Here is a 223,650-nt window from a genome sequence, read left to right as displayed (position 1 = left end):
CGCTGCCTGGGCCGATGTGGTCATGATCCTGACGCCGGACGAACTGCAGGCCGACCTCTATAACGGCGAACTGCACGAGAATCTGAAAGAGGGTGCAGCCATCGCCTTCGCCCACGGCCTGAACGTGCATTTCAACCTGATCGAGCCGCGCGCCGACCTGGACGTGTTCATGGTGGCGCCCAAGGGGCCCGGCCACACCGTGCGCAGCGAGTATGTGCGCGGCGGCGGCGTCCCCTGCCTGCTGGCTGTCGAGCAGAATTCCAGCGGCAACGCCCACGAGATCGGCCTGTCCTATGCCGCGGCCATCGGCGGCGGGCGCGCCGGCGTGATCGAGACCTCGTTCCAGGAGGAATGCGAAACCGACCTGTTCGGCGAGCAGGTGGTGCTCTGCGGCGGCCTGTCCGCCCTGATCACCGCCGGCTTCGAGACCCTGGTCGAAGCCGGCTATTCCCCTGAGATGGCCTATTTCGAGTGCCTGCACGAGGTGAAGCTGATCGTCGACCTGATGTACGAGGGCGGCCTTGCCAACATGCGCTATTCCATCTCGAACACGGCGGAATACGGCGACTATTCCTCCGGCCAGCGCATCATCAACGAGGAAACCCGCGCCGAGATGCGTCGGGTCCTGGAGGACATCCAGTCCGGCACTTTCACCCGCAACTGGGTGCTGGAATGCAAGGCCGGGCAGCCCGGCTTCAAGGCGAACCGTCGCCGGCACGCCGAGCATCAGATCGAGGAAGTCGGTGCCAAGCTGCGCGGGATGATGCCCTGGCTTTCCGCCAACAAGCTGGTGGACAAGGAAAAGAACTGAGTTTCCTCGCACAGACGAAGCTGTGAAAAGCCGGGGGTGACCCCGGCTTTTTGCGTTGGTGCGCCGGCTTTCAGGGAAGGCCGTCGCGCAGTTCCAGCAGGCGCACCGTCAGGTCATAGAGCCGGATGCCGTCGGAGATACGGCTGTCGGCCATCTCCACATGCATAAGCCCCTCGGTCAGGGTGACCTCCGCGGTTCCTTCAGGCAGGGCTTCGGCCAGGCGCAGGCTTTCGCTGTAGGGTATGACAGGATCGTCGCGCCCGTGCAGCAGCAGGACGGGAAAGTCCACAGTCCCCAGGTCCTTGCCAGCCAGACTGAGATCTGCCAGCTCGCGCCGCAGAAAGGCGGGCAGTTCCGCGATCCTGGCGCTCACGGCATCGGGATCCCGGTTTTCCAGCAACGCGAGGACGTCACGACCTTCGCGGGTGAGCCTGCGCTTCTGCAGGCTCGTATCGGCCTGGGGATCCTTCATGCGGCGTGTCGCAATGCGCTGCAGGGCGCGGCGGTCCGCCGGATTTTCCAGGCGATCGGCATTGGCCCTCAGGAACAGCCAGCGGGCCTGGGGATGAGGGTCGCCCTGGCGCCAGTCCGTCTCCCCGGGTTCGCGGAACGCGCCGGTGGTGAAATAGCGCACCACGTTCTCGGTGTCGTAATAGCCGCCAACGGCCAGCATGAAATCCGGCGCCTCCCAGGGCGGTGCTGAACTGGCTGCGAGCAGGGCCGGTCCCGCGGCGTAGGAAATGGCCGCCAGTCCGAGCGGACGCTCGGCCCGGCTCTCGCTGGCGAGACGAGCCAGGAGGTCGCCGATGGACTCGGCGTCCTCGGCGCTGACGCGCAGTTCACGCAGGTTCGGCAGTTCCGGGACCGTGACGGCGAAGCGGGCCTGGGCCAGCAGTTCGGCGAATTCGACCAATCGCGGATCGTCCCGGCCCTCGGGCGTCACGCCGGGAACGAGCAACAGGCTGGCCCGGACCTGCCCATCGGTGCGCCGATACAGGTCGACGACATAGTCCGTTCCGTCCGCGTCCAGCGTTCTGGTCTGCCGGCGGATTTCCGGGGCGTCGGGGCGCTGGCTGCCGGACATGGTATCCAGCAGGCTCAGCGCCTCGCCGCCCCGCTGCGAGCAGCCGGCGAGCACTCCGGCCAGGAGCAGGGCGAGGAGGGAGCCTCTTCTAAAAGCGTGAAATGACCTTGATGCCACGGCCATCGAAACGGTCCATCTGCATGAGGGCGGCTGGGGCCTCGTCCAGGCTGATATGGCTGTCGATCAGGTTCTCGGGTGCCAACCGCCCGCGCCGGATCATTTCCAGCAAGGCGTCGTAGCGGAAGGCCTGCATGCCGTGGCTGCCGAGGATTTCCAGCTCGTGCGCCACGATCCGGTCCATGGGCACAGGCGGGTGTTTCTGGTCGCCCAGCGTCAGGCCCACCTGGACATGCCGTCCGCGCCGCCGCAGACAGGAGACCGAGTTGAACAGCGTGGATGGGTGGCCCAGGGCATCGAGGGAGACATGGGCACCGCCCCGGCTGACCTCCTTCACTGCATCGGCCACGTTCTCGCTTCTTGCGGCGTTGATCGAGGCGACGGCCCCGAAGTCCTCGGCGATGCGCAGCTTGTCCTCGCTCACGTCGATCGCGATGACGCTGGCGCCAAGCGCGCTGGCGATCATGATGGCGGAGAGCCCCACGCCGCCACAGGCGTGGACGGCGACCCATTCCCCCGGCTGGACGCGGCCCTGGTCGACCACGGCGCGGAAGGCCGTGGCAAAACGACAGCCCAGGCTGGCCGCCACGTCGAAGCCCAGTTCGTCGGGCAGGGCAATCAGGTTGGTGTCCGCATAGTCGATCGCGACAAATTCGGCAAAGGAACCCCAGGCCGTGAACCCCGGCTGGAACTGTCGTTCGCAAACCTGGTGATTGCCGGAATGACATTCGGGACACTGGCCGCAGCCGCCCACGAAGGGGACTGTCACGCGCTCGCCCCCTGTCCAGCGCGTGACCAGCGCCCCCACTGCGGCCACGGTGCCGGCCAGCTCATGGCCCGGTACATGGGGCAATGTCACGTCCGGGTCGTGGCCCATCCAGCCATGCCAGTCGCTGCGGCAGAGTCCGGTGGCCTCGACCTTGATCACCACGCCCTGTGGCGCGGGCTCGGGATCGGGGACGGTCCGGACTTCAGGTGTTTTGCCGAATTGCTCGAATACGACAGCCTTCATACGCATCCTTCCCATGATGCTGGAGGACTCTGCAAACTCGCTCGACTGTAGTGATTCACCATTCACTGTTCCAGGCGGCGTTTTGCATGGGGGCTTACGTCCCGCTCTTCCGACCAGTAGGCTGAGGTCCACTCAGCAGCTGCTTCCAGCGATTTCCCCTGTCACTCGCTCGAGAGCCTGCGGATCCAGGATCATATCCGCATGGCCGATACCCTCCAAGAGCCGTACCCTGGCTTCGGGACGTGCCGCGCGCACGGCCTGTTCATAATGATCTGAGGCAAAGATCTCGTCGTGTGTTCCCGCAAGGATCGTCACCGGGACATCCGTATTGCGCAGCAAGTGGTGGTGATCGTCTGGATTCAAGGAGTCCAACAGGCGGTGTGAATAGGTTGCGGTTACGTGCGGATTGTCTCGTTCCACGGCAAAGGCGATGACGGGCAGATGATCGAAGGCATGGATGCCCAGCCCATTGAGGATGGAAAGACCGACGAGGCGTGGGACGAAGGGACGCGCCCATTCCTGGTCTCGGGCATGAGGATTGTCCTCTGTGTAAGGGGCGGAATCGATGCCGAGCATCGGGGCGAGCATCACCAGACGACTTGAATCGGGCAACCGGTGACGGCCCGCATATCGCAGCGCAAGCCCCCCGCCAGACGAAAATCCCAGCAAGCTCAGCTGCGCCTCGGGCCTGGCAGCCGTGATATGATCGATAAAGATCTCAATATCGTTTTCCAGAACTCCCCGGCGCGGAATATCGCCTTCCCGACCGCTCTCGCCGTGGCCGCGCAAATCCGGAACATAGACGCCAACGCCCTCCTGCTCGAGTTCGCGTGCCAGGGCATGGAAGCTTCTGCCCTCCGTGGCGGATCCGTGGAGTGCGAGAACCGCGCAGTCCTCGTCGCCCGGATAGTGACGATAAGCAAGCCTGGTGCCGTCACGCGCCTGAAGTGTTTGTGTTTGCGGGAGAGTCGAGTAGTCGACCGACTCGAAACCCTTTGCGATCGAGGGCATCGCCTCCGGCTTCGGACGACTGCCGTACCCGATAAGGGCGGCCAGCGTGGCGATGCAGATGAGGGACAGGACCGCAAAGCTCAGGAGTGCAATTTTTATCTTGGTCAGCGTGACGAGCCTTTTTCCTGTTCCAGTCATGCTGTCAATAAACCAAAGCGCTCCTGCAAAAAAACAATGATGATGAAGCCTCGGTATCCTTGTACAATTCCTCAGCCGGAGGAGGCGTTTGGCCGGATATGCCTCGACCACTATTCGCTCCGGTTCGTTGAATACAGCGGTAGGCTCAGATTCCCTGTTGTCGTCAGCCAATTTCAGCGTTATTTATATGAACCAGAGCTTTAGGTTAGAAATTGGAAATGGCCGAAGAGTTGCGCACAGATATTGAACTGCCGAAGTCCGCATCCGCGGATTCCGCGGCTGCGCGCGCCATCGCTCTGACCGATCCCCGCCTTTCCGACGGTGCGCTCCTCCTTCTCCTTATCAGCCCCTGAACGCTACAGCCGCGAGCGCGGCAAGCGGGCAGGGGATACTCCGACATGAACGAAGCTTTCAGGGCCCACAAGGCGCATGCGCCGGCCCCGAACCAGGAGAAGGATTTACATCATGGGTTCCATACAGATCGACGAAAAAGACAGTAACCGCGTCATCATCTTCGACACCACCTTGCGTGACGGCGAGCAGTCCCCCGGCTGTTCCATGAACCTGGACGAAAAGCTGGCGGTGGCCAGTGTGCTGGAAGAGATGGGTGTCGATGTGATCGAAGCGGGCTTCCCCGTTGCCTCCATCGGCGACTTCGAGGCGGTGAATGCCATTTCCAAGCAGGTCAGCAACACCACGGTGGCCGGCCTGGCACGGGCCACGCCCAAGGACATCGACCGCGCCTGGGAAGCCCTGAAGCCGGCGGTCAGTCCGCGCATCCATACCTTCCTGTCCACCAGCCCCCTGCACATGAAGTACAAGCTGCAGATGGAGCCGGAAGAGGTGTACGACGCCGTCGTCGAGAGCGTCGGCTATGCCCGCAATCTCTGCGACAACGTGGAATGGTCCCCCGAGGACGGAACGCGCACGGATCATGACTTCCTCTGTCGTTGCATCGAGGGCGCGATCAAGGCGGGCGCGCGCACGATCAACATTCCAGATACGGTGGGCTATACCGTTCCGGAAGAATTCGCCGAGATGATCCGCATGCTGATGAATCGCGTGCCGAACATTGATCAGGCCGTGCTTTCGGTGCATTGCCACAACGACCTGGGGCTGGCGGTCTCGAACTCCCTGGCCGCCGTCAAGGCCGGGGCGCGCCAGATCGAGTGCACCATCAACGGCATCGGCGAGCGCGCCGGGAACTGCGCCATGGAAGAGGTCGTCATGGCCTTGCGCACACGCAACGACGTGATGCCCTATTCCACCGGCATCGATACCACCAAGATCACCCGTGCCTCGCATCTGGTTTCCACCATCACCGGCTTCTCGGTGCAGCCCAACAAGGCCATCGTCGGGAAAAACGCCTTCGCGCACGAGTCCGGCATTCATCAGGACGGCATGCTGAAGAACGCCCAGACCTATGAGATCATGACGCCGGAGTCCGTGGGGCTGAATCGTTCCACGCTGGTCATGGGCAAGCATTCCGGCAAGCACGCCTTCAAGTCCAAGCTGGCCGAGCTGGGCATCGAGTTGGAGGAAAACCAGTTGAAGGACGCTTTCGTACGCTTCAAGGACCTGGCGGACCACAAGAAGGAGATCTTCGACGAGGACATCATTGCGCTCGTCGACGATGCGGTGGTGCGCCACAACGATCATATTCGCTTCGTCTCACTGGGTATCCAGTGCGGCTCGGAAGGCCCGCAGACGGCCGAGCTGGAAGTCGAGATCGGAGGCGAGAGGCAGAAGGCGAAGGCCGAGGGCAACGGTCCGGTGGATGCCACCTTTGCGGCCATCCGCGAACTGGTGCCGCACGAGGCCGAGCTGCAGCTCTACCAGGTTCATGCCGTGACCGGTGGAACAGACGCTCAGGCGGAAGTGACCGTGCGCCTGGAAGAGAATGGCAAGACGGTGAATGGCCAGGGCGCCGATTATGACACCCTGGTGGCATCGGCCCGTGCCTATATCAACGCGCTCAACAAGATGATGGTCAAGCGGCAGAAGACGGAACCGACCGCCATGACGGCCTGAGCCGGTCTTGTCGCTTTGGGAAAGGTCCAGGCGGCCTCCGCGGAGGCCGCCTTTTTCCTGTCGCATAATCGTGTCACGAGGGCTTGATCCCCGTGTCCGGAAAAGCTTTTCTTGAAATCGCACAGGCGGGGCGTTATTCGCTAATGCGATCTTAACTTTATTGTCGCATACCGTGTCTTTCAGACTCGAGGGGACCTCACAAGCCAATGATGTCGCGTATTCTGGGCTTCATGTCTGCGGACATGGCCATCGACCTCGGTACAGCCAACACTCTGGTCTATGTGAAAGGCCGCGGCATCGTTCTGAATGAACCGTCCGTTGTCGCCATTGCGGAGATTCGCGGCAAGAAGCAGGTACTGGCCGTCGGCGACGAAGCCAAGCTGATGCTGGGCAGGACCCCTGGAAACATCCAGGCCATCCGCCCGTTGCGCGATGGTGTGATCGCCGACTTCGAAGTCGCGGAGGAAATGATCAAGCATTTCATCCGCAAGGTGCACAACAGGCGCTCGTTCACCAGCCCGCAGATCATCGTTTGTGTTCCCTCCGGCTCGACCGCCGTCGAGCGTCGTGCCATTCAGGAATCGGCCGAGGCGGCCGGCGCGCGCCGCGTCTTCCTGATCGAAGAGCCCATGGCTGCGGCAATCGGTGCCGGCCTGCCGGTGACGGAACCCACCGGCTCCATGGTTGTGGACATCGGTGGCGGAACGACCGAGGTCGCGGTGCTCTCGCTGGGCGGTATCGTCTATTCCCGCTCGGTGCGCGTGGGCGGCGACAAGATGGACGAGGCCATCATCGCCTTCATCCGACGAAATCATAACCTGCTGGTGGGCGAGGGCTCGGCCGAGCGCATCAAGAAGGAGATCGGGTCTGCCTGCCCGCCCGAAGACGGCGACGGCGCGACGCTGGAAATCAAGGGGCGCGACCTGATGAACGGCGTGCCCAAGGAGTTGGTTATCTCGGAACGCCAGGTGGCCGAGGCTTTGGCCGAGCCGGTGGGTGCCATCGTCGAAGCCGTCAAGGTGGCTCTGGAAGGTACGGCACCGGAATTGGCGGCCGATATCGTTGACAAGGGCATCGTTCTCACCGGCGGTGGCTCCATGCTGGGCAACCTCGACTACGTGCTGCGCGTGGCGACTGGTCTGCCGGTTTCGCTGGGTGATGATCCGCTGTCCTGCGTGGCCTTGGGCACAGGACGCTGTTTGGAGGAGATGAAGACCCTGAAGAACGTGCTCATCACGATGTACTGAGCTGTGGGACGCTTCAATCTGCCACTGAGATATGCCTTTCATTTTTTCTTGTAATCTCATACGATTCCTGAACACGGATAGGTCCGTGGGGATGGATATACCATCCACAGGAGGGGGGTCTTGAAGCACAGGACCGGAACAGTGACTCGCATCGCCACGCCGTTGAAGGCCTGGGCGCAGCGTTTCAGCTTCCTCCTTGTCGTCGGCATGACCTTTGCGCTCATGCTCATGGGCAGCACGGACAACCGGCTGATCGAAACACTCCGTAGCCAGGTTGTAGACATGACCACGCCGGTTCTGCAGACCCTGTCCCAGCCGGTGCACTCCGTCGAGCAGATGGTCGAAAACGTGCGCGAGATTGCCGAACTCCGACAGATCAATGCCGACCTGCGCGCCGAGAACGAGCGCCTGATGGCCTGGCATCACCGGGCCCAGCAACTGGAAGCCGAGAATACGGCGTTGCGCGACATGCTCAATCTCGTCCCCGAGCCGGACACACGTTTCGTGACGGCCCGTGTGGTCGGCGACAGCGGCGGCGCCTTCGTGCGCAGCGTGCTGATTGCCGCCGGGAGCGAACAGGGAATCGAGCGCGGCCAGGCGGCCCTGGCGGGCGAGGGGCTGGTCGGCAGCGTGGTCGAGGTGGCAGAGAACTCCGCGCGCGTCCTGCTGCTGACCGACCTCAACAGCCGCATTCCCGTGGCTGTCGGCCAGGAGGGCAAGCGGGCAGTACTGGCCGGGGACAATTCTCCCGAGCCGGCGTTGCGGTATCTGGCGCCGGACGAAGAGGTCTCGGTCGGTGAGCCGATCATAACCTCGGGCGACGGCGGGGTTTTTCCTTCGGGCCTGCCCATCGGAGTGATTTCGCGCGTGGATGATAGCGGGGCACGGGTGCGTCTCTATGCCGACTGGCGTGGTCCTGAGTTCCTGCGCCTCGTGGATTACGAGCTTCCGGGGCTGATTGCACCGCTGATCGACGGACAAGATCGCACGGCCGTCAACTGAACACCATGAAACAGACCGGCCTCTTGCATCGCCTGGATTCAGCAGCGCGAGCCGTGGTGCCTTTCGTGCTGACGCTGCTGCTGTTGCTCCTGAGCCTGCTGCCCTTCAGTACCCCGGACTATGCGCCGGTCGTGCCGTCGCTTGCCATGCCCGCGGTCTATTACTGGGTGGTCTTTCGCCCCGACCTGATGCCGTTGTGGGCGACCTTCCTCATAGGGCTCATTCAGGACCTGCTGACCGGCGTGCCCCTGGGAACCGGCATCATGATGCTGCTGGTCCTTCATCTGTTGGTGACGGGTCAGCGCCGCATCTTCACCACCGCGACCTTTGCCATGCTGTGGGTAATCTTCGCGCTGTTTGCCGCATTGGTCTATGCTCTGGGCTGGGTGCTGGCGGCGCTGCTGATGCCCATGACGCCCTCGGAAGGTCCTGTGATACTGCAGTATGCCCTGACCGTGGCTTCCTATCCCTGTCTGGCCTGGCTTCTGGGGCGGGCACAGCAGCTCTTCTTGAATTGAGATGATCTTGCTTTACAAGGTTCACAGAGGCATGTCAGGCGGGACAACATGAGCAGAGCCCGTACAGAGGAACAGAATCGGCAGAAATCCTTCACGCGCCGTGCGCTTCTGCTCGGCGGTGCGAAGGTGGGGCTCTTGTCGGTTCTCGGCGCTCGTCTCTATTATCTCCAGGTCATCGAAGCCGAGCGCTATCGCATGCTGGCCGAGGACAACCGGATCTCCATGCGGCTCAGTGCGCCACGGCGCGGGCGCATCGTGGACCGCGACGGTGTGCCGCTGGCCGTCAACCGGCAGAATTATCAGGTGCATCTGGTGGCCGAGCAGGCGCGGAACGTGGACGAGACCCTGAATGCCCTGGCCCGGATCATTCCGCTGGACAACGAGGATCGGGCCCGGATCAAGCGGGAGCTTTCGGGCCGCCGTTCCTTCGTGCCGGTCCGGGTCAAGGAGAACCTGACCTGGGACCAGGTCAGTCGGATCGCGGTGAACTCCGTGGAACTGCCCGGCGTCGTGGTTGAAGCCGGGCAGAGCCGCCACTATCCCTATGGGCCGACCCTGGCACACATCGTCGGGTATGTGGGAGCCGTCAGCGAGCAGGACCTGACGGGCGATCCCGTGCTGGAACTGCCCGGGTTCCGTATCGGCAAGAACGGCATAGAGAAGGTTCATGACGAGGCCCTGCGCGGCCGGGCCGGCAATACCCAGGTCGAGGTCAATGCGGTGGGCCGGGTCATGCAGCAGATTTCCCGTGTGGAGGGCGAGCCGGGACATGAAGTCGAACTGACCCTCGACATGGGGCTGCAGAACTACGTCCACCAACGCCTGATCGGTGAACGCAGTGCCAGTGCCGTTGTCATGGACGCCGTTACGGGCAGTGTGATGGCTCTGGCCTCGGTGCCCAGCTACGATCCGTCGGCCTTCACCCGCGGCCTGTCCTCGGACGAGTGGCGCAGCCTGATCGAGGATCCTCTGGCGCCCCTGACCAACAAGGCGATCTCGGGTCAGTACGCCCCAGGGTCGACTTTCAAGATGGTGGTCAGCCTGGCCGCCATGGAGAATCACATCGGGCCTCAGGAAGAAGTCTATTGTCCCGGACACATGGATCTGGGCAATCACCGCTTTCACTGCTGGAAGCGTGGCGGGCACGGACGCATGGATATGTACAATGCGATCCGGCAGTCCTGTGACGTCTATTACTACGAGATGTCCAAGCGCCTGGGAATCGATGCCATAGCCTCAATGGCGCGGCGCATGGGGTTCGGCCAGACGGTGGGCATCGACCTGCCCGGCGAGCGTTCGGGCCTGGTGCCGACCGAGGATTGGAAGCTGGCCAATATCGGAGAGCGCTGGCAGGGCGGCGAGACGTTGATCCAGGCCATCGGACAGGGATACATGCTGGCCACGCCGCTGCAACTGGCCGTCATGACGGCACGCCTTGTCAACGGCGGCAAGGCCATTCGGCCGCATGTGACCCGACGCATCGAGGGGGTGAAGAATGTGACCGAGCAGGTCAGGGAGGAGTCGCCTGACCTGGGTCTCCTGCCCCTGCAGGTGCGCTCCGTTCTGGATGCCATGGACGCCGTTTGCAATACGCAGCGGGGGACAGCCTATTCGGCACGTATTCATCTTCCCGGCTGGGAAATGGGGGGCAAGACCGGCACCTCGCAGGTGCGTCGGATCTCGGCTTCGGAGCGCGCCTCTGGCATCGTGCGCAACGAGGACCTGCCCTGGCGACGTCGCGACCATGCGCTCTTCGTCGGATATGCACCGGTGCAGGATCCCCGTTATGTCTGTTCCGTGGTTGTGGAACATGGCGGCGGGGGCGGTTCGGTTGCCGCGCCCATCGCGCGAGACCTGCTGATCGAGACGCAGCGACGGGATCCGATGGGCATCATGCCGCCCTCGCCGTTGGCCAGCTTGGAGGAGTGAGGTCGTGACGGGCTACAACCTCAGCTTCCGCCGGGCTCCCTCAATGTCCGTCGTGCAGAAACTGCTGCAGGTCAATTGGGCCGTGGTGCTCCTGATCTGTGCCCTGGCGGGTATCGGGGCCGGCATGCTTTATTCTGCGGCCAACGCCAATATGGATCCCTGGGCCGAACGTCACCTGGTGCGCTTCGGTGTGCTGCTGGTCCTGATGATCGGGGTTGCCCTGACGGACATTCGCGTGTGGTTCCGAGTTGCCTATCCGGCCTATTTCGTCACCCTGCTCCTGTTGATAGCAGTAGAATTCAAGGGCACCGTGGGCATGGGCGCGCAGCGCTGGATCGACCTGGGGGTGATCCAGCTGCAGCCCTCAGAGGTCATGAAGGTGGCCATGATCCTGGCACTCGCGCGCTACTTCCACAGCCTGTCACTGGAAGACGTGCGCCGTCCCCTTTACCTGCTGTTTCCATTGTTTCTCGTTCTGGCACCGGCAGGGCTGGTTCTCAAGCAGCCGGACCTCGGGACAGCTACCATGCTGACCCTGGTTGGCGGAGCGATATTTCTGCTGGCGGGTGTGCGCTGGTGGAAGTTCCTGCTTGTGGGGGCAGGGGTCGGTGCGGCCCTTCCGGTGGCCTGGAACTTCCTGCATCAATACCAGAAGAATCGTGTCCTGACGTTTCTCGATCCCTCGAGCGACCCCCTCGGGTCCGGCTATCACATTACCCAGTCCAAGATCGCTCTTGGGTCGGGAGGGGTCTTCGGCCGCGGTTTCCTGGAAGGGACACAGAGCCATCTGAACTTCCTGCCGGAAAAGCAGACCGACTTCATTTTTACCATGCTGGCTGAGGAGTTCGGCATGGTTGGAGGGCTCATTCTGCTCGGCCTCTATCTGCTGGTCTTCATCTATGGCTTTGCGGTTGCCCTGACCTGCAACAATCACTTCGGTCGCCTGCTGGCGCTGGGGCTGACGGTCAATCTCTTCTTCTATGTCTTCATCAACATCGCCATGGTCATGGGATTGCTGCCGGTGGTGGGGATTCCGCTGCCCCTGGTTTCCTATGGCGGCACGGCCATGCTGACGGCAATGACGACATTCGGGCTGATCATCTGTGTACGCGTACACAAGGATATCAGCATCCCGCGACGCGGCTTGCAGGGCGAGGTCATCTAGCCTCTCGCACTGCAGGCGGTCACTCCGTCAGCGGCGGCGGAACGAAGGCCGTTACCGGTGGTGCGTCTGCATCGTAGCGTTCCAATTGCACCAGGCAGCTCTGGGCGCTGGATCCCTGGGCCAGGCCCGAGGTTCCGCGATCGCGGGTCAGGACGTTCGGGTTGCCATGCTTGTCCAGGCTGCCCGCTTGTCCCGGGACTTCCGGATCATACCAGGCGCCAGTGGGAAGGCAGATCACGCCGGGGCGGATGTCCGTGGTCAGGCGCGCTCCGGCCAGGCAGGCCCCCCGGTCATTGAAGAGCCGCACGATATCGCCCTCGGAGATGCCGCGCGCTTCGGCGTCCCGCGGATGCACGAGGACGGCCTCGCGATCGCGAACCTTGTGGGCGCGACTGTGGCTTCCGGCATCCAGCTGGCTGTGCAGACGCGTGGCCGGCTGATGGGTCAGCAGGTGCAGGGGAAAGCTGTTGGCCCGAGCGGCACCCAGCCATTCCTCGCCCGCCAGCCAGGCGGGGTGGGGCGGGCAGTCGGACAGCTTGAAGCCCTCGATGCGCTCCGACCAGATCTCGATGCGACCCGATGGCGTGGGCAGAGGGTTGGCCTGCGGATCGCGACGGAAGTCCTCGAACAGAACTCGGCGAACCTGGCCGGCGTGCCCATTGCCAAACTGCAGGTACCCCTTGCTGCGAAACCGCTCGTAGGCGGGCAGTTCGTTGGACTGCTGCCGGAAGGTCTCGTAGATCGTTTCCAGCCACTGGGCTTCATTCCGACCTTCCCCGAAGCGTTCCAGAACGCCCAGGCGTGCCGCCAGTCCACAGAAAATGTCGTAGTCGTTGCGGGCGTCGCCCCGGGGTGGCAGGGCCTGCTCCATGAGCACGAGGAAATCGTCGGCGGACGACCCGCTGAGATCATTGCGTTCCAGCGGCGTCGTCGTTGGCAGGACGATGTCCGCATGCCGGGCCGTCGCCGTCCAGAAGGGTTCGTTGACGATCACGGTGTCCGGCTTCTGCCAGGCCTCGACCAGTCGATTGAGATCCTGGTGGTGGTGAAAGGGGTTCCCACCGGCCCAGTAGATCAGGCGGATATCCGGATAGTGCCGCTGCTGTCCGTTATAGCTGTAGGCCTCTCCGGGGTTCTCCAGCATGTCGGCGATGCGGGCCACCGGAATATAGCTGTCCACCGGGTTGGGCAGGGGGGGCAGGGTCGGTTGCTTGAACCGTGCTGCCCCGTTGCCCACCGAACCGACGGCGCCGTACCCCAGTGTGAACCCGCCGCCGGGCAGGCCGATCTGTCCCAGCAGGGCGGCCAGAACGATCACCATCCAGAAGGTCTGCTCGCCATGCTCGGCGCGCTGCAGGCTCCAGCTGACGTTCAGCATCGTGCGCGAGGCTGCCATCTGGCGGGCGAGCTGGCGCAACTCCTCCGCTTCCAGGCCGCTGATAGCTGCCGCCCAGTCGGCATCTTTCGGTTGTCCGTCGCGGTCGCCCTTCACATAAGACAGGAAGGGGGCCGCACCGACACAGTAGCGATCGAGGAAGGCTGGATCATGGAGGCCTTCCGTTACGAGGGTGTGCGCCAGCCCCAACATGATGGCCGTATCGCTGTTGGGACGCGGGGCTAGCCATTGGGCTTCGAGCTCGCGGTCCACATCGGCGGCAATTGGAGACACATTGACGAAACGGCATCCGTTGTGTCTTGCCTGCATCAGCAGGTCACGGATGCGATGCTGTCCCTGACCACCGTTCTGGACCTGCGCATTCTTCAGGGGAATTCCGCCGAAGCAGACTATCAGGTCCGTTTTCTCGGCCACGACGCCGAGCGAGGTCGAGCCCAGCTGGACATCTCCGTAGCGATGGCCGACGACATGAGGCACGATCACTTCGGCAGCGGCCAGCGAATAGCTGTTGACCGACCGGGTATAGCCGCCGATGGCGGACATGAAGCGATGGACCTGGCTCTGGGCATGGTGGAAGCGCCCGGCCGAGGCCCAGCCGTAGGAGCCGGCGTAGATGGCCTGGTTGCCGTGATCCCGGCGTACGCGTTCCAACTCGGACGCCACGAGGTCGAGAGCCTTGTCCCAATTGACTTCCACAAAGGCTTCGCCGCCGCGCCGCCCCTGGCCGGGACCCCCCTCCAGCCAGCTCTTGCGGACGGCCGGGCGCTGCACGCGGGTTGGCCCGTCGACGGCATCCAGGGATTGGCCCAGGGGCGAGGGGTCCGGGTCGAGAGGCCAGGGACGAACCGAGGCTATGGAATCTTCCTCGGTCTCGACATCATAGACGCCCCAGTGGGTGGCTGTGCGCGTTGTCCGTCTGTCCGACATGACGCATCCGGCTCCGGAAAGGTATGGAGAAAAGGGGAACCCCCGCGAACTGCAATTGTCCCAAAAAGTACACTGTTCCAGAATACCATAGTTCCCGAGAATGCTGCCCGCAACGCATCTGCTGAAAAGCCGGTTGTGCAATAACCTTCCCATGTTCTCCAAGATTATCTTACGGCTCTGGTTCATGAGCCCTCTGATCGTGTCTGCAGTCCCTGTCGCGGCTGACCAGGTGCATTTGGACAACGGTGACAGGATCAGTGGAGAGGTGGTTTCGGTTGAGGAGGGCGCGGTGGTGATAGACACCGACTATTCTGGCCCATTGAGCATCGCCGCTGATCGTGTGGTGCGCCTGGAAAGCGAAGACGAGGATATCTCCTTGCGCTGGGATAGCCTGCGGGAGAGACGGGCGTCCCCTCCCGAGGCGGAGGGCGAGTCTTCGACACCGGGCGAAGAGGCCGAGGCGACAGAAGGCGAGGCGGAGTCTCCTTGGAGCGGTTCCCTGGAAGTCGGCTTCGCAGCCGTGGATGCGGCCCGCAGTCGTCAGGAGTATCTGGTGGACATGGAGAATGCCTGGACCGTGGAAGATGATCGCCTGGACCTGGACGTGGATATCCGCCACGAACGGGCCCGGGGAAACACGTTGGTCGACAGGCAGCGTGTCGGCACGGCCTATAATCGGTACCTCACCGACAGGCTGTTCCTTGCGCCGGGCCTGCAATATCGCCGGGACTCCGTCGCGGATCTGGAACGGCGCATAACGGCGGTCATGCAGGCGGGCTATGATGTCTTCAACAGCAAGGAGCAGAGCCTGACCGTGCAGGCCGGGCCGGGTTATCGCCGCGAGAAGATCGAGGACGAGGAAGTCTATCAGGATCTCCTCGCGGTCTGGGATGCCCGTTATGAACGGCGTTTGTCCTCGCTGGTCGAAGGGGTCTCCTTCTTCCATGAGCAAAGCGGTGCCACGGATGTCTATGGAGAGACGGGGCGGCTGCTTTTTGAAATGGAGACGGGTCTGCGCTATAAGATCTTCGGCGATCTTTATCTGGCCGGTGTTACGGAACTCGACCTCGACAGCGACCCGCGGGGCGAGGCGGATCACTTGGAACGCACCCTGAGACTCCGGCTGGGCTATAAATGGTAAGTGCTTTTTGCAGGTCCTGTGGAGGTCCCGAGCCCCTTACAGGCGGATTGCAAAGAGCGGCTGTGCCCTGTAATTCAGCAGGGAACGGCTGGTTTGAAGACAAGCCGGACGGCAGAATAAACGGGACGGGATAACAGAACACATGTTTTCAGCAGACCGGCGGGACACCAGTACGCCCCTGTCTTTCCCCACTCTGGCGCGATTGGTTCTCTTCACCCTGGCGGCAATCCTCTTGAACGTTTCTTCAGCCCTGGCTGATGACGAGAATGGGGATGAGGACTGGTACGAGGTTCGCCTGTTCGGCTACGTAGAGCCGATTGTCCTGGTGGAGGGCAATATCCGAATGCAGGCGCGTCTGGATACCGGAGCCGAAACGACCTCGTTGCACGCCACGAACATCGAAACCTTCGAAAAGGACGATGAAGAGTGGGTACGTTTTACCACCGAGGGGGACGACGGCAAGAACGCGGAGTACGAGAGAGAGATCGTACATACCGTGCAGATTGTCGGGGAGGAAAACTCCCGTCCGGTCATCATGATGGATATCTGTCTGGGTAACCTGCAGAAGACTCTGGAAGTCAACCTGAACGATCGTACCGAACTGACCTATTCGGCCCTGATCGGCCGCAATTTCATGCAGCCCGGAATCCTCGTGAATGGCAGCGAGAAGAACACGAGCACCCCGGACTGTGATCTTGCGGTGCCCGAGTGAGACGCCTCCACCTCTATCTGCTGGTCCTGCTGCTTACAGTTACCGGGCTGGGCATTTTTGCCTGGAAAGCCGAGGTTCTCGATTTTCCCATCCTGCCCTCGCAGAGAGCTGACTCCTGGAGGTTCGAAATACGCGCTGACCTGCAGCTGGATGGCGAGCCGGCGATCTTCTCGACCTATGTGCCGCAGACCCAGGGGAGTTTCGGCGTTACGGACGAGACCTACCTTTCCAGCGGCTTCGGCCTGACGCGGACCACGGATGATCTCGGCAATGAGCTGGCTGTCTGGTCGGTGCGCGATCGAACAGGTCCGGCGACCCTGATCTATCAGGCCGATATCTACCGCTTCTCGAGCGACATGGCTTCGGACGGACCCAAGGAGCTCAGTCCCGTCCTCGAGATCGGAACGGAGGAATTGTCGGGAACGGAGCGCGTTGCGCTGGAACAGTTTGTCGAAAACCTGGAGCAGGGCTCGGCCGATACGGAAACCTTCGTGGCCCAGTTGGTAAGCCGGTTGAACGCGGAAAACCCCCGCGATTACGAGGTCCTTCTGTTCGGCAGCGACGGCCCCTCTCCGCAGCGACGAGCCGAGGTGGCGCAAAAGGCACTGCGCATGTACGACGTCCCGGCCCGGGCCGTGCATGGTGTGGAACTCGGAGATATCGATCGCGAAGCCGAGCTCTATCACTGGATCGAGATCCTGATGGACGGGCAGTGGCAGGCCTATTCGCTCGAGGGGCAGGATGCGACGATGCCGGAGAACCTGCTACCGCTCTGGCGCGGTATCACGCCCCAGATGCAGCTCAGCGGGGCCGAATTGAGTGACATGACGCTGTCCTATGCCGCACAGTCCCGGCCGCGCATTTCACTGGCCAACCTCAATACCGAACTGCAGAACAGCTTCGTCGGCAAACTGACTTTCTATCAGCTGCCTGTGGACACCCAGGCGGTTTATCGAGTGCTGATGCTGGTGCCGCTGGGGGCCTTGGTGATCGTGATCCTGCGCCAGGTAGTGGGGCTCAAGACCTTCGGGACCTTCATGCCTGTGCTGATCGCGCTGGCCTTCCGGGAAACGCAACTGGTCACCGGCCTGCTGATGTTCTCTGGCCTGGTGGCGGTGGGCCTGTTCTTCCGCTTCTACTTCGAGCGCCTGAAACTGCTGTTTGTGCCGCGCCTGTCGGCCGTGCTGACCATTGTGATCCTGATCATGGCGGTGGCCAGCACCCTGCTGGAAACCGTGCGGCTGGGCATGGGACTGTCCATTGCCCTCTTTCCCATCGTCATCCTGGCCATGATCATCGAGCGCATGTCCATCGTCTGGGAAGAGTACGGGCCCGTCGAGAGCATAAAGGAAGGCCTGGGGAGCGCCCTGGCCGCCGTTGCCGCCTATTTCGTGATGAACATCTGGGAGGTAGAGCACCTGTTGTTCACCTTCCCCGAACTGCTGCTGGTGATTCTCGCACTCATGCTGCTGTTCGGGCGCTATACGGGCTATCGTGTGATCGAGCTCTACCGCTTTCGCAGCCTGATGAAGCAGAAATCACGATGATCGGAATGGTCAAACGCATGAAGCGCGCGGGGCTGCTGGGCATCAATGCTCGCAATGCCTCCTATCAGATGCTGCTCAACGATCGACGTCGTTACCCGCTGGTCGACGACAAGGTGAAGACCAAGCGGCTTGCGGAAGAGGCAGGGCTGGCGGTTCCCGAACTTTACGCGGTCGTGGCCGCGCACTGGCAGGTGAAACGCTTCGAACAGCTTCTGCAGGGGCGCGAGCGTTTTGTCATCAAGCCGTCCCAGGGATCACAGGGAAACGGCATCATGGTGATCGATTCCCGCATGCACTACGGCTGGCGCAAGGCGGACGGGACGATGATCACGGATGACGACCTGCACTACCATCTGGTCAATATTCTCAGCGGTATGTACAGCTTGGCGGGACAGCCCGACGAAGCGATGGTCGAATACCGCGTGGACTTCGATTCCGTCTTCGATCAGGTGACCTATCAGGGCGTCCCCGATCTGCGGGTCATTGTCTATCGGGGCGTCCCCTGCATGGCGATGCTGCGACTGCCAACCCGGGCCTCGGACGGCAAGGCCAACCTGCACAAGGGGGGTGTAGGGGTCGGCGTCGACCTGGCGACCGGCGTGACCTGCGGCGGCATGCTCTATGACAGGCCCATTACCCTGCATCCCGACACGGGTCACACACTGGAGGGGCTCCAGGTGCCAGGATGGCAGAACATACTGCGGCTTTCGGCGCGCTGTGCGGATCTGACCGGTTTCGGCTATCTGGGGGTCGATGTGGTGCTGGACCGCAAGCGCGGTCCCTTGATCCTGGAGCTCAATGCTCGCCCCGGCCTGGCCATCCAGATTGCCAACAGGACCGGGCTGTGCGTGCCCTTTGCCCGGATTGACGACATGCAGCCGAATTCCTCCAGCCTGGAGGATCGGCTGCAGATGGCCCGTCAACTCCAGCCGGATGCGGCCCTGGCCGGGGCGTCAGCCTGAGGCTTCGGTCACGATCCGGCTCATGGGAATATCGAAGTCCTGGGGGTCTATGGACTCCAGGTGTCCCAGAGTGTACCCGATCCCGATGGCCAGGGGCTTCCGGGTGTACTGGGCCAGTGTCCGATCGTAATAGCCGCCGCCGTATCCGAGACGGTATCCCTCGTTGTCATAGCCGACGAGCGGCACCAGAAGGATGTCCGGCCGGACCGAGTCACGTTCTTTGGGGATCGGGATGTCCCAGATCCCGCGACCCAGCGGGTCGCCTGGTTTCCAGCTCCAGAACTCAAGCGGAGACGCCTTTTCCACCACGACCGGCAGGGCCAGCTGTGCCCCCTGTGCCTGCAGGCGCTCCAGAAGGGGGTGGACATTGAATTCGCCCCTGAAGGGCCAGTAGGCGCCTACCGTATGGCCCGACACATTGCCGAGGATCTCCACAAGCTGGCGCTCGATTGCTTCGCCGTAGCGGCGCCGTGTCTCGCGGTCCAGGGCAGTGCGCGCTGCCAGCAGTTCGCGTCGCTTTTCCTTGCGCCAGGCCTGGAGCTCCTTGCCGTCCATCGAGTGCCTCCGGATTCGTGCTTCTGTTCCGCGATCTTGGGGACAAGGCTGCCCCCGGCGTTCTACCGGCACGCGTCCGGAAACGCCGTGGAGGACAGCGTAAGCGACGAAAGAAAAAACGGTAGTTATGTGTTAATTATGAAATTGTCCAGTTAACTCTTGCAGGAAAATGCGAGAAGTGCCATTTCTTTGACTCTCAGCAATTCGCATAAGCCTGCTTATAGGCAAGGAGGTAAGCCATGACCCTTCGTCTCGGCGATACAGCGCCCGACTTCACCCAGGATTCCACCGAAGGCCCGATCAATTTCCATGAATGGGCCGGGGACAGCTGGGTCGTACTCTTTTCTCATCCCAGGGATTTCACGCCGGTCTGCACCACCGAGCTGGGCTATACGGCGAAGCTGGTCCCGGAATTTGCCAAGCGCAACGTGAAGGTCATCGGCCTCAGCGTCGATCCGGTGGACGATCACAAGTCCTGGGCCGGCGACATCCAGGAAACCCAGGGCCAGGGGCTGAACTTCCCCCTGTTGGCAGATTCGGATCGCAAGGTTTCCGACCTCTATGACATGATTCACCCGAACGCCAACGACACCTTGACGGTGCGTTCGGTCTTCATCATCGACCCCAACAAGAAGATCCGCCTGACGCTCACATATCCGGCCTCCACCGGACGGAACTTCGACGAGATCCTGCGCACCATCGATTCCCTGCAGCTGACCGATGGCTACAAGGTGGCCACGCCGGTCAACTGGAAGCACGGCGAGGACGTCATCATCGTCCCCTCGCTCAGCAACGAGGAAGCGCAGAAGCTGTTCCCGCAGGGCTGGGACGAGCAGAAGCCCTATCTGCGCGTGACCAAGCAGCCGAACGCCTGAACGCAAGACGCGATTAGAGGCAAGCAGCGGGGCCGGCCCAACAGCCGGCCCCGTTTTTCGTTCAAGACTATTGTTGCGGAGGTGTCAGGAAGGGGCCGGCCGGCCACTGGGCATCCCAGTCCTCCCAGGCGAGCGTGGCACGGGCGCGGCGGCTGTCCTCGGCCATCTGGTCCTTGAGGTCGTCCAGGCTGTCGAAGGTCATCTCGCCGCGCAGGTAGTCGATCAGCGCCACGCGCATGTTGCGGCCGTAGAGGTCGCCTTCGAAGTCGAACAGGTAGACCTCGAGCAGCGGCTCCTGATAGTTGAACATGGGGCTGAGCCCCAGGTTGGCCACACCGGCCCGCCAGTGCGGCGCGCCCTGGCCTTCCAGGGTGGCACGCACGGCATAGACGCCGTAGGCCGGGCGCAGCATGTCCTTCTTGAGCGCGATGTTGGCGGTGGGAAAGCCGAGCGTGCGTCCGCGGCGGGCACCGGTCTGGACGCGGCCCTCGATCTCCCAGTAGCGGCCGAGCAGCAGGGCGGCCCGTGTGGGGCTGCCCTCGCGCAGGTACTCGCGCACCAGGCTGGAGGAAAAGACCTCCTGCGGCTTGTCGGGGTCCGTCTTGGCCGGTGCACCGGCCAGTCCCATTCCGGTCACCGCGAAGCCGTGCCTGCGGCCCTCACGTTCCAGCAGATCCAGGTCACCTGCACGCCCCTTTCCGAACCGGAAGTTCTCGCCCACCAGCACATGACGGGCGTGCAGCCCCTTTGCCAGGACAGAGGCGATGAAATCCTCGGCGGACAGCGAAGCAAAGGCCTTGTTGAAGCGTTGCACCACCAGGACGTCGACGCCGAGCGCCGCGATCAGCTGGGCCTTCACGCGGAAGGGCGTCAGTAGGAAGGGCGCCTGGTCGGGCTGGAAGTAGCTGCGCGGATGCGGTTCAAAGGTCAGCACGGCGAGGGGGGCTCCGAACTCCTCGGCCAAGCGGCGCCCCTTGGCAATCAGTGCCTGATGTCCACGGTGAATGCCATCGAAGTTGCCGATCACGACAACCGCACCCCGGGCAGCTTCCGGCACGTTCTCGTAATGGCGCAGGATCATCATGACAGGCAGCTGTCCTTCCGCTCAGTCCGATTCGGAGACGAAATGGCCATAGCGGCCGCGCAGATAGACAAGGGGTTCGGCATTGCTTTCCCAATGCAGGCGGCGGACCTCTCCGACGATGATGACGTGATCGCCGCCTTCGTGAACGGCATGACGCGTACATTCGAAGATGGCCAGGCTGCCGGGCAGCAGGGGGCAGCCACCAATGCTGCCGCTGTAATAGTCGACTCCGGCCCAGCGATCGGCCAGCGGCTTCGCAAAGCGCTGTGACAGGGCAGCCTGTTCGCGTCTCAGCAGATTGACCGCGAAATGTTCGGCCTGCTGGAAGATCGGCAGGCTCATGGCACGCAGGGCCAGGCTGAACAGGACCAGCGGGGGTTCCAGGGACACGGAGTTGAAGGAGTTCACGGTAAGCCCGATAGGGGCGCCTTCCGCAGTCGCCGTGGTCACGATGCAGACACCGGTCGCGTAGCTGCCCAGGGCCTCGCGCAGACCTGCGTTGTTGGTGCCGGCGGCGCAGTGGCTCAGCAGGTTCGGCCCAGCGGTTTCCTGCCGCGCGGCGGTGCTGCGTCCGTGCTCCTGGCGTTTTTCTTCGGCTGTGATGGTCCGTTCTCCCTTCGTCGCTGCGGCCGGTTCCGACGCTGGTCGAGGCTGATATTGACGATGCCAGCCGCAATGGCAACCGCAAGGTCAAACTTTGTCGCCGGAAAGAGCCGAAATCGCCGGCCATGGCGGGACAGAACAGCATGCTGTGTGCCGTCTGGCCTCGGGGTCCGGGAGGGGGTTGCATTCATAAGCATATAAAGATATCTTTATGTCCATATTCGAAAGGGAGTTTGGCTTTAGATGGACGAGCTGCTGCAAGGTCTGAGAGCGGTGGCGGAGCCGACACGGCTGCGCATTCTGGCTCTCTGTGCCCGGGCTGAGCTGACCGTCAGTGATCTCGTGGAGATCCTTGGTCAGAGCCAGCCGCGCGTCTCGCGCCATCTCAAGCTGCTGGTTGAGGCGCGCCTTCTGCAGCGTCACCAGGAGGGCAGCTGGGCCTATTATCGCCTGGCGGAAGGACACGGTAACGGAGCTCTTGCGCGCCAGGTGGCGGACCTGCTGCCGGAAAGCGATCCGCAGCATGCCCGGGACCTGGTGCGCCTCCAGTCGGTGCAGGAAAACTGGGCGACCAAGGCGGCGGCCTATTTCCGTCGCAATGCAACCAACTGGTCGCGGCTCAGGGCCCTCCATGCCGATCCGGCCGAGGTGGACGCCGTGCTGAAACGCTTCTTTGAGAAGGAGCCGGCAGGAGATCTGCTCGATATAGCCACAGGCACGGGGCATGTGCTGAAGCTGTTGGGGCCCAACGTGAGCAATGCCGTGGGCATCGATCTGTCCCGCGACATGCTGACCGTCGCCCGGGCCGAGTTGTTCCGCAGCGGCCTGCGCAACTGCCAGGTCCGTCAGGCGGACATGCTGCAGCTGCCCTTCGAGGATGGACGCTTCGATGCGGTCACCCTGCACATGGCGCTTCACTATGCTGGTCACCCCGCCGGTGCGATCGCGGAGGCCGCGCGCGTCCTGCGACCCGGCGGCCGGCTGATCATCGTCGATTTCACGCCCCACAACCGGCATGAGCTGCGTGAGGAGCACGCGCACCGCTGGCTGGGGTTTGGGGACATGACGATCGAGGGCCTGTTCGCGGAGAACGGCCTGGTCGCGGAGTCCCCCAGCCGCCTGCGTGGCGGAGAGATAACCGTATCCGTCTGGCTGGGCCGTCGTCCGGCCAATGATGTTCCTGCAAAGCAGGCAAACGATGCAATAACGAACGGTCAGGAGGCCGTCAGTTCATGACTCTTAAAGTTTCCTTCGAGATTTTCCCGCCTCGCACCGAAAAGTCCGAGGCTTCACTCTACGAGGCGCTGGACCAGCTGGCACCGCTCGAGCCCGAATTCGTATCCATGACGTATGGAGCCGGGGGCAGCAGCCGGGATGTGAACAATCGCATTCTCAAGGAGCTGGGCAAGCGCAAGGACTTCGAGACCGCTGCTCACCTGACCTGTGTGGGGCAGTCGAAGGACGAGATCGACGAGCTCATAGACACCTGGATGGGCTATGGCATCAAGCGGTTTGTCGCGCTGCGCGGCGACATGCCGGAACCGGGGCAGCCCTACAAGCCGCATCCCGAAGGCTACGAGAATACGGCTGATCTGGTCCAAGTCCTGGCCAATCGCGGTGCCAAGGACATCTCTGTCGGCTGCTATCCCGAAGTTCATCCGGACTCGCCTTCGCAGGATGCCGATATCGAGCACCTGAAGAGCAAGGTCGATGCCGGAGCGACACGGGCGATCAGCCAGTTCTTCTTCGATGTCGAGGCCTTCCTGCGGTTCCGCGACAAGGCGGACAAGGCCGGCATCAACGTTCCGCTGGTCCCCGGCGTCCTGCCTGTCCACGACTATCACAAGATGGTGCGCTTCGCGAACATGTGCGGCGCCATCGTTCCGGACTGGGTGGGCCAGCGCTTCGAGGGCCTGGACGACGATCCGGAAACCCGCGGCCAGGTCGGTGCCATCATTGCAGCAGAGCTCTGCACTGCGCTCCAGGCTGAAGGTGTGGACCGCTTCCACTTCTATACGCTGAACCGGGCCCCGCTGACCCATGCGGTGTGCCGTCAGCTGGGACTGCAGCCGCGCCTGGAGGAGGAGGCGGCCTGAAATGCGTTGCCTTCATGACGCCCTGGACAGCCGCGTCCTGCTGACCGACGGGTCTCTGGCCCGCCGGCTGCGTCAGCAGGACCTGGATGTCGATCGGGATCTCTGGGGAGCGGAAGATTGCCTGGAGCTTCTCAATCTGACATGCGCGGGTCTGGTGCGTGACCTTCACGAGGCCTATCTGCGTGCCGGGGCGGATGTGTTGCGCACCCATACGCTGGATGCCTCTCCTCTGTCGCTGGACGCCATCGGCCTGGCCGATCACGCTTTCTATCTCAATCATGCGGCCGCGCAGATTGCCAGCGAGGCCGTGGATGCCGTGCCAGGCCGCGGTCGTCGCCGCTTCGTGCTGGGCCTGGTCCGGGATCAGGGCTGGGACACCACGCCGAAGGAGATCGAGCGTGCCGTCTCGCTGCAGGTGGAAGGCTTGCTGTCGGGCGGGGTCGACGGCATCGTCCTGGACATCACGCCAGGGGTCGGCCGTGCACCGATGTTCCTGAATGGTGCTGCAAGGGCACGAGCGACTGTCGGCGCCAGGGCCCCCATCTTCCTGCAAGGCGGCGTTGACGGGACAGCCTTTTCCGATCACGCTCGCGCCCTGGCTGACGGCGTGATCTTCTATCGCCCCGGCGCGCCCTCGCGCGGACGCTGGCTGCGCCGCGCTATCGACGAAGAGGGGATCAGCCTGCTGGGGGGTGGCGACACTCCCGAAGACACGGCCGAGCTCGATCGCCTGCTGCGTCTGGAAGCGGAAGACAGCCTGCGCCCCCTGAATGCTGCCTTGCGCGCTCGTCTTGGCACGGTGGAGGAGAGCGAGCCACCTTCAAGCCTGATCAGGCCGGATCCCCTTCTGGCCGAGTTGAGCTGACAAAGATACTCCCGAAAGGAGCTGAGTTTTCATGACTACCGGACGTGCGGCCCGTGTGGCCGCTCTACAAAAACTTTCACGCGAACGAATCCTTGTCCTGGATGGTGCCATGGGCACGACGATCCAGGACCAGAAGCTGGAGGATGCGGACTTTATCGGTTCCCGCTTCGCGAACCATTCGAAGGATCTGAAGGGCAACAACGATATCCTGAGCCTGACCCGGCCCGACCTGATCAAGGAGATCTATCTGGGGTATCTGGAGGCCGGTGCCGATATCATCGAGACCAATACCTTCAACGCGAATGCCATCAGCCAGATCGAATACGATTTGTCCGAGCTGGCCTATGAGATGAACAAGGAGAGTGCGCGCCTGGCGCGCGAGGCCGCGGATGAAATGACGAAGAAAACCCCGGACAAGCCGCGCTTCGTAACCGGTGTCCTGGGACCAACCTCGCGCACGGCGTCCATTTCACCGGACGTGAACGATCCAGGGGCGCGCAACGTCACCTATGATGAACTGTACGAAGCCTACTACGAGGCGGCCAAGGCGCTGATCGAGGGGGATGTCGACCTAATCATGGTCGAGACCATCTTCGACACACTGAATGCCCGTGCCGCGCTCTATGCCGTCGACGAGCTGCTGGAGGAACTGGGCGAGGATGTCCCGATCATGGTTTCCGGGACGATCACGGACCTGTCCGGGCGTACGCTCTCGGGCCAGACACCTGAAGCGTTCTGGCATTCCGTACGGCATGTCCGGCCTTTCAGCGTGGGCTTGAATTGCGCCCTGGGGCCGAGCGAACTGCGTGCGCACATCGCGGAACTCTCCCGCGTGGCGGATATACGCATCAGTTCGCACCCCAACGCCGGCCTGCCGAACCAGTTCGGCGAGTACGAGATGACGCCGGAAGAGATGGCCGAGCATATCTCGTCCTGGGCGGAGAATGGCCTGTTGAACATCGTCGGTGGCTGCTGCGGCACCCGCTACGAACACATCGAGGCCATCGCCAAGGCCGTCGAAGGCAAGAAGCCACGCGAACTCCCGGAATTCGATCCGCTGCTGCGGCTTTCCGGCCTCGAACCCTTTACCCTTCCAAGATAAGGAGGCTGTGATACATGACTGAAACAGCCCGTTTCGTAAACATCGGCGAGCGCACAAACGTTGCCGGTTCCTCCAAGTTCAAGCGCCTGATTTCCGAAGGCGATTTCGACACCGCGCTGGATATTGCGCGCGACCAGGTCGAGAACGGCGCCCAGATCCTCGACATCAACATGGACGACGCCATGCTGGATGCCGAAGCCTGCATGGTGAAGTTCCTGAACCTGATTGCGTCCGAGCCCGACATCAGCCGCATTCCGATCATGATCGACTCCTCCAAGTGGTCGGTCATCGAGGCCGGCCTGAAATGTGTCCAGGGCAAGCCGGTGGTAAATTCCATCAGTCTCAAGGAAGGCGAGGAGCCGTTCCTCGAGCAGGCCCGCAAGCTGAAGCGCTACGGTGCCGCCGTGGTGGTCATGGCTTTCGACGACAAGGGTCAGGCCGATACCGAGGACCGTAAGTTCGAGATCTGTGAGCGCTCCTACAAGATCCTGACCGAGAAGATCGGCTTTCCACCCGAGGACATCATCTTCGACCCCAACATCTTCGCGATCGGTACCGGGATCGAGGAGCACGACAACTACGCCGTGGACTTCATCAAGGCCACGCGCCGCATCCGCGAGAACCTGCCTCACGCCCATATATCGGGCGGTGTGTCGAACGTGTCCTTCTCGTTCCGTGGCAACGACGCCGTGCGCGAGGCCATGCATTCGGCCTTTCTCTATCACGCCATCCAGGCCGGCATGGACATGGGGATCGTCAATCCGGGCCAGATCACGGTCTACGAGGACATTCCCGAGGACCTGCGCGATGCGGTCGAGGACGTGATCCTGAACCGTCGTGAGGATGCGACCGAGCGTCTTCTGGAGCTCAGCGACAAGTACACGGAAGGCGGCGAGAAGAAGAAGGCCGATCTGAGCTGGCGCGAGAGCTCGGTGGGCGATCGCCTGACCCATGCGCTGGTGCACGGCATCGCCGACTGGGTCGAGGAAGATACCGAAGAGGCCCGCCAGCAGTTCGACAAGCCGCTCGAAGTCATCGAGGGGCCGCTGATGGACGGTATGAACGTCGTCGGCGACCTGTTCGGCGAAGGCAAGATGTTCCTGCCGCAGGTGGTCAAGAGCGCCCGCGTCATGAAGAAGGCCGTTGCCTATCTGCTGCCCTATATCGAGGCGGAAAAGCAGGGCAAGCAGGAGGCCAAGGGCAAGATCCTGATGGCCACCGTGAAAGGCGACGTGCACGACATCGGCAAGAACATCGTCGGTGTGGTCCTGCAGTGCAACAACTACGAGGTGCTCGACCTGGGCGTCATGGTGCCCAGCGCGAAGATCCTCGAGACCGCGAAGCAGGAGAATGTCGACATCATCGGGCTGTCCGGCCTGATCACGCCGAGCCTGGAGGAGATGAGCTATATCTCCGCGGAGATGGAGCGCCAGGGATTCGAGTTGCCCCTGCTGATCGGCGGGGCGACCACCAGCCGGGTGCACACCGCGGTGAAGATCGACCCCCATTACAGCGGGCCCGTGGTCCACGTGCTGGATGCCTCCCGCGCCGTGGGCGTGGCCAGCAAGCTGATGTCCGAGACGCAGAAGGACGACTATGTCGCCCAGATACGTGAGGAATATCGGGAGGTTGCCGAGAAGCACGAGAAGAAGGGCGCCGGGCGCAAGCAGGTGGCCATCGAGGACGCGCGCGCCAACAGGCTGCAGCTCGACTGGCAGAATTACACGCCGCCGCGTCCGGGACAGCTGGGACTCATGACCTTCGACAACTATGACCTGGAGGAACTGAGCCAGTACATCGACTGGACGCCCTTCTTCGCCACCTGGGAGCTTTCCGGACGCTATCCGGCCATCCTGGAGGACGAGAAGGTCGGCGAGACAGCGCGCAGCCTCTTCAAAGACGCCCAGGAGATGCTGAAGCGGATCATCGACGAGAAGTGGTTCCGTCCGCGTGCCGTCATCGGTTTCTGGGCGGCCAACTCGGTGGGCGACGATATCGAGCTCTACACCGAGGAGAACCGTGAGGAGGTATTGAGCTACATCCACACCCTGCGTCAGCAGATGGATCGCAGCGGCAAGAATCGTCCGCACCTGGCGCTGGCCGACTACATCGCGCCCAAGGACAGTGGTGTGGAGGATTACTTCGGTGCGTTTGCCGTCACGACGGGCGCCGAGGTGGAGAAAATCTCCACGGAGCTCAAGAACAACAACGACGACTACAATGCCATCCTGGTCCAGGCATTGGGCGATCGGCTCGCCGAAGCCTTTGCCGAGCACATGCATGCGCGCGTGCGCAAGGAGTTCTGGGGCTATGCGCCCGATGAGAAGCTCAGCAACGAGGACCTCATCGCCGAGAAGTACCAGGGTATCCGTCCGGCACCCGGATATCCGGCCTGTCCGGACCATACAGAAAAGCCGGAACTCTTCAGGCTCCTGGAGGCCACCGAGCGGACCGGGATCGAACTGACCGAAGGCTGTGCCATGTGGCCAGCGTCCTCGGTCAGCGGCTATTATTTCGCTCACCCGGACGTGGCTTATTTCGGTGTGTCCAAGATCGAGGAGGATCAGGTCAGGGACTATGCCAAGCGCAAGGGCATGTCTCTTGAAGAGGCCGAGCGCTGGCTGGCGCCGAACCTGGCCTATGATCCGGCTCAGCGGAAGAAAAAAGAGGCGGCCTGAACCGCCCCTTTATTCCGACTCCCTCGGAAAACCTTAAGCGCCGTTCTTGCGTTCTTCAATGGCTGCGAGAACGGCGCGTTTTTCGTCTGCCGTCAGGATCGCCCAGTCGCGTATCTCGTCGATCGTCCGCAGGCAGCCGATGCACTGGCGGTTTGAACTGTCCATCTGGCAGACCGCGATGCACGGCGAGGGCACGGAGGTATCCATTACCGCTCCCCGGCGTTCCTCCCGCCGGCGCCTGCGCTCGGAGCGGCCCATTCCCGGACCGTCGGTGCTGCCCTGCGATGTCATGAGCAGGCTCCCTCAGGCCGTTTCCTGTTCGCTGCGCTGGGATCCGCGATCCAGATGATAGGCCAGCGAAGCTTCCAGAAAATCGTCCAGGTCGCCGTCCAGGACGCCCTGGGCATTCCCCTTTTCCACCCCGGTGCGCAGGTCCTTGATCATCTGATAGGGCTGCAGCACGTAGGAGCGGATCTGATGGCCCCAGCCGATGTCGGTCTTGGTGGCCGCTTCCGCCTCGGCCGCTTCCTCGCGCTTGCGCAACTCGTGCTCGTATAGACGCGCGCGGAGCATGCTCATGGCCGTGGCCCGGTTCTTGTGCTGCGAGCGATCGTTCTGACACTGCACCACAATGCCTGTCGGAAGGTGGGTCATGCGCACGGCTGAATCGGTCTTGTTGACGTGCTGTCCGCCGGCGCCCGAGGCACGGTAGGTATCCACGCGGAGATCCTTGTCCAGGATCTCGATCTCTATCGTGTCATCGATGACCGGGTAGACCCAGACACTGGCGAATGACGTGTGTCGACGCGCCTGGCTGTCGAAGGGCGAGATTCGCACCAGGCGGTGGACCCCGGCTTCCGTTTTCAGCCAGCCGAAGGCGTTGGGGCCGCGGATGACCATCGTGGCCGACTTCAGGCCCGCCTCTTCACCTTCGCTTTCCTCGACCCATTCGATCTTGTAGCCCTTGGCTTCGGCCCAGCGGGTGTACATGCGCACCAGCATCTGCGCCCAGTCCTGGGCCTCGGTGCCGCCTGCCCCGGCATTCACCTCAAGATAGCAGTCGTTGGCATCGGCCTCGCCCGACAGCAGGCTCTCGGTCTCCTGCTTGTCCGTTTCGGCCTTGATCTGGACCAGTTGCTCGTGGGCTTCCTTGATGCTGTCCTCGTCCTCCTCGGTCGCGCCGAGCTCATAGAGGGTCAGTGCATCGTCGATCCGCTGTTCGAGGCCGCGCACCCGCTCGATCTTGTCTTCCAGGTTGCTGCGTTCGCGCATCAGCTTCTGGGCTTCGTGGGGATCGTCCCAGATCTGGGGATCCTCGGCCAGAGCGTTCAGCTCCTCCAGGCGCTTGAGTGCATTATCCCAGTCAAAGATGCCTCCTCAGCAGGGTCAACGACTGACGAATCTCGTCGACCACCGCTTGCGTTTCCGCGCGCATTGGCAGCTACTCCCAAAGTCTGATGTGTGTGACTCGCTCGACTCGAAGCGGACTTATAACCGACCTGCCCGGGGTTAGTACAGCCCACCGGTGCTGCCGCCGGAGGACGAGTTGCCGCTGCCCCCGGATCCACTGTCGGCGTCCTGGCTGACGCTTCGCCCGTCGGAGGTGATCCGGCGGCGGTCCTCCGGCCCCGTACCTTCCTGGAAAGCTTCCCAGATGACGCCGTTCTGCTGGCCCTGGGCAGCCTCGCCCGTCTCATGGACGACGCGGACCAGGCGGATGTCCTCGGGAATGCGGAAGGGGGTCGGCGGCTCGTCCTCCAGGGCATCCATCATGAAATCGCGGAAGATGGGGGCGGCCACACGTCCCCCGGCTTCACCGCCGCCAAGGTTGCGTGGCTGGTCGAACCCGACATAGATGCCGACGGCAAGGTCAGGCGAAAAGCCGACGAACCAGGCATCCTTGTAGTCGTTGGTGGTTCCGGTCTTGCCGGCAAGCGGCTTGCCCACCTGGCTCACGGTGGTTGCCGTTCCGCGCTCGACCACGCCTTCCAGCATGGAGACGACCTGATAGGCGCTGCCGGGGCTGACGATCTGTTCGCGATCGTCGGGAAGGCGGGGTGGGGCCTGGCCGTTCCATTCTACGTTGCGGCAGTTCTCGCATGCCCGGTCGTCGGTCCGGAACAGGGTCTCGCCACGCCGGCCCTGTACCCTGTCGATGAGGGTTGGCGTGATCTGCTTGCCTCCGTTGACCAGCTTGGCGTAGGCGGCCGTCAAGCGCAGCGCCGTGGTTTCTCCGGCGCCCAGGGCAAGCGACAAGGTCGGCGTGACCTCATTCTCGAAGACGCCGAACCGCTCGGCCGTGTCGGCGATCTTCTCAATGCCCACGGTCTGTGCCAGGCGCACCGTCATCAGGTTGCGCGACTTCTCGATTCCGACGCGCATGGGCGTTGGGCCGTAGAACCGGTTCGTGTAGTTGCTGGGCCGCCACTCATCCAGGCCCGGTCCCTGGTCGGCCACGAAGGGGGCATCCAGGATGATGGTGGAGGGGGTGAAGCCGTTGTTGAGCGCCGTCAGGTAGACGAAGGGCTTGAAGGAGGAGCCGGGCTGGCGCATGGCTTGGGTGGCGCGGTTGAATTCGCTCTTCGCGTAGGAGAAGCCGCCCTGCATGGCCAGTACGCGTCCCGTATGCGGGTCGAGGGCCACAAGCGCCCCGTTGACGGCGGGAATCTGGCGCAAGGTATAGCTGCGCAGGCTCTCAGCGCCGTTCTCGGCCGCGCTGCCTTCCTCTTCCCCGGATGTCTGCTCATCCTCCAGGGCTTCCACCAGGATGACATCACCAACCTCGAGGACATCCTCGGGTTGGCTCGGTTCCGCTCCAACCCTCTGGTCCTCGAGCGCTGGCCTGGCCCAGCGCAACTCGGACATGGGGATCCGTCCCCGCGATCCGTCGGTGAGGCCGATCCGGGCTTCCTGCGCGTCCAACTCAAGCACTGCCGCCATCTGCCAAGGGGCGGCGGAGGGGGGAATCGGGATCTCGTTGAGGCTTTTCGCCCAGCCCTGTTCCCCAAATTCAATCTTTTGCAGGGCGCCGCGCCAGCCATGCCGGCGATCGTAGTCGATCAGACCGTCCCGCAGGGTCTTCTCGGCGATATCCTGCAACTCGGGATCCAGCGAGGTGCGCACCGACAGGCCACCATTGTAGACCTGGTCCTCGCCGAAGCGCTTGATGAGTTTGCGGCGGACTTCCTCGGCAAAATAGTCGGCGCTCGTAACCTCGGCTTCACCGCGGCTGTGCACCTCGAGGTCGGCCGCGCGGGCAGTCTCGGCCTGCTCCTCGGTGATGTGGCCGTCCTCCAGCATGCGGCCGATCACCCAGTTGCGGCGGGAGATGGCGGCCTCCGTCTCGCGCACGGGGTGATAATTGCTGGGTGCCTTGGGCAGGGCGGCCAGATAGGCGGCTTCCTCCAGCGTCAGTTCGTCCATCGACTTGTTGAAGTAGTTGAGGGCGGCGGACGCCACGCCGTAGGAGCCCATGCCCAGATAGATCTCGTTCAGGTAGAGTTCCAGGATCCGCTCCTTGGGAAGGGCACGTTCCATGCGGATCGACAGGATGGCCTCGCGGATCTTGCGCTCCAGACTGACCTCGTTGCTGAGTAGGAAGTTCTTGGCCACCTGCTGGGTGATGGTCGAGGCGCCGACAGGGCGCCTGTCTGTGCCCAGATTCTGCAGGTTCGTGATGGCTGCCCTGACGATCGACAGGACGTCGATGCCCGGATGCGTATGGAAATTCTGGTCTTCGGCGGCAATGAAGGCCTGCTTGACGGTGTCGGGAACGGCCTCCATGGGCACGAAGACCCGGTTCTCGATGGCATGCTCTGCCAGCAGGCGGCCGTCTCCGGCATGAACGCGCGTCACCGTCGGCGGCTCGTAGTCGGCCAGCTGCTCGTAGTCCGGCAGATCCTGTCCGTAGTGATAGAACAGATAGAGGCCTGCACCAGCGGCCACGACGAGCCCAAGGACAAGGCCGCCGAAAAGAATGGAAAGGAGTCTTGTGAACATGCCAATCAGTTCGTTCGTTACGCGGGCAGAGCCTTTTCAGCCCAGAGCAAAGGTATTTCAAGCCCAGAATATCCTGCATTCCGTCTCATGAATATGGCATATCCGCGACAGTGTTGCACCGAATCATGATACAGGAGTCATGTGACTTTTCCGTTTCCGCAGAAGTTCGGCCGAGATCCGGGCCTCCCGTCTGGCCTTCCGCGGTCGTCAGCTCTCGGCAGGCCCCACACGCGAGACGCAGGGCGGGGCCTTCACGCCTCCTGTCAACGCCACGGCCAAGGCCCATTCGAAGGTAACGGCTTACCGATTGTAGGCTTGTTGCACATCGAAATGGCGTTCGATCGCCCGAAAAAGCCCCTCGATCAGCTTGTCGCGGTGGGCGTGGGACTGGAGTTGTCGCTCTTCGGCCGGGTGGGACATATAGCCGATCTCGAACAGGACCGAGGGGACCGAGGCCGATTTCAGCACGGCGAAGCCGGCGTATCGATGGGTGTTGCGTAGCAGGTCCACACGTTTGCCCACCTCCTCCACCGTCAGGTTGGCGAAGCTTTTCGAACTGTTCATGGCCTCGCGGCGTGCCAGGCTGATGAGGATCTGGGATACCTCGGGGTTCTCGGTGGAGAGGTCCACGCCGGCGATGATGTCGGACCGGTTCTCCTTGGCGGCGAGCGCAGCCGCTTCGGCATCGGAGGCGTTTTCCGAGAGGGTATAGACAGATGCACCTTTCACCCGGCTCGAGGGATTGGTGTTCGCGTGAAGCGAAATGAACAGGTCGCCATTGCTCTTCTCGGCAATATCCACGCGTCCGCGCAGCGGGATGAAACGGTCGTCGTCACGGGTCATGACCACCTGGTAGCGTCCCGACTCTTCCAGCCGGTCGCGCAGGGCGCGGGCATACTCGAGAGCAATGTTCTTTTCCTGGGTGCCCGACACACCTATGGCGCCGGGATCGACCCCACCGTGCCCCGCATCCACCACGACAGTCGGGCGCGGATCGCGGGTTGGCTTGCGCGGAGGTGTCGGCATGGAAACGGAGGTCTCGCGGAAATCCTCATTTGAACGGAGAACCTCGCGCTCGGCTCGCTGCCGGAACGTGGCGGCGTCGATTTCAGCCATGTCCACCACAAGGCGATGCTGGCGACCGTCGCGCGGCGGCAGGGTGAGGATCTCTGCAATCTCCACAGGCCGGGAGAGATCGAGCACCACACGGCTCGTTCCCGGTGTGAAGAGACCATAGCGCAGGGCCGAGACCAGGCCGGCCGCTTCCGGCGTGGTTTCCTTGCGATCGGGCCAGTCGAGCTCGGGCAGATCGATGACCAGCCTGTAGGGATCGTCGAGCGTGAAGATCCGGTACTGGGGACGCTCGCTCAACTCCAGGACAAAGCGCGTCTTGTCCGGATGAAGTCCGATTCGCGCGTCCTCCACCTCTGGCTTCGCGCTCGCGGCGCCACTCATGACGAGCCCCGCCAGCAGAGCGAGAAACAGGAGTGTCGGCGCTCTGACCACGCATATTTTGTAGATGCGGTTGAAGATCATTGCCTATCTTCCTGAATCTGCTTATTTATAAGGATATCGCGCTGTGCGCCGCAGTGCAATGAAAATAGGCTGTGTCAATGGCTTTCCGCTGCGCAAAAGGATTGTCGTGACGCTTTGGGCCTAATAGTATAAGAGAAACCTGAAAGTTCGATGCAGCCAGAGGTTCATCGGACATCTTCCGTGAAGCGGACCGAAAGCAGGCGCGGCATTTCGATAAGGCGCCGCCAAGGATGCCGTCCATTGCGGCAGGTATAACAGGATTCGTCCAGAACGGCTTGCAACCCCTTGACGGGGTGCCGCCTCTTCAACCGGGAAGTCGGTTTTACATGCAGTATCGCACTCGTGAAACAGCGCAGGGCATGGCCGGCAGGAGAGAAAGTCTCGCCCGGCGGAAGCCGCAGTATGATTTTCTGGAGCCGTTCGAAATGAAGTCTCACACCCATCTTATTTCCGCGTTTCCGGCAGCGCCACCCTTGAGGGGCAAGGCCGCCGTCGGGCGCGAACTGGAGTCACGCTTTTATGGCACAACGTATGCTTATCGATGCCACCCGCCAGGGGGAAACCCGGGTTGTGGTGGTCAGCGGCAATCGGGTTGAAGAATTTGACTACGAGACAGCCACCAAGAACCAGCTCAAAGGCAATATCTATCTTGCCAAGGTAACGCGGGTCGAGCCGTCGCTTCAGGCGGCCTTCGTTGAGTACGGCGGCAATCGCCACGGCTTCCTTCCGTTCAGCGAAATCCACCCGGACTATTATCGCATTCCCATAGCCGACCGCGAGGCGCTGCTGGCCGAAGAGGCGGAGCAGCGCGCCCAGGATGTCCAGGGCGAGTCGAACGGCGAGGACGATGAGGACTCCGATCACCGTGCGTCGGCTCAGGGCAACGGTGCCGACGAGGATCACGAGGAGCATGGCGGCGACAGCTCGGTCGAGGAGATCGCCACCGAGAACAGCGTCGATACCGTGGGCGGTGACGAGGTGGACGAGGTCGAACGCCGCCGCATGCAGCTGTTGCGCCGCTACAAGATCCAGGAGGTCATCAAGCGCCGTCAGGTGATGCTGGTGCAGGTGACCAAGGAAGAGCGCGGCAACAAGGGTGCGGCGCTGACCACCTATCTTTCCCTGGCCGGGCGCTACTGCGTGCTGATGCCCAACACTGCCAAGGGCGGTGGGATCAGCCGCAAGATCAGCAACGCCACCGACCGCCGGCGCCTCAAGTCCGTTGTCTCCGAACTGGAGATTCCGGACGGCATGGCCGTCATCGTGCGCACCGCCGGCAGTCAGCGCAACAAGACGGAGATTCGACGAGACTACGAGTACCTGCTGCGGCTGTGGGACGACATCCGGAACAAAACGCTGTCCTCCACGGCGCCCTGCCTGATCCACGAGGAAGCCAACCTGATCAAGCGGGCCATTCGCGACGTCTATACCCGCGACATGGAAAAGATCCTCGTGGAAGGGGACGAGGGCTACAAGGCCGCCAAGGCCTTCATGAAGATGCTGATGCCCAGTCACGCGCGAAAGATTTCGCTCTACAACGACCCCGGGGCGCCGCTGTTCCATCGCCATCAGGTCGAGGAACAGCTGGAGGCGATGTACAGCCATACCGTACAGCTGAAATCCGGCGGTTCCATCGTCATCAATCCGACCGAGGCCCTGGTTTCGATCGACGTCAACTCCGGGCGCTCCACGCGTGAGCGGCATATTGAGGAGACGGCGCTCAAGACAAACCTGGAGGCTGCCGACGAGGTGGCGCGACAGTTGCGCCTGCGCGATCTGGCCGGGCTTGTCGTGATCGACTTCATCGACATGGAGGACTCCAAGCACAATCGCGAGGTCGAGCGACGGCTGAAGGACGCGATGCGGAACGATCGCGCGCGCATCCAGCTGGGCCGGATAAGCCCCTTCGGCCTGCTGGAGCTGTCGCGTCAGCGGCTGCGTCCCAGCCTGTTCGAGACCGTGAACATTGCCTGTCCGGTCTGTCGCGGGACCGGGCACCTGCGCTCTCCGGATGCGGTGAGTTCGACCCTGCTGCGCTCGGTTACCGACGAGGCCGTTCGTCGTGGCGGCGGCAAGGTCGAGGTGCGCCTGCCGATGGAGGTGATGCTCAATCTCTTCAACGAGAAGCGCGAAGACCTGACCCGGATCGAGGAGCGCTTCGGTTTGCAGATCGTGGCCCAGACCGACACGGAGCTCAGTCCCCAGGACTTCTCCCTGCAGCGGTTGAGCTATGACGTCGCTGGCGACAAGAGCGAGGCGGCACGTCCCGAACAGGACGACGTCCAGGCCGCCGAGGAGCCCGAAACCGAGAGCGATGACGAGGCCGAGGAGGAACGCCGCTCACAACAGACCGGCGAGGATGGCGGACGCCGTCGTCGCGGTCGTCGCGGAGGACGGCGCAAGCGTCGTGAAGACGAGGGCGAAGAAGCCGCCCCCCAGGCCGCCGCTGGCGAGAGCGAGGAAAGCACGGACGAGGAGCATTCGGCCAGCGAGGCCCGCGCCGGCGAGGACGAGGAGTCCGAGGAGCAGAAGAGCCGCCGCCGTCGTCGCGGACGCCGGGGCGGCCGTCGTCGTCGTGGACGTCGTGATGGCGAGGATAGCCAGCAGACGGAAGCTTCATCCGAGACGCCTGAGGGTGTCGAGGAGAGCGAGCAGCCTGCTGGTCGCCAGTCTGAGGAATCCGATGAGCAGCCGGTCGAGGTGAATGCCGCGGCTGCCGATGCAGAAACGGCGGATCCGGAACAGGCTGCCGAAGAGAAGCCGAAACCGCGCCGACGTCGCCGTTCGCGCAAGAGCGAAGCCGAGACGGCGACCCAGGCGGAACACACCACCGCGGATGTGGCGGAACAGGAGCAGGCCGTCTCCGAGGATGCCTCGGCTTCGGCCGAGGAGCCTCCGGCCAAGCCGAAGCGGACGCGTCGCAAGAAAGCCGCCGAACCTGCAGAAAGCGCCCCTGAGGCGGAGGAAAGCGAAGAGGCGGTGCCCAAGAAGCGCACGCGACGTACGCGCAGGAAGAGCCAGGATAGCGAAGCGGCAGAGGAGACGGCCGCGGCCGAGCCGACAGCTGCGCCTGAGGAGCAGGAGGCTGCCGCCGAGGAGGCCACGCCGGCGAAGAAATCAGCCCCGCGGCGGCGTACCTCGACTCGCAAGACCGCCGCGAAGAAAACCGCGGCGCAGAGTGAGGACTCTGTTGCCGAGGACTCTGCTGCCCCTGTCGGGTCCGTCAATGGTACGGAGCCCGTCGCGCCCACGACTGGCAACGGTCAGGACGAGACGCCTGCCGAGGACTCGACCCAGCCGGCATCCTCGGATACGAGAAGCAGCAATGGTCATGATGGGGAAACCGCCCAGCCTGACGAAGCTTCGCAACAGTCCCCGGCAGAGCAGGAACCGGCTCAGCCCCAGCCCCAGAAGCGCCCGCGCAAGAAAGGCTGGTGGAACCGCCTCCTGGAATGACCGGCATTGTCCGTGCCAGGGCAAGGCCTTTCAGGTGAAGTTCTGTCCGGGGGGCAGTGCAGTCCGAGTGGGCGGCAAGTGTTTGCCAAGGCAAGGGCATGGATACGGCCTCCTGCTGTGAGGGCGGTCGTGTCGGGTCCGTCGGCTCGACTCCTGGACATCAAAGCCATCAACAGGTGCGAAGACCGAATCCCGCAGGGACGTAAATTCTCGTAAGGGGAGACAGGGAATGAACACCAGTTTAATGGATCACCGCAGGGGCTATGGCCTGGTAAGTCGTGTCCTGCACTGGGGCATGGCCCTGCTGGTGCTATGGCAGGCGGTGTCGGCCCTGCTCCATTACTTTGCCGACGATACAGCCGTGACGGACTTCTTCTTCGGTGCCCACACGACCATCGGTTTCCTGATCCTTGTTTTTGCAGTACTAAGGGGGTTCTGGGGCCTGGCGAACCTGGCCCGCCGACCTGAGCACAGCCGTCCCATCGATCGCCTCGCCGCCTTCGGTCATCTCGCCATGTACCTTCTGCTGATCGCCGTTCCCCTGATCGCACTCATCCGCGAATACGGCTCCGGCGAGGGCTTTGCCGTATTCGGCATCCAGATTTTCCCGAGCTTCCAGCCCGAGATCGAGTGGACGGGCGATCTCGGCGGCGCCTTGCATGGGGAACTGGGATGGGTGCTCTTCTTGCTGATTGCAGTGCACATCCTCATGGCGCTGGTTCATGAGTTCGTCTGGAAGGAAACGCGCCTGGCCCGGATGACCACCGGCAACTCGTGACCTGTCGACACCGGTACCCAAGGCACCCGGTCTGCGAGGCATTCCGCAAGGACAGGGACAGAGGCCCAGCCGCGTTGGGTCCAGCGGGCGCAGGGATGTGGCTTGTCCATAATAATACTCCTCGGTCGCGAGCGTCTGCCCGATCCGAAGGGCAGGGGATCAGTCGTTGGTGCGTGCCTTGTCGACCTCGTCCTGGGTCATGCGCTGCGGGCTGGGGATGCCGATCAGGTTGTAACCGCAATCGACAAAGTGAATCTCTCCCGTCACGCCGACGGCAAGATCGGATATCAGGTAGAGGCCGGCGCGGCCCACTTCCTCGAGCTCGACGGAGCGATTGAGAGGGGCCTGGTCACGGCTCCAGCCGTAGGTGAAGCGGGCGTTGGCGATGGCAGAGCCCGCCAGCGTGCGCATCGGACCCGCAGAGATCGCGTTCACGCGGATGTTCTTCGGTCCCAGGTCGGTGGCCAGATAGCGCACACTGGCTTCCAGAGCGGCCTTGGCCACGCCCATGACGTTGTAGTTCGGCGTGACGCGCGACGCCCCCAGGTAGGTCAGGGTCAGCAGGGCGCCGCCATTGTTCATCATGGGCTGAGCTTCCCGGGCCACTTCGGTAAAGGAGTAGCAGGAGACAGCCATGGTCTTGGCGAAGTTCGTCCGGCTGGTGTCCAGGTAGCGGCCCTTCAGCTCCTCCTTGTCGGAATAGGCGACGGCATGCACGACGAAGTCCAGGCTGTCCCAGTGGGTGCGCAGTTCGGCAAAGGTATTGGCGATGCCGTTGGGGTCGGCCACGTCGCAGGGGAGCAGAATGTCGCTGCCCAGGGATTCGGCCAGGGGCTTCACGCGCTTGCCGAAGGCCTCGCCCTGATAGGTGAAGGCGAGTTGCGCGCCGGCATTGGCCATCTCCCTTGCAATGCCCCAGGCGATCGAATGATCGTTCGCAACCCCCATCACGAGGCCACGCTTGCCGCTCATCAAGCCCATGTTCATCAGCCCTTTCTCTGTCGAGTCCTCTGCGGTTGTCGGCGCGCGCTAGTCCTGCAGGCGCCGCATGGCCAGGGTACAATTCGTGCCTCCGAAGCCGAAGGAATTGGAAAGAACGCAGTTGATCTCCGCGTCCTCGCTCTTGTTGCGCACGATGGGAATGCCTTCGGCTTCCGGATCCGGGTCCTCGATGTTGATGGAGGGCGCCAGGAAGCCTTCGTCCATCATGAGGAGTGAGTAGATGGCTTCCGTGACACCGGCCGCGCCCTGGGCGTGACCGGTCATGGACTTGGTTGAGGAGATTTTCGGCAGATCCTCGCCAAAGACCTCGCGAATCGACTTCAGCTCCGTGCCGTCGCCGACGGGCGTGGACGTGCCGTGGGTGTTGACGTAATCGACCCGCTGGCCTTCCAGAGTTTCCAGTGCCTGGCGCATGCAGCGCACGGCACCCTCGCCGGATGGGGCAACCATGTCGTCCCCGTCCGAGGACGCGCCGTAGCCGGCGACCTCGGCATAGATCTTGGCGCCGCGGGCCTTTGCGCGCTCCAACTCCTCGAGAATCAGAACACCACCGCCGCCGGAGATGATGAAGCCGTCACGACCCGTGTCATAGGGGCGTGACGCCTTTTCCGGCTGGTCATTGTACTTGGCGGACATGGCGCCCATGGCATCGAACAGCATGGACAGTGTCCAGTGCAGCTCCTCGCCGCCGCCGGCGAACATGACGTCCTGCTTGCCCCACTGGATCATCTCGGCGGCGTTGCCGATGCAGTGCGCCGAGGTGGAACAGGCGGAGGAGAGGGAATAGCTGATACCCTTGATCTGGAAGGCCGTCGAGAGGTTGGCGGAATTGGTGGAGGACATGCAGCGCGGCACCATGTAGGGCCCGATTCGCCGGATACCCTTGTTGCGGGCGATATCGGCGGCCTCTACCTGGTTGGCTGTCGAGGGGCCGCCCGAGCCCATGATCAGGCCGGTGCGCTCATGACTGATGTCCGTGGTCTCGAGGCCGGCATCGGCGATCGCCTGGTTCATGGCGATGTAGTTGAAGGCGGCGCCATCGCCCATGAAGCGCCGCAGGCGTCGGTCGATATGGTCTTCCAGATTGATATCGATGGAGCCCTTGACCTGGCTGCGGAAGCCCATTTCCACATAATCTTCGGCCTTCACGATCCCCGAGCGTCCGTTGCGTAGCGAGTCCACCACTTCATCGCGGTTGTTCCCGATGCTCGAGACAATTCCAAGTCCGGTCACGACAACGCGTCGCATGTTATCATTCCTTAGCTGGCTGAATGGTGAGGTCTACGCAGTCTGCCACCCTGCATGCCGATGGAGAAGAGCCGAGAACACGCCGAGTACAGTTGCGGTGCCGTCGTCTCATCAACCGTGAGAGACACTTTGTGCCTGGAAGAGCCCGACCCGGAGATCCTTGGCCTCGTAGATCGGGGAGTCGTCGGCGAACACCGTGCCGTCGGCTATTCCCATGACAAGCTTGCGCAGGATCACGCGCTTGAGATTGAGCTTGTAGGTCACCTTCTTGATGTCCGGCAGGACCTGTCCGGTAAACTTCACTTCGCCCACACCCAGTGCACGGCCCTTGCCGGGAGCACCGGTGCGCCCGAGAAAGAAGCCGACCAACTGCCAGAGCGCATCCAGGCCCAGGCAGCCCGGCATTACGGGATCTCCCTCGAAGTGGCAGTCGAAGAACCAGAGGTCAGGCTTGACGTCCAGTTCGGCGACAATCTCGCCCTTCCCGTGTTCACCGCCTTCCTCGCTGATGTGGGTGATGCGATCGAACATCAGCATGGGCGGCAACGGCAGCTGTGCGTTGCCGGGGCCGAAAAGCTTCCCGTGCGCACAGGCCAGAAGGTCTTCAAAACTATAGCTGTTCTTCTTCTCAGTCACAGGCTCACCTTAGGGAACTTGATAGGGAATGAAAAGCGGTCTTCCGGTCTCTTCACTGTGCCGATATTTTGGGAGAGGGAATACCCGACTCAAGCGCTTACGGAAAGCCTCATTGACAGCGTGACATTGGAAAATCCCCGGGGTCAACTTCGACTTCTTCCAATTAGCCGGTTAAGCGTTTGAAAAATACCTTTCATATTCATTCTTATACGTTATATTACGGGCATGACAACACAGCGCCCCTATAGCGGACTGATCGAACGGCTCAAGGAGGTCGGCTTGCGGCCGACACGGCAGCGGCTGGCCCTGGGCAAGCTCCTGTTCGAACCCGACGGCAAGCCCGTCGAGCGGCATGTAACGGCCGAGCAGCTGCACGCCGAAGCCATGGCGCAGGGTGTGCGTGTGTCTCTGGCGACCATCTACAACACGCTGAACCAGTTTACCGATGCCGGGCTGTTGCGCGAGGTCGTTGTCGAGCCGGGGCGATCCTATTTCGATACCAATATCGGTGACCACCACCACTTCTTCTTCGAGGACAGCGGCAAGCTCGTGGATATTCCGGGCGAGGAAGTGCAGCTGAATTCCGTTCCCACACCTCCCGACGGGGCAAAGGTCCAGCGTGTGGACGTAATCATTCGCGTGTCCGACGACTGAGGTCGTCGCAGATCCAGAACGCAGGTCTGCAGGTTCGGGGGTCGAGGGTGAAACATTCGTGCTCTCAAAACACCTAAAATATTTAGAACCGATCTAAAAAACTTGACAATACATTTTATTTGTTCATAGTATCTGGCCATAATCAAGCCTCTGAAGAGGCCGTCAAAACGTCCAGAAAGATTGGGGAGAGATCATCATGGCTTTGAAGGGTACGAAAACCGAACAAAACCTGAAGGATGCCTTCGCTGGCGAGAGCATGGCCAATCGCCGCTATCTCTATTTCGCGCAGAAGGCCGACGTGGAAGGGTTCAACGACGTGTCTGCCGTCTTCCGCTCGACCGCGGAAGGTGAAACCGGACACGCTCACGGGCATCTCCAGTTCCTCGAGGAAGTCGGGGATCCGGCGACCGGTGAGCCGATCGGCGAGACCGAGTTGAACCTGAAGGCCGCTGTCGCGGGCGAAACCTACGAATACACCGACATGTATCCCGGTATGGCCCGCAGTGCCCGGGAAGAGGGTTTCGACGAGATCGCGGATTGGTTCGAGACACTGGCCAAGGCCGAGCGTTCCCACGCCGGTCGCTTCCAGAAAGCTCTGGAAACCATGAGCTAAGCATAGCTGACAAGACGGGGCCCTGTTCCAGCAGGGCCCCGTTTTCGTTACAGCCGCCCGCGCCCGACATGGAACGATGCACGGAAGAGTCCGGTGTGTCGCCGTGTGTGAGGGCGGATACCAGCTGATCCGCAAAGCTTTTCCGGAGAGACACATGCGTGAAGGCAGCCTGGATGCGCCCGTGCGCCATCCCCTGAACTGGAACGACCCGGATTTCTACGACTGGGACAAGATCCACGAGGAAATGGAGCGCGTCTTCGACATCTGTCACGGATGCCGGCGCTGCTTCAATCTCTGTGATTCCTTCCCCCGCCTGTTCGACCTGATCGACGAAGCCCCCAGCATGGAGTTGGATACCGTCGACAAGGCGGACTACAAGCACGTCGTGGATGCCTGCACACTCTGCGACATGTGCTTCATGGTCAGCTGTCCCTATGTGCCGCCCCATGAATTCGACGTCGACTTCCCGCACCTGATGCTGCGCTATCGTGCCGCCGAGATCTATCACGGCAAGAAGGAAGGCCTGGCCGGGGAGCTGTCCAAGACCGACCGCAACGGCAAGCTGGGCACCGCCATTCCGGGGCTCGCCAACTGGGCCAGCGATACAAAGAACAGCCTGACCCGGCCCGTGATGGAGTCATTGGCGGGGATCGACCGCAACGCGGCCCTGCCCAAGTACGCCTCGAAGACTTTCGAGGCGAAGGCCAGGGACGAGGCGCCGGCGATCAATCCGGAAGCGCCGGCCCACGGGCGCAAGGCCGTGCTCTACGCCACCTGCTTCGCCAACTACAACGCCACCTCCATCGGCATGTCGGCACACCGGGTGCTGGCGCACAACGGTGTCGCGACGGAGGTCGTCTATCCGCAATGCTGCGGCATGCCGCAGATGGAGCAGGGCGAAATCGGCAAGGTGGCCGAGGGGGCGAAGGCTATCGCGGCCGAACTCCTGCCGTGGGTGGATGAAGGGAACGACGTGATCGCGCTGACGCCGTCCTGCGCCCTGATGATGAAGTTCGAGTGGCCGCTGATCCTGCCGGACGACGAGAATATTGCGCGCCTGGCACGCGCCACCTACGACATCACGGAGTATGTCGTGGACATTGCCGGCAAGGAGGGGCTTGCCGAAGGACTGGGTCCCCTGGACGGCAACGTGGCCCTGCATATCGCCTGTCACGCCAGGGCCCAGAACATGGGCAACAAGGCGCGCGAGATGCTGAAGCTGGTGCCCGAGGCCGAGATCAAGCAGCTGCCCCGCTGCTCCGGCCACGGCGGCTCCTGGGGCGTGAAGAAGGGCAACTTCGAAACCGCCCTGAAGGTGGGCAAGCCTGTGGCCCGGGATGTCTACAAGAACGCGCCGACCTACGTGGCTTCGGAATGTCCCCTGGCGGGAATGCACATCCTCCAGGGCATGGAGCGCATCGACGCCCAGACCTCGGAAGACGAGCGCAAGCCCGTGCCGGACATTTTCTACCACCCGATCGAACTCTTTGCGCAGGCCTATGGGCTGAAGCCGCAGTCTGCGTGATACCCGGTTCAGGAAGCCTGAAAGGAGCCTGGAAAGATGAGCGCCTCGAAGAAAGAGATCACGAAAGAAGATATCTGGCCAATGGAGAGGTACGAGGCGGAACGCAAGAAGCTGCGCAGCGATCTGGTGAAGCGCAAGCAGAACCGACGCTGCGACGTGGGGCCGGTGTGCAGCTTCTATTTCGAGAACTACGAGACCATGTGGTCGCAGATCCAGGAGATGCTCTACATCGAGAAGGGGGGCGAGGAGCAGATCCCGGACGAGCTGGCCGCCTACAACCCGCTGATCCCCAAGGGCCGCGAACTGGTGGCGACCGTGATGTTCGAGATCGACGACCCGGTGCGCCGCAACGCCTTCCTGGCGAAGCTGGGCGGCGTCGAGGAGACCGCCTTCTTCGAGGTCAACGGCGAACGCATCGAAGGCCGCCCGGAGGTGGACGTCGACCGCACCACCGCCGAGGGCAAGGCCTCGTCCGTCCAGTTCATCCACTTTCCCTTCACGGACGAGCAGGTTGCCGCGTTCCGGGAAGAGGGGGCCAAGATCATGGTCGGATTCACCCATCAGGCCTATTCCCACATCGCGGTGCTGCCTGAGCAGGTCCGCGCCACGCTGGCCGAGGATTTCGACTGAGGAGGTCCCCCTCGCGACCGGGAAGGGGCTCAGTCCAGGGTTTCCGTCTCGTAGACGCCGAAGAAGTCAGCGCGGGGCAGCCAACCTTCCAGTCCTGAAAATGTGACATAGCACCACTCGCCCTCGCAGCTCTCCAGCTTGCCGAGGGCGCCCGGCCGCAGTTCGGCCACCGCCTCGGACGTGGCGCTGGGCTCTTCGCGGAGCAGTATGGGGATGTCGTCCTCGTTGGGAAGGATGCGCAGGGTGCGTTCCCCGCTCAGCATGGACTGGTGAACCCAGCCGACCGTACCCTCCCAATCGCGAATGCGGCGCCAGGTACTGAACTCGTCGATGATCTCAACCGGCAGGCCGCGGCGTCGGTAGACCCATTCGATGGGGTAGCGTACACCGGGACCGCTGCGCAGGTTGATCTCATTGGAGCGCAGGGAGACGAAACGGGGGATCGGCAGGCCAGTGCGGCCAGGCCGTTCCACATCCGTGCGGTCCTGTGAACCATCGTCATCCTCAGCCCGCGGGCCGTCAGGTGCCGCAAGAAGCAGGAAAAATGCAGCCAGGATGAAGACAAGGATTGTGCGCACGGTGGAACAGACCGAAGATTTTGTTCAGTCTAGCTAGGCGGCTTTGCCGATTCCGGTCAAGTCCCGCGGGCTGGACAAACAGCGTCACGCCCTGCTAAACGCGCGCTACCGCGTATCCGGCGGGGGAGTTTCGGGCAGACGGTCAAAACAGGCAGCGGACAGGAATCTCATGGACAAACCCAAGGTCATCGTCACACGGCGCCTTCCGGACCTGATCGAAACGCGCATGATGGAGCTGTTCGACTGCAGCCTGAACCTGGACGATACGCCCATGAGCCAGGAGGACCTGATCGAGGCGGTGCGGACCGCGGACGTCCTGGTTCCCACAGTTACGGATCGAATCGATTCCTCGGTGCTCAGCCAGGCTGGCGACCAGCTGCAGCTGATCGCCTCCTTCGGCACCGGCGTCGATCACATCGACCTGAAGACGGCGCGTGCCCGCGGTATCACGGTGACGAACACACCGGGCGTCCTGACCGAGGACACCGCCGACATGACCATGGCGCTGATCCTGGCGGTCGCACGACGCCTGACCGAGGGCGAGCGCCTGGTGCGCGCCGGCAACTGGACGGGCTGGAGCCCGACCTCGATGCTGGGCCACCGCATCTGGGGCAAGCGCCTGGGGATCATCGGCATGGGCCGGATCGGCCAGGCGCTGGCCCGGCGCGCCAAGGGGTTCGGCCTGTCGATCCACTACCACAACCGCCGGCGCCTGCACGAGGACATCGAGAAGCCGCTGGAGGCCACCTACTGGGAAAGCCTGGACCAGATGCTGGCGCGCATGGACATCGTCTCGGTCAACTGCCCGCATACGCCGGCTACCTATCACCTGCTGTCCGCACGCCGCCTGAAGCTGATGCGGCCGGATTCGATCCTGGTGAACACGAGCCGGGGCGAGGTCATCGACGAGAACGCCCTGGTCCGCATGCTGGGCGGCGGCGACATGGCCGGGGCCGGCCTGGATGTCTTCGAGCACGAGCCGGCGATCAACCCGAAGCTGCTGAAGCTCTCCAACGTGGTCGCCCTGCCGCACATGGGCTCGGCCACCATCGAAGGGCGCCATGCCATGGGCGAGAAGGTCATCATCAACATCAAGACCTTCGTGGACGGGCATACCCCGCCGGACCGCGTCCTGGAGACGATGTTCTAGGGGCTGTTTCGTCTGGATACCCCCAAGAATTGGGTATCTTGCCCTTGCCAGCCTCCGGCCTTGTAGCAGTTTATACCTGGAGTGCCTGTCCCCGGCACCTCCAACACTATTGCTACAAGAACAACCAGAGATACTTCCGAATGAATGTAATAGAACGAAAGTCAGGTCATCATGCCCGAGACCTGCATATGCTCCTCTATGTCAGCAGCACACCGGTTCTGATGGACGAGGAAACCCTAGTCGACATCCTTGAAACCAGCCGCCGCAACAATGCGCGGCGCGATATCACCGGCATGCTGCTCTATGTCGAGGGCAATTTCATGCAGGTCATCGAAGGGCCGAAGAATGCGATCCTGACCCTGAAGGAGACGATCGCAAACGATCCCCGCCATTCGGGATTGATCGAGATACTGAGCACGCCTGTCGGGGAGCGAATCTTCGGCAACTGGTCCATGGGCTTCCGGCGTGCCGGCTGGACGGATCTGGATGTGAACGGCATGACACGCTTCCTGGAACGTCCCGAGCCTGTTGCGGACAACGATCCAAGCGCCCTGCGCATTCTCAAGGAATTTGCTTGCAGCATGCGCTGAGCCCGAACGGAAGGGGGTTAGCTGCCGCGCCGGGCTCGTGGATGCGCCTGGTCGTAGACCCGGCGCAGGCCGGCGCTGTCCACCGCTGTATAGCGCTGGGTCGTTGACAGCGAGGCATGGCCCAGCAGTTCCTGGATCGCGCGCAGGTCGCCGCCGCCGGCCAGCAGGTGGGTGGCGAAGGAATGGCGCAGGGCGTGCGGCGTGGCCTTCTCCGGCAGGCCCAGCCAGCCGCGCAGCTCCTGCATGCGCCCCTGGACGATTCGCGCGGACAGCGGCCCTCCGCGCACGCCGCGGAACAGAGGCCGGTCTGGCGGCAGGTCGTGCGGACAGTGCGCCATGTAGTCCTGCAGGGCCTGCTGGATCACGGGCAGAAGGGGCAGCTGGCGCTGCTTGTTGCCCTTGCCGGTGACCACCAGCACTTCCTGTCCCGGTCCCGGCAGGTCCGCCGGCGTCAAGGACAGCGCCTCGCCGATGCGCAGGCCTGCCCCATAGAGCAGCAGCAGGATCGCCGTGTCACGCTTGCCGATCCAGGGCCGCTCATCCAGGTCCTGAACGGAGTCGAGGGCTGCGCGGGCATCCTGTTCGTCGAGGGCCTTGGGCACCTGCAGGCCCTGGCGTGGACTGCGCAGGGCAGTGATTGCGGGGTTGTCGAAATGTCCGTTGCGCGCCGCCCAGCGATAAAAGTTGCGCAGTGTCGATAGCGCGCGGGCACTGGAGCTTTTCTGCAGGCCGTTCAGCGTGCGCCGGGTCATCCAGGCCCGGAAGTCGGCCGTGGACAGGCCGGCGAGCATGGCCGTGTCGGGCAGGTATCCCTGATGCTCGCGCAGGAAATCCAGGAAGGCCGAGAGATCGCGGGTGTAGGCCTGCAGGGTGTGCGCGGACATGCGCTTTTCATGCGCCAACCAGCGCTGCCAGCTCTCTATGAGATGCAGCAGGTCGCTGTTGGCCTGCAGGCCGGGGACTATTCCGGTATCTCCAGCCATCCGCGTATCAGGCGTTCGAGGCAGTGGCCGAGAAACTGCAGGAGCTCCGTGCCCTGGGTGTTGGAGAAGTGGTCGGGATGCCGGCTGCCAAGTGCCAGGAGGGCCGGAGGCGTGTTGGCCGAGATCGACAGGCGTAGCAGGGCGTCCGACTCGACCAGTTCGCTGGCCGGTCCGAAGAGGGCGGGATCGCCGGGTTGGTTGTCGCGCAGGACCACCCGCGCTGAGGGCCCGAAGAGCGCGTCGACACTGCCGGCCGGCAGGCACTGGACGCGGCCGAGATACATCCTGGGGACCTTGTCGGTTTCGTTCTCGACACAGAGAGAGGTGGCGTCCAGATCGAGCAGCACCAGCATCTCGTTGGCAATGGTCTCGATCAGGTGTTCGAAGGACTTCGCCGACAGCAGCGAAACAACGGCATCGTGGATCTTGTGCTGGGAATGCAGGTTCCCGCGCACCGTCGTGATCATCTCGTCGCGGGCGCGCCGCAGGTCCTCGTTCTCCTGGCGCAGCCGCAGGACCATGGCCTGCTGCATGTCGATCACGCTGCGCCCGGCCTCTTCCAGGCCGGGGGTGGCGGGCGGATCGAGCGAATCCAGGATGTCCGGGTGCCGGGCCAGGAAGTCAGGGTGGCGGCGCAACCAGGCCGCCACCATGTCGGCATTGATCGCCGTGCGCGCCGAGGTCTCGGAGGTTCCGGGCTCTTCTCCCTTTGGCGGTTCCTGCGCGGCGTCTTGCCGTTTGCGTGTCATCTTACGTGTCCAGAATGTTCTGCCCGGTCTTCGCCCAGTCGGCCAGGAAGGCATCGAGTCCCTTGTCGGTCAGCGGATGCTTGAAGAGCGAACGCAGCACCGCCGGCGGAAGTGTCGCCACATCGGCGCCGAGACGCGCCGATTCCACTACGTGCATGGGTGAGCGGACGGATGCGACCAGCACCTCCGTGCCCAGTTCCGGATAGTTGGCGTAGATCTCGAGGATCTGGGAAATCAGCTCCATGCCGTCGGTGCCGATATCGTCCAGGCGCCCGATGAAGGGCGAGATATAGCTGGCGCCCGCCTTGGCGGCCAGCAGGGCCTGGGCCGGCGAGAAGCAGAGGGTGACGTTGACCTGCGTGCCCTCCTCGGACAGGGCCTTGCAGGACTTCAGCCCGTCAGGGGTCAGCGGCACCTTCACGCAGACATTGTCCGCCAGCTTTGCCAGGCGGCGGCCCTCGGCCAGCATGGTCTCGTGATCGGTCGCGGTCACTTCGGCGGAGACAGGGCCCGGAACGATCGCGCAAATCTGTTGAATGACATCGAGGAAATTGCCGCCGTTCTTGGCAATCAGCGAGGGATTGGTGGTGACGCCGTCGACCAGGCCCGTCGCCGCAAGGTCGCGGATCTCGTCCAGGTCGGCAGTATCGATGAAAAACTTCATGGTATGTAGAACTCCGGGTTTGCCTTTAACCTTGCGCGAGGTGATAGAACCTCATGTCGTCTGCGTCCAGTCCCGATCCTCTGCCGTCTGTCTTCCTTGGCGGCCGTCCGTGAAGCGGGTTCGGAGAGCCTGTCGTTCCTGTTCCGTGGAGTCCAGTCTAGCCCATGGTTTCATTGCCTGCCAGCCTTGGTGCGGATGAAGAGGTGATCGAGGGCGGAAGCGTCGTTGCCGTATTGCTTCCCCTGCCGCTGGAGCAGCCCTACAGCTATCACCTGCCGGAAACCCTGTCGGTGACACGGGGAACGATTGTCGAGGTGCCGCTGGGTCAGCGTCGTCTGCCGGGCGTGGTCTGGGGACGGCAGGACAGCGCGGAAGTCTCGGCGGAAAAGCTGAAGAGCGTGGCCCGCGTTCATTCGGTGCCGGCCATGTCGCGGGTGCAGCGGCGCTTCATCACCTGGGTGGCGGGCTATACCCTGGCTCCGCCCGGGGCCGTGCTGCGCATGGCGGTGTCGGTTCCCGCCGCGCTCGACCCTCCCGAACCGCAGAGGGTTCTGACACGCAGCGCGCAGGCGGTGCCGGAGGATTTTCGCCTGACGGAGGCGCGCCGACGGGTCCTGGAGCTGGCCGAACAGGGATTCGCGCATCCCCCCGGGGTGCTGGCCCGTGAAGCCGGGGTCAGCACCTCGGTGGTCAAGGGCCTGGTGGAGGCCGGGTTGCTGGACTCCCTGGCCCAGCGCCCGCGGGCTGTGTTCGCGCCGCCCGATGCCGGGCGCTGCGGGCACCGGCTGTCGGAAGGTCAGGCAGCTGTGGCCGAGACCCTGTCCCGAAAGGTCACCGACTCGGCTTTTTCCGTGACCCTGCTGGATGGCGTCACCGGGTCCGGCAAGACGGAAGTCTACTTCGAGGCGGTGGCCGCGGCCCTGGCCCAGGGGCGACAGGTGCTGGTACTGCAGCCTGAGATCGCCCTGTCCTCGCAGTGGATCGAGCGCTTCGAACGGCGTTTCGGCGTGCGGCCGGCGGAATGGCACAGCGACCTGACCCCCGCCCAGAGGCGTATCACCTGGCGCGCCGTGGCCGACGGCGAGGCGCGGGTCCTGGTGGGGGCGCGCTCGTCGCTGTTCCTGCCGTTCCAGGAGTTGGGCCTGATCGTGGTCGACGAAGAGCACGACCCGGCCTACAAGCAGGAAGACGGGGTGATCTATCAGGCCCGGGACATGGCCGTGGTGCGCGGCCAGCTGGGGCAGTTCGCCGTCATCCTGGCCTCCGCGACGCCGTCGCTGGAAAGCGTTCTCAATGTGCGCGCCGGCAAGTACGAGGTGGCGCACCTGCCGGCGCGTCACGGCGGCGCCAGCCTGCCCGAGGTCGCCATCCTGGATATGCGAAGAGATCGTCCGGAACGCCTGCCGAGCGGCGGCCAGAGTTGGCTGGCCCCGAGCCTGCGCAAGGCCATAACCGAGACACTGGAGCAGGGCGAGCAGGCCCTGCTGTTCCTCAATCGGCGCGGCTATGCGCCGCTGACACTCTGCCGCGCTTGCGGTCACCGAATCGAATGCCCCGACTGCACGGCCTGGCTGGTGGAGCACCGCCAACGCAGCCAGCTGCAGTGCCACCACTGCGGCTATCGTGCACCGCTGCCGCGAAGCTGCCCCTCCTGCGGCGAGGAGGACAGCCTGGTGGCCTGCGGCCCGGGCGTCGAACGCCTGGAGGAGGAGGTGCGCATCCTGTTCCCCGAAGCGCGCCACCTGCTGCTGTCCAGCGATACGCTGCCCGGCCCCGCAGCGGCGCAGGACCTGATGCGCCAGATCCAGGAGCGCGAGGTGGACCTGATCGTCGGAACCCAGATCGTTGCCAAGGGCCATCACTTCCCCTGGCTGACCCTGGTCGGGGTTGTCGACGCGGACCTGGGGCTGAACGGGGGCGACCTGAGGGCGGCCGAGCGCACCTATCAACTGCTGCAGCAGGTGGCCGGGCGCGCCGGCCGCGCAGAGCGCCCGGGACGGGTCCTGCTGCAGAGTTACCTGCCCGAGCATCCTGTCCTGCAGGCCCTGCAATCGGGGGATCGAGAAGCTTTCCTCGAGCATGAGGCAGACACGCGCGAGCGCGGCTTCCTGCCGCCCTTCTCGCGCATGGCGGCGCTGATCGTCTCGGCCCCGGACGGGCAAAAGGCGGACGAGGCCGCGCGCGCCCTGGCCCGCACGGCGCCGCGGGCCGAAGGACTGGATATCCTGGGGCCGGCGCCGGCACCGCTGGCCGTCCTGCGCGGCCGGCACCGCCGCCGCTTCCTGGTCAAGGCGCGCCGCGACCTGCCGCTGCAGAAACTGCTGGCGGACTGGCGCGGCAAGGTGCCCTTGAGGGGAGGCGTGCGCCTGGCCATCGACATCGATCCCTACAGTTTCCTGTAGCGACACCAGGTCCCCGTACTGCGAGTATTGCGCAGGTGGCCGGCCAGGCACTGGCTCGGTGAGAGCTCCCCTGGCATGAGAGGGACCGGACCAGGGGCGCCGCGGACCAGGCCACGATATGATAACGGTTGGTGCCCTGCCTATGGAGAGCAGGTCATTCCGGATGCCATATTATGGTCACAGCCTCCATGCGGAAGTCACATGTTGAATTTTCACAGCCATATACCACGTATCCAGCCGTAATGGAATAAAACGAAAGGAAATCAAAATGAATATTGCATCAGTTTTGAAGACGCCGGTTCTTTTGGCTATACTTGCACTCGGCGCAGGAAGCGCGCTTTCTGCTTGCAATACCATTGAAGGTCTGGGTGAAGATACTCAGGCCGCCGGCGAGGCGACCAGCGAAACCGCTCGCGAGGCCGAAGAGGAACTGGAAGACTGAGGGTCGGCGACCAGGCCCCGCCGAGGGACCGCAGACCTTATCTTTCTACCGATCGAAAACGGCTGCCATCCAGCAGGAGGCAGCCGTTTTCGTTTGTCGGTTCTTCGGGGGTGGTATGCAGCCGCAGCCTGCAGCAGAAGGGGGTAGTTGTTGTAGTAGATCCGGACATCAGGCTCGAAGTCCTCAATTCCCTGGGCCTGCCCACGGACCGGCACCTGCGTTATGCCGCCCATCCCTATTTCGAGAACTGCCAGCGCTTCTGCCGCGACTGGGACCAGGAGGCCTTCGATCCGGACTATCCCACGAAGCCGCTGTCCCATTTCGAGCCGATGCTGCGCGAGATATTCGCCCGCCCGCCATTCGATCCCGACATTCTGAAGGAACAAAATAGCTGATACCCCTGTCCTTGATTGAACTTGCAAGAATCTTGCGGAGGTCCATCATCGGACGGCCTTAGAACAAGCCAGTAAGAAGGCTGTCATCAATTCGACCTTGACGGTCGGGTGGAGGGAGATGCTCAGAATGAACTTCGCACCGTTCGCGACACGGGACTTCAATGCCCAGCTGCAGCGTGGCCTGGGCAAGAGCTACCTCGGCGCCGCCTCGATCGGCGAGGTGCTGGCCACGGCCGCCGCCATTCACGACGGCGACACGGACAGCTGGCATGCGGCCTGGCGGCAGCTGGCCGAAGGCCTGGAACGGCGGGGACAGCAGGAGCAGGCGGCCGGTCGTGGCGAGACGGCGCGGCGCCTCTTCCTGCGCGCCAGCGAGGCCTGGCGCCAGGCGGGCTTCTTTCATCGCATCAACCTGGATTGCGCGGAACTGCAGTCCAGCTGGCCGCGGGCCGAGGCCTGTTTTCGGGCCTTCATGGCGCTTGGCGAGCACGCCGGCGAAGTCCTGCGCATCCCCTTCGAGGATCGCTCCCTGCACGGCTATCTCGCCCTGCCGCAGTCGCACGGCGGGCCCTGGCCCACCCTGCTGCTGCCTTCGGGCTACGATTCCACGCTGGAGGAGATGCTGGTCATGGTGGGACTGCCTGCCCTGGCGCGCGGCTACGCCGTGCTGGCCGTGGACGGGCCGGGGCAGGGCAAGACCCTCTATGATCCCGAAACGCGCGCCTACATGCGCGCCGACTACGCGACGGTGCTGGGTGCCGTGATCGACCGGGCCCTGACGGATCCCCGGCTGGACCCGGCGAGTCTGGTGGCCGTGGGCGTCAGCTTCGGCGGCTATCTGGTGCCGCGCGGCGCCGCCGGCGAGAGCCGCCTGGCCGCGCTGGTCACCGACCCCGGGCAGTACGATATCGGCGCGGCCATGCTCTCTCGCCTGCCGCCGACCATGATCGAGCGCCTGGACGAGGATGGCCCGGAGGCCTGGGCCCTGTTCGAGAAGCTGGCCGAGAGCCCCGAGGGCGCCCTGCTGTTCCGGCCGCGCATGGTCGCCCACGGCGTGGAAAGCGTACAGGCCTATTGCCGGCAGCTGGTGAACTTCCACAACCGCGATGCGGCGGAGCGGATCACCTGCCCCAGCCTGATCTGCGACAACGAGGAGGATCCGGTCTCCACGGGCCAGGGCCAGCTGCTGGCCAACGCCATGACGGAGGCCGAGGTGACCTTCCAGCGCTTCACTGCGGCCGAGGGCACCGCCGGCCACTGCGAGGGTCTGGGCCGCGAGACCTTCGACGAACGGGCGTTCGCCTGGCTGGACGAGGTGCTGGCGAAAGATCGTCCCGGCACCGCGAGATCACGCCAGGAGATGGCGTAGGAGTCGTTCCGACCGAGGGCCATGAGGCTGTACTTGTAGACTTGTAGATCCATGCACAGGCAATCAAAAAGGCGTGTCCCCATTATATCCGGTGCCACGATATAGCGTTGCCTGAAGGCTTGAATGGACTTGAGGCATGACCCCGTTTCAGGCGGTCATGTCTGCTCCTGGTCTGAGCGCGGTCATCACCCCCAGAAGCGTATCCAATGTCACCTACTCGCGCCGTGAAGCAGCATCCCTCGGGGCCGTGTCGATGTCAGAATATCAGGGAGGCGAAAGCTCCGAGAGCGATAAAGGATACAGCCATGAAGACGACACCAAGCGCCGCCAGCTCGCCCGGACTGTTGACCCGGGCAACATTGGTAGCCGCTTCCGGTCCGGACTCCGTGTTGAGGGCATTGTCGATTGCTGGCGGGTCCTGGGGCTGGACCTGTGATGTGTTGTCCATGGCTCGTTCTCCATCCATGCCCAAAAATCGGCCTCGCACGGATGCTGCGCCGCATTGAAACGGTGTTTTGCCGCCAAGCGTGACGGCAGAGCGAAAACTAAGGGAAAATCGTTAAGACATCGTATCTTGAGAGCAGAATAAAGTGCCGGGATACGGGGTCCGCAAAGCGAAACATCAGGCTACACTCTGCCCGTGCATGGAATTTCTGATTCTGTGGCCGAACAGCCACAGGAATCGCCTTCCTGAGAGAATGAACGTCCTCTCGTTCTTGCCTTATCGTCAGTGCAGAAGTCTGTAGCCGGATCGTTTCCCACCGGCAGAAGAATGCTCCCTGGAGCGGGCAGTTCGATGCAATTTCAGTACCTGAAATGAAGCTCTCTCAGTGCGTGACTCCCGGCACTGAACGATCGGGCAAAGCCTTTGAACAATGACCTCCTTGAGAAGGATCAGCTCGGCATGCGCTGGAATTGCGGAAGGCTGTCGTCAAGCGTCAGCCACGGTTGCTTCTCGCTGATCCAGGTATGCGCTTCGGGCTTGAACTCCTAGGGTCTGTCCAGCGATCCCGCGGTTACGCTGATCCAGTCGGATGACAGTCTATGCGTGAAGACGGACGTTCCGCAGTCGGGACAGAAGCCGCGCAACAGATCGGACGAGGAGTGTCGGGTCTTGTGCCGCCCTTCAAGATGGACCTGATCGGCCGGGAACAGGATCCGCGCGTTGAAGGCCGCACCGACCGCTTTCTGGCACTGCCGACAATGACAGATCCTCGAGTTCAATGGGGTGCCGCTTGCGCGGTACCGGACACCGCCGCACAGGCATCCACCCGTAATCTCGCTCGTCATTTGCGCGCCCTCCGTGTATGGCGTTCCGCATGTACGTGCCGGAACCGTTGTCGCTAATGCGATTGCAAAAGGACAGGATCTCGCAGCGTATGGGAATCATGCAAGACTGCATGCTCAGAGAGCTCGGTAGAATCGGAACTATCTCTGCACAGGGGAAGCTCGACAAGGAAGGCGCAGTTGCCTGATCCTCACGAGCCGTCGTCGCTGTAGTCGCGGCCCGGGCGGGTCTTGTAGACGGGGAAGTAGAGGCCGAAGGTGAGTGCCGCGCCGCGCAGGGCGAGTGCGGTGGTGAAGGCCAGCGCGATGTCCAGCCAGGCGGGGGTGCCCAGCAGGTCGAGGACCACGAAGACCGTGGCGCCCGCGGCGGCGGCGGTGGCATAGATCTCGCGCCGCAGGATCAGCGGGATTTCGTTGCAGAGCACGTCGCGGGTCAGGCCGCCGAAGGTGGCGGTGACGGTGCCCAGGATGACGGCCGAGACCGGCGGCGCCCCGGCCGCGAGCGCAATGGCGGCGCCGGTGATGCAGAACATGGAAATGCCCAGCGCGTCGGCCCAGAGCAGGGTGCGGAAGCGCGATTCCACCAGGTGGGCGGTAAAATACACCATGACGGCAATGGCCACGCAGGTCAGGGGATAGGCCGGGTCGTTGATCCAGAAGACCGGCTGGATGCCCAGCAGCAGATCGCGCACCGTGCCGCCGCCGATTCCGGTGACCGTGGCGATCAGCGCGAAGCCGAAGATGTCCATCTGCTTGCGCGAGGCGGTCAGTGCGCCGGAGGCGGCGAAGACTGCCACGCCCAGAAGGTCCAGCCAGTAGAGGGTTTCCTGCATGGTCCTGTCCTCCCGGGCCTTTGCTGAGGATGTGAAGCGAGCGTGGGGCGCCTAGACGGTTTCCTGGGCGAGGGCCTCGCGGATCAGCTGGCGGCTGTTCTCCAGCCCATAGAGCGCGAAGAAAGAACCGAGCCGTGGCCCCTGCTGCTGGCCCAGAAGGATCTCGTAGCAGGTCTTGAACCAGGCCCGCAGCGGCTCGAAGGCATGGTCCTTGCCCACGGCGTAGACCTCGTTCTGGATGGTCTCGCTCTCGGCGTCGTCGGGCAGCTGCTCCAGGCGTTGCAGCAGGTCCTCCAGCGCAGCGCGCTCGCCCGCCTCCGGGGTTCGGTACTGCTTGGTGGGCTTCACGAAATCCCGGTAATAGGCGATGGCGTAATGCACCAGCCGGTCGAGCAGGGGATCGTTCTCCGGCGTCGCCGAAGGCGCGTAGCGCGAGATGAAGCCCCAGATCACCGCCGGATCGTCGCTGTTGCAGGTGCCCACAAGGTTCAGCAGCAGGCTGAAACTCACATGGGTGGCTTCGCGCGGCGGCTGGCCGTTGTGGATGTGCCAGACCGGGTTCTCCAGCTGGCGCTCGGGCTCCTCGGTCTCGAACTTGCCCAGGTGCGAGAGGTACTCGTCCACCGTCTTGGGGATGACATCGAAATACAGGCGCTTGGCCGTGCGCGGCTTCTGGAACATGTAGAGCGCCAGGCTCTCCTGCGGGGCATAGGTCAGCCACTCGTCGATGGTCAGCCCGTTGCCCTTGGACTTGGAGATCTTCTGGGCGTTCTCGTCCAGGAACAGCTCGTAGCTGAAGCCCTCGGGCGGGCGATGACCCAGGATCTTGCAGATGCGGCTGGCCAGCTTCACGGACTCGATCAGGTCCTTGCCCGACATCTCGTAGTCGACGCCCAGCGCGTACCAGCGCATGCCCCAGTCGGGCTTCCACTGCAACTTGCAGCGCCCGCCGGTGACCGGCTGCTCGACCTTCCTGCCGTCCTCGTCCTCGAAGACGACGGTGCCGGCCTCTGTATTGTGCTCCAGGATCGGCACCTGCAGGACCTGGCCGGTGCTGGGCGAGACGGGCAGGAAGGGGCTGTAGGTCCTCTGCCGCTCCTCGCCCAGGGTGGGCAGCATGACGTCCATGACCTCGTCGTAGTGGCGCAGCACGTTCAGCAGCGCCGTGTCGAACCCGCCGGAGGTGTACCAGTCGGTCGAGGACTGGAACTCGTACTCGAAGCCGAAGTAATCGAGGAAACGGCGCAGGCGCGCGTTGTTGTGATGGCCGAAGCTCTCGTGTTCCCCGAAGGGATCGGGAATGCGGGTCAGCGGCTTGCCCAGATGTTCGCGCAGCATGTCGGCGTTGGGCACGTTGTCGGGTACCTTGCGCAGGCCGTCCATGTCGTCGGAGAAGCAGAACAGCTTGGTGGGGATGTCGCTCATGCGCTGGAAGGCGCGGCGCACCATGGTGGTGCGCGCCACCTCGCCGAAGGTGCCGATGTGCGGCAGGCCCGAGGGGCCATAGCCGGTCTCGAAGAGGACGTAGCCTTTCTCGGGCGCCTTGCCGTCCAGCCGGTCCAGTATCCTGCGCGCCTCCTCGAAGGGCCAGGCCTTGCCCGCAAGAGCCAGTTCGCGTTCGCTCGCCATCGCTTGTCCGCCGTGTTCCAGAAAAATCCCTCAATGCGCCGGGAAACTAGGCGCGGGCCCGCGATCCGTCAATGTTCAGGGCTGCAAAGCTCCCCTGTTCACAGCAGGGGACTCTGATGGGGCTCAGGGCGCAGTATGCCGCCACCCTGCAGCGGCAGATAAAAAAGCCACCCTGACGAGACTTCGAGGTTCGTCAGGGTGGCAGGGTAGGGGGATAGGGTCCCTGTGACTGTCTGAAGTTGCCTGCCGCCGTTTCCGCCGGCACAAGGCTTATACCTGTGCGCGGATCTTGTCCTCGCAGGCGTCCTGTATATCGTCGGCGAGACCGGTTGCCGCATTGTCGGCGAGGACGGGCATGTTGCGTTCGATCAAGGCGTCGCGCTGGTCATTGGAAAAGCCTTCCAGCTCCGCCATGTCCCTGTTCTCGTCCTTCCAGCTTTCGATGCTGTTGGTGGCGCAGACCGTGGCATAGACATTGGTGCGGGCGCTCTGAACCTCCTCGGCCATGGTGCCGGAGGTAACGACCCAGCCCGCACTGAATTCAATGATGATTGCTGCGACCACTCCGATTGCACCGCCTATAATGTAGGGCTTTGCCTGTCCCCAGATGTCCCCTGTATTCATTTTCTATCTCCTTTCTCAAAATATGAGTTTTTTCAATATCTTGCCATAAGCAAGGACGGTGGCAAGGAGGAAGGGGAAATACGCCAATTCTGTGTCATTCAGGTGATTTTTCTATCACGATCATGCCGCCAGAGAACGCCGTTCCGCGGTTCGGCCCAGCGGGATGTGCGTGGCGAGCGGCGACAGGCCTGCATTGCCCGAAGAGCGGCAATTCGGGCGCCTTGGAGGACCGGGCGTTTGCCTTGCACTGTTGTGCCGATCTGGGGTGTGCGAACCGGATGTCCCCGACCTCAAGTCTGTTCCCCTCCGGGCGGGTGGGGGCACCTGCGAACGCAGGCAACAAAAAGGCCACCCTGACGCGGCTCGAGGCCTGCGCCAGGATGGCGGGATCAGTTGGATAGGAGATTGTTGCCGGAAGGTCTTTGCCGTTTGTTCGCTCGTTCCGGCGCGAGCCTCAGACCTGTGAACGGATCTTGTCTTCACAGTTGTCTTGTATGCTTTCGCTGAGATTCGAATTGGTGTTGGGGAGAACCGGCATGTTCTGCTTGATCAATGCATCGCGCTCTTCATTGGAATATCCACCGAGCGCGTCCATCTCGTTGCCCTGTTCCTTCCAGCTCTCCATGCTGTTGGTGGCACACACGGTGGCATAGGCATTGGTGCGGGCACTGTAGACTTCCTCAGCCATCGTGTCGGAAGTCACAACCCATCCGGCACTGAATCCTATGATCACCGCGGCTATGACGCCGAGAATGCCACCTAAAATATAAGGTTTTCCTCTATTCAGGATTCTTTCCGTATTCATCTCTACCTCCACGTTGAAATCATTCTCTCGAGTGTCTCTAGAGAGACAAATTCTGTGGGAGTCAGATATGCAGCCTGAAACGACTTTGTGATTTCAGCGTGTTTTTTTCCTTATTTTTTCCACATATTTGTCAGGTTGTTTGGGGTCTTCCATCCGAGGCAGCGATGAACTCGAAACCAGCGAAATCGGCTGTCTTCCTGCAATGACACCCATGTATCGTCTCTGGTTTAAGACCGGGCGTGGTTATACTCTCGCGCCATGAGCGCCAGCGATCCCGAGTCAGCCCTTTTCCCCGAACCTGGTACGCAGGTCACATTGCCCGACCAGCCGCCTCCGGTGATGCTGGCGGGGGTCACGCGCGTGCTCTGGCTGACCTCCGACGGCGAGGTGGACTGGCTTTCGCCGAAGGAGGCGGCACGCCGGGTCAAGGACGAGGCGCCGCTGGTCTGCCACGCTCGGGCTGCGGGACGTCGGCTGGGCCTGGAGGCGGGATTCCGGGCCTATGACGTGCTGGAGCTCTATGCCTTCACGCGGCCGGCAAGCTTCTGCGCGCCGACGCCGCGCGGCATGGCGCAGGCGCTGGGCCTGCCGCAGCCCGAGAGCCTGGAGGACCAGGCGGTCACCCTGCACCGCTGTGCCGACCTGCTGCTGCGCGAGCTGGAGGCGCTGTCGCGTGAGGATGCTGCGGCGGCGGGCATCGCCTACACCATGGCGCGGGCCGGCTGGCTTTGGGGCCCCTGGGTGATGCAGGCCCTGGGGCTGCATGACGGCAGCGGCACCCCGCCGCGCCTGGGGCAGGGCTATCGCGTCTGGGAGAAGCTGGGCGAATGGAGCGACCATGCCCCTGAGCCCCAGCCCTCCAGCGCAGCGGTGGAAGCCCCCGAAGCGCGGGCGCGCCTGGCCGAGCTGCTTGGGGACGAGTCCGAGGAACGTCCGCAGCAGGCGGACTATGCCTCGGCGATCTCGACGGCCTTCCAGCCGCGCGCCGACGAGGGCGCCCCCAACATGGTGCTGGCCGAGGCCGGGACCGGGGTGGGCAAGACCCTGGGTTATATCGCGCCGGCCAGCCTGTGGTCCGAGAAGAACGAGGCGCCGGTCTGGCTGTCCACCTTCACGCGCAATCTTCAGCATCAATTGGATGGCGAACTGGACCGCCTCTACCCCCAGGCGTCCGAGAAGCGCCAGCGCGTCGTGGTGCGCAAGGGACGGGAGAACTATCTCTGCCTGCTGAACTACGCCGAACGTGTCCCTTCGGTCAGCGGGGCGCAGGCCTCGGACCAGGCCATCGCGCTGGGCCTGGTGGCGCGCTGGGCGGCGCGCACGCGCAGCGGCGACATGGTGGGCGGCGACTTCCCGGGCTGGCTGGTCGACCTGCTGGGCCGGGCGCGCACCCTGGGCCTGGCTGACCGGCGCGGCGAGTGCATCCATTCGGCCTGCGAGTTCTATCGCAAGTGCTACATCGAGAAATCGATCCGCCGGGCGCGCCGGGCAAACCTGGTGGTAGCCAATCACGCGCTGGTGCTGATCCAGGCGGCCATGGGCGGGGCCGAGGACGGGCACCTGCCGCTGCGCTATGTCTTCGACGAAGGCCATCACCTGTTCGATGCGGCCGACGCCGCCTTCTCGGCGCACCTGAGCGGGCAGGAGGGGCTGGAGCTGCGGCGCTGGCTGCTGGGCGCCGAGAGCCGGCGCGGCGGTTCGGCCAGCCGCCTGCGCGGCCTGAAACGGCGCCTGGAGGAGCTGGTGGCCCAGGACGAACAGCTGTCCGACGCGGTACATGCCATCGTGCGCGCGGCCGTCGTTCTGCCGGGCGAGGGCTGGCATGCGCGCTTGAACGATGGCCAGCCGCAAGGCCCCTGCGAGGCCTTCCTGCTGCAGGTGCGTCGTCAGGTTCATGCCCGGGCGCCGCGCGCCGCCGAGGGATACAGCCTGGAATCCGAGGTGCATCCGGCCAACGACGAGCTGCTGAGCAGCGCCGCCGAACTGGACCGGGCGCTGGAGAAGCTTCTGGGGCCGCTGGAGGAGCTGAAGCGCCTGCTGGCACGGCGCCTGGATGCCGAGGCGGCGCAGCTGGACAGCGACACCCGGCGGCGCATCGAGGCCGCCCAGCGCTCGCTGGAGCGCCGCGCCATCGTCCAGGTTTCGGCCTGGCGCTCCATGCTGGCGGCGCTGTCCGAGGAGACGCCGGAGCAATACGTGGACTGGCTGGCGGTGGATCGTATCGAGGGCCGGGATATCGACGTCGGCCTGCACCGCCACTGGATCGACCCGACCATCCCGCTGGCGCAGACGGTGCTGGAACCGGCGCACGGCGCCGTGGTGACCTCGGCCACGCTGACTGACCGCACGGGCGCCACCGAGGGCGACTGGCAGGCGGCCGAGGCGCGCACGGGGGCTGCGCACCTGCTGTCCGCGCCGACGCGGGCGCGGGTGCCTTCGCCCTTCGACTATGCCAGCCAGACCCGCGTCTTCATCATCACCGACCTGGCGCGGGACAATCCGGACCAGATCGCCGCGGCCATGCGCGAGCTGTTCCTGGCCTCGGGCGGCGGAGCGCTGGGGCTGTTCACTGCGATCTCGCGCCTCAAGGCCGTGCACGGGCGCATCGTGCGGCCGCTGGAGGAGGCCGGGTTGGAACTGCTGGCCCAGCACCTGGATGGCGTGGATGTCTCGACTCTGATCGAGATGTTCCGGGCCGAGCCGGACTCCTGCCTGCTGGGCACCGATGCCGTGCGCGACGGTGTGGACGTGCCGGGCCGGGCCCTGCGCCTGATCGCCTTCGACCGCGTGCCCTGGCCGCGCCCGGACCTGCGCCACAAGGCGCGGCGCGAACACTTCGGCAAGCGCCAGTACGACGAGATGCTGACCCGCCTACGGCTGCGCCAGGCCTTCGGGCGGCTGGTGCGCCGGGGCGACGACCGCGGCGTCTTCGTGCTGTTGGACTCGCGCATGCCCTCGCGCCTCTATGGCGCCTTCCCCGAAGGGGTGGAGCCGAAGCGCGTGGGCCTGGCCGAGGCGCTGGCGGAGACCCGCGACTTCCTGGCCGGCTGATTATTGCACGCCGAGGGCGACGAAGAGTGCCGAGAGCGTGAGGACCGAGATCACCGTGGAGATCAGGATCACCGAGGTCGCGCGCTGGACGTAGACGCCATACTGCTGGGCCAGCACGAACATCAGGGCGCCGGTTGGAAGCGCTGCCTGGATAACGGCGGCCTTGGCCGGGACCCCCTGCATGTCCAGCACCGAATAGGCCAGCCAGGCGGTGATCAGCGGCATGACCAGCAGCTTGAGCGAAGAGATCCAGACCACCTCGCCCATGCCTTCGGTCAATGACTTGCCCACCATGAACAGGCCGATGGCGAAGAGGGCTGCGGGGGCTGCAGCATTGCCCGCGAGCTCCATGAAGGTGGCGATCGGCTGGGGCAGGGGCAGGCCGCTTGCGGAATAGAGGATGCCGGCCAGGGCCGAAATGATCAGGGGATTCTTCGCCAGGCTGCGGGTCACGTTGCGGGCGACCACCAGGGGGGCGCTGTTCCTGTGGCGATCCAGTTCCAGCAGGATGACTCCGGCCCCGACCACGACCACCGCCGTGATGACCGTGGTGATGACGGCGGCCAGCACGCCTTCCTGGCCGAACGCGATCTGCAGCAGCGGCACGCCCATGTAGCCGGTGTTGGAGAAGATGGCCGTCAGACTGTGCAGGCTGACTTCCCCGAAGCGGCCGCGGAAAAAGATCAGCGCCACGGCGATCGCGAGTATGAAGGTGATCAGCGTGCCGCCGCCGAAGGCCAGGATGAGTGGCCAGTTGAAGATGTGCTGCAGAGGGACCTCGGCCATCGAGCCGAAGAAGAGTGCCGGCAGGGCGACGTAATAGACGAAGCCGTTGAGCGCACGCCCGCTGTCCTCGCCCAGCAGGCCTGCGCGGCCCACCAGGTAACCGGCCAGCATGAGTCCGAAGACGGGGAGAACGACGTTGAGAATGGCGGTCATGACGGCGCGCACTTTCCCGTTTCGGAGCCAGTTTGTCGAGCCCCCAGGCCGCAGGGCCGTGTTGACCGGCAAGCAGGGCTCGCCGGGCTGGACTTTCGCGGGCCGGTCAGCTCACTCCGCGCGGATATGCAGGACGGGGGCAGCCAGAGGACGATAGCGTGGTGCCCGGTCGTCTCGCCTTTCCAGGTAGGGGCAGCCGATGTCGCAGAGCAGTCGTGCGTCCAGAGCGGCCAGTTCTGCCCGGGCCTTGCGATGCCGGCGGGCCCGCTCCCGCGCCTGGGCGAACGCAGCCAGACGCTCCCAGAAGGACAGGGCTGGGTGCCGCACACCGCGTGCTGGATGCGGGGAATTGTGTGCAAGTAGACCGGTCGTCTCTAAAATGGCCATGATGATCTCCTTTCCACGGTCTTATGGTTCCCTGCTGGTTCCGCCGAGGGCGTCAGTTGGGCGGTGACAATACTCGGGTAAGGGTCAAGTGCACGAAGCGCTCCAGGGGAATCGTGTCGCCTTCGCTTTTCGCGCGCAGCAGGGCACCCTCGTAGGCGTCGATCAGGAAGGCGGCCGTTTCCTCAGGCTCCAGATCTTCTGCGATCTCGCCTGCGGCTTGGGAATCCTGCAGAACGTCGGTCAGGTCGCTCTGCCAAGCCCGGAAGCCCTTCTGCAACCTTTCACGGAAAGCGGGGCTGCGGGTTGCACTGGCGAGCGCCAGGTTGCCGAACAGACAGCCGCCGAAGTCTTCCCGGGCGAGCAGCTCGCTCATGTAGGTGAAGTAGCGCCGCAGGCGCTCCAGGGGCGAACGGCTCCGATCATGGAGGATCTCGCGCCGGGCCCGGCCATAGTGCTCGGCGTAGGCGTCCAGCACGGCGAGGGCGAAGGCCTCCTTGCTGTCGAAGAAGTGATAGAACGAGCCCTTGGGCACCCCGGCCGCCTTCAGCACCGGCCCGATGCCGGTGCCGTCGTAGCCGCCGGCCAGCAGCGCCTTGAGTCCCTCGTCGATGAGTAGCTCGCGTGTGTTCGTCTGGGTCATGAATTTAAAAATAGACCGGTCGTCTAGTGGAGTCAAGGCATGCCTTCTGCGCGAGCTTGCTGTGGTCCGTGTCTACGGAAACGCCTGTGCCAGCATGCTTCGAGGGGCCGCTGGCGCGGCCCGCCTCAGCATGAGGGTAATAACTAATTGATATTATTATATAATCCTCACGCTGAGGTGCATGACCCGAAGGGGCATGCCTCGAAGCGTCTCGGCACCGGCATTGGATGGAAGCACCGACCCATTGCACGTCCCTACTTATAGGTCGACAGCAGCAGGCTGGTCTCGGTGTGGGCGATGCCTTCCACCAGGCGCAGGCGGTTCAGGGCCTTGTCGAAGGCCTCCAGGTCGCTGCTGTGGAGTTCGGCGACGATGTCCCAGCGACCGTTGGTGGTGTGCAGGGTGGCGATCTCGGGGAAGCCCCGCAGGGTCTTGAGAACACGCTCGGCGGCCTTGCCCTGGACCTCGATCATGGTGATGGCGCGCACCGGGGCCGGCTCGGCCTCGGGCTTGAGGCGCACGGTGAAGCCCAGCAGCAGTCCGTCGCGCTTGAGGCGATCGATGCGATTCTGCACGGTGCTGCGCGAAACGCCCAATTCGGCCGCCAAGCTGGACGCCGGCAGGCGGGCGTCGCTGCGCAGCAGGGCGATGAGTCGGCGGTCGGTGTCGTCGAGGGTAGCAGTCATCGTCATTCTGCCAGATTTACATATCAAATCGTCAATATAGATGACGAAAGTGGCACTTCATGCCCTTTATGCCAACTTCTTTTAGGGCCAGACTCAGGGACAATTCGCTTTGTCCCGGAGGCAATGAATGACGAACGCTCCCACGTTCCTGATGACCGATCCGGCCCATTACGAGGTCAGTTATTCCATCAATCCCTGGATGGATCCCTCGCGCTGGTCGGCCGCGCCGGACGAGCGCCATCGCCACGCCGTGACCTGCTGGACGGCATTGCGCCTGGCCTTGGAACAGGCCGGTGCCGCGGTCGAGGTGGTGCCGGGCCAGCCCGGCCTGCCGGACATGCTGTTCCCGGCGAACGCCGCCGTGGTCCTGGACGGCCGCGCCCTGATGGCGCGTTTCCTCTATGCGGAACGCCAGGGGGAGGAGCCGCATTTCCAGGCCTTCTTCGAACAGCTCCGCGACCACGGCCGCCTGCAGGAGGTGGCCCAGCTGCCCGAGGGCGTTGTCCAGGAGGGTGCGGGCGACTGCATCTGGGACCCGCTGCGCCGTCACTTCTGGGTCGGCTGGGGGCAGCGTTCCTCCCGCGAGTCCGCCGCCGCCATCGAGAGGCACTTCGGCTTTCCCGTGGTGCCGCTGGAACTGGTTTCACCGCGCTACTATCACCTGGACGTCTGTTTCTACCCGCTGCCGGGCGGGGAAGTGGTCTTCTATCCGGGTGCGCTCTCGGAGGCTTCCCGGGCCGAGATCCGCCGCCGCGTGCCCGCCGATCTGCGCATCGAAGCCAGTTCGGCGGAGGCCGACCTGCTCTGTCTCAACGCCGTCAACCTGGGCCGCGACATCATCATGGCCAAGGGTACGGAGCGCCTGAAGGAGGAGCTTGAGACACGCGGCTATCGCTGCATCGAACTGGACCTAGAGCCCTTCATCCTGTCGGGCGGCGCCGCCTACTGCATGACGCTGCGCCTCGACCGCAGCAGCACTCCGCTGGCCGCCGGTGCGGCCCACCCTGTACACAGCTTTACCGAGGCCTGAGCCCAAGGAGAAACGCCATGTCTGCCGCAACGGAGGAAAGCCGTATCTACAGGGAGCCTGCCGATTACATCGAGGTGGAATCGGCCTTGGGCGCCCACAACTACAAGCCGCTGGACGTGGTGCTGACGCGCGGCGAGGGCGTCTGGGTCTGGGACACCGAGGGCAAGCGATATCTGGACTGCCTGGCGGCCTATTCCGCGGTGAACCAGGGCCATTGCCATCCGCGCATCCGTGACGCGCTGATCGAGCAGTCGGCGAAACTGACCCTGACCTCGCGCGCCTTCCGCAACGACCAGCTGGCGCTGTTCTACGAGGAGGTCTGCGATCTGACCGGTTCGCACAAGGTGTTGCCCATGAACAGCGGGGCCGAAGCCGTGGAATCCGCGGTCAAGGCGGTGCGCAAGTGGGGCTACGAGGTGCGCGGCGTGCCGAAGGACCAGGCCGAGATCATCGTCTGCCGCAACAACTTCCACGGCCGCACCCTGGGCATCGTGGGCTTCAGCACCGATCCCGACGCACGCCGGGGTTTCGGGCCCTTCGCGCCGGGCTTCAAGGTCGTGCCCTTCGGCGACGCCGAGGCACTGGAAGAGGCCTTCACCCCCAACACCGTGGCCGTGCTGGCCGAGCCCATCCAGGGCGAGGCCGGCGTGATCATCCCGCCGCCCGGGTACCTGACGCGCATGCGCGAGCTCTGCACGCAGCACGGTGCGACGTTGATCCTGGACGAGATCCAGACCGGCCTGGGTCGCACCGGCACGCTGCTGGCCGAGGAGCACGAGGGCATCGAGGCGGACGTCACCCTGATCGGCAAGGCGCTGTCGGGCGGCTTCTATCCCGTCTCGGCCGTGCTCTCGAATTCGGAGGTGCTGGGTGTCCTGCAGCCCGGCGAGCACGGCAGCACCTTCGGCGGCAACCCGCTGGCCTGCGCCGTGGCCCGGGCGGCCCTGGGCGTGCTGGTCGACGAGGGGATGATCGAGAACGCCGCCGAACTGGGCCCCTACTTCGAGACCAGCCTGCGCCAGGCCCTGGGCGACCGGGTGGCCGAGGTGCGCGGGCGCGGCCTGATGATCGCCGTTCAGCTGCATGGCGACGCCGGTGGGGCGCGGCCCTATTGCGAGGCGCTGAAGCAGCGCGGCCTGCTGTGCAAGGAGACCCATGTGGACACCATCCGCCTGGCGCCGCCATTGGTGATCACGCGCGACGAAATCGACTGGGCTGTGGAGCAGGTGGCTGCGGTGCTTTAACGAAAGCTGCGCGGGCGGACGACCGGCGTTTCGGGAACGGCGCGCGCCTTCTGCCGGGCCACCTGGTTTTCGCGATAGAGCAGGTAGATGCCACTGGCGATGACGATCCCGGCCCCCAGCCAGACGTGCGCACCAGGAAATTCACGCCACAGCACCCAGCCCAGGATCAGGCCCCAGAGCAGGGCGGAATACTCGAAGGGCGCGACCAGCGAGGCCTGGGCATTACGATAGGCGACTGTGATGAAATAGATGGCCGACCCGCCAAGCACGCCCATTTCCAGCAGCAGGAGCCAATCGATTAGGCCGGGCATGCGCCAGTCGAAGGGCAGGAAGATGCCCGAGACCGCCACGGCCACGAAAGTACCGTAGACCATGATGGCGGCGTTGCTGTCGGTACGGCTGAGTTTGCGGCCAATCACCATGATGAAGGCATAGCTGAGCGCGGCCGTTGCGGGCAGGAGCGAGGCCCACTTGAAGACCTCCGTGCCCGGGCGAATGATGATGAGAGCGCCCAGAAGGCCGATCAGGACAGCGGTCCAGCGGCGCGGACCGACCTTCTCGCCCAGAATGGGAACCGAAAGTGCGGCCACGAACAACGGGGCCAGGAAGGCAATGGAGACCGCTTCGGCCAGCTGCATGAATTGCAGGCCGTAGAAGAAGCTGTAGATGGCCACCAGGATGAAGATACCGCGCAGGAGGTGCAGCTTCAGGCGCCGGGTGCGCAACGCCGGAAGACCGCCGCCGAACCAGACGATGAAGGCCACCGGGATCAGCGAGAAGAAATTCCGGAAGAAGACGATCTGGCTGATGGCATAACCTTCTCCCAGCCACTTTGCCGTGGCGTCCATGACAGTCAGGCAGGCCATGCCCGTCAGCATGGCGGAAATGCCGACAAGAAGGCGGTTCTCCCCCTGGCCCGAGCTGTCGGCGCTGTCCTGGCTCACAGAAAACCCTCCGTTATCCGTTTCACCGCGCCGGGATAGCCACCACCGAACAGGGCCGTGTGGACCAGCAGGGGGTAGAGATTGTAGAGGTCCCGGCGTTCCTCGAAGAACCCGGGTTCCAGCGGGCGCAGTTCGCCATAGCGCTGGAAGAAGGCCTTGCCGAGACTGCCGAAGAGCGTGGAGAAGGCAAGGTCCATTTCGGCATGACCGTAATAGATGGCCGGATCGATGAAGCCGGACAGGCGCCCCCGGCTGGCCAGGATGTTGCCGCCCCAGAGGTCGCCGTGCAGCAGACAGGGCCGTTCGGGCGGCGCGATCAGGTCCGGCAAGCGATTGGCGAGGCGGTCGATCTGGTGGCGCGTGCCGGACGGCAGGCGGCCCCGGTCCTTGGCCAGGTCGGCCATGTAGAGCAGGCGGTGGTCGCGGAAGAAGGTGATCCAGTCCGCTTCCCGCGGGTTGGGCTGGTGCAGCGGACCGATCAGGGTGTCGCGTTCCAGCCCGAACTGTGCTGTGGAGACGTCATGCAAGGCGGCGACCTGTTCGGCGGCCTGCGTTTCGGCCTCCACGGTCAGGCCGCCGTCCTCGGGCAGCCAGCTCATCAGCAACAGCTCGCTGTCGCAGTAGTGGACCTCGGGCACGGCAAGTTCGCTGGTCTCGGCGAGATAGCGCAGCATCCAGCCCTCGAGCTCCAGGTCGCCGCCGCGACCGCCGTCGCGCTTGGCAATCAGCTTTTCGCCATCCTCGAACTCCAGCAGGCTGACCTCGGCGATGCAGCCGCCGCCGAGCGGGCGTTCGCGATGGGACTTGTCCAGGAGATCAATCATGGCGCGAAGTTTGAAGCCCTTCCTCTGTCCTGTCCAGCCAACTCTCCGTCTCTCGGGGCCGTGCATTCAGCCGGGCAGCCCGGGCAGGCTTCTTGAGAGCAGAGCCTTGAATTGTGCGACGACCCGCTCGCCCTCGGATCGTTCCAGGGTGATGGCGTGGCGCACCGCGGCGGCGATCAGCACCATGACGAGCTCGGCGGTCCTGCGCAGCTCCGCTTCGTCAGCGGAGGGGGCAAGTTCCTTCATGCGCGCCAGGAGCAGCTGCGCCAGGTGCCGCATCTCGGCTTCATCGGCCTTCTGCAGGTCCTTGTCGGTCTGCGTCGCATGCCAGATGTCGCACAGGATGGGTTCGTCGACGAACATCCGGTAATAGCCCTCGACGATGCGGCCCAGGGCGGCGTGAAGTTCCGGGAGTGTCTCCACCGACGCCAGTTCCTGCTCCACGCAGGCCCGTCCTTCTGCGTTGTAGCGCTCGGACAGGGTGCCAATGATCGCCGTCTTGTCGGGGAAGTACTGATAGAGCGAGCCGAAGGAAATGCCGGTCCGCTCCACGATATCGCTCATGCGGAAGGCATCGCTGCCCTTCTCCGACAGGATTTCCATGGCGGAGGCGAGGATGCGCTCGAAGCGCTCCCGGCTGCGGCGCTGGGTGGGGGTGCGCCGGGCCAGGCCGCTCCTCACGGGCTCTGCCTCGTCATGCTTGGGTGTGGTGTCGCTCATCCTGTCCTTCCTGCACGGGTTTCTTGACAAAGTAAATGCGAGAGTTTATCGCATTTATAAATACGAGATAATCTCGCATTTTGAGCAAGGAAAGGAACAACCAATGATCTCGAAGTCCCCGATTGTGATTGTAGGTGGCCACGGCAAAACCGGGCGCCGGGTGGATGCCCTGCTCAAGGAGACGGGGTTTGCAACGCGTCCCGTCTCGCGCTCGACGCATCCCAGCTTCGACTGGAACCGGCCCGAGGGCTGGGCGTCGGCCATGGAGGGCGCCTCGGCTGCCTATGTCACCTTCCAGCCCGATCTCGCCGTGCCCGGCGCGGCCGAAGCCATTGCTGAACTGGGCCGGCTTGCACAGGCGCAGGGCCTCGAGCGGATCGTGCTGCTGTCCGGTCGCGGAGAGCCGGGAGCGGCGCGCGCCGAAGAGGCCCTTAAGACCTGTGGACTCGACTGGACCATCGTGCGGGCGAGCTGGTTCAACCAGAATTTCAGCGAGAGTTTCCTGAGCGACAGCATCGTTGCCGGAGAGGTTGCCTTGCCGGCCGGAGAGGTGCGCGAGCCCTTCGTGGATGCCGACGATATCGCCGAGGTGGCGGTGGCCGCCCTGGCGAGTGAGGGGCATGCGAACCGCCTCTACGAGGTCACCGGTCCGCGTGCCCTGACCTTCGCCGAAGCCGTGGAGGAGATTTCCCGGGAACTCGGGCGCTCCATCCGTTACACCCAGCTCTCCCCCGAGGCGTTCCGGACGGGACTGGAGGACATGGCCGTGCCTGAGGAGATGATCGCCCTCCTGGAGCAGCTTTTCACCGAAACCCTCGATGGCCGGAACAGCGCCGTGACCGGGGGCGTGCAGGAGGCATTGGGCCGCCCGCCGCGCGATTTCTCCGACTATGTCGGCAAGGCCGCGGCCAGCGGGGCCTGGAGCCTGGAACGATGAGCTCGGGGCTGCTGCCTGTCCTGCTGGGGCTCACCGTGCTCGGGAGCTGCCTGGTGGCGGGCATCTTCGTGGCCAGCTCGACCTTCATCATGCCGGCCCTGGAGCGCGTGGCGCCGGCCTTGCCTATCTGCTGGGCATGTTCCTCTGCACGATCCTGCGCAACGTTCCCTTGAACAGGGAGCTTGCGGTCGTACAGGCAGAGCGGGATGAGGCGGCGAAAACCTGGGCCCGCTACCTGAAGGTCTGGACCGTCTGGAACTATGTCCGCAGCCTGGCCTCGGTGATGGCCTGTGCCCTGTTCCTCCCTGCTCTGCAGGGAGTCTAGGGCGGTGATGTGGCCGATGGGGGTCAGCGAACCTGTTTGGCGGGAGAGCTAATTTCCAGGCGCTCCAACATGGCGTCGCAGCCGAGTTCCACCAGGTCCAGCACCTCCTCGAAGCCATTGAGTGCCCCGTAGTAGGGATCCGGGATGTCCTGCCCGGCGTGCTCGCCGCCGATGAAATCGCGGAAGAGATGGAGGCGGTCTTGGTACTGTGGCGGGCAGAGCCGTTCCAGCTGTCGCAGGTGTCCGCTGTCCATGGCAACGATCCAGTCGAAGCGTTCGAAGTCATCGCGGGAGATGCGGCGCGCGGATTGGTCGGTCAGGTCGTAGCCGCGCCTGGCCGCCTTGTCCCGGGCGCGTGGGTCCGGTGCTTCGCCCACGTGATAACCGTGGGTGCCGGCCGAATCGACCTGGACGTGGCCGATCGTGCGTGCCTGGAGTTTCTGCTTCAGGACGCCTTCGGCCGTGGGGGAGCGGCAGATGTTGCCAGTGCACACGAAGAGAACGCGCATGTCCGAGCTTTTCCTTCCGCTGTGGTTCAATCCGGGGGTGTGGTGTCCGGTCCGCTTCAGCTATAGTCCCTATCATCATGAAGCCTGAGTCCGAAGGAAAAATCGTCATCCTGACCGGCGCGGGGGTCTCTCGCGAGTCCGGTCTGAACACCTTCCGCGATGCCGACGGCATCTGGTCCCAGGTGCGCATCGAGGATGTGGCCACGCCCGAGGCCTTCGCTCGCGATCCCGAGGGAGTGCAAGCCTTCTACAACGCGCGCCGTAAGAGCTTGCAGGACCCCGCTGTGGAACCGAATCCTGCGCACCTTGCGTTGGCCGAACTGGAACGCGAATGGTCCGGCGAGGTCCTGCTGGTGACGCAGAACATCGATGACCTGCACGAGCGTGCGGGCAGCCGCAACCTGATCCACATGCACGGCGAGCTTTTCAAGGCGCGCTGCGAGCAGTGCGGCGCCGTTCACGAATGGCGCGACGACCTGGAGGTCACCAGCCAGTGCCCGGCGTGCGGGGGCAGTGGAGGACTGCGCCCCCATGTGGTCTGGTTCGGCGAGATGCCCTTCGAGATGGACCGTATCATGTCTGAACTGGAGAGCTGTGACCTGTTCCTGTCCGTCGGCACCTCGGGCAGCGTCTATCCGGCCGCCGGCTTCGTCCAGGAGGTGCGCATGGCCGGCCGCGGACACACCGTGGAACTCAACCTGGAGCCCAGCGAGGGCATCGATCTCTTCGAGGAACATCATCATGGCCCGGCCTCGGACGTGGTCCCGGCCTATGTGCGCTCGCTGCTGGGGGCGGCGAAAGGCGAATGACCGCGGAGGACAGCCTGGATGCGGCGCTGGAACGGGCCCGGGCCTGTCGTCTCTGCGCCGAGGACCTGCCGCTGGGGCCGCGTCCCGTCGTGCGGGCCAGTACCACGGCGCGCCTGCTGATCGTGGGCCAGGCGCCGGGCACGAAGGTTCACGAGACGGGGCTGCCCTTCAACGATGCCTCGGGCGAGCGCCTGCGCGACTGGCTCCAGATGGACCGCGAGACCTTCTATGACGAGACACGTGTGGCCATCATGCCCGTGGGTTTGTGCTACCCTGGGCGCGATCCCAAGGGGGGCGACCGTCCGCCAATGAGGATCTGTGCCCCGACCTGGCATCCGGTCCTGCGACCGCTGATGGCCTCCGTGGAGCTGACGCTTCTGGTCGGCAGCTATGCCCAGGCCTATTATCTGGGCAGGCGCCGGCAGCAGAACATGACGGAAACGGTCCGGTGCTGGCGGGACTACGCGCCGGAGTACCTGCCGCTGCCGCACCCCAGCTGGCGCAACACGGGCTGGCTGAAGCGCAATCCCTGGTTTGCCGATGATCTGCTGCCGGAGTTGCGCGCAGAGGTTCGGCGCCTTGTGGCGCAGGCCTGAGGACAGTAGATCGTGGAAGGCTGGCTGGCGGACATACTGGCGTTCGTGGAGACGAATCAGCAGTGGGCGGCCCCGCTGCTCTTCCTCATGGCCTTCGGCGAGTCGCTGGCCGTGGTTGGAATCCTGCTGCCCTGCACGGCCCTGCTCATGGCCAGTGGCGGGCTGATCGGCGCTGGCGCCCTGGATCCCTGGCCGGTGCTGCTGGGCAGCATTCCCGGTGCTATCCTGGGGGACAGCGTTTCCTATTGGCTGGGCCGCTGGCTGGGACCGCGCCTGTTGCGCGTGCCGGTCTTCGCACGCCATCGCCGCATGCTGGCGCGCGGCCGGTTGTTCTTCCGGCGTTACGGGATGGCTGCCATTCTTTTCGGCCGTTTCATCGGACCGCTGCGAGCCAGCGTCCCGCTGATTGCCGGCACGCTCTCCATGCCGCAGCTGCGCTTCCAGCTGGCCAATGTCTTCTCGGCGATCCTCTGGGTTCCGATCCTGCTGGCGCCCGGTTACCTGACGGCCCGCGGCGTCGCCTGGGCCAGGACGAGCCCGGAGCGCTGGGACCTGGTTCTCACGCTCCTGGGGGTGGCGGTCCTCACCCTGTTTGCGGGTTATCTGCTGCACCGTTGGCTCAAGGTGCGTGCATAGCGGCGTGACGCGCCCGGTATCGAACGACGATCGCCGTTCTCGACGCACCCGGATCCGGCTGCAAGTCCGCTGGCCATGAAACGGGTCTGAAAGGGCCTGGAAAATAGCGTTGAAAACGTGCAGGAAAATGGCGTCACGCTGAGTCTTGCAGGGGCCTCGACACACTGGGGCACAACGACAGGAGAGAGACGGCCATGCTCGAACAATGGTCCATGTTGGGATTGCTGACGGCATTCGGGCTGGCCGCGCTGGTGGTCTTGTTCAACGGCCTGCGCATCACTGCGCTGGCGGACATACTGGCGGACAGGACCGGGCTCGGGGAGGCCGTTTCCGGCGCCGTGCTGCTGGGGGCCGCGACCTCGCTCAGTGGTACGGTCGTGTCGATCACGGGCGCGTTCGAGGGGCATGCCTCCCTGGCGTATTCCAACAGCATCGGCGGTATTGCCGTGCAGACGGCCTTTCTCGCCATTGCCGACCTGACCTATCGCAAGGCCAATCTGGAACACGCTGCGGCCGAGCTCGCCAACCTCTTCCAGGCCGTTGTGCTGATCGTGCTTTTGACGCTGCCGCTCATCGCACTCAGCCTGCGGGAATTCACGATCTTCGCCGTCCATCCCGTGTCGCTCGTGATTCCGGCTGTCTATGTGGGCGCGCTTTTCGCCACGCGTTCGCTGCGAGAGACGCCGATGTGGCGGCCGGTGGCGACGCGGGAAACCCGCAAGGACACTCCCGAGCGCGAGGATGGTCGAACACGCAGGAAAAGTACGGCGCGTCTGGTGGCGAGCTTCGCTGTCCTGATGGTCATCATGGGCATTGCGGGGTGGGTGATTGCCAAGACCGCAGCCGAGATTACCGGCCGCATGGCGCTGTCCGAGTCGCTGGTCGGTGCCCTGGCGACAGCAGTGGTGACCTCGCTGCCAGAGCTCGTCACGACCATCGCAGCGGTTCGGCGCGGGGCGCTGCAGCTGGCGGTTGGCGGGATTATCGGCGGAAACATCTTCGACACGCTCTTCCTGACGGCTGCGGACGTTTCCTATCGGGAAGGGTCCCTCTACCACGCAACTGGCATGGCGGATCACTTCTGGACCGTGACCGCCCTCCTGATGACAGGCCTCCTCCTGGGGGGACTGATCCTGCGGCAACGGATGGGGCCGGGACGCATCGGGGTCGAGAGCCTGACGCTTCTCGTCATCTATGCCGGCGCGATCCTGCTCCAGGCAACACACAGCTCGGGCTGACGAGCCTGGGTGCATAACAAGGCTCCTTTCTGCCAAGTGTGCATGCCATTGCTGGATCAGGTGTCACGATGACGGTTGGCAACGCAGCTGAAACCCTGGTCGCGACAGAGAGCGAGCGAACTCGGGGCTTCAGCTGGTTGCGCTAGCGTTCTCCTGTACACCGGGTCTTCACACCAGCGGATCGCTGGCGTGCGGTTTGGGGAGGAGTCAGGCTTTCGTGATGACGATTTCCAGGTATTCGGACGGCACGACCATCGTCCCGTCCCCGGCGCGATTGAACTGCTCGATCAGCTTGAGGATATCCGTTTCCAGCGCCTTTGCCTTCTCCGCGTCAAGCGCCGCAAAGGCCTTCAGCGTCGGGCCGTACCAGGTTCGGAAGACCTCCAGCCAGTGCTCCGGCGAACGATAGCGGAAGACGAAGGTCTTGCTGGTGGTCTTGATGTCATTCGCCTGTGTCCCGAAATGCTCGTCCAGCCAGGCGCGTGTCCCCCAGAGCGCGGGTGAGCGAGCGCCGGCCGGGGGAGGTACATGCCGACCGATTGTCTTGAAGAGCTGGCCGATGAAGCTCTCCGGAGTCCAGTTGGCCATTCCCATGCGGCCGCCCTTGCGCACGACCCGCTGCATTTCCTGCGCAGCACGATCATGATCTGCCGTGAACATGATGCCGAAGGTCGAGAGCGCGACATCAAAGGTGCCATCGGGAAAATCCAGTGCTTCCGCATCCGCGACCTGGAAGTTGACAGTTAAGCCTTCCGCGGTGGCGCGCGCCTTCGCTCTTTCCAGCAATTCGGGGACATAGTCGGTGGAGGTAACCTCCGTGAAGCGCCGCGCCGCAGCGAGCGTGGCGTTGCCGTTGCCCGCCGCGATATCGAGGACATGCTCACCTGAGTGAAGATCAACGGCTTCGCAAAGCGATTCTCCGACGATCTGCAGGGTCACCCCGACAACGGAATAATCGCCGGCGGACCAGGTGGCTTGCTGCTTCTTCTTCAGGGCCGAGAGCTCATCGCCGCTGTCCCTCTGGGGGGTCAATACTGTTTGCATGGTTCTTATCCTTTTTCGGATTTGTGGTTCTGGAACGCCGGGGTATAGAGTCAGCGATGCGCCGCGCGCGTTGGAACTGACGTGGGAATGGACGTGGAAACGAGCGATGCCATTGCCTCGGCAAGCCGGTCCGGTCTTGCGATACGACTGCTGGGCCCCTTGACGGTCATCCGCGATGGGGTTCGTCTCGAGCTTCCTGCGTCGCGGAAATCCTGTGCCTTGCTTGCCTATCTCGCCCATGTGTCCAAGCCGGTTCACCGCGACCAGCTTTGCGAATTGCTCTGGGATGTCGCGAACGACCCGCGCAGCGAGTTGAGGTGGTGCCTGAGCAAGCTCCGCCGGTTGACAGACGAGAATCTACGCCTCGTGACAGCCGGCGAGACTGTCGCCCTGGAGACGAATGGCAGCAGCATCGATGCCTGCCACGTCAGCACAACGATGAAGGCGGGATGCACACGTCTGGATCGCGATCAGCTGGAAGCTCTGGCTGCCTGCTTTGCGGGTGATTTTCTTGAAGGCCTGGAGGTCGACCGGCGTTTGCCGTTTGCGGCCTGGCTGACCGGTATGCGGCGCAGCTATCGCATGATGCATGGTGAGGTTCTCAAGCACCTGGCAGAGGTCTCTCGGACAACACCGGAGGACAGCCTTCCGTATATCGAACGCTGGCTGGAATTGGCGCCCTGTGATCCGAGGCCTCACGTCATGCTTTTCCAGGTTCTTGCCGGGGCGGGCAGACTTCGGGACGGCGAGGAGCATCTTGCGACAACGGCGCGATATTTCGAGGCCGAGAGCCTCGACTGGGCGCCTCTCCGCGCGGCCTGGCAAAGCGCAAAGGCAGCAGGGCGGAAAAATCCATCAGGGACCACCGTAACGTGCGTGCATTCGGCAGGCGTCCGATCTTCGTTCTTTCCCGTGGAGACAGGCCCTGTCCGGCGGGCCTCCCTGGCCGTCATGCCGTTCCGGGAATTCTCAGATGCCGCAATGGAGGAGGGCGGGCTGGCGGACGGCCTCGTGCACGACATCATCGCGCGCCTGTCCAAGCTCAAGAACCTGTTCGTCATCGCACGCGGTTCGGTCTTTGCCCTTGGCCAGCGGGGCGTGGGGACGCAGGAAGCCGCTCGGATACTGGGTGCCGACTATGTCGCAAGCGGACGGGTGGATTGCCGGGGGCAACAGCTCAAGGTCTCGGTGGAGGTGGCGGAGAGTGGTACCGGGCAGGTTATCTGGGCCGAAACCTATCACAGGACTCTCGATGACACCTTTCTTGTGCTCGAGCTGATCGGAAACGACATTGTCGCCTCCATCGAGAGCGAGGTGGAAAACACGGAAACCGCGCGGGCCTTCCTCAAACCCGCAGACTCCCTCGATGCCTGGGAAGCCTATCATCGCGGCCTCTGGCACATGTACCAGTTCAATGCGAGCGGCAACGAACAGGCCCAGCATTTCTTCGGAAGAGCCCTGGTCCTGGATCCCACCTTCTCCCGGGCCCATGCGGGCATGTCCTTCACCCATTTCCAGAACGCCTTCCTGTTGCGGACCTCCGAACGCGAGAGGGAAATCGCTCTGGCCTATGACTCGGCTGGCGCAAGTCTGGCCGCCGACGACCGCTCCCCGGCGGCCCACTGGGCCATGGGGCGGGCACTCTGGCTGCGGCGTGATATCGAAGGATCGCTTTCGGAGCTGGAAACGGCCGTCGGCCTGAGCCCGAATTTCTCACTCGGGCACTATACCTTGGGTTTCGTGCGTTGCCAGGCGGGAGAGCCGCAGCTTGCGATCGCCGCGACCGATCTGTCCCGGTCCTTGAGTCCCTTTGATCCGCTGCTGTTCGGAATGCTGGCGGTGCGCGCACTCGCCCATCTGCACCTCGGGCAATTCGATGCGGCGGCCGAGTGGGCCGTAAAAGCCGCTGCGCGCCCGAATGCCCACGCACATATCAAGGCGATTGCGGGCTATTGCCTGAGCGCTGCCGGACGATCCCAGGAGGCGCAGTCCTACTTCATACGCCTGCAGGCCTCGAATCCGGGCTACGGACTCGAGGATTTCCTGGGAGCCTTCCGGTTCAGCGAGGACGCCGTGGAGACCTTCCGCAAGCTGGGCGACCCGGTTCCGGGTTGAGCCATGAGCGGCCCTAGCCGCGATAGGGGTCCAGGCTGGTCTTGGCGAAGGGCTCCAGCTTGTTGCAGCGATCCGTGAAGGCGGCCAGCTTCGGGAAGCGTTTGCCGCCCTCCAGCAGGTCGGCCGCGCGAAGTGTCGAGAAGTCGTAGGCGCAGACCGTCGCGACGTCCGCATGGGTCATGCGGTTGCCATGGAGCCACTCGTTGTTGCCCAGCGCCTCCTCGAGGAAGTCGAAGCCGGCTACCACCTGGCTGCCGAGACGGTCCCCCCATTTCTGCCAGCGCGTCTCTTCCGGACGCAGGCCCGTCTCGTAGAAATAGGCAACGGCCTTCTCCATGGTGCCCATGGCATAGGCGGTCAGGCGCAGGATATCGCGCCGCTCCTTGCCGCTGGCCGGAACCAGGGCCTTGTCAGGCCCCGCCGTTTCGTCGATCCAGTCCAGGATGGCCCAGCTGTCCACCAGGGCGGTGCCGTCATCCAGCTGCAGCGCCGGGACACGGCCCAGGCGATTGTATTGCTGGACCTTGTCCATCTCCTGGGCGGCATTGAGTTCCAAGGCTTCGTAGGACATGCCGGTGTGGAGCAGGGCGATGGCGCAGCGGCGGGTGAAGGGGGACATGTTGCGTCCGGCCAGAATCATGATGGTCCTCTCATCTGTTCTCTGTTGTTTGCTGTCGGCAGCCTAGCGAAGGAGGGGAAGGGGGAAAAGGTTTATGCTGCCGTCCCGTCTCGGGGCCGGGGGCGCAGGCGATAGAGCGCATGGAGCAGGGCGGTCAGCAGCAGCAGGGCACCGGCCTGGTGAAGCGCGCCGAGGGAGACCGGCACCATCTGCAGCAGGGTGACGACGCCGAGAGTGAATTGGCCCACGGCCGCTAACGCGAGCAATGCCATCGCCCAGCGTGCCGGTGTGCCGAGCGGCAAGTGCAGGGACCAGAGAAAGAGCCCCAGGGCGCCCACCAGGGTCAGGCTGGCCAGCAGGCGGTGATTGAACTGCACGGCGGCGATGGTCTCGAAGAGGTTCAGGATCCAGGGGGACAGCTGGCCATAGCCATCTGGGACCAATCGACCGTCCATCAGCGGGAAGCTGTTGTAGGTGAGGCCGGCGTTCAGGCCGGCCACGAAAGCGCCCGAGACAAGCGTGACGGCCAGCAGCAGGACCAAGCCCAGAAGGCTGCGGCGCAGCCAGAACAGGGACCCCCGGAGACTGTTCTCGCCGGCGTCCGGCCAGACCAGGCGAAACACCAGCCAGAGAATGTAGCCGTAGATGAAGATCGCCAGGGTGAGATGCAGCGCCAGGCGGTACTGGCTGACGGAGACCCGTTCGGCGAAGCCGCTGGCCACCATGTACCAGCCCATGACGCCCTGGAGCGCCCCCAGGCCCAGCAGGATCAGCAGGTGCGGCTTCAACCAGGCCGCCAGATGGCCCCGCCACCAGAACCAGGCCAGGGGCAGGGCGAAGACCAGACCAATGGTGCGTCCCCAGAGGCGATGGACGTATTCCCACCAGAAGATGGTCTTGAACTCGGCCAGCGACATGCCGGTGTTGAGCTGCTGGTACTGCGGGATCGTCTTGTAGAGCGCGAAGAGGCGCTGCCACTCGGCATCGGACAGGGGCGGGAGGGTGCCGGTCAGCGGCGCCCATTCCATGATCGACAGGCCGGACTCCGTCAGCCGCGTGATGGCGCCGATCACCGCCATGGCGAACACCATGAAGGCACAGAACAGCAGCCAGCCGACAAGAGGTCGGTTGCCCTGTTCTGCTGTGGTGCCGTGCGCGGCCCTTGCCCTGTCGTATGAGAGATCCGTGGCCATTTCCGATGATCCATGCCCGAACGCGCATGGGACAATAGGCCCTGGTCCTGCGTCCGCCAAGGCGCTCAGGCGCGACGCTTTGCCGCCACGGGGGTCCCGGAAGAGGAAATCAGTGGAGGGTGAGCTCGCAGTCGGTGTTCATCAACTCATTGGAGGTAATGAGCTTCCGGTTGGCAACCTGCACCGAGTGCAGCTTGCCGTCCAGGTTCCTCGTCCAGAAATCCAGAAACCGTCGCAACTCGGGAAAACGGGGCGCCAGATCGTACTCCTGCCAGACGAAGGTCTGCAGCAGGCCGGGATGATCCGGCATGTGATAGAGGATCTCCGCCGTGGTCAGGCGGTAGTCACGAAGCTGAAGTGCGATTGCGTTCATGGCACATGAAACCTCCGTTCAACTCATGTCCATCTTGGAGTCTGAGCGAGAACGAAGTCGGAACGCAACAAAAAAGTAATTTATATCAGGAATTTAGCAGCAGTCTGGCGAGATTGCTGCCAATCTCAGACCTGGCGGAACCGGGCGGCGGCTCCCCGTTCGATGGCCGCGGCCTCGAGGCGGGGCACATCCAGGCGATGACGGAGAAGCTCCAGCAGGCGCAACTCCTCCTGGGTAGCAAAGCCGTCCGCCGCCACCACATCGCAGGCCAGGGCGTAGGCCGTTTCCCTGAGCGGGTCCGACAGGGATTCGCGAATCTTCTCGACGGCCAGTTCCAGGCCCTCCTCGTCGCGCAGCATCTCCGCGCAGGCCCGGGCCGTGCTGGACAGCTGGTTGAGATCGTAGTCCTTGAACGCCGGCAACATCTTGATGATGTCGCTCATGATCTCGACCTCCTCGTCGTTCATGTCCTGGTCCGCAGCGGAGGCGAGAACCATGGCGTAGATCAAGGCACTGTGGTGATCGAGCATGCGTGGAGCCTTTCGACGGTCGATACAAGCCGCAGACTTGGCCTGCCGGAGCCGAGAGGTCAAGGCCCTTGGACGAAGACGCTGTGAGCCTGTCGTGTCCCTGCTCTATGCGTAGGCCGGCTCCAGCGGATAAACGGCCTCCTGGGTATAGAGAGGTCCGGACTGGGACAGGAAGCTGGAGAAGAGCACGAAGTCGTTGACCCGGAAGGGGCCCAGCTTCAGCAGCGCATTGCGGGACATGAACTGCTGCAGCTTCCGGCCATTCTCGATTTTCCCTCTTGCCAGGGTGACATGCGGCTTGAACTTGCGACGTTCCGGGGGCAGTCCGGTGCGAACGAGCGCCTGCTCCACCTTTCCCTGCAGCCGGTTCAGGGCTTCATTGGCTTCCACGCCGACCCAGAGCGAGGTAATGCGCGGCCCGTCCGTGAAGACGTCGACTCCGGACAGGGTCATGTCGAAGCCCTTCCCGTTCAGGCTGACGAGGGCATCGTCGATGTCGGTTGCCTGCGCGTTGTCCACCTCGCCGATGAAGCGCAGTGTCAGGTGCATATTCTCCGGAGGAATCCAGCGGGCTCCCGGGACGCCGTTGCAACGCTCGGAGAGGTCTTCACGCACCTCGTCGGGCAAGGGAAGGGCGATAAAGAGTCTCATGGCTCACCTCCTGCACCGGCTTGCGACCCTGCCAGCATAGCCCTGATCGGGCCCCGGCTGGCAAGGGTCTTTGTGCAACCATCCGTGCTTAGGAGGTGCCGCTCAGGGGCAGGGGTAGGTGTGCTCGGCGTGGATCTGCTCGATGCTTTCCAGAAGTTCCTCGGGCAGTTCGGTCTGCTCTGCCTCGAAGGCCAACTCCAGGTGCTCCATCCGCGTGGCGCCGACGATGGAGGCGGTTACGAAGGCCCGGCCGAAGACATAGGCATGGGCCATGACCGCCGGGTCGAGCTCCCAGGCATGCGCAAGGGCAACGTACTTCGCCACGGCGGCATCGGCCTGGGGATTCATGTAGCGCGAGTTCTGGGGGAACAGGGTCAGGCGCGCGCCTTCAGGGCGGCGGCCGCCCTGGTACTTTCCGGTCAGCACGCCGGCGGCGACGGGGGCATAGGCCAGCAGGCCGCAGTCTTCGCGCAGGGCCACCTCGGCCAGGCCGGTCTCGAAACTGCGGTTGAGCAGGCTGTAAGGGTTCTGGACAGAGGCGACCCGTGGTCCCGTGCCGGCCTCGGCCTGCTTCAGGAAGGTCATGGTCCCCCAGGCCGTCTCGTTGGACAGGCCGATGTGCCGGATCTTGCCGGCCTGCACCTGCTCGTCCAGGGCCTCCAGGGTTTCCTCGATGGGCACGGTATCCTCGTCGGGGACCTCGTGGAAGCCCAGCTTGCCGAAGCGGTCGGTAGAGCGCTCCGGCCAGTGCAATTGATAGAGGTCGATGTAATCGGTCTGCAGGCGTTTCAGGCTGTCGTCCACGGCCTGGCGGATGTGCTGGCGGTTGAGCCGGGGCTCTCCGTCGCGAATGTAGGGGAAGCGTGTGCTTCGCCCTACCGCCTTGGTGGCCAGGATCAGGTTGTCGCGCCCGCCGCGTGCGGCCAGCCATTCGCCGATGATCTCCTCGGTTCGGCCATAGGTTTCGGCCCGCGTGGCGATCGGGTACATCTCGGCCGTGTCGAAGAAATTGACGCCGTTGGCCACGGCGTAGTCCATCTGCTCGAAGGCTTCTTCCAGCGTGTTCTGCTCGCCCCAGGTCATGGTGCCCAGGCAGAGCGTACTCACGTTGAGGCCGGTACGGCCCAGCGGACGGTATTGCATTTCAGACTCCGTTCTGTGGCGGATTGATTGATTCGAAATAGAAGACCGGCCTCTTTCTGGGCGAGACGGGACTGGAAAGCAAGGAAGGGGTCAGGACGCGCTGTCGTCGCCGGAGGTGCCACCTGAGCGAGTTTCTTCGATCAGTTCCTCGACCTTGGGCAGGATGTTCTCGACGATAACGGCGACGCCCTTGGCGTTGGGATGGATGCCGTCGTCCTGGTTGAGCTCGGGCTCGGCAGCGACGTCCTTGAGGAAAAAGGGGTAGAAAAGTACGTCGTGCTCCTCGGCCAGGCGCGGGAAGACCGAGTCGAATTCCTCAGTGTATTCGGGCCCCAGGTTGCGCGGCGCCATCATGCCGGCCAACAGAACGGGCAGCTCTTCCTGCCGGAAGCGCACGATCAGTTCGGAGAGGTTGTCCTCCATGGCGGAAGGCTCCAGCCCGCGCAGGGCGTCGTTGGCGCCCAGAACCAGGATGACAGCATCGGGATCGTCGGCCAGCGCCCAGTCCACGCGTGACAAGCCGGCCTTGGAGGTATCGCCGGAGTTGCCGGCATTGAGAACATTCACGTCATGCCCTTGCTCACGAAGCGCCGCTTCCAGCTGATCCGGGAAGGTCTCTCCATCGGGCAGGCCGTAGCCGTGCACCAGGGAATCGCCATAGGCCATGAGGCGCAGCGTCTCCTCGGCCCAGGCAGGCGGCGCGGACAAGAGACCGAGAGCGAGACAACAGGACAGGAGAGTCGTTTTTTTCATCATATCCGGTGTTCTGGACGGGTGAGCGGAAACGGTTGAGCAACGGGCCTTAATTCTGACATTTCATTCCCAGAATTAAGGTGCAGGATGGCGCGATCAAGGCAACCCGCGTTGATCCGCTGCTTGACCACCCTATATCGGGAACGTCACGCAACCACTTCAACCAGTCCAGAGAGCCTGCCTTTTCTGGAGATTCCAGGAGACAGACTTGGCCCGCAACGGTCACGACACTTCCGACAGCACAGCGATGATACGGCTGCACGACCTGCATCTGACCTATCGCGGCTCGGCCGCCGAGGTGCACGTCCTGCGCGGCGTGAGCCTCTCCATAGACCGGGGCGAAACCGTTTCCCTGGTCGGACCCTCGGGGTCCGGCAAGACCTCGCTGCTGATGGTTTCGGCGGGGCTGGAGCGGGCAACCGGTGGTCAGGTCGAGGTCGCGGGCCAGGACATAGGCCTGCTGGACGAGGATGGGCTGGCGCGCTTCCGCCGCGACCGTATCGGCATCGTCTTCCAGGATTTCCACCTGATCCCCACCATGACGGCGCGGGAGAACGTGGCCGTGCCCCTGGAGTTCGCCGGACGGACGGAAGCCTTCGAGCGTGCCTCGGAGGTGCTGGAGAGTGTCGGGCTGGGACACCGGCTGGACCACTATCCTGGCCAGCTGTCCGGCGGCGAGCAGCAGCGTGTGGCCCTGGCCCGGGCGTTTGCCACCTCGCCGGACCTGCTGCTGGCCGACGAACCCACCGGCAACCTGGACGGCGAGACCGGGGGCAAGGTGATCGACCTGCTGTTCTCCCTTCAGCGCACCCACAACACGACCCTGTTGCTGATCACCCACGACCCTGCCCTGGCCGAGCGTTGTGCGCGGCGGGTGCGCATCGCTGACGGCCAGATCGTGGAAGACCAGATGCTGGACGTGGAGGGATCCGGGTCCGCAGCCCAAACCGCTGCCGCCTCTCGCCCATGAGTCGGACGGATACAGAGTCCAACGGCATGCGGGCTTCACTGTCCCTGGCCGCCCGCCTGGCGCGGCGGGAGATGCGCGGCGGCCTCAAGGGCTTCCGCATCTTCCTGGCCTGCCTGGTTCTGGGTGTGGCGGCCATTGCCGGCGTGCAGTCCCTGTCGCAAGCCCTGATGACAGGGCTGGAGCGCAACGGGCGCACCCTGATGGGCGGCGAGGTGGAACTGCGCCTGATCCATCGCGCCGCAACGGAAGAGGAGGAAAGCTGGTTGCGCGACAACAGCGCGCGCTTTTCCCACACCACCGAGATGCGGGCCATGGTTCGCAACGCCGAAAGTTCGGATTTGCGTCGTCTGGCCGAACTGAAGGCCGTGGATTCGAGCTATCCGCTCTATGGGGCACTGCAGACGGAGCCGGCGGGTGAGCCGGCAAGCCAGCTCGCGGAAGAGGAGGGCCTGTACGGGACCCTGGTCGATCGCGGTGTGCTCGATCGCCTCGAGCTGGAGGTGGGGGACGAGATCGAACTGGGCCAGGGTCGGTTCGAGATTCGCGGTGTCATCACCCGCGAGCCCGACCGCACCACGCGTGCCTTCACTCTGGGCCCCCGGGTGATGATCTCGCAGGCGGGACTTGCCCAGACCGGGCTGGCCCAGCCCGGCAGCCTGATCTATCACCACTATCGACTGGACCTGCCGGAGGGCGAGAGCCTGGAGGGCTGGAAAGGCCGGCTGAACGAGGCTTTTCCCGATGCCGGCTGGCGGGTCAGCGACCTGAGCAATGCCGCACCCGGGCTGGACCGCTTCGTGCACCAGATCACGATCTTCATGACATTGGTCGGCCTCACGTCCCTGCTGGTGGGCGGCGTCGGGATCGCCAATGCCGTGCGCGCCTTCCTGCAGAGCCGGCAGAGCACCATCGCCACGATGAAATGCCTGGGCGCGCCGGCGCGCCTGGTCTTCATGACCTACCTGATCCAGATCCTGGTCCTGGCCCTTGCGGGAATCGTCGGCGGCCTGCTGATCGGAGCGATGACGCCGCTGGTCTTCGGTCCCATCCTAGCCGAACGCCTGAACTATCCCATCGCGACCGGCGTCTATCCCTATCCCCTGTTGCTGGCCACGGCCTTCGGCATCCTGACCACCCTGGTTTTCTCGCTGTGGCCGCTGTCGCAGGCCCAGAAGATCCCCGCAGCCGCCCTGTTCCGCGGGCTGGTGTCGCGGACGACGGCGCGACCCTCGCCGGCGGTCGGCGCGGCGATCCTGGTGTTCGCTCTGGCCCTGATTGCCATCGCCGTTGTGGGAACCGATGGCGGCCAGGTTGCGCTTGGCTTCGTGGGCGGGGCCATCGGCGCGCTTCTGGCCTTTCGCGTGACCGCGACCGGCATAGCGTTCCTGGCGCGCAAGCTGCCGCGCAGCCGCCGTCCCGGCCTGCGGCTTGCCGTTGCCAATCTCTATCGGCCCGGGGCGGCCACGGGCAGTGTCATCACATCCCTGGGGCTCGGGCTCACGGTTCTGGTGGCCATTGCCCTGGTCGAGGGCAACCTGAAGCGCCAGGTGCTGGAGGACATGCCCGAAGAGGCACCGGGCTTCTATTTCATCGATATCCAGGCGGACCAGATCGACTCGTTTGTCGAGGACGTGCGGAATTTCGAAGGGGTGGAGGAAGTCAATCACGTCCCCATGCTGCGCGGCCGTATTTCGGAGGTGAACGGGGTTGCCCCGGAAGACATGGACATTCCCGAGGACATCCGCTGGGTCTTCCGCGGCGACCGCGGCCTGACCTGGACGGCGGAACCGCCGGAGAACACCACCGTCACCGAGGGCGAGTGGTGGCCCGCCGACTACGACGGCCCGCCCCTGGTCTCGCTGGACAACGAAGTGGGCGAGCTGTTGGACATCGGCCCGGGCGACGAGATGACGATCAACGTGCTGGGGCGCAACATCGAGGTCGAGATCGCCAACCTGCGCGAGATCGACTGGGCCGAGCTTAGCATCAACTTCGTCATGATATTCTCGCCCGGCATGCTGGAGTCCGCGCCCCAGTCCCACATCGCCACGGTGCGCCTGGATCCGGAGCAGGAGCTGGCCCTGGAGCGCATGGTCACCGACCGCTTTCCCAATGTCTCGCCCATTCGGGTCAAGGAGGCCCTGGGCAGCGTCGCCGAAATCCTGCGCAACGCCGCCGCCGCCGTGACGGCCACAGGTTCGGTCACCCTGCTGGCGGGCTTGCTGGTGCTGGCCGGGGCCGTCGCCGCGGGGCAGCAGCGGCGGATCTACGATTCCGTCGTGCTCAAGGTGCTGGGCGCCACCCGCAGGGATGTGGCGCGTGCCTACCTGATGGAGTTCAGTTTGCTGGGCGCCAGCGCCGCGCTGGTAGCGGTGGTCTTCGGGACGCTGGGCGCCTGGGCCGTGCTGGTCTTCGTCATGCGGGGAGAATTCCACTTCCTGCCGTGGCAGGCCGCGATCACCGTGGTAGCCGCCGTGGCGGTCACCCTGGTCTTCGGGTTTGTGGGCACCTGGCGGGCGCTGTCCCAGAAGGCTGCGCCGCTGATGCGCAACGACTGATTCGGCCTCCGTTCCATCTATGGGAGTGCTTCGGAAGGCAAGTCCTGCCCCCATGCTCCTGGGCATCACCCAAGACTCATTGCGTAAAAGCCTCCTTCGCTCGGACAGGACGCGCTTTTGAGCTTTTCTTCCTATGCCGGAAACTTTCGTTTTGCCGGGTTTCTTGTGGCAATTATTGGATTTGAGATTCGGTTTATTCAAAGATTGGTTGCAATGAAGCGCCAAGACAGCGCATGCTGACGAGGACGTGCAACCTTAGAGCAAGAATACTTGCCCACTTCACGGAAGCTGGGCTGGGCCAAGGAAAAGAGAGGACCGTATCGTCGCGCGAAGAAGATAATACGCGCCCGATAAAGCAAGTTTGCAGGCCTGAGGCATAACCAAGAACAGGGGGAATGCTGATATGGACGAACTCGCAAAACGTCTCGGGCTGCGTACCGAGCCAACCATCTTCTTTACGTCCGCCGCTGCCATGATCGTCTTCCTGCTGGCCCTGGTCATCATGCCGGAGTCCATCCGGGATGCCTTTACTGCAGGGCGCGAGTGGATCGTCACCAACCTGGGCTGGTTTTTCATCTTCGGGGTGAATGTCTGGCTGTTCTTCCTGCTGTGGGTGGCAATCAGCCGCTACGGCAACATACGCCTGGGTGGGGAGGACGCCAGGCCGGCGTACGGGAACCTGTCCTGGTTCACGATGCTTTTCGCCGGCGGTATTGGCACTGTCCTGATGTTCTGGGGCGTGGCAGAGCCGGTCTTCCACTTTTCCAATCCGCCGCGGCCCGACGTGGAACCCCATACCGTGGAGGCCGCGCGAGATGCCATGGGTTTCTCACTCTATCATCTCGGGCTGCATACCTGGACCATATTCACGTTGCCCGGCCTGGCGTTCGCCTATTTCATCTATCGCTATAACCTGCCGGTGCGTGTGAGTTCCGTTTTCTACCCGCTGCTGCACGACAGGATCTACGGTCCCATAGGCAAGACCATCGACATCTTCGCCGTCCTGGGCACTCTGTTCGGGGTCGCCGTATCGATCGGCCTCGGAACCTCCCAGATCAATGCAGGGCTGACGGAACTGACGGGCGTGTCCGACAGTGTCACCACCAAGGTGATCATCATCGCTGTGTTGACCGCTGTCGCGGTCGCTTCGATCGTCGCCGGGCTCGACAGCGGCGTGAAGCTGCTGTCCAACATCAATATCGGCATGGCGACGGCCCTCATGATCTTCGTGCTGCTGGCCGGCTCGACCGTGTTCCTGCTGCGGGGCATCGTCGAAACGCTGGGAATCTACATATCGAACATCGTACCCATGGCGTTCTGGAACGACACGCTTGCCCAGTACACCCAGGAGGATGGTCGCTGGGGCTGGCAGGGCAGCTGGACAGTCTTCTACTGGACCTGGACCGTCACCTGGTCGCCCTTCATCGGCATCTTCGTCGCCCGCATCTCCAAGGGGCGCACGATCCGGGAATTTGTCCTGGGCGTGCTCTTCGCCCCCTCGCTCTTCACCCTGGTCTGGTTTGCCATCTTCGGGTGGTCGGCCATGGAGATCGACGGCATCGGTCCGGTTGCCCGCGAGGCTCTGGGAGACCAGGCCGGCCAACTTTCCGCCGCGGTCGCGGAAAGTGTGCCTCTGGCCATGTTCGCCTTCTTCGAGCATTTCCCGGCGACAACCCTGATCCAGGGCCTGGCCGTCGTCATCGTGGCCATATTCTTCGCCACATCCTCGGATTCCGCCTCGCTGGTCGTCGATATGCTGTGTACCGGAGACGCCGACTCGGGGCCGGTGCGCCAGCGGGTGTTCTGGGGCGTGGCCGAAGGCGCGGTGGCCGCCATGCTGATCGTTCTGGCCGGCTCCGTCGGCCTGGAAGCCTTGCAGCAGGTCATTACGGTGATCGGCCTTCCGATCTTCGTATTGGTCTTTGCCATGATCTTCGCCCTGGCGCGCGGTCTGATGAGCGAGGAAGTGTCGAACGTGAAAGTCGGCGCACCTCCTGACGTCGAGAAGCTGTAGCGGGGATTTTGAGGTCGAGAGGGCCTTGCGGTGGATCTCGACACAACCGGATCGCTCTGCTTGCATGCTTGCGAAAGGAGCAAGGCCATGAACGAGGCAGGCGATCCGGCCCCGCGCGCCCTCAAGGCCGGGGAGGCCGAAAAACGCAGCAAACCCTCAAACTATCCCGAACCCTTCTTCAGCCGCATGGCGAAGCGGGAGAAGCGGCCTCTGGGCACACCCTTCGGCCTGACCAGCTTCGGGGTGAACCTGACGCGCCTGGAGCCCGGCGGCGAATCGGCCCTGCTGCACCGCCACAGCCGCCAGGACGAGTTCATCTATATCCTGGAGGGTGCGCCGACGCTGATCACCGAGGACGAGGAGATCACGCTGTCTTCCGGCATGTGTGCAGGGTTCCCCGCCGGTGGCGTCGCCCACCACCTGGTCAACCGCAGTGACGCGGATGTGCTCTACTTGGAGGTGGGCGACCGCAGCAGCGGGGATGCGGTGAGCTATCCCCAGGACGACCTGCAGGCTGTGCTTGGCCCGGACGGTCAATGGCAGTTCACGCACAAGGACGGGCGGCCCTACTGAGCCGCCCGCTGTGCCAGGCCTTGCCGATCAGTGCGCGAAGTAGTGCATGCCCCCGTCCACGGGGATGACCGCGCCCGTGATGTACCAGGCCAGCGGCGAGGCGAGGAAGGCCGTCATGTAGCCCATGTCCTCGGGTTCGCCGAAGGTGCCGGCGGGGATGTTGCGGGCGATGAAGTCCTGGCGATTCTCCTCGGTGGGATGCAGCCGGTTCAGGATCTGGGCGCTGTTGATGCGTCCCGGGGCGACACAGTTCACGGTGATGCCCTCGGCGGCGACGTCGCAGGACAGCCCTTTGGCCCAGACATGAAGGGCGGCCTTCGCGGCGCTCGCGGCATTGATGCTGCGCGGCTCCATGGTGCCGCTGATGTTGATGATGCGGCCCCATTTGCGCGTGCGCATGTCGGGCAGCAGGGCCTGCGTCAGGCGCCGGGCCGAGGAGAAGTTCAGCTCGATGGCTTCCTCCCAGAAGGCATCGTCGGCCTGTGTGTCCGTGGGCCGGGAACTGCCGGCGGCGTTCACCAGGATGTCGATTCCACCCAGGGCGCTGCGCGCCTGTTCGGCCAGCTCATTCACGGCCTGAGCGTCGGTGATATCGGCGGTCAGGAGGACAGGGTCCGCGTGGCCGGCGGCAACGATCTCCTGGGCCACGCCTTCTAGGCGCTGCCGGTTGGTGGCGGTCATGACCAGACGCGCACCCTCCTCGGCGAGCACCCTGGCGATTCCCGCCCCGATTCCGGAACTTGCGCCGGTGACAAGAGCCCTGTGGCCCTGCAGTTTCAGATCCATGATGTCTTCCTTTCTTCGCTTATGGTCGAGTCCGCTGCGGGTAACTATTGTTTTCTTGAAACCGCTTTGTCACTGTCTGACTGCCTGCGGGGCAGCAGGAAAAGTGCAAGGATATCCAGCCTCTATCGTATTCCTGTCGCGGCCGGGGGTGTTGGATCGCGTGTGAGACATGCGATAAGTTGAGAAAAAGCGGCATTCGAGGTTTCCACGCATCCGGATTCGATTGATTTGGAACAAGGAATGCCTCATATCTAATGCAGTCAGACACCGTTTTTCGAAAGAGAGGAGTGAGATGGCCCTCGGTCCAGATCGCAATTACATGACCGGCGCGCAGAGCCGGACGCAGACGGCGGAGCAGATTGATGCCGGCCTGCGGCAGTACATGCTGCGCGTCTACAACTACATGTGCCTGGGGATTGCCTTCACTGGCGCGATCTCGATGATCGTTGCCATGAACCCGGCCCTGGTTCAGGCCGTGGCATCCTCGTTCTGGCTGTTCTTCATCGGCATCCTGGGACTCGGCTTCTTCGCGCCGAAGATCATGATGTCCAAGTCCATCGGGGCGGCCCAGGCCTGTTTCTGGGTCTACGCGGCGCTCTGGGGAGCCTTGCTCGGACCGATGATGGCGGCCTACGCGGCCATTGATCCCATGATGATCGCCCGGGCCTTCTTCATCACGTCCGGTGCCTTCGCGGGTCTCAGCCTCTATGGCTACACCACGAAGCGCAACCTGGGCCCGATCGGGGCGTTCCTGGCCATGGCGACCATCGGCCTGCTGATCGCCCTGCTGGTCAATGCCTTCTTCATCCAGAGCGGCATGTTCCAGCTGGTGCTCTCGGTGATCGTGGTTCTGGTCTTCGCAGGCCTGACCGCCTACGAGACCCAGATGATCAAGAACATGTACCAGGAGAGCGATGGTGCCGACATCACCATGCGCAAGGCCATCTTCGGGGCCTTCATGCTCTACGGCTCCTTCGTGACCCTGTTCATCTACATCCTCAGCATCCTGGGGATCATGCGCGAATAACCTCGCGTATAGGTGCAAGCGCAGAGAGGCCCGGGTGCATCGCACCCGGGCCTTTTTTCATGTGCTGACAGGAAGCGGCTGCCCGCCCTGGATTTACTTGCGCTTGTGCAGCGGGACGGGATCGCTGGCCCCGTTGCCGGCGGGGTCGTTCGTTGAAGACTCGTCGTCAAGGCCTTCCTCTTCCGCCAGGGCCACCTTGGCTTCCAGGCGCTTGTAGGCCCAATAGGCCAGGGGAATGCTGGCCAGGTAGATGACGCTGCCCAAGGTGATGGTCCACCAGGGCAGCTCGGCCAAGCCGGCGGTCAGCAGGCCGACGGCAGCCAGCAGCGGCAGCACGTAGCGGTTCGGGATTTGCTGGCTGCGCACCGCGAAGGTGGGAATGCGGGTAACCATCAGGATGCCGATCAGCGTCATCCAGCCGGTGACGAAGAGAGGCTCGCTCACCAGCTCGCTGCCGACCTCTCGGCTGAGCACCAGGGGCAGGAGAACGACGATGGCCCCGGCGGGCGAGGGCACGCCTGTGAAGTAGTTGTAGGCGTAGCTGGGCTTGTCCTGGTCGGTGTTGTAGCGCGCCAGCCGCAGGGCCACGCAGACGACGTAGAACAGCGCCACCACCCAGGCCGCACTGCCCGGCCCGTCCAGCGCCCAGAAATAGAGGATCATGGCCGGCGCCACGCCGAAGGCGATGACGTCGGAGAGCGAATCCAGTTCGGCCCCGAAAGTGCTGGTGGCGCGCAGCAGGCGGGCCATGCGCCCGTCCAGACCGTCCAGGATGGCGGCCACCAGGATGGCGACGATGGCTGCGTTCCAGCTGCCCTCGTAGGCGAAGCGCACGGCGGTCAGGCCCGAGGAGAGGGCCGCCACGGTCAGGGCGTTGGGGACCAGACGTCCGAGGGAAGCGCCCTGGGGATTGCGTTGCTTGCGGCGGTTCCTGCGACGGCGTTTCAGCATCAAAGACTCTTTCCGGGGCGTCCTTCGCGTGCCTCCTGGCTGTAGTGCTGCGGCAGCAGATCGGCCAGCACGCTTTCGCCCGCGATCATGCGCTGGCCGGGAGTTACCAGCGGGGCCGTGCCTTCGGGCAGGTAGATGTCCAGGCGGCTGCCGAAACGGATCATGCCGAAGCGTTCGCCCTGGGTCAGGCTATGCCCTTCGCGCAGGTCGCACAAGATTCGCCGCGCCACGAGCCCCGCGATCTGGACCACCACGATCTCGCGGCCGTCAGGCAGTTCGAGGCAAAGCGCATTGCGCTCGTTGTGCTGGCTGGCCTTGTCCAGGGACGCATTGAGAAAGCGTCCCTTGTGATAGGCGATATGGCGGACCCGCCCGCTGACCGGGCTGCGGTTCACATGCACGTCGAAGACATTCATGAAGATGCTGATGCGCGTGCGCGGTGCCTCGTCCAGTCCCAGTTCCGGGGGCGGTGCTGCCTGCGCATGGGGCAGGACGATGCCGTCGGCCGGCGAGATGACTAGGCCTTCACGCTGCGGCGTCACGCGGTGCGGGTCGCGGAAGAAGAAGACGCACCACCCGGTCAACAGTCCGCCTGGCACCAGGAGCGGCGGCCAGAGCCAGGTGAGAAGCAGGGTCACGACCGCAAAGGCCGCAATGAAGGGATAGCCGGCCGAATGGATCGGAACCAGCACGGGCTTGAGTATGTCGCGTGGTGAGGTCACGTCTGAAATTTCAGGTCTGTGTGGGGGATTTCAAGCGGAATTCAATGAATCAGCAGGGCCAGGACGGCCAGCAGCAGCGCCAGGCCGCCGACGGGCAGGGCCCAGCGCCCGGCTCCGTTGTGCCGGGGGAACCTGCCGGCTGTCCCGGTGTTCAGGCGCAATCCGTTCTCGGACAGGTCGTTCAGGGTGCGCTCGACGGACAGCAGGGTCTCGGGCAGCCGTTCCAGTGCGCCGGCCATGGTCTCGCCCGAGTGCTGGAGCCTGGCCTTCAGGCCGCGGTTTTCCTGCATCCAGCGGATGATCAGCGGTTCGGCCAGGATCCAGATGTTGAGCGAGGGATCCAGGCGCCGGCTGACCCCCTCGGCCATCAGCATGTTCTTCTGCAGCAGGACGAGCTGGGGCTGGACCGAGAGGTTGAAGGTCTCCGTCAGCTTGAAGAGCTGGCCCAGCAGGCGGGCGAAGGAGATGCGGTTCAGCGGTCGCCCGAAGATCGGTTCGCAGACCGCACGCAGGGCCTGGGCGTAGGTGTCCACCGCCTGGTCGGACGGCAGGTAGCCCGCCTCCATCTGGACCTCGGCCAGGCGCCGGTAGTCGCGCGCCAGCGTGGCCAGCAGCATGTCGGCCAGGAAGTAGCGGGTCTTGCGGTCCAGCCGTCCCATGATGCCGAAGTCGACGGCGGCGATGGTGCCGCGTTCGGTGACGAACATGTTGCCCGGATGCTGGTCGCCGTGGAAGAAGCCGTCGCGGAAGACCTGGTTGAAGAAGATCGCCGAGGCCTTGCGCAGGACCTCGGTCAGGTCATGGCCGGCCTCGATCAGGGCATTGCGGTTGTCCAGGCGGATACCGGTCAGCCGTGTCTGCGTCAGCACACGCTGGGCCGTGCGCTCCCAGTCGATGGCCGGAACCTCGTAGTCGGGGTCGTCGGCGAAGTTGTCGGCCAGCTCGGAGGCCGCGGCGGCCTCCATCCGGAAATCCATCTCCAAGCGCACGGTATTCTCGAACAGCTCCACCACGGCCACCGGCCGGAAGCGCCTGAGCGGCGGCTGGCTGCGTTCGATCATCCTGGCCATCAGGTAGAACAGCTGCAGGTCGCGTTCGAAGGCGTGCTCGATGCCCGGGCGCAGGATCTTGACCGCGACTTCCCGGCCGGCGGCGGGGGCCTCGGGCGCGTCCTCGGCGAGAAAGTCCTGCGGGTCCTCCTGGGAGGCGGAGACCTCCTCGTCGCTGGGACGGGTCACGGCGAAATGCACCTGGGCGATCGAGGCGGCGGAGATCGGTGTCCTGTCGAAGACCTCGAAGAGCTCCTCCAGCGGCTGTCCCAGTTCGTCCTCGATCAGGTCGCGCGCTTCCTCGAAGGAAAAGGGCGGCAGGCGGTCCTGCAGCTCCGCCAGGTCGCCGGCCACGTCCTCGCCCACCAGGTCGGCCCGAGTGGCCAGGAACTGGCCCATCTTGATGAAGCTGGGGCCCAGTTCGCCCAGCGCTCGCGCGAGTTTCTGGCCGGGCCGGCCTTCCGCCTTGCGCCGGCTGAAGCGGCGCAGCGGTTTGACCAGGGCGGGATACACCCCCATGGCGTCGGCCACGGCCAGCGCGTCGTGCCGGGTCAGGACGCGCAGGATATGCAGCAGGCGAAAGGGAAAGGACAGGAGCGTGCGCATGGATCCGTCGTGCCGTTACAGGCGCCAGGCCGAGTGCAGGGCCGCGATTCCCCCCGACAGGTTGCGATAGTGCACCTGTTCCAGGCCATTGGCGGCGATGCGCTGGACCAGATCCTCCTGGGAGGGAAAGCGGCGGATGGATTCCACCAGATACTGGTAGGACTCGCGGTCGCCGGCAACCATGCCGCCCAGGGCCGGCAACAGGCGGAAGGAATAGAGGTCGTAGAGCCGGTCCAGCAGGGGCAGGACCACCTGGCTGAATTCCAGGCAGAGGAAGCGCCCGCCGGGTTTCAGGACGCGCCGGGCCTCGGCCAGCGCCTGGTCCATGCGGGTGACGTTCCTCAGCCCGAAGGCGATGGTGTAGGCGTCCATGGAGCGATCGGGCAGGGGCAGGGTCTCGGCATTGCCGCAGATCCAGTGCAGGCCGTGCAGGCGTCCCTGGTCGATGGCGCGGTCGCGGCCGACCGAGAGCATGTCCCAGGTCAGGTCGCAGAGATACATTTCGCCCTGGCCGTCGAGGCGGTCCTGGATGCGGAAGGAGACGTCCCCCGTGCCGCCGGCCACGTCCAGCACCTGCCATCCGGGCCGCGGGCGCAGCCAGTCGACCATGGCGTCCTTCCACAGCCGGTGGATGCCGCCCGACATCAGGTCGTTCATCACGTCATAGCGGCTCGCCACGCTGCGGAAGACACCACGGACCAGCGGCGTCTTCTCGCTCTCGCTGACGCTGCGGAACCCGAAATGAGTGTCGTCCGGGGGTGGGGGTTCAGGCGATCGTGATGACATGCTGCGGAACATAGCCTTTGTAGGCCTATTAGGCTACGGTCCGAATTCAACTTTCTGTCATGTCGTCGAGGATCCATGCCCGAGCTTCCCGAGGTGGAAACGGTACGCCGCGGCCTGCTGACCGCCCTGGAAGGGCGGCGGCTGGTGCGCGTCATCCAGAGGCGCCCGGACCTGCGCTATCCGCTGCCCGAGAACTTCGCGGCCCGCCTTGAGGGGCAGACCATCGAGCACCTGGCGCGGCGGGCCAAGTACCTGCTGGCGCACACCCGCGGCGGCGAGGTGCTGCTGTGTCATCTGGGCATGTCCGGGCGCATGACGCTGGTGGCCGATCCCGACCTGCCTTTCGCTCCGCACGATCACGTGATCCTGGAGACCGATGCCGGCGTGCAGCTGCGCTTCAACGACGCACGCCGGTTCGGCATCATGGACCTGGTGCCGGCCGAGGCGCTGGAGGCGCACCGGCTGCTGGCCGGGCTGGGGCCCGAGCCGCTGGGCAATGCCTTCAACGGGCCGGCGCTGGCAGCGGCGCTGAAGGGGCGGCGCACGCCGATCAAGGCGGCGCTGTTGGACCAGCGTGTGGTGGCGGGTCTGGGCAACATCTACGTCTCGGAGGCGCTCTACGCCGCGCGCATCTCGCCCCGGCGCCAGGCCAGCAGCGTCCAGGGACAGCGCGCCGAGCGCCTGGCACAGGCGGTGCGCAGCGTCCTGCTGAGGGCTATCGAGGCGGGGGGCAGCTCATTGCGCGACTACGTCCAGAGCAGTGGCGAACTGGGCTATTTCCAGCACCAGTGGGCGGTCTATGACAAGGAAGGACAGCCCTGCGGCATCTGCGGCGCGACGGGGCAGGCCTCGGCCATCCGGCGCATCGTGCAGTCCGGGCGTTCGACCTTCTATTGCCCGCGCCACCAGCGCTGAGCCGCTTTCGTGGCTTGACAGGGCGGGACGGCGCCGCCTCAATCGACCCCGATTTTGCACCGCAAAGCCTTTTCCGAGAAAGGAGACACGTATGTCAGCCACTGCCGCTGCCTATGAGAACATCCAGGTCGAAACCGACGGGGCCGTGGGCATCATCCGGCTTGATCGGCCCAAGGCCTACAACGCGCTCAATGCGGCCCTGGTCGACGAGGTGGGCCATGCCTTGCGGGCCTTCGAGGCCGACGACACCGTGGGCTGCATGGTGCTGACCGGCTCCGAGAAGGCCTTTGCCGCCGGTGCCGACATCAAGGAGATGCAGGAGAAGTCCTACGCCGACGTCCAGCGCGAGGACTTCATCACCGACGACTGGGAGGTGCTCACCCACTGCCGCAAGCCGGTGATCGCTGCGGTGGCCGGTTTCGCACTCGGCGGCGGCTGCGAGTTCGCCCTGATGTGCGACATGATCATCGCCGCCGACACCGCCCAGTTCGGCCAGCCGGAAGTCCAGCTCGGCATCATCCCGGGCGCCGGCGGCACCCAGCGCCTGACCCGCTCGGTGGGCAAGTCCATGGCCATGTACATGTGCCTGACCGGCGACAAGATCGACGCGCAGACGGCCCTGCAGGCCGGCCTGGTGGCCAAGGTGGTGCCGGCCGACGACCTGATGGAGGAAACCCTGAAGGCGGCCCAGAAGATCGCCGGGCTGTCCCGGCCGGTGGTGGCCACCTGCAAGGAAGCCGTCAACCGTGCCTATGAGACGACGCTGAGCGAAGGGGTGCTGTTCGAGCGCCGGGCCTTCCACGGCACCTTCGCCCTAGAGGACCGCAGCGAGGGCATGCAGGCTTTCATCGAGAAGCGCAAGCCGGAGTGGAAGCACCGCTGAGACCACGCTCGAGAAAGGCCGTGTTTCGCACCTTGACGCTCAAGGAAGAGATGGCTATAACCCCGGCCTCTCAGGAACACTCAAGCAGATACGGGTCCATCCATGGCCAATCACAAGTCCGCCCTCAAGCGGATCCGCAGAAACACTCGCCGCGCAGAGATCAACGGAGATCGCCTCAGCCGTATCCGCACCTATATCAAGCGTGTGGAGACGGCGATCCGCAGCGGTGACCAGCAGGCTGCCCACGAGGCCTTCAAGCAGGCCCAGCCCGAGATTCATCGCGGCGTGACCAAGGGCGTGCTGCACCGCAACTCGGCAGCGCGCAAGATCTCCCGGCTGTCCTCGCGGATCAAGCGGATCGCGTAAAACCGCACTCCGGTCACGCACCGGAGCCAGGAGTCATGAAAAGGGTGCTCGCAGGGATGCGGGCACCTTTTTGCATGCCTGGCATTCCCGTCTTGCAGGGCTGTCGGCTCCACGCCTGTCAAGCGGGTGGAAGGATAAAATTTTTTCCAAGCGAACATGACGAAAATCTTTCGGCAATATGACAGCTTTGTTGGCTGTCGCTGAGAAGCGGTCTCAGCCGGCAGGCAATGTTCTGCAAACGGTCTCGTTGCCTCGCTCGAAGAGCACCTGTAGAGTATCCAATCCATTCAGCAGGCAGATAGTAAAAACTGCAAGCCTGAAGACAAAGATCAACGTCATTGAAGAGAAGAAGCGGTAGTTTCAGAGAAATTCCGCATGTCTTCTATGATGTTTCTAAGTAAAGGGAAATTAGTAACCGCCTGCTGATGCGCAAGTTCCCAGGAAGGGTGATGCGGATGTGTTTGCCGGCGCTGTGATTGGTGTTGAGTCCTTTGTTGAATTTGGGGCGACAGGTCGTGCTGATCATCAGGCGACTGCAGGGAGAAACGAGGTGCGCATGAGTGCTGGTCTGGAGGCAAAACAGGGGGAGCAACGGTTTCAGGAGGAAACCGGAGCGTATGAGGCCGGTCTTGCAGGCGACGACTATTCGGAACAATGGGCGCGCGTTCGCGGTCGCCTTCGTGCCGATGTGGGCGAGGCGGCCTTCAAGAGCTGGCTGAAACCGCTGACCCTGGTCAGCCTGCGTGAAGGCGTGGTGCGGATGTCGGTGCCCTCGCGCTTTATGCGCGACTGGGTTAGCAGCAACTATGCCGATCGCCTGCGCGGACTGTGGATGGAGGAGTTTCCCCAGGTCCGCCATGTGGAGATCGTCGTCCAGCCGCCTGCACGCCCCCAGAACCCGGAGAAGGCGCCGCGCGCTGCCGAGGCACCTGCCGCCGAGGCGCAGGGTGGTGGCGAGGCGCCAGAGGCCGCGGCCGGGACCAGGCGTTCGATGCCGTCCTCCGGGACCGATGACGAGGCGGAGCGCTGCCGCGACATCTCGGCGCCGCTGGACCCGCGCTTTACCTTCGAAAACTTCGTGGTGGGCAAGCCCAATGAGCTGGCCTACGCCGCCGCCCAGCGCGTGGCCGAGGCCGACGGCGTGCCCTTCAACCCGCTGTTCCTCTATGGCGGTGTGGGCCTGGGCAAGACCCACCTGATGCATGCCATCGCCTGGCACATCCGCACGCGCACGCCCTCGAAGCGGGTGATCTATCTCTCGGCCGAGAAGTTCATGTACCAGTTCGTGCGGGCGCTGCGCACCAAGGACACCATGGCCTTCAAGGAGCAGTTCCGCTCGGTGGACGTGCTGATGATCGACGACGTGCAGTTCATCGGCGGCCGTGAGGCCACCCAGGAGGAGTTCTTCCACACCTTCAACACCCTGGTCGACAACAACCGCCAGCTGATCATCTCCGCCGACAAGTCGCCGTCCGACCTGGAGGGAGTCGAGGAGCGCATGCGCTCACGCCTGGGGTGGGGCCTGGTGGCCGACATCCATCCCACCACCTACGAGCTGCGCCTTGGCATCCTGCAGTCCAAGGCGGAGCAGCTGAGCGCGCCGATTCCCTCCAAGGTGCTGGAATTCCTGGCGCACAAGATTTCGTCCAACGTGCGTGAGCTGGAAGGGGCGCTGAACCGCATCGTCGCGCATGCCACGCTGGTCGGCCGGCCGGTGACCCTGGAGACCACCCAGGAGCTGCTGGCGGACCTGCTGCGCGCCAGCGACCGCCGGGTGACCATCGAGGAGATCCAGAAGCGCGTGGCCGAGCACTACAACGTGCGTGTCTCGGACATGTCCTCGGCGCGGCGCGCCCGAGCCGTGGCCCGGCCGCGCCAGGTGGCCATGTATCTCTCGAAGCAGATGACGGCGCGCTCCTTGCCCGAGATCGGGCGCAAGTTCGGCGGGCGCGACCACACCACGGTCATGCATGCCGTGCGCAAGGTCGAGGAGCTGAAGGCCACTGACAACGGCTTCGCCGAGGACGTGGACATGCTGCGTCGCATGCTGGAGGGCTGAGGCCGCGCCCCGGTCGCCTCACTCAGCGCACCAGTCCCCGGCGCTCGTGCCACTCGGCCAGGCTCTCCTCGGGATAGCCATCGAAGCGTTTGTCGTTCTCCCGCACGTCGGGCTCCACCCAGCCGGCCTTGCTGTCCAGCAGCAGGTGCACCCGTTCGGGGGGCACCGGCAGCTTGGTGTCGATGGCCGATGCGAAGGGATGCACCAGCTCGGGCCAGCGCGGGTCATGGACCCAGAGCGCACTGGCGCAGGTGCCGCAGAAGTGGCGCTCGCCCGGGCTTTGCGTGCCGTCGATGCGGGCGTGGTAGACCCGCTTGTGCTCGGCCCCCGTGACTTCCAGCGTATCAGCTTGCGCGCCGATGTTGATGGCGTAACCGCCGCCGCCGGCGGTCTTGCGGCAGATCGAGCAGTAGCAGCGCTGGTAGGGATAGGGATGCGGGGACTCGACGCGGAAGCTTACCGCGCCGCAGTGACAGGACCCTTCGAGCAGCATGAGAAACCTCCTTGTGAGTGTGAGAGCAGGGCCCTTCGGGGAAGGCGTCTCCCCCGAGGGCCTGCCGCACAGCCTGCCCCGTTGCGGGCCTCGGGTCGAGGCCCTCTCGACCGCCGGAGCGTGCCCCCGGCGATGTGTCGTTCCCGGGGAGGGGACCACCGGCGGCCCTGTGCGCTTTGCACTGCAGTAAGGCTGGGAAATTCCTTACGGAATCGGGGTTTTGTGTTATAGTGCCGCCAATCCGCAAGGGGCGCTTTCGTGCCCGGGCGGACCCCATGAACAGAAACGGGCGCCAAGCCAGGTCCTTTCCAGGTATTCTGTCCGTATTCCCAACGGTTTAGTCATTCAGAGACGCTATGAAGCTGACAATAGAACGCGCAGCCCTTCTTCGCTCGCTGGCCCACGTCCAGTCTGTCGTCGAACGGCGGAACACCATTCCGATCCTGTCCAACGTCCTGCTGGATGCGCAGGAGGGCCGACTGGGCCTGACCGCGACGGACATGGATCTCACCATCGTCGAGCATACGACGGCCAATGTGCAGGAGGCCGGCGCCACCACGGTGTCCGCCCATACGCTCTATGACATCGTGCGCAAGCTGCCCGACGGCAGCGAGGTGGAACTGGCCGCCGCCGGCGACGACGGGCAGCTGCGCCTGCGCGCCGGACGCTCCAGCTTCGCGCTCTCCACGCTGCCGCGCGAGGACTTCCCTGCGATCGGGCCCACGGACCTGCCCAATGTCTTCACGCTCCAGGGCGGCGAGGCCAAGAACCTGATCGACCGCACGCGCTTTGCCATCTCCACCGAGGAGACGCGCTATTACCTCAACGGCATCTACGTGCATGCCGCCAGCAGCGGCGACCTGCAGGTCCTGCGCGCCGTGGCCACCGACGGCCACCGCCTGGCGCGCTTCGAGATGCCCCTGCCCGAGGGGGCGCCCGGCATGCCGGGCGTGATCGTGCCGCGCAAGACGGTGAACGAGCTGCGCAAGCTGATCGACGAGGTCGAGGAGGGGATCGAGGTGGCGTTGTCCGACACCCGTATCCGCTTCACCTTCGGCAACACCATGCTGACCTCGAAGCTGATCGACGGCACCTTCCCGGATTACGAGCGGGTGATCCCCAGCGGCAACGACAAGACCATGTCGGTGGACTGCAAGATCTTCGCCTCGGCCGTTGACCGCGTGTCGACGATCTCCACCGAGAAGAGCCGGGCGGTCAAGTTGTCCCTGGGCGACGGCGCCCTGACCCTCTCGGCCGCCAGCCCGGAAAGCGGCAGCGCCGAGGAGGAGGTGGCCATCCAGTACGACGGCCCGCCCATCGAGATCGGATTCAACTCACGCTACCTGCTGGACATCGCCCACCAGATCGAGGGCGAGGGCGCCGAATTCACGCTTGCCGATTCCTCCTCGCCGACGATCGTGCGGGATGTAGCCGACACCAGCGCGCTCTATGTGCTGATGCCGATGCGGGTCTAGGCGGCCGAAGGCGCGGCGGTGGCCGCGACGGCATGTCATGATGGGAAATCCGGCGATTCAAGGCGAGAACGAAAGGTCCGAGCGGACAGGCCGTGGCCCGGCCGAGGGGCGTGCTCTCTGGCTGGAGCGGCTGACGGTCACCGCGTTCCGCAATTTCGCGCAGACCGAGCTGCGCTGCGACGCGCGGCCGGTGGTCCTGCTGGGCGGCAACGGTAGCGGCAAGACCAACCTGCTGGAGGCGATCTCGCTGCTGGCGCCCGGCCGCGGCCTGCGCCGCGCCCGGCTGGGCGATCTCAGCCGCCGCAAGCCCGGCAACGAGGCGGAGGGCGATCGTGCCTGGGCCGTGGCGGCGCGGGTGCATACGCCCGAGGGCCCGCGCGAGTTGGGCACCGGCCTGGATCCGGCCAACGAGGCGGGGCGCGAACGCCGGCTGCTGAAGCTGGACGGCGAGTTCGTCTCCAGCCAGCAGGCCTTCGGCGAAATCGTCTCGGCCGTCTGGGTGGCGCCGCACATGGACCGGATCTTCCAGGAATCGCCGTCTTCGCGCCGGCGCTTCCTGGATCGCCTGGTCTACGGTTTCGATCCGGCCCATGCCGGACGCATCGCCGCCTACGAACATGCCATGCGCGAGCGCTCGCGCCTGCTGCGCGAACAGCGCCGGGATCCGTCCTGGCTGGGCGGGCTGGAACGCACCATGGCCGAGAAGGCCGTGGCCATTGCCGCGGCCCGGCGCTCGCTGGTCTCGCGCCTGGCGGCGGCCTGCGAGGAAACCCACGGCGCCTTCCCGGCCGTAGGCCTGGCGCTGGTCGGCGACGCCGAGAGCTGGCTGGACGAGATGCCGGCGGTGCAGGTGGAGGAACGCCTGCTGCGCCGTCTGGAGGAGAGCCGGCCGGCGGACGGCGAGACCGGCGGGGCGGCCTGCGGCGCCCATCGCTGCGACCTGGCGGCCAGCGACCTGGAGCGCGACATGCCGGCAGCCTTCTGCTCCACCGGGGAACAGAAGGCCCTGCTGCTGTCGCTGGTCATGGCCCACACGCGGCTGCTGTCGCTGGAACGCGGGACCGGCCCGCTGCTGCTGCTGGACGAGGTGGCGGCGCACCTGGACGCCGGACTGCGCGAAGCGCTCTATGCCAGCATCCTGGACCTGGGCGTCCAGGCCTGGATGAGCGGGACGGACAGCGGTCTGTTCTCGGCCCTGGGCCCGGACGTCCAGCGCTTCCACCTGCGCGAGGGCCTCGTCCTGCGCGAGGCGTGAGCGCCGAGTTCATTCATTATCCGTATCAGTAAAGAAGACAGATCATGGCCACTTCCGACGTAAACGAAACCCCCGAGACCTCAGGCGAAGACGATGCCTACGGCGCAGGGTCCATCAAGGTCCTGCGCGGCCTGGAGGCGGTGCGCAAGCGTCCGGGGATGTACATCGGGGACACGGACGACGGCTCCGGCCTGCATCACATGGTCTACGAGGTGGTGGACAACTCCATCGACGAGGCGCTGGCTGGCCATTGCGACCTGGTGCTGGTCCAGCTGAACGGCGACGGCTCGGTGACGGTCAACGACAACGGCCGCGGCGTGCCCGTGGACATCCATGCCGAGGAGGGGGTCTCCGCAGCCGAGGTGATCATGACCCAGCTGCATGCCGGCGGCAAGTTCGACCAGAACTCCTACAAGGTCTCCGGCGGCCTGCACGGCGTGGGCGTGTCCGTGGTCAACGCGCTCAGCACCTGGCTCGAGCTGCGCATCTGGCGCAACGGCAATGAGCATTACGTGCGCTTCGAGGACGGCGAGCCGGTGGAGCCGCTGCGCGTGGTGGGTCCCGCCGACGGCAAGCAGGGAACCCAGATCGATTTCCTGCCCTCGCCCGAAACCTTCACCAACATCGAATTCGACTTCGGGGCCCTGGAACATCGCCTGCGCGAGCTGGCCTTCCTGAACTCCGGCGTGCACATCAAGCTGGTGGACAAGCGCCATCCCGAGCCGGTCGAGGTGGACCTGCACTACGACGGCGGCATCGAGGCCTTCGTCAACTACCTGGACCGCAGCCGGCACCCCCTGCTGGAAAAGCCGATCCAGATCAGCATGGAACGCGACACCGTCACGGTCGAGCTGGCGATGCAGTGGAACGACAGCTATCACGAGACCATGCTGTGCTTCACCAACAACATCCCGCAGCGCGACGGCGGCACGCACCTGGCCGGTTTCCGCGCCGCGCTGACCCGGCAGGTCAACAACTATGCCCACGAGGCGGGCCTGCTGAAGAAGGAGAAGGTCAGCCTGACCGGCGACGACGCGCGCGAGGGCCTGACCTGCGTGCTGTCGGTGAAGGTGCCGGACCCCAAGTTCTCCAGCCAGACCAAGGACAAGCTGGTTTCATCCGAGGTGCGTCCCATCGTGGAATCGGTGGTGAACGAGAAGCTGCAGCAGTTCTTCGAGGAGCACCCCAACGAGGCCAAGCGCGTGGTGAGCAAGGTGGTCGAGGCCGCCAGCGCCCGCGAGGCGGCGCGCAAGGCACGCGAGCTGACCCGCCGCAAGGGCGTGCTGGACGTGGCCTCGCTGCCCGGCAAGCTGGCCGACTGCCAGGAGCGCGACCCCACCAAGTCGGAGCTGTTCATCGTCGAGGGCGATTCCGCCGGCGGTTCGGCCAAGCAGGGCCGCGACCGCAAGTACCAGGCGATCCTGCCCCTGCGCGGCAAGATCCTGAACGTCGAGCGCGCACGCTTCGACAAGATGCTCTCCAGCCAGGAGATCGGGACCCTGATCACCGCGCTGGGCACCGGCATCGGCCCCGAGGAGTTCAACCTGGCGAAGCTGCGCTATCACAAGATCATCATCATGACGGACGCCGACGTGGACGGCAGCCACATCCGCACGCTGTTGCTGACCTTCTTCTTCCGGCAGATGCGCGAGCTGGTGGATAACGGCCACCTCTACATCGCCCAGCCGCCGCTCTATCGCGCCAAGCGTGGGGAGTCGATGACCTACCTGAAGGGCGACCGCGAGATGGAGGAGTACCTGATCCAGAACGCGTTGAACCACACCGCCCTGGTGCTGTCCGACGGCACCCAGATCGCCGGCGAGGACCTGGCGCGCCTGGTGCGGCGTGCGGTCAAGGCGCGCCACCAGATCGAGACCATGGTCTACAAGGTGGGCTCCTATGAGGTGATCGAGCAGGCGGCGATCGCCGGTGCGCTGGACCCCGAGATCCTGGCCGACGAGGACAAGGCGAACGAGGCGGCGGCCTATGTCGCCAAGCGCCTGGACACCCTGGCGCCCGAGCACGAGCGCGGCTGGACCGGCGAGAGCGACCGCTTCGGCGGCCTGGTCTTCACCCGCGTGTTGCGTGGCGTGCCGGAGAAGCGGCACCTGGATGCGACGCTGGTTTCTTCCAGCGAGGCACGGCAGCTGAAGGGCATGCGCGAGGAGTTGTGGGAGGTCTACAAGACCCCCGGCGTGCTGACCGGCAAGGATCAGGAGAAGAAGGTCTATGGCCCGGTCTCCCTGGCCGACGCCGTCCTGGCCTGGGGCAAGAAGGGCGTGTCGGTGGCCCGCTACAAGGGACTGGGCGAGATGAACCCGAGCCAGCTGTGGGAGACCACGCTGGATTCCGAGGCGCGCTCGCTGCTGAAGGTCAAGGTGGCCCATGCCGAGGACGCCGGCCTGATCTTCGAGACCCTGATGGGCGACGAGGTGGAGCCGCGCCGCGAGTTCATCCAGACCAATGCCCTGCAGGTTTCCAACCTGGATATCTGAGGGTTCGGCACCGGGACTCGGCAGCGGGACCTCTGTCCGAATGCCACGAAGTTGCCTTATGGCGCCTCTGGTCTTGCCCGGATTTCTGTCCTAAAGAGGAAGCATGACGAAACGCGGGACCTCTTCGGAGTCGGACAGGGACCTGGCGGGCGAGCGCAGGACGCGCTCCCAGCGTGGGGGAAAGGCCGGGGCCGCGCGCAAGGCCGGCTCCCCTTCGGCCGCCAAGAAGCCCGCCCGCCGCACCGCCGCGGCCAAGAGCGCCGGCGGAAAGGGGCGCAGCGCCGGCGGCCGAAATGGCGGCCGGGGAAATGGTGGCCGTGGGAATGGTGGCGGACGCCGCGGGGCGAGCCCGCACGGCAATGGGCGCCGCTGGCTCAAGACCACCGCGAAGCTGGCCGCCATCGTCGCCGTCTGGGGCGTCATCCTGCTGGGTTCTGTGGTGGCCTATTATGCCTATGACCTGCCCGATGTCAGTCGCATCGCGGATACCGGGCGCCGGCCCAGCGTCCAGGTGGTCGATGTCACCGGCCGCCCGCTGGCGGCCTTCGGCGAGGTCTATGGCGAGCCGCTGAGCGTGGCGCAACTGCCGCCGCACCTGCCGCAGGCGGTCATGGCCATCGAGGACCGGCGCTTCTATGACCATTTCGGACTGGACCCCGTGGGCCTGCTGCGCGCCACCTACGTCAACCTGGTGGAATGGGACGTGGTGCAGGGCGGCTCCACCATCACCCAGCAGTTGGCCAAGAACGTCTTCCTGTCCTCAGAGCGCACCTTCGAGCGCAAGGTGAAGGAGCTGATGCTGGCCTTCTGGCTGGAACGGCGGCTCAGCAAGGACCAGATCCTGGCCCTCTACCTCAACCGGGTCTATTTCGGTGCCGGCACCTATGGCGTGGACGCCGCGGCCCGGCGCTATTTCGACAAGTCGGCGCGCGAGGTCACGCTGTACGAGGCGGCGATGATCGCCGGCCTGCTGCGCGCGCCCTCGCGCTACAACCCCACCAACAATCCCGAGCTGGCACACCGGCGCACGGCGCAGGTGCTGGATGCCATGGTGGCCGCGGACTTCGTCAGCCGGGCCGAGGCCGAGCAGGCGCTGGAGGACGGCAGTTCCGCCGAGCCAGACCTGCGCAAGACCGGGCGCTATTTCGCCAGCTGGGCAGCCTCGCAGATCGGTGACATCGTCGGCCCGCTCAGCCAGGACGTGACCATCTCCACCACGCTGGACCCGGAGATCCAGAAAATCGCCGAACAGGAGGTCGAGCGCCTGCTGAAGGCCGAGGGCGAGGCGAAGGGCGCCGACCAGGCAGCCGTGGTGGCGCTGTCCCACGACGGCGCCATTCGCGCCATGGTGGGCGGGCGCTCCTGGGACAGCAGCCAGTTCAACCGTGCGGTCCAGGCCAGCCGGCAACCCGGTTCGGCCTTCAAGCCCTTCGTCTACCTGGCCGCCTTCGAGAACGGCCTGGCCCCCGACACCCGCGCCACCGATTCGCCGGTGCGGGTCTCGCTGCCCAGCGGTCCCTGGAGCCCCGGCAACTACGGCGATCGCTATTACGGCGAGGTGACCCTGCGCGAGGCCTTCGCCCGCTCGCTGAATTCCGTGGCCGTGCAGCTGATCATGGACGTGGGGCCGCAGAGCGTGGTGGACACGGCCGAGCGCCTGGGCATCGAGTCCGCGCTGAAGCCCAACCCCAGCCTGGCACTGGGCACTTCGGAGGTGAACCTGCTGGACCTGACGGCGGCCTATGTGCCCTTTGCCAACGGCGGCCGGGGCATCTGGCCCCATGGCGTGCGCCAGGTGACGGGCCAGGGCAACGTGCTGCTCTATCAGCGTTCGGGCGAGGGGCCGGGCCGCGTGATCGAGCCCCGGGTGCAGGCGGCCATGGTCGACCTGTTCCGCGCCTCGGTGGAATGGGGCACTTCGCGCGCCGCGGCGCCGGGCCGGCCGGCCGGCGGCAAGACCGGCACCACACAGGATTCGCGCGATGCCTGGTTCATCGGCTTCACGGCGGAGCTGGTGGTCGGCGTCTGGGTCGGCAACGATGACAACACCGTGATGCAGGGGGTCACCGGCGGCGGCCTGCCGGCGCGGCTGTGGAACGCCATCGTCACCCGCGCGCTGGAGGGTGAGCCGGCCCGGCCGCTGATCCGCGAGGCCCAGCCGGTGGTCGCCCGCAACCAGCAGCCCGCCCAGCCCGAGAGCCAGGGCAGCGGCAGTGGCGGCGTGGGCGGCTTCCTGGACGACCTGATCGGCCGGCTGACCGGCAGCGAGCCGACCAGCGACTCGGAGCGTGTGCGGGAGCGGGATCAGGAACGCTGGGAACAGAACATGCGGCGCTGAGGGCGGCGCCGGATCCAGTCTTATCGCCGGGCCAACGGAGGCACGGCCTGCATGTCGGTGTCCCAGGGGAACAGGATCCAGGTGTCCTGGCTGACCTCTGTGATGAAGCTGTCCACCAGGGGCCGGCCCTCGGGCTTGGCATAGATGGTGGCGAAGTGCGCGTTGGGCAGGCGCTCGCGCACGGCACGCGCGGTCTTGCCGGTGTCCACCAGGTCGTCGATGATCAGCCAGCCCGTCCCGTCGCCCTGGACGTCCTTCAGCACCACCAGCTCGCCCTGGACCGTCTCGTCATAGCTGGCGATGCAGATCGTGTCGATCAGGCGGATCTCCAGCTCGCGCGCCACGATGGCGGCGGGCACCATGCCGCCGCGGGTGATGGCGACAATGCCCTCGTAGGGGCCGTTGCCCATCAGGCGCCAGGCCAGCGCCCGGGCGTCGCGGTGCAGTTCCCACCAGGAAACGGGGAAGGTCTTGGCTGGAATGTCGCTGGGGCTCACGCCGTCGGCCTCCGTGCTGAGCGGGTCGGATGATGGAGCAGGGGCATACGCCAACTCGTCCGGCAAGGCAATGGCGCGCTGTCCTCGGCGTGCTCTGGCTCGCGGGCGCGCTACGCTCAGCGGATGTAGACGTGCACCTCGCCCTGGTCGACCAGGGGCGAGTTGGTGGCCGAGAGCGACAGGCGTTCCGCCGGCAGGCCCATGGAGGCCAGTGAGCGCAGGACGCGTTCGCCGTCGCGGCGCGTGCGGTTGGTGGCCAGCGCGCTTTCCCCCTCGCTGTCGCCTTCGGGGGCCACGGCCAGCACGTCGAAGCCGGCGTTGGGCCGGCGCTCCAGCACCTGGTTCACGGCGTTGTAGAGCTCGGGCTCATAGCGCGTGTTCTCGTCCCGAAAGGTGATGATGGCCAGCGGCCGTTCCTGGCCCAGGCGCCCGGCTGCGCCGTCGGGGGAGGGCGGCTGTGCCTGGCCGTAGATGCGGTTCGACAGGCTGACGCCCGTGTACTCGCCGTTCTCGATGGCCACCGACAGGGCGTTCAGGTTCGAGCGCTCGGTCGACAGATAGGAGGTCTGGCGCTGGATGTCCTCGGTCAGTTCGCTGTCCAGGCGGTCGACCAGCACCGCGGTCTGGTTGGCCGCGTCCTCCAGCACCGTCAGGTGATCGTGATCGGCGTCCACGGCGCCGGACAGCGTGAAGGTGGAGCGGATGGATTCCAGCAGGTAGCCGGTCTCCGACGCGGTGGAGGAGACCTCGCTGGACAGCGAATTCATCCGCTGGATGCTCTGGTCCACGTCGCCCAGTTCGCTCTGCGCCTCGTTCCACTGCGAGACCAGACGCGGGTTGCCGGGCGTGGTGCCCACCTGCAGCTTCGCGTTGATGTCGCTTTTCAGGGCGTGATAGCTCTGCGCCGACTCCCGGGACTGGCGCCGCTGGGCCTGCAGGGCCTCGTTCTGTTCGCGGATCTGGGCCTGGATGTCGGCCAGGTCGGCGCGCAGCGACTGCACCCGCTCGCCCACCTCGGTGCCGGTGGACTGGAAGGAGGGGACCCCTTCGGGCTCGAACGTCCCGGTCCCCAGGACCAGGGGGCTCTGGATGCCGCCGCCGTTTGCGGAGCCTCCGGTTTGCGATCCGGGATCGCCGCCCAGCGTCGTGCATCCGGCGATCAGGAACAGCGCGCTGACGGCGCCGATAATGCGACCTTGGAAAAATGACATGTTTTAATTCAACCCCGAACCCCTGGCTTTTGTTGCCGTCCGCCGCACACGACTGCCTGCCTTGTTACGACCCCGGCAGTACGGGATGGACGCACGGACGCCTCCCCGAAAGGTGCGCTGATGGTACTTTATGGAGTCAAGCGGAACAAGACTGATTTCCCCTTTCGAATCCGCGTCCTGCAGGAAAGCGGCCGGGGTGTGGCGGACATGCGTCTCCACCGCAGCGGTTGTGCGGTGCAGGCTAAGGCGCAAAAAAACTTCAACAAGCGGCTTGTCCGCCCCCCGTCCTTTTGTTAGATACGCCCATCCCGATGACCACGGCCCGCAACCGGCCGCTCGGGACCGTCCCGCCAGAGATCACGCGGACAGCAAGCGCCCGTAGCTCAACTGGATAGAGCACCTGACTACGGATCAGGAGGTTGGGAGTTCGAATCTTCCCGGGCGCGCCATTTTCCGCCGCTTCAGAACAAAACTGGGCACCACAGGTTCGGCGTCATTGCGAGCGGCAACCGCCAGACCAGGTCAGGTGCCTCTATGGGTGTGGACCGTCTGGATCGACAAAGGACGCCGGAGGCTTCGCGCGCCGATCGATCTCCAGCCGGAACAGATCCGGCCGGCCGTAATGCCCGGCGACATCGAGCGACCTGCGCGCGCTTCGTGCGGCTTCGGCGTCGATTGTGGCATAGAGGATGGCCTTTTCGCGGTGCAGCGGCCCGGCAACGACCCCGCCGAAGGGCTTCACCACGACGGCGTCGCCAGGATTGATCCATTCCTCGTCCTCGAACAGCACCTCGCGATCCGGGAAGCTTGCCGGGACGTCGGACCCGGTAAGCGCGGTCGCAGAGCTCAGCACCCAGCAGCCGCCCTCGCGCGCGATGTGGTTCATCGTCGCAAGCCACGTCTCGCCATTGTCCCAGGTCGGGGCGACATAGATGTTGATGTTTTGGGCATAGAGGGCGAAGCGGGCAAGCGGCATGTAGCTCTCCCAGCAGATCAGGCAGCCGATGCGGCCAACGGGCGTATCCACCACACGCAGGCCACTTGCATCGCCGAAGCCCCAGACCATGCGCTCCGGATTGGTCGGCATCAGCTTGCGGTGACGATTGAGGATCGCGCCATCGTCGCCGATCACGACAACGCTGTTGAACAGGGTCGAGCCGCTGAAGGCGGAGTCAATCTCGTGCATGCCCATCACCACGACCATGCCGTGCTCCGCGGCAGCCTTGCACAGCCGGTCGAGCCCGCCGCCGTTGATATCGACAGCGTTGCGGCGAAGCTCGGTATGGAGCCTGTTGCCGAGCGCCATGTCGCCGCCTGGCCGCAGCCGCCAGATCCAGGTCGGATAGCCGGGCAGATAGGCTTCCGGGAAAACGATCAGCTTCGCGCCTTCGCCGGCCGCTTCGGCGATCGTTTCAATGGCGCGCTCGAGCGTCGCGTCAAGATCAAGCAAGACTGGCGGCTTCTGTGAAATGGCGATTTTGGCTTCCATGATCGGTCCCTCTCGTTATTTCGCGCCGGGCCACAACGAGCTCGCACGGGCGTTTGATCGTTCCGCCCTTCTCGAAGGCGGAAAAGCACGTCCTCGATCTTCGACCATGCTGCCTTTGCGTCCTGTCTAATCGAGCCCCGCCAGCATCTGGTGAAGGGCGCCGAAGGACCTCTTCTCGAAGCGTACACAGTCTGCGGCGGAAAAGCGCGCTGATACGCTACGAGATGTCCGGATTATTAGCGGTAGCGAGATTTGGCTAAATCCCCTGCGGAGCGCTTCAAACGGGCTCCCCTGCGCAGAAATTAAAGGACGGAAACAGCTATATACGCGTTCCCAATTTCATCCTCTCCGGCGCGCCATTTTCTTCAGTGCCCTAGCAGCGATTGTTCTTTCCACGGAACGATAGCAAGCAAGAGTCATGACAGGATATAGCTCTGCAGTAGGACGGGCGTGTAATTCTGATGCGGGATCAAATGCACTCCTGAAAGTTCTTATAAAATTTTAATTCCACAAGAACGTAAAAAAGTAAAAGTTTCTTCATAATACTCAGGCAGTCGAGTATAGTCTTCAAAGTCACCTTCTGGAATATAAATTACCATACCCTGACGTGCCCGTGTCAAAAGGACACGATATGCATTGGCAAGATAGGTTCGACGAAAATCATCTTTGATGTTTTGCCACTTAGTGCCGCGAAAATCATAATAATTCCAAGCATCATTAACACGTCTGAAGTCTGCGTCCCAGCAAACGCCTGCCCAGTCTAGTTCTAAACCCTGAATATCAAATTCGGTAGCAACGTCCTCTAGGTAGTACGAGGACCGAATATCTTCTTTTCCATTTAAAAACCAATTTGCAGGGTCAATTTTTGCTTTGACGTGAAGGCCGTCTGGTTTCAGGCGAATGGCACCTGATGAGGCAACAAGCCCAAGACGTTCGGTGCCACGTGCATGATTGCGTAACCACTGACGCGCCTTATTTAGATTTCGAGTTACTGCCATTGGATACTGAGGCAACTCTTGGCCCAATGATCGTGCTTTGGTCGCGTCCCCTTCAATTATGGCGCCAACAAATTCTGAGAGCTTTTCCGCTCGATAAGACCTTACAGAGATGGCGAGGTGTAATGCTTCGACTGCTGTAGAGTTTAGGCCCAAAAGTTTAGCCGAAAGATTATGGCCCCAGCTATAGTCTGGGTGAGTCAATTGTCCGGAATGATAAATACACCAATGTGGAAAATGTTTTTGCAAGGCCTCAAACCATTCAATTAAACCGGCTTCTCCTGTATTAATTTCTTGTCCACCCCCTATTAGGCATATAATTGTGGCCCAGTCATCACGGCGGTCCATAAGATTAATCAAGAACTCAGGTTCTGACATATTAAACGAGGCTTCTCCTCGTTTTTGCTTCATAAATCTCTCAGCGTGTGGCTTATTCCAGGCTCTTTGTGCCTCGTCAAAGACTACCACGTGCTCAACGGGTGGCGCCTGAGAACGAAGCCCCTCGTCACGAAAGTGATGGATGTTTTGAATAAATGTGCTGACTTTCTTAAGCGCAGTTTTTTTATCAATCGGTTCAATGCTCGTCTTGCTACGATCAACTTCATCCCGTGCTAACGCCTCTCTTAAAACAGTCACCAGTGGACCATTCCCGGAGAGGAAGACAGCATGTTCCTCATGACCTTCTTCTTTTTGCGTTGAAATATTCAGTCCAGCCAGTGTTTTCCCAGCACCCGGTACTCCGGTCACAAAGCAGATCGCCTTTTGGTTGTTGAGGCGAGATTTATGAATAATCTCGTTTAGCTTCCGGGTGGTCTGTCCAAGATTTATTGCGCCCGAATCAGAACGAGATATCTCTTCAACATTATGGCCTTGGTAGAGAGCTTGCGCGGCCTCAACAATCGTTGGGGTAGGTTTATAGTTTCCCTCTGACCATTCATCTAGAGAGTCGTCTTTATCTTCAGCAAAACCATAAGTCCTTATGGAAGCTTGGTTTAGGTTCTCTGCCGCGTGCCGGATAACTGATTTTAAATCCTCTCCGTTTGAAAGCAGAGGAATGGCCACCTGGTCACTATACCAATTCAGCCGCATATCCCTTTTTGGTGCAGCGGTTGCTATAACCACCGGCACTATTGGCCTATCGTGGCTGTACTCATGAAAATTTTTGAGATCGAGCGCATAATCAAGCGCTTGATCTATGGCATGGCGGTCGTACGTATCGGCGCCAACTTTGTATTCAATGACAAATATGATGCCAGCGTATAGAAATATCGCATCTACGCGCTTTCCCATTCTTGGTATTGAAAATTCCAGAAAAATCTTACCGTATGGAAAAATATTAAGTTGATCCTTAATATTTTTTATCTGAAATAGCCATGAATATTTTTGTTGTATATCAAGTGAAAAATGGTGATTCTGTGTTAATTTACCAAGTATACTTTCTTCTGACTCTTCAAAAAAATTGTGAATAAAATTACTATAATAATATCTTTTCATTATTTTACTGAGTTGCTTTTGATGGAAGTCCTAAGGTGATTTATAAATAATTAAAATTATATTAATATCCCGCAAATTTTTGCCCCCATTTTGAGAGGGCTTATACCTGTCCTTTCGATAGGTATCCTTTTAATTCCAGTATTGAGTGGAGCTTGTAGAAAACTTTTTCATCCAATGGGGCTCGCATCCAAGCGATGGGGCTCGAGGTGTCTCAACGCATAAATTGCATGCAATCCTGTAAAAAGGTACAGTTCGTTCCGTATTGCGGAACACACTGAAGTGATGGGGGCATGGCGGATACGGGCGAGCAATCGACGGTCAAGACGGTGGATCGCGTGGCACTGGTGCTGCGCGCCCTGGAGCAGGGGGGCAGCGACGGCTGCCGCCTGTCCGATATCGCGGAGCGTACGGGCCTGGGCAAGACCACCACGCACCGCCTGCTGTCCGCCCTGGTGGCCGTGGGCTTCGTCGAGCGCGGGCCGTCGAGCCGGCTCTATCGCCTGGGCTTCGGCCTGTTCTCGCTGGGCATGGCGGCGCGCCGCTTCGACGTGATCGAGCTGGCCCGGCCGGCCCTGCAGCGCCTGGCCGAGCGCACGGGCGACACCGTCTTCCTGTCCGTGCGCGCGGGCGACGAGGCGCTGTGCATCGACCGCGCCACCGGCAGCTATCCCATCAAGACACTGACGCTCAACGTCGGCGACCGACGGCCGCTGGGCGTGGGGGCGGGCAGCCTGGCCCTGCTGGCCTTCCTGGAGGACAGCCAGGTGGAGCGCCTGCTGGCGGCGAACGCCGCGGCGCGGCGGCCCTATGGTGCCTTCGACGACGAGAGTCTGTGGGGCATGATCGTCCGGGCGCGACAGCAGGGCCATACCTTCAACGACGGGCGCATCGTCAATGCCATGAACGCGCTGGGCGTGCCCGTGCACGATGGCGAGGGCGACGTGGTGGCCGCACTGTCCATCGCCGCCATCCGCGAGCGCATGAGCGCGGAACGGGTGGACGAGCTGCAGGCCCTGCTGAAAGAGGAGTCCGCGGCCCTGTCGCAGCAGATCGGCCGAGCCGCCCCCTCCTCGCCACCGGAGATGGCACTGCTTTCCTGACGGACGTCGGGGCCCGGTGCCTTTTCGCCAGCAAGGCGGTTGACGCAGCTGTTTGTTCCGTTTTACGGTCTTTCAAATTCCGCATAACGGAAGCCAAAACCGCCCACAGAAGAAGGCGGTCCTTGGAAGATGCAACAGGGAGGTTGGCGTCTTGTCCTATCCCGCCAACAGGCTCGATACCGAGCGTTACGAGGGATTCTTCCGCCAGATGTGCCGGATTCGCGCCTTCGAGGAGGCGGCGATCCGCTCGCTGGACGAAAAGCTGGTGCTGGGGGCGATACACCCCTCGATCGGCCAGGAAGCCATCGCCGCGGGCATCTGCGGCAACCTGGCGTCCGATGATATCATCCTGTCCACCCATCGCGGCCACGGCCACACCATGGCCAAGGGGGCCGATCCCCTGGCCATGATGCGCGAGCTGTTCGGGCGCGCCGGGGGCAACTGCCAGGGCAAAGGCGGCTCCATGCACATCGCCGACTTCGGCGTCGGCATGCTGGGCGCCAACGGCGTCGTGGCGGCGAACATCAACATCGCCGCTGGAGCGGCGCACGCCATCAAGCTGAAGGGCGAGAGCAAGGTCGTCGTCTGCTTCTTCGGGGACGGGGCGATCAACCGCGGCCCCTTCCTGGAGGGCCTGAACTGGGCCGGCGTCTTCGAGCTGCCCATCCTCTTCGTCTGTGAGGACAACGGCTTTGCCGCCACCACCCGCACCGCGGCCATGAGCGCCGGCGCCGGACCGGCGGCGCGCGCCGAGGCCATCGGCATTCCGGCCGAGCAGCTGGACGGCAACGACATCGTCGAGCTGGACCAGGTCTCCGCCCGGCTGATCGCCGAGGCGCGGGGCGGCAAGCCCCGCATGCTGGTGGCCTCGACCTATCGCCTGACCGGCCATACCGCGACCGATCCGGCGGCCTATCGCCCCAGCGAGGAGGTCGAGGAACGCTGGCAGCTGGATCCCATCGCCCGCTGCCGCCAGCTGCTGGAGGCCGCCGGCGTGGGTGCCGCGACGCTGGAGGACATTGCCGCCCAGGCCAAGAGCGAGATGGACGGCGTCTACGAGCAGGCGAAGAACAGCGACTGGCCGGACGATGCGCTGGCCCATGCCGACGTCCAGGATGTCGGCGATCCCCGGCAGGGAGCCTTCTGACATGGCCCGGACGAGCTATATCGATGCGGCACGGCTGGCGCTGGCCGAGGAAATGCGCCGCGACCCGATGGTCTGGGCGCTGGGCGAGGACCTGGGGCGCGGCGGCGTCTTCGGGCAGTACAAGGGCCTGGCCGAGGAGTTCGGGGCCGAGCGGATTTCCGATGCGCCGATCTCGGAATCCTGCATCCTGGGTGCGGCCGTAGGTGCGGCCATGATGGGCACGCGGCCCGTGGTGGAGATGCGCTTTTCCGATTTCGCGCTCTGCGCCATCGACGAGCTGGTCAACCAGGCGGCCAAGGCACGTTACATGTTCGGCGGCCAGACCCGGGTGCCCATCGTGGTGCGCGAGCCCATGGGCATCTGGCGCTCCTCCGCCGCCCAGCATTCTCAGTCGCTGGAGGCCTGGTACGCGCATATCCCGGGGCTGGTGGTGGCCGTGCCGGCGACGCCGGCGGACAACCACGCTCTGCTGAAGGCGGCGATCCGCTGCGACGATCCGGTGGTCTACCTGGAGCACAAGAACCTCTGGCCACTGGAAGGCGAGGTGGAGGCGGACGCCGGCCCGGCGGAGTTCGGCAAGGCGCGCCGTCTGCGCGAGGGCCGCGACCTGACCATCGTCAGCTGGTCGGCCGCTGTGCACAGCGCGCATGAGGCGGCCGAGACCCTGGCCGGCGAGGGCATCGAGGCGGAGGTCCTGGATCTGCGCACGCTCTGGCCCTGGGACCGCGACGGCGTGCTTTCCAGTGTCGAGCGCACGGGGCGCCTGCTGGTGGTGCACGAGGCGGTGCAGGTTGCGGGCTTCGGCGCCGAGGTGGCGGCCAGCGTGGCCGAGCAGCTGCACGGCGCGCTGAAGGCACCGCCGCGGCGGCTGGCGGCCCCGCGCATCCCCATCAGTTACGCCCCCAACCTGGAAAACCAGGTCCGGGTGACGGCCGATGACATCGCGCAGGCGGCGCGGGACATGACGGCCGTCGAGACCGCCTGAGAAACACAAGGGAACCCTGTCGAAGATGACATCCAACAGCGAGATGACCGGCGGCGAGGCCATCGCCCGTGTCCTGAAGGCCCTGGAGATCGGGCCGATGTTCGGCATGGGCGGGTTCCAGCTGCTGCCCTTCTATGACGCGGCGCGCCGCATCGGCCTGAACCACAACCTGATCAACGACGAGCGCTGCGCCGTCTTCATCGCCGATGCCTATGCCAAGGTGACCGGGCGCGTGGGCGTCTGCGACGCCACCCTGGGCCCGGGGGCGACCAACCTGGTGACCGGCCTGGTGGAGGCGCTGAACGCCGGCTCGCCGCTGGTGGTCTTCGTCGGCGACACCCATCGCGGGCATTCCTGGAAGAACATGACCCAGGAATCGCGGCAGACCGAGATCCTGCGCCCGGCCTGCAAGGACCTGATCCGCATCGAGGTGGCCGAGCGCATTCCCGAGCTGGTGCGCCGCGCCTTCGCGGTGGCGACCTCGGGCCGGCCCGGGCCGGTGATCGTCGACGTGCCGGAGGACATCTGCCACGCCGAACTGGTCTTCGACATGGCCGATCTGGAGGCGGACCCGGTGCATGCCGCCGCGCCCGCCGTCCGCTGCCGCCCGGCGCGGGAGGATCTGGAGCGCGCCCGCGACCTGCTGGCCGAGGCGCAGAAGCCGATCATGCTGTGCGGCGGCGGCGTGCACATCAGCCAGGCAGCCGACGAGGTGCAGCGACTGGCCGAGGCGCTCAACCTGCCGGTCGCCCACACCATGACGGGCAAGGGCGCGATCGCCTGTACCAGCCCGCTGAACGCGGGGCTGTTCGGACGTTATGACCGCATCGCCAACACGCTGATCGAGGAATCCGACTGCATCCTGGTGGCCGGCTGCAAGCTGGGCGAGATCGCGACCAAGCGCTACAGCGTGCCGCCGGCAGGCAAGACCTTGATCCACCTGGACATCCTGGCCGAGGAGTTCGACCGCACCTTTCCCGCCGACCTGCGCCTCTGGGGTGACGTGCGCGAGGGCGTGCGCGACCTGCGCCTGAGCCTGGAGGCGCGGGGGAGCGAGATCCGCAGCCGCCAGCAGGGCTATGCCGACGAGGTGGCCAAGCGCATGCAGACCTGGCGCGCCTCGGTGGACGAGCGCCTGACCTCGACCGAGGTGCCGATCAACATGGCGCGGCTGATGCACGAGCTGAACCAGCGCCTGCCCGCCGAGGGGATCCTGGTGGCCGACGGCGGGTTCGCCGCGCACTGGGGCGGCCTGCTCTACGACACCAAGCAGGCCGGGCGCGGCTTCGTGCCGGACCGCGGCTTCGCCTCCATCGGTTACGGCCTGCCGGGCGCCATGGGCGCGGCCCTGGGTGCGCCGGGCCGGCCGGTCGTGGGCCTGACCGGCGACGGCGGCTTCAACATGACCATGGGCGAGCTGGAAACGGCGCGCCGCCTGGGCCTGCCGCTCACCGTCATCGTGGTGAACAACGCGGCCTCCGGCTACGTCAAGGCGCTGCAGCACCTGATGTACGGCGCCGGCAGCTATCAGTCCAGCGACCTGGTCGAGGTGAACTACGCCGACGTGGCCCAGTCCCTGGGCTGCCGCGGCATTCGTGTCGAGGCCCCCGACGAGATCTCGGGCGCCCTGGACAGTGCGCTCTCGTTCCGCGAGGGGCCGAGCGTGCTCGATGTCGTCGTTACCCGCGACCCGGCCAAGATGCTGCCGGGCGTGGACAACCGCGCGGCCACCGTACGCAAGGGGGACCGTGTCGCCTGACAATAACAACAACAACGATCAACCATTTCCCTGGGAGGAAACAGGACCATGAAGCAAGTTGGAAGCATACTGGCGCTCGCCGCCCTGATCGGGATGAGTGCCCCCGTTGCCGCGAATGCGGAAATTTCGGAAACGGAACTGCAGTTCGCCCACGGCTATCCCGAGGGCAACATCTGGACCCGGACGGCCAAGCGCTATGCCGATGCCATCGAGGAACGCACGGACGGCAAGGTCACGGTCTCCATCGCCGGCGGCGGCAGCACCGGCAGCTGGGACGAGGCCATCGAGGCCTTGCAGATCGGCACCAACGACATGGTGCTGGAATCGGTCGGCACCCTGGATCGCTACGATCCGCTGCCGGGTGTCGAGGCCTTCCCCTATCTCGTGCGCAACCTGGATCATTTCCGGTCGATCTATTACGGCGATGTCGGGGATGAGTTCTTCGATGCCGTGGAAGAGGCCACGGGCTTCAGGATCATCGGAGCCGGCTATCGCGGAGCGCGTAAGCTCTCCGCCAACCAGCCCGTCGAATCGATCGAGGACCTGGAAGGCCTGAAGCTGCGCGTGCCGCCGTTGAAGATGTACCGGCAGACCTGGGAGCACCTGGGGGCCGATCCCGTTCCCATGCCCACGGACGAGATCTTCACCTCGCTGCAGCAGGGTGTGGTCGACGGCCAGGAAAACCCGCTGGAATACATCTATTCGGCCAAGTTCTACGAGGTCCAATCGCACGTCATCAACACCAACCACGTGATCGGTGCGATGACCTTCATCTTCGATTCGGCGACCTTCGAGTCCTATCCCGAAGAGCTGCAGGATATCCTGGTCGAGGAAGGCCGCGAGGCCATGCTCTGGGCGACCGACGAGATGGTGGCGCAGGAAGAAAACTATCGCGAGCAGCTGGAAGCGGAAGGCGTGGAGTTCATCTCGGTCGATCTCGAACCCTTCCGCGAGGCCGTCACGCCGATGCGCGAAGAATTCCCCGAACTGAGCGAATGGATCGAACGCTTCGCCGAAGTCGGGGATAACGAATAAGTCGCGTCCGGGTCCAAGGGGACGGGGAGGGCCTCTCCATGCTGTCGAGGCTCGCAGGATTCATCGAGAGGGTTCTCGAAGGGATTCTGCTGATCGCAATGGCCGTTATGGTGGTCAGCATCTGCTACCAGGTCTTCGGGCGCTATGTCCTGAACTCTGCACCTGGCTGGACCGAGGAAACGGCACGCTTCCTCATGGCCTGGATCACCATGCTGGCCAGTGCCCGGGTGCTGCGCAAACACGAGCATATCGCGGTCAACGTCCTGGCGAGTGCCCTCCCGTCCCCCTACCGGGACCTCCTCGGCTGGCTGAGGGACACGGTCATCCTGGTGATGGCCGGGTCCCTGGTCTGGTATGGCTATGCCTTTGCCGAGATCGGTGGGCGGCGTGACTCCGCCGCCCTCGAGATCTCCATGTACTGGCCGCACCTGGCCATCCCTGTCGGCGGCGCGTTCATAGCCCTGCTGCTGGTGCTCCAGCGGCTGTCCCAGCTGGCGGGAGAAGAGCAATGAGCCTCCTGCTTCTGGCCGTGCTGATCATCGGGCTGATCCTGATCGGCGTGCCATTGGGCTTCTCCATCATTGCCGCCTCCATGGCTACTCTCTGGATCGATGGCGGCACCAATCCCGTGATCATGGCCCAGCGCCTGTTCGCGGGCATGGACAGCTTCACGCTGCTGGCCATTCCCTTCTTCCTGCTGACCGGGTCGCTCATGACGCGGGGCGGCATGACCCGGCGCCTGATCGACTTCGCCAATGCCCTGGTCGGACGCTTTTCCGGCGGCCTGGCCATGAGCAATGTGGTGGCTTCCACCTTCTTCTCGGGCATCTCGGGATCGGCGGTGGCGGACACCTCCATGCTGGGCCGGATTTTCATTCCGGCCATGGTGAAAGAGGGCTACAGCCGCTCCTTCTCGGTCGCGACCACGGCGGCCTCTTCCGTCGTTGCGCCGATCATACCGCCGTCCATCGCCGCCATCGTCTATGGCGTGGTGGCGGGGGAATCCATCGTGCGCCTGTTCGTGGCCGGGCTGATCCCCGGCCTCCTGCTCGGGGGCGGTATCCTGTTCGGGGCCTATTTCATTTCCCGGCGCCGGGCCTATCCGGTCCACGATCCGGTGTCCTGGCATGAACTCTGGCGAACGTTCCTGCGGGCCAGCGGGGCCCTCGCCCTGCCGGTCCTGATCCTGGTGGGGATCGTCGGCGGTGTGTTCACCGTCACGGAATGTTCGGCCGTCGCCGTCGCCTACGCCTTACTCGTCGGCAGTCTCGGCTATCGCGAGCTCGACCTGCGCGGCTGCATCGATGCGCTGCGGGAAACCGTCCACACGACCGCCGTCATCATGATCATTGTCGGGGCCGCCCAGCTGTTTGCCTGGCAACTGGCCTATGCCAACGCCCCGCAGGCAGCGGTCGAGCTCATGACGGGCCTGACCCAGAGCCCGGTCCTGTTCCTGCTGCTGATCGCCGGATTCCTGCTGTTCGTGGGCACGTTCATGGAAGCCAATGCGGCCATGGTGATGCTGGTGCCGGTCCTGCATCCGGCCGGCGTGGCCCTGGGGGTCGATCCCATCCACATGGGAGTCCTCGTCATCGTGACGCTTTGCCTGGGCCTCATCACGCCGCCGATCGGCCTGTGCCTGGCCGTGGCCTGCAAGATTGCCGACCTGCCGCTGGAACACAGCCTGAAGGACATCCTGCCCTTCCTGCTGCTGGGCGTGGCGACACTTCTGGCGCTGATCTTCATTCCGGGCCTGACGCTCTGGCTGCCCGGCGTCTTGTTCGACTAATCAGGAGAGTGCCGCATGCCCAATCGTCTCAGGAACAAGGTCGCCATTGTCTTCGGCGCCGGCTCGGTGGGGGAGGGCTGGGGCAACGGCAAGGCCGCAGCCGTCGCCTATGCCCGCGAAGGGGCCAGGGTCGTCTGTGTCGACCTCAACGGCGGCGCGGCCGAGGAGACAAGCAGGATCATCCAGGACGAAGGCGGTACGGCCACTGCCCGGGCGGCCAATATCGTCGAGAGCGGAGAGGTGCATGCCGCCGTGCAGGGGGCAATGGAGGACTTCGGGCGCATCGATATCCTGCACAACAATGTCGGGATCAACGAGGCCGGCGGAGCCGCCGAGGCGTCGGAGGAAAGCTGGGACCGCGTCATGGCCATCAACGCCAAGGGGGTGTTCCTGACCTGCAAGGCCGTGCTTCCCATCATGGAGCAGCAGGGTGCGGGGGCCATCGTCAACATCTCCTCTCTGGCTGCCATCCGCTACACCGGCTATCCCTATGCCTCCTATTACGCCTCCAAGGCGGCGGTGAACCACTTCACCAAGACCCTCGCCGTCGAATACGCATCCAGGGGAATCCGGGCCAACGTCATCATGCCCGGCGTCCTGGATACCCCGCACATCTACCAGCATATCAGCGGCTACTACGACAGTGTCGACGAGATGCGGGCGAAGCGGGATGCCATTCCCCCCATGCAGCGCCAGGGAACCGCCTGGGACGTGGCCTGGGCCTCGGTTTTCCTGGCCTCGGACGAGGCACAGTACATTACCGGCGTTGAATTGCCCGTCGACGGCGGCTTGCAGTGCCGCTCGACCTGACCTTGCGCAGGAGACATTAGCGCCCATGAGCCAGAACAGCCCCTTTGCCTTCACGGATGCCTTTCGGGACGGATTGCCGGTCCCCATTCCACGGTTTACCGGATTGCCGAAGTACAATTTCGTCTATGGCCACAACGATCCTTCCGAGGTGCCTGCCGAAACGCTGGCGCAGATCGCCTCCCGCGTCATCGCCCGGGATGGCGCCTTGCTCGGCAAGTACAACCTGGGGCATGGCCCCCAGGGACACGAGGGTTTGCGCGACTTCGTGGCCGACAAGGTCGCGCGGACTCGCGGGATCGCGGCCACGCGGGATGACGTGGCCATCACCTCGGGGTCGCTGCAGGGCATGGACCTGGTGAACCAGCTGCTGCTGGCGCCGGGAGATACCGTGATCCTCGAGAGCCTCACCTACGGCGGCGCGATCGCGAAAGCCCGGGCCCGCGGGGCGCATGTCGTCGGCGCGCCGCTGGACGGCGGCGGCCTGGACATGGCGGCGCTGCGCGGGATCCTGGAAGACCTGCGGCAGCAGGGGGTCCGGCCGAAGTACATCTATACGATTCCCACGGTCCAGAATCCCACCGGCAGCATTCTGAGCCTCGAGCGTCGCCGAGAGCTCATCGCCCTGTCCAGGGAGTTCGCCGTGCCGATCTTCGAGGATGAGTGCTATGCCGACGTGCGCTGGGCCGCCGGGGATGCGCCGCCGGCGCTCTACAGCCTGGCCCCGGCGCAGGTCATCCACATCGGCTCTTTCTCCAAGTCCCTGGCCCCGGCATTGCGCGTCGGCTATGTCATCGCCGACTGGTCGGTGCTGAGCCAGCTCCTGGCCTGCAAGGGGGACGGCGGGACCGGCGCCCTGGAGCAGATGGTGGTGGCCGAGTACTTCAGCCAGTCCTTCGATGACCATCTGGCGCGCTTGACGCCCGCGCTCCGGGGCAAGCTGGACACCCTGGTCGAGGCCCTGGAGAAGGAGTTCGGCACGGACGTCGAGATCTTCATGCCCGAAGGCGGCATCTTCCTTTGGGTGAAGCTGCCGGACGAGGTCGATGTGCGGAGCTTTGCGGCCGCGGCCCTGGAGCAGGGGGTGGCCTTCAATCCCGGACCGGACTGGGCCTGCGATCCCGAAGAGGCTCGGAGCCACATGCGCCTCTGCTTCGCCTTGCCCAGCAAGCAGCAGATCCGGGAAGGCATCGCCGAGCTGGCCCGTATCTGCCACGCGCATACGGGGCGTCCCCGGCGCAGCGCAAATGTGGCACGCGGCTGAGATGACGGGAGACAATCCGCCCTCTGGCGTGATCACGGCGAACACGGCCACGCGCCTGCCGCCCGAGGCCGAGGGGGCCGTGGTGATCTGCGGCTCGCATGGCGGCCGCTATCCGGGCTACCTGGCGGCGCGCGCGGCGGTTAGGGCCATCGTCCTCTGTGATGCCGGGATCGGCAAGGACGAGGCCGGCGTCGGCGGGCTGGCCTACCTGGAAGACCTGGGCATCGCCGCGGCGGCGGTGTCCTCCGCCTCCTGCCGCATCGGGGACACGGGCGACATGCTGGCACGCGGTCGCATCAGCCGGGTGAACACCGTGGCCGCCGGGCTGGGCGCGGCGGCGGGCCAAAGCTGCCGCGAGGCCTCCGAGGCCCTGACGGCGGCGCCGCTCAGGCAGGTCACGCCGCCGCCCATCGGGGAATCCCGCCAGGTGATCGAGGGGAAAGCCCGGCGCATCGTGATGATCGATTCCGCCGCCGACGTCCGCCCCGAGGATGCCGGGCAGATCGTCGTCACCGGCTCGCATGGCGGGCTGGTCGGGGGTGAACCGGCCAAGGCCCTGCAGGTCGACGGCTTCGCCGGCGTCTTCAACGACGCCGGGATCGGCATGGAGGAGGCCGGGCTGGGCCGATTGCCGGCGCTGGACCAGCGCGGCATCGCCGCCTTCACCGTGGCAGCCGAAAGCGCCCGCATCGGCGAGGCGCGCTCGAGCTACGAGGACGGACTCGTCTCGGCCGTGAACAAGCATGCCGAAGACCTCGGCGCGCGGCCCGGCATGACTGCACGCGCCATCCTGGACACCTGGGCAAGGGAATAGCCGGGAACGATCAATGGAGATCGGGTGCTCAGGCCAGCAGGAGATGGCTGCGTCACGAGGCTGCCTGGCCTCTCTCCGGCATTATTCCAAGGCGCTCAGCACGTAATCCTGGCCCTTGGCGCGGTTGTCGATGCGCTCGAGGATGTACTTGGGAATGCTTTCGCTGTTCTCGGAAAACAGGCCGCAGTGGCGCAGAGCGTTAAGGGCATCGATGTAGCGACCCAGGTATTCGAAGACCACGCGGCCGGCCGAGGGCGTGCGGCTGCGCGAGCCGGCCAGTGTGCACTGTACGCCGGAGAGGAAGTTGCGGTGGGTGCGATAGGCCGGATAGAGGATTGTCTCGGCCACCATGTCCTGCAGCCTGTCCTCGTACTCCAGGGCATAGATGCGGTCCTGGATGTGCAACACGGTGCCCAGGTAGCGAAACCAGACCCGCTCCTGCCCCGTATCGTCGGGGATATGAAAATGGCCGATGTTCTTGGAGTAATAGAAGCCGTCCACGGCGAAGATGGCGACAAGTGATTTCACGATATGGCCCGGATAGCCATAGGAAAAGAAATAGCGGTAATAATAGCCGACATACTGGTCCAGGTTGCCGCGAGATCGTTCCATCAGGCGGTGGACATGCTGCAGGTGGGGCAGCTCGGTGATCCGTCTTTGCTCGTGCGGGGCACGTATGCGTACCAGCTCCGAGAACTCGCTGGGCTCCATGAGGAATTCCGTTTCCTCCACCCCGAAGAAGTCGCACAGTTTGCGCATCGTATTGCGCGAGGGGAAGCTGCGCCCGTTCAGGTATTTGTTGAACTGCTGCCGGTTCATGGCCAGGCGCCGGCAGATGTAGGAAACCGATTCGAAGTAGCGGCAGATATAGTTCAGGTTCCGCCGGAAGTTCTCGCCAAGGGGGTCCCTCTCCTGAGCCATCGCGGGCCTTTGTTTCGTTTCTTGAACTCTCTTAAGCTAGCAGAGCACCATCTCGCATAAAAGCGCCAATACTAGCGCAATTGCTGCCGGCCCGCGCCGTAATGCAACGTTTCATGGAAGAAGAGGAAACAGCCTCCCAAGCCGACAGCGACCTGCCAGTGTGGCGGCTGGACAGGGTGACGGTGCGAGAAGGCAAGGCAGAAAGAGGTAGGATCGATGGACGTGCCGGTGCCCGGGGCGGCTGCGGTCGAGGAAATTGAGAACTGCTGGATAACGTTGGCCGACGGCTGTCGGCTGGCGGCACGGATATGGCTGCCGGGCGAGGCGGCACAGGCCCCCGTACCCGCCCTGCTGGAGTATCTGCCCTATCGCAAGCGCGATCACACCGTGATCCGGGACGAGCCCATGCATCGGGCCCTGGCAACCGGCGGCTTTGCCTGTGTGCGCGTGGACATGCGGGGCAACGGGGACTCCGACGGCCTGATGCACGACGAATACCTGCCGCAGGAGCTGGACGATGCCGTCGAGGTGATCGACTGGATCGCCGGGCAAAAGTGGTGCAACGGCCGGGTCGGCATGATGGGCATCTCCTGGGGCGGCTTCAATGCGCTGCAGGTGGCAGCGCTGCGGCCGGCCCCGCTCAAGGCGATCGTCACGGTCTGTTCCACCGATGACCGCTATGCCGACGACATCCATTACAAGGGTGGGTGCCTGCTGAACGACAACCTGGCCTGGGGCGCAACCATGCTGCACTTCTGCACGCGTCCGCCGGACCCCGTCCTGGTCGGCGACCGTTGGCGCCAGATGTGGCACGAACGCATGGACAACCTGCCGTTCTTTGCCGCCAACTGGCTGGAGCACCAGCATCGCGACGCCTTTTGGCGGCATGGCTCGGTCTGCGAGGACCCGGGTGCCATCAAGGCGGCCATCCTGGCCGCGGGCGGCTGGGCCGACCCCTATTCCAACGCCATCCCGCGCCTCCTGGCCGGCCAGGAGGCGCCGCGTCGCGGCATCGTGGGTCCCTGGGGACACAAGTATCCCCAGGTCGGCGAACCGGAGCCGACCTTCGATTTCATCGAGGAAATGACGCGGTGGTGGCGACACTGGCTGGAGGGGGACGCCGAGACCCTGGCCCCCGAAGACCCGGGCTATCTTGCCTGGATGAGCGAGAGTCCGGAGAGTCCCGATCCGGCGCGCGGCGTGACGGGGCGCTGGATCGTCGAGCCGGGCTGGCCCAGCGCGAACCTGCAGATGCGGCGCCTGTTTACCCGGATGGACGGTGGACTCTGCGAGAGCGAACCCCAAGAGGAGGGGGTGCGCAGCCACTCTTCGCTGCAGACCGTGGGACTTGCCGCGGGCCGCTTCTGCCCCAAGCTGGCGTTGGGGGGCGACATGCCGGTGGACCAGCGCCATGACGATGCCGGTTCACTGGTGTTCGACAGTGCTCCGCTCGACGAGCGGCTGGAGATCTTCGGCGCCCCGGTCGTGGAACTGGACATCTCGGTCGACCAGCCGGTCGCGCATGTAACCGCGCGGCTGTGCGACGTGGGTGAAGACGGGGCAAGCCGGCGCGTGACCTTCGGCTGCCTGAACCTGACCCATCGCGACAGCCACGAAAGCCCGGAGGTGCTGGAGCCAGGCAAGCGCTACCGCATACGTCTACAGCTCGACGACGTGGCCTGGTCGTTCAAGCCCGGGCGCGTGGTGCGGCTGGCGCTCTCCACTTCCTACTGGCCCATGATCTGGCCCGCCCCGCGGCCGGTGACCATCACGCTGCATTCGCCCGGAACGTTTCTCGACCTGCCGGAGCGGCGGCCGCGGCCAGAGGACGAGACAGTGTCCGTCGCGCCGGCCCGGAGTGAGGGAGAGGCCGAGATCAGCTTCCATGGGCAGTCCGCCACGACTCGCCGCGCGGAGCAGGACCTGACGACGGGCGAGAGCCTGGTGACGGTGGCCGATGACGATGGCGGCAAGCACTTTCACCGCCATGGCCTCAACACGCACCTGCGATCGCGCGAGATCTACCGCATCCGACCGGACGATCCGCTCTCCGCCCGGGCGGAGACCGAGTGGAACTGTCGTCTCTGGCGCGAGGGCTGGTCCGTGGAGATCACGACCCGAACGAGCATGAGTGCCGATGTCGACGCATTCCATCTGGAGGCGGATATCGCTGCGTTCGAAGGGGGAGAGGAGGTCAATCGCCGCCGGCTGTCGCGGAAGATTCCCCGACAGCAGGTATGAAAACGGCCCTCGATGAGGTGACCGGAACCATGAAATAGGAGGCTTCAATGACAACCACGACATCACTTCGCAGGCTGGCCCTGTCCCGTCGTCATTTCCTGGCGACATCAGCCGCGGCCGGAGCGGGATTCGCTCTCGCTCCGAAAACGGTGTTGTCCCAGGACAACCGCGTGCTGCGTACCCGCATGTTCTCGGACATCAACCGGCTCGATCCGGCCGTCTACGAGAACTCCTACAATGTCGACGTCATCAATTGCCTGTATCACAAACTGATCGACTACGTTCCCAACCAGGAAAGCTGGGAATGGGAACTGCAGGCGGCCGAGGAGATCGAGAAGGTCGACGACACCCACATCCGCTTCCGCCTGCGTCAGGGGATCATGTGGTCGAACGACTATGGCGAACTGACGGCCGAGGACGTGAAATACTCCTTCGAACGGGTCATCGATCCGGACCTGGATTCACCGGTGGCCGGCGACTTTGGTCCCCTGGAGAGCGTCGATGTGGAGGACGACTACAACGGAGTCATCGTGCTGTCCGAGCCCTTCGAGCCGCTGTGGCTGGTGGCGCTCTGCTATGGTGTGGGTCACATCGTCTGCAAGAAGGCTGTGGAAGAGGCCACGGGCGGGGATCGCTTCGACATGGATCCGCCGCCTGCCTTCTCCGGTCCCTACAAGCTCAAGGAATGGCGTGCCGACGAGGTGACGATCCTGGAGCGCAACGAGGCCTGGACCGGTGAGGAACAGGCCTTTGACGAGATCCGGCTCTATCCCATAGGCGACGAACAGACCGCCGAAATCTCTTATGAGGCCGGCGACTTGGACATGACCCAACCCTCGGTCTCCTCGCTGCCGGACTACCAGGCGGATCCGCCCGCCGACACCGTGGTGGAGAACTATCCTTCATTGTTCTACGTGTGGCTGGGCATCAACCTCTACCATGAGAAGTTCCAGGACAAGAAGGTGCGCCAGGCAGTGCAGTGGGCCATCAATGTGCCGCAAATCCTGGAAGCTGCCTATTTCGGCGTAGCAGACCCGGCCACGGGAATCATCGCGCCGGGGCTGGTGGGGCACAGGCCCGAACCCCTGGTGCCGCTGGAAGGCGATCCCGAGCGCGCCCGTTCTTTTTTGGAGGAAGCCGGCAAGAGCGGCATGAGCGTGCGTGTCGATGTGCGCAATACCTCCACGTTCTCGACCGCCGCCCAGGTGATCATGAGCCAGCTGAACCAGGCCGGCTTCGACGCCTCGGTCCAGCTGCACGACCCCGGCGTCTGGTGGAGCCTGGGCTCGGAAGCGGAAGGCGACCAGTGGCAGGACCTGGAGCTGATGCTGAACCGTTTCTCCTCACTGCCCGACCCCTATTATGCCACCCAGTGGTTCGTTCCCGAGCAGATCGGGGTGTGGAACTGGGAGCGCTTCGACAACAGCCGTTTTGCCGAGCTGCATGAGAAAGCGGTGCAGGAATCCGACGAGGAGGAACGCGATCGGATGTACCGGGAGATGCAGGACATCATGGAGGAGTCCGGCGCCTACAGGTTCATCACCCACGAGACCAATCCCGTCATGTACCGGGATTTCATTGAGCCGGCACTGCGGCCCGACGGCATCCCGCTCTATCACAGGTTCGAGACCAGCTGAGGATCGCGTGATGGACAGGTCATAGGGACCGTACGCAATGTGGGTGTTCCTGGTACGCAGAACGGGGCTTGGCGTGGTGATCGTCGCCGTCGCCGTGACCCTGCTCTATGCGATGATCCACGCGGTGCCCGGGGATCCGGCCAGCGTCATCCTGGGCCCGCGTGCGACGCCCGAGCTGCGTGCGGAACTGCGTGCGCAGCTGGGGCTGGACGAGCCCTTCGTGGTGCAGATCCTGAATTTCTTCGGGAACATGCTGCAAGGAGATTTCGGCCGGGACATCGTCCGCGGTCGTCCGGTCAGCGAGATCGTGTTCGACCAACTGCCGCACACCGTGATCCTGGTGTTCACGGCCATCGGCTGGGCCGCCCTGGTGGGTATCCCGCTGGGCTGCTTCTCGGCGATCAAGCGCAATACCTGGATCGACCGGGTGCTTGGGTTCTTCTCGGTGGCCGTCATCGCGGTGCCGTCCTTCGTGATCTCGATCTATGTCCTGCTGGTCTTCGCTCTCTGGCTGGGCCTGTTCCCCACCATGGGGATCGGCGAGCCCACTTTTCTCTCGCGCCTGCAGCATCTGGTTCTGCCGGCGCTGGCCGTAGGTCTGGCCTGGGTCGGTTATATCGCGCGCATGGTGCGGGCTTCGATGCTGGAGGTGATGGGAGAGAATCATATCCGCACGGCCAGGGCCTTCGGCCTGCCCGAATGGCGTGTGGTCTTGAACTATGCCCTGCCGATTGCGGTGCTGCCCACCATCACGGTGCTGGGCGTCGGCATCGGCTACCTGATCTCCGCGGCGGTGTTCGCCGAGATCGTCTTCTCCAGGCCCGGCCTGGGATCGCTGATCTATGAGTCGGTGGGCAAGCGCAACTACCCCGTGGTCATGGGGTCAGTGGTCATGTCGACCGTGCTGTTCGTGGTGTGCACCACCGTGGCCGACATGATCAATGCCCTGATCGACCCGAGATCGCGGGAGAGCCTGTAGATGGCCGAGGATCGCACCCTGGGAAGCACGCTGCGTCGCCCCGCCCTGCGCCGCCTGTTGGGGCGGGGAGCAGAAGGGGGGGCGCGTTCGGGCAATGCCAGTGCCCTGGTGCGCGTACTGCACGACCCCGTGGGCACGACCTGCATCCTGGTGGCGCTGGTTATCATCGCGGCCTGTGCGATGGCGCCCTGGCTGGCGCCCTATGATCCGACGCAGATCTACGCCGGCGAGCGTTTCGAGGCTCCCTCCTGGGAGTTCTGGCTGGGAACGGATCACCTGGGCAGGGACATGTTCTCGCGCGTCCTCTATGGCGGCCAGATCGCGCTTCAGGTGGCCTTCGCCTCCATCGCGACGGCCCTGACCCTGGGCCTTGCCCTGGGGTTGATTGCCGGGTTCGGGCCAAAGTGGCTGGATGCCGCGATCCTGCTGCTGTTCGACACGGTCAGGTCCTTCCCGGTTGTTATTTTCGGCCTGGCGGTCCTGACCGTCCTGGGCGCGAGCCTCTACACGGTGATCTTCGTGGTTGCCGTAACCTCGGTGCCCACCTTCGGGCGCGTGGCGCGCACCCAGACGCTGTCGCTCAAGAACAACGAATTCATACTGGCGGAACGCTCCATGGGAGCCGGGATGGGACGCATCCTGCGTGTCCATGTGCTGCCCAACGCGATCGGCCCGCTGCTGATCCTGGCTTCCATGGACATTCCCATCGTCATCACCATCGAGGCGGGCCTGTCCTTCCTGGGCATGGGCGTGCAGCCGCCGACGCCGAGCTGGGGGAATATCCTGAACGACGGTTTCTCCTATATCCGCCAGGCGCCCTGGCCGGTGATCGCGGGCGGCATGCCACTGATCGTGACGACGCTGGTCTTCACCTTCCTGGGCGAGACCTTGCGGGACCTCTTCGACCCCAAGCTGCGCAGGGACCTATGAACGACGACGCGAAGATCCTGTCGATCAGCGACCTTTCAGTGGACTTCCGCACACCACGGGGACGCCTGCACGCGCTGCGCCAGGTGAACTTCTCCGTACCGACGGGCACCACCGTGGGTGTGGTCGGGGAATCCGGCTGCGGCAAGTCCACCCTGATCAATGCGATCATCGGCCTGCTCTCCGGGAACGCGGAGGTGACTTCGGGACGGATAGTGCTGGAGGGAGATGACCTGCTGGGGCTGTCCGAGGCGCGGATGCGCCGCGAGATACGCGGCAAGCGGATTGCCATGATCTTCCAGGATCCGATGACTTCGTTGAACCCGGTACTCTCGATCGGCCGGCAGATGTGCGACATCCAGTTTCGCGAAAGGTATGGGCGCGCGGAAAAACGCCGCCGAGCTGCCGGGATGCTGGAGCGCGTCGGCATCCCGGATGCCGAGAAGCGGCTCGACCAGTATCCTCACCAGTTCTCCGGCGGCATGCGCCAGCGTATCGCGATCGCCATGGCGATGCTGGCCAAGCCGGACCTGCTGATCGCCGACGAGCCGACCACCGCCCTGGACGCCACGCTGGAAGTGCAGATCATGAACCTGCTGACGGAGCTTCAGCAGGAAACCGGTTGTGCGATCCTGTTCATCTCGCATCACCTTGGCGTCATCGCCGAACTCTGCCGCGAGATGGTCGTGATGTATGCGGGTGAGGTGGTGGAAGCCGGGCCGGTGGAGCGCGTGTTCACCAGTCCTGCGCATCCCTATACGGAAAAGCTGCTGGAGTGCGACCCCGGTCGTCTGCGGGAAGTGACCCGGAATCTGCCGACGGTTCCCGGTGAGCTGCCGGACCTGACCCGGTTGCCCGGGGGCTGCATCTTCACCGATCGCTGTCCCTACGCCTGGGAGCGCTGCCGTAGCGAAACACCGGGCTATCATCAGTTGGACGAGGGCCAGTATGCGGCCTGCCATCGCCTGGACGTCAAGGAGCGTGAAACCGCGGGATGACACAATTGCTCGAGATAGAGAACCTGTCGGTGCGCTTTCGCACGACCTCGCCGCTGAGGGCGCTGATGGAGCGCAATCCCGACCCCTTCATCGACGCCGTGTGCGATGTGTCGTTCTCTCTCCAGGAGGGTGAGACCTATGCGCTGGTCGGCGAGAGCGGTTCCGGCAAAACGACCCTGGCCCGTGCCATCATCGGCCTCAATCCGGCGAGTTCGGGCAGCATCCGCTTCGAGGGTGAGGAGATCACGGGATGGAATGACCGGCAGATGGCCCCTGTGCGGCGGCGCATGTCGATGATGTTCCAGGATCCCGTGGGGTCGCTCTCGCCACGGCAGACAGTGCGCAACCTGATCACGGAACCCTACCGGATTCATGACGTACCGCTGAAGAATGTGGATGCGGAAGCCCATCGTCTGCTCGAACTTGTCGGACTGGCCCCGGAGTTTGCCGACCGCTATCCACACCAGCTCTCGGGTGGCCAGGCACGCCGGGTAGGGGTGGCCCGGGCCCTGGCCCTGAACCCGCGGCTCATCCTTGCCGACGAGCCGACTGCCGGCCTGGATGTGTCGGTGCAGGGGGAGATCCTGAACGTACTGGCGCGTTTGCAGCGCGAACTGAACCTGACCATCCTGATCATCACGCACAACCTGAACGTCGTACGGCACATCTCGGACCGCATGGCGATCATGTATCTGGGGCGTTTCGTCGAGACGGGACCGACGCAGCGGATATTTGACAGGCCCCGCCATCCCTATACGGAAGCACTGCTTTCGGCCAATCCTACACCGGATCCCGAGAGTCGCAGCGCGCGGATCGTGCTGTCCGGCGAGATTCCCAGCCTGATGAACCGCCCCTCGGGATGCGAGTTCCACCCGCGCTGTCCCTATGCCCGAGATCTCTGCGCGGCCCAGACGCCGGAACTGGCAGCGGAAAAGGTTGCGAGCGGCGTGCGCCGCTATTCCTGTCATTTCCCATTGGAAGAGGCCAGGCCTGGGTCCCAGGCCGAAGAGCTGGCCGATCCGTCGTAGACGCCACGGAGTCTCAGGAGCGTCCTTTTCCCTCCGCCAGAATCATCTCGGCGGCCTTCTCGGCGATCATCATGGTGGGCGAGTTGGTGTTGCCCGAGGTGATGCTGGGCATGGCCGAGGCGTCGACGACGCGCAGGCCGCGCACGCCGCGAACCTTCAGCTCCGCGTCCAGGACCGCTTGGGGGTCGTTGTCCGGGCCCATCTTCACCGTGCCCACCGGGTGGAAGATGGTGGTGCCGATGTCGCCGGCGGCCTTGGCCAGGTCCGCGTCGGAGGTCAGTTCCGGGCCGGGCTTGATCTCCTGCGGCCGGAACTCCGACAGGGGCGGGGCGGCCGCCAGCTCTCGGGCCAGGCGCAGGGCCCTGACCGCCACCTGTCGATCCTCCTCGGTGGAAAGATAGTTCGGACGAATGACAGGCTTGTCCGTGGGATCGGCGGAGCCGGCGTGGATGGACCCGCGGCTGGTGGGATGCAGGTTGCAGACACTGGCCGTGAAGGCCGGGAAACGGTGCAGGTCGTCGCCGAACTTGTCCAGCGACAGCGGCTGGATGTGGAACTCCAGATCCGGCGTCTCCTGCTCCGGCGAGGAGCGGGTGAAGATGCCCAGCTGCGAAGGCGCCATGGTCAAAGGCCCGCGCCGGCGCAGCAGGTAGTCCAGGCCCATCAGCGCGCGCTTCCAGGGGCGGTGGTAGTCCTCGTTCAGGGTGCGCACGCCGGAGACCTGGAAGACAGGCCGGAGCTGCAGGTGGTCCTGCAGGTTCTCGCCCACGCCAGGGGCCGCCTGGACGGTCTCGATTCCTAGGGCGGCCAGATGCTCGGGATTGCCGATGCCGGACAGTTCCAGGAGTTGGGGCGAGCAGACGGAACCGGCCGAAAGCAGGACCTCGCCCGCGACGTGGGCGGTCCAGCGCTTGCCGCCGCGGGAGAAGGTGACGCCCGTGGCTCGTCGCTCGGCATCGATCTCGATGCGCGCGACCTGCGCCTCGGTGGCGAGCTGCAGGTTGGGGCGGTTCAGGACGGGCTTCAGGAAGCCGCGCGCCGCGCTCCAGCGCCGGCCGCGCTTCTGGTTCACCTGGAAATAGCTGGCGCCCTCGTTGTCGCCGCTGTTGAAATCCTCGATCCTGGGAATGCCGAGCGCCTCGGCGGCGTCCTGGACGCGGTCGAGGATCTGCCAGCGCATGCGCGGGTAGTCCACATGCCATTCGCCGCCGGAGCGGTGGTAGGCGTTCATCGGCCGGGCGTGGTCCTCCATCTTCAGGAAGTACGGCAGCACGTCGTCCCAGCCCCAGCCGGCCAGGCCCTGCTGGCGCCAGCCGTCGTAGTCGCGCGCCTGGCCGCGCATGTAGATCATGGCGTTGATGGCCGAGCTGCCGCCGATCACCTTGCCGCGCGGGTAGGCGAGACTGCGCCCGTTGAGGCCGGGATCCTCCTGGGTGCGGAACATCCAGTCGGCGCGCGGGTTGCCGATGGCGAAAAGATAGCCCACGGGGATGTGGAACCAGATCCAGTCGTCCTGCCCGCCGGCCTCGAGCAGCAGCACGCGCTTGTCCGGATCGGCCGAGAGCCGGTTGGCCAGGACGCAGCCGGCCGAGCCGGCGCCGATGACGATGTAGTCGAAGTTGCCGTAGGTTTCAGGCTCCTGCTCCACGGGGCTCCCCTCCCGATACTGTTCATCTTGTTGTTTCTGCCTTGCCAAAGGACAGGTGGGGCAGCCTACCACAGCTCCGTGACTGGAAAATCTCTCGCGCGCCTCAAGGGACAATCACCAGCAGCAGGAAAACGCCGAACAGCACCAGGTGCACCGCTCCTTTCAGCAGGTCCGTGCTGCGCCCGCCGAAGGTGAGCATGCACAGGGCCAGCGTCAGGGCCAGCAGGATGGAATCCTCGGCCGCCAGTCCCAGGATGAGTTCGTGGCCGGTGAAGAGCCCCAGCAGGACCACCGCCGGAACGGTCAGGGCGATGGTGGAGAGCGCCGTTCCGAACAGGATGTTGATCGAGCGCTGCATGCGGTTGGCAACGGCGGCGCGCACGCCGCTGATGCCTTCGGGCGAGAGCACGAGCATGGCGATGACGACGCCGGCCAGCGCTTCCGGCAGGCCCAGGTCCACGAAGCTGCCCTCTATGAGCACCGCCAGGCTTTCCGAGATGAGCGGGATGGGCAGCAAGGTCAGGCCAAGCATGACAAGGTGGTAGAGCCGGCCGCGGCCCCCTTCCGCCGAGGGCATTACACCCTCCTTCTCATGCGCCTGGAGTTCCTCCGGCGACTGGAAATAGCTCTGGTGCCGGCGGGTCTGGACCCAAAGGAAGATGGCATAGAGCATCAGCGAGAAGAGGGCGAAGACGGCCGCCTGGGCCGTGCTCAGGCGGCCACCCGGCGCGGCCAGCGTGAAGTTAGGCAGGATCAGGGCGATGACGGCGAGCGGCACAAGAATGGCCAGGAAGGACTGGGCGCCTTCCGCATTGAAGCCCTGGATCCTGTGCCGGATCGCGCCCGTCAGCAGGGAGAGGCCGATCAGGCCGTTCAGGGTGATCATCAGGATCGCGAACATGGTGTCCCGCGCCAGGGTCGGGTTGCTTTCCCCCTGCAGGGAGATCGTCGCGATCAGCGAGATCTCGATGGCGATGGCCGAGAGGGTCAGGACGATGGTGCCCAGGGGATCGCCGAACTGGGCTGCGAGGTGCTCCGCATGATGCATCACGCCGATGGCGGCGATCAGGACCACGGCAAATATGCCGGCAAAGAGGGCCGCCCTGGGAAGCAGTGTGCTCACCTCTGCAATCGCACCGCCGCCGGACACCAGCAGGGCCAGGACGCAGGCCGCGAGCACGAAGGGATATTCGGCGCGCAGGAACCGGGTGATTGGAGAGAGCACCTGAGTGTACCCCTCAAGACTATCGCTGGAGACTCCCGCCTCGAGCACAATGATCTCGGGCTTTAGCGTATTCCGGGTGCGGCCGGCAAGTGCCGTCATGCGCCGCTACGCCATTTCCCTTGTGGAGACTCGCGTAGGACGTGCTTCTGACCTATAATGCGTGCCGGGGAACAGGAGGTTCCTCAGCCCGAGAAGATCGCCGCCAAGTTGCGGGACTTCCGACTAGGGGAAAAGAGATGGGGATTACGACGGCTCTCTCCGAGGTGCACAGTGTGCGGGTGCGTCGTGTCCATGACTACTGGAACACCCTGCGCGGGGAGCGCTTCGCTCCGGGGCGGGCCGAGATCGATCCGGCCGAGCTTAGCGACCTGCTGCCTTCGCTGCTCATCGTCGACATCGAGGCCGAGCCGTTCCGCGTGCGGTATCGTCTGGTTGGAACCCTGGTGGTCGAAGTCAGCGGTTTCGACTTCACCGGCCATTACCTGGACGAACTGGAATTTGTCTCCGGGGACGGCGAGTTCCAGGAGGCCTACTACGTGGTCTGGAAGGAGCAGGTTCCGGTCTATGCGCGCCCCTATTGGCCCTTCGATACGGAGAGGAAGACCTGCTACGACCTGGGTATCTTTCCGCTGTCCGACGACGGGGAGAATGTGACCCGGGCATTGGCCGTCGAAGGCTATGAGGAGATCGAGAACAATCCCCACGTCCAGCAGCGCAGCTACGGCTGGCGCCACCGCCGATCCCTGATCTGAGCGGAGGCGGTCTCTGCAGGCTGCTGGATAGACGGGAAACAACCGGTTTCAGGGAACAGGCTCGTGTTCAAGGATCGACAGGATGCCGGCGAACGGCTGGCCGGCGAACTGAAGGATTTGGGCGGCGAGAGTACGGTGGTGCTGGCGCTGCCCCGGGGCGGGGTGCCGATCGCGGCCATCGTGGCCAAGGCGCTGGGCGCTCCGCTGGGCCTGCTGATGGTGCGCAAGATCGGTGCGCCGGGACACTCGGAACTGGCCGTTGCCGCAGCCGTCCATACCGGCGAGAGCGTGGGAGCAGAGGCCGAGATCGAGGATATCGCGGCCAGCCTGCAGGTCGTGCGCAATGACGAATTGATCCGGGTGCTCGGGGTTCCGGAAAGCCACATCGATGCGGAGGCCCGCAAGGCGGCGCAGGAGATCGCGGAGCGGCAGGCGCTTTATGGCGATCATGCCTGGTCGGGCGCCCTAGAGGGACGGACAGTGATCCTGATCGACGACGGGGTGGCCACCGGCCTGAGCGCCAGAGCGGCACTTCAGGCCGTGCGGCGCCGTGAACCGGCACAGCTGATCTTTGCCGCCCCCGTGGCAGCGCCGGATGTCGCCTCCGAACTGGCTCAGATTGCCGACCGCCTGGTTGCCCTGCACCAGCCGGAGGATCTGGGGGCGGTCAGCCTGTGGTACGAGAATTTCGACCAGGTTGGCGACCGGGAAGTCGTTACGGCACTGGCGGCGGCCAACGAGCGAAGCCCCTGAAGCGCATCGTCCGGACGCAAGGCCCTCGTCTTTCAAACCCGAAATATTTTTTGCCGCAGCACCCTGAAAGTGCGCGGGCATTAACCTGCGTCAATACGCAATCTGCCGCGCCTTTCTATATAAAGGTCAAGCGCTGAAGCATCGGGTGCGCGAGACCCCCGTTTTTCGAAGACTCGTTTCTGCCGGCGCGGCTCTCTATAGCCCAAAAACCAAAAAGGAGACGTTAGGATGAAAAGCCGGACGGATGCCGCCTTTTCCTTACCCCCCTATCCCAAGCTTCCCGGTTCCATCGGACCGGGCATGAGCGAAGAGCTCCCTCACCCGCAACTGAAGCATAGCCGGGCACTGATGGAAGCCGGCCTGAGCGATGGCGAGATTGCCGAGAGACTGGATATCATGCCGGCACGCATTGCCGCTCTCAGGCGCTATTACGGCCTGTATCACAATTGAAATCACGGCCCGATTTCGGGGGCAGGCCGTCCATCCACCCGCCCGCCCGACAATGCGGGAAACATGAGGACCAAGCACATGAAGAAAGACAGCGTTCCGACATCACAGGTCCGGGAGGGCGTCCCCGCCGATACGGTCCCGGCCATGAATGGCCAGATGGCGGAAGCCATGCTGAGTGCCACGGATATCTGCCTGAAAAACTTCGCCGCCTGGCAAAAGGAGGTCAGCACCTTCACGCAGCGGCGCATGACGAGCAACACCAGGCTGCTCCGCTCCCTGCCTGGCTGTGCCAATTGGGAAGAGGTCATGAGCCTCCAGCAGGGGTGGCTGAAGACGACCGGTGAGGACTATATGGACGAGACCGGCCGCATGATGAACCTGAGCCAGAGGATCGTGGACGGCCTCTATGCCGCGGCGGTCGAGGAAGCCGCCGAGGTTGCGCGCTCCGTGAGCACGTCTGACGATGGCGAGCAGGTTCCTATGCAAGACAAGTAATCTGCCAGACCATCGAGTTGGGCGGCCTTTTCCGCAAGAGCCAGGGGCTGGGCTGTCAAACGTGCCAGCCCAGCCGGTGCCGTATTGCCTTTTCGAGTTCCAGGATCACCAGCAGGCCGGCCCCACAGGCGACCACCAGAAGGCCCTCCTGCAGGCGAACGGGACGTGTATCGAAGATCACCTGCATGAAGGGTGCATAGGTGAAGAGGAACTGCAGTGCCGTGACGCCGGAGATTGAGAGCAGGATGGCCGGCGTGCCCAGCAGCCCGCGCAGGCTGAAGGACGTGCGATGCAGGTAGCGGATGCTGAAAAGGTAAAAGATTTCCATCACCACCAGCGTGTTGATGGCCAGGGTGCGGGCTTCCTCGACCTCGGCGCCGCGTTGCAGGGCCAGTTCGAACATCCCGAAGATTCCCAGCAGGAACAGCAGCGAGACGAACAGGACCCGCCATGCCAGGAAGCCGGTCAGGATCGGTTCGGCCGCCGGGCGCGGCGGGCGTTTCATGACGTCGGGCTCCGTCGGTTCGAAGGCGAGCGCCAGCGCCAGACCGATGGAGCTGACCATGTTGACCCAGAGGATCTGGAGCGGCGTGACCGGCATGGTGGCGCCGGTCAGGATGGCGATGACGATGCCCAGCGATTCACCGCCGTTGACCGGTAGCATGAAGGCGATGGCCTTCTTCAGGTTATCGTAGACAGTGCGGCCCTCGCGCACGGCATGGGCGATGGAGGCGAAGTTGTCGTCAGCCAGGACCATGGCCGCGGCCTCCCGCGCGGCGGCGGTGCCCTTCTGGCCCATGGCGATGCCCACGTCGGCACGCTTGAGCGCCGGGGCATCGTTGGCACCGTCGCCGGTCATGGCAACGATACGGCCCTGGGCCTGCAGGGCCTCGACCAGCCGCAGCTTGTTCTCGGGCGTGGTGCGGGCAAAGACGTCGCTGTCCTCCAGAACCTGCCCAAGTTCGTCGGCCGGCAGGCGGTCCAGGTCCCGGCCGGTCACGACCTTCTGGGTGTTGGGCAGGCCGAACTGCTCGGCGATGGCCCGCGCCGTGGCGGGGTGATCGCCGGTGATCATCTTCACCCCGATGCCGGCTTCACGACATTCAGCCACGGCTGTCAGGGCTTCCTCGCGCGGCGGGTCGATCAGGCCGGCGAGCGCGACAAAGGTCAGCCCGGTTTCGACATCCGCCTCGTTCAGGGTTGCCGTGCCACTCTCCACCGACCTTATGGCCAGGGCAATCACACGCTGGCCCTGCCTGGCCATCTCGCCGGCCCGTTCATGCCAGTGGTCCGGATCGAAGTCCTCTGTCCGCCCGGACTCGAGCTGGTGCGAACACATATCGAGGATGCGTTCCGGGGCGCCCTTTACGCAGATGAGCGCGGTGCTGCCCTCGGAAGCGTTCAGGGTGGCCATGTAGCGGTTCACGGGATCGAAGGGAATGTAGTCTAGGCGCGCGTGCGTCGCGCGCTCCTGCCGAGGAGTGAGGCCGGCCTTGACGGCGGCCACCAGCAGCGCCCCTTCCATGGGATCGCCGCCGACAGTCCAATGCCTGGCCTTCTCGTGAAGATCGGCATCGCTGCAAAGCACGCCGGCGCGCAGCGCGGTGAGGAGGTCCGGGTTCTCGTCCGGGCGCAGTTCCTGTTCGCCGTGGTAAAAAGTGCCCTCCGCCGTGTAGCCGGTGCCCGTGACCTGCAGGCTGGCCGCAGCCGTATCCAGCTGGCGCAGGGTCATCTCGTTGCGGGTCAGGGTACCGGTCTTGTCGGAACAGATGACCGACAGGGCGCCCAGGGTTTCCACGGCGGGCAGGTGGCGGATGATGGCATTGCGCTGGGCCATGCGCTGGACGCCGATGGCCAGGGTGATCGTCAGCACGGTGGGCAGGCCTTCGGGGATGGCAGCCACTGTGAGGCTGACCACCGAGATGAAGATGGTGGCGAGCTCGTAGTCGCGGACCAGCAGTCCGAAAGCGAAGACCAGGGCCGAAAGCGAGAGGATCAGGAAAGTCAGCAGGTGCGCGAACCGGGCCATCTGCCGCAGCAGGGGCGTGGTCAGGGTCTGCACCTCGGCCAGCATGCGTCCGATGCGGCCGATTTCGGTGTCTGCGGCGGTGGCGACCACCACGCCGCTGGCCTGGCCGGCAGTGACCAGGGTGCTGGCATAGCCCATGGATGCCCGTTCGGCGAGCGGGCAGTCCTCCGCCTGGGGCGTGACTTCCTTGGGGACGGGTGCGGATTCCCCCGTCAAGGCCGCCTCCTGGACCTGCAGGTTCTTGACGTCGAAGAGACGCAGGTCGGCCGGGATGCGCTCGCCGGCCTCCAGCAGGACGATGTCTCCGGGCACCAGTTCCTCGGCGGACAGGGTTCGGCGCTGCCCATCCCGGACTACCGCGGCCTGTGGCGCCAGCATGTCGCTGATTGCACGCAGCGCCTTCTCGGCCTTGTTCTCCTGCAGGAAGCCGATGATGACGTTCAGCAGGACGACGGCCAGGATGACCTGGGTGTCCAGCCAATGATCCATAAGGGCGGTGATGCCGGCAGCTGCCAGGAGCACGTAGATCAGCGTGTTGTTGAACTGCGAGAGAAAGCGCCGCAACAGGCTGCGGGATGCTTGGCGTTCCAGGCGATTCCGGCCGTAGGTGTCCAGGCGGGCTCCGGCTTCGTCGGGAGTCAGTCCTTCGGGTCGGCTGTCCAGGCGCCGCAGCACCTCTTCCGCCTGAATGCCATGCCAGGCCGGGGGGTCCGCGGCGCCCGTCCGAGTCTCTGATTTGGTCCGGGACACGAGATCTCCCTTGAAGGTGAAGCAGGATGAACGGGATGAAGCCAGCCGAAGTCTAGCGGAGAGGGTGTTTCCTGTGGAGGAGCAGAGTGTCACAGGTCGCTTGGGCTGGCGGCGACTATTACCAAAGAGCGATTGAAAAGCAGGTCAGGGAGCGCGATCTGAAAAGGACAAGCGCGGCCCTCGCAGCCTGGTCTTCTCTGTTTGTGTATCCGGAAGGACCTCTCATGACCGTGGTCACCTGGCAGTCGGGTTGCTCTGCCTGTCACCTGCGCGCTTTTGGCCTCTGCCAGGCCGTGCAGGACAGTCGTGGGGCCGCTTGCCTGCAATCCGTTCGCCACCCAGCGCGCTTCTATCCTCCGGGTCGTACGGTCTTCGCCCAGGGAAGCCAGAATGTCCCCTTGCATAATGTACTGAGCGGCTGGCTCTTTTCCTACCAGCTGTTGCCGGACGGCCGCCGGCAGATCCTGCAGTTCCTGCTGCCCGGAGATATAGCGGGCCTGGAGCCCGAAGGTGCCGCAGGAATCACCCATGGTCTCGAGACACTGAGCGAGGCTGTGCTCTGTGCCATTCCCCGCGACGGCTTCCATCGTCTCTGCGCCCGCTGTCCCGCCGTAACCGAGCGTTGTCGCTGGATGATGGCCCGGGATGTCACCCTGTTGTTCGAGCGCCTGGCCACCCTGGGCCGGCGCATGGCCCGGGAGCGGGTGGTCCACCTGCTGATGGAGCTGGCGGTGCGCAGTAGCAGGACGACGCAGTTTGCCGACGGCACACGCCTGCGCATGCCTCTGACCCAGCCGATCATGGCCGACGCCCTGGGTTTGACCGCGATACACATCAACCGGGTCCTGCGGGAGCTGCGCCACGAGGGAGTCCTGGAGCTCAACCACAAGACGCTGACCATCCTCGACAGCGAAACGCTGACACGCCTGGGCGGCTTCCCCGAAGGACTGCTCGAACTCTGGACACAACCGTTGCCACCCGAACAGCCCACTCAGTCTCACGCAACGCCGCGTCGAGCGTAAGGCGCTCGTTTCGGACAACCGGGATGGGCAAAGGCCTACTGCAGGCTCTCGAAGAAGGCCTGCAGGTCCTCTTCCTCCTGGCTGCTGAAGAAGAAGGGCGGCAGGCTGGCGTGAACCGGCCCGGTGCCGGCACGCACGCTGCTGAGGTAATTGACGTTCAAGCGCGAGTTGCTGGCCATCTCCTCGGCGCTGATCGGCGCGTCCTGGGGGCGCCCCCAGCTGTCCTCCACTTCGTGGCACGAGCCGCAGCGTTGCTGGAACAGCGTGCGTCCGCGATCGGTGTCGCCATAGACGGACTGGCTCTGGGCCCGCGCGTCGTCAAGGCCACCGAGCAAGGCGGTATGGACGGCCAGGGCAGTGAGCGCCGCCAGAATGAAGCCGAGATATGTTCCTTGCCGGACCATGGGGATACGTTCCTGATGAAAACCGGGACCCGAGACCAGAGGGCTTTTGGGTCATCCAACCATGATGCACCGCTTTCGGCAGGTGTCGAGGACGCGGAAGAAGTAACCCGGAGGGCAGGGCTAGTTCACGGGACGGATCAGGTCCTCGGAGAGCAGCTCCCGGAAGATGCGCTGCAGGTCCCGTTCCAGCTGTTCCGGTTCGACGTCCGGAAAAGCGGTTCGGAAGGTTTCCAGCGCCTCTTCGAGACGGATGGGAACGGCCAGCAGGCCCCAGAGGCTGGCGCCGATGGGGTTCAGACGATGTATGGATCCTTGCTGGCGGTGGCTGAGGAAGAGGTCGCCGTCGAGACGCTGGGCCTTGACACCGTCCACCTGGACATAGGCTGAAGCTTCCGCCAGCTCGGGCAGTTCGCTGTCCACTGTCTCCTGAAGGAAGGGCGGCGGGTCCTCTTCCAGGACCGACGGCGCGGACAGCGTCGACATCTCGGGCCAGGAGCCTCCTCCGGAAGCCGCCCTGAGCGTGGCCGCACCCTGCTGTCGACTGAAGTGCTCGCGCAGGCAGGCACTGGCTTCTTCCAGGCAGCTGTAATGCAGGCAGTAGGTCGGCAGGGTTTCGGCCAGCTTGTGGCAGCGCCCCAGCACCTCGTCGGTCGAGGTCTCGCGGGCGAGATACTGTGCGGCCAGATGGTGCAGGCCTTCACTTTCCGGCAGGGTCCGCAGGCGGGTTTCCACATCCCTCTCGCGGCTCAGCAGAACAATGGCCGAGAGCGGAGCCGTCTCGCCGTGCGGAGCCAGGTTGGGCAGCTGTGGCGAGAGATAGAGGTAGTCCTCGTCGCGTGCGCCGCCCGCCCCGCCCACGAATTCACGCAGGGCTGGCCCGGCTGTCTCGGGGAAGGGCAGGCGCAGGCGGGGCGGGAAACCATAGGCCATGCCCCGGCCCTGGGCATCCAGTGCGATCAGGTCGTCGCCATAGACCCGGATACCGTCCAACAGCAGTCTGGTCACCAGCGTGCTCTTGCCGATGCGGCGTTCCGCCGGGAACAGGACCATCCCATCGTGAAAGCGTGCCGCGGCGCCATGCAGTCCGAGCAGGCCGGGATTGTCCATCAGGTGGCTTTCGATCAGGTCCACGGCGAAGGAGCAGATGGCGCCGACCAGGGTATCGGCCCACCAGGGCGACTCACGCCAGGGAACACCGATTCCGTAAGCTCCCTCCGATTTGCGCATGAGGATTGCCGGCGAGCGGGAGATCCCGCTGTCCTCCTGAATGTCAAAGTGCCAGCTGGGGGCGATCTCCTGCAGGGCAAGCGGGATTTCAGGGCAATCCGCAAAGACGACGGGGCGTTGCATCCCGGAAAAACGTACGACCTGACTGGACACGCGCCTCTACCTATCTGCCAAGCAAAATGAAAACGATCAGCTTGAGACTGTCAGCCGCCGAGCCGGATCCATATCTCCCACGGCAGGCGTTCACGGTAATAGCGGCCCGCGGCATAACTGCCCCGACTGCGACGGCTTCTGCGGCTGTCGTGCTTGCGGTGGTAAGCATGCCGGCTGCCACGGCTGTAATAGTGGTGGCGGCTGCCGCGGCTGTAGCGGGAGCGGCTTCCGGGCGAGGCCTGGGCCGAGCTGAGCGTGAGCAGGCTGGGGGCCATATAGGCAGCCCCCGCCGCAAGGCCGAGCTTGGCAAGTATCCTGCGACGTCCCTGGTCCGGGCGGTCCGTGGTGTCAGACATGGTCTCTCCCCTATTTCCTCAATGGCGCCTATCTCATTTTACATACAAGTATGTATTTTTCTTTTCCGCAGGCAAGCGCCCATCCGCTCGTACAGGTCGGTGACACGGATTGGACACAGACTGTGTCGTCGCGGATAGAAAAAGGGCCCGCCCGGTTGAGGGCGAGCCCGAAGGTCCAGCAGAGAGTATTAGGAGAGGATCAGGCGGCCTTGCGGCGGCTTTCGCTCTGTTCCAGTTCGCGGCCGAGGAAACGCGCCAGCTCGTCCATGCCGGACAGGCCTGCCTTTTCCTCGGCACGGGCGTTGTAGTTGGTGTTGGTGTTGACGTCGTAGGTGTAGATCTCGCCCGCCTCGTTGCGGATGAACTCGATGCCCGAGACCTCGATGCCGTTGGCGGCGATGAAGTCGGCATAGCGCGCCAGGATCGGATCGTGGAAGCCCTCGATGATCTGGAACTTCTCCTGTGGAGAGGGGCTTTCCTCTTCGCCGGCGGGGCAGAAACCGAAATCCTGGCTGCTGGTATCCTCCGGCGGGATCTCGCAGACGTCGGCCGGGCAGAGATCGAAGCCCTTGCTGGTGTCCACGCGCACGGCATAGAAGAACTGCCCGCCGATGAACTCGCAGCGCGTGATGGCCGGCTCGGCAGCGCGGATGTACTGCTGGACCAGCCATGTGCCGTCCAGTGGTGTTTCGATGGCGGGGTCGTCCAGGACAGCCGCCAATTCATCCACAGAACTCACCAACTGGACGCCGGCGCCGGTGCCGCCGCGGTTGGGTTTGAGAATGAAGGGGGTTTCCCCCAGACGGCGTGCGGCCTGCAAGGTGGCCTCGCGGCCCACAGCACCCAGCGTGCGCGGCGTGCGGATTCCGGCTGCCTCGAGCGCGCCGTACTGGGCGAGCTTGCTGATCTCGAGACCGAGCGCACGGCTGTTGTTGATGACGCGGCGGCCGTGAGCTTCCAGCCAGGGCAGGACGCTGGCAGTCAACTCGGGTGCAAAGCGATGCCCGCGCGTGTGCGCGGAGGCGCTCATGCGGCTGTAGAAGACGCCCTCCGGCGGTTCTTGCGCGGGATCGAACCCATCCCCTGCAAAGCGCTCCTCGGCCATGTGCCAGGAGGCATAGGGCAGGTTGCGCGCTTCCAGTGCGGCGATCAGCGGATCGGTCCAGGCGTCGTTCTCGTGGATCACATGGATCTTGGACATTTCACTATTCCACTATGTGATTTTGGAATACAAATCTATTCCACGTTCAATGTAGTGGAAAGCAGTTCACAGAACAAGTAATTCACAAAATTGTGAGCGGTATTTTTATCAGGGCGTAATTTTATACATTAAAATAGTGTTATATGGTGGCATCCATGGTTCATGCATAAACCGGACTCTATTGCAGAAAGATCTCGCCGCGTTGGGCGCGGGTGTCACCGGCGGGCAGAAGGTTGATGGCAAGGCTGATATGGTTTTCCGGAACACCGCGGTCCAGCATGGCCTGGCGCAGGGCTTCGGCCCGTTCCAGGGCCAGGTCCTTGCTGACCTTCTCGCCGCCGGCCTCCTGCTCTCGATTCGGGGCGTGGGCGGTAATGGACAGCCACTGGCCGGTCTGCAGGGCCAGCGCGGCGAAAGCATCCAGACGGTTTGCGGCGTCCTCGGGAATCCGTGTTTCCCTGGCCTCGAACATCACGGCCAGACGGACGGGGCGCGGATTGTCGGCCTCCTTGGCAGTCTCGCAGCGCTCGCCGAACTCGGGATTGGCGCAGTAGCCTCTCAGGTCGACGGGTGTTTCCGCCAGCACCTGTACGGGGAGCAGGGTCAAAGCAAGCAGGATGCCAGGCAGTACGCAGTTTCGAAGCATGTGGGAACGGCCCCATCTGTTGTTATATCTGTTCGAGGTTGAGTGAACAGGACAGTCGCCTATTCTGGGCCGGTCTGTAAAGGAGAAGAGGTACGATGACCGCGACACGCGAAGAGGAAGCACAGGACCTGGACACCCGGGGCCTGAAGTGCCCATTGCCGGTTCTTCGGGCCCGCAAGGCCATGAAGGACGTCCCCGTGGGCGGATTGCTGCGCGTGGAGTCCACGGACCCCGATTCCCTGCAGGATTTCCGCGCCTATTGCGAAAGCACGGGCCATGAACTGGTCGAGCAGCGGCAGGAGGAGGACCTCTACATTCACCTGCTGCGCAAGGCCGATCCACAAAACTGAAGGAAAGATTCCATGCCTGTTCTCCACATGACCGTCATCAAGGGCCGCAAGAAGGAAGAGATCGAGGCGATGTACAGCGAGGTGACGGATGCCATTCATCGTACCCTGGGGGCGCCGAAGGAGAACGTCCGCATCATCCTGAACGAAGTTGAGCCGGACCACTTCGCTGTGGCCGGCAAGCCGAAGAGCGGCCCGTCATCGTAGCGGCTCCGTTTCGAGCTGATTCTCCTGTAATTTCCTTGGAATTTTAACAGCTCTTTTACTGCTCCCTTGCTCTTCTCTGCCCCTCCAGTGAAACGCTGAAACAGCGGCGAATCTGGAACCGAGCACCATTGCTACAAACGGGGCACCGAAGACCGCATGAAAACCTCGCATGGACTTGCAGCAGTTTTTGCATTGCTGCTGCCCATTCACCTGTTGTCCGCACAGGGCGCCGCAGCCTACGAAAGTCATATCGTCTCATCTCCCGAGGGTCGCGCAGTCTTCGAGGTGCGAATCTTCAACGAAGGCGATGGCGTGTTCTTGGAGGACGGCGCGGGTTCATACGAGTCGACCTGGAACCTGAGCGACGCGCAGAAGGATGGAGTGCTCTCGGCCATCGGGCGATGGGCGGAGATCATCGAGCCGCAACCGGATCATCTACCGATCGTCATCAACGTCGGGACCTATGACGATGCGAACGCCTTTGGCGGCAGCGATTTCGTGGAGTATGGGGACGACTTGGCTCTGACCCAGTTGCAGGCAGCCCTGCAGAACAGGGACCTGGGCGGGGCGGATCCCGATTTTAGCGGGTATATGGCCCTGGGCTCCGGGATCACGTTCAACACGGAGCCTGACGGTCCGTCACCCTTGCCCCAGAAGGCCGAAGGCTTCGATCTGAACAGTACGGTCTTCCATGAGCTGGGGCACGCCCTCGGCATCCTGACTGCAATAGAGAGCGGCGAAGAGGATGACGGAACAGAAAGCGGGACCGTTCCGTACTTTGACGATGCCCAGACGCTGTGGGGTCGCAATATGCGCGACAGCAACGGCAATCCCGGGCATGCCGGCCAATTCATCAAATGCGATCTTTACGGCTGTTACACAGGTGAGGAATGGAATGATGAAGATGCCGGCACTCCTTTCGATCTGACCGAGGATACGCTGCGTGGACGCGACCAGGGCTACATCACCGGCCCTCATGTCCGTGCGGTCATGGACGGTACAATGCCTGGCGTGCCCGTGCACCTCGCGGGGCGAGATGGTGATATCGACGAAGATTTCATGAGTCATTCCGAGCTCGAGCGCAGCATGATGAGCCATCAGCTGTACCGCAATCACGTGACCTTCATGGAGGCTGAACTGGCGGCGTTACAGGATATGGGCTACGACATCGATCGGCGGAACTTCTTCGGCTACTCGATTTACGGCGATGACCGGGACATCGTGAACCGTCACGCCTATTTCCGGCGAAATGAGACTGGGACGGCCTATCTGACCGACCAGTACAATACGGCCACCCTGGGTATGGGCCTGCACATCTACGGCAGCAACAACAAGGTAGAGCAGGCCGCCGACCTATTGACCGTCGGGGCTGGCGCCGCCGGTGTGCGTATCGATGGCCTAGGTAACAGTCTGGTGATCGACGGCGGCACGCGGGTCCATGCCAATGGCTGGAACGGGCGTGCTGTCATGTTTGCCTACGGCAAGGGGCATGAACTCGTCCAGCGTGGGGAGGTGCAGGCTCTTGGCAAGAACGGAATTGGCATAAGTTTCGACTTCGGAGGCAATGCGCTGGGGATGGACCTTGAATACAGGGGCTCCTGGATCCGCACGGAGAAGGACGAGGAGGGTGATACCTATGATTTGCCCTTACTGGAAGAATTGGAAGGGCCGCTTGTCGAGAGCTATGACCTGACGGGTCATGTGGCCGGGCGCGCGGCTGCGATCTACATCTCCGACAATGCGCTGGTGGAGCGCATCAACGTCATGCGCGGAGCCGGCATCCAGGGGGATATCGTCTCGGAGTACGACGAGCTCGACGAGCATGGTAACCAGCGCCTGACGGAGCTGAGTTTCGGCCTGCGTCCCGACAGCCAGGGCCGTGCCACCGAGTCTGCTGACACCGGTTTCGTCTTCCGCCATGACGGAAACATCCGGGGACAGGACAATCTCGCCCTGTCCTTCGAGGGTGGTTATAGCTCGCTCAATGGCGAACACGAGGTGTACGAAGTCGGGATTGCCAATGGCGCAACACTGGGCGGAAACAGCGTCTATACGCTGCACGAGGACGGTACGTTTCGAAACGCGGGTCTTCTGGTGCCGGGCAATTCGATCGGCACCATCACCATCGATGGCGACTACGTCCAGGACGCGAACGGAACGCTGAGCCTGGAATTCAATTCCGCTGGCGCCCATGACCAATTCCAGGTCAATGGCGATGCCACACTGGACGGTCAGCTGGTTCTGGCAGCCGAACCGGATTGGTACGAGTCCGGCTGGAGTGAGAGCCTTGAACTGGATGATCTTGTCTCTGTCAGCGGCAGCTTTACCCAGAACCAGGATGTGTCCGCAGAGGTGGGGTCACCGACACTGGACCTGAGCTTCAATGAGGCAAGCGGCACCTACCAGATCAGCGTGAGCCGGGCGCCGAATGCCTACAGTCAGCATGCCGAGAGCCGGAATGCACGCGAGGTGGGGCAGGTTCTCGACGGGCTCTCCAGCGCGGCCGGGTCCGACCTGCAACCGCTCTACCAGGCGCTGGATTTCTCGGCTGGCGACGGCAGCGAGGTGGGGCGAACCCTTACGCAGCTCTCGCCCGAGGCTTACAGCGCCATGGTGGCCACCTCGCTGGACCGCGAGCAGCGCCTGAGCGACATGGTGGCGGCCCAACCACTCTCCTTGTCTGCCTCAACGCTGGAAAACGGCGCCGTCCAGGGCTTTGCCGTACCGCTGGGTGGTGGTCTCTGGCAGGACGCGGAAGGAAACACGGTGGGGCACAGCACGGCACGCTATGGCGTGCTGTTCGGCGCGCAGCGGCGCGACCTGGCCGAGCCGGACTGGATATGGGGCGTGCATGGCGCCTTCGTTGGTCAATCCATCAGTGTAAAAGCACCGCACAAGGCCTCAGGGGATACGAAGGCTTTCAGCCTTGGGTTGCAGGCGCACTATCAACCGGATGAGCGGGCCGGGCCCTATTTCCATGGTCAGCTGCGCGCCGGCCTGGAGTCTGGCCGGATGGAGCGGCGCATCCAGGTAGGCAACTATGCCACCACCAATCGCGGGGACTGGATGGGCTTTACCGGCAGTGCGACGGTCGGCGGCGGCTATCTCTGGCGCATGAACGAAAGACTGAGCGCGGGGCCGGTGGCGTCACTGGATTACACGCGCCTGTCCCGCCCGAGCGTGCAGGAGGATGGCAAAGACGCCACGCGCCTGGACCTCTCTTCGCTGCACCATGAGTCCCTGCGTTCCAGTCTGGGTGTGCGGACCAGCCTGGAACACGATCTGGAAGGGGGTGGCCTGCTGAAGGGCAGCCTGCAGGCGACCTGGGACCGCGAGCTTCTCGACATTGATGTGGAGCAGGGTGCCTCCTTTGCCGGCTATGGCTCGGAGGCGTTCGACAGCCGCAACAGCGTGAGCGCTCGCAACGCGCTGTCCCTGAGAGCGAGCCTGGAGTACGAGGCCAGCGACAGCATGAGCGTCGGCGCGCATCTCTCGAGCCAGTTCCTGCGTTCCGGCTATCGCTCCCTGGCTGGCGAGTTCTCCCTGCGCTGGATGTTCTGACGCCGCATTGCCTGCGTTACTCCCCGCCCGCCGTACCGTCGCGGCGCGGGTCTGCGCCGCCTGACAGACTGTCCGGCGAGATGGCGATGGTCTGCAGGCCGGAGGTGTGCGCACTGACATCCACGTCGTGGCCAAGGTCTTCCAGGACCCCCTGCCAGTTCTCGGCCGGTGTGTCCGCCTCGAGCCAGGTGGTGCCGTTCATGTTGCTGACGTGGGCCATCTCGGTGATCTGCTGTGCGTCCAGGTTCCAGTCGACGAATCCCATGAGGGCCTGGGCGACATAGGGAATGATGCGCACGCCGCCGGGTGAGCCCACGGCCAGGACAGGTCTGCCGTTGCCGTCGAAGACAATGGTCGGTGCCATGGAGCTGCGCGGGCGCTTGCCGGGCTGGACGCGATTGGCCACGGGGCGTCCCGCTTCGTCCTCGGGTGTGAAGGAGAAGTCCGTCAGCTCGTTGTTCAGCAGGAAGCCGCCGGTCATCAGCTGCGAGCCGAAGGCGGACTCGATGGTCGTGGTCATGGAGGCGACATTGCCCTCGGCATCCACGATGGAGACATGGCTGGTGCCGGGCAGTTCGCGGCTGCCGTCCCGGCCCGGGCGCGGCCCTACATGCCAGGGCGGATTGCCCGGTTGGGCCGGAGCTGCCATGGCCTTGTCCTGCGAGATCAGCTGGGCACGGGCCGTCAGGTAGGCCGGGTCCAGCAGGCCGCGAACCGGAACCTCCACGAAATCGCTGTCGGCGATGTAGCGGTTGCGGTCGGCATAGGCGAGCTTGCTGGCCTCGGCAAAGAGGTGCCAAGGCCGGGCCGTGGCGAGGTCCATGCCGGCCAGGTTGAAGTGCTCCAGCAAGCCCAGGATCTGGCCGACCGTCAGCGCTCCGGAGGAGGGTGGACCCATCCCGCAGACCCGGTAGGTACGATAGGGGTGGCAGACCGGTGGGCGTTCCTTGACCGCGTAGTCTTCAAGATCCTGCCGACTCAACAGGCCGGGGTTGTCATCCACGTCCTGGACTGTCTGCACGATGTCCTCGGCAAGCCGGCCCGTATAGAAGGCGTCGGCCCCTTGACGGGCGAGGCGCGCGAGGGTTTCGGCCAGGGCCGGATTGTTCCGGATATCTCCTTCCTGAAGCGCTTCACCGTCAGGGAAGAAGTAGTCGCGGGCCGTTGGGTAGCTGCGCAGCCGTTCGGCCGTGCCGCCGTCCAGCAAGCCCGCCAGACGTGGGCCGACGGCAAAGCCCTCTCTTGCCTTGTCGATGGCCGGTTCGAAGAGATCGGCCCAAGGCAAACGGCCCCAGCGTTCATGCGCGGCCTGCATGAGCGCCGGTATGCCGGGCGTACCCACGGAACGGCCGCCGACGACGGCATCCCAGAAGGGCAGGGGCTCTCCCTCAGCGTCCAGGAAAAGCGCGCCGTCGGCGGCAGCTGGTGCGGTTTCCCGGCCCTCCAGGGTCGTGAGTTCGTCGCTTTGGCTGTCGTAATGGACCAGGAAGGCACCGCCGCCCAGGCCCGAGGACTGGGGCTCCACGAGCCCCAGCATCATCTGCACCGCCACCATCGCATCCATGGCCGAACCGCCTGCCTCCAGCATCGCCACACCCGCGTCCACCGCACGCGGATCGGCCGCAGAGACCATGTAGTCCTCGGCCTGGACGAGCTGTTTGCGGCTTTCGCCCGTGGCGGCCTCTGGCTCCGGGCGATCCTGTGCGGTCGCGGGCGACATCAGCAGGAGGCCGAAGACGACAAGGACATGCGCGAGAAGAGCGGCAGGTTTCATGGCAATGCGCCTTTCGACGGTTACGGCTTCAGGCTGTGTGGCTCGTTCATGGCTTCCAGCCACAGCAACAGGGCGGAGTGATCCAGCTTCGCCGTCTCCGGCTTTGCCGCCAGTTCGGCAAAACCTGCGCGCGCGCATTCGGTGAAGGGCAGCTTGAGGCCGGCGTCCCGGGCAGCTTCCAGGATATTGTCCAGATCCTTGAGCTGGATGGCCACAGTGCCGCCTGGCTGAAAGTCGTGTTTCAGCATGCGCTCACCGTGCACCTGCAGGATGCGGCTGTCGGCAAAGCCGCCCGAGATCGCCTCGCGGGCCGCTTCCGGATCGCCGCCGCCGGCCTTGACCAGCAGCAGGGCTTCGGACACCGCGCCGATGGTGATGCCCACGATGGCCTGGTTGGCCAGCTTGGTCAGCTGCCCACAGCCCACGGGCCCCACGTGTCGTCCGCGTCCCATGGCCGAGAACAGCGGTCCCGCCTGTTCGAAATCCGCGGGGGCACCGCCGACCATGATGGCCAGGGTGGCATCTTCGGCTCCGCCCTGGCCACCGCTGACCGGTGCATCGATGTAGCGCTGGCCGGCCTCCTCAAGCTGGGCGGCATGATCCCTGGCAAGGGAGGGAGGGATCGAGGACATGTCGATGAAAAGCGTGTTTGCAGGGGCATGCCGGGCCAGGTTGCGAACAAGCAGTACTTCGGTCACGACCGGGCCATTCTCGAGCATGGTGATCACGACCTGGGCATCGGCTACCGCCTCCTCGGCCGTTTCGGCCAGTCGCGCGCCCTCTTCCGTCAGGGGGGCGGCCTTCTCGCGGCTGCGATTCCAAACGGTGACCTGGAAACCGGCCCTCACCAGGTTCCGGGCCATGGGGTAGCCCATGATTCCAGTGCCGAGCAGGGCCACGTTGCGTATCTCGTCCATTTTCCTTCTTCCCCCGGTTGCGATCCGTCCTGTTGATGTCGTCTTCCTGAATATCACAGGAGGTGGGCATGCTGCGACATGCTCGCCGCGCGAAGATACTGTCTGCCTTTCAATGCCGCTTTTTTCCCGACAAACCCTTGTTTTGGAAGGGGCACGTATGCAGGTTAGGCCGATTGCAAGACAGGATGTCCCGGCTGCAGGAAGGCATGCGGATCAGCACGGTCTGCTGGTTGCCGGCGTGTGCGGACGGGGCGGAGTGTGAGGCTTTTACGCAGCATCCAGAGAGCAGGAAAGATCACATGACACCCAAGGAAATTGCGCGCTTGACCAACTATCTGCGCCAGACCTTCAACAATCCCCGCATCACCATCCTGCCGCCGAGCAAGGACGGCCAACCCATCGAAATGCGCATCGGTGAGGAATTCATCGGGGTGGTGCACCGCGATGTGGATGAAGGCGAGGTTTCCTATTCCATTCAGATCATGATCCTGGAGGAGGATCTGCCCGCCGAGGTGTAAGCATTCGGGAGGCGCAAGGGGCAGCGGAGGCGGTGTCCGGGATCTTGCCGAGGCAAGATCAGGGCGAATGGCAGGGCTGCTGTTCCGGAGGCTTGTCGCTTCCGCTCGCCTCGTGTTTTATCGCAGGCGCGAGCGGCGTTCAGGGCGCAAGGAAGGCGGCAGGGTGACATGAGTATCTGGGGGAAAATCGTAGGTGGCGCGGCCGGCTTTGCGCTGGGCGGGCCGATCGGTGCGTTGCTGGGTGGCCTGGCCGGGCATGCCGTGGACGTCATGAACCAGAGCACCCAGCTGGAGCCCCCCGAGCACGAGACGGACGCCCAGGACGGCCTGGACGGGGATCGTACCAAGAATATCGCGTTCACCATCGGCGTGATCGTGCTGGGCGCCAAGATGGCCAAGTCCGATGGCAAGGTGACCAAGGACGAGGTCTCTGCCTTCAAGGAAGTCTTTCACATCCCGCCCGAGGAGATGAAGAATGTCGGGCGCATCTTCGATCAGGCCAAGCGTGATGCCCGCGGTTTCGAGCCCTACGCCCGGCAGCTGGGCAAGCTGTTCTCAAGGGAGCCCCAGGTTCTCGAAGAACTGCTGAACGGCCTGTTCCATATTGCCCGGGCCGATGGGGACGTGACCCCGGAGGAACTGGACTTCCTGAACGGTGTGGCCCGGGAATTTGGCCTGTCGGACAATGACTGGCAGCGCATCAAGGCCAGCAACTACGGCCCGGATGCCGCTGACCCCTACAGCATCCTGGGTATCTCGCGCGACTCGAGCGACGAGGAAATCAAGAAGGCCTATCGCCAGCTTGTGCGCGACAACCACCCGGACAAGCTGGTGGCCCAGGGTATGCCCGAGGAGTTCATCAACGTCGCCAACGACAAGCTGGCGCGCATCAACGAGGCCTATGACAAGATCAGCCGGCAGCGGGGCCTGCGCTGAGGAATGGCCGCACCTCCCGTTCTGACACTTCAGGAAACCCGCCTGGGATACGGCGGGACGCCGCTCTTCGAGGATCTGGACCTGACACTTTCTCAGGGGGCACGTGCCTGCCTCGTGGGCCGCAACGGCAGCGGCAAGTCCACGCTGTTGAAGGTGCTGGCAGGTCTGGTCGAGCCGGATAGCGGTTCCCGTGTGATGCAGGGCGGCCAAAGGCTGGCCTATCTGCCGCAGGACCCGCACCTGCCATCCGGGCAGAGTGTAGGAGATTTCATTGCCGAGGGCCTGCCGCAGGACGAGGCCGACGTGGGGCGGTATCGCGTGGATGCCATGCTCGATCTGCTGAACCTGGACGGAGAGGCCGTCCTCGGATCCCTCTCCGGCGGCGAGACGCGACGCGCGGCCCTGGCCCGGATGCTGGTCTCGGAACCCGACATCATGTTGCTGGACGAGCCCACCAACCATCTGGACCTGCCGACCATCCAGTGGCTGGAGGGAGAGCTCGCGCGCTTCCGCGGGGCCTTCATCGTGATCAGTCACGACCGGACCTTCCTCGAGAATGTCTCCAACACCACGCTGTGGCTGGACCGGGGGCGGATTCGGCAGTTGAACAAGGGCTTTGCCGCCTTCGACGACTGGGCCGACGAAGTGGCGCGCGAGGAGGAGCAGGAACTCTATCGTCTGCGCAAGACCATCGAGCGTGAGGAACACTGGCTTCAGCGCGGGGTGACGGGTCGACGCAAGCGTAACCAGGGACGGCTGAGGCGCCTGCAGGAGCTGCGCAAGAGCCGCGCCGAGATGATGCAGAACCAGCCGGGGCAGCTGTCCATGGCCGCTGCGGAAGCCGGCACCAGCGGCAAGGTCGTGATCGAGGCCGAAAACATAACAAAGAGCTTCACCCGCCCCGATGGGCAAGAGGTGCAGCTGGTGAACGGATTCTCCACGCGCATCCGGCGCGGCGACCGGGTGGGTATCGTCGGGCGCAACGGTGCCGGAAAGACCACCCTGATCCGCCTGTTGCTGGGTCGGATGGAACCCGACCGGGGCAGAGTCAAGTTGGGCACGAACCTGGAGGTCCAGGTCTTCGACCAGCAGCGCGAAAGCCTGGATCCGGAAGCGACGCTTTGGGAAACATTATGTCCCCTGGGCGGTGATTCCGTGATGGTCGGCGGGCGCCAGCGTCATGTCGTAGCCTATCTGCGGGATTTCCTGTTTGACGAGCGCCAGGTAAAGCAGCCGGTTCACTCGCTCAGCGGTGGGGAGAAGAACCGCCTGCAGCTGGCCCGACTGTTTGCGCAACCCTCGAACCTGCTGGTGCTCGACGAGCCAACGAACGACCTGGACATGGATACCCTGGACCTGCTGGTCGAGGTCCTGGACGACTATGAGGGTACGCTGCTGCTGGTCAGTCACGATCGCGATTTCCTGGATCGCCTGACCAGCAGCGTCATTCTGATGGACGGGCGTGGCGGCGCCCAGGAGTATCCCGGCGGCTACAGCGATGCCGTGCGACAGGCCGGAGGGCTGCCGGATGCCCGAACGTTGCGGGAGAAACCCGGCCGCAAGGCGCGCCAGGAAGGGCAGGAACAGGCCACAGGCGGCAAGCCCAAGGCTACGGCGCCCAAGTTGAGTTACAAGGAACAGCGTGAGCTGGATGGCCTGCCGGACCGGATTGCCAAGCTTGAGGTGGAAATCTCGGACCTGGAGGCCCAATTGGCCGATCCGGATTTCTATAGCCGCGACCCCCAGGGCTTTCAGGCGGCCACAGACAAGCTGGAGAATCGGCGCGAGAACCTGGCGCGCTGCGAGGAGCGCTGGCTGGAGCTCGAGGACAAGCGCGAGCGGCTGAAAGAGGGAAAGGACAGCTGAATGCCATTGCCAATGCCGCCGCGCGACCTGTTTCTTTTCGTTGTGATCGTGCTGGTCTGGGGACTGAATTTCGTGGCCGTGAAACTGGGCACGGACCAGTTCCCGCCAATCTTCATGACCTTCCTGCGCTTTATCATCGTGTCCGTCGTGCTGGTGCCCTTCGTGCCGAGACCCAAGGGCAACTGGCTGAAGCTGTTGGCCCTGTCCTTCACCATGGGCACCCTGCACTTCTCGCTGGTCTTCACCGGGATTTCCGGTGTGGATGCCAGCACGGCTGCCATCGCCGTGCAGCTGCAGGTGCCCTTCGCGGCGATCCTGGCCTCCATCTTCTTCAAGGATCGCCTCGGCTGGTGGCGCATCCTGGGCATGGTGGTGGCCTTCGGCGGCGTGGCCATCATGGCCGGGGAGCCGAGGCTGGGCGACCAGTACGGCTCGCTTGCCCTGGTGTTGGGCGCGGCCATGGCCTTCGCCGTGTCCAGCATCCAGATGAAGCAGACGCACGGGATCAGTGGCTGGACCATCACCGCCTGGATCTCGCTGCTGGCCTTGCCCCAGTTGCTGCTCGTCTCCTGGGTCCTCGAGGACGGACAGATGGCCGCGCTGCAGACGGTGGATCTCACCGGCTGGGGCGCCCTGCTGTTCACCGCGCTGGGCGCCACCCTGATCGGGCACGGGCTGTGGGCGCACATGGTCACACGCTACGACATCAACCAGGCGGCACCCTTCACCCTGATGGTGCCGGTGGTCGGAGCAGCCTCCGGCATCATCTTCCTGCACGAACCCTTGACCGTGCCGTTCATGATCGGTGGGACCCTGACCCTGCTCGGGGTCGGCGTGATTATCCTGCGCCGTCCGGGCTTGGGCGCGCCCATGCGCGAGCGTCTGTGATGGTTCTCATCCACGAACACCCCTCTCCGAACCATGACGAGCGCGGCAAGGCCGGTGCCCCGGACATGCTGGTCCTTCACTATACCGGGATGGAGAGCGGTCAGGCGGCCCTGGAGCGCCTGTGCGACCCGGAGGCCAGGGTCAGCGCCCATTTCCTGATCGAGGAGGATGGCCGGGTGATGCGACTGGTTCCCGAGCATCGGCGGGCCTGGCATGCGGGTCTGTCGCACTGGGCCGGGGAGGACAACCTGAACGATGCCGCCATTGGTATCGAACTGGTCAATCCGGGGCATGAATTCGGCTATCGCAGCTTCCCCGAAGTGCAGATGTGTTCGTTGATCGAACTGGCCGTGGTCTTGCAAAACCGACATGGCATTCCCCGTCACAGGGTGGTCGGCCACTCGGACGTCGCCCCTCTGCGCAAGGAAGATCCGGGCGAACTCTTCGACTGGCCGCGCCTGGCCGCATGCGGCCTCGGCCTCTGGTCAGAGGAGTGTCCCAGCGACGTGCACATGGATGAATCCCGTGCGCGCCGGGCCTTGGCCGGGATCGGTTATGGCTATCTGGACGAGGACTTCGCGCGTGTTCTTCTGGCCTTCCAGCGGCACTTCCTGCGGGACCATTTGACGGCAGAACTGGACCCTCGCACGGCCGGTCGGCTCTCCGCAATCGCGGCCCTGTACCAGGAGGCAAGAGGGGGGCGTGAAGCGGGCGATTGATTCCCGCGCGCCTGCCGCTTAAGTCTAGGGCGCCAGGCGGCCGGATAGCCGCCTTCGGGCCGCGTGCCCGGGGGAGGAAAGTCCGGGCTCCACGGAAATACGGTGCCGGGTAACGCCCGGCGGGGGTAACCCCAGGGAAAGTGCCACAGAAAGCAAACCGCCCCGCCTCTTCAGAGCGGGGTAAGGGTGAAAGGGTGCGGTAAGAGCGCACCGCGTCCCCGGCAACGGGGGCGGCAAGGTAAACCCCACCGGGAGCAAGACCGAGTAGGAACGGCCGACCCTGCGAGGGTCAGGCGGATTTTCGCGCCGCCGTTCGGGTAGGTCGCGCGAGGCGTCCGGCAACGGACGTCCCAGATGAATGGCTATCCCGCGCCGTTCTGCGGCGCGGACAGAACCCGGCTTACAGGCCGCCTGGCACTCTGCTCCTCTCTGTTTCCCGTCCTGTTTGTTCTCGGACCCTTCGATTTTCCTCGTATTCGAGTGATTTGCGAGGGAGCGGTTCGCTGTTTTTCTGCGATGAGAACATAAAGAGAACAAATCCTCATCATATTTTATTTCCAGTTTGGTCACAGAGATCAAGAAGAGCTTTCCCGAATGTTCTTGAAGCAGAAATTCTTCGCTTCAAAACCCCCAATATCCGGCGCTTTGACCCATGCATAATACTTGAGTTCCCATTGACGCCCATGGATTCCCATGCTATCCCATAATATCCCACGTACTGGGCCCATATCCCATCGTCATCCCACGGATGAGAGGTTGGAAGAGGTCCGGGGGCCCTGGCAGGGGGAGCCTGCTGAACGTCTTGAGCCGCATGGGATAACCACAGCGGTGTTCGGGAGACAGGGGTGCAAGCGCAGACACCGTTTCTCGGTACCTTCCGGAACAAGGTCGACCGCAAGGGGCGCGTGTCGGTTCCGGCTCCCTTTCGTCAGGTACTGATTGGCGAAAGCTTCCAGGGCGTTGTCTGCTTTCTCTCCCACAAGGTCGAGGCCATCGAGGGTTGCGGCATGGGATTCATGAGCGAGTTGAGCGAAAGCGTTGCCGACATGGACCTGTTCTCCGACAACCACCAGGACCTGGCCTCCAGTCTCTTTGCTGACGCGCATCCGCTGGCCTGGGACAGCGGCGGACGTATTCAGCTGCCTCCCGAGCTGATGGAGGTGGCTGGCATCACCGACGAGGCGGCCTTTGTCGGCATGGGCAAGACGTTTCGCATCTGGGAGCCGGGGGCGTTCACGGCCTACCAGGGCGAGCGCCGCGCGCAGGCTCGTGAGAAGGGGCTCTCCCTGCCGCTTCGTCGCGCGAAGGAGGAGTGAGCCATGCAGACCGTCGCAGCAAATACGGCCGGCAGACACCTGCCGGTCATGCTCGCCGAGGTCATGGAGACGCTCCAGCCGCGTGACGGCGGAGTCTATCTCGATGGTACCTTCGGGCGCGGCGGCTATGCCCGTGCCCTGCTGGAGGCGGTGGACTGCAAGGTAATCGGCCTGGATCGCGATCCCGCTGCCATCCGCATGGGCGAAAGCCTGCAGAACGAATTTCCCGGCCGCCTGGACCTGGTCGAGGGGTGTTTCGGGGAGATGGACAGCCTGAGCCCGAAGGCGCCGGTCGACGGCGTTGCGCTAGATCTGGGTGTATCTTCGCCGCAGCTTGACGAGGCCGAACGCGGCTTCTCCTTCCAGCTCGATGGGCCGCTGGACATGCGCATGAGCAGCAGCGGGCCCAGTGCGGCCGATGTCGTCAACGGCTGCTCCGAGGCCGAGTTGTCGGATATCATCTGGCGCCTGGGCGAGGAGCGCCGTGCCAGGGCCGTGGCACGCGCCATTGTTGCGTCTCGCGGCAAGGCGCCTATCAAGACCACCCTCCACCTGGCCGAGGTGATTCGCTCGGTCGTCAAGCCTTCCGCCGATGGCATCGATCCGGCCACCCGCACCTTCCAGGCGCTGCGGCTCCATGTGAATGACGAGCTGGGGGAACTGGAACGGGGCCTGTCGGCGGCGGAGCGGCTGCTGGCGCCCGGCGGACGCCTAGCCGTAGTCTCCTTTCACTCCCTGGAGGACCGGATCGTCAAGCGCTTCCTGCGTGCGCACAGTGATGCCGCGCCGCGGGGATCGCGCCATGCGCCGGCCAGTGAACGGCCCGAGCCCTGCTTCCTCCTGCTGATGAAGAACGCGCAGCGTCCCTCTCGTGAAGAGCAGGCACGCAACCCCAGGTCCCGCTCGGCGCGACTGCGTGCGGCCGAGCGCACCGAGGCTCCGGCCCGGGAGGCGCGCCCATGAATCGGATCTTCTTCGTTTTCATGATGCTTGCCGCCGTGGTGGCCATGGCTGCGCTGTTCCAGGTCAAGCACGAGGTACAGCAGCAGGAACGCCGGTTGAAGGCCCTGAACGAGCAGATCCTGCGCGACCAGGAGGCCATTCACATCCTGAAGGCGGAATGGAGCTATCTGAATGATCCCGAGCGGCTTGCCCGCCTGGCGGAACGCCACCTGGATTTCCAGCCCATGGAAACCGAGCAGGTGAGCCAGGTTGCCTATCTGCCGCCACGCCCGGAGGACTTCGGGTATTCCCAGGCCGAGACGGCCGGGCAGAAGCCCTATCCGCCCAGCCGCCCGAAGATGCCGGAAAACTGGTCTCCGGATCCGTTGCCGGAGAAGCGTTCAAGCGAACTGCGCCAAGCCTCTGCTGCCCAGTCAAATCCCGACACGCAGGCGGAGACAGGCACGCGCAGTGACGTCCAGACAGCCTCCGTCGGCGGAGATGAACAGCAGCGCCATGAGAGCGCCTCTCGAAGCGAGAGCTCCTCCCGCGGCTCGGAACCGGTCAATCCGGTAACGGGCCGTCCGCTGCCGACGGCCGGTCCGACCTTTGTTTCGCTGGAGGCGTCGCAATGACCCGCCGGGGAAATGAAACCGCGAACTATCGTCCGCTTTCTCCCTGTGGGCTGGACGTCGGACAGCCCAAGACATGGGTGGTCGAGCTGGAAGGTGCTCGCAAGGCGGCCCTGGAAACGGGGCGCACGCGCCTGATCGTTTCGGCCCTGGTCTTTGCCATGGCCTTCGTCGTCATAGGCTTGCGACTTGTGGACCTGACCCTGCTGCAGAGCGATGCCTCTGCGCAGATTGCCACGGTTGCTCCCGTGAACACCGACTGGCGCAGTGGGCGTGCGGATATCGTGGACCGCAACGGCACGGTGCTGGCGACAACGCTGCCGACCAATGCGGTCTATGCCAATCCGCGCCAGATCCGCAATCCCGACGAAGTGGCCAATCGCCTGGCCGGCGCCCTCAAGGGCGTGGATGCGGAGCGCCTGAAGAGCGGCCTTTCTTCGGACCGGAGTTTCACATGGGTGCGGCGTTGCCTGAGCCCGCGCGAGACCGACGCGGTCAACCGCCTGGGGATTCCCGGCGTCTACCTGCAGCACGACGAGTGCCGTTACCACCCGCATGATGAGCTTTTCAGCCATGTCATCGGCTACACCGATATTGACGGACGCGGGATCGCGGGTATGGAAAAAGCCTTCGAGGAGCGCCTGCGAGGCGGCAGGAAGCCGCTGGAGCTCTCCCTGGACATGCGGTTGCAGCATATCATGGCCGAGGAGCTGGAGGCCGCGATGACGGAATTCTCCGGCATCGGAGCCTCGGGCCTGATCATGGACGTGGATACCGGCGAGATCCTGTCCATGGTATCCCTGCCCTCGTTCGATCCCGACCGGCCGGGGGCAGCCAGCGACGAGGCCCGCTTCAATCGCGCGACGCTGGGCGTTTACGAGGTGGGCTCGGTCTTCAAGATCTTCAGCACTGCTGCAGCACTGGATTCGGGCGCTGTGAGCCTGGAGGACGGCTACGACGTCTCCAAGCCGATCCGGATTTCACGCTTTACCATCAATGATTTCAAACCAAAGAACCGCTGGTTGTCGATCCCGGAGATCTTCCTGCATTCCAGCAATATCGGCACCGTTCACATGGCGATGGAGGCCGGGACCCAGGCTGTGCAGAACTATTTCGGGGACTTCGGCTTCCTGGAGCGCAGCTCTTTGGAGCTGCCTGAAACCGGCAGTCCGATCCTTCCGGCCAAGTGGCGCGAGATCAACACCATGACGATCTCCTACGGCCATGGTCTGGCCGTCACGCCGGTCCAGGTGGTCAGCGCACTCTCGGCGATGGTCAATGGCGGCGAGCTGCTAAAGCCAACGCTGGTGAAGCGCAAGCCGGGTGAGCGGGCGGTTGGCGAGCGCGTGATCTCGGAACAGACCTCGGCCCAGATGCGCTGGCTGATGCGGCTGGTGGTCTCCGAGGGTACGGGGCGTAATGCCGAGGCGCCCGGCTATGCCGTGGGCGGCAAGACGGGCACGGCGGACAAGCTGAAAGCCTCGGGCGGTTATGCCCGGAACAACCGCATCGCGTCGTTTGCCGGGGCCTTTCCCATGGACGATCCGCAGTACGCGATCTTCGCCATGGTCGACGAACCGAAGCCCACGGAAGAGAGCTATGGCTACGCCACCGCCGGCTGGGTGGTGGCGCCGGCCATTGGGAAGATCGTGCAGCGCATGGCGCCGGTCATGGGCATCGAACCGCGCGCCATGCCGGACAAAGTGGGGCCCGATCCCCTCTTCGTGCCCGTACACCTGAAGGGGCGCTCAGTTGCGTCTCAATGAACTTTTCGAGGAGGAGGTTCTCCGGACCATGAACCACGAGGTGGCAGACAGAGAAATCAGAGGGCTGACGGCGGACAGTCGCCGCGTCGAGCCGGGCTGGCTGTTTGCTGCTATCCCTGGGCAGCGCGCCGACGGTCGCGCCTACATCGGCGAGGCGTTGCAGAAGGGGGCCGTCGCCGTACTGGCTCCGACGGGGACGGATCGTGGTCTTGTGCCGCCAGAGACTCCGATGATCCTGGATGACAATCCGCGCCGCCGCCTGGCGCTGAGCGCGGCGGACTTCTATCGCCACCAGCCGCGCTACATCGCGGCCGTGACCGGGACTAACGGCAAGACCTCCGTCGTCACCTTCGTGCGCCAGATGTGGGAGGCCCTGGGACAAAAGGCCACCAGCCTTGGCACACTGGGCCTGATCCCGCCACGCCCGCAGGCCCCGGACGCGCTGACCACGCCGGACCCGGTGGACCTGATGCGCTGCCTCGCGGATCTGGCGGAGAACGGTTTCGATCACCTGGCTCTGGAGGCCTCCAGTCACGGACTGGATCAGTATCGCCTGGATGGCGTGCGGATCTCGGCCGCCGCCTTCACGAATCTCAGTCGCGACCACCTAGATTATCACACGTCAATGGAGGCCTACCTGGAGGCCAAGGCGCGACTGTTCGAGGAGCTCCTGCCGGAGGGCGGGAGCGCCGTACTCAATGCCGATATACCCGAATTCGAGGCTCTCCGCTCGAAAACCGTGGCAAGGGGACTGTCCTCCCTGACCTACGGGCGCGGTGGGCGCGATCTCAGGCTGCTTGAAATGTCGCCGGGGGGCGATAGCCTGACCCTTGACCTGGAAGTGCTTGGACACCGCCATCGCCTTGCCCTTGAAGTGGCGGGTACCTTCCAGGCCATGAACGCGCTCGCCGCGCTCGGCCTTGTTCTGGCCGAAGGCGTGGATCCTCTGAAAGCTCTCGAGGCCCTGCAGCAGATCAGGGCCGTGCCGGGGCGCATCGAATCCGTGGGCGAGACGCCGTCCGGCGGCAAGGTCTTCGTCGACTATGCCCATACCTCCGGCGCCCTGGAGACGGTCCTGCGCGCGCTGCGTCCGCATACCGCAAACCGCCTGCACGTTCTCTTCGGCTGTGGCGGCGACCGCGATCGCGGCAAGCGTCCGATGATGGGCCAGGTCTGCGCCGAACTGGCGGACGTGGTGATCGTGACCGACGACAACCCGCGTACGGAGGACCCGGCGGCCATTCGGGCGGAAATCCTGCAGGCCGTACCGACTGCGCGTGAGATCGGGGACCGCAGGCAGGCCATTTACAAGGCAACAGCGGACCTGCAGGCGGGCGATGTTCTGGTGATCGCCGGCAAGGGGCATGAAAGCGGCCAGATCGTCGCCGATCGGGTTCTGCCCTTCGACGACCGGGAGGTGGCACGGGCCGCCATTCGAGACTTGGCCAGGGAGGGCAGTAGATGACGGCCCTCTGGACTGCCGAGGACGTGCGGAAAGCTGTAAACGGCAAGGGCAGCGGGGAGTGGAGTGCAAGCGGCGTTTCCATCGACACGCGCAGCCTTCAGCCTGGTGACCTCTTCATCGCGCTCAGCGGCCCCAACTTCGACGCGCATGAGTTCCTGGACGATGCCTTCTCCGCCGGCGCGGCCGCCGCGATCGTCAGCCGGCCCCTGCCAGCGCAGGGGCCCCTGGTGGAAGTCGAGGATACCCTGCAGGCCCTGACACAGCTGGGGGCGGCGGGCCGGGCCCGCACGAGCGCGCGGATCGTCGCTGTCACCGGCTCTTCGGGCAAGACCAGCACGAAGGAAATGCTGGTTGCCGCACTCTCTGCCCAGGGCCGGACCCACGGCAGTGCGGCCAGTCACAACAATCACTGGGGTGTGCCGCTGTCGTTGGCGCGTCTGCCACGGGACGCCGACTACGGGGTCTTCGAGGTCGGCATGAATCACAGCGGGGAAATCCGTCCGCTGGCAAGGCTGATCCGGCCCAGCGTGGCCGTCATCACCAACATCGGCATGGCTCATCTGGAGCACCTGGGCTCCCGCGAGGCGATTGCGGCGGCGAAAGCCGAGATCTTCGAGGGGGTGTCAGTGGGCGGCAGGGCCGTCCTGCCGCGGGACAGCGCGCATTGGGAGTTTCTGACGCAGGCAGCCAGGAAGGCGGGCGTGGACGAGATACGATCCTTCGGAGAGCATGGGCAGGCGGACCTGCGCCTGATGGGCTGGATCGCCGCGGAAGGCGGCGGCGAGGTACAGGTTGCCCTGGAAGGCCGAGAGATGACCTATCACCTCTCGCTTCCGGGCCGGCACCAGGCCATGAACAGCCTGGCCGTGCTGGCGGCCGTGCAGGACCTGGAGGGGGACGTAGATCTGGCCGCCCTGGCGCTTGGTCGCCTGGAAGCCATGCCGGGCCGTGGCGCGCGTCAGCAGGTGCGCCTGCCCGATGGGGGGCATTTCACCCTGCTGGATGAATCCTACAACGCCAATCCGCTATCCATGGCGGCTGCCCTGGGTGTGCTTGGGGCAACCGAGCCGCAGCAGGGTGGGCGACGCATCGCCGTGCTGGGCGACATGCTCGAACTGGGTGAAGAAGCGACCCGCTCCCATGAAGCGCTGGCGGATGACCTGACAGGTAACGCAGTCGACCAGGCCTTCCTGGCGGGTCCGTTGATGGGCGCGCTGGCCCGCCGGCTGCCGGGGGAGCTGCTGGGCGCTCATGCGGACACCTCCGCGGGCCTGACACAAACCCTGCAGCAGAGCGTGCGTTCTGGAGATGTGGTCCTGGTCAAGGGCTCCCTGGGCAGCCGCATGCGTGTTGTCGTCGAGGCGCTGATGGCCGTCGACCAGCCGCAGACGAAACAAGCGAACGGGGGCTAGGACATGCTGTACAATCTTCTGGCTCCGCTCGCCGACGAGTTCACGCTCTTCAACCTGTTCCGCTATCTGACCTTTCGCACCGGCGGTGCGTTGCTGACGGCGCTGTTCATTGCCTTCGTGCTGGGACCGAGCGTGATCCGCTGGCTGAAGGCCCGGCAGCGCGACGGCCAGCCGATCCGCGAGGACGGCCCCGAAGGACACCTGTTGACGAAAAAGGGCACGCCGACCATGGGCGGCGTGCTGATCCTGCTGGCACTGAGCATCTCCACGCTGCTCTGGGCGGATCTGAGCAATCTCTATGTCTGGGTGATCCTCTTCGTGACCGTGGCCTTCGGGCTGCTCGGCTTCGCCGACGACTACCTGAAACTCACGCGACGCAACCACAAGGGCCTGCCGGGACGCTACAAGCTGCTGGGACAGTTCGTCGTCGCTTTCATCGCGGCCGTTGCGATCATGATGATCGCCCGCCCGGAACTGGAAACCCATCTGGCGATTCCCTTCGTGAAGGGGGTGCTGCTGGACCTCGGCCTGTTCTTCATCGTGGTGGGCATGTTCGTCATGGTGGGGGCCTCCAACGCGGTGAACCTGACCGACGGCCTTGACGGCCTGGCGATCGTGCCGGTGATGATCGTGGCCTCCTGCTTTGCCTTCATCGCCTACCTGGTGGGCAACACGGTCTTCGCCGACTACCTGCAGATCCAGTACGTGCCGGGCACCGGAGAGCTGGCGGTCTTCTGCGGGGCCCTGGTGGGCGGCGGCCTGGGCTTCCTCTGGTACAACGCCCCGCCGGCGATGGTCTTCATGGGGGACACCGGGTCCCTGTCATGTGGCGGCGCGCTGGGCGGTGTGGCCGTCATCACCAAGCACGAACTCGTGCTCGCCATCATCGGCGGGCTGTTCGTGTTGGAGACGGTCTCCGTGATTGTCCAGGTGGTGTCCTACAAGCTGACCGGTCACCGCGTCTTCCGCATGGCGCCCCTGCACCATCATTTCGAGAAGAAGGGCTGGGCCGAACCCACCATCGTCATCCGATTCTGGATCATTGCCGTCGTCCTGGCCCTGATCGGCCTGTCGTCATTGAAGCTGAGGTGAGGGAGCGGGCATGATCGAACTCCCCTTCATGGAAGGCTGCACGGTGGCGGTTCTCGGGCTTGGCAAGTCCGGGCGCAGCGCTGCGCGTGCCCTCCTGGCCAGCGGGGCGGAGGTCTGGGCCTGGGACGACAACGAGGATGCGCGCGCCCGTGCCGCGGCAGCGGACATCCCCCTGGTCGACCTGATGCAGGCCGACTGGAGCCAACCGATTTCACTGATCCTGAGCCCGGGTATCCCGCTACACCATCCCGCACCGCACCCTGTGGTTGCGAAGGCCGAGGCAGCCGGGGTCGAGGTCGTGGGCGATATCGAGCTTCTGGGCCGCGTTCAGCCCGATGCACACTACATCGGGGTCACCGGCACCAATGGCAAGTCCACCACCACGGCCCTTATCGGGCATGTCCTGAACATGGCCCGCCGCATCGTCTACACGGGCGGCAACCTGGGCACACCGGCCCTGGAGTTCGATCCGGTCGGTCGCGAGGGATTCTACGTTCTGGAGATGTCCAGCTACCAGTTGGAGCTCACGCTTTCGATCACCTTCGAGGTGGCGGTCCTGCTGAACGTCAGTCCGGACCATCTGGACCGTCATGGCGGCCTGGAGGGCTACGTCGCGGCCAAGAAGCAGATCTTCCGTCGCCAGACCAGTACACGGACCGCAGTGGTCGGCGTGGACGACGAACTGAGCCGGCAGGTCTTCGAAGAGCTCTGTAGCAGAGGTGAGCAGCGCGTAATCCCCGTGTCGGGCCGGCAGCCGGTGGCCGGAGGCGTCTATGCCGACGGGGACTTCCTGGTGGATGACAGCGAAGGTGGACAGGTCCCGGTCCTGCCGCTGGGCGAACTGGTGCACCTGCCCGGTGCGCACAACTGGCAGAATGCGGCCGCCGCCTTCGCCGCCTGCCGCGCGGCAGGTATCGAGCCGGCAGTAGTCATGGCGTGCCTGCGCAGCTTTGCCGGCCTGCCGCACCGGCAGGAGCTGGTGGCCGAAATCGAGGGTGTGCGCTTCGTCAATGATTCCAAGGCGACCAATGTGGACGCGGCAGCGCGTGCCCTGTCCTGTTACGAGCGGATCTACTGGATCGCCGGCGGACGTGCCAAGGAAGGTGGTCTCGAGGGGCTGCAGCCCTGGTATCCGCGGATCGTCAAGGCGTTCCTGATCGGCGAAGCCGCCGAGGAGTTTGCCGGAACGCTCGAGGGACAGCTGCAGACGGAACGTTCCGGCACCCTCGAGGCGGCTGTGAAGGCTGCCGCCCAGGCGGCCGAGGGTGACGAGGGGGCAGTGGTGCTGCTCTCCCCGGCCTGTGCCTCATTCGACCAGTTCGCCAATTTCGAGGAGCGCGGCGATGCCTTCCGCGCGCTGGTCAAGTCCCTGCAACAGGGCACGGCCGAGGCCGGGCAGGTGCGGTCATGAGTCTGACCTTCGATCGCACCGATACAAGCCTGCTGGGCCGCTGGTGGTGGACCGTCGATCGATGGACCCTGGCAGCGCTGCTGCTGCTGATGGGAATCGGCTGCGTGCTGATCATCACGGCCTCGCCCTCCGTGGCCAATCGCATCGGCATGGAGACCTTCGGGCTGGTGAAGCGCCAGCTGGTATGGCTGCCTCTGGCCCTCGTCGTGCTCTTTGTCGCCTCTCTGGCGACACCGCGCTGGGTCCGGCGCTTGTCGGTTGTGGCCCTGCTGGGCAGCATCTTTCTGCTGGCGCTGACCCTCGTGATCGGTACGGAGATCAAGGGAGCGACGCGCTGGATCAGCTTCGCGGGACTGTCCGTCCAGCCAGCCGAATTCGCCAAGCCCTTCTTCGCGGTGACCCTGGCCTGGGTTCTGGCCACCGGCAAGCAGGAGGATTTTCCCGGCATAATGGTAGCAAGCGGGCTCTGGTTGCTGGTGGCGAGCCTGCTGGCCCTGCAGCCCGACGTGGGACAGACCGCCATCATCACGGGTATCTTCCTGGTTCAGTTGTTCCTGGCCGGCCTGCCAATGTTCTGGGTGCTCGGCCTCGGGATCATGGCGATCTCGGCCTTCATGGGGGCCTATTTCACCATGCCCCACGTGACCGAGCGGGTGAATGCCTTCCTCAACCCCGAGGCGGGGGACCGCTACCAGATCGGGCGGTCGCTGGAAGCCTTCATGAACGGCGGCCTTTGGGGGCGCGGTCCGGGTGAAGGGACCATCAAGCAGTACCTGCCCGATGCCCATGCGGACTTCATTTTCGCCGTTGCGGGCGAAGAACTGGGCCTGATCGCCTGCCTGATCATCGTCAGTCTCTTCGCCTTCATCGTGCTGCGCGGCTTCGCCCGGCTGCTGCACGAGGAAAGCCTCTTCGTGCTGCTGGCGGCGACGGGCCTGCTCGTCCAGTTCGGGTTCCAGGCGCTGATCAACATGGGATCGACCCTGCATCTCATGCCGACCAAGGGCATGACACTGCCGTTCATCTCCTATGGCGGCTCTTCCCTGGTTGCTCTCGCGTTGGGCATGGGAATGCTGCTGGCGCTCACGCGCCGGCGGGCCGGGACGGAAAGCGAGGAACCATGAGCGGGCAGATTCAGGACAAGCTCGTGGTGCTGGCCGCTGGAGGCACAGGGGGGCACATGTTCCCGGCCCGTGCGCTGGGCGAGGAACTTCTGCAGCGCGGCTGCCGCGTGGCGCTGGTCACCGACAGGCGGGGCGGCGGTTTCGGGGATGCATTGCCCCAGGTCGAAACCCACTTCATCTCGGCCACCGCACTGCTGGGTGGCGGGGTTCTGCGCAAGGTCAGGGGCGCGCTCGACCTGACGCTGGGCTACCTGCAGGCACGGAGGCTCCTGGGTCGTTTGCGTCCGGCTGCGGCCGTGGGCTTTGGCGGCTATGCCTCGGTACCGACCATTCTTGCTGCCTCCAAACTGCGCAGCCGTATCGTGCTGCACGAGCAGAACCAGGTGGCGGGGCGCGCCAATCGACTGTTGGCCGGCCGGGCGGATGCCATTGCCAGCTCTTTCCCGCAACTCACGGGTCTCGCCGAGGTCCAGCAGCAGCGTGTCGTGCTGACCGGCAATCCCGTGCGTGCGGACATTGCCGCTGTCGGCGAGCAGGGATACCGGCTTCCCGAGGGCAGTGCGCCTTTCGTCATCCTGGTCACAGGTGGCAGCCAGGGTGCGCGTGCCTTCAACGAGTTGTTGCCGGCCGCAGTGGCACGCCTGCCCCAGGAACAGCGGGTGCGGTTGAAGGTAGTCCAGCAGGTGCGTGGCGATGACCTGGACAGCGTATCGGCCCGCTATGAGGAAAGCGGCGTGCGCAGTGAGCTGCAGGGCTTTTTCGAGGACATGCCGCAGCGTTTGGCAGCGGCACACCTGGTGATCTGCCGTTCCGGGGCATCCACCGTGACGGAGCTGGCGGCGGCAGGGCGCCCCGGACTGTTCATTCCCTATCCCTTTGCGGCCGACGACCATCAGACAGGGAACGCCCGGGCCATGGCGGACGCCGGGGGCGGCTGGTTGATGCAGCAGCGCGAACTGTCCGCGGAGCTGTTGGCCGAGAAACTGCAATCACTTCTGGAGGAGCCGAAGTTGCTTGAAGACGCGGCGAGTCGGGCCCGCGCGGCAGCCGTTCTGGGTGCCGCAGGCCGCTTGGCCGATCTCGTATGCGACAGCAGTTCCGCTGCCGAGAGGGGAGATGCCCCATGAGCGCCCTGCCACTCGATATCGGAGTCCTGCACTTCGTCGGAATCGGCGGGATCGGCATGAGCGGCATTGCCGAGATCCTGCATAATCTGGGTTACAAGGTGCAGGGCAGCGACATTGCGGAAAGCCCCAACGTCAAGCGCCTGCGCGAGCTCGGAATCGACGTGCACGTGGGCCATGCCGCGGAGAATGTGGACAACGCCGAAGTCGTGGTGATCTCGTCCGCGGTGAAGGCCGACAACCCCGAGGTACGCGCCGCACGGGCCCGGACCCTGCCCGTGGTGCGTCGTGCGGAGATGCTGGGCGAGCTCATGCGGCTCAAGTCCTCCATCGCCGTGGCCGGCACGCACGGCAAGACGACGACCACCTCGATGGTTGCGGCCCTGCTGGATGCCGCCGATCTGGATCCCACGGTGGTAAACGGGGGCATCATCAATGCCTACGGCACCAACGCCCGGCTGGGCCAGGGGGACTGGATCGCCGTCGAGGCGGACGAGAGCGACGGCACCTTCGTCAAGCTGCCGGCGACCATCGCCGTGGTCACCAATATCGACCCGGAGCATATGGAGCACTACGGCTCGGTGGAGAACCTACATCGGGCCTTCGAGAGCTTCGTCGAGAATATCCCCTTCTACGGCTTTGCGGTCTGCTGCGTCGATCATCCGGCGGTCCAGTCGCTGATCGCCCGCATCGAGGACCGGCGGGTCGTGACCTATGGCTTCAGCACCCAGGCCGACGTGCGTGGGGAGAACCTGCGGCTATCGCCCGAAGGCTCGTATTTCGATGCGGTGATCGTGGCGCGTGAGGGAAGCGAGGACCGGCAGATCCGCGATCTCTTCCTGCCCATGATGGGGCAGCACAACGTGCAGAATGCGCTCTCGGTCGTCGCTTTGGCCGTGCAGATGGGTATCGGCGAGGAGCGACTGCGGGCCGGGCTGTCGGGTTTCGGCGGGGTCAAGCGCCGCTTCACGCGAACGGGTGAGGCCGGCGGGATCACCGTGATCGACGACTATGCCCATCATCCGGTGGAGATCTCGGCCGTACTGAAGGCGGCCCGCCAGGCCACCCATGGCCAGGTGGTCGCGGTCATGCAACCGCATCGCTACAGCCGCCTGCATGATCTCTTCGAGGATTTCTGCACCTGTTTCAACGAGGCGGACCACGTGGTGGTGGCGGACGTCTACGCGGCCGGCGAGGAGCCTGTGGAAGGAACCGACAAGGACGCGCTGGTGGCAGGGCTTCTGGCCCATGGGCATCGCCATGCCACGGCCCTGACCGGCCCCGGCGAACTGGCAAAGACGATCAAGGGCATCGCTCAATCCGGGGATCTGGTGATCTGCATGGGCGCCGGCAGCATCACCGGTTGGGCCCAGAGCCTGCCCCGCGAACTGGCCCGGGAACTGGGGGAGGCGTCATGAACCAACAGGCCTTCTCCAACGATCTGATCGCACGCCTGCCCGAGGTGCGGGGGCGCTACAGCGAGAACGCCTCGCTGGCCAATGTCACCTGGTTCCGGGTCGGCGGCCCGGCCGAGGTGCTGTTCAAGCCGGCGGACCGTGACGACCTGATCCACTTCCTGAGCGAAAAACCCGCCGATGTCCCGGTGACGGTGCTGGGTGTCGGGTCGAACCTGTTGGTGCGCGACGGCGGGCTGCCGGGCGTGGTCATCCGCCTGGGCCGCCTGTTCGCCTCCGTCGAGGCGGAAGGTGAACGCCTGGTCTGTGGCGCCGGGGTGCTGGACGTGAACATTGCCGAGATGGCGCGGCGCGAGTCGCTGACGGGCCTTGAGTTTTTCTGCGGCATCCCGGGAACCCTGGGGGGCGCTCTGCGGATGAACGCAGGCGCCTATCAGCGCGAGTTGAAGGACGTGCTGCTGGCTGCTGAAGCCGTGACCCAAGAGGGCGAAGTGAAAGCACTGGATCCGGAGAGCATGGGTCTGTCCTACCGGCATTCCTCGGTTCCCGAGGACTGGATTTTCACGGGTGCGGTCCTGCAGGGCCAGCGCGGTGACACGGAAGAGATCGCACGCCGCATGGAAGAGGTGCGTACGGCGCGCGGTGACAGCCAGCCGGTGCGCAGCCGCACCGGCGGCAGCACCTTCAAGAACCCACCCGGTGAAAAGGCCTGGCAGCTGATCGACCGGGCCGGCTGCCGTGGCCTGGCCAGGGGCGGTGCCCAGGTTTCGGAACAGCACTGCAATTTCCTGATCAACACCGGATCGGCCACGGCCGACGACCTGGAATCCCTGGGGGAAGAGGTGCGTCGGCGCGTGCATGAGGAAAGCGGAATCATGCTGGAGTGGGAAATCCGTCGCATCGGCCTGCCGGCAGGAGGTGAGTCATGACGCCTCTCAGGATCCTCGTCCTTTACGGCGGGCCCTCGGTGGAGAGGGAAGTCTCCCTGGTCAGCGGCGAAGCCTGTGCCGAGGCCCTGCGCAGTCTCGGGCACGAGGTCGAGCTGTTCGATTTCACCGGCGATGCCGTGGCTCTGGTCGAGGCTTTGGAGACTCGCCCGGCTGTGGTCTTCAACGCCCTGCACGGCCGCTATGGCGAGGATGGCTGCATCCAGGGACTGCTCGACCTGATGCGCATTCCCTACAGCCATTCGGGGCGCCTGGCTTCGGCCCTGGCCATGGACAAGGCGGCGGCCAAGCAGGTCCTGGAGGCGGCTGGACTGCGCTGTCCGGGCGGAGCGGTCATGGCGCGGGAAAACGTCTTGGGCGGAGATCCGCTGCCGCGGCCCTATGTGGTCAAGCCGGTCTGCGAGGGCTCGTCCATGGGCGTGGTGATCGTCCGGCACGGCGATAACGACCTGCCGTTCACCCATGACGACTGGCCGTTCGGTGAGGCGGTGCTGGTGGAGCCTTACATCCAGGGACGCGAGCTGACCGTGTCGGTGATGGAGGATCATGCGCTGGCGGTGACCGAGCTGCGCCCGCGGCAGGGGTTCTACGACTACACGGCGAAGTACACCGAGGGCAAGACCGACCACATCCTGCCGGCGCCGGTCTCCAGCCGCATCTACGAGGCCGCCATGGCGCAGGCGGTGGCGGCCCACAAGGCGCTCGGCTGCCGCGGGGTGAGCCGGGCCGATTTCCGCTATGACGAGGAACAGGACAGCGAGGAAGACAACGGCCTCTACCTGCTGGAGGTCAACACCCAGCCCGGGATGACGCCGCTGAGCCTGGTGCCGGAACAGGCGGCGCATCTCGGCCTGCCCTTCGCCGAGCTCGTTCAATGGATGGTGGAGCAGGCGTCATGCGACTGAACCGAAAGACACAGCCGAAGAAGAAAGACACACGCCGCCGCGCGCCGGCGTCGCGTCGCGTCTACGAGCGCCTACCCCTCAATGGGCTGCGCCGGCACATGCCGCGCCTGATCCTGATTGCCGTGTTAGGCGGTCTGGCTGGCTGGCTGTGGCAGTCCGGCAGCCTGCAGCGCGGCAGTGACTGGCTGGTTGCCAGCACCTATCAGACCACGGCCGAGTGGGGCCTCGCGGTCAACGAGGTGATGGTCAAGGGGCGTGACAAGACCGATGCCGACACTGTCCTGTCCCAGCTGGAGGTACAGCGCGGCACGCCCATCCTGGCCTTCGATCCTCAGGCTGCACGTCAACGGCTGGAGGAACTGCCCTGGGTGGAGCGGGCCGAGGTGGAACGGCGCCTGCCGGATCACATCTTCGTCCGCCTGCACGAGCGCGAAGCCATGGCGCTCTGGCAGCTGGACCGCAAGCTGCGACTGATCGACGGGACCGGCGAGGTGATCACGGGGGTCGAAGCCGAGGGCTTCGGGCATCTGCCGCTGGTCGTGGGGCCGGGCGCGGCGGCACATGCGCCCGAGATCCTGCAGGTTCTGGGGCAGGAACAGGCACTTGCAAAGCAGGTCTCCGCGCTGGTGCGCGTATCCGAGCGGCGCTGGAACGTGAAGCTCGCCAACGGCATCGAGGTGCACCTGCCCGAGGAGAACGTGGAAGCCGCCTGGCGCCAGTTGGCCCGGGTGGAACGCGAACAGGAGCTCTTCGACCGGGATGTGGCGACCGTGGACCTGCGCCTGCCGGACCGACTGATCATTCGCACGCTGAGTGGCCAGAGACCGCCTGGCCCACAGCAGAACAAGGGGACCGACACATGAAGAAGGGCCTGAAGCGCAATCGCCACGGCATACTGGCTGCCCTGGACGTGGGCAGCAGCAAGATCTGCTGCCTGATTGCCCGGATCGAGGAGGGGCGCGGCGACAAGCCCCGCGGCCTGAAGGTGATCGGTATCGGCCAGCAGGTCAGCCGCGGCGTGAAGGCCGGGGCGGTCGTCGACATGGAGGCGGCTGAAGCCGCCATCCTGAACGCGGTCCACGCAGCGGAGCAGATGGCGGGCGAGACCATCGAGCAGGTGGTGGTGAATCTCTCCGGCGGGTATCCGGCCTCGCGCTCGATCGGTGTGGAGGTGTCCATCGACGGCCACGAGGTCGGTGACATGGACCTGCGTCGGGCCCTGGAGCAGGGCCATCAGCTGGAGGGCGTGCTGGGGCAGCCGGAGAAAGGGCGCCAGCTGATCCACTCCATCCCTGTGGGGTACACCATCGACGGCAGCCGCGGCATCCGCGACCCGCGCGGCATGTACGGCGAGCGCCTGGGTGTGAACATGCACATCGTGACGGCGGCCAGCGGGCCGGTGCGCAACCTGGCCACCTGTGTGCAGCGCTGTCATCTGGAACCCGGAAACTTCGTCGTTTCGCCCTTCGCTTCCGGGCTGTCCAGCCTGGTGGAGGATGAGCGCGAGCTGGGCGTGACCCTGATCGACCTGGGGGCGGGCACGACCTCCATGGCCGTCTTCCTGGAAGGCAACGTCATCCACACCGATGTCGTTCCCGTCGGCGGCCAGCACGTGACCAGCGATATCGCGCGCGGTCTGTCCACAGCGCTCAGCCACGCCGAACGGCTCAAGACACTCTATGGCCACGCCATCGCCACCTCGGCCGACGAGCAGGAGATGATCGACGTGCCCCAGGTGGGCGAAGAGGACGACAATCACGTCCAACAGGTGCCGCGCTCCCTGCTGGTGGGGATCATGCAGCCGCGCCTGGAGGAAACCTTCGAGCTGGTGCGCTCGCGCCTGGAGGCCAGTGGGTTCGACAAGCTGGGCGGACGGCGCGTGGTGCTGACCGGCGGGGCGGCGCAGCTGCCCGGAATGGGCGATCTGGCGGCGCTGGTGCTGGACAAGCAGGTGCGCGTGGGGCGCCCCATCCACCTGAACGGCCTGGCCGAATCCACCAGCGGCCCGGCCTACACCACGGCCGCGGGCCTGCTGAACTATGCGTTGGAAGCCGAAATGGCGCCGCGCCCCGACATCAAACCCCAGACTCCCGAGGCGGCCGGCCTGATCGGCCGGGTCGGGAACTGGCTGAAGGAGCACTTCTGATGCGAATCCGGACAAAGGAAATCGGGTCCGTATCAAAGGCGACACCGGCAGGTGCGGCCGGTGATTATCAACCTGCTAGACTAAGCGGAGGCAGACATGAGTCTTAATCTGAGCGTACCGGAAACCCAGGAGGTTCTCCGTCCGCGGATCACCGTCATCGGTGTCGGCGGAGCCGGCGGCAATGCCGTCAACAACATGATCCGGTCCAATCTGGACGGGGTCGAATTCGTGATCGCGAACACCGATTCCCAGGCCATGCAGCAGTCGCTCTGCGAGGAGCGTATCCAGCTGGGCCGCAACATCACCAGCGGCCTGGGTGCTGGCTCGCGTCCCGACGTGGGCCGGGCCGCGGCCGAGGAGGCCCTGGAGGAGGTGCTGACGCATCTCGACGGGACCAACATGGTCTTCATCACCGCCGGCATGGGCGGCGGGACCGGCACCGGTGCCGCCCCCGTCATTGCCAGGGCAGCCCGCGAGGCCGGCCTGCTGACCGTCGGTGTGGTGACCAAGCCCTTCCAGTTCGAGGGCATCCATCGCATGCGCATGGCCGAACAGGGCATCCAGGAACTCTCGCAGTACGTGGATACCCTGATCATCATTCCGAACCAGAACCTCTTCCGCATCGCCACGGAGAAGACGACCTTCGCCGATGCCTTCAAGATGGCGGATGACGTTCTCTACTCCGGCGTGCGCGGAGTGACCGACCTGATGGTCATGCCGGGCCTGATCAACCTGGACTTCGCCGATATCCGTGCCGTCATGACGGAGATGGGCAAGGCCATGATGGGTACCGGCGAGGCCGAAGGCGACAACCGCGCCATCGCGGCCGCCGAGGCAGCCATTTCCAACCCGCTGCTGGATGACGTGTCCATGTGCGGGGCCCGCGGTGTGCTGATCAACATCACCGGCGGCGAGGACATGACCCTGTTCGAGGCCGACGAGGCCGCCAACCGGATCCGGGACGAGGTCGACCCCGAGGCGAACATCATCTTCGGCTCGACCTTCGATGAAAGCCTGAACGGGCGCATGCGGGTCTCGGTGGTATCCACCGGCATCGAGATGGAAGCGGCCACCCAGCCGCGTCCGGGCAATCTCAGCCTGGTCTCGGGCCAGGGCAAGGCAAGCGGTGAAGCAGCCCGTCCCAGTGCCGGCGCAGCGGCTTCCACAGGCTCGGTCCGTCCGGCCGTGTCCGGGGCGGCAACCGCCACGGCGACTGCCATGGCCCAGCAGCCGACGGCCGAGGAAGAGCACCTTTCCCAGCCTTCCGCTGCTGCCGAAACCCGGGAGGATCGACAGCCCCTGCAGGTGGCCGAATCCGACTCTTCGGAGGAGGAGATGCTGCTCTCCCGCGAATCCGCGGTGAGCGAGGACGCACCGGACGCCAGGGCCGAAGGCCCGGCTGAGGAGGGGGCTGCTGCCGATCGGGTCGAGGAGGAGCTGGCTCCTTCCGCCGAAGACAGCTTCACCATGCCGGAGCCGATGCGCCCGCGCAGCCGTCCGGTACCGGAAGCCTCACCCGGACGCCAGGCGAATGCCTATCAGGCTGCGGAAATGGCGAACGCCAGCGGCAGGAGAGCCGGCCGCCAGGACAGCCAGGGAGCAGAAGACGAGCAGGGCGAGTCGCCCATGCGCAATAAGGCCTACTCCCTGTTCGGTCGCCTGACTGGAGCCGGAAACAAGGCCAGGCAGGCCCGCAACCAGGACGAGGAGAGCCAGAGTCGCGGCAATGCACCGGCCCAGCCGCGCATTGAACCGTCCCTGGATCGCTCCTCCTCGCGTCCGGCGTCCGAGGAGCCAGCGCAGCAACCCTCGTTCACCGGCATGGAGCCCAAGGAGCACGCATCTTCCAGCAAGGAAGACGAAGAGCTTCTTGATATTCCGGCGTTCCTGCGCCGCCAGGCCAACTAAAGGCCTTGATCCGACTGTCTCCGCACCAGCCCGCTGTCCATCCGGACAGCGGGCCGCGGGAGACAATATGCAGGATCAGTGGATTATTTGGCGCGGCCCGCTTGAGGTGTAACGGGCTTAATCCTATAGTCTGGCGTCCATTCTCGCTGGAGGCCGATCCCGGTATGAAGCGCCGCGACACAAAATCATTGAAGAACACGTTTGTGCTGCCTCTCGTGGCGGCGTCCCTTCTCCTGGTGGCGGCCTGCTCGTCATCGTCCGATGAGGACGCCTATGTCGAGCGACCGGCAGAAGATTTCTACAACATGGGGCTGAATGCCCTGGCCGATAACAATTACGATGCGGCGGTCAGCAATTTCGACGAGGTCGAACGCCAGCATCCCTATTCGTCCTGGGCCCCTCGCGCCCAGCTGATGGCTGCCTATGCCCACTATCGAGCACAGCAGTACGACGAGGCCATCCTGGCCCTGGATCGATTCATCCAGCTCAATCCCGGCCATCCGAACATCGACTATGCCTACTACATGAAGGCGATCTGCTATTACGAGCAGATTTCGGATGTCGAGCGCGACCAGAGCATGACGCGTGAGGCGCTGGATTCCCTTGAGGCGGTGGTGAACCGCTTCCCGGAGTCGGCCTATGCGCGCGATGCGGAGTTGAAGATCGACCTGGCGGTGGACCACCTAGCCGGCAAGCACATGTCGATCGGCCGCTACTACCTGCGGCGCGGCGAGTACCTGGCGGCGATCAACCGCTTCCAGACCGTGGTCCGCGATTATCAGACCACCACACATGTTCCCGAGGCCCTGCACCGACTGGTGGAGGCCTACATGGCGCTCGGGGTCTATGACGAAGCTCAGTCCACGGCGGCTGTCCTGGGACACAACTACCCGGGCAGTGAATGGTACATCGATTCCTACGCCCTGCTGACCGGTGAGGATCTCCGTCCCGAACGACGTGAAGGCTCCTGGATCTCGGGGGTGTGGGATTCTGTATTCTGACGGACGATGCTCGTTGGCCTTTCGATCCGCAACGTTGTCCTGATCGATCGTCTCGACCTGACGTTTGACAGCGGGCTCAGCGTCCTGACCGGAGAGACAGGGGCCGGCAAATCCATCCTGCTGGACGCGCTCGGGCTGAGCCTGGGCATGCGGGCCGAGGCCGGCCTGGTGCGCCAGGGAAGCAACCAGGCCTCCGTCACCGCCAGTTTCGAGATATCGGGCGAGCATCCTGTCGTCCGTTTCCTGGCCGATCAGGACATGACACTGGAAGAAGACCTTCTGGTGCTGCGCCGCACGGTCAATCCGGAGGGGCGCAGCCGCGCCTATATCAACGACCAGCCGGTCTCCGTCTCCCTGCTGCGCTCCGTGGGCGATGTCATGGTCGAGATCGAGGGCCAGTTCGCCCAGCATGGCCTGTTGGACGCTGCGACGCACCGCAGCCTGCTGGATGCCTATGGCGGGCTCGAGTCGGAGGCGCGGCAGGTGGCCGATCATTGGCGGCACTGGCAGGACCTGCGTCGTCAGTTGGAGGACGCCCGTCAGAAGCTGGAACAGGCGCGCCGGGACGAGGATTTCCTGCGCCATGCCCTGGACGAACTGGAAACCCTGGACCCGCAACCCGGTGAGGACGCTCGGCTGGGCGAGCAGCGGCAGTTCCTGATGAATGCCGAGCGCCTGCTGGAAGCCCTGAACGGTGCGGCCGCGGAGCTGGAAGGCGATGGCAGCAGCGGTGCCGAGCGTGCCCTGGCGAACGCGCAGCGCCAGCTGGAGAAAGTGGCGGACAAGGCGGAAGGCCGGCTCGACAAGGTCCTGGCGGCCCTGGAACGTGCTGCGGCGGAGGTGGCCGATGCCGAGGCGGAGCTGAGTTCCGTAACGGCGGATCTTGACCTCGAACCCAAGCGTCTCGAGGAGATCGAGACCCGTTTCTTCGCGCTCAAGGACATGGCGCGCAAGCACGGCTGCGAACCGGATGAATTGCCGGCCCTGCGCGAGGATTTCGCTTCCCGCCTGGCTGGGATCGACGGCGGCAACGAGAAGCTGGCCGAACTGGATCGCCAGGCGCGCGAGGCGGCCAAGCATTACCATGACTCCGCTGCCGGGCTGATGGAGCGGCGCATGCAGGTTGCGGAAAAACTGTCCGAGGCCGTAAACCGCGAGTTGCCGCCCCTGCGCCTGGAAAAGGCGCGGTTCGTCTGTCAGGTCACGCAGCAGCCTGAGGCGTCCTGGGGCGCTCAGGGCATGGAGCGCATACAATTCGAGGTGGCGACGAATCCGGGCGCCAAGCCCGGACCGCTGAACAAGATCGCGTCAGGCGGTGAACTGGCGCGCTTCCTGCTGGCGCTCAAGGTGGTTCTGGCCGAGGCCTCGACGGTGGAGACATTGATCTTCGACGAGGTGGACAGTGGTGTCGGTGGGGCAACGGCAAATGCCATCGGCGAGCGCCTGGCACGCTTGGCTGTCAGCCGGCAGCTGCTGGTCATCACGCACAGCCCGCAGGTGGCCGCGCGTGGGCGCCATCATTGGCGAGTCGTCAAGGAAGACGATGACAGCAGCGTGCTGACGCGCGTGGATCGGCTGGAGGACGAGAGCCGCCGCGAGGAGGTGGCGCGGATGCTGTCCGGAGCCGAGATCACACAGGAAGCTCGTGCGGCGGCGCAGCGCCTGATGAGGGAGTCATGAGCGCAGAGACCAAGAACGTCGAGGACCTAAGCCGGGACGAGGCCGCGCGCGAGCTGGAGCGGCTGGCCGGAGAGATCGCCCGTCATGACCGCCTCTATTACCAGCAGGACGCGCCGGAAATCGACGATGCGGCCTATGACGCCTTGCGCCAACGCAATACCGAGATAGAGGCCCGTTTTCCTGACCTAGTGCGTGAGGACAGCCCCTCGTCCCGCGTCGGGGCGGCCCCTGCCTCCGGTTTCGGCAAGGTGCGCCACAGCGTGCCCATGCTCTCGCTGGGCAACGTGTTCGACGAGCAGGAACTGCGTGATTTCGTGGCCCGTGTCCGTCGCTTTCTGGGGTTGGGCGAGACGGACCAGGTCGACTTCGTGGCGGAACCCAAGATCGACGGACTGTCCATCACCCTGCGCTACGAGGGCGGTCGTTTCGTGCAAGGCGCCACGCGAGGAGACGGGCGCGAAGGCGAGGATGTGAGCGCCAACCTGAGAACTCTCGAGGACCTTCCCCAGCGTATCGCCGGTCCCGTACCGGACGTGCTGGAAGTGCGCGGCGAGGTCTATATGACCAAGTCCGCCTTTGCCGAACTCAATCGCCGGCAGGAGGAGAAGGGGGGCAAGATCTTCGCCAATCCACGCAACGCAGCGGCGGGGTCGCTGCGCCAGCTGGATACGAAGATCACGGCGGAACGGCCCCTGAGATTCTTCGCCTATTCCTGGGGCGAGTTGAGCGAGGACATTGCCGACACGCACTGGGCCTTCCTGGAGAAGCTGAAGGACTGGCACTTCCCGGTGAATCCCCTGGCGCGACTCTGTTCCAGCGCGGATGAGCTGCTCGCGCTCTATCGCGAGATCGAGAGCGGGCGTGCGGAGCTGGACTACGATATCGACGGTGTCGTCTACAAGGTGAGCAGCATCGCCCTGCAGCAGCGCCTGGGATACGTCAGTCGCGCGCCTCGGTGGGCGGTGGCGCACAAGTTCCCCGCCGAGAAGGCACAGACCCTGTTGAAGGAAATCGATATCCAGGTGGGCCGCACGGGGGCGCTCACGCCCGTGGCGATCCTGGAGCCGGTGAATGTGGGCGGGGTGCTGGTGTCGCGTGCCACACTGCACAACGAGGACGAGATTCACCGCAAGGACCTGCGGGTTGGCGATACCGTCGTCCTGCAGCGGGCCGGCGACGTGATCCCCCAGGTATTGGAGTTCGTTCCGGAGAAACGTTCCGCGGACAGCACGCCCTATGTCTTCCCGGAAATCTGTCCCGAATGCGGCAGCCAGGCGATTCGCGAACTGGACGAGGCCGTGCGGCGGTGTACTGGCGGACTGATCTGTCCGGCCCAAGCGGTGGAGCGCCTGCGCCACTTCGTCAGCCGGGATGCTTTCGACATCGAGGGACTTGGCGAGAAGCAGGTGCAATTCCTATGGGAGAAGGGCTGGGTGAAAACGCCGGGCGATATCTTCCGTCTGCACGAGAGCCATGGCAGCGACAGCCTGGAAGCCCTGAGCCGGCAACCCGGCTGGGGGCGTCAGTCGGCGCAGAATCTCTTCGAGGCCATCGAGGCGCGGCGACGGATCGAACTGGACCGCTTTCTCTTCTCCCTGGGGATTCGGCGCATCGGCCAGACGACGGCACGCCTGCTGGCGCGCAGCTACGGAAGTCTTGAGTCGTTGCGTGCCGCAATGAGCGAGGCCCAGGACAGGGAGTCTACGGCGTATGCGGACCTGCTGGCCATCGACGGCATCGGAGAGGCCGTGGCCCAGGATCTGATCGGCTTCTTTGGCGAAGCCCATAACCTGGAGCTTCTGGAGGACCTGCTGCGGGAAGTCGAGGTCGAGAGCTACGAAGCGCCGCAGAGCGAGGAGTCCGAGCTGTCGGGTAGGACCCTGGTCTTTACCGGAACCCTGGAGAGCATGACGCGCAGCGAGGCCAAGGCCCGGGCCGAGGCCCTGGGGGCAAAGGTGGCGGGCTCAGTCTCGTCGAAGACCGACTATGTCGTTGCCGGTGCGGATGCCGGGTCCAAGGCTCGCAAGGCGCAGGATCTGGGTGTGCAGCTTCTCAGCGAGGAGGACTGGCGCCGGATGGCCGGACTTGACTGAGTCGGTCGACCGGGCATGTCGCTACTGTCCGGCCGCCTTTCGCGCCTCGAGGGCAGTGAAGGTGAGGGCAATGCCCGAGAAGAGCAGGTTGATCCCGACGAACAGGCCGAGAATCCACAGGGCATTCCCCGGCAGTCCGGAGACGATCAGCAGGCCGAGGACGATGTCCACGATCGCGCTGAACAGGATCCAGCCCCAGCTACCCGAGATGGTCCGTCTGTAATGCGGCATGGCGATCAGCTTGGCGACGCCCGTGGCCAGCAGGTAGGCTGCCAGGATGAGCGTCAGTGTCACCGTCCCGGCGATCGGGTCCCAGAGCAGGGCGATGCCGGCCAGCAGGAAGATGACGGCACCCAGCAGGTTCCACCAGAATCCCGGGCTGTCCGTTCCGCTGCGGAAAATTGAGATCAGGCCGATGAGGCCACTGATCAGCAGCAGCCAGCCGACCATCAGCTCAACTGCGATCGTGGTCACTCCCGGCACGACGATGGCAAAAGCCCCCAGAAGGACCAGAACGATGCCATAGATCATGACCCAGGTGCTGTACTTGCGCAGGGTCTGCGCATCCATGGAAAAGCCGCCGGACATGGTTTTCTCCGTATAAGGGGTGGTTATGAAAGCTTTACTCCTGGCCCGTGTCCCTGTCGCGATCAAAGTTGCGGGCCGCGGTCCCTCAGGGCTTATAGCTGGGACTCCACGGGCAGGATACCGATGACAGCGGCTGTCAGGCGGCGCCAGAAGCCGGCCTCCGGTGTGTGGTGGCACTCCTCCACGGCGCCCTCCCGGCCGTCCAGCCAGACAATCTCGTCCTCCTTCAGGGCCAGGGAATAGCTGTTTTCCGGGTCGCTTTGTTCGTCGAAGATATCGCGGACATCTTCCACCAACCGTCCATGACGGAAGATCACCCCCATCTCGGTGTTCAGGGAGACAGAGCGTGGATCGAAATTGAAAGAGCCGATGAAGCCGCTGTGCCCGTCCGTCGTGAAGGCCTTGGTGTGCAGCCGTGCAGAGCGCGAGCCGAACAGTGAGATGTTACGCCTGCCCGCCTGCGGCCGCAGCTCGAAGAGCTTCACCCCGGCCTCGAGCAGGGTTTTCCGGTAGTTGGCGTAAGCCCCATAGACCGCCGCCACATCGGTGGATGCCAGCGAATTGGTCAGGATCGAGACCTCCACCCCCTGCTGTGCCAGGCTGGCCAGCCGTTTGACTCCGGCTTCACCGGGAATGAAGTAGGGCGATGTAATCTGCAGCTCGCGTTCGGCGGCAATCATCATGGGAAAGATTGCGCGCGCGAGCCAGCTGTCGCGGCCCCTGGCCGCCGCCTTCTCGGGCGGGTCGGAAACCACCGTCACCTCCCTGGACCAATAGAGACGCTGTCGCCTGGACAGCATCCTTTCGGCATTGCGTTCCTGCGCTACGCGATGGAGGTAGGGTTGAGCCAGCCTGCTTTCGGCCAGCCGGTCCAGCTTTTTCCGAAACCTCGCAAGATTGCCCTTGTGGGATCGTTCCAGCGCAGCCACGGGCAGGACAGAGGTGCTGTTCCAGTAACTGTCGAAAATGGCTTCCGTCTGCTGCACCGCCTTGCCCAGCAGCAGCAGGTCCATGTCCCTGAAGTTCACCCCCTCGGAGGCATCGAAATAGGCATCGCCTATGTTGCGCCCGCCGACGATGGCAAGGCGTCCGTCGGCAATCCAGGCCTTGTTGTGCATGCGGCGCGTCGTGCTGAAGATTCGCAGCAGCATTTCCACTCCCCGCCGCAGGGCGTTGGCGCGGGCGCGGCAGGGGTTGAACAGGCGCACCTCGATGTTGGGGTGACTGTCGAGCGCCAGGTAGTTCTGGTGGTTCCCGCTCGTATTGATGTCGTCGATCAAAAGCCGTACGCGTACGCCACGATCAGCGGCTTCGACGATCTCGCGGGCGAGCAGGCCGCCTGTCAGATCGTCGCGCCAGTAGTAGTACTGCATGTCCAGGCTGCGTCCCGCGCTCTTTGCGGCATGGGCGCGGGCGGCGAAGGCCTGGAGGTTGCCGGGCATCAGCATCAGGCCACTTTGGTCCGGATGATCCTCTACTCTGGGTGCGATGCTGCGATCCAGTTCCGTTCCCGTATCCTCGGTTTCCAGGGCATGAGAGGGTTTGCCCCGGACGCGCTCCGCGAACCGGCCATAGGAATAGACGGCCAGGGTGGAGGCGAGAAGAAAGACCAGGATGACGCCGGAAAGGACGAACAGTACGTCCAGGGGTATGAAGAGGAAGTCCATCTGTCCGGAATGAGCCCTTGACGGCCCCTCTGGTGTCGAAGCGAAGCTGTAGCCCGCTTCTCCTACTTTATGGTATCAAGGTATTGCAATAACCATATCCGGCCGAGGATGTCCTTTAGAGACAACAGAATGCGACAGAAAAGATCCTTTCCACCAGACGGAAGAGGCAGATGGTGACGTCCCGGACCATGCGCCGGGTCAAGGAAACGGCCGTGGACAGCTTCAGGAATATCCGGCCGCAGGGGGCTTCGAGCTTCCTGAAGAAACGCCGCTCCTATGGCGAGGCGGATCCTGAAGGCGTAAGCGATGGCCTCCTGATCGCCTCCTACAATATCCACAAGTGCGTCGGCCTGGACGGTCAGTTCGACCCGGAGCGCACCATAGAGGTGATCCGGGAAATCGCCCCGGACGTGATTGCCCTGCAGGAAGTCGACCAGCGTTTTGGAAAGCGTAACGGACTGCTGGATCCTGACAGGCTGAGAACGGAAACCGGCCTTGTGCCCGTCGTGTCCTCGCTTCCCGGCAACAGTCTGGGCTGGCACGGCAATGTCGTGTTGTCACGCGAGGGTGTGACGGTGGAGGCGGAACGGATCCTGCTTCCCGGGGTAGAGCCGCGCGGGGCCCTGGTCGTGGACCTGGAGCTTGCCTCGGGACCCCTGCGCATTATCGCCGCCCATCTGGGCCTGTTGCGCCGTTGTCGTGCCCTTCAGATCCGCAAGCTGATGCAGGCTGCGAAGCCCGCCGACGAACGGCCGGTCCTGCTGATGGGCGATCTCAATGAATGGCGGCTCGGTCAGCGCTCCGCACTGCGCGAGCTGGAGCCTGTCTTTGGCCCGTTGGACGCTGCCGTGCCCAGTTTCCCGGCCAGCTATCCCCTTTGGGCCCTGGATCGAGTCCTGGCCAGCCCGCAATCCCTGATTTCCAGCCTCGAGGTCCATGACACCCCCCTGGCACGGCTGGCATCCGACCATCTTCCGCTCAAGGCCGTGATTCGAACGGCTGTCGATCTCGATGCGGAACGCGAGGGCGATAGCCTCACTTCTGCCGCGTGAGACCTGTTTCTGCCGGCTTTTCTTTCACCAAGGGGTTTCGAGAGGGTCAGTCAGGCAACCCGCGAGGAAGTCTTCAGATCGCGGTCGAAAACCGCACCTTCGTATTGCCATCCGCGGGTTACTGCGCCTTCGAAGCGAACTTCGCAGAGGATCGCGTCACGCAAGTCGGTGCCGATAAGGCGGGTATGATAGTTTTCGATGACGCCCTTCTCGTTGTGCGGGGCGGGCGCGTCCATTATTCGGGCCGCGGTAAGGTCGGCACCCCGCAGAACCGCGTGGCTCAGGTTTGCCCCAGCCAGGCAGGCGTTGCGCAACGAAGCCCCGGTCATGTCGACCCCGCTGAGATCCGTCAGGACCAGCAAGGCATTGTTGAGGACCACGCCCTGGAGGTTGGAACCGCGCAGGATTGCGCCGCTCAGGTTGATTCCGGTCAGATCGCAGCGGGAAAGGTCGACTCCTTCGAGCAAGGCGCGCTCGCCGCGCTTGCCGCTGCTGTCGACCCAGCGGCCATGGGCCTGTATGGCCGTGATCATCGCCGCCAGGTCACTTGAGATGCGGCGCGACAGGGTGATCTGACGCATCTGCCCAGCAGTCAGCTTTACACCTTCCAGGGAGGTGCCGATCATGATGCTGCCATCCAGGACCGCGTTCTCGAAATCCGCGTCCTGAAGCTGCGCGCCGCTCAGGTCGCTTCGGCGCAGCCGTGCATTTCGCAGGCGGGCATTGCAGAGGTCTACGTTGCGCAGGTTGCAATCGTTGAGCTCGCTGTCGTTCAGGTCGGCATTGCGCAGATTGGCTGCTGCCAGGTTGCTTTTCGCGAAGGATGTCCCGGCCAGGCGTGCATTCTCCAGGTTGGCGCGGACCAGGTTGGCGTGGCGGATCACGGTGCGGCCACTCCTGCGAGGGCCTGTGCTGCCTGTCTCTGTGGCATGACCAGCGGCTTCGGGCCATCCTGGTGGCTGGAAATTCGCTGCCCTCAGGTCGCAGCCGGTCAGCCGGCTGCCGGAAAGCGCGGCACCGCAAAGGAAGGTTCCGCGCAAGCGGGCCCCGGTCAGATCGGCCTCGCTGAGGTCAGCACCGCTCAGGTCGGCATCCGAAAGATCGCAGCCGATCAGGCGCGCGCCCTTCAGGCAGGCCCCCGAAAGCCGCGCATGGCTAAGCCGGCTGCCACTCAGGTCCAGCCCGGAAAGATCCATAGAGCAAAGGTCGGCCCGCCTGCCGCCGGGATGACCAGTCAGCCAGCGCTCATGGCTGGAACAGACCCTGATCAGTTCCACAGCTGACAGCGGCCTACCTGGCGCTGCTGACATCGTCAACTCCGAGTTTGGTTAACTCATGCGGCTACTTGCGCAATGCAGCTATTTTTCTACAGGGTTTATTACCGCCCCGTTAAAGCTAGAATTGCATCTATCCGTGGCGGAAATGGGACGCAGAAATGGGTGTAGTGGAGTTCTTTGGTGGTAGGACCAAGGCGACCCCTGCTTGGAAGGCAGAGTCCGCTATCGCTTGACGCCACGGCGCCCTGCGGGGCAGTCTCGAAAGATCACGGCTGTCCTGGCCTGTGACGCTCCAATCGCAGCTTAGCCCTTTGATGTTTTCTTCGAAAATAACACCGCTTTCCGACCGGGATGATCGCTTTCAGGAGATTCATCGTGAACGCGTCTCGGAGCGGGTGGCCCAGGAACTGACCCGTCTGATCGTCAACGGCAAGCTGGCACCTGGCGAACGCCTGCCGGGCGAGCGCCAACTTGCCGACAGGATGGGCGTAAGCCGTGTCTCCGTGCGGGCCGCCCTGCAGCAATTGAAGGCACGGGGGTTCCTGTCCGCCGTTCAGGGTGGGGGAACACGTGTGGTGGGGATGGCCGAGGAGCTGGATTCCGGCCTGATCAGCCTGCTCCAGGCCGACCAGCGCAACCTGAACGACCTGGCCGAGATGCGGGCACATCTCGAAGTCTGGGCGGCCCGTCGGGCGGCGCAGAATGCCAGCGAGAATCAGGTGCGCGAGATCGAGGAGGCCTATCGCAGCATGGCCGATAGTGCCCGTGCGCCGCGCCACAAGGCCGAGGACGACCTGCACTTTCATCTGGCGATTGCCCGGGCAAGCGGCAGTGCGGTCTATCAGCACCTGATGTCGGTACTGGGGGATACGCTGGAGAAGATGTTCTCCTTCCATCGCTATGCTCTCTATGCCACTCCGGAGGACGATGCCCGCTTCCTCGACCATCACCGTCGCATTGCTGAGGCCATTCGTGCGCGTGACCAGGATGCGGCCGCGAACGCCATGGCCGAACACCTGGACAGTATCCTGCGTCGCTATCGGCAAGCCTCCGGCGAGGACCCGGAAGTCGACAGGGCAGCCGTCGGTAGACAGGCATAGGGCCCAGGAAAAGCCGGTGCCACCGGGCAGGAGCGTGTGATTGGAGATGCCATGACCCTTCGTGAAAGCCGCAATTTCCTTCACGCCCTGTTCCAGGCGGCGGTGGCGGCCGCCGATCCCCTGAAGGTCCTGCCACCGGCACTGCCGGAGCGGCCGCGTGGGGGGCGCTGTGTCGTGGTCGGTGCGGGCAAGGCGGCGGCGTCCATGGCGCAGGCCCTGGAAAGAGCTTGGGGCGAAGACCTGGAAGGGCTTGTGATCACTCGCTACGACCATGGCGCCCCCTGTCGTTCAATCGAGGTGGTCGAGGCCTCTCACCCCGTACCCGACGAAGCCGGGCAGACTGCCGCGCGCCGGATCCTGGACCTGGCGGAAGGCCTGGGCGAAGGGGATACCCTGGTCTGCCTGATTTCAGGGGGCGGATCCGCGCTGCTTTCCTTGCCGGCCGAGGGGATCACCCTCGAGGACAAGCGGGCGGTGAACAAGGCGCTGCTGCGCTCGGGTGCGGATATCACCGAGATGAACTGCGTGCGCAAGCATCTCTCGGCCATCAAAGGCGGGCGCCTGGCCGCCGCCGCTGCGCCCGCTCGCGTGTTGACCTTCGCGATTTCGGACGTGCCCGGCGATGATCCCGGAGTCATTGCCTCGGGGCCGACCGTCGCGGACCCGACCACCTATGGCCAGGCGATGGATATCCTGAAGAAGTATCGTATCGAGATGCCGGAGGCCGTGCGCAGGCGCTTCGAAGCAGCTGTGGAGGAGACGCCCAAGCCGGCGGATCCGCGCCTCGCCGGATCCAGCTATCACATGATCGCGACTCCCCAGGATGCCCTGGAGGCCGCCGCAGACAAGGCGCGCGCCTCGGGGGTCACACCCATGATCCTGGGCAATGCCATCGAGGGGGAGGCGCGGGAACTGGGACGCGTGCTTTCCGGAATCGCGCGTCAGGTGCGCGACCATGGCCAGCCGCTGGCGGCTCCCTGTGTCCTGCTGTCGGGGGGTGAGACGACCGTGACCGTGCGGGGCCAGGGGCGAGGAGGCCGCAATCTGGAATTCCTGCTCTCGCTCATGGTCGACCTGGAGGCGCTGCCCGGCGTCTTTGCGCTGGCCTGCGATACCGATGGCCTGGACGGCACCGAGGACAATGCCGGCGCCCTGGTCGACCCCGGCAGCCTGCAGCGGGCAAAGGAATTGGGTTTGACGCCGGTGCGCCTGCTGGAGGACAACAATGGCTATGAATGTTTTTCGGCCCTGGGTGATCTGATCATGACGGGGCCGACACGAACCAATGTGAATGATTTCAGGGCGGTTTTGATTCTTCCGGAGGGACAGGTCTTTACATGAGACGTGCACGCAACGCCAAGATCGTAGCCACACTGGGGCCGGCGAGCACCGATCCCGATGTGATTGGCAAGCTATTCGAGGCGGGGGCCGATGTCTTCCGTCTGAATTTCAGTCATGGCGCGCACGAGGACCATCGCGAACGCTACAATATCCTGCGTCAGCTGGAGAAGCGGAGCGGACGACCCATTGCCATCCTGCAGGATCTGCAAGGGCCCAAACTGCGCGTCGGTCGTTTCGAGGACAATGGAGTCCGGTTGGAGCGCGGGCAGGCCTTTCGCTTGGACCTGGACGATACGCCGGGAAACGGGCAGCGGGTTTGCTTGCCGCATCCGGAGGTCTTCTCAGCCCTGGAAGAGGAAACCATCATCCTGCTCGATGATGGCAAGCTGCGCCTTCAGGTGAAGCGTGCCGGGAACGGCTATGCGGAGACGGAAGTCGTGACCGGGGGTATTTTGAGCGAGCGCAAGGGCGTGAACGTGCCTGGCGTCGTCATGCCGATCTCGCCATTGACGGAGAAGGATCGCGCTGATCTCGACTTCGGCATGGAACTGGGGGTGGACTGGGTCGCGCTATCCTTCGTCCAGCGCCCGGAAGACGTGGCAGAATTGCGCCGCCTGGTGGCGGGTCGGGCGGCCATCATGTCCAAGATCGAAAAACCTGCAGCCCTTGACTGCCTGGACCAGCTTGTCGAACTCTCCGACGGCATCATGGTGGCACGAGGCGATCTCGGCGTCGAGTTGGCGCCGGAGGATGTCCCCGGGTGGCAGAAGGAGATCATCCATGCCTGTCGCCTGGCCGGAAAGCCGGTGGTCGTGGCGACTCAGATGCTCGATTCCATGGTCGATTCACCGGCACCGACACGCGCCGAAGCCTCCGACGTGGCCACGGCGATTTATGACGGATCTGATGCGGTGATGCTGTCGGCGGAATCCGCAGCAGGGCACTACCCGGTCGAGTCGGTGGAAATGATGGATCGCATCATCAAGCACACCGAACAGCACTCGACCTATCGTCCGATCATCGAGGCGCTGCATCCAGAGACCGAACCCAATGCGGCTGATGCCATTTCCGCGGCCGCCGCGCAGGTGGCCCAGAATATCTCATCGGCGGCGATCGTAACCTATACCACCAGTGGCTCGACAGCGCTGCGCGCCGCTCGGCGTCGGCCCACCGCGCCCCTTCTTCTGCTGACCTCGCGGCTGGAGACGGCGCGGCGCCTGGTCCTGCTGTGGGGTGCCCATTCGGTGCATACTGCCGATGTCAAAAACTTTCAGGAAATGGTGCAGAAGGCCACGCGCATGGCCGTGCAAGAGGAATTTGCCAGGCAAGGCGACAAGCTGGTGGTGACCGCCGGTGTACCCTTCGGGACCCCCGGGGCCACGAACGTGCTGCGCATCGCCTGGGTGGAATAGCGCACGGCCTGTGTCAGGTCAGTGCGGCCCGGTTGCGCTGACGCCGGGCGTAGAGGCTTTCACCGCTGTAGATCAGGAGGCCGCACCAGATCAGTCCGAAGGTGATGAAGTGCGTCTGGGTGAAGGTTTCGCCGAACAGGAAGATGGCCAGCAGGAAGTGACAGCTGGGTGCCAGGTACTGCAGGAACCCCACGGTGGACAATCTGAGGCGCCGGGCCGCGCTGGTGAAGAACAGCAACGGCAGGGCGGTTACCGGCCCGGCCAGGATCAGCAGCAGGTTCGTCGTCAGGTTGCTGTGCAGGAAGTGGCCCGTCCCCTGCCAGTCGAGATGCAGCAGGAAGATCAGCGCGATCGGCGAGATCAGCAGGGTTTCCAGGAACAGACCTTCAAAGGACTCCAGGGTGGCCTTCTTGCGAACCAGCCCGTAAAAGCCGAAGGAGAAGGCCAGCGCGAGCGAGATCCAGGGCAGGCCCGCAACCTCAAGGGTCATCACGCCAATGCCGGCGAAAGCGAGCCCGACGCTGATCCAGCGCCAGAGGCTGAGCTTCTCGCCCAGGAAAATCAGGCCCAGGAAGACGGAGACCAGGGGGTTGATGAAATACCCGAGCGAGGTCTCCAGCACACGGTCGATGTTGACGGCATAGATGAAGGTAATCCAGTTGATGGAGATCAGCACCGTCGAGCAGGCCAGCAGCATCAGCGTGCGTTTCTCGCGGAGCGCGGAAAGGATACGCGGCCAACTGCGCACCAGCGTGACCAGGATCGCCAGCAGGGCCACGCACCAGACCACGCGGTGGGCCATGACCTCGAGCGTGCCCACATGTCCGACGGCCTTGAAGTAAAGGGGACCCGCCCCCCAGAGAAGGAAAGCCGTGACGCCGTAGGTGGCACCGACGGTGGCCTGTTGCCGCTCGTCCCGCATGCTTAGCCTTTGGTTGCCGCGGCACTCAGTCGTGCGACCGGCCGGTCGGCGATCGGCCAGTGGAGGGCGGCGGCAAAGAGCCCGAGCAGGATCGAGATGATCCAGACGGTCTCGTAACCCCCGGTATAGTCTACGCTGAGACCGCCGAACCAGGCGCCGAAGAAAGCGCCGACCTGATGACTGAACATGACGATGCCGAACAGGGTCGCCATGTAGCGCGGTCCGAAGATCTGACCCACGAGGCCACTGGTCAGCGGCACGGTCGATAGCCAGAGCAGGCCGAACGAGGCCGAGAAGAGCCAGACCACCGGCTCGGTCTTGGGGGCCAGCATGAACAGGCCGATAACGAGACTGCGTGCCAGGTAGATGCCGGAAAGCAGATACTTCTTGCGAAAACGTCCGCCGAGAGTACCTGCCGACATGCTGCCGATGATGTTGAAGAAGCCGATGATGCCAAGGGCCGTGGCACCGGTAAAGGCCGGCAGGTTACAGGACACGATGTAGCCTGGCAGGTGGGTGGCGATGAAAGCCACGTGGAACCCGCAGACGAAGAATCCGACCGTCAGGAGCAGGAAACCGTGGTGCTTGGAGGCTTCGCCGATCGCCGCCGACAGGCTCTGCGAATCGATACCTACCTGCTGCTCGGGCCGACCGGCGAGCGAAGCGGCACAGAACACCATGATGAACGCCAGGGCGGCCATGATCAGGAAGGTCATGCTGCCGCCAAAGGTGTTGATGGATGTCTGGCTGGCCGGGAGCAGGAGGAACTGCCCCGCCGAGCCGCCGGCCGAGGCGATGCCCAGCCAGGTGCTGCGCTTGTCTTCCGGGGCAACGCGGGCTACGGCTGCCAGGACCAGGGGGAAGCCCGTGGCGGCCACAGCCAGACCCACCAGCAATCCTCCGCCCAGGTGAACCATCAGCGGCGAATCCGCAAAGGCCAGCATGGCCAGCCCCGCACTGTACAGAACACCCCCGCCGACGAGGCAGCGGCCGGTACCGTAGCGATCGGCGAGCATGCCGACGAAGGGCGTCGCTGCTCCCCAGAGCAGGTTCTGGAATGCGATGGACAGCGAAATGCCGGAAATCGAGGTGCCCGTTGTCAGGTGCAGATGTTCGATGAACAACCCGAAGGTCTGGCGAAGACCCATGCTCAAGCTCAGAACAAGGGCAGCCGCAATCAGCGCTACGAGCGGGTCTCGCCACCAGGTTTGTCGCATGCTGCCGTCCTCTGCTTGTCCGCCACCGCCTCGGTGCTTGCACCGTGGGAGCTGTTTCACGCCCGAGAGATTACCTCATTCACTATTCCAGGCCACAGCCCATGCAGTCATGGCTGCCATGCAGAGCGCAAAAAAGAAACGGCGACCAAAGCCGCCGTTTCTTTTGAAGAACAGACCAGTCCGAACAGGAGGTCAGGCTGCCTTGGCATTCTCGACCGGCTGGTTCGCGGCTGGCTGCAGCGCGCGGGTCAAATCCGTGCGAAGCTTCTCTTCGACAATCGGGGTCCTGGCATTGGCAGCGGCGTCTGCCTGGGCCGCAGTCCGGTTGGCCTCGCGCTCGCTGATGATCCGCTCGATTGCCGCATCGATATTGTCGTGCGGGTTGATGCCGATGTCCTGCAGCATGCGGGCATCGAGCTCGGAAATGCGGCGACGCGTCTGCTGACGCATGCGGGCCTGGGCAAGCTTTTCGCGCAGGGTGGAGAAGAAACCCTTCGCCCCGGTCTCGGTGGCCTGGCTTCCGGTCTGGGTCAGTTCGCGCGCGACGCTGTCGATTTCGGAACGGGTGATTCCGATGTCTGCCAAGCTGCGATCGCTCAGCTGGCTGAGTTCACGATAGGTCCGCGCATAGAGCGTCTGACGTGTGATATAGGTGCCCAGTTGGTTCAGGCGGAGCGTCCGGCGCAGTCCACGTGCGGCCTTCGCGATCATGTCGGCGGTGGCCTGGGCGCGCAGGCGATGGGCCTGCTCGACGATCTGCTGAACGTTCATCGGCTGGGAGAGAACCTTTGCTCTGTTCAGTTCCGCCAGTTCAACTTCCGTTAGCCGTGTCATCTTTTTTTACCTTTCAGATTTCTGCATTGCACAATTTCGGGCGTGGGGTCGCAAATGGCCCGAAACGCTTTTGTCATCGCCCTTACAAGTAGAGAGGTATGCCTGTTGGCATCGACTTAACAGCAGACTTTTTGCACCGCAGCAATGCTTTGCGGGCATGCCTTGTGTCCCGCTCATAGCTGCCTGTGTACAACGCATGGCAGAAGCGTCGAAGACCGTGGGAGCCAGAGGATGGGACAGTCATACAGGATAGCGATTTAACCGCCTGCTTTCTTGTTCTAGCCTTGCGGAATGACAGAGCACAGCAAGCAGAGATCACGACTCGCCGCACTCAGGGCCGAACTGCGGCTCAGGGGTCTGGACGGCTTCATCATTCCCCGCTCCGACGAGTACCAGGGGGAGTATGTCCCCCCCTCAGCGGAACGTCTGGCCTGGTTGACCGGGTTCACGGGGTCCGCCGGCTTTGCGGTGGTCCTCGCGGAAGCGGCGGCAATCTTCGTGGATGGCCGCTATACCTTGCAGGTTCGCAACGAGTGCGACGGTGATAGCTGGACCTTTCGGCACGTCACGGAAGAGCCGCGCCGCTCCTGGTTGGCCGAGCACCTGCCGGAGGGTGGACAGCTCGGCTATGACCCCTGGCTGCACAGCCAGAGGGAAGTCGAAACCCTGAAGGACGAATGCGCACGAGTCGGCGGCGATGCGGCGGCCTGCCCGGACAATCCCCTGGACAGCATCTGGAGCGATCGGCCAGATCCTCCCGCCAGCACCGTGGAGACGCATCCACTGGCCTTTGCGGGTGAAAGCTCGGAGAGCAAGCGCCAACGCGTGTCGCAGGTGCTGCAGGACAATCAGCAGGATGCCGTTGTCCTGACCCGCAGCGATTCCATAGCCTGGCTGCTGAATATCCGGGGCACGGACGTTCCCCACTGCCCGCTGGCACTGTCCTTCGCCATTCTTCATTCCGATGCCCGGGTGGACTGGTTCATCAATGCCCGCCGTGTTCCGGACGAAGTGGCCGCGCTTCTGGGGGAAGCCGTACGCCTCCACCCCGCCGATAGCTTCGCGGCAGCCCTGGGGGAGCTGGGGAGCAAGTGCGTCCGCCTCGAGCCGGAAAGCGCCGTGGCGTGGATCTTCGATCGCCTGCGCGGCGCCGAAGCGGAGATCCGAACAGGAGCCGATCCCTGTCAGCTGCCCAAGGCGGCCAAGAACGAGACTGAGGTCGCCGGGACACGCGCGGCCCACCTGCGCGATGGAGCGGCGCTCTGCCGCTTTCTCTATTGGTTGGACGGAGCTGCTGCCAGGGAGAACTTGACGGAGCTTGAGGCATCGCAGCGGCTGCTGGAGTTCCGGCGCGAGGGACAGTATTTCCGCGACACCTCCTTCGAGACGATCTCTGGATCGGGGCCCAACGGGGCAATCGTGCATTACCGGGTCACGGAAGACAGCAATCGCACCCTCAAGTCCGGCGAACTCTATCTGGTCGATTCCGGGGGGCAGTACCTGGACGGGACGACAGACGTCACACGCACGATCGCCATCGGGACGCCGACGCAGGACATGCGGGAGAACTATACGCGCGTCCTGAAGGGGCACATTGCCGTGGCGACGGTACGTTTCCCTCAGGGGACCAGTGGCGGACAACTGGACGTCCTGGCGCGCCGGCCGCTGTGGGAGGTGGGGCGAGACTTCGATCACGGGACCGGCCACGGCGTGGGCAGCTATCTGAATGTCCACGAAGGACCGCAGCGCATTGCCAAGCGACCTGACTCCGTTGCCCTGCAGCCCGGCATGATCCTGTCCAACGAGCCCGGCTACTACAGGACGAACGCCTACGGCATCCGCATCGAGAACCTGGTGGTGGTGCAGCGTGCCTCAGAGGAGGGGGAGCGGCCGATGCTGGGATTCGAGACCCTGACCCTGGCGCCCCTGGATCGACGGTTGATCGAGGAGAGCCTACTGAGTCGGGAGGAACGGGACTGGGTGGATGCCTATCACGCCCGCGTCCTGCGCGAGATCGCTCCGCAGGTCGATGAAGGAACGCGCGGCTGGCTGGAGGAGGCAACGCGGCCTCTCGGGTGAAGGCCGGCGCTCACCGCCCCAGGCTGGCCATCAGTTCGCGCCATTCGCGGGGCGACAGGCCGCTGGTTTCCTGGGTGACCTGTTCGCCGTCCAGCATGCGGCGCAGGATATCGAGGCCCTGCTTCGAGATATGCGTGCCGCCCATGACGTAGTCGGTGAACGCTTCATAGGCCAAGGGTGTCCAGCGCTTCACGGTGTCCAGCATGACCTCGGCATAGGCACGGATTTCGTACTGGGCATGCGGATCCGCGCGCAGGGACAGGAAGTGCAGGAGGTTGTGCAGGTCCACCTTCCAGTACCATTGGGTATAGAAGTTGACCGGCAGGTTCATGCGCGCCAGTTCGCGCGCCAGACCCTGCCGGTTTTCATCGAGGGGCTCGCCGTCTTCGGTCTCGTTCAGGATCTTCTCGTAGTCGGCGTAGGCCTTGCGGGAGTCCTGCTTCAGAATTTCCAGCACCTCGGCGGCTTCCTCACCCTCCAGCACGTCGCCGCGGCCCTGGCGGTTGCTGCTCGACTGGGCGGCCAGATGCTCCGGTGCCGGAATGTAGAACTCCCTGTCCATGACGGAATAGCGCCCGGAGTACTCGTTCACGTTGGCCGTGCGATGGCGGATCCACTGACGCGCCACGAAGATCGGCAACTTCACGTGGTACTTGATCTCACACATCTCGAAAGGCGTGGTATGACGGTGACGCATGAGATAGCGGATCAGGCCGCGATCCTCGCTGACCTTGCGCGTTCCCCGGCCGTAGGAGACGCGCGCCGCCTGCACGATGGCGGCATCGTCGCCCATGTAGTCGATGACCCGCACGAACCCGTGATCGAGAACGGGCAGTGGCTGGAAGAGAATCTCTTCCAGGTCTTCGGAGATGCTGCGCCGCGTTTCGCTCGTACGGGCGCGGGCTTCCTCGATGGCGCGGCTCTGGTCTTCGTCCAGCAGGGGGCCTGCCTGTGGCGCCGAGTGTGCTTTGTCGGGCATGGGCTGAACTAAGTCTCTGGGCTGATTTGGTGAATCCGGAGTCGCTTTTCGCGGGTGCCGGGATCATAACGCAGTCCCCCGGAAAATCCCATGGCGAGTTCCGGCAAAAGAGATTCCGGGTAAATCCCGCAAGGTGCTCTTTTGTTGAGAGAAGAAAAGGCCTATATAGATGTATGCCGGGCAACCGGCTATGGCGCTAAACGGCCATGTGGAATAAGCGCAGTGGACCCGGGGGCAGTACCCGGCGCCTCCACCAATTCAAGCCACCCGCAGCCAGATGCGCGGGTGGCCTTATGGGGGCGAAACAGGATCGACACGCGTGGTAAAGATATGGTCGGCGCCCGGCATGGTACCGCCGTTATCGGGCCATCATAATAGTTGCCAACGACAACTATGCTGAGGCTCGCCTCGCCGCGTAATCTGCGGTCGGGCGAACCGACTTAAAGTCCTGGGCAATCAGCCGCTCAGGCGGGGTTTGGGGCGCACCTGGCAACAGAAGCGCCCCGCTTTCAAGCGCCTGCGCTTCACGTCCCGGCGGGAATGACGACAGCAATGACCAGGGGAGGTCGCTCGACCCATGAGCGATGAAATATTACGCTACGATCTGATGGTGGAAAACGCATTGCGCGGCGTGGTTCGTGCCGCGCTTCAGGAGGCGACCACCGAAGGGCTTCCGGGCGAGCATCATTTTTATATCACCTTCCTGACGGAACACGAGGGCGTGCAGATCCCCGATCGCCTGAAGGATCGCTATCCGGAAGAGATGACGATCGTGCTGCAGCACCGCTTCTGGGACCTCGAGGTCGGGGAGGACAAATTCTCCGTTACCCTGACCTTCAACGAGATCCCCGAGAACCTGATCATCCCCTACGAGGCCGTGACGGCCTTTGCCGATCCCAGCGTGCGATTCGGGCTGCAGTTTGGCAACGCCATCGAAAGCGATGAAGAAATCGAGATGAACAATCCCCTGGACGAGGATATGCCCCAGCAGGCACCTGTCCAGGACGAGCAGGGCCAGGCGGCCCAATCCGACGAGCCGGGTGAAAGCGCCGGCGAGAAGGTCGTTACGCTGGATCAGTTCCGGAAGAAGAACTGAAGTCGACCAGGCGACCTTCGCTCTGATCCGAAGAAATAGCTGGATCGGGCAGTGCGAATCCCCTACAAGCCCAAGTGACGGTTCCCATTCGGGATCAAAAGGGAACGCGGTGCGGGTGTCTATTCATCCAAGTCCGCGGCTGCCCCCGCAACTGTAAGCGGCGAGTGCTTCGTCGATACGCCACTGGACTCTCGGGGTCCGGGAAGGTGACGAAACAACCATGACCCGCAAGCCAGGAGACCTGCCGTCAGTCGTGGTCACACGCGAGCACACCGGGCGGGGGTTCCTGGTGCCGGACGAACCGCAGATCCTTATCTGAAAGCTGCGGAGAGACCTCGTTCGCGGTGACGTGCCACTGGCAAATCGCCCGAGGTCCTTGAAATGCTTTCAGTCTTTTCCGGCCGTCCCGGCCGTCATTTCCGCTTCTTCAGTCTTGCGCTTCTGTCCTTCGCCAGTCTCGGGGCTCCGCCCAGCCTGGCCCAGGATGAATCTTCCGAGATCCTCCAGGAACCGCTGCAACTGGATGATATTTCCGTAACTGCAAACATGGTTCCCACGGAGAAAAGCAAGGTGGGCAGCTCCGTGACGCGCTTCACGGGCGAGGAGCTGGAAGAACGCCGGACCCGGCTTGTGTCCGATGTCCTGCGCGAAGTGCCCGGCGTGGCCGTCAACCGCACCGGCCCTGTGGGGCAGTTGACCCAGGTGCGCATTCGCGGATCCGAGGGCAACCAGACGCTGGTCCTGATCGACGGCATGCGCGTCAACGACCCCTCGGCGGGCTCGGAGTTCGATTTTGCCCATCTTCTGGCCGAGGAGGTCGAGCGGGTCGAGGTCCTGCGTGGCCCGCAGAGTGCGCTCTATGGTTCGGACGCCTTGGGAGGCGTCATCAATATCGTGACACGCAGCGGCTCACGCGAGCCCGAAGCGCGGATCAAAGCCGAGGGAGGCTCCTTCAATACGGCATTGGGCCATGCCTCCTTCAGCGACGGCGGCGAGAAATACGACTATATCGTCAGTGGCACCGGCTTCCGTACCAAGGGCACCTCGGTGGCGGACAAGCGCAACGGTCATGACGAAGCCGACGGCTACGAAAACCTGACAGGCTTCGCGAAGATGAACCTGAGGCCGGTGGACAATTTCGAATTCTCCTTTGTCGGGCGCTTCGTCGATTTCGACTCCCAGGGGGATGAGGAGATCGCCGGGGTTGGCGCTGTCGACGGGGACGGCAGTACGGAAGGCACTCAAGTCTACACCCGGGCCCAGGGACGTCTGAACCTGCTGGACGACAGGTGGGAACAGACGCTGGGACTGTCCTATGTCCGTCATCGGCGGGATTATCTGGACGACGGCGATGTCACCAGTCACTACGAGGGCGAGACCCGGCGCATCGATTACCAAAGCGATTTCTCCTTCGAGACCCCCAGCCTGCTCGACGCCTCACACGTGGCGACCTTCGCAATCCAGCACGAGGACAGAGCCGCCATCTCGGAGAGTGCCTTCTCCACCTTTGATCGTGATATCTCCTCCACCGGCTTCGTCGGCCAGTATCAGGCAACCCTGTTCGAGAGACTGACGCTGACGGGCAGTTTGCGCCATGATCGAAACGAGTTGTTCGAAGATACGAACACCTATCGCGCCACGGCGGCCTTCTCGATCTTCGAAACAGGCACGAAACTGCGCGCCTCCTATGGGACCGGCGTCAAGAATCCGACCCTGTTCGAACTTTATGGCTACACGAATACCTATCGCGGCAATCCGGACCTGGAGCCGGAAGAGGCCAGGGGCTGGGATGTCGGTTTCGACCAGAACTTCTGGAACAGCCGTGCGATGCTTGATGCGACCTATTTCGAACAGAGGATCGACAACCTGATTCAGGGGACAGGAGAGAGCTCGATCAACCTGTCCGGCGAGACGAAAGTGCGCGGCGTGGAACTGGGACTCACGGCCGAGGTTCTGGAGAACCTGACCGCTCGCGCCTCCTATACCTATACCCATGGAGAGGATGCGGCGGGCGAGGAACTCGTGCGCCGACCGAAGCACCTGGCCAGCCTGAACCTGAACTACCGCTTTCTGGAGGACCGCGCCAATCTCAACCTGGGCGTGATCTACAACGGCGATCAGAAGGATTGGGCCTTCAATTCCGATTGGACGCGCCGGCCGGTGGATATGCAGGACTATGTCCTGGTCAATCTGGCTGCTTCCTATCGGCTGAACGAGAACGCCGAGATCTATGGCCGCGTGGATAACCTGCTGAATGAGGAGTATCAGGAGGTCTATAGCTACGGAACGCCGGGCCGTGCCGGGTATGCCGGCATACGCCTGAGGTTCTGAGGCGATGCGGGCGCGCTTTCTCCCTCTCCTGTTACTTCTCCTGTGGGCGGGCACGTCTGCATCCGCGGATGCAGATGCCCCCTCACGGGTTGTCTCGCTCAATCTCTGCGCCGACGAACTGGTGCTCAGGCTGGCGGACAGGGAGGATGTGGCGTCGGTCACATGGCTCGCGCATGACCCGAGCATTTCCAATGTGGCCTGGCAGGCCTCCCAGGTAGGGGTCAATCATGGCCTGGCCGAGGAAATCGTGCCTTTGGCGCCAGATCTCGTGTTTGCCGGGGTTCATACCACGCGGACCACTGTTGCTTTCCTGAAAGGCGCGGGAATTCCGGTGGTGGAACTGGGCGTGCCGCAAAGCCTGGACGCGGTCTATGCCCAGATTCAAAAGGTCGCCGCGGCGTTGGGACAACCCGAAAGCGGGGCACGCATGATCGTTGAGATGCGCCGCGGGTTCGCGCGGCTAGAGGCCGAGGCGGGAAAGGGGAATGCGGGCGCCTTCGTGCTGCGGCCCAACGGCTATACGGTCAGTGACGGCTCGCTCGTGGACACGCTTCTGGAACGGGCTGGACTGGTGAACCTGGCGGCGCAGCGCGGGCTCGACATCTATGGGCAGATTCCGCTGGAAACCGCCCTTCTCTCCGGGGCCGAGGTCCTGATCGTCGATGCTAATTCCCATGGATCTCCCTCCATGACCAGCCAGCTCCTGCATCACCCCGCTCTTGAGGGGGCGACTCACAGGCTGGATATCCTGCGCCTGCCGTCACGCCTGTGGAACTGTCCGGGCCCACGCCTTGTCGAGGCCGTTGAACGGCTGGCCGGGGCCGCTTCCAGAAGCCAGGACAGGGAGCCGTGACAATGAAGGTGCCTGGACAAGACCGCACGCGTGTGCTCACCGCCGGACTGGGCCTCCTCTCCCTTATGGCCTGCGGTCTCTCCATCGGGCTTGGCTACGCGTCGTTCGACGTGACTGCGGCGTGGCGTGACGTCCTGGCGGGGAAGGAGACCATTCCTGCGCTTGTCCTGCTCGAGATCCGCCTGCCGCGCGCCCTGTTGGGCCTGTTGGTCGGCTTCTCGCTGGGACTGACCGGAGCGGCCATGCAGGGGTTGCTGCGCAATCCGCTGGCGGAGCCGGGCGTTGTCGGTATTTCCGGCATGGCCGCGCTGGGGGCAGTGGGGGCCTTCTATTCGGGGATCGCCGGGGCTTTCTCGCTTGCCCTGCCGCTGGGCGGCATTGCCGGGGCATTTGTCGCCACGCTTCTGCTTTATCTCCTGGCCGGGCGGGGCGCCAGCACCACCACCTTGATCCTGGCGGGCGTGGCCATCAATGCCTTCGCCGGGGCCATGACCTCGCTGGCGCTCAACCTGTCCCCCAATCCCTATGCGGCGACGGAAATCGTCTTCTGGTTGATGGGCTCGCTCGCCGACAGGAGTCTGTCGCACGTCTGGCTCGTACTGCCGCTCATGCTGGCGGGCTGGGGACTGATGCTGGGCGCGGGTCCCGCGCTCGACGGACTGACCCTGGGTGAGGATACCGCGCGCAGCCTCGGGTTCCATCTGGGCCGCGTGCGCCTGCAACTGATCGCCGGCGCGGCCCTGGCGGTGGGAAGCGCCGTCGCGGTCAGCGGGGCCATCGGTTTCGTCGGGCTTGTCGTGCCGCATCTGCTGCGCCCCCTGGTCGGCCATCGAGCAGGGCGTCTGTTGCTGATTTCGGGCTTTGGCGGCGCCTTGCTGACACTCGGCGCGGACAGCATGATCCGTGTCATGCCAATCCGCCCGGAACTGAAGCTCGGTGTCGTCACCGCCATCATCGGGGCACCGTTCCTTTTCAGCCTGATCTGGCGCCTGCGACGGGAGGGATAGAGTGAAGATCGAGGCCAACGCCATAACGCAGTTTGCCGGCCCTCGTGCCATCGTGGATGGGGTCGACCTGACAATGGAGCCGGGCATGATGACGGGCCTGATCGGGCCCAATGGTGCGGGCAAGACGACCCTGCTGCGCATCCTGGCCGGCATTCAGCAGCAAAGCCGGGGAAGCGTGCACTACGACGGATGCGCCAGCAGGGAATTGAGCTTGCGCTGCCTGGCACGCAAGGTTGCCTTTCTGGCGCAGGCCGGGGAGGTGAATTGGGCCTTGACGGTGGAACGCCTGGTCGAACTTGGACGCTTGCCGCATCGAACATTAGGAGTGCCGGGCCAGGTGGATGCGGCGGCGGTGCACCGGGCGATGCAGGCCACCGAGGTCCTGGAGTTGCGCCAGCGGATGGTGTCCACCCTGTCGGGAGGGGAACGGATGCGTGTCCTGCTGGCCCGGGCGTTGGCCGTGGAAGCGCGCGCGTTGCTGGCGGACGAGCCGGTGACCGCACTCGACCCCTATCACCAGATTCATGTCATGGAATTGCTGCGCCAGCAGGCGGATTCAGGCATGACCATTGCCGTGGTGCTGCACGACCTGACCCTGGCGCATCGCTATTGCGACCGGCTGGTGCTGATGGATGCCGGGGTGGTGCTTGCCGAGGGGCCGCCGAGCGAGGTGTTGAGCGATGCGAACATGGCCTCCGCCTATGGTGTGCACCTGCAGCGGGGGCAGGGCCCCGGTGGGGAATTCGTCCTGCCCTGGTCCTGCATCGACCAGCCCACCACAAGCAAGGAAGCGGAAAGGAAAAGCGCATGACGGAGTCCGAGCCTGTCTTCAATCTGCTGGAAGAACATCTGCTCGATCCAGGAGCGGGCTGGAGTGTGGGGTCCTTCGGGGCCATTGGGGAATTCATGCGCGACCCGAAGGAAGCGGTGGATATCCATCAGGGCGAGGACGCTCTCTGCGCGGTGACGGCGCGCGGCGGCCTGCGGCTTCAGGACGACCCGGAACTGCGTCCTGTGGCCTACGAACATGCCAATGCCAGAAGCCATTCCTGGTCCCAGGCGGTGGCACTCTGTCTGCCCGAAGGCAAATGCCACATGTCTGCAAGGTCGGTGCTGAGCGAACTTGGGCCCGACGCGGAAGCGTTGCGAGAGCAGGATCGCCAATCGGTGCTCTTCGACCTGGGACTGAGCCAGGTCCAGGTGGATGTCTGCGTGCGTTGCAAGGATGAGCAGCTGATTGCGGACCTGCGCAGCCAGGCGGGGCGCTCGGTGCTGGAGGCGGACAATCCGGCAATGGGGCGGATCGTCTCGGCCAGCCCGCATCGCGTCTTCCGGTCGCGATTTGCCAGGGCCGAGGTGTACCAGCCGATACCGCCAGCCGACGGTCGCAGCCCCGAAGGGCCGCATACCCATATCCTGCCGAAGCTGTTGCGAAGCAGGCGGACCCACGCGGCGACGGCCCCGATTCCCAAGGGATGGGTGCCTGCGGCGCATCTCTTTCCCGCCCATCCCGCAAAGGATCTCATGGGCCGCCCGACGGAGTTCGACGCAGGCAGGCACACGCGCTTTCAGGAGTTGCTGGAGCAATATGGCGTGGCGCACCTGCAGGAGTACAAGCGGCGGATCCTCCAGGCCCTGCATGCCGGGCAAGAGCCGCCGATACCCTCGGGGCGCTTCGAAAAGGCCGTTCATCGGGTCACGATGAGGCAGCATGCCATGGCCGCTTGAGGGCGCGCCGGCCGGCGTTTCGCCGGTGCCGTCTCAGCCATAGATCGGGAATCTGGCCGTCAGATCCCGGACCTTGGCGTAATACGCGGATTCGAGCGGCGCGGTGTCGTTGCCGGTACGCAGTCCATCCAGAACATCCGCGATCCAGTGCCCGAGGCGTTGAAATTCCTCTTCCCTGAAACCGCGTGTGGTCCCAGCCGAGGTGCCGAACCGCAGTCCTGAGGTCACTGTGGGCTTTTCGGGATCGCCGGGAACCGCGTTCTTGTTGCAGGTGATGCCCGCACGATCGAGGCTGTCGCTGGCGACATTGCCGGTCAGCCCGGTGCCGCGAAGGTCGACGAGGAGGAGAGTTGTGTCACTGCCCCCCGTTACCACGTGGTATCCCCTGTCCATGAGCGCTGCAGAAAGTGCCTTGGTATTGGCGACCACCTGTCTGGCATACGTCCGGAACTCGGGCTTCAGGGCCTCGCCCAGGGTGACGGCCTTTCCGGCTATGCCTTGCAGATACGGTGTTCCCTGAAAGCCGGGAAAGACGGTCGCATCGATGCGACGGGCGATCTTCTCGTCATTGCTGAGAATGATGCCCCCGCGCGCCCCGCGAAGGGATTTGTAGGTCGTCGCCATGGCGACATCCGCATGGGGGAAGGGGTTGGGATGGGCCTTGCCCGCAACGAGACCGGCGAAGTGGGCCATATCCACCAAGAGATAGGCGCCCGCCTTGTCCGCCATGGTTTGGAAGCGTTCGAAGTCGATCGTGCGCGAATAGGATGAGCCGCCGGCGATGATCAGTCTTGGCCGCTGTTCCTCGGCGAGGCGTTCGGCCTGATCGTAGTCGATCCGGCCATCCTCCTGCTTGACGCCGTAAGAGACGATCTCGAACCACTTGCCGGTGATATTGACCGCGGCGCCATGACTGAGATGCCCTCCGGCATCGAGCGCCATCGACAGCACGGTGTCGCCTGGGTTCAGAAGGGCCATGAAGATCGCGTCATTGGCCTGACTGCCGGAGTGGGGCTGGACGTTCGCGAAACGGCAACCGAACAGCGTGCAGGCCCGTTCAATGGCCAGCTTCTCCAGGCGGTCCGCGTTCTCCGCACCGCTGTGATACCGGCTGCCCGGATAGCCTTCCGTGGACTTGTTGGTCATGATCGAGCCCTGGGCCTCGAGAACGGCCTGGCTCACGTAGTTCTCCGAAGCGATGAGCTCGGCCACGTCGCGTTGGCGGGTGAGTTCGGCGTCGATCGCCTGAGCCGCCTCCGGGTCGACCTCGGATAGGGCACTCGTGAAGTAGCCCGAGTGGAGGATGGAGGTATCATCCATGACTTGGCTCATCATTCTACTCCGCTGCTGCAGCTTGCCGGAACAGACAGTCGTCGGGCAGGCATTCGATCGGCGTGAAGTCCTGTTCGTGGATATAGTCGGGACGCCAGAACCGTGTCTGCTTGTTGGAGACCGGATTGGCGATGGCCGAGAAGATCCGCCGGGGCCATGGCGACATATTGGGGGGCGAGCCGTGCACCATGGTGTCACCAAAGATCATCGCCGTACCAGCGGCGCCGGTCGCGGCAACGATCCGGTCGCCGGCATCATGCACCAGCTTGGCGACCTTGTCGTCGTCGACCACCCAGAGCCGGTAGCTCGTGGTCTCGGTGTCAGGATTGGCCCCCACCGGACCGGCCTTGTGGGAGCGCGGTATGAACCAAAGGGGACCGTTGAAATGGTTCACGTCGTCCAGGAAAACATGAAGATTGAGGGCGAGCGGTTCCGGGACGCCGTCATCCTCATGGTGGGTCGCGAAATCATAGTGCCACTGCCAGACCTCACCCACGAACGCCGCCTTAACGTTCACTTTGAGCTGTTGTATGTACAGGTCATCGTCCTGCAGGATCTGGCGCGCCGGTTCGATCAGCCGGGGATGCCTGGACAGGTCGGAAAAGGCCGTGTTGCGCCGGTGCAGGGCGAAGGCCGTTCGCGTCTCTCCACTCTGCTTCTCTCGGATATTCTCGGGACGCTCTTCCTTGAACAGTGCCTCCTGGTGCGCGCGCAGGATATCGATCTCCGGCTTCGAGAAGAGGTTCGGAAGGATCAGGAACCCTTCCTCGTGAAACTGTTGAATCTGCTTGTCGCTCAGCCGCATGTCCACTCTCCCGTTCGCGATCTGCTGCGCTTTCATTCCTGACAGCTTGTCATCTGCCGCGTTTGCCTTAAACAAAGCTTTCATGTAGCCTGACTAAGAAATTCTTAGGCAGGACTTAGCCAATGACTCGCAAGCTGCCCCCATTGAATGCCCTGCGTGCCTTTGAGGCGGCAGCACGCCTGCAGAGCTTCCAGGAAGCGGCCGAGGAGTTGGGCGTGACCGCGGCGGCGGTAAGCCAGCAGGTAAAGACCCTTGAGAATGTGCTCGGCGTAAAGCTTTTCCGCAGGTTCCATCGCGGGGTAGAGCTGACCCAGCCCGGGCGGGTCTATCTTGAGAGAATTGCGCCGGCCCTGGACTCGATCGCCTCGGCCACCGACGAGCTGACGCGCGTGGAGCATTCAGCGATCGTGCGCGTTACGGCCCTGCCAGGGTTTGCAGAGCAATGGCTGGTTCCGCGACTGTCCCGGTTTCGCAAGACCCACCCGGAAATCGAGCTGATCCTGTCCACCGATGCAGAGGTCGTGGACTTTCGGAGTACGGACTGTGATGTCGGATTGCGATGCACGGAGGGCAACCATCCAGGCCTCGTTGTCCGGGAACTGTTCCGCGACCGGCTCTTCCCGGTATGCCACCCGCGCCTGGCTGAAGAGTTGCAGGGCCCGGCCAGTTTGATGGGCCAAACCCTCTTGTATGACCAGCACTGGCATGACGATTGGCGCCACTGGCTGGAGCATGTCGGACACCCCGCGTTCGAACGCTGTGAAAGCATTGCGTTCGGTCTTTACAGCATGGCTGTGAACTCCGCCGTGAACGGATTGGGTGTCTTGATCGGACACGACTCCCTGATCGACCGGGAGTTGGCGTCTGGCGCCCTCGTGCGCCCGTTTCCGGAGGACGTTCCGGCAAAGTGCGCGCATTACGTTGTCTGGCCGACCTGGGTCGAGCGACGCCCCAGTGTTCTGGCGTTTGTCTCCTGGGTTCTTGCTGAAGCCCGTGAGACTCGTCAGCAAGTCGCAGGCTAGGCGAGTCGTTCGATTACGAGAACTGCTGAATCGCTGAAATCGTAGGCAATGACGATTTTCGCGGCGGGTAAATCCCAGATCGGGGACGCTGGTCTCAGCCGCGTTTGCGGACCTGGCCGTCCCGTCCCGGATTCCAGCGACGCTGGCGTCTGGTCTGCTCTTCTGAACCGTTCTTTTCCGCGGGGTGTTGGCGGGAGGTTTGCCGCATGGCGCCGACGAATTCCTTCATCCGGCGTTTGAGTTCCTTGCGCTCTTCTTCGGACATCTGCGAAACCGTCTTGCCCGAAAGATCCCTCTGCCGGATATCGTCCTGCATGATGATGACTCCACCATGGTCGCTGCCACTGCGAATCATAGTGTAACAGCAAAGTTAACAGCGGGTGAAGAGCCGACTGTTAATAGGCTGTCTCAACTTGACGTGCTCCGGGTTCTGTAGAATTCGATGCCGGCAGCGCCGACATTCCAGTAGATATCGGGTTTACGCAGACGTACACGACAGGAGACCACGCGTGTATCCTGGAAGCAGACATCGGCCAGTTCCTCGGCCAGGGTCTCCAGCAGGTCCGTGTGCGATCGCTCCTGCCAAGTCATCAGGTAGTCGTAGATGCGGTTGTAGTCCAGGACGTCATTGATGGACGTGCCTTCATGGCGTTCCTGCCGCATATAGCAATCCACATCCACCAGCACGCGCTGACGCTTGTCCGGGTGACGTTCCCAGTCCTCGATGCCGACCTTCAGGTTCAGCAGGACATCCTGAAGGAACATACGCGTGTGGCCTGTCTCATCGGCCGAAAAGGACATGAATTGGCCCCTCCTTTCCTGGCGTTATGGGATGTGCCGCGAGGCGTGACTGTCGAGCGGGTGCTCCTGATAGCGCTCTCCCCCGTCGACGAAGAGAGTTTCCCCCGTGACCGCCGGCGAGTCGAGCAGATAGCCCAGGGCCCGTACGATGTCTTCCGGCCCGGGGCCCTGGCCCAGCAGTGTCTTGCGTTGCGCCGTACGGAATTCGTCCTCGCTTTGACCATTGCTGGGCAGGGTCAGGCCGGGGGCAATGGCGTTGACGCGGATCCACGGAGCCAATGAGCGGGCCAGCATGGCGGTCATGTCGGACAGGCCGCACTTGCTGAGCGTATAGGTGAAGAAGGTACCTGTGGGCGCGGCTACGCGCTGGTCCAGCAGGTTGACGATGCAACCCCGGCTGCCCTCAGGTAGTTGGTGGACGAGAGCCTGGGAGAGCAGGGCCGGCGCGCGCAGGTTGACGCCGAGTTGCCGCTCCCACTGAGGCGCCGTGAAATCCTCGAGACTGTCTTCCTGATAGAGCGCGGCATTGTTGATCAGGCAGTCGACAGGTCCCTGGGCCTCCAGGGCCTGCGCCATCAGCTGGGCTGGTGCTGACTCCTCCGCCAGGTCTGCGCGGAGCACAACGGCGGTACGGCCGGCCTGGCGGCAAAGCTCAGCCACGTCTTCGGTCGCCTCGGTGGAGTGGTTGCAATGCAGTGTCAGGTCATAGGCACGCTCTGCCAGCGCCTGGGCCATGGCCCGGCCCAGGCGTTGGCCGGCGCCGGTGATCAGGGCATGCTTCATGGACTGTCCGCTTTCAGCTCCGGGCTTTTCGCGTTGTCGGTCATGTCGAGGAATTCCTCAAGCGTGCGACAGCGGCCCTCCGCCATGTAACGTGCGAAGACGCGATTGCCGCGCAGGTTGTCCTGGAATTCGCGGTAAGCGGCCTCCCGGACCGGATGCGCCAGGGCGATACGCCCGTCTTCCAGGCGCTGAAGAATATCCAGGTATCCGCGTTCGGCACGGGCAGCCGTGTCGGCCGAATGGGTCATGGAGCCGTTCGTCTTGTGATAGAGATACAGGCCGTCTGGATGCGCGTGAAAGGTCTCTGCACGGGTGAGAAGCTCCAGGTTGAAGAGGACGTCGGCGCAGAAGGCCACATCCGTCCACCCTGGTCCGGCCAGCTCACGCCGGAACAACGGGAAGAGCGGAATCCTGGGCGAGAGGATATCCTCGGCCGTCAGCGGGAAAGGGGCCGACACCGTCGGGAAGGGCTGTTTGTAGAAACGGCCCTGTTCATCGTGGACTGCGGTGTTGTCGACGGCAGCGCCGTGAGCGTCCGCCAGGGGCAGCAGGGTCTCCAGGCGCCTGGGAGCGAAGGCGTCGTCGGCGTCCAGGCAGGCCAGGAATGCTCCTTGTGCGGCGGCCAGTGCGGCATTCCGGGCCGGCCCGTCGCCGCTGCCGCAGCCGCCGGTGAAGACCTGCCGGATCCGCGGGTCGCTTTCCCCCAGGCCCGCCAGGTAATCCACGCCGTCATCCGAAGCGATGATGACCTCCCAGTCCTGGAAGGTCTGGGCGCGCACGCTGGTTACGGCCCGGGCAAGTGTCGCCTCGGCGCGATAGGCCGGCAGGATGATGCTGACGACGGGTGACAAGAAAGACCCCATGGACGCAGGAACGCTGTTGCTGGTTATATACGTTGCGGGGCAGGGCTGACCAGTGGAGTCGTTGCGCGTTCCATGGAGCCAAACCTGCTTCAGGGCCTGTCGGGGCGACGGAAAGAATGCTCCCGGAGGCGGGCCCGCTCATCCCATCCCCGTTCAAGGTGTCCCATGCATACCCCTCTGAATATCCTCAAGACGAACCTGGCGGCTGTCGTTGCTTTGCTGCTTTTGCCGACGCAGGCGACCGGGCAGGACCGTCTGTCGGAGGATTTCATGAAAGCGGCCCGAGGGGCGGATATCGTCATTCTGGGTGAAGTGCACGACAATCCGCGGCACCACGAGATCCAGGCTCAGGCAGTGAAGGATCTGCAGCCGGAAGCCCTGGTATTCGAGATGATTCCCGAAAAGCACGAGGCCGCGGTCAACCGTCTGCGCGAAGAGGGCGCATCACGCGCGGAACTGGCCAGCGCCTTGAATTGGGAGGAGAGTGGCTGGCCAGATTTCGCGTACTACGCCGCTATCCTGGAGGCTACCCCCGAAGCGCGGGTTGTCGGTGGCGAACAACCGATCGAACAGGTCCGCGCCGCAATGACCGAGGGGGCCGCGCAGGTGTTCGGTTCCGAGGCGTCGACCTATGGACTGGACGAACCCCTGGGACGGCAGGCGCAGGAGGCGCGCGAGCAGCGGCAATATGAGGCCCACTGCGAAGCGGTTCCGAAAGAGATGCTGCCCGGGCTTGTCGAGGCGCAACGGCTCCGCGATGCCGGACTGGCCGATGCCGCCCTGCGGGCGCGGGCCGTCACCAACGGCGGCCAGGTGGTCGTGATCACGGGCAACAGGCACGCCAACCTGCATAGCGGAATCCCCGAGGCGCTGCGCTTTGCGGCCCCCGACCTCGAGCTTGTGACCCTGGGGCAACTGGAGGCCGAGCCGGAGCCGGACGCGCCTCCACCCTATGATTTCCATCATGTCAGCGCTCCGCCGGACCGGCCCGATCCCTGCGCTGAGTTCAGGGAAAGTGTCGACTAGATTCGGAACCTCTACAGCTTGCCTCTTCCCTCTGACTGTGATCTCTGCCTTTAAGGACAGTCGGAAACCGATTTCGGGAGCAGATGATTCAGCCGCTGATTGGCCAGATTGTGGGCCTGATGGCCCTGGGACTTTGTATTGCCGCCTTTGCGAACAAGCGCGACGACAGGCTGCTGTTCATCCTGATCCTCGCGAATGTCGCCTTCGCGACGCAGTTCTTCCTGCTCGGTGGCTGGGTGGCCGGGGCGATCAGCTGCCTCATCGTGCTGCGCATCCTGCTGCTCCGGCGCTTCAAGAAGAACTGGTTCGTGATGGGTGCCATGCTGGCGGCGACGGGAACCGCCGCCTTCCTGACCTGGCAAGGTCCGCTGGATACCGTCCCGCTTCTGGCCGGTTTGATCGGAACCTATGCCATGTTCATGCTGGACGGTATCCCGATGCGTGTCATGCTCGCCTTTGCTGCAGCCTGCTGGCTGCTGGCGAACTATCTGACGGGCTCTGTCGGTGCCTTCATCGCGGAGGGACTGATCCTGATCACCAATGCCATCACGATCTACCGCTTGCACCTAGACGCGGTCAGGGATCCAGGCCGGCAGGAAAGCGCAAGCCGCTGACAGGCGAAGGCGCCAGGGTCAAGTGAGGGTGTCCTCATTCCGGCACATAGCGCGGATAGGTGTCCTTGCTGTTACGTGCGAAATCCAGGTCGATCCCGGCCGTTGCAAAAGGCGATTCATGGCTCGTACGGGCCAAGACGTTTCCTTCCGGGTCGATGATCCAGCCCAGGCCGCCACAATTGGCTTTGTCGCCCGGCGGGCACCAGAGGTTGGAGGACAGGCAGTAAGCACCCGAACACACGGCCGCTGCCTGGCCGCCGGCAAGCCACTTTTCCGTCGATTCATGCGGGGTGACCCTGGGGATACAAAGAAGTTCCGCCCGTGAGGCCGCGTAGTGTCGGGCCCATTCGAAGAACCACATCTCGGTGCAGATCTGGATGCCGATCCGCATGCCGAGGGCCCGGGCCAGATCGAAACGCTTTAGGCCGCGATCGTACCAGTGGTGTTCCCAATAGCCGTCCTCGTCAGGAAGATAGTACTTTTCCCGGACTCCGACCGCGTCGTCCGTGTCCTGGCTCCAGATGTAGGCTTCGTTTCTGCGGCTTCCCTGAGCATTGACGATGGGTCTGGTTCCCAGCACGGCTCTGACGTTCAGTTCGGCAAGCCGTGATATCCGGTGCTCGTGCGCTTCCACGGAAGCCATCCATTTCGACGCGTCAGGCGTCTTTTCGGCCGCCAGCCAGGGGCTGAAGCACAGCTCCGGCAGAAGCAGGAAATCGCTCTCTTCACGTTCGATGTGGGCGGCCAGATCTGCAAGACCGTCGTGGAGACGACCTTCTCTCGGATCGAGTTCGCAAACCGTGACTTTCATTCTGTCGGACCTGGTTTTGGACGGGAACGGATTTGCATCTTCCTGCTTCTTGTCAAACGGGCGCGCAGCGGCAAGGTTTCAGCCGTTCCTCTGCTCGGAACACCGTGCGGCGCTGCACTGAGCTTATTGAATAAAATCAGTCTGTCTGCAGGTACCACTCGTATTCCTGGGGCGAGATGAGCCAGTCGAATTCGTCGTATTCGGCTTCCTTGCACTCCGCATAGAGGGAGGGATAGTCCGCGCCCAGGTAGTCGGGCAGGATCTTGGAGCGCCGCATCTTCTCGATGGCGCGCCGCGGGCGCATGGGCAGGACCGTGTCGAATTTCTCGCTGGCGTTGCCCTCGTGAGGCGTGCCGGGATCGATCTCGTTGACGATGCCGTGATGCATGCCGGCCAGCATGCTCGCCAGGGCCAAGTAGGGGTTGGCGTCGGCGCCGGCGACCCGATGCTCGATGCGCCGGGCGTTGGCCGGGCCGAGCGGGACGCGCATGGCCACGGAGCGGTTCTCGAAGCCCCAGCTGCGCGTGACCGGCACGAAGATGTTGGGGGCGAATCGCCGGAAGGAATTCACGTTGGGTGCCAGGAAGGCCATGGACTGAGGCAGCAGGTCGAGCAGACCGCCGATGGCATGGCGCAGCATCGGGCTGGAGAGGTCCTCGCCGCCGTCCAGGACGTTGCGTCCATCCTTGTCCAGCAGGCTGACGTGCATGTGCATGCCCGAGCCGGCTTCCTCCGGATAGGGCTTGGCCATGAACGTGGCCTTGTGCCCGTGACGGCGGGCCACGCCCTTCACGGCGCGCTTGAACAGCACGCAGTCGTCGGCGGCCTTCAGGGCATCGTCCACGTGGCGCAGGTTGATCTCGAACTGGCCGGGCGCGTACTCGGCGGACATGGCGCCGGTGGGAATGTTCTGCGCCTCGCAGGCGCGGCTGATGTCACGCAGCAGGCCGGAGAAGCCGTCCACCTGTTCCATGCCATAGACCTGGGTTCCGGATTCCCTGAGGCCCGTCAGGGGGGAGATCGGCGGTTGTGGCGCATTGCCCTCCAGCCGTTCACGATCCAGCAGGTAGAACTCCAGCTCGAAGGCGACCACGGGGGTCAGGTCCAGCTCGCGGATTCGTTCCAGGACACGCGCCAGGATGTTTCGCGGCTCGAAGTAGAGTGGATCCCCCTCGGCGTTCCGGAAGGTCAGCAGCAGCTGCGCCAGCGGTGTGTTCGACCAAGGTACCGGCACCAGCGAGCCCGGTAGCGGATGGGCGGTGCAGTCGGGATCCCCGTCGCTGAAGCCCTTGCCGCCCGGGTCGTGGCTGTGCCCCATGGTGTCCAGCATGAAGACCGAAGCCGGGAAAGCGACGCCGTCCTGCATGACCTTTTCCAGGTCTTCCACGGGATAGCGTTTGCCCCGGATGACACCGGAAAGATCGGCCAGCAGGACGTCGACGGCTTCGGTTTCGGGATAGCGCTCCAGGAAGGCGGCGCTTTCGGAGGAAGAATTGGCGGAACTGTCCGGCATGATGATCGCATTGTTGTGAAACCTGCGATTATCTTCGCCTGACAGCCCCGCAATAGGCAATGCCTGTCTGGTGGAGGAGGGGGCTAGTCGATCTCGGCGATGGCGTCGACCTCCACCGCCGCGTCGAGCGGCAGGGCGCCGGCGGAGACAGCCGCACGGCAATGACGGCCGGCATCGGCGAAGACCTCTGCCATCAGGTCGGACGCGCCATTGATCACCTTCGGCTGGTCCTTGTAGCCGGCGACGGAATTGACGAACCCGCCCAGGCGGACGATGCGTGTCACCCGATCCAGGTCTCCTTCGCAGGCGGCCTTCAGCTGGGCAATGACATTGATGGCGCACAAGCGGGCGGCAGCTTGCCCGTCTTCGAGCGAAACCGACTCGCCAAGCCGGCCATCGTACTGCAGCTGCCCGTCCTTGAGTGGCAGCTGGCCGGAGATGAAGACGAGGTTACCGGTCACCACGAACCCCACGTAGTTGGCCACCGGGCTTGCCGGTGTGGGAATGTCGATGCCCAGTTCCGTCAGGCGTGCGTCCACTGTTCCGACCATGCTGTTTGCTCCTTGCTGTGATTTGAAACGATTTGAGCGAAGCGCAGGCTAGGAAGAAAAACATGGCCCGACAAGCGCCCAGGCGACCGATCGCGCGGCAGCTGCGCCATCCGATGCCGTTGCTGGGACAGCAAGGTGGATCACTGCTCTTGCGTCTGCGGCGTTTGTTCCGGTTCGGGTTGTGCCGGATCGCCCGCCTCGGTCAGGCAGTCCTCGACCCAGACGTCATAGACGGGATGTTCCAGGGCCGAAACCGCCGGGGAGGAGGCATACATCCAGCCGCTGAAGACTTCCTGACGTGGTGAATTCACGGGAACCTCCTCGATTTCCAGGAAGGCGACCGATTCAGGCTGCTCTTCCGGACGGGTCTTGCGGCAGGTGCGCGCCGTGATTTCCAGGGAGCCGAAAGTGACGGTTTCGTCCACGGGCGCCTCGAACGTCGAGATGCGGGCCGTGATCTTGTTGAGCCCCTGCAACTGGGCCACCGGATAGGGTTCTCCCAGGGGCTCGCTGTTCCCCTCATCCTGGGCCTGGGCAAGGCCTCCCAGGAAGACCATCAGGCAGGCCGCCAGGCACAGGTGCACAGCATTGGGGAAAAAGCGGACGGACATGCCGGGCACCGAGTCAGAGTGGATCATCGAAGGGATTATCTCCGGAGCTGCCGCTGCTTCCCCCGTTACTGCCATCCTGGCCGCTGCCGCTGGCGCCTCCGAAGACGAAGCGTCCGATAAGGTCCATGAGATTCATGGCGCCCTGAGTGTACTGGATACGCCCGCCGGGCTCGATATTCTCCTCCGCACCGCCGGGCGAGAGGGATACGTAGTTGCTGCCCATCAAGCCGTCGCCGGTGATCTTGGCCGAGGTATCGGCGGGCAGCTCTACGTCGTCCTTGATGGACAGCGTCACACGGGCAAGGAAATTCTGTTCGTCGAGCTCGCGGGAAACCACCGAGCCTACGGGTACGCCGCTCATGCGTACTTCGGATCCGGTGCTGAGTCCGCTGGCGTCGTCGAATTCCGCTACCACCCTGTAGCCCGACGAGGCGGTGGAGAAGTCACTGGCATTGAACGCAAAGACCAGGAATGCGGCAGCGATCAGGAGGACCAGGCCACCCATGACGGTTTCTATGATGTTTCTGCGCATGCTGCCTGTCCCTGTCTGTCAGAGCGCGAATCCGGCGCCGATCACTCCGGCGTCCAGGGCTCGTAGTCGGCTGTCGTGTGCGGGCGGTGGCCACCGCGCAGTGTATGGCCGGGCGGGCGATAGGCCGTCTCGCTGCCCGTGGGGTTGGGGATATGGCCCTTCATCCAGGGACGCCGCGGAATGCCGTCCTCGGGCGGGATTTCGTCAGTTGTATGGTGCAGCCAGGCATGCCATTCCGGGGGCACACGGCTGGCCTCGTCTTCTCCGGCATAGATGACCCAGCGCCGCTCGTGGCGCAGGGAATCCCGATGCACATGGCCACCCTTGCGAGCACGATAGTAGCGGTTGCCCGCTTCATCCCGTCCGACTTCTTCACCATGTCGCCAGGTGAACAGACGTATGGCCATTCCTGTCATTGATGAAATCCGATTCCGTTGCCAGTAATCCTGCATGCGGGTACACCCCGCGTGTGGCGGAATATAGGCGTTGCATAACCCCCACGTCCAGACCCGCATTGCCGGGGCAATCCTTTCGCTTGCCGCAAGGCAGTCCTTCACGGCATCTTGGGCCCGGTAAGAGGAAAGGATAAGCATGCCGGACTTTTGGCGAGATTCAGGCTACCACCTCCTCGAGGAGACACCCGAAGGGCGCCTGACGATCAGCGACGACTTCCTGCGCGCCTATCTCATACGCCCCGAGATGCGCCCGCCCCAGGAGGCCTGCAAGGCCGAACGCCACCTGCATGCCGATCTGCTGGACAGCCCGCGCATGGCCGTGACGCAGGAGCGCCTGGACGCGCTGGCAGATCCCGATGCCATCGACAACTACCGTGTCTGGACGGCCTATCGCGACCGCCTGCTGGAAGCGGAGACCCTGGAAGAGGTCTACATGGGAATCTTTGCCCCGGATGATCGGGCGGCCAACGATTCCGATATCTTCCCCGTGCCGCCCATCTTCATCGATCACCTGTCCCATGTGATCCAGCGACATATCCTTGGGGAAGAAGCCGATCCACTGGCGGTGCGGGCAGCCGAGCTGTTCTTTCGGGAACAGAAGGTCACCCTGCGCGAGGGACAGATCCTGCTGGCCGATTCCGATACCGTCGAGATGTACGCCACACAGGAGAGCACGGTCTCGCTGGGCAACCTGCTGGCCCAGTCAGAGGGGCAGGCGCGCTCGCTGGAACTGGATGTCCTGTCGCGGGAGAACGCCGATATCTACTGGGAGCGGGACACGCGCTACGATACCGTGCTGCGCGTCGATTTCGGCAGTCCGGGGCTGGATGCCTTGTGCCGGACCCTGGAGAAATGGGTCGCGCACTTCCTGGACATCGAGGTGAAGATCCAGCCCATTCCGGAGATCAAGGACGAGTCCTGGGTCTGGTATGTCGGTCTGGATGCGGAGTCCACGGGGCTGTTCAACACCCTCTATCGCGGGCAGGAGGCCAGCGAGGAGCAGATGTACCGACTGCTGTGCCTGTTCCGGGCAGAGTTCTCCGACAGCAGCGTGATGCTGCCACAGGTGGCCGGACGTCCCGTCTACATGGCGCTCAGCATGGACGAATCCGGCGGCTTGCGCTTCAAGCCGCAGAACCTGCTCTACAATCTGCCGCTCTCGGCCCGGGCATGAGCAAGGCCATGGCGGGAGAGGGGACGGCCACTCTGTGGGCCGGCCGGACGGCCGCGCTGATCTCGGCCCTCTGGCTGGGGTGCACGACGACCCTGGCCTGGCTGGTCTATGATGCCGGCGGGGCGCCCATGACGCTCGTCGTGCTGCGTTTCATCTTCGCCATTGCCTTCTTCGCGGTCATGCTGCGCTTCAGCAGTGGCGGCCTGCGACTGCCGCGCCAGGATTTCGGACGCCTCCTGGTGGTGGGGCTCGCCATTTCCGGCATGACGCTCGGCTACATGTCCTCGGTGGCCTATATCCCGGTCAGCCTGGCCGCCCTGATCTTCTTTACCTTCCCCCTGATGATCGCCGCCCTGACACCCTGGATCGACCGGATGCCGCTGGGCCCAATGCAGGTATTCGTCTTCGCCCTGGCCTTCACCGGCCTGGCCATGACCCTGGGTCCCGACCTGGCCAAACTTGACTGGCGGGGCGTGGCCTGGGCGCTGTTTGCAGCCGTTTCCATCACCTGCCTTCTGTTCCAGTCGCGCGAGCTGATGACCCGCCACGATCCCTACCTGGTCCTGATGATCGCGAACCTGGTGGGACTTGTCGTCTGCGGCAGCTGGCTGCTGACAGCCGGACAGGTGCAACTGCCCTCGGGCACGCTGGGCTTCACGGCCTTCGTACTGGTCGGCATCTGTTATATCCTGGGTGTGACCTTCCAGTTCCTGGCCGTGCGCAAGGCCGGGCCCGCCGACTCTGCGCTCTTCATGAATCTGGAGCCGGTGGTTTCGGTCGTCCTGGCCATTGTCGTGATTGGCGAGAGCCTCTCCTGGCAGCAGCTGGGCGGCATTTTCCTTGTCTTCGCGGCCCTGGTTCTGAGCAGTCTTTCACGACGCCGGATGTCACGTTCCGTCCAGGCCTGACGGCATGGCCTGTCAAGTCAAAAAGAGGGTATAAGACCCTCATAAATCTGGTGACGACAACACCATTCTGTGTTTCACTTTGAAGTCTATCACAATATCTGGTGCCGATGACTGTGCGGTGGCGCAGACAGGACGGACTCGGCACAGCGCAAAGGGGGACTAGAGGTATGCGCGTTGTCCGGCATTTTACCGAGGAAGGGAAGGACGTCTACGAGGGTCTTCCGTTCCGCAAGACAAGCAGCGAGATCCGCAATCCGGACGGCTCGACGGTGTTCCACGCCAGCGATATCGAGGTGCCGGCCGACTGGAGCCAGGTGGCCTGCGATATCCTGGCCCAGAAGTACTTCCGCAAGAAGGGTGTGCCGCTTCGCCTGAAGCGCGTGGAAGAGCCGGATGTGCCCGAATTCCTCTGGCGCAGCGAGCCGGACGAGGAGGCCATGGCCGACTTCGATCCGGACAGCCGCTACGGCGGGGAAAGCCGGGCACAGCAGGTGTTCGACCGGCTGGCCGGAACCTGGGCCTACTGGGGCTGGAAGGGTGGCTATTTCGACACCGAGACAGATGCGCGCGCCTTCTTCGACGAGCTGCGCTACATGCTGGCCACCCAGCGCGTGGCTCCCAACTCGCCGCAGTGGTTCAACACCGGACTGCACTGGGCCTATGGCATCGACGGTCCGGGGCAGGGGCACTACTACTGCGACTATCGCACCGGCGAGTTGAAGCGCTCGCAGAGTGCCTATGAGCATCCGCAGCCCCATGCCTGCTTCATCCAGTCAGTGAACGACGACCTGGTGAACGACAACGGCATCATGGACCTCTGGGTGCGCGAGGCGCGGCTGTTCAAGTACGGCTCGGGCACGGGCACCAATTTCTCGCATATCCGCGGCATCAACGAGCCGCTGTCGGGCGGCGGCAAGTCCTCGGGCCTGATGTCCTTCCTGAAGATCGGCGACCGCGCGGCAGGCGCCATCAAGTCCGGCGGCACGACGCGCCGCGCGGCCAAGATGGTCACGGTGGATCTCGATCATCCGGATATCCAGGACTACATCAACTGGAAGGTCACGGAAGAGCAGAAGGTAGCGGCCCTCGTCACCGGCTCCAAGCTGTGCAACGAGCATCTCAACGCCGTCATCCAGGCCTGCCATTCCATGGACGGCGAGGACCGGCTCGATCCCAAGGCGAACCCGGCGCTGAAGGCCGCCATCAAGGCGGCGCGTAAGGTCAATATTCCCGAAAACTACGTGCAGCGCGTGATCCAGTTCGCCGGCCAGGGCTACAAGGGCATCGATTTCCGCGTCTACGACACCGATTGGGATTCCGAGGCCTATCTCTCGGTCAGCGGCCAGAACTCCAACAACTCGGTGCGCATACCCAACGACTTCATCGAGGCGGTGCTCAACGACGGTGAGTGGCAACTGCGCCAGCGCACCGACGGCAAGGTGGCCGACACCCTGGCGGCCCGCGATCTCTGGGAACAGATCGCTCATGCGGCCTGGGCCTCGGCCGATCCGGGCGTGCAGTACGACACCACCATCAACGACTGGCACACCTGTCCGGAATCCGGGCCCATCAACGCCTCGAACCCCTGTTCGGAGTACATGTTCCTGGATGACACGGCCTGTAACCTGGCTTCCTTGAACGTGATGAACTTCCGCTACGAGGACGGGCGCTTCGACGTCGATTCCTATCGTCATGCCGTGCGCCTCTGGACCATGGTCCTGGAAATCTCGGTGATGATGGCTCAGTACCCCTCGCCGCAGATCGCCCAGCTGTCCTACGAATACCGCACGCTCGGGTTGGGCTATGCCAACCTGGGAGGCCTGCTGATGTCCATGGGCCTGTCCTACGATTCCGAGGGCGGTCGTGCCATGGCCGGTGCGCTGAGCGCCATCATGACCGGCGTCTGCTATGCCACCTCGGCCGAGATGGCGCGCGAGCTGGGTCCCTTCCCGGGCTATGAGAAGAACCGGGAGGCCATGCTGCGGGTCATCCGCAACCATCGCCGGGCTGCGCACGGAGAGAACGAAGGCTACGAGAAGCTGCAGGTCGCTCCCGTGCCATTGGACAAGGCGCGCTGTCCCGATCCGGCATTGGCAGTGGCGGCAGGAGAGGCCTGGGACGAAGCCCTGGAGTTGGGCGAGGCGCACGGCTATCGCAACGCCCAGACCACAGTGATCGCGCCTACTGGGACGATCGGTCTGGTCATGGACTGCGACACCACCGGCATCGAGCCTGACTTTGCCCTGGTGAAGTTCAAGAAGCTGGCCGGCGGCGGCTATTTCAAGATCATCAACCGCACAGTGCCGGCGGCCCTGGCGCACCTGGGCTACAGCGAAGCCCAGATCGAGGAGATGATTTCCTACGCCGTGGGCCACGGCACCCTGCGTGGCGCGCCGGGAGTCAATCCCGAGAGCCTGAAAGCCAAGGGGTTCACCCAGTCGGCCCTGGAGGCGCTGGAAAGCTCCCTGGGCAGTGCCTTCGACATCAAGTTCGCGTTCAACAAGTGGACGCTCGGCGCCGAGTTCTGCCGCGAGGCTCTGGGCTTTACCGACGAGCAGCTGGACGACCTCGGCTTCGACATGCTGGGGGCTCTCGGCTTCACAAGGCGGGAGATCGAGGCCGCGAATACCTACGTCTGCGGCGCCATGACCCTGGAAGGTGCACCGCACCTGAAGGACGAGCACCTGCCGATCTTCGACTGCGCCAATCCCTGTGGCCGGATCGGCAAGCGCTCTCTCTCGGTGGAAAGCCATATCCGCATGATGGCGGCGGCCCAGCCCTTCATCTCGGGGGCGATCTCCAAGACCATCAACATGCCGAACCACGCCACCGTCGAGGACTGCAAGGACGCCTACATGCTGTCCTGGCGCCTCGGCCTGAAGGCCAATGCCCTTTATCGTGATGGCTCCAAGCTCTCGCAACCGCTGTCCAGCTCGCTGCTGTCCGGTGACGAGCAGGAGGACGAGGAGGAGCTGCATGAGCGTGTGGTCGAGGCACCGCAGCCGGAACGCGCCTCGCTGGTTGCCGAACGGGTCGTGGAGCGCATCGTCGAGCGCGTGGTCCAGCGCGAGCGTCTGCCGCAGCGGCGCAAGGGCTATACCCAGAAGGCCGTGATCGGCGGCCACAAGGTCTATCTGCGCACCGGCGAGTACGAGGACGGCAAGATCGGCGAGATCTTCATCGACATGCACAAGGAGGGAGCCGCCTTCCGCAGCCTGATGAACAACTTCGCCATCGCCATTTCCATCGGCCTGCAGTACGGCGTGCCGCTCGAGGAGTATGTCGATGCCTTCACCTTCACGCGCTTCGAGCCCTCGGGCATGGTGGAAGGCAACGATGCCATCAAGATGTCGACCTCGGTGCTGGACTACATCTTCCGCGAACTGGCGATCAGCTATCTGGGCCGCAACGACCTGGCGCATGTGGTGCCGGACGACACTCTGCCCGATGCCACGGGGCGCGGTGAAAACGAAAGCCAGGGGCAGAGCCAATCCAGCGAGGCTGTCATGCAGGAGCAGGCGGCCGAGGCCGTGCGCCAGACCGTCGAACGGGTGGCCTCCCGCGGCTATGTGCGCAATCGGCTGACTGTCTTATCGGGCGGAGCTGGTGGCGCAACGGCCGCGGCGGTGAATACGGATGCCCTGGCCGAGGAGGAACAGCAGGTTGCGCCGCAGGCCTATAGCGGCGGGCCGGGGGGCAGCGACTCCCAGCTGGCAGGCAGTGTCAGCCGGGAGATCGACAGCCGCATCGAGCAGAGCCGCATGGCGCGCATGAAGGGGTACGAAGGCGACCCCTGTGGCGAATGCGGCAACTTCACGCTGGTGCGCAACGGCACCTGCATGAAGTGCGATACCTGCGGCGGCACCAGCGGCTGTTCCTGATCGTCTCTGGACCAGTCAGGGCATTCCGCGAAGCGGCTGAGGGGAAGAGCCTCTCAGCCGCTTTCGCGTTTCAGTTCCTCGAGCAGACCCGGCAGCTCCTCGGGGTCGATCTCCTCGCATAGGACAGCATTGTCCTTGAGCGCGCGGGACAGGAGGGCCTTGTAGTGTTCGCGGGGAATCTCGATGCCGCCGAACTGCCGGAGATGGGGCGTGGTGAACTGGGTATCCAGCAGGGTGAAGTCGCTTCTGCGCAGGCGCAGGACCAGATGGATCAGGGCTACCTTGCTGGCGTCGCTGCAACGGCTGAACATGGATTCCCCGAAGAAGACCGTGCCCAGGGAGACGCCGTAGAGGCCGCCTACCAGGTATGGCCGGCCCGCCTCGTCGCTTTGCCAGCATTCGATGGAGTGGGCCATGCCCATGCGGTTGAGCTCGGTATAGAGCTGCTTGATCGTGTCGTTGATCCAGGTCTCGGGCCGGTCCACGGCCGGCTCGGCACAGGCGCGTATGACCTCGGGGAACGCCTGATTGCAGGTAACCCGAAAGTCCTGTCTCAGGATGCGACGGCGCAGCTTGCGGGGAACATGCACGGCATCGAGCGGCAGGATGCCGCGCATTTCGGGGTCAATCCAATGCAGTTCCTTGGCGGAGCTGTTCTCCGCCATTGGAAAGATGCCGAGGGCATAGGCCCGCAGGAGCATGTCGGCCGTCAGTTGCATGGGCCAATTTTAAGCCTGCAAGGCCTTTTTCGCCACCCCCGGGTGAAACCGGTCATCTGACTGCGAGCTGCTCTGTGGGGGGCCGTGTGGCAGGTGCGTCAGTCGCGTTCACCCATCCAGTGTTCCAGCCAATGGATGTCGTAGTCTCCATTGATGAAATCGGGGTCGTTCACGAGATCCCGGTGGAGCGGCAAGGTGGTCTCGATGCCTTCGATCACCATCTCCCCCAGCGCACGGCGCAGGCGCATCAGGCATTCGTTGCGGGTCTGGCCGTGCACCACCAGCTTGGCGATCAGGCTGTCATAATGCGGCGGCACGCGATAGCCGCCGAAGATGGCGGAGTCCACGCGAACGCCCAGGCCACCCGGCGGATGGTACTCCTTGATCTGGCCCGGCGAAGGGGCAAATGTCTTGGGGTGCTCGGCGTTGATCCGGCACTCCACGGCATGACCGGAGAAGGAAACGTCCTCCTGCGAGAAGGGCAGTGGATGACCGGCCGCCACCCGGATCTGCTCGCGCACCAGATCGATTCCGGTAATGGCTTCCGAGATCGGGTGCTCGACCTGCAGGCGCGTGTTCATCTCGATGAAGAAGAACTCGCCGTCTTCGTAGAGGAATTCCAGCGTACCCGCGGACTCGTACCCCATCTTGAGAATGGCCTGGCGGGCGATTTCGCCGATGCGGTGCCGCTCCTCGGCGTTGAGCGCGGGCGAGAGCGCCTCCTCGAGCACTTTCTGGTGCCGGCGCTGCAGCGAGCAGTCGCGCTCGCCCATGTGGATGGCACCCCCCTTGCCGTCGGCCAGGATCTGGACCTCGATATGGCGCGGTTTCTGGAGGTATTTCTCCAGGTAGACCTCGTCGTTGCCGAATGCGGACTTGGCCTCGTTGCGGGCCATGCGATAGGCGTCCTGCAGTTCCCCTTCGTTGCGGGCTACCTTCATGCCGCGTCCGCCGCCGCCGGCAGACGCCTTGATCAGGACGGGATAGCCGGCATCGCCGGCGATGGACCGGGCATCCTCGAAGGAAGTGACCGCACCCTCCGAGCCGGGAACCACCGGCAGGCCCAGTTCCTTGGCGGCAACCTTGGCGCGCACCTTGTCGCCCATCATCGCGATGTGCTCCGAGGTCGGACCGATGAAGGTGATGCCATGTTCCTCCACCATCTCCGCGAAGCGGGCGTTCTCGGACAGGAAGCCGACGCCGGGATGGATGGCGTCGGCGCCGGTCAGCGTGGCGCTGGAGAGGATGGCTGGGATGTTCAGGTAGCTCTTGCTTGAGGGCGGCGGGCCGATGCACACGCTTTCATCGGCCAGGCGCACGTGCATGGCATCGGCGTCGGCCGTGGAGTGCACGGCCACCGTCGCAATTCCCATTTCACGGCAGGCGCGATGGATGCGAAGGGCGATTTCTCCGCGGTTGGCTATCAGGACCTTTTCGAACACGTTCTGCTGTCCTGTCCGCTTATTCGATCACGATCAAGGGTTCGTCGAATTCCACTGGGTGGCCATCATCGACGAGAATCTTGCGCACCACCCCGGACACCGGCGAGGGCAGGGTGTTCATGACTTTCATGGCCTCGACGATCAACAGGGTCTGGCCTTCGGTAACCTTGTCTCCGACGGATACATACGGTGCCGCCCCGGGTTCGGGGGAAAGGTAGATCGTGCCGACCATGGGGGAGGCGACGACATGGCCGGTTTCCTGTGGCTCTTCGAGGTCCGCGCCGGCCGTTGGCGCAGGGGGCGCGGCCGGCGTCCCGGCCGCCGCCGGTGCAGAGGCGACAACGGTCTGGTTTTTGGCGACCCGGATGCGGGCATCGCCCGATTCCACCTCGATCTCGCTCAGGCCTGTCTCTTCGAGGATTCCCGCAAGCTTGCGTACAGCGTCTTCATCGAACGGAAATTTACCCGTCATTCCTGACTCAACCTTTCAGTTTCTGTGCGAGCGCCTGAAGGGCGAGGCGATAGCCTTCAACCCCCAGTCC

202 protein-coding genes, 1 tRNA gene, 2 other RNA genes and 1 riboswitch (2 of these 206 running past the window's edge) are annotated in these 223,650 nt (G+C 64.1%); of the genes, 121 read left to right on the top strand and 84 right to left on the bottom strand.

The genetic code is table 11. The features are described 5' to 3' along the window. Positions 1-811: the 3' portion of a ketol-acid reductoisomerase gene (ilvC, locus tag ACFOW6_RS01320; RefSeq protein ID WP_382420361.1), read on the top strand. It extends 209 nt beyond the left edge of the window; only the last 811 of its 1,020 coding nucleotides appear in the window; its start codon lies beyond the left edge, outside the window; its stop codon occupies positions 809-811. Positions 812-881: 70 nt separating this feature from the next. Here ilvC and ACFOW6_RS01315 read toward each other — a convergent pair whose 3' ends face one another. From ACFOW6_RS01315 to ACFOW6_RS01305, 3 genes are all read right to left on the bottom strand, one after another. Beyond that, positions 882-2,018: a hypothetical protein gene (locus ACFOW6_RS01315; RefSeq protein WP_382420359.1), complete on the bottom strand. Its 1,137-nt coding sequence runs from the start codon at positions 2,016-2,018 to the stop codon at positions 882-884. After that, on the bottom strand, positions 1,984-3,024 hold the full coding sequence (locus tag ACFOW6_RS01310) for a zinc-dependent alcohol dehydrogenase family protein (protein ID WP_382420357.1): 1,041 nt from the start codon (positions 3,022-3,024) through the stop codon (positions 1,984-1,986). Before ACFOW6_RS01310 ends, ACFOW6_RS01315 begins: the two co-directional genes overlap by 35 nt. A gap of 132 nt (positions 3,025-3,156) precedes the next feature. Continuing rightward, positions 3,157-4,284 (bottom strand): alpha/beta hydrolase, encoded by a 1,128-nt coding sequence (locus tag ACFOW6_RS01305; RefSeq protein WP_382420355.1) that lies wholly within the window; start codon positions 4,282-4,284, stop codon positions 3,157-3,159. Positions 4,285-4,638: 354 nt separating this feature from the next. Between ACFOW6_RS01305 and ACFOW6_RS01300 the strand changes: the two genes are divergently transcribed. From ACFOW6_RS01300 to rodA, 6 genes are all read left to right on the top strand, one after another. Further along, the gene (locus ACFOW6_RS01300) at positions 4,639-6,204 is read left to right on the top strand and encodes a 2-isopropylmalate synthase (RefSeq protein ID WP_382420353.1); all 1,566 of its coding nucleotides are present in this window, start codon (positions 4,639-4,641) and stop codon (positions 6,202-6,204) included. Positions 6,205-6,410: 206 nt separating this feature from the next. Continuing rightward, positions 6,411-7,451, top strand: a complete 1,041-nt coding sequence (locus ACFOW6_RS01295) for a rod shape-determining protein (protein WP_382420351.1) — start codon at positions 6,411-6,413, stop codon at positions 7,449-7,451. A gap of 120 nt (positions 7,452-7,571) precedes the next feature. Continuing rightward, complete coding sequence (gene mreC, locus ACFOW6_RS01290) at positions 7,572-8,453, top strand: rod shape-determining protein MreC (RefSeq protein ID WP_382420349.1); 882 nt, start codon at positions 7,572-7,574, stop codon at positions 8,451-8,453. 5 nt (positions 8,454-8,458) lie between these two features. Next, positions 8,459-8,971, top strand: a complete 513-nt coding sequence (gene mreD / locus ACFOW6_RS01285; protein WP_382420347.1) for a rod shape-determining protein MreD — start codon at positions 8,459-8,461, stop codon at positions 8,969-8,971. Between the two features lie 48 nt (positions 8,972-9,019). Then, a complete protein-coding gene (mrdA, locus tag ACFOW6_RS01280; protein WP_382420345.1) occupies positions 9,020-10,900 on the top strand; it encodes a penicillin-binding protein 2 in 1,881 nt (626 codons plus the stop codon). A 43-nt stretch (positions 10,901-10,943) separates the two neighbouring features. After that, complete coding sequence (gene rodA / locus ACFOW6_RS01275) at positions 10,944-12,065, top strand: rod shape-determining protein RodA (RefSeq protein WP_382421001.1); 1,122 nt, start codon at positions 10,944-10,946, stop codon at positions 12,063-12,065. A gap of 19 nt (positions 12,066-12,084) precedes the next feature. Here the strand turns inward: rodA and ACFOW6_RS01270 are convergent, their stop codons facing one another. Further along, on the bottom strand, positions 12,085-14,388 hold the full coding sequence (locus ACFOW6_RS01270; RefSeq protein WP_382420343.1) for a molybdopterin-dependent oxidoreductase: 2,304 nt from the start codon (positions 14,386-14,388) through the stop codon (positions 12,085-12,087). A gap of 184 nt (positions 14,389-14,572) precedes the next feature. Between ACFOW6_RS01270 and ACFOW6_RS01265 the strand changes: the two genes are divergently transcribed. The 4 genes from ACFOW6_RS01265 (at position 14,573) to ACFOW6_RS01250 (ending at position 18,750) form a co-directional block, all read left to right on the top strand. Then, positions 14,573-15,529, top strand: a complete 957-nt coding sequence (locus tag ACFOW6_RS01265) for a DUF481 domain-containing protein (RefSeq protein WP_382420341.1) — start codon at positions 14,573-14,575, stop codon at positions 15,527-15,529. Between the two features lie 142 nt (positions 15,530-15,671). Further along, positions 15,672-16,241 (top strand): ATP-dependent zinc protease family protein, encoded by a 570-nt coding sequence (locus ACFOW6_RS01260; RefSeq protein ID WP_382420339.1) that lies wholly within the window; start codon positions 15,672-15,674, stop codon positions 16,239-16,241. Beyond that, complete coding sequence (locus tag ACFOW6_RS01255) at positions 16,238-17,788, top strand: UUP1 family membrane protein (protein ID WP_382420337.1); 1,551 nt, start codon at positions 16,238-16,240, stop codon at positions 17,786-17,788. The genes ACFOW6_RS01260 and ACFOW6_RS01255 overlap by 4 nt, the downstream gene beginning before the upstream one ends. Then, the gene (locus ACFOW6_RS01250; protein ID WP_382420335.1) at positions 17,785-18,750 is read left to right on the top strand and encodes an alpha-L-glutamate ligase-like protein; all 966 of its coding nucleotides are present in this window, start codon (positions 17,785-17,787) and stop codon (positions 18,748-18,750) included. Before ACFOW6_RS01255 ends, ACFOW6_RS01250 begins: the two co-directional genes overlap by 4 nt. Here ACFOW6_RS01250 and ACFOW6_RS01245 read toward each other — a convergent pair. Continuing rightward, a complete protein-coding gene (locus ACFOW6_RS01245) occupies positions 18,742-19,305 on the bottom strand; it encodes a 5-formyltetrahydrofolate cyclo-ligase (RefSeq protein ID WP_382420333.1) in 564 nt (187 codons plus the stop codon). The genes ACFOW6_RS01250 and ACFOW6_RS01245 overlap by 9 nt on opposite strands. 239 nt (positions 19,306-19,544) lie before the next feature. On the opposite strand from ACFOW6_RS01245, the gene ACFOW6_RS01240 reads away from it, so the two are divergent. Then, positions 19,545-20,180 carry a peroxiredoxin gene (locus tag ACFOW6_RS01240; protein ID WP_382420331.1) on the top strand — a complete coding sequence of 212 codons (636 nt, stop codon included), beginning with the start codon at positions 19,545-19,547 and terminating at the stop codon, positions 20,178-20,180. Positions 20,181-20,247: 67 nt separating this feature from the next. On the opposite strand, the gene ACFOW6_RS01235 is transcribed toward ACFOW6_RS01240, so the two are convergent. Beyond that, complete coding sequence (locus ACFOW6_RS01235; protein WP_382420329.1) at positions 20,248-21,264, bottom strand: bifunctional riboflavin kinase/FAD synthetase; 1,017 nt, start codon at positions 21,262-21,264, stop codon at positions 20,248-20,250. 21 nt (positions 21,265-21,285) lie between these two features. Next, on the bottom strand, positions 21,286-21,744 hold the full coding sequence (locus tag ACFOW6_RS01230) for a flavin reductase family protein (RefSeq protein ID WP_382421000.1): 459 nt from the start codon (positions 21,742-21,744) through the stop codon (positions 21,286-21,288). A 366-nt stretch (positions 21,745-22,110) separates the two neighbouring features. On the opposite strand from ACFOW6_RS01230, the gene ACFOW6_RS01225 reads away from it, so the two are divergent. From ACFOW6_RS01225 to metH, 5 genes are read left to right on the top strand one after another with little or no spacing between them, the layout of a single operon-like run. Beyond that, positions 22,111-23,103, top strand: a complete 993-nt coding sequence (locus ACFOW6_RS01225) for an ArsR/SmtB family transcription factor (RefSeq protein WP_382420327.1) — start codon at positions 22,111-22,113, stop codon at positions 23,101-23,103. Further along, positions 23,100-23,963 carry a methylenetetrahydrofolate reductase [NAD(P)H] gene (metF, locus tag ACFOW6_RS01220; protein WP_382420325.1) on the top strand — a complete coding sequence of 288 codons (864 nt, stop codon included), beginning with the start codon at positions 23,100-23,102 and terminating at the stop codon, positions 23,961-23,963. The genes ACFOW6_RS01225 and metF overlap by 4 nt, the downstream gene beginning before the upstream one ends. 1 nt (position 23,964) lies before the next feature. Further along, positions 23,965-24,828: a homocysteine S-methyltransferase family protein gene (locus ACFOW6_RS01215; RefSeq protein WP_382420323.1), complete on the top strand. Its 864-nt coding sequence runs from the start codon at positions 23,965-23,967 to the stop codon at positions 24,826-24,828. Positions 24,829-24,859: 31 nt separating this feature from the next. Then, complete coding sequence (locus ACFOW6_RS01210) at positions 24,860-25,930, top strand: homocysteine S-methyltransferase family protein (RefSeq protein WP_382420321.1); 1,071 nt, start codon at positions 24,860-24,862, stop codon at positions 25,928-25,930. A 14-nt stretch (positions 25,931-25,944) separates the two neighbouring features. Next, a complete protein-coding gene (metH, locus tag ACFOW6_RS01205; protein WP_382420319.1) occupies positions 25,945-28,608 on the top strand; it encodes a methionine synthase in 2,664 nt (887 codons plus the stop codon). A 33-nt stretch (positions 28,609-28,641) separates the two neighbouring features. On the opposite strand, the gene ACFOW6_RS01200 is transcribed toward metH, so the two are convergent. The 4 genes from ACFOW6_RS01200 to ACFOW6_RS01185 form a co-directional block, all read right to left on the bottom strand. Further along, on the bottom strand, positions 28,642-28,899 hold the full coding sequence (locus ACFOW6_RS01200; protein ID WP_382420317.1) for a DUF1289 domain-containing protein: 258 nt from the start codon (positions 28,897-28,899) through the stop codon (positions 28,642-28,644). Between the two features lie 12 nt (positions 28,900-28,911). After that, a protein-coding gene (gene prfB / locus ACFOW6_RS01195; protein WP_382420315.1) for a peptide chain release factor 2 occupies positions 28,912-30,043 on the bottom strand; the annotation gives its coding sequence in 2 pieces (ribosomal slippage) (positions 28,912-29,973 and positions 29,975-30,043; 1,131 coding nt in all). Between the two features lie 74 nt (positions 30,044-30,117). Next, on the bottom strand, positions 30,118-32,607 hold the full coding sequence (locus ACFOW6_RS01190; protein WP_382420313.1) for a penicillin-binding protein 1A: 2,490 nt from the start codon (positions 32,605-32,607) through the stop codon (positions 30,118-30,120). 300 nt (positions 32,608-32,907) lie between these two features. Continuing rightward, the gene (locus ACFOW6_RS01185; RefSeq protein ID WP_382420311.1) at positions 32,908-34,143 is read right to left on the bottom strand and encodes an N-acetylmuramoyl-L-alanine amidase; all 1,236 of its coding nucleotides are present in this window, start codon (positions 34,141-34,143) and stop codon (positions 32,908-32,910) included. 519 nt (positions 34,144-34,662) lie between these two features. Between ACFOW6_RS01185 and ACFOW6_RS01180 the strand changes: the two genes are divergently transcribed. Both ACFOW6_RS01180 and ACFOW6_RS01175 read left to right on the top strand, forming a co-directional pair. Further along, positions 34,663-37,599, top strand: coding sequence for a ribonuclease E/G (locus ACFOW6_RS01180; protein ID WP_382420309.1), 2,937 nt, complete (start codon positions 34,663-34,665; stop codon positions 37,597-37,599). Between the two features lie 229 nt (positions 37,600-37,828). Then, a complete protein-coding gene (locus tag ACFOW6_RS01175; protein WP_382420307.1) occupies positions 37,829-38,377 on the top strand; it encodes a cytochrome b in 549 nt (182 codons plus the stop codon). Positions 38,378-38,536: 159 nt separating this feature from the next. Here ACFOW6_RS01175 and ACFOW6_RS01170 read toward each other — a convergent pair whose 3' ends face one another. From ACFOW6_RS01170 to fabA, 3 genes are all read right to left on the bottom strand, one after another. Then, the gene (locus ACFOW6_RS01170; protein ID WP_382420305.1) at positions 38,537-39,364 is read right to left on the bottom strand and encodes an enoyl-ACP reductase FabI; all 828 of its coding nucleotides are present in this window, start codon (positions 39,362-39,364) and stop codon (positions 38,537-38,539) included. A gap of 42 nt (positions 39,365-39,406) precedes the next feature. Next, positions 39,407-40,627: a beta-ketoacyl-ACP synthase I gene (gene fabB / locus ACFOW6_RS01165; RefSeq protein WP_382420303.1), complete on the bottom strand. Its 1,221-nt coding sequence runs from the start codon at positions 40,625-40,627 to the stop codon at positions 39,407-39,409. Positions 40,628-40,738: 111 nt separating this feature from the next. Beyond that, positions 40,739-41,263 (bottom strand): 3-hydroxyacyl-[acyl-carrier-protein] dehydratase FabA, encoded by a 525-nt coding sequence (gene fabA / locus ACFOW6_RS01160; protein WP_382420301.1) that lies wholly within the window; start codon positions 41,261-41,263, stop codon positions 40,739-40,741. Between the two features lie 225 nt (positions 41,264-41,488). Between fabA and irrA the strand changes: the two genes are divergently transcribed. The 4 genes from irrA (at position 41,489) to ACFOW6_RS01140 (ending at position 44,685) form a co-directional block, all read left to right on the top strand. Continuing rightward, positions 41,489-41,917, top strand: coding sequence for an iron response transcriptional regulator IrrA (gene irrA, locus ACFOW6_RS01155; RefSeq protein ID WP_382420299.1), 429 nt, complete (start codon positions 41,489-41,491; stop codon positions 41,915-41,917). 196 nt (positions 41,918-42,113) lie between these two features. Next, positions 42,114-42,530 carry a rubrerythrin family protein gene (locus ACFOW6_RS01150; protein ID WP_382420297.1) on the top strand — a complete coding sequence of 139 codons (417 nt, stop codon included), beginning with the start codon at positions 42,114-42,116 and terminating at the stop codon, positions 42,528-42,530. Between the two features lie 154 nt (positions 42,531-42,684). Beyond that, positions 42,685-44,055: a heterodisulfide reductase-related iron-sulfur binding cluster gene (locus tag ACFOW6_RS01145; RefSeq protein WP_382420295.1), complete on the top strand. Its 1,371-nt coding sequence runs from the start codon at positions 42,685-42,687 to the stop codon at positions 44,053-44,055. Between the two features lie 36 nt (positions 44,056-44,091). Then, positions 44,092-44,685 (top strand): DUF3501 family protein, encoded by a 594-nt coding sequence (locus tag ACFOW6_RS01140; RefSeq protein ID WP_382420293.1) that lies wholly within the window; start codon positions 44,092-44,094, stop codon positions 44,683-44,685. A 29-nt stretch (positions 44,686-44,714) separates the two neighbouring features. Here ACFOW6_RS01140 and ACFOW6_RS01135 read toward each other — a convergent pair whose 3' ends face one another. Then, positions 44,715-45,263 (bottom strand): SH3 domain-containing protein, encoded by a 549-nt coding sequence (locus ACFOW6_RS01135; protein WP_382420291.1) that lies wholly within the window; start codon positions 45,261-45,263, stop codon positions 44,715-44,717. A 169-nt stretch (positions 45,264-45,432) separates the two neighbouring features. On the opposite strand from ACFOW6_RS01135, the gene ACFOW6_RS01130 reads away from it, so the two are divergent. After that, complete coding sequence (locus tag ACFOW6_RS01130) at positions 45,433-46,413, top strand: 2-hydroxyacid dehydrogenase (RefSeq protein WP_382420289.1); 981 nt, start codon at positions 45,433-45,435, stop codon at positions 46,411-46,413. Between the two features lie 188 nt (positions 46,414-46,601). Further along, a complete protein-coding gene (locus ACFOW6_RS01125; RefSeq protein WP_382420287.1) occupies positions 46,602-47,003 on the top strand; it encodes a BLUF domain-containing protein in 402 nt (133 codons plus the stop codon). Between the two features lie 17 nt (positions 47,004-47,020). On the opposite strand, the gene ACFOW6_RS01120 is transcribed toward ACFOW6_RS01125, so the two are convergent. From ACFOW6_RS01120 to fsa, 3 genes are read right to left on the bottom strand one after another with little or no spacing between them, the layout of a single operon-like run. Next, positions 47,021-47,986: a tyrosine recombinase XerC gene (locus ACFOW6_RS01120; RefSeq protein ID WP_382420285.1), complete on the bottom strand. Its 966-nt coding sequence runs from the start codon at positions 47,984-47,986 to the stop codon at positions 47,021-47,023. Further along, a complete protein-coding gene (locus tag ACFOW6_RS01115) occupies positions 47,965-48,735 on the bottom strand; it encodes a DUF484 family protein (protein ID WP_382420283.1) in 771 nt (256 codons plus the stop codon). Before ACFOW6_RS01115 ends, ACFOW6_RS01120 begins: the two co-directional genes overlap by 22 nt. Position 48,736: 1 nt before the next feature. Further along, on the bottom strand, positions 48,737-49,399 hold the full coding sequence (gene fsa, locus ACFOW6_RS01110) for a fructose-6-phosphate aldolase (protein ID WP_382420281.1): 663 nt from the start codon (positions 49,397-49,399) through the stop codon (positions 48,737-48,739). 164 nt (positions 49,400-49,563) lie between these two features. Here fsa and ACFOW6_RS01105 point away from each other — a divergent pair, with 164 nt between their 5' ends. The 4 genes from ACFOW6_RS01105 to ACFOW6_RS01090 all read left to right on the top strand — a co-directional run bounded on the left by ACFOW6_RS01105 (position 49,564) and on the right by ACFOW6_RS01090 (position 54,007). Beyond that, positions 49,564-51,801 (top strand): primosomal protein N', encoded by a 2,238-nt coding sequence (locus tag ACFOW6_RS01105; protein WP_382420279.1) that lies wholly within the window; start codon positions 49,564-49,566, stop codon positions 51,799-51,801. A 268-nt stretch (positions 51,802-52,069) separates the two neighbouring features. Then, positions 52,070-52,243: an entericidin A/B family lipoprotein gene (locus tag ACFOW6_RS01100; RefSeq protein ID WP_382420277.1), complete on the top strand. Its 174-nt coding sequence runs from the start codon at positions 52,070-52,072 to the stop codon at positions 52,241-52,243. Positions 52,244-52,353: 110 nt separating this feature from the next. After that, entirely contained in the window at positions 52,354-52,638 is a 285-nt protein-coding gene (locus ACFOW6_RS01095; RefSeq protein ID WP_382420275.1) for a hypothetical protein, read from the top strand. Positions 52,639-52,765: 127 nt separating this feature from the next. Then, entirely contained in the window at positions 52,766-54,007 is a 1,242-nt protein-coding gene (locus tag ACFOW6_RS01090) for an alpha/beta hydrolase family protein (RefSeq protein WP_382420273.1), read from the top strand. Positions 54,008-54,263: 256 nt separating this feature from the next. Here the strand turns inward: ACFOW6_RS01090 and ACFOW6_RS01085 are convergent, their stop codons facing one another. The 6 genes from ACFOW6_RS01085 to ACFOW6_RS01060 all read right to left on the bottom strand — a co-directional run bounded on the left by ACFOW6_RS01085 (position 54,264) and on the right by ACFOW6_RS01060 (position 59,185). After that, the gene (locus tag ACFOW6_RS01085) at positions 54,264-54,455 is read right to left on the bottom strand and encodes a hypothetical protein (protein ID WP_382420271.1); all 192 of its coding nucleotides are present in this window, start codon (positions 54,453-54,455) and stop codon (positions 54,264-54,266) included. Between the two features lie 542 nt (positions 54,456-54,997). Then, positions 54,998-55,297 carry a GFA family protein gene (locus ACFOW6_RS01080; RefSeq protein ID WP_382420269.1) on the bottom strand — a complete coding sequence of 100 codons (300 nt, stop codon included), beginning with the start codon at positions 55,295-55,297 and terminating at the stop codon, positions 54,998-55,000. A 188-nt stretch (positions 55,298-55,485) separates the two neighbouring features. After that, a complete protein-coding gene (locus ACFOW6_RS01075; protein WP_382420267.1) occupies positions 55,486-56,127 on the bottom strand; it encodes a trimeric intracellular cation channel family protein in 642 nt (213 codons plus the stop codon). 51 nt (positions 56,128-56,178) lie between these two features. Further along, complete coding sequence (locus tag ACFOW6_RS01070; RefSeq protein WP_382420265.1) at positions 56,179-57,756, bottom strand: lysine--tRNA ligase; 1,578 nt, start codon at positions 57,754-57,756, stop codon at positions 56,179-56,181. 270 nt (positions 57,757-58,026) lie between these two features. Next, the gene (locus ACFOW6_RS01065; protein ID WP_382420263.1) at positions 58,027-58,380 is read right to left on the bottom strand and encodes a hypothetical protein; all 354 of its coding nucleotides are present in this window, start codon (positions 58,378-58,380) and stop codon (positions 58,027-58,029) included. 454 nt (positions 58,381-58,834) lie between these two features. After that, positions 58,835-59,185, bottom strand: coding sequence for a hypothetical protein (locus tag ACFOW6_RS01060; protein ID WP_382420261.1), 351 nt, complete (start codon positions 59,183-59,185; stop codon positions 58,835-58,837). A 258-nt stretch (positions 59,186-59,443) separates the two neighbouring features. On the opposite strand from ACFOW6_RS01060, the gene ACFOW6_RS01055 reads away from it, so the two are divergent. Beyond that, positions 59,444-62,236 (top strand): ATP-dependent DNA helicase, encoded by a 2,793-nt coding sequence (locus tag ACFOW6_RS01055; protein ID WP_382420259.1) that lies wholly within the window; start codon positions 59,444-59,446, stop codon positions 62,234-62,236. On the opposite strand, the gene ACFOW6_RS01050 is transcribed toward ACFOW6_RS01055, so the two are convergent. The 4 genes from ACFOW6_RS01050 to ACFOW6_RS01035 form a co-directional block, all read right to left on the bottom strand. Beyond that, on the bottom strand, positions 62,237-63,175 hold the full coding sequence (locus ACFOW6_RS01050; protein ID WP_382420257.1) for an AEC family transporter: 939 nt from the start codon (positions 63,173-63,175) through the stop codon (positions 62,237-62,239). 111 nt (positions 63,176-63,286) lie between these two features. Beyond that, entirely contained in the window at positions 63,287-63,562 is a 276-nt protein-coding gene (locus tag ACFOW6_RS01045; RefSeq protein WP_382420255.1) for a DUF1127 domain-containing protein, read from the bottom strand. Positions 63,563-63,614: 52 nt separating this feature from the next. Further along, complete coding sequence (locus ACFOW6_RS01040) at positions 63,615-64,202, bottom strand: TetR/AcrR family transcriptional regulator (protein WP_382420253.1); 588 nt, start codon at positions 64,200-64,202, stop codon at positions 63,615-63,617. Positions 64,203-64,456: 254 nt separating this feature from the next. Then, the gene (locus tag ACFOW6_RS01035; protein WP_382420251.1) at positions 64,457-64,888 is read right to left on the bottom strand and encodes an Lrp/AsnC family transcriptional regulator; all 432 of its coding nucleotides are present in this window, start codon (positions 64,886-64,888) and stop codon (positions 64,457-64,459) included. Between the two features lie 127 nt (positions 64,889-65,015). Here ACFOW6_RS01035 and ACFOW6_RS01030 point away from each other — a divergent pair, with 127 nt between their 5' ends. Together ACFOW6_RS01030 and rocD are read left to right on the top strand one after the other, a co-directional pair. Next, a complete protein-coding gene (locus tag ACFOW6_RS01030) occupies positions 65,016-65,918 on the top strand; it encodes a dimethylarginine dimethylaminohydrolase family protein (RefSeq protein WP_382420249.1) in 903 nt (300 codons plus the stop codon). A gap of 17 nt (positions 65,919-65,935) precedes the next feature. Beyond that, positions 65,936-67,162, top strand: coding sequence for an ornithine--oxo-acid transaminase (rocD, locus tag ACFOW6_RS01025; protein ID WP_382420247.1), 1,227 nt, complete (start codon positions 65,936-65,938; stop codon positions 67,160-67,162). On the opposite strand, the gene ACFOW6_RS01020 is transcribed toward rocD, so the two are convergent. The 3 genes from ACFOW6_RS01020 to ACFOW6_RS01010 all read right to left on the bottom strand — a co-directional run bounded on the left by ACFOW6_RS01020 (position 67,159) and on the right by ACFOW6_RS01010 (position 69,650). Further along, positions 67,159-68,106, bottom strand: coding sequence for a DMT family transporter (locus tag ACFOW6_RS01020; RefSeq protein WP_382420245.1), 948 nt, complete (start codon positions 68,104-68,106; stop codon positions 67,159-67,161). The genes rocD and ACFOW6_RS01020 overlap by 4 nt on opposite strands. After that, positions 68,103-68,930, bottom strand: a complete 828-nt coding sequence (locus tag ACFOW6_RS01015) for a fructosamine kinase family protein (protein WP_382420243.1) — start codon at positions 68,928-68,930, stop codon at positions 68,103-68,105. Before ACFOW6_RS01015 ends, ACFOW6_RS01020 begins: the two co-directional genes overlap by 4 nt. Before the next feature lie 66 nt (positions 68,931-68,996). Next, entirely contained in the window at positions 68,997-69,650 is a 654-nt protein-coding gene (locus ACFOW6_RS01010; RefSeq protein WP_382420241.1) for a TetR/AcrR family transcriptional regulator, read from the bottom strand. Positions 69,651-69,753: 103 nt separating this feature from the next. On the opposite strand from ACFOW6_RS01010, the gene ACFOW6_RS01005 reads away from it, so the two are divergent. Genes ACFOW6_RS01005 through ACFOW6_RS00995 form a run of 3 tightly spaced genes read left to right on the top strand, consistent with a single transcriptional unit; the run spans position 69,754 to position 70,912 of the window. Continuing rightward, complete coding sequence (locus tag ACFOW6_RS01005; protein WP_382420239.1) at positions 69,754-70,587, top strand: NmrA family NAD(P)-binding protein; 834 nt, start codon at positions 69,754-69,756, stop codon at positions 70,585-70,587. After that, a complete protein-coding gene (locus ACFOW6_RS01000; protein ID WP_382420237.1) occupies positions 70,584-70,760 on the top strand; it encodes a hypothetical protein in 177 nt (58 codons plus the stop codon). The genes ACFOW6_RS01005 and ACFOW6_RS01000 overlap by 4 nt, the downstream gene beginning before the upstream one ends. Beyond that, positions 70,757-70,912, top strand: a complete 156-nt coding sequence (locus ACFOW6_RS00995) for a hypothetical protein (protein WP_382420235.1) — start codon at positions 70,757-70,759, stop codon at positions 70,910-70,912. Before ACFOW6_RS01000 ends, ACFOW6_RS00995 begins: the two co-directional genes overlap by 4 nt. Before the next feature lie 23 nt (positions 70,913-70,935). Here ACFOW6_RS00995 and ACFOW6_RS00990 read toward each other — a convergent pair whose 3' ends face one another. Continuing rightward, entirely contained in the window at positions 70,936-71,421 is a 486-nt protein-coding gene (locus ACFOW6_RS00990) for a low molecular weight protein-tyrosine-phosphatase (RefSeq protein WP_382420233.1), read from the bottom strand. Positions 71,422-71,498: 77 nt separating this feature from the next. On the opposite strand from ACFOW6_RS00990, the gene cobB reads away from it, so the two are divergent. The 4 genes from cobB to ACFOW6_RS00970 all read left to right on the top strand — a co-directional run bounded on the left by cobB (position 71,499) and on the right by ACFOW6_RS00970 (position 74,700). Continuing rightward, the gene (gene cobB / locus ACFOW6_RS00985) at positions 71,499-72,230 is read left to right on the top strand and encodes a Sir2 family NAD+-dependent deacetylase (protein WP_382420231.1); all 732 of its coding nucleotides are present in this window, start codon (positions 71,499-71,501) and stop codon (positions 72,228-72,230) included. Continuing rightward, on the top strand, positions 72,227-72,826 hold the full coding sequence (locus ACFOW6_RS00980) for a uracil-DNA glycosylase family protein (RefSeq protein ID WP_382420229.1): 600 nt from the start codon (positions 72,227-72,229) through the stop codon (positions 72,824-72,826). Before cobB ends, ACFOW6_RS00980 begins: the two co-directional genes overlap by 4 nt. Before the next feature lie 12 nt (positions 72,827-72,838). Then, entirely contained in the window at positions 72,839-73,462 is a 624-nt protein-coding gene (locus ACFOW6_RS00975) for a DedA family protein (RefSeq protein ID WP_382420227.1), read from the top strand. Between the two features lie 194 nt (positions 73,463-73,656). Then, on the top strand, positions 73,657-74,700 hold the full coding sequence (locus tag ACFOW6_RS00970) for a sodium:calcium antiporter (protein WP_382420226.1): 1,044 nt from the start codon (positions 73,657-73,659) through the stop codon (positions 74,698-74,700). A 207-nt stretch (positions 74,701-74,907) separates the two neighbouring features. On the opposite strand, the gene ACFOW6_RS00965 is transcribed toward ACFOW6_RS00970, so the two are convergent. Beyond that, positions 74,908-75,744 (bottom strand): class I SAM-dependent methyltransferase, encoded by an 837-nt coding sequence (locus ACFOW6_RS00965; RefSeq protein WP_382420225.1) that lies wholly within the window; start codon positions 75,742-75,744, stop codon positions 74,908-74,910. Between the two features lie 87 nt (positions 75,745-75,831). Here ACFOW6_RS00965 and ACFOW6_RS00960 point away from each other — a divergent pair, with 87 nt between their 5' ends. Then, positions 75,832-77,859, top strand: a complete 2,028-nt coding sequence (locus tag ACFOW6_RS00960; protein WP_382420223.1) for a hypothetical protein — start codon at positions 75,832-75,834, stop codon at positions 77,857-77,859. 13 nt (positions 77,860-77,872) lie between these two features. Here ACFOW6_RS00960 and ACFOW6_RS00955 read toward each other — a convergent pair whose 3' ends face one another. From ACFOW6_RS00955 to ACFOW6_RS00925, 7 genes are all read right to left on the bottom strand, one after another. After that, on the bottom strand, positions 77,873-78,499 hold the full coding sequence (locus tag ACFOW6_RS00955) for a glutathione S-transferase family protein (protein ID WP_382420221.1): 627 nt from the start codon (positions 78,497-78,499) through the stop codon (positions 77,873-77,875). Positions 78,500-78,570: 71 nt separating this feature from the next. Continuing rightward, positions 78,571-79,671, bottom strand: a complete 1,101-nt coding sequence (locus ACFOW6_RS00950) for a COX15/CtaA family protein (protein WP_382420219.1) — start codon at positions 79,669-79,671, stop codon at positions 78,571-78,573. 109 nt (positions 79,672-79,780) lie between these two features. After that, complete coding sequence (locus tag ACFOW6_RS00945) at positions 79,781-80,044, bottom strand: usg protein (protein ID WP_382420217.1); 264 nt, start codon at positions 80,042-80,044, stop codon at positions 79,781-79,783. A 125-nt stretch (positions 80,045-80,169) separates the two neighbouring features. Next, on the bottom strand, positions 80,170-80,574 hold the full coding sequence (locus ACFOW6_RS00940; RefSeq protein WP_382420215.1) for a tellurite resistance TerB family protein: 405 nt from the start codon (positions 80,572-80,574) through the stop codon (positions 80,170-80,172). A 105-nt stretch (positions 80,575-80,679) separates the two neighbouring features. Continuing rightward, on the bottom strand, positions 80,680-81,225 hold the full coding sequence (gene thpR, locus ACFOW6_RS00935) for an RNA 2',3'-cyclic phosphodiesterase (protein WP_382420213.1): 546 nt from the start codon (positions 81,223-81,225) through the stop codon (positions 80,680-80,682). 102 nt (positions 81,226-81,327) lie between these two features. Further along, positions 81,328-82,368: an aldo/keto reductase gene (locus ACFOW6_RS00930; RefSeq protein WP_382420211.1), complete on the bottom strand. Its 1,041-nt coding sequence runs from the start codon at positions 82,366-82,368 to the stop codon at positions 81,328-81,330. Positions 82,369-82,458: 90 nt separating this feature from the next. Continuing rightward, positions 82,459-83,124, bottom strand: a complete 666-nt coding sequence (locus ACFOW6_RS00925; RefSeq protein WP_382420209.1) for an arylesterase — start codon at positions 83,122-83,124, stop codon at positions 82,459-82,461. 244 nt (positions 83,125-83,368) lie between these two features. Between ACFOW6_RS00925 and ACFOW6_RS00920 the strand changes: the two genes are divergently transcribed. The 4 genes from ACFOW6_RS00920 to ACFOW6_RS00905 all read left to right on the top strand — a co-directional run bounded on the left by ACFOW6_RS00920 (position 83,369) and on the right by ACFOW6_RS00905 (position 89,236). Next, the gene (locus ACFOW6_RS00920) at positions 83,369-84,091 is read left to right on the top strand and encodes an ABC transporter ATP-binding protein (RefSeq protein WP_382420999.1); all 723 of its coding nucleotides are present in this window, start codon (positions 83,369-83,371) and stop codon (positions 84,089-84,091) included. Positions 84,092-84,117: 26 nt separating this feature from the next. Beyond that, the gene (locus ACFOW6_RS00915) at positions 84,118-86,649 is read left to right on the top strand and encodes an ABC transporter permease (RefSeq protein ID WP_382420207.1); all 2,532 of its coding nucleotides are present in this window, start codon (positions 84,118-84,120) and stop codon (positions 86,647-86,649) included. 403 nt (positions 86,650-87,052) lie between these two features. Then, entirely contained in the window at positions 87,053-88,663 is a 1,611-nt protein-coding gene (locus ACFOW6_RS00910) for a BCCT family transporter (protein WP_382420205.1), read from the top strand. Between the two features lie 87 nt (positions 88,664-88,750). Further along, complete coding sequence (locus ACFOW6_RS00905) at positions 88,751-89,236, top strand: cupin domain-containing protein (protein ID WP_382420203.1); 486 nt, start codon at positions 88,751-88,753, stop codon at positions 89,234-89,236. 27 nt (positions 89,237-89,263) lie between these two features. On the opposite strand, the gene ACFOW6_RS00900 is transcribed toward ACFOW6_RS00905, so the two are convergent. Beyond that, positions 89,264-90,022, bottom strand: coding sequence for an SDR family NAD(P)-dependent oxidoreductase (locus ACFOW6_RS00900; protein ID WP_382420201.1), 759 nt, complete (start codon positions 90,020-90,022; stop codon positions 89,264-89,266). A 292-nt stretch (positions 90,023-90,314) separates the two neighbouring features. Between ACFOW6_RS00900 and ACFOW6_RS00895 the strand changes: the two genes are divergently transcribed. Then, positions 90,315-91,049, top strand: a complete 735-nt coding sequence (locus tag ACFOW6_RS00895) for a Bax inhibitor-1/YccA family protein (RefSeq protein WP_382420199.1) — start codon at positions 90,315-90,317, stop codon at positions 91,047-91,049. Between the two features lie 93 nt (positions 91,050-91,142). On the opposite strand, the gene pssA is transcribed toward ACFOW6_RS00895, so the two are convergent. From pssA to ubiE, 4 genes are read right to left on the bottom strand one after another with little or no spacing between them, the layout of a single operon-like run. Continuing rightward, a complete protein-coding gene (gene pssA, locus ACFOW6_RS00890; protein WP_382420197.1) occupies positions 91,143-92,000 on the bottom strand; it encodes a CDP-diacylglycerol--serine O-phosphatidyltransferase in 858 nt (285 codons plus the stop codon). After that, positions 92,000-92,722, bottom strand: coding sequence for a phosphatidylserine decarboxylase (locus tag ACFOW6_RS00885; RefSeq protein ID WP_382420195.1), 723 nt, complete (start codon positions 92,720-92,722; stop codon positions 92,000-92,002). The genes pssA and ACFOW6_RS00885 overlap by 1 nt, the downstream gene beginning before the upstream one ends. 41 nt (positions 92,723-92,763) lie before the next feature. Next, positions 92,764-94,377 carry an AarF/UbiB family protein gene (locus tag ACFOW6_RS00880; RefSeq protein ID WP_382420193.1) on the bottom strand — a complete coding sequence of 538 codons (1,614 nt, stop codon included), beginning with the start codon at positions 94,375-94,377 and terminating at the stop codon, positions 92,764-92,766. Between the two features lie 15 nt (positions 94,378-94,392). Then, the gene (gene ubiE, locus ACFOW6_RS00875; RefSeq protein ID WP_382420191.1) at positions 94,393-95,163 is read right to left on the bottom strand and encodes a bifunctional demethylmenaquinone methyltransferase/2-methoxy-6-polyprenyl-1,4-benzoquinol methylase UbiE; all 771 of its coding nucleotides are present in this window, start codon (positions 95,161-95,163) and stop codon (positions 94,393-94,395) included. Positions 95,164-95,238: 75 nt separating this feature from the next. Between ubiE and mutM the strand changes: the two genes are divergently transcribed. From mutM to dnaA, 4 genes are all read left to right on the top strand, one after another. Beyond that, a complete protein-coding gene (gene mutM, locus ACFOW6_RS00870; RefSeq protein WP_382420189.1) occupies positions 95,239-96,078 on the top strand; it encodes a bifunctional DNA-formamidopyrimidine glycosylase/DNA-(apurinic or apyrimidinic site) lyase in 840 nt (279 codons plus the stop codon). 91 nt (positions 96,079-96,169) lie between these two features. Beyond that, positions 96,170-96,961: an enoyl-CoA hydratase gene (locus tag ACFOW6_RS00865; protein WP_382420187.1), complete on the top strand. Its 792-nt coding sequence runs from the start codon at positions 96,170-96,172 to the stop codon at positions 96,959-96,961. A 102-nt stretch (positions 96,962-97,063) separates the two neighbouring features. Continuing rightward, positions 97,064-97,327 carry a 30S ribosomal protein S20 gene (gene rpsT, locus ACFOW6_RS00860; RefSeq protein ID WP_382420185.1) on the top strand — a complete coding sequence of 88 codons (264 nt, stop codon included), beginning with the start codon at positions 97,064-97,066 and terminating at the stop codon, positions 97,325-97,327. Positions 97,328-97,883: 556 nt separating this feature from the next. Then, positions 97,884-99,386, top strand: coding sequence for a chromosomal replication initiator protein DnaA (gene dnaA / locus ACFOW6_RS00855; protein WP_382420183.1), 1,503 nt, complete (start codon positions 97,884-97,886; stop codon positions 99,384-99,386). A 22-nt stretch (positions 99,387-99,408) separates the two neighbouring features. Here dnaA and ACFOW6_RS00850 read toward each other — a convergent pair whose 3' ends face one another. Further along, on the bottom strand, positions 99,409-99,879 hold the full coding sequence (locus tag ACFOW6_RS00850) for a GFA family protein (RefSeq protein ID WP_382420181.1): 471 nt from the start codon (positions 99,877-99,879) through the stop codon (positions 99,409-99,411). Positions 99,880-100,235: 356 nt separating this feature from the next. On the opposite strand from ACFOW6_RS00850, the gene dnaN reads away from it, so the two are divergent. The 4 genes from dnaN to ACFOW6_RS00830 all read left to right on the top strand — a co-directional run bounded on the left by dnaN (position 100,236) and on the right by ACFOW6_RS00830 (position 107,442). Beyond that, positions 100,236-101,354, top strand: coding sequence for a DNA polymerase III subunit beta (dnaN, locus tag ACFOW6_RS00845; RefSeq protein ID WP_382420179.1), 1,119 nt, complete (start codon positions 100,236-100,238; stop codon positions 101,352-101,354). A gap of 37 nt (positions 101,355-101,391) precedes the next feature. Beyond that, the gene (recF, locus tag ACFOW6_RS00840) at positions 101,392-102,609 is read left to right on the top strand and encodes a DNA replication/repair protein RecF (RefSeq protein ID WP_382420177.1); all 1,218 of its coding nucleotides are present in this window, start codon (positions 101,392-101,394) and stop codon (positions 102,607-102,609) included. A 44-nt stretch (positions 102,610-102,653) separates the two neighbouring features. Beyond that, the gene (gene gyrB, locus ACFOW6_RS00835; protein WP_382420175.1) at positions 102,654-105,104 is read left to right on the top strand and encodes a DNA topoisomerase (ATP-hydrolyzing) subunit B; all 2,451 of its coding nucleotides are present in this window, start codon (positions 102,654-102,656) and stop codon (positions 105,102-105,104) included. Between the two features lie 103 nt (positions 105,105-105,207). After that, positions 105,208-107,442 carry a transglycosylase domain-containing protein gene (locus tag ACFOW6_RS00830; protein ID WP_382420173.1) on the top strand — a complete coding sequence of 745 codons (2,235 nt, stop codon included), beginning with the start codon at positions 105,208-105,210 and terminating at the stop codon, positions 107,440-107,442. A 20-nt stretch (positions 107,443-107,462) separates the two neighbouring features. On the opposite strand, the gene gpt is transcribed toward ACFOW6_RS00830, so the two are convergent. Continuing rightward, the gene (gene gpt / locus ACFOW6_RS00825; RefSeq protein ID WP_382420171.1) at positions 107,463-107,939 is read right to left on the bottom strand and encodes a xanthine phosphoribosyltransferase; all 477 of its coding nucleotides are present in this window, start codon (positions 107,937-107,939) and stop codon (positions 107,463-107,465) included. Between the two features lie 116 nt (positions 107,940-108,055). Further along, a complete protein-coding gene (locus ACFOW6_RS00820) occupies positions 108,056-109,150 on the bottom strand; it encodes a hypothetical protein (RefSeq protein ID WP_382420169.1) in 1,095 nt (364 codons plus the stop codon). 372 nt (positions 109,151-109,522) lie between these two features. On the opposite strand from ACFOW6_RS00820, the gene ACFOW6_RS00815 reads away from it, so the two are divergent. Beyond that, positions 109,523-109,599, top strand: a tRNA-Arg gene (locus ACFOW6_RS00815). A gap of 83 nt (positions 109,600-109,682) precedes the next feature. Here ACFOW6_RS00815 and ACFOW6_RS00810 read toward each other — a convergent pair. After that, positions 109,683-110,639 (bottom strand): carbon-nitrogen hydrolase family protein, encoded by a 957-nt coding sequence (locus ACFOW6_RS00810; RefSeq protein ID WP_382420167.1) that lies wholly within the window; start codon positions 110,637-110,639, stop codon positions 109,683-109,685. 491 nt (positions 110,640-111,130) lie between these two features. Further along, positions 111,131-113,128, bottom strand: a complete 1,998-nt coding sequence (locus ACFOW6_RS00805; protein WP_382420165.1) for a DUF2075 domain-containing protein — start codon at positions 113,126-113,128, stop codon at positions 111,131-111,133. A 290-nt stretch (positions 113,129-113,418) separates the two neighbouring features. Here ACFOW6_RS00805 and ACFOW6_RS00800 point away from each other — a divergent pair, with 290 nt between their 5' ends. The 10 genes from ACFOW6_RS00800 to ACFOW6_RS00755 all read left to right on the top strand — a co-directional run bounded on the left by ACFOW6_RS00800 (position 113,419) and on the right by ACFOW6_RS00755 (position 123,828). Continuing rightward, positions 113,419-114,228, top strand: a complete 810-nt coding sequence (locus tag ACFOW6_RS00800; RefSeq protein WP_382420163.1) for an IclR family transcriptional regulator — start codon at positions 113,419-113,421, stop codon at positions 114,226-114,228. 151 nt (positions 114,229-114,379) lie between these two features. Next, a complete protein-coding gene (locus ACFOW6_RS00795; RefSeq protein ID WP_382420161.1) occupies positions 114,380-115,375 on the top strand; it encodes a thiamine pyrophosphate-dependent dehydrogenase E1 component subunit alpha in 996 nt (331 codons plus the stop codon). Position 115,376: 1 nt separating this feature from the next. Continuing rightward, positions 115,377-116,360 carry an alpha-ketoacid dehydrogenase subunit beta gene (locus tag ACFOW6_RS00790; RefSeq protein ID WP_382420159.1) on the top strand — a complete coding sequence of 328 codons (984 nt, stop codon included), beginning with the start codon at positions 115,377-115,379 and terminating at the stop codon, positions 116,358-116,360. A 25-nt stretch (positions 116,361-116,385) separates the two neighbouring features. Further along, the gene (locus ACFOW6_RS00785) at positions 116,386-118,119 is read left to right on the top strand and encodes a thiamine pyrophosphate-binding protein (RefSeq protein ID WP_382420157.1); all 1,734 of its coding nucleotides are present in this window, start codon (positions 116,386-116,388) and stop codon (positions 118,117-118,119) included. A gap of 48 nt (positions 118,120-118,167) precedes the next feature. Further along, positions 118,168-119,154, top strand: coding sequence for a TRAP transporter substrate-binding protein (locus tag ACFOW6_RS00780; protein WP_382420155.1), 987 nt, complete (start codon positions 118,168-118,170; stop codon positions 119,152-119,154). A 38-nt stretch (positions 119,155-119,192) separates the two neighbouring features. After that, on the top strand, positions 119,193-119,666 hold the full coding sequence (locus ACFOW6_RS00775; RefSeq protein ID WP_382420153.1) for a TRAP transporter small permease: 474 nt from the start codon (positions 119,193-119,195) through the stop codon (positions 119,664-119,666). Next, positions 119,663-120,943 carry a TRAP transporter large permease gene (locus ACFOW6_RS00770; RefSeq protein ID WP_382420151.1) on the top strand — a complete coding sequence of 427 codons (1,281 nt, stop codon included), beginning with the start codon at positions 119,663-119,665 and terminating at the stop codon, positions 120,941-120,943. The genes ACFOW6_RS00775 and ACFOW6_RS00770 overlap by 4 nt, the downstream gene beginning before the upstream one ends. A 15-nt stretch (positions 120,944-120,958) precedes the next feature. Beyond that, complete coding sequence (locus ACFOW6_RS00765) at positions 120,959-121,753, top strand: SDR family NAD(P)-dependent oxidoreductase (protein ID WP_382420149.1); 795 nt, start codon at positions 120,959-120,961, stop codon at positions 121,751-121,753. A 25-nt stretch (positions 121,754-121,778) separates the two neighbouring features. Further along, a complete protein-coding gene (locus ACFOW6_RS00760; RefSeq protein WP_382420147.1) occupies positions 121,779-123,014 on the top strand; it encodes an aminotransferase-like domain-containing protein in 1,236 nt (411 codons plus the stop codon). Position 123,015: 1 nt separating this feature from the next. Further along, positions 123,016-123,828: a hypothetical protein gene (locus ACFOW6_RS00755; protein WP_382420145.1), complete on the top strand. Its 813-nt coding sequence runs from the start codon at positions 123,016-123,018 to the stop codon at positions 123,826-123,828. Between the two features lie 81 nt (positions 123,829-123,909). On the opposite strand, the gene ACFOW6_RS00750 is transcribed toward ACFOW6_RS00755, so the two are convergent. Beyond that, positions 123,910-124,749 carry a helix-turn-helix domain-containing protein gene (locus ACFOW6_RS00750; RefSeq protein WP_382420143.1) on the bottom strand — a complete coding sequence of 280 codons (840 nt, stop codon included), beginning with the start codon at positions 124,747-124,749 and terminating at the stop codon, positions 123,910-123,912. Between the two features lie 216 nt (positions 124,750-124,965). On the opposite strand from ACFOW6_RS00750, the gene ACFOW6_RS00745 reads away from it, so the two are divergent. From ACFOW6_RS00745 to ACFOW6_RS00720, 6 genes are read left to right on the top strand one after another with little or no spacing between them, the layout of a single operon-like run. Continuing rightward, positions 124,966-126,990 carry a CocE/NonD family hydrolase gene (locus ACFOW6_RS00745; protein WP_382420141.1) on the top strand — a complete coding sequence of 675 codons (2,025 nt, stop codon included), beginning with the start codon at positions 124,966-124,968 and terminating at the stop codon, positions 126,988-126,990. Between the two features lie 47 nt (positions 126,991-127,037). Continuing rightward, complete coding sequence (locus ACFOW6_RS00740) at positions 127,038-128,627, top strand: ABC transporter substrate-binding protein (RefSeq protein ID WP_382420139.1); 1,590 nt, start codon at positions 127,038-127,040, stop codon at positions 128,625-128,627. A gap of 37 nt (positions 128,628-128,664) precedes the next feature. Then, a complete protein-coding gene (locus ACFOW6_RS00735; RefSeq protein ID WP_382420137.1) occupies positions 128,665-129,606 on the top strand; it encodes an ABC transporter permease in 942 nt (313 codons plus the stop codon). Beyond that, complete coding sequence (locus ACFOW6_RS00730) at positions 129,607-130,536, top strand: ABC transporter permease (protein ID WP_382420135.1); 930 nt, start codon at positions 129,607-129,609, stop codon at positions 130,534-130,536. Continuing rightward, positions 130,533-131,531, top strand: a complete 999-nt coding sequence (locus ACFOW6_RS00725; protein WP_382420133.1) for an ABC transporter ATP-binding protein — start codon at positions 130,533-130,535, stop codon at positions 131,529-131,531. The genes ACFOW6_RS00730 and ACFOW6_RS00725 overlap by 4 nt, the downstream gene beginning before the upstream one ends. Beyond that, positions 131,528-132,559, top strand: coding sequence for an ABC transporter ATP-binding protein (locus ACFOW6_RS00720; protein WP_382420131.1), 1,032 nt, complete (start codon positions 131,528-131,530; stop codon positions 132,557-132,559). Before ACFOW6_RS00725 ends, ACFOW6_RS00720 begins: the two co-directional genes overlap by 4 nt. A gap of 13 nt (positions 132,560-132,572) precedes the next feature. On the opposite strand, the gene ACFOW6_RS00715 is transcribed toward ACFOW6_RS00720, so the two are convergent. Together ACFOW6_RS00715 and ACFOW6_RS00710 are read right to left on the bottom strand one after the other, a co-directional pair. Then, entirely contained in the window at positions 132,573-134,207 is a 1,635-nt protein-coding gene (locus tag ACFOW6_RS00715) for a GMC family oxidoreductase (RefSeq protein WP_382420129.1), read from the bottom strand. 103 nt (positions 134,208-134,310) lie between these two features. Then, positions 134,311-135,531, bottom strand: coding sequence for a calcium:proton antiporter (locus tag ACFOW6_RS00710; RefSeq protein ID WP_382420127.1), 1,221 nt, complete (start codon positions 135,529-135,531; stop codon positions 134,311-134,313). Between the two features lie 137 nt (positions 135,532-135,668). Here ACFOW6_RS00710 and ACFOW6_RS00705 point away from each other — a divergent pair, with 137 nt between their 5' ends. The 4 genes from ACFOW6_RS00705 (at position 135,669) to ACFOW6_RS00690 (ending at position 137,882) form a co-directional block, all read left to right on the top strand. Then, positions 135,669-136,184, top strand: coding sequence for a PAS domain-containing protein (locus ACFOW6_RS00705; protein WP_382420125.1), 516 nt, complete (start codon positions 135,669-135,671; stop codon positions 136,182-136,184). Between the two features lie 63 nt (positions 136,185-136,247). Next, complete coding sequence (locus ACFOW6_RS00700; protein WP_382420123.1) at positions 136,248-136,937, top strand: phosphoribosyltransferase; 690 nt, start codon at positions 136,248-136,250, stop codon at positions 136,935-136,937. 228 nt (positions 136,938-137,165) lie between these two features. Further along, complete coding sequence (locus ACFOW6_RS00695) at positions 137,166-137,387, top strand: hypothetical protein (protein ID WP_382420121.1); 222 nt, start codon at positions 137,166-137,168, stop codon at positions 137,385-137,387. A 78-nt stretch (positions 137,388-137,465) separates the two neighbouring features. After that, positions 137,466-137,882 carry a phasin family protein gene (locus ACFOW6_RS00690; protein WP_382420119.1) on the top strand — a complete coding sequence of 139 codons (417 nt, stop codon included), beginning with the start codon at positions 137,466-137,468 and terminating at the stop codon, positions 137,880-137,882. Between the two features lie 55 nt (positions 137,883-137,937). Here ACFOW6_RS00690 and ACFOW6_RS00685 read toward each other — a convergent pair whose 3' ends face one another. Next, positions 137,938-140,661 carry a cation-transporting P-type ATPase gene (locus ACFOW6_RS00685; RefSeq protein ID WP_382420117.1) on the bottom strand — a complete coding sequence of 908 codons (2,724 nt, stop codon included), beginning with the start codon at positions 140,659-140,661 and terminating at the stop codon, positions 137,938-137,940. Positions 140,662-140,885: 224 nt separating this feature from the next. On the opposite strand from ACFOW6_RS00685, the gene ACFOW6_RS00680 reads away from it, so the two are divergent. Next, positions 140,886-141,683: a Crp/Fnr family transcriptional regulator gene (locus ACFOW6_RS00680; protein WP_382420115.1), complete on the top strand. Its 798-nt coding sequence runs from the start codon at positions 140,886-140,888 to the stop codon at positions 141,681-141,683. Between the two features lie 35 nt (positions 141,684-141,718). Here ACFOW6_RS00680 and ACFOW6_RS00675 read toward each other — a convergent pair whose 3' ends face one another. The 5 genes from ACFOW6_RS00675 to ACFOW6_RS00655 all read right to left on the bottom strand — a co-directional run bounded on the left by ACFOW6_RS00675 (position 141,719) and on the right by ACFOW6_RS00655 (position 145,670). After that, the gene (locus tag ACFOW6_RS00675; protein WP_382420114.1) at positions 141,719-142,087 is read right to left on the bottom strand and encodes a c-type cytochrome; all 369 of its coding nucleotides are present in this window, start codon (positions 142,085-142,087) and stop codon (positions 141,719-141,721) included. Between the two features lie 120 nt (positions 142,088-142,207). After that, positions 142,208-143,467 (bottom strand): PqqD family peptide modification chaperone, encoded by a 1,260-nt coding sequence (locus ACFOW6_RS00670; RefSeq protein WP_382420112.1) that lies wholly within the window; start codon positions 143,465-143,467, stop codon positions 142,208-142,210. A 50-nt stretch (positions 143,468-143,517) separates the two neighbouring features. Further along, positions 143,518-143,823: a hypothetical protein gene (locus tag ACFOW6_RS00665; protein WP_382420110.1), complete on the bottom strand. Its 306-nt coding sequence runs from the start codon at positions 143,821-143,823 to the stop codon at positions 143,518-143,520. Positions 143,824-144,022: 199 nt separating this feature from the next. Beyond that, positions 144,023-145,024 carry an ATP-grasp domain-containing protein gene (locus ACFOW6_RS00660; RefSeq protein WP_382420108.1) on the bottom strand — a complete coding sequence of 334 codons (1,002 nt, stop codon included), beginning with the start codon at positions 145,022-145,024 and terminating at the stop codon, positions 144,023-144,025. Positions 145,025-145,202: 178 nt separating this feature from the next. After that, positions 145,203-145,670 carry an OmpA family protein gene (locus tag ACFOW6_RS00655; RefSeq protein WP_382420106.1) on the bottom strand — a complete coding sequence of 156 codons (468 nt, stop codon included), beginning with the start codon at positions 145,668-145,670 and terminating at the stop codon, positions 145,203-145,205. Between the two features lie 95 nt (positions 145,671-145,765). Between ACFOW6_RS00655 and ACFOW6_RS00650 the strand changes: the two genes are divergently transcribed. The 3 genes from ACFOW6_RS00650 (at position 145,766) to ACFOW6_RS00640 (ending at position 149,785) form a co-directional block, all read left to right on the top strand. Then, positions 145,766-146,020 carry a sulfurtransferase TusA family protein gene (locus ACFOW6_RS00650; RefSeq protein WP_382420104.1) on the top strand — a complete coding sequence of 85 codons (255 nt, stop codon included), beginning with the start codon at positions 145,766-145,768 and terminating at the stop codon, positions 146,018-146,020. 12 nt (positions 146,021-146,032) lie between these two features. Then, positions 146,033-146,224, top strand: a complete 192-nt coding sequence (locus ACFOW6_RS00645) for a 2-hydroxymuconate tautomerase (RefSeq protein WP_382420102.1) — start codon at positions 146,033-146,035, stop codon at positions 146,222-146,224. Positions 146,225-146,380: 156 nt separating this feature from the next. Continuing rightward, positions 146,381-149,785, top strand: a complete 3,405-nt coding sequence (locus ACFOW6_RS00640; RefSeq protein ID WP_382420100.1) for an autotransporter domain-containing protein — start codon at positions 146,381-146,383, stop codon at positions 149,783-149,785. A 16-nt stretch (positions 149,786-149,801) separates the two neighbouring features. On the opposite strand, the gene ggt is transcribed toward ACFOW6_RS00640, so the two are convergent. Both ggt and ACFOW6_RS00630 read right to left on the bottom strand, forming a co-directional pair. Further along, the gene (gene ggt / locus ACFOW6_RS00635; protein WP_382420098.1) at positions 149,802-151,559 is read right to left on the bottom strand and encodes a gamma-glutamyltransferase; all 1,758 of its coding nucleotides are present in this window, start codon (positions 151,557-151,559) and stop codon (positions 149,802-149,804) included. Between the two features lie 20 nt (positions 151,560-151,579). Next, positions 151,580-152,476: an NAD(P)-dependent oxidoreductase gene (locus ACFOW6_RS00630; RefSeq protein ID WP_382420096.1), complete on the bottom strand. Its 897-nt coding sequence runs from the start codon at positions 152,474-152,476 to the stop codon at positions 151,580-151,582. A 299-nt stretch (positions 152,477-152,775) separates the two neighbouring features. Between ACFOW6_RS00630 and ACFOW6_RS00625 the strand changes: the two genes are divergently transcribed. The 25 genes from ACFOW6_RS00625 (at position 152,776) to ligA (ending at position 181,782) form a co-directional block, all read left to right on the top strand. Then, positions 152,776-152,994 (top strand): DUF3126 family protein, encoded by a 219-nt coding sequence (locus ACFOW6_RS00625; protein WP_382420094.1) that lies wholly within the window; start codon positions 152,776-152,778, stop codon positions 152,992-152,994. 168 nt (positions 152,995-153,162) lie between these two features. Further along, positions 153,163-153,930, top strand: a complete 768-nt coding sequence (locus ACFOW6_RS00620; RefSeq protein ID WP_382420092.1) for a TerB family tellurite resistance protein — start codon at positions 153,163-153,165, stop codon at positions 153,928-153,930. Between the two features lie 3 nt (positions 153,931-153,933). Then, entirely contained in the window at positions 153,934-155,796 is a 1,863-nt protein-coding gene (locus ACFOW6_RS00615; protein WP_382420090.1) for an ATP-binding cassette domain-containing protein, read from the top strand. Then, complete coding sequence (locus tag ACFOW6_RS00610) at positions 155,797-156,684, top strand: DMT family transporter (protein WP_382420088.1); 888 nt, start codon at positions 155,797-155,799, stop codon at positions 156,682-156,684. Beyond that, positions 156,684-157,403, top strand: coding sequence for an N-acetylmuramoyl-L-alanine amidase (locus ACFOW6_RS00605; RefSeq protein ID WP_382420085.1), 720 nt, complete (start codon positions 156,684-156,686; stop codon positions 157,401-157,403). The genes ACFOW6_RS00610 and ACFOW6_RS00605 overlap by 1 nt, the downstream gene beginning before the upstream one ends. A gap of 32 nt (positions 157,404-157,435) precedes the next feature. Next, positions 157,436-157,822: RNase P RNA component class A (rnpB, locus tag ACFOW6_RS00600), an RNA gene on the top strand. Positions 157,823-158,248: 426 nt separating this feature from the next. Then, positions 158,249-158,719, top strand: a complete 471-nt coding sequence (locus ACFOW6_RS00595; RefSeq protein ID WP_382420083.1) for a division/cell wall cluster transcriptional repressor MraZ — start codon at positions 158,249-158,251, stop codon at positions 158,717-158,719. A 3-nt stretch (positions 158,720-158,722) separates the two neighbouring features. Then, a complete protein-coding gene (rsmH, locus tag ACFOW6_RS00590; protein WP_382420081.1) occupies positions 158,723-159,682 on the top strand; it encodes a 16S rRNA (cytosine(1402)-N(4))-methyltransferase RsmH in 960 nt (319 codons plus the stop codon). Further along, positions 159,679-160,296: a cell division protein FtsL gene (gene ftsL, locus ACFOW6_RS00585; protein WP_382420079.1), complete on the top strand. Its 618-nt coding sequence runs from the start codon at positions 159,679-159,681 to the stop codon at positions 160,294-160,296. Before rsmH ends, ftsL begins: the two co-directional genes overlap by 4 nt. Further along, positions 160,293-162,059 (top strand): peptidoglycan D,D-transpeptidase FtsI family protein, encoded by a 1,767-nt coding sequence (locus ACFOW6_RS00580; RefSeq protein ID WP_382420077.1) that lies wholly within the window; start codon positions 160,293-160,295, stop codon positions 162,057-162,059. Before ftsL ends, ACFOW6_RS00580 begins: the two co-directional genes overlap by 4 nt. Positions 162,060-162,087: 28 nt before the next feature. Further along, the gene (locus ACFOW6_RS00575) at positions 162,088-163,524 is read left to right on the top strand and encodes a UDP-N-acetylmuramoyl-L-alanyl-D-glutamate--2,6-diaminopimelate ligase (RefSeq protein WP_382420075.1); all 1,437 of its coding nucleotides are present in this window, start codon (positions 162,088-162,090) and stop codon (positions 163,522-163,524) included. After that, entirely contained in the window at positions 163,521-164,936 is a 1,416-nt protein-coding gene (locus tag ACFOW6_RS00570; protein WP_382420073.1) for a UDP-N-acetylmuramoylalanyl-D-glutamyl-2,6-diaminopimelate--D-alanyl-D-alanine ligase, read from the top strand. The genes ACFOW6_RS00575 and ACFOW6_RS00570 overlap by 4 nt, the downstream gene beginning before the upstream one ends. 3 nt (positions 164,937-164,939) lie before the next feature. Beyond that, positions 164,940-166,028, top strand: coding sequence for a phospho-N-acetylmuramoyl-pentapeptide-transferase (mraY, locus tag ACFOW6_RS00565; protein WP_382420071.1), 1,089 nt, complete (start codon positions 164,940-164,942; stop codon positions 166,026-166,028). A gap of 10 nt (positions 166,029-166,038) precedes the next feature. Continuing rightward, complete coding sequence (gene murD / locus ACFOW6_RS00560) at positions 166,039-167,439, top strand: UDP-N-acetylmuramoyl-L-alanine--D-glutamate ligase (protein ID WP_382420069.1); 1,401 nt, start codon at positions 166,039-166,041, stop codon at positions 167,437-167,439. Next, the gene (gene ftsW / locus ACFOW6_RS00555) at positions 167,436-168,563 is read left to right on the top strand and encodes a putative lipid II flippase FtsW (protein ID WP_382420067.1); all 1,128 of its coding nucleotides are present in this window, start codon (positions 167,436-167,438) and stop codon (positions 168,561-168,563) included. Before murD ends, ftsW begins: the two co-directional genes overlap by 4 nt. Beyond that, entirely contained in the window at positions 168,560-169,690 is a 1,131-nt protein-coding gene (gene murG / locus ACFOW6_RS00550; RefSeq protein ID WP_382420065.1) for an undecaprenyldiphospho-muramoylpentapeptide beta-N-acetylglucosaminyltransferase, read from the top strand. Before ftsW ends, murG begins: the two co-directional genes overlap by 4 nt. Beyond that, positions 169,687-171,105: a UDP-N-acetylmuramate--L-alanine ligase gene (murC, locus tag ACFOW6_RS00545; RefSeq protein WP_382420063.1), complete on the top strand. Its 1,419-nt coding sequence runs from the start codon at positions 169,687-169,689 to the stop codon at positions 171,103-171,105. The genes murG and murC overlap by 4 nt, the downstream gene beginning before the upstream one ends. Beyond that, positions 171,102-172,031, top strand: a complete 930-nt coding sequence (murB, locus tag ACFOW6_RS00540; protein WP_382420061.1) for a UDP-N-acetylmuramate dehydrogenase — start codon at positions 171,102-171,104, stop codon at positions 172,029-172,031. Before murC ends, murB begins: the two co-directional genes overlap by 4 nt. Continuing rightward, positions 172,028-172,954 (top strand): D-alanine--D-alanine ligase, encoded by a 927-nt coding sequence (locus tag ACFOW6_RS00535; RefSeq protein ID WP_382420059.1) that lies wholly within the window; start codon positions 172,028-172,030, stop codon positions 172,952-172,954. Before murB ends, ACFOW6_RS00535 begins: the two co-directional genes overlap by 4 nt. Beyond that, entirely contained in the window at positions 172,945-173,817 is an 873-nt protein-coding gene (locus ACFOW6_RS00530; protein ID WP_382420057.1) for a cell division protein FtsQ/DivIB, read from the top strand. The genes ACFOW6_RS00535 and ACFOW6_RS00530 overlap by 10 nt, the downstream gene beginning before the upstream one ends. Further along, positions 173,814-175,100 carry a cell division protein FtsA gene (gene ftsA / locus ACFOW6_RS00525; protein ID WP_382420055.1) on the top strand — a complete coding sequence of 429 codons (1,287 nt, stop codon included), beginning with the start codon at positions 173,814-173,816 and terminating at the stop codon, positions 175,098-175,100. The genes ACFOW6_RS00530 and ftsA overlap by 4 nt, the downstream gene beginning before the upstream one ends. Positions 175,101-175,196: 96 nt before the next feature. Next, positions 175,197-177,008 carry a cell division protein FtsZ gene (gene ftsZ, locus ACFOW6_RS00520; RefSeq protein WP_382420053.1) on the top strand — a complete coding sequence of 604 codons (1,812 nt, stop codon included), beginning with the start codon at positions 175,197-175,199 and terminating at the stop codon, positions 177,006-177,008. A 164-nt stretch (positions 177,009-177,172) separates the two neighbouring features. Beyond that, positions 177,173-178,009: an outer membrane protein assembly factor BamD gene (locus ACFOW6_RS00515; protein WP_382420051.1), complete on the top strand. Its 837-nt coding sequence runs from the start codon at positions 177,173-177,175 to the stop codon at positions 178,007-178,009. A gap of 6 nt (positions 178,010-178,015) precedes the next feature. Further along, entirely contained in the window at positions 178,016-179,689 is a 1,674-nt protein-coding gene (gene recN, locus ACFOW6_RS00510; protein ID WP_382420049.1) for a DNA repair protein RecN, read from the top strand. Beyond that, a complete protein-coding gene (gene ligA / locus ACFOW6_RS00505; protein WP_382420047.1) occupies positions 179,686-181,782 on the top strand; it encodes an NAD-dependent DNA ligase LigA in 2,097 nt (698 codons plus the stop codon). The genes recN and ligA overlap by 4 nt, the downstream gene beginning before the upstream one ends. Before the next feature lie 21 nt (positions 181,783-181,803). On the opposite strand, the gene ACFOW6_RS00500 is transcribed toward ligA, so the two are convergent. Beyond that, positions 181,804-182,370 (bottom strand): HdeD family acid-resistance protein, encoded by a 567-nt coding sequence (locus ACFOW6_RS00500; RefSeq protein WP_382420045.1) that lies wholly within the window; start codon positions 182,368-182,370, stop codon positions 181,804-181,806. A gap of 92 nt (positions 182,371-182,462) precedes the next feature. Beyond that, complete coding sequence (locus ACFOW6_RS00495) at positions 182,463-184,037, bottom strand: phospholipase D family protein (protein WP_382420043.1); 1,575 nt, start codon at positions 184,035-184,037, stop codon at positions 182,463-182,465. A gap of 170 nt (positions 184,038-184,207) precedes the next feature. On the opposite strand from ACFOW6_RS00495, the gene ACFOW6_RS00490 reads away from it, so the two are divergent. Continuing rightward, positions 184,208-185,089 carry an endonuclease/exonuclease/phosphatase family protein gene (locus ACFOW6_RS00490; RefSeq protein WP_382420041.1) on the top strand — a complete coding sequence of 294 codons (882 nt, stop codon included), beginning with the start codon at positions 184,208-184,210 and terminating at the stop codon, positions 185,087-185,089. Positions 185,090-185,139: 50 nt separating this feature from the next. On the opposite strand, the gene ACFOW6_RS00485 is transcribed toward ACFOW6_RS00490, so the two are convergent. Beyond that, positions 185,140-186,399 carry a pentapeptide repeat-containing protein gene (locus ACFOW6_RS00485; RefSeq protein ID WP_382420039.1) on the bottom strand — a complete coding sequence of 420 codons (1,260 nt, stop codon included), beginning with the start codon at positions 186,397-186,399 and terminating at the stop codon, positions 185,140-185,142. A gap of 281 nt (positions 186,400-186,680) precedes the next feature. On the opposite strand from ACFOW6_RS00485, the gene ACFOW6_RS00480 reads away from it, so the two are divergent. Genes ACFOW6_RS00480 through pyk form a run of 3 tightly spaced genes read left to right on the top strand, consistent with a single transcriptional unit; the run spans position 186,681 to position 190,219 of the window. Continuing rightward, the gene (locus ACFOW6_RS00480; protein ID WP_382420037.1) at positions 186,681-187,466 is read left to right on the top strand and encodes a FadR/GntR family transcriptional regulator; all 786 of its coding nucleotides are present in this window, start codon (positions 186,681-186,683) and stop codon (positions 187,464-187,466) included. A gap of 51 nt (positions 187,467-187,517) precedes the next feature. Next, on the top strand, positions 187,518-188,807 hold the full coding sequence (locus tag ACFOW6_RS00475; protein WP_382420035.1) for a glycerate kinase type-2 family protein: 1,290 nt from the start codon (positions 187,518-187,520) through the stop codon (positions 188,805-188,807). Further along, positions 188,804-190,219, top strand: a complete 1,416-nt coding sequence (pyk, locus tag ACFOW6_RS00470; RefSeq protein ID WP_382420033.1) for a pyruvate kinase — start codon at positions 188,804-188,806, stop codon at positions 190,217-190,219. Before ACFOW6_RS00475 ends, pyk begins: the two co-directional genes overlap by 4 nt. A 13-nt stretch (positions 190,220-190,232) precedes the next feature. Here the strand turns inward: pyk and rarD are convergent, their stop codons facing one another. From rarD to ACFOW6_RS00455, 3 genes are all read right to left on the bottom strand, one after another. Further along, a complete protein-coding gene (rarD, locus tag ACFOW6_RS00465; RefSeq protein ID WP_382420031.1) occupies positions 190,233-191,141 on the bottom strand; it encodes an EamA family transporter RarD in 909 nt (302 codons plus the stop codon). Between the two features lie 2 nt (positions 191,142-191,143). After that, positions 191,144-192,358 (bottom strand): MFS transporter, encoded by a 1,215-nt coding sequence (locus tag ACFOW6_RS00460; protein WP_382420029.1) that lies wholly within the window; start codon positions 192,356-192,358, stop codon positions 191,144-191,146. Positions 192,359-192,550: 192 nt separating this feature from the next. After that, positions 192,551-193,192 carry an RSP_7527 family protein gene (locus tag ACFOW6_RS00455; RefSeq protein ID WP_382420028.1) on the bottom strand — a complete coding sequence of 214 codons (642 nt, stop codon included), beginning with the start codon at positions 193,190-193,192 and terminating at the stop codon, positions 192,551-192,553. 291 nt (positions 193,193-193,483) lie between these two features. On the opposite strand from ACFOW6_RS00455, the gene ACFOW6_RS00450 reads away from it, so the two are divergent. Next, entirely contained in the window at positions 193,484-195,271 is a 1,788-nt protein-coding gene (locus tag ACFOW6_RS00450; protein ID WP_382420026.1) for an aminopeptidase P family protein, read from the top strand. Positions 195,272-195,281: 10 nt separating this feature from the next. Here ACFOW6_RS00450 and thyX read toward each other — a convergent pair whose 3' ends face one another. Next, complete coding sequence (thyX, locus tag ACFOW6_RS00445) at positions 195,282-196,250, bottom strand: FAD-dependent thymidylate synthase (RefSeq protein WP_382420024.1); 969 nt, start codon at positions 196,248-196,250, stop codon at positions 195,282-195,284. Between the two features lie 135 nt (positions 196,251-196,385). Here thyX and ssrA point away from each other — a divergent pair. The 7 genes from ssrA (at position 196,386) to ACFOW6_RS00410 (ending at position 203,265) form a co-directional block, all read left to right on the top strand. Continuing rightward, positions 196,386-196,758: a transfer-messenger RNA gene (gene ssrA, locus ACFOW6_RS00440) on the top strand. A 69-nt stretch (positions 196,759-196,827) separates the two neighbouring features. Continuing rightward, entirely contained in the window at positions 196,828-197,346 is a 519-nt protein-coding gene (locus tag ACFOW6_RS00435; RefSeq protein WP_382420022.1) for an SspB family protein, read from the top strand. A gap of 61 nt (positions 197,347-197,407) precedes the next feature. Further along, positions 197,408-197,609, top strand: a riboswitch (cobalamin riboswitch). A 118-nt stretch (positions 197,610-197,727) separates the two neighbouring features. Then, a complete protein-coding gene (locus ACFOW6_RS00430) occupies positions 197,728-199,677 on the top strand; it encodes a TonB-dependent receptor plug domain-containing protein (RefSeq protein ID WP_382420020.1) in 1,950 nt (649 codons plus the stop codon). 4 nt (positions 199,678-199,681) lie between these two features. After that, complete coding sequence (locus ACFOW6_RS00425; protein WP_382420018.1) at positions 199,682-200,530, top strand: ABC transporter substrate-binding protein; 849 nt, start codon at positions 199,682-199,684, stop codon at positions 200,528-200,530. Between the two features lie 2 nt (positions 200,531-200,532). Continuing rightward, positions 200,533-201,537, top strand: coding sequence for a FecCD family ABC transporter permease (locus ACFOW6_RS00420; protein ID WP_382420016.1), 1,005 nt, complete (start codon positions 200,533-200,535; stop codon positions 201,535-201,537). Between the two features lies 1 nt (position 201,538). Further along, positions 201,539-202,348: an ABC transporter ATP-binding protein gene (locus ACFOW6_RS00415; RefSeq protein WP_382420014.1), complete on the top strand. Its 810-nt coding sequence runs from the start codon at positions 201,539-201,541 to the stop codon at positions 202,346-202,348. Next, positions 202,345-203,265, top strand: coding sequence for a DUF6925 family protein (locus tag ACFOW6_RS00410; RefSeq protein ID WP_382420012.1), 921 nt, complete (start codon positions 202,345-202,347; stop codon positions 203,263-203,265). The genes ACFOW6_RS00415 and ACFOW6_RS00410 overlap by 4 nt, the downstream gene beginning before the upstream one ends. 33 nt (positions 203,266-203,298) lie before the next feature. Here the strand turns inward: ACFOW6_RS00410 and ACFOW6_RS00405 are convergent, their stop codons facing one another. Both ACFOW6_RS00405 and ACFOW6_RS00400 read right to left on the bottom strand, forming a co-directional pair. Beyond that, positions 203,299-204,585, bottom strand: a complete 1,287-nt coding sequence (locus ACFOW6_RS00405) for a serine hydroxymethyltransferase (RefSeq protein ID WP_382420010.1) — start codon at positions 204,583-204,585, stop codon at positions 203,299-203,301. A 16-nt stretch (positions 204,586-204,601) separates the two neighbouring features. After that, entirely contained in the window at positions 204,602-205,402 is an 801-nt protein-coding gene (locus ACFOW6_RS00400) for a phytanoyl-CoA dioxygenase family protein (protein WP_382420008.1), read from the bottom strand. Between the two features lie 122 nt (positions 205,403-205,524). On the opposite strand from ACFOW6_RS00400, the gene gcvA reads away from it, so the two are divergent. Continuing rightward, complete coding sequence (gene gcvA, locus ACFOW6_RS00395; RefSeq protein ID WP_382420006.1) at positions 205,525-206,424, top strand: transcriptional regulator GcvA; 900 nt, start codon at positions 205,525-205,527, stop codon at positions 206,422-206,424. A 94-nt stretch (positions 206,425-206,518) separates the two neighbouring features. Here the strand turns inward: gcvA and ACFOW6_RS00390 are convergent, their stop codons facing one another. The 4 genes from ACFOW6_RS00390 to ACFOW6_RS00375 form a co-directional block, all read right to left on the bottom strand. After that, positions 206,519-206,740 carry a hypothetical protein gene (locus ACFOW6_RS00390; protein WP_382420004.1) on the bottom strand — a complete coding sequence of 74 codons (222 nt, stop codon included), beginning with the start codon at positions 206,738-206,740 and terminating at the stop codon, positions 206,519-206,521. A gap of 92 nt (positions 206,741-206,832) precedes the next feature. Then, the gene (locus ACFOW6_RS00385; RefSeq protein ID WP_382420002.1) at positions 206,833-207,225 is read right to left on the bottom strand and encodes a dihydroneopterin aldolase; all 393 of its coding nucleotides are present in this window, start codon (positions 207,223-207,225) and stop codon (positions 206,833-206,835) included. Positions 207,226-207,249: 24 nt separating this feature from the next. After that, complete coding sequence (locus ACFOW6_RS00380) at positions 207,250-208,008, bottom strand: SDR family oxidoreductase (RefSeq protein WP_382420001.1); 759 nt, start codon at positions 208,006-208,008, stop codon at positions 207,250-207,252. Continuing rightward, complete coding sequence (locus tag ACFOW6_RS00375) at positions 208,005-208,859, bottom strand: glycosyltransferase family 2 protein (RefSeq protein ID WP_382419999.1); 855 nt, start codon at positions 208,857-208,859, stop codon at positions 208,005-208,007. The genes ACFOW6_RS00380 and ACFOW6_RS00375 overlap by 4 nt, the downstream gene beginning before the upstream one ends. 282 nt (positions 208,860-209,141) lie before the next feature. Here ACFOW6_RS00375 and ACFOW6_RS00370 point away from each other — a divergent pair, with 282 nt between their 5' ends. Together ACFOW6_RS00370 and ACFOW6_RS00365 are read left to right on the top strand one after the other, a co-directional pair. Further along, positions 209,142-209,897, top strand: a complete 756-nt coding sequence (locus tag ACFOW6_RS00370) for a ChaN family lipoprotein (RefSeq protein ID WP_382419997.1) — start codon at positions 209,142-209,144, stop codon at positions 209,895-209,897. A gap of 83 nt (positions 209,898-209,980) precedes the next feature. Beyond that, positions 209,981-210,511, top strand: coding sequence for a YgjV family protein (locus ACFOW6_RS00365; protein ID WP_382419995.1), 531 nt, complete (start codon positions 209,981-209,983; stop codon positions 210,509-210,511). A gap of 34 nt (positions 210,512-210,545) precedes the next feature. Here ACFOW6_RS00365 and ACFOW6_RS00360 read toward each other — a convergent pair whose 3' ends face one another. The 6 genes from ACFOW6_RS00360 to ACFOW6_RS00335 all read right to left on the bottom strand — a co-directional run bounded on the left by ACFOW6_RS00360 (position 210,546) and on the right by ACFOW6_RS00335 (position 214,981). Continuing rightward, on the bottom strand, positions 210,546-211,322 hold the full coding sequence (locus ACFOW6_RS00360) for a carbon-nitrogen hydrolase family protein (protein WP_382419993.1): 777 nt from the start codon (positions 211,320-211,322) through the stop codon (positions 210,546-210,548). Between the two features lie 136 nt (positions 211,323-211,458). Further along, the gene (locus ACFOW6_RS00355; RefSeq protein WP_382419991.1) at positions 211,459-212,835 is read right to left on the bottom strand and encodes a glutamine synthetase family protein; all 1,377 of its coding nucleotides are present in this window, start codon (positions 212,833-212,835) and stop codon (positions 211,459-211,461) included. An 83-nt stretch (positions 212,836-212,918) separates the two neighbouring features. Beyond that, positions 212,919-213,386, bottom strand: a complete 468-nt coding sequence (locus ACFOW6_RS00350; RefSeq protein ID WP_382419989.1) for a RidA family protein — start codon at positions 213,384-213,386, stop codon at positions 212,919-212,921. Between the two features lie 140 nt (positions 213,387-213,526). After that, positions 213,527-214,024 (bottom strand): DUF2155 domain-containing protein, encoded by a 498-nt coding sequence (locus tag ACFOW6_RS00345; RefSeq protein ID WP_382419987.1) that lies wholly within the window; start codon positions 214,022-214,024, stop codon positions 213,527-213,529. Next, positions 214,011-214,529 (bottom strand): outer membrane lipid asymmetry maintenance protein MlaD, encoded by a 519-nt coding sequence (gene mlaD, locus ACFOW6_RS00340; RefSeq protein ID WP_382419985.1) that lies wholly within the window; start codon positions 214,527-214,529, stop codon positions 214,011-214,013. Before mlaD ends, ACFOW6_RS00345 begins: the two co-directional genes overlap by 14 nt. Before the next feature lie 41 nt (positions 214,530-214,570). Then, a complete protein-coding gene (locus ACFOW6_RS00335; RefSeq protein ID WP_382419984.1) occupies positions 214,571-214,981 on the bottom strand; it encodes an NADH:ubiquinone oxidoreductase subunit NDUFA12 in 411 nt (136 codons plus the stop codon). A 139-nt stretch (positions 214,982-215,120) separates the two neighbouring features. Between ACFOW6_RS00335 and ACFOW6_RS00330 the strand changes: the two genes are divergently transcribed. The 3 genes from ACFOW6_RS00330 (at position 215,121) to ACFOW6_RS00320 (ending at position 220,947) form a co-directional block, all read left to right on the top strand. Beyond that, positions 215,121-216,158 (top strand): DUF6352 family protein, encoded by a 1,038-nt coding sequence (locus ACFOW6_RS00330; RefSeq protein WP_382419982.1) that lies wholly within the window; start codon positions 215,121-215,123, stop codon positions 216,156-216,158. A gap of 8 nt (positions 216,159-216,166) precedes the next feature. After that, on the top strand, positions 216,167-217,066 hold the full coding sequence (locus ACFOW6_RS00325; RefSeq protein WP_382419980.1) for an EamA family transporter: 900 nt from the start codon (positions 216,167-216,169) through the stop codon (positions 217,064-217,066). A gap of 167 nt (positions 217,067-217,233) precedes the next feature. After that, positions 217,234-220,947, top strand: a complete 3,714-nt coding sequence (locus tag ACFOW6_RS00320; RefSeq protein WP_382419978.1) for a vitamin B12-dependent ribonucleotide reductase — start codon at positions 217,234-217,236, stop codon at positions 220,945-220,947. A 53-nt stretch (positions 220,948-221,000) separates the two neighbouring features. Here the strand turns inward: ACFOW6_RS00320 and aat are convergent, their stop codons facing one another. From aat to aroQ, 4 genes are all read right to left on the bottom strand, one after another. Next, entirely contained in the window at positions 221,001-221,666 is a 666-nt protein-coding gene (aat, locus tag ACFOW6_RS00315; RefSeq protein ID WP_382419976.1) for a leucyl/phenylalanyl-tRNA--protein transferase, read from the bottom strand. A gap of 98 nt (positions 221,667-221,764) precedes the next feature. Further along, positions 221,765-223,108, bottom strand: a complete 1,344-nt coding sequence (gene accC / locus ACFOW6_RS00310; RefSeq protein WP_382419974.1) for an acetyl-CoA carboxylase biotin carboxylase subunit — start codon at positions 223,106-223,108, stop codon at positions 221,765-221,767. A gap of 19 nt (positions 223,109-223,127) precedes the next feature. Next, entirely contained in the window at positions 223,128-223,580 is a 453-nt protein-coding gene (gene accB / locus ACFOW6_RS00305) for an acetyl-CoA carboxylase biotin carboxyl carrier protein (RefSeq protein WP_382419972.1), read from the bottom strand. A gap of 7 nt (positions 223,581-223,587) precedes the next feature. Then, positions 223,588-223,650: the end of a type II 3-dehydroquinate dehydratase gene (aroQ, locus tag ACFOW6_RS00300; RefSeq protein ID WP_382419970.1), read on the bottom strand. It continues 384 nt past the right edge of the window; only the last 63 of its 447 coding nucleotides appear in the window; its start codon lies off the right edge, out of view — the gene reads right to left on this strand; its stop codon occupies positions 223,588-223,590.

The organism is Fodinicurvata halophila (assembly GCF_042651425.1).
Taxonomy (GTDB): Bacteria; Pseudomonadota; Alphaproteobacteria; order Kiloniellales; family DSM-21159; genus Fodinicurvata; species Fodinicurvata halophila.
The sequence above is the reverse complement of the archived record's forward strand: the minus strand, read 5'-3'. Positions and strand labels throughout refer to the sequence as shown.

What these genes read in the sequence shown, in the direction of transcription:
- ACFOW6_RS00610 (WP_382420088.1), top strand. Translation starts at nt 155,797, where the DNA reads ATGCCATTGCCAATGCCGCCGCGCGACCTGTTTCTTTTCGTTGTGATC.
- fsa (WP_382420281.1), bottom strand. Translation starts at nt 49,399, where the DNA reads ATGAAGTTTTTCATCGATACTGCCGACCTGGACGAGATCCGCGACCTT.
- ACFOW6_RS00945 (WP_382420217.1), bottom strand. Translation starts at nt 80,044, where the DNA reads ATGAACGCAATCGCACTTCAGCTTCGTGACTACCGCCTGACCACGGCG.
- ACFOW6_RS00960 (WP_382420223.1), top strand. Translation starts at nt 75,832, where the DNA reads ATGGACGTGGAAACGAGCGATGCCATTGCCTCGGCAAGCCGGTCCGGT.
- rarD (WP_382420031.1), bottom strand. Translation starts at nt 191,141, where the DNA reads ATGCGGGACGAGCGGCAACAGGCCACCGTCGGTGCCACCTACGGCGTC.
- ACFOW6_RS00790 (WP_382420159.1), top strand. Translation starts at nt 115,377, where the DNA reads ATGGCCCGGACGAGCTATATCGATGCGGCACGGCTGGCGCTGGCCGAG.
- ACFOW6_RS01115 (WP_382420283.1), bottom strand. Translation starts at nt 48,735, where the DNA reads ATGACACGCAAACGGCAAGACGCCGCGCAGGAACCGCCAAAGGGAGAA.
- ACFOW6_RS00515 (WP_382420051.1), top strand. Translation starts at nt 177,173, where the DNA reads ATGAAGCGCCGCGACACAAAATCATTGAAGAACACGTTTGTGCTGCCT.
- rpsT (WP_382420185.1), top strand. Translation starts at nt 97,064, where the DNA reads ATGGCCAATCACAAGTCCGCCCTCAAGCGGATCCGCAGAAACACTCGC.
- ACFOW6_RS01265 (WP_382420341.1), top strand. Translation starts at nt 14,573, where the DNA reads ATGAGCCCTCTGATCGTGTCTGCAGTCCCTGTCGCGGCTGACCAGGTG.
- ACFOW6_RS00690 (WP_382420119.1), top strand. Translation starts at nt 137,466, where the DNA reads ATGAAGAAAGACAGCGTTCCGACATCACAGGTCCGGGAGGGCGTCCCC.
- ACFOW6_RS00365 (WP_382419995.1), top strand. Translation starts at nt 209,981, where the DNA reads ATGATTCAGCCGCTGATTGGCCAGATTGTGGGCCTGATGGCCCTGGGA.
- ligA (WP_382420047.1), top strand. Translation starts at nt 179,686, where the DNA reads ATGAGCGCAGAGACCAAGAACGTCGAGGACCTAAGCCGGGACGAGGCC.
- ACFOW6_RS00675 (WP_382420114.1), bottom strand. Translation starts at nt 142,087, where the DNA reads ATGGTCCGGCAAGGAACATATCTCGGCTTCATTCTGGCGGCGCTCACT.
- ACFOW6_RS00405 (WP_382420010.1), bottom strand. Translation starts at nt 204,585, where the DNA reads ATGGATGATACCTCCATCCTCCACTCGGGCTACTTCACGAGTGCCCTA.
- rodA (WP_382421001.1), top strand. Translation starts at nt 10,944, where the DNA reads ATGTCCGTCGTGCAGAAACTGCTGCAGGTCAATTGGGCCGTGGTGCTC.
- ACFOW6_RS01105 (WP_382420279.1), top strand. Translation starts at nt 49,564, where the DNA reads ATGGTTTCATTGCCTGCCAGCCTTGGTGCGGATGAAGAGGTGATCGAG.
- ACFOW6_RS00320 (WP_382419978.1), top strand. Translation starts at nt 217,234, where the DNA reads ATGCGCGTTGTCCGGCATTTTACCGAGGAAGGGAAGGACGTCTACGAG.
- murB (WP_382420061.1), top strand. Translation starts at nt 171,102, where the DNA reads ATGAACCAACAGGCCTTCTCCAACGATCTGATCGCACGCCTGCCCGAG.
- ACFOW6_RS01100 (WP_382420277.1), top strand. Translation starts at nt 52,070, where the DNA reads ATGAATATTGCATCAGTTTTGAAGACGCCGGTTCTTTTGGCTATACTT.
- ACFOW6_RS00660 (WP_382420108.1), bottom strand. Translation starts at nt 145,024, where the DNA reads ATGTCCAAGATCCATGTGATCCACGAGAACGACGCCTGGACCGATCCG.
- ACFOW6_RS00380 (WP_382420001.1), bottom strand. Translation starts at nt 208,008, where the DNA reads ATGAAGCATGCCCTGATCACCGGCGCCGGCCAACGCCTGGGCCGGGCC.
- ACFOW6_RS01300 (WP_382420353.1), top strand. Translation starts at nt 4,639, where the DNA reads ATGGGTTCCATACAGATCGACGAAAAAGACAGTAACCGCGTCATCATC.
- ACFOW6_RS00750 (WP_382420143.1), bottom strand. Translation starts at nt 124,749, where the DNA reads ATGGCTCAGGAGAGGGACCCCCTTGGCGAGAACTTCCGGCGGAACCTG.
- ggt (WP_382420098.1), bottom strand. Translation starts at nt 151,559, where the DNA reads ATGAAACCTGCCGCTCTTCTCGCGCATGTCCTTGTCGTCTTCGGCCTC.
- ACFOW6_RS01295 (WP_382420351.1), top strand. Translation starts at nt 6,411, where the DNA reads ATGATGTCGCGTATTCTGGGCTTCATGTCTGCGGACATGGCCATCGAC.
- dnaA (WP_382420183.1), top strand. Translation starts at nt 97,884, where the DNA reads ATGAGTGCTGGTCTGGAGGCAAAACAGGGGGAGCAACGGTTTCAGGAG.
- ftsL (WP_382420079.1), top strand. Translation starts at nt 159,679, where the DNA reads ATGAATCGGATCTTCTTCGTTTTCATGATGCTTGCCGCCGTGGTGGCC.
- ACFOW6_RS00865 (WP_382420187.1), top strand. Translation starts at nt 96,170, where the DNA reads ATGTCAGCCACTGCCGCTGCCTATGAGAACATCCAGGTCGAAACCGAC.
- ACFOW6_RS01005 (WP_382420239.1), top strand. Translation starts at nt 69,754, where the DNA reads ATGATCTCGAAGTCCCCGATTGTGATTGTAGGTGGCCACGGCAAAACC.
- ACFOW6_RS01075 (WP_382420267.1), bottom strand. Translation starts at nt 56,127, where the DNA reads ATGCAGGAAACCCTCTACTGGCTGGACCTTCTGGGCGTGGCAGTCTTC.
- ACFOW6_RS00360 (WP_382419993.1), bottom strand. Translation starts at nt 211,322, where the DNA reads ATGAAAGTCACGGTTTGCGAACTCGATCCGAGAGAAGGTCGTCTCCAC.
- ACFOW6_RS01250 (WP_382420335.1), top strand. Translation starts at nt 17,785, where the DNA reads ATGATCGGAATGGTCAAACGCATGAAGCGCGCGGGGCTGCTGGGCATC.
- ACFOW6_RS00730 (WP_382420135.1), top strand. Translation starts at nt 129,607, where the DNA reads ATGGCCGAGGATCGCACCCTGGGAAGCACGCTGCGTCGCCCCGCCCTG.
- ACFOW6_RS01235 (WP_382420329.1), bottom strand. Translation starts at nt 21,264, where the DNA reads ATGATGATCCTGCGCCATTACGAGAACGTGCCGGAAGCTGCCCGGGGT.
- ACFOW6_RS01090 (WP_382420273.1), top strand. Translation starts at nt 52,766, where the DNA reads ATGAACTTCGCACCGTTCGCGACACGGGACTTCAATGCCCAGCTGCAG.
- ACFOW6_RS00435 (WP_382420022.1), top strand. Translation starts at nt 196,828, where the DNA reads ATGAGCGATGAAATATTACGCTACGATCTGATGGTGGAAAACGCATTG.
- ACFOW6_RS00735 (WP_382420137.1), top strand. Translation starts at nt 128,665, where the DNA reads ATGTGGGTGTTCCTGGTACGCAGAACGGGGCTTGGCGTGGTGATCGTC.
- ACFOW6_RS00915 (WP_382420207.1), top strand. Translation starts at nt 84,118, where the DNA reads ATGCGGGCTTCACTGTCCCTGGCCGCCCGCCTGGCGCGGCGGGAGATG.
- ACFOW6_RS00325 (WP_382419980.1), top strand. Translation starts at nt 216,167, where the DNA reads ATGGCGGGAGAGGGGACGGCCACTCTGTGGGCCGGCCGGACGGCCGCG.
- ACFOW6_RS00645 (WP_382420102.1), top strand. Translation starts at nt 146,033, where the DNA reads ATGCCTGTTCTCCACATGACCGTCATCAAGGGCCGCAAGAAGGAAGAG.
- ACFOW6_RS00425 (WP_382420018.1), top strand. Translation starts at nt 199,682, where the DNA reads ATGCGGGCGCGCTTTCTCCCTCTCCTGTTACTTCTCCTGTGGGCGGGC.
- ACFOW6_RS01070 (WP_382420265.1), bottom strand. Translation starts at nt 57,756, where the DNA reads ATGGCGAGCGAACGCGAACTGGCTCTTGCGGGCAAGGCCTGGCCCTTC.
- ACFOW6_RS01030 (WP_382420249.1), top strand. Translation starts at nt 65,016, where the DNA reads ATGACGAACGCTCCCACGTTCCTGATGACCGATCCGGCCCATTACGAG.
- ACFOW6_RS00895 (WP_382420199.1), top strand. Translation starts at nt 90,315, where the DNA reads ATGGCCCTCGGTCCAGATCGCAATTACATGACCGGCGCGCAGAGCCGG.
- ACFOW6_RS00775 (WP_382420153.1), top strand. Translation starts at nt 119,193, where the DNA reads ATGCTGTCGAGGCTCGCAGGATTCATCGAGAGGGTTCTCGAAGGGATT.
- mlaD (WP_382419985.1), bottom strand. Translation starts at nt 214,529, where the DNA reads ATGCGCAGAAACATCATAGAAACCGTCATGGGTGGCCTGGTCCTCCTG.
- metH (WP_382420319.1), top strand. Translation starts at nt 25,945, where the DNA reads ATGACTGAAACAGCCCGTTTCGTAAACATCGGCGAGCGCACAAACGTT.
- ACFOW6_RS00940 (WP_382420215.1), bottom strand. Translation starts at nt 80,574, where the DNA reads ATGCTCGATCACCACAGTGCCTTGATCTACGCCATGGTTCTCGCCTCC.
- ACFOW6_RS00575 (WP_382420075.1), top strand. Translation starts at nt 162,088, where the DNA reads ATGAACCACGAGGTGGCAGACAGAGAAATCAGAGGGCTGACGGCGGAC.
- ACFOW6_RS00720 (WP_382420131.1), top strand. Translation starts at nt 131,528, where the DNA reads ATGACACAATTGCTCGAGATAGAGAACCTGTCGGTGCGCTTTCGCACG.
- ACFOW6_RS00495 (WP_382420043.1), bottom strand. Translation starts at nt 184,037, where the DNA reads ATGGACTTCCTCTTCATACCCCTGGACGTACTGTTCGTCCTTTCCGGC.
- aat (WP_382419976.1), bottom strand. Translation starts at nt 221,666, where the DNA reads ATGCAACTGACGGCCGACATGCTCCTGCGGGCCTATGCCCTCGGCATC.
- ACFOW6_RS01200 (WP_382420317.1), bottom strand. Translation starts at nt 28,899, where the DNA reads ATGACATCGCAGGGCAGCACCGACGGTCCGGGAATGGGCCGCTCCGAG.
- ACFOW6_RS01270 (WP_382420343.1), bottom strand. Translation starts at nt 14,388, where the DNA reads ATGTCGGACAGACGGACAACGCGCACAGCCACCCACTGGGGCGTCTAT.
- pyk (WP_382420033.1), top strand. Translation starts at nt 188,804, where the DNA reads ATGAGACGTGCACGCAACGCCAAGATCGTAGCCACACTGGGGCCGGCG.
- ACFOW6_RS01215 (WP_382420323.1), top strand. Translation starts at nt 23,965, where the DNA reads ATGCGTTGCCTTCATGACGCCCTGGACAGCCGCGTCCTGCTGACCGAC.
- ACFOW6_RS00770 (WP_382420151.1), top strand. Translation starts at nt 119,663, where the DNA reads ATGAGCCTCCTGCTTCTGGCCGTGCTGATCATCGGGCTGATCCTGATC.
- ACFOW6_RS00410 (WP_382420012.1), top strand. Translation starts at nt 202,345, where the DNA reads ATGACGGAGTCCGAGCCTGTCTTCAATCTGCTGGAAGAACATCTGCTC.
- murC (WP_382420063.1), top strand. Translation starts at nt 169,687, where the DNA reads ATGAGCGCCCTGCCACTCGATATCGGAGTCCTGCACTTCGTCGGAATC.
- mutM (WP_382420189.1), top strand. Translation starts at nt 95,239, where the DNA reads ATGCCCGAGCTTCCCGAGGTGGAAACGGTACGCCGCGGCCTGCTGACC.
- ACFOW6_RS01145 (WP_382420295.1), top strand. Translation starts at nt 42,685, where the DNA reads ATGCGTGAAGGCAGCCTGGATGCGCCCGTGCGCCATCCCCTGAACTGG.
- fabB (WP_382420303.1), bottom strand. Translation starts at nt 40,627, where the DNA reads ATGCGACGCGTTGTCGTGACCGGACTTGGAATTGTCTCGAGCATCGGG.
- ACFOW6_RS00850 (WP_382420181.1), bottom strand. Translation starts at nt 99,879, where the DNA reads ATGCTGCTCGAAGGGTCCTGTCACTGCGGCGCGGTAAGCTTCCGCGTC.
- ACFOW6_RS01140 (WP_382420293.1), top strand. Translation starts at nt 44,092, where the DNA reads ATGAGCGCCTCGAAGAAAGAGATCACGAAAGAAGATATCTGGCCAATG.
- ACFOW6_RS00620 (WP_382420092.1), top strand. Translation starts at nt 153,163, where the DNA reads ATGAGTATCTGGGGGAAAATCGTAGGTGGCGCGGCCGGCTTTGCGCTG.
- ACFOW6_RS01130 (WP_382420289.1), top strand. Translation starts at nt 45,433, where the DNA reads ATGGACAAACCCAAGGTCATCGTCACACGGCGCCTTCCGGACCTGATC.
- ACFOW6_RS00785 (WP_382420157.1), top strand. Translation starts at nt 116,386, where the DNA reads ATGACATCCAACAGCGAGATGACCGGCGGCGAGGCCATCGCCCGTGTC.
- ACFOW6_RS00900 (WP_382420201.1), bottom strand. Translation starts at nt 90,022, where the DNA reads ATGGATCTGAAACTGCAGGGCCACAGGGCTCTTGTCACCGGCGCAAGT.
- ACFOW6_RS00615 (WP_382420090.1), top strand. Translation starts at nt 153,934, where the DNA reads ATGGCCGCACCTCCCGTTCTGACACTTCAGGAAACCCGCCTGGGATAC.
- thyX (WP_382420024.1), bottom strand. Translation starts at nt 196,250, where the DNA reads ATGCCCGACAAAGCACACTCGGCGCCACAGGCAGGCCCCCTGCTGGAC.
- ACFOW6_RS00755 (WP_382420145.1), top strand. Translation starts at nt 123,016, where the DNA reads ATGACGGGAGACAATCCGCCCTCTGGCGTGATCACGGCGAACACGGCC.
- mrdA (WP_382420345.1), top strand. Translation starts at nt 9,020, where the DNA reads ATGAGCAGAGCCCGTACAGAGGAACAGAATCGGCAGAAATCCTTCACG.
- ACFOW6_RS00740 (WP_382420139.1), top strand. Translation starts at nt 127,038, where the DNA reads ATGACAACCACGACATCACTTCGCAGGCTGGCCCTGTCCCGTCGTCAT.
- ACFOW6_RS00535 (WP_382420059.1), top strand. Translation starts at nt 172,028, where the DNA reads ATGACGCCTCTCAGGATCCTCGTCCTTTACGGCGGGCCCTCGGTGGAG.
- ftsW (WP_382420067.1), top strand. Translation starts at nt 167,436, where the DNA reads ATGAGTCTGACCTTCGATCGCACCGATACAAGCCTGCTGGGCCGCTGG.
- ACFOW6_RS01050 (WP_382420257.1), bottom strand. Translation starts at nt 63,175, where the DNA reads ATGACCGCCATTCTCAACGTCGTTCTCCCCGTCTTCGGACTCATGCTG.
- ACFOW6_RS01150 (WP_382420297.1), top strand. Translation starts at nt 42,114, where the DNA reads ATGGCTTTGAAGGGTACGAAAACCGAACAAAACCTGAAGGATGCCTTC.
- ACFOW6_RS01185 (WP_382420311.1), bottom strand. Translation starts at nt 34,143, where the DNA reads ATGATCTTCAACCGCATCTACAAAATATGCGTGGTCAGAGCGCCGACA.
- ACFOW6_RS00455 (WP_382420028.1), bottom strand. Translation starts at nt 193,192, where the DNA reads ATGACACGGCTAACGGAAGTTGAACTGGCGGAACTGAACAGAGCAAAG.
- ACFOW6_RS00490 (WP_382420041.1), top strand. Translation starts at nt 184,208, where the DNA reads ATGGTGACGTCCCGGACCATGCGCCGGGTCAAGGAAACGGCCGTGGAC.
- ACFOW6_RS00905 (WP_382420203.1), top strand. Translation starts at nt 88,751, where the DNA reads ATGAACGAGGCAGGCGATCCGGCCCCGCGCGCCCTCAAGGCCGGGGAG.
- ACFOW6_RS00485 (WP_382420039.1), bottom strand. Translation starts at nt 186,399, where the DNA reads ATGTCAGCAGCGCCAGGTAGGCCGCTGTCAGCTGTGGAACTGATCAGG.
- irrA (WP_382420299.1), top strand. Translation starts at nt 41,489, where the DNA reads ATGACAACACAGCGCCCCTATAGCGGACTGATCGAACGGCTCAAGGAG.
- ftsA (WP_382420055.1), top strand. Translation starts at nt 173,814, where the DNA reads ATGAAGAAGGGCCTGAAGCGCAATCGCCACGGCATACTGGCTGCCCTG.
- mreD (WP_382420347.1), top strand. Translation starts at nt 8,459, where the DNA reads ATGAAACAGACCGGCCTCTTGCATCGCCTGGATTCAGCAGCGCGAGCC.
- ACFOW6_RS00950 (WP_382420219.1), bottom strand. Translation starts at nt 79,671, where the DNA reads ATGGCCACGGATCTCTCATACGACAGGGCAAGGGCCGCGCACGGCACC.
- ACFOW6_RS01190 (WP_382420313.1), bottom strand. Translation starts at nt 32,607, where the DNA reads ATGTTCACAAGACTCCTTTCCATTCTTTTCGGCGGCCTTGTCCTTGGG.
- ACFOW6_RS00665 (WP_382420110.1), bottom strand. Translation starts at nt 143,823, where the DNA reads ATGTCTGACACCACGGACCGCCCGGACCAGGGACGTCGCAGGATACTT.
- ACFOW6_RS00880 (WP_382420193.1), bottom strand. Translation starts at nt 94,377, where the DNA reads ATGCGCACGCTCCTGTCCTTTCCCTTTCGCCTGCTGCATATCCTGCGC.
- ACFOW6_RS00910 (WP_382420205.1), top strand. Translation starts at nt 87,053, where the DNA reads ATGGACGAACTCGCAAAACGTCTCGGGCTGCGTACCGAGCCAACCATC.
- ACFOW6_RS00980 (WP_382420229.1), top strand. Translation starts at nt 72,227, where the DNA reads ATGACCGCGGAGGACAGCCTGGATGCGGCGCTGGAACGGGCCCGGGCC.
- ACFOW6_RS00780 (WP_382420155.1), top strand. Translation starts at nt 118,168, where the DNA reads ATGAAGCAAGTTGGAAGCATACTGGCGCTCGCCGCCCTGATCGGGATG.
- ACFOW6_RS00335 (WP_382419984.1), bottom strand. Translation starts at nt 214,981, where the DNA reads ATGCAGGATTACTGGCAACGGAATCGGATTTCATCAATGACAGGAATG.
- ACFOW6_RS00650 (WP_382420104.1), top strand. Translation starts at nt 145,766, where the DNA reads ATGACCGCGACACGCGAAGAGGAAGCACAGGACCTGGACACCCGGGGC.
- rsmH (WP_382420081.1), top strand. Translation starts at nt 158,723, where the DNA reads ATGCAGACCGTCGCAGCAAATACGGCCGGCAGACACCTGCCGGTCATG.
- ACFOW6_RS00925 (WP_382420209.1), bottom strand. Translation starts at nt 83,124, where the DNA reads ATGATGAAAAAAACGACTCTCCTGTCCTGTTGTCTCGCTCTCGGTCTC.
- ACFOW6_RS01120 (WP_382420285.1), bottom strand. Translation starts at nt 47,986, where the DNA reads ATGGCTGGAGATACCGGAATAGTCCCCGGCCTGCAGGCCAACAGCGAC.
- recF (WP_382420177.1), top strand. Translation starts at nt 101,392, where the DNA reads ATGATGGGAAATCCGGCGATTCAAGGCGAGAACGAAAGGTCCGAGCGG.
- ACFOW6_RS00955 (WP_382420221.1), bottom strand. Translation starts at nt 78,499, where the DNA reads ATGATTCTGGCCGGACGCAACATGTCCCCCTTCACCCGCCGCTGCGCC.
- ACFOW6_RS00460 (WP_382420029.1), bottom strand. Translation starts at nt 192,358, where the DNA reads ATGCGACAAACCTGGTGGCGAGACCCGCTCGTAGCGCTGATTGCGGCT.
- ACFOW6_RS00810 (WP_382420167.1), bottom strand. Translation starts at nt 110,639, where the DNA reads ATGGAAGCCAAAATCGCCATTTCACAGAAGCCGCCAGTCTTGCTTGAT.
- ACFOW6_RS00430 (WP_382420020.1), top strand. Translation starts at nt 197,728, where the DNA reads ATGCTTTCAGTCTTTTCCGGCCGTCCCGGCCGTCATTTCCGCTTCTTC.
- ACFOW6_RS01035 (WP_382420251.1), bottom strand. Translation starts at nt 64,888, where the DNA reads ATGACTGCTACCCTCGACGACACCGACCGCCGACTCATCGCCCTGCTG.
- ubiE (WP_382420191.1), bottom strand. Translation starts at nt 95,163, where the DNA reads ATGTCATCACGATCGCCTGAACCCCCACCCCCGGACGACACTCATTTC.
- ACFOW6_RS00480 (WP_382420037.1), top strand. Translation starts at nt 186,681, where the DNA reads ATGTTTTCTTCGAAAATAACACCGCTTTCCGACCGGGATGATCGCTTT.
- ACFOW6_RS00450 (WP_382420026.1), top strand. Translation starts at nt 193,484, where the DNA reads ATGACAGAGCACAGCAAGCAGAGATCACGACTCGCCGCACTCAGGGCC.
- ACFOW6_RS00345 (WP_382419987.1), bottom strand. Translation starts at nt 214,024, where the DNA reads ATGATCCACTCTGACTCGGTGCCCGGCATGTCCGTCCGCTTTTTCCCC.
- ACFOW6_RS00580 (WP_382420077.1), top strand. Translation starts at nt 160,293, where the DNA reads ATGACCCGCCGGGGAAATGAAACCGCGAACTATCGTCCGCTTTCTCCC.
- ACFOW6_RS01225 (WP_382420327.1), top strand. Translation starts at nt 22,111, where the DNA reads ATGGACGAGCTGCTGCAAGGTCTGAGAGCGGTGGCGGAGCCGACACGG.
- ACFOW6_RS01310 (WP_382420357.1), bottom strand. Translation starts at nt 3,024, where the DNA reads ATGAAGGCTGTCGTATTCGAGCAATTCGGCAAAACACCTGAAGTCCGG.
- ACFOW6_RS00765 (WP_382420149.1), top strand. Translation starts at nt 120,959, where the DNA reads ATGCCCAATCGTCTCAGGAACAAGGTCGCCATTGTCTTCGGCGCCGGC.
- ACFOW6_RS00385 (WP_382420002.1), bottom strand. Translation starts at nt 207,225, where the DNA reads ATGTCCTTTTCGGCCGATGAGACAGGCCACACGCGTATGTTCCTTCAG.
- pssA (WP_382420197.1), bottom strand. Translation starts at nt 92,000, where the DNA reads ATGCTGAAACGCCGTCGCAGGAACCGCCGCAAGCAACGCAATCCCCAG.
- ACFOW6_RS00990 (WP_382420233.1), bottom strand. Translation starts at nt 71,421, where the DNA reads ATGCGCGTTCTCTTCGTGTGCACTGGCAACATCTGCCGCTCCCCCACG.
- ACFOW6_RS00680 (WP_382420115.1), top strand. Translation starts at nt 140,886, where the DNA reads ATGACCGTGGTCACCTGGCAGTCGGGTTGCTCTGCCTGTCACCTGCGC.
- ACFOW6_RS01080 (WP_382420269.1), bottom strand. Translation starts at nt 55,297, where the DNA reads ATGACGAGCGAGATTACGGGTGGATGCCTGTGCGGCGGTGTCCGGTAC.
- ACFOW6_RS00330 (WP_382419982.1), top strand. Translation starts at nt 215,121, where the DNA reads ATGCCGGACTTTTGGCGAGATTCAGGCTACCACCTCCTCGAGGAGACA.
- mraY (WP_382420071.1), top strand. Translation starts at nt 164,940, where the DNA reads ATGCTGTACAATCTTCTGGCTCCGCTCGCCGACGAGTTCACGCTCTTC.
- ACFOW6_RS00710 (WP_382420127.1), bottom strand. Translation starts at nt 135,531, where the DNA reads ATGACGGCACTTGCCGGCCGCACCCGGAATACGCTAAAGCCCGAGATC.
- ACFOW6_RS01040 (WP_382420253.1), bottom strand. Translation starts at nt 64,202, where the DNA reads ATGACCCAGACGAACACACGCGAGCTACTCATCGACGAGGGACTCAAG.
- ACFOW6_RS00920 (WP_382420999.1), top strand. Translation starts at nt 83,369, where the DNA reads ATGATACGGCTGCACGACCTGCATCTGACCTATCGCGGCTCGGCCGCC.
- ACFOW6_RS00640 (WP_382420100.1), top strand. Translation starts at nt 146,381, where the DNA reads ATGAAAACCTCGCATGGACTTGCAGCAGTTTTTGCATTGCTGCTGCCC.
- ACFOW6_RS01010 (WP_382420241.1), bottom strand. Translation starts at nt 69,650, where the DNA reads ATGAGCGACACCACACCCAAGCATGACGAGGCAGAGCCCGTGAGGAGC.
- dnaN (WP_382420179.1), top strand. Translation starts at nt 100,236, where the DNA reads ATGAAGCTGACAATAGAACGCGCAGCCCTTCTTCGCTCGCTGGCCCAC.
- ACFOW6_RS01055 (WP_382420259.1), top strand. Translation starts at nt 59,444, where the DNA reads ATGAGCGCCAGCGATCCCGAGTCAGCCCTTTTCCCCGAACCTGGTACG.
- ACFOW6_RS01000 (WP_382420237.1), top strand. Translation starts at nt 70,584, where the DNA reads ATGAGCTCGGGGCTGCTGCCTGTCCTGCTGGGGCTCACCGTGCTCGGG.
- ACFOW6_RS00350 (WP_382419989.1), bottom strand. Translation starts at nt 213,386, where the DNA reads ATGGTCGGAACAGTGGACGCACGCCTGACGGAACTGGGCATCGACATT.
- metF (WP_382420325.1), top strand. Translation starts at nt 23,100, where the DNA reads ATGACTCTTAAAGTTTCCTTCGAGATTTTCCCGCCTCGCACCGAAAAG.
- ACFOW6_RS01015 (WP_382420243.1), bottom strand. Translation starts at nt 68,930, where the DNA reads ATGATTGATCTCCTGGACAAGTCCCATCGCGAACGCCCGCTCGGCGGC.
- ACFOW6_RS00820 (WP_382420169.1), bottom strand. Translation starts at nt 109,150, where the DNA reads ATGTCATTTTTCCAAGGTCGCATTATCGGCGCCGTCAGCGCGCTGTTC.
- murD (WP_382420069.1), top strand. Translation starts at nt 166,039, where the DNA reads ATGATCGAACTCCCCTTCATGGAAGGCTGCACGGTGGCGGTTCTCGGG.
- ACFOW6_RS00800 (WP_382420163.1), top strand. Translation starts at nt 113,419, where the DNA reads ATGGCGGATACGGGCGAGCAATCGACGGTCAAGACGGTGGATCGCGTG.
- cobB (WP_382420231.1), top strand. Translation starts at nt 71,499, where the DNA reads ATGAAGCCTGAGTCCGAAGGAAAAATCGTCATCCTGACCGGCGCGGGG.
- ACFOW6_RS01240 (WP_382420331.1), top strand. Translation starts at nt 19,545, where the DNA reads ATGACCCTTCGTCTCGGCGATACAGCGCCCGACTTCACCCAGGATTCC.
- rocD (WP_382420247.1), top strand. Translation starts at nt 65,936, where the DNA reads ATGTCTGCCGCAACGGAGGAAAGCCGTATCTACAGGGAGCCTGCCGAT.
- ACFOW6_RS01210 (WP_382420321.1), top strand. Translation starts at nt 24,860, where the DNA reads ATGACTACCGGACGTGCGGCCCGTGTGGCCGCTCTACAAAAACTTTCA.
- ACFOW6_RS01260 (WP_382420339.1), top strand. Translation starts at nt 15,672, where the DNA reads ATGTTTTCAGCAGACCGGCGGGACACCAGTACGCCCCTGTCTTTCCCC.
- accB (WP_382419972.1), bottom strand. Translation starts at nt 223,580, where the DNA reads ATGACGGGTAAATTTCCGTTCGATGAAGACGCTGTACGCAAGCTTGCG.
- ACFOW6_RS00630 (WP_382420096.1), bottom strand. Translation starts at nt 152,476, where the DNA reads ATGGACGAGATACGCAACGTGGCCCTGCTCGGCACTGGAATCATGGGC.
- ACFOW6_RS00970 (WP_382420226.1), top strand. Translation starts at nt 73,657, where the DNA reads ATGCTCGAACAATGGTCCATGTTGGGATTGCTGACGGCATTCGGGCTG.
- gcvA (WP_382420006.1), top strand. Translation starts at nt 205,525, where the DNA reads ATGACTCGCAAGCTGCCCCCATTGAATGCCCTGCGTGCCTTTGAGGCG.
- ACFOW6_RS00965 (WP_382420225.1), bottom strand. Translation starts at nt 75,744, where the DNA reads ATGCAAACAGTATTGACCCCCCAGAGGGACAGCGGCGATGAGCTCTCG.
- ACFOW6_RS00695 (WP_382420121.1), top strand. Translation starts at nt 137,166, where the DNA reads ATGAAAAGCCGGACGGATGCCGCCTTTTCCTTACCCCCCTATCCCAAG.
- gyrB (WP_382420175.1), top strand. Translation starts at nt 102,654, where the DNA reads ATGGCCACTTCCGACGTAAACGAAACCCCCGAGACCTCAGGCGAAGAC.
- ACFOW6_RS00420 (WP_382420016.1), top strand. Translation starts at nt 200,533, where the DNA reads ATGAAGGTGCCTGGACAAGACCGCACGCGTGTGCTCACCGCCGGACTG.
- ACFOW6_RS00570 (WP_382420073.1), top strand. Translation starts at nt 163,521, where the DNA reads ATGACGGCCCTCTGGACTGCCGAGGACGTGCGGAAAGCTGTAAACGGC.
- thpR (WP_382420213.1), bottom strand. Translation starts at nt 81,225, where the DNA reads ATGAGACTCTTTATCGCCCTTCCCTTGCCCGACGAGGTGCGTGAAGAC.
- ACFOW6_RS01245 (WP_382420333.1), bottom strand. Translation starts at nt 19,305, where the DNA reads ATGGACGGCAAGGAGCTCCAGGCCTGGCGCAAGGAAAAGCGACGCGAA.
- ACFOW6_RS00745 (WP_382420141.1), top strand. Translation starts at nt 124,966, where the DNA reads ATGGACGTGCCGGTGCCCGGGGCGGCTGCGGTCGAGGAAATTGAGAAC.
- ACFOW6_RS01085 (WP_382420271.1), bottom strand. Translation starts at nt 54,455, where the DNA reads ATGGACAACACATCACAGGTCCAGCCCCAGGACCCGCCAGCAATCGAC.
- ACFOW6_RS00930 (WP_382420211.1), bottom strand. Translation starts at nt 82,368, where the DNA reads ATGCAATACCGTCCGCTGGGCCGTACCGGCCTCAACGTGAGTACGCTC.
- murG (WP_382420065.1), top strand. Translation starts at nt 168,560, where the DNA reads ATGAGCGGGCAGATTCAGGACAAGCTCGTGGTGCTGGCCGCTGGAGGC.
- ACFOW6_RS00655 (WP_382420106.1), bottom strand. Translation starts at nt 145,670, where the DNA reads ATGCTTCGAAACTGCGTACTGCCTGGCATCCTGCTTGCTTTGACCCTG.
- ACFOW6_RS01065 (WP_382420263.1), bottom strand. Translation starts at nt 58,380, where the DNA reads ATGAATACAGGGGACATCTGGGGACAGGCAAAGCCCTACATTATAGGC.
- ACFOW6_RS01170 (WP_382420305.1), bottom strand. Translation starts at nt 39,364, where the DNA reads ATGAACATGGGCTTGATGAGCGGCAAGCGTGGCCTCGTGATGGGGGTT.
- ACFOW6_RS00355 (WP_382419991.1), bottom strand. Translation starts at nt 212,835, where the DNA reads ATGCCGGACAGTTCCGCCAATTCTTCCTCCGAAAGCGCCGCCTTCCTG.
- ACFOW6_RS01175 (WP_382420307.1), top strand. Translation starts at nt 37,829, where the DNA reads ATGAACACCAGTTTAATGGATCACCGCAGGGGCTATGGCCTGGTAAGT.
- ACFOW6_RS00500 (WP_382420045.1), bottom strand. Translation starts at nt 182,370, where the DNA reads ATGTCCGGCGGCTTTTCCATGGATGCGCAGACCCTGCGCAAGTACAGC.
- ACFOW6_RS01180 (WP_382420309.1), top strand. Translation starts at nt 34,663, where the DNA reads ATGGCACAACGTATGCTTATCGATGCCACCCGCCAGGGGGAAACCCGG.
- ACFOW6_RS00370 (WP_382419997.1), top strand. Translation starts at nt 209,142, where the DNA reads ATGAAAGCGGCCCGAGGGGCGGATATCGTCATTCTGGGTGAAGTGCAC.
- ACFOW6_RS00390 (WP_382420004.1), bottom strand. Translation starts at nt 206,740, where the DNA reads ATGCAGGACGATATCCGGCAGAGGGATCTTTCGGGCAAGACGGTTTCG.
- ACFOW6_RS00805 (WP_382420165.1), bottom strand. Translation starts at nt 113,128, where the DNA reads ATGAAAAGATATTATTATAGTAATTTTATTCACAATTTTTTTGAAGAG.
- ACFOW6_RS01315 (WP_382420359.1), bottom strand. Translation starts at nt 2,018, where the DNA reads ATGGCCGTGGCATCAAGGTCATTTCACGCTTTTAGAAGAGGCTCCCTC.
- ACFOW6_RS00705 (WP_382420125.1), top strand. Translation starts at nt 135,669, where the DNA reads ATGGGGATTACGACGGCTCTCTCCGAGGTGCACAGTGTGCGGGTGCGT.
- ACFOW6_RS00830 (WP_382420173.1), top strand. Translation starts at nt 105,208, where the DNA reads ATGACGAAACGCGGGACCTCTTCGGAGTCGGACAGGGACCTGGCGGGC.
- ACFOW6_RS00475 (WP_382420035.1), top strand. Translation starts at nt 187,518, where the DNA reads ATGACCCTTCGTGAAAGCCGCAATTTCCTTCACGCCCTGTTCCAGGCG.
- ACFOW6_RS00400 (WP_382420008.1), bottom strand. Translation starts at nt 205,402, where the DNA reads ATGCGGCTGAGCGACAAGCAGATTCAACAGTTTCACGAGGAAGGGTTC.
- ftsZ (WP_382420053.1), top strand. Translation starts at nt 175,197, where the DNA reads ATGAGTCTTAATCTGAGCGTACCGGAAACCCAGGAGGTTCTCCGTCCG.
- ACFOW6_RS01125 (WP_382420287.1), top strand. Translation starts at nt 46,602, where the DNA reads ATGCTCCTCTATGTCAGCAGCACACCGGTTCTGATGGACGAGGAAACC.
- ACFOW6_RS01060 (WP_382420261.1), bottom strand. Translation starts at nt 59,185, where the DNA reads ATGAATACGGAAAGAATCCTGAATAGAGGAAAACCTTATATTTTAGGT.
- ACFOW6_RS00625 (WP_382420094.1), top strand. Translation starts at nt 152,776, where the DNA reads ATGACACCCAAGGAAATTGCGCGCTTGACCAACTATCTGCGCCAGACC.
- recN (WP_382420049.1), top strand. Translation starts at nt 178,016, where the DNA reads ATGCTCGTTGGCCTTTCGATCCGCAACGTTGTCCTGATCGATCGTCTC.
- ACFOW6_RS00530 (WP_382420057.1), top strand. Translation starts at nt 172,945, where the DNA reads ATGCGACTGAACCGAAAGACACAGCCGAAGAAGAAAGACACACGCCGC.
- ACFOW6_RS00760 (WP_382420147.1), top strand. Translation starts at nt 121,779, where the DNA reads ATGAGCCAGAACAGCCCCTTTGCCTTCACGGATGCCTTTCGGGACGGA.
- ACFOW6_RS01045 (WP_382420255.1), bottom strand. Translation starts at nt 63,562, where the DNA reads ATGGCCATTTTAGAGACGACCGGTCTACTTGCACACAATTCCCCGCAT.
- ACFOW6_RS00725 (WP_382420133.1), top strand. Translation starts at nt 130,533, where the DNA reads ATGAACGACGACGCGAAGATCCTGTCGATCAGCGACCTTTCAGTGGAC.
- ACFOW6_RS00605 (WP_382420085.1), top strand. Translation starts at nt 156,684, where the DNA reads ATGGTTCTCATCCACGAACACCCCTCTCCGAACCATGACGAGCGCGGC.